A 177,682-nucleotide genomic window follows, 5' to 3' on the forward strand; every position below is an offset into this window, starting at 1 on the left:
GCAGCCTCAGTGCCGCCGCCACGGCGTGCGGCATCTCCTCGACCATGGCCGGCAACCATCTGCGCACCCTGGAAAAACGCCTGGGCATGCAACTGCTCAACCGCACCACCAGGCGCCAGCACCTAACGGCCTTCGGCGAGGACTACTACGGCCGCTGCAAGGAAATCCTCAGGCTGGTGGCCGAAACCGATGCCCAGGCCCAGAGCCTGCAATTGGCACCTGCGGGCAAGTTGCGCATCAGCGCCCCCGTGACCTTCGGCAGCGAAGCGCTGATGCCAATCCTGTCGGATTACCTCGAGCGCTATCCCCAGGTCAGCGTCGATCTGGTCTTGTCCGATCGGGTGGTGGATCTGCTGGAGGAAGGCTTCGAGGCGGCCATCCGCATCGGCGAACTGCCGGATTCGGCCCTGATCGCCAAGCCGCTGGCACCTTATCGGCTGATGATCTGCGCCGCCCCCGCGTACCTGGCGCGCCGGGGTACGCCGGGCAAGCCGGAGGAACTGAGCGAACATGAATGCCTGGCTTTTTCGACCGCCGCGCTGAGCCATTGGCGCCTGAGCGACCAAGACGGCAGCTACCGTGTGCCGGTCGCGGGTCGCCTGCAGGTCAATCAGGGGCAGGCGCTGCGGGTCGCGGCATTAGAGGGCTTGGGCATCGTGCAGCAACCGGCGATTCTGCTGGAGGCCGATGTGCGGGCGGGCCGCCTGGTGCAACTCTTCCCCAGCTATGAGCTCCCCAGCAGGCCGATGAGCGCGGTCTACCTGCCGGACCGCTATCGCTCGCCCAAGCTGCGCAGCTTCGTGGAATTTCTACAGGAACGCTTCGGCTGATTGACGGCTACAAGGCTTGCGAAAGGGCATAAAAAATAGGCCGATGCGAGCGCATCAGCCTGTTTTATAGCCTGCCGTCCATGGCGGCCACCCTACGAGCCGTCGCTACGCGACGTTAAAAACTGCTCCAGGCAGCTTTTAGAACGCGGCGACCTGTCGCGCCTGCAGCTGCGGTGGACGCGCATCTGGCAGTCCGAGGTCGAGGTGCCGCTTATTGCCTGGACCAGTGAGCTGAGTAAATCCGCACCAGCCCGCTAAACAGTGGATGGCGTAGGCCTGCCAGGGCCTGCTCAGTTGCATGGTCTAGGCTTAACCCCAACCACCACTCGTTGGGATTTGAGCATGAATATCCGGCAAAAAATGATCGCCTGCGGTGCCATCAGTGTGTTGGCCGCCGCCCTACTCGGCAGTATCGGTTTCTGGGGGCAAACCCGCCTGGCCAGCGCCCTGAATGAAAACCAGCTGAGTGTCAGCGCCCTGCGCAATCACCTCGAAGGCGACATGATGCACGACGCCTTGCGCGCCGATGTGCTCGCTGCGTTCTATATCGACCCCGCCGACAGCGCTGCCGCCAGCCAGGTGCGCAACGACCTACGCGAGCACAGCGAGTGGTTTACCCGCACCCTCAACGACAACGCCAAGTTGCCCTTGAGCGCCGACATTCGCCAGGCCATCAGCCAGTCGCAGCCGGCGCTGGCCGACTATATACAGCAGGCTGAACGCATCGTCAGCCTGGCCCTCAGTGATCCACAGGCCGCGCGCCAACAAATGCCGGCCTTCGATGCCAGCTTCGGCGAGCTGGAAGAAAAGAACGAAGCGCTCAGCGGCCTGATCGAGCAGCACTCGGCACAAACCCGCAGCGACAGTGAAAGCGCCGTAGAGCAAGCCGCCTGGCTGCTGATTGGCGGAATTATCGTGGTCTGCTGCCTGCTTTGCCTGCTCACCAGCCAACTGATGAAGGCCGTGCTGCGGCCTCTGGAAAAAATCATCGGGGTGGCCCGTGCCATTGCCCAGGGCAACCTGCGCAGCACAATCAATGTCGACAGCAATGACGAAGCCGGCCAGTTGCAACAGGCCCTGGCCGAGATGCAGGGCAACTTGCGCACGATGATCGACAGCATCCGCAGCGAGGGCGAACAATTGCAGCAAACCGCACACAGCCTCAACGGTGCCTCACAGAACATCGTGCGCAGCACCAGTGAAGAATCCGACAGCGCCGCCAGCATGGCGGCGGCCATGGAGCAGATGATCCAGAACATCGACCAGATCGCCGGCCATGCGCGCAATGCCCAGGATATTTCCTCACAGTCGGAACAGCTCGCCAGCAGCGGCGGCCAAGTGATCATGGGCGTGGTCGATGGCATGAGCCGCATCGCCGAAGCGGTCAACGAGTCCTCGGCGACCATCACCGCGCTGGGCCAGTCATCCGAGGAAATCCATTCAATCATTCAAGTGATCAAGAGCATCGCCGAACAGACCAACCTGCTGGCCCTCAACGCCGCCATCGAAGCGGCGCGGGCTGGCGAGGCCGGTCGCGGTTTCGCCGTGGTTGCCGATGAGGTGCGTAACCTGGCGGCGCGTACCGCGCAATCGACCCAGGAAATCACCGGGATGATCGAACGTATCCGCAGCAGCACCGAGCAGGCAGTCAACAGCATGCAGACCGGGGTCACTCGGGTGAACGACGGCGTTGCTCTGGCGCGCCAGGCCGGCGAATCGATCAACGAGATCCGTGGCGGCGCGCACCGTGCAGCCGAGGTGGTGGAAGAGATTTCCCACACCATCACCGAGCAGAGCAAAGCCAGCAGCGAAGTGGCCTTGCGCGTCGAACATATCGCCCAGATGTCGCAACAGAACAGCCGCACCGTGCACGAACTGGCGGATGCCGCGCAGAGCCTGGACCGCGTGGCGCGCAGCATGCAGAGCTCGGTGTTGCAGTTCCAAACCTAGTTACCCCGCGTATAAAAAAGCCCGGCTTAAGCCGGGCTTTTTTATTGCAGTGCGGTTTAACCCTGGCGACTGGCCGCCAGTTTGAGGCGGTAGCAGATCCAGATAAACAGCACCCAGAACGGCATGGCGTACACCGACACCTGGATGCCCGGAATCATCAACATCACGCCGAGGATAAACAGCACGAAGGCCAGGCAGATGTAGTTGCTCAGCGGGAACCAGAACGCCTTGAAGCTCGGTTCCACGCCCTTGCTCTGCATGGCCTTGCGGAACTTGATGTGGGTCAGGCTGATCATCGCCCAGTTGATCACCAGGGATGCCACCACCAGCGACATCAGCAGTTCCAACGCTGATTTCGGCGCCAGGTAGTTAACCAGTACACAGAGCAGGGTCACCGCCGCTGACACCGCAATGGCCAGCACCGGTACACCACGCTTGTTGACCTTCATCAGCGCCTTCGGGGCATCGCCCTGCTCGGCCAGGCCATAGAGCATGCGGCTGTTGCAGTACACACCGCTGTTGTAGACCGACAGCGCAGCAGTCAGCACCACGAAATTGAGGATGTGCGCGGCGGTGTCACTGCCGATCAGCGAAAAAATCTGCACGAACGGACTGCTGCCATAGGCATCGCCACCGGCGGTGAGGCTCGCCACCAGGCTGTCCCAGGGGTACAGCGAGAGCAGCACGGTCAGCGCGCCGATGTAGAAAATCAGGATGCGGTAGACCACCTGATTGATCGCCTTGGGGATCACCGTCTTCGGCTGATCGGCCTCGGCGGCGGTGATACCGACCAGCTCCAGGCCGCCAAAACTGAACATGATGATGGCCATCATCATCACCAGCCCGCTGACGCCATTGGGGAAGAAACCACCATGGCTCCACAGGTTAGTGATGCTCGCCTGCTCACCGCCCGCGCCGCTGACCAGCAGGTACAGGCCGAGCAGGATCATGCCGATGATCGCCACCACCTTGATGATGGCAAACCAGAACTCGGTTTCGCCGAAGGTTTTCACGTTGACCAGATTGATCGCGTTGATCAGCACAAAGAACGCCGCCGCCGTGGCCCAGGTGGGGATATCCGGGTACCAGTACTGCACGTACTTGCCCACCGCTGTCAGTTCGGCCATGCCAACCAACACGTAGAGCACCCAGTAGTTCCAGCCGGAGAGGAAACCCGCGTACGGTCCCCAGTAACTGTGGGCGAAGTGGCTGAAGGAGCCAGCCACCGGCTCCTCGACGATCATCTCGCCGAGCTGGCGCATGATCAGAAAGGCGATAAAGCCGCCAATGGCGTAGCCGAGGATCATCGACGGCCCGGCGCTCTGCAGCACGCCGGCCGAACCGAGAAACAGGCCGGTACCGATCGCGCCACCAAGGGCAATCAACTGGATATGGCGATTCTTCAGGCCGCGCTTGAGCGGGCCGGCATGCAGCTGTTCAGACATCAGCGCACACCTCGAAGCAGGCAGCAGGAAAGACGAATACGTGGCATGCGGTCACCTGTCGGTCAGTTCCGTGACAGGAACGAACCCGCGGGACTTGTGATCCAGCGGAATGGTCGAAGGCTTATTGGCCAGGGCAAGCGTGGATGCGCGCAGGCATCAGGTCACGGAACGCCGGGCAGTATATACAGCCCGGCAATTGCGCGGCCAGCCGGGCGACAGGCGCTCGGGAAGTTGGCCTGCCGGCAACAAAAAGGGCGCACGGCTTTTGCCCGTGCGCCCTTCTCTACTAAGGCTCAACTAGCGCGATTAACGCCCAGCGAGTACCGGCACGACGCGCGGCCTGAGCACTTCACCCAATATCGCCAGCAGGCCGATGGCCCCGGCAATCCAGTACCACTGGCCAATCGGGTCAAACATCAACCAGCCCAGGGCATGCAGGAACACCACCATGATCAGCACCGGGCTGACGTAGCGCACCATAAACAGCCACAGCGCATAGCCCAGCGGCGGCAGGTCCAGCTCATCGCGCATGATCTCGCTGCGCAGGGCGTAACCGGCCAGCAGCACCATAAAGATCCCACCCAACGGCATCATCCAGCGCGAAGTCAGGTAATCCAGCCAGTCGAAGAAGTTCTTGCCCAAAGGCGTCCAGCCGGCCAGCAAGTTGAACGAGAGCATCGCCAGCAGGCTGATCACCAGTAGCAACACGCCAGAGCCCGTGGCGGCCTTGACCCGGCTGACGCCGTGCTTCTCGTTGAGATAGGCGACCAGCGCCTCGATCATCGAAATGGCCGAGGTCAGCGCTGCCACCGAGACCATGGCAAAGAACAGCACGCCAAAGGCGGTGCCAAACGGCATCTGCTGGAAGGCCAGCGGCAGGCTCATAAAGATCAGCCCCGGCCCTGCGCTTGGACTCATGCCGTTGGCGAAGATGATCGGAAAGATCGCCAGCCCTGCCAGCAAAGCCACACAGGTGTCGCAGACCACCACCATAAAGGTGGTCCGGGTGATCGACTGACCATCGGGAATATACGAGCCGTACGTGAGAATCGCGCCGGAGGCCAGGCTCAGGGTGAAGAAGGCATGACCCAGCGCCGCCAGCAGCGCTTCGCCGGTGATCTTCGAGGCATCGAAGGTAAACAGGAAGTCGAACCCAGCCTTGAAGCTGCCACTGGTAAAGGCGTAGCCCACCAGCACCAGCAGCATCACCGCCAGGCCCGGCATCATCCAGCGAAAGGCTTTCTCGACCCCGGCCTGCACGCCCTTGCCGACGATCCACAGGGTCAGCAGCGCCACCAGCACGCTCCAGCCGCCCAGCTGCCAGGGGTTGGCATTATGCGCCTCGAACACTCCGCCGAGTTGCTCGACTGTGGTGGCCGCCAGCGAGCCATCGAGCATCTTCCACGTATAGGCAAAGGCCCACCCGGCCACTACTACGTAGAAACACAGGATCATAAAGCCGGCCAGCATGGCCATGCCGCCGACCGCCTTCCACAGCGGATTGCCGTTATTTTCCTTGACCACCCGACCGATCGCATCGATGGGGCTGCCACGGCCGCGTCGGCCAATGGCGATCTCGGTCATCATCACCGGAATACCGATGGCCAGGATGCAGGCCAGGTACATCAGCACAAACGCACCACCGCCGTATTCGCCGGTGATGTAGGGAAACTTCCAGATATTGCCCAGGCCCACGGCGGAGCCGGTTGCCGCGAGGATAAAGCCCCAGCGCGAGAGCCAGAGGTTCTTGGGTTTTTCACGAGTCATGCGTCACCTGTTTGTTTTTATCTGTGACGAAATAGAACCCGCCGCACTTGTGGCGCGACGGAGTGGCAAGGCTTTTATGGAGCCGGGTTCGCCCAACCCAGGCGGCTTGGCCGGCTGGGATTACTGTGCGTCGGGTTGCACCTCCGGCGCGGCCTGCTTAAAGGCATCCAGAGACTCACAACGCGCCGCCATGGCGAAAATGCGTGGGTACGCATCGAGGTCACAGTTAAAACGGCGCGCATTATACAGTTGCGGAACCAGGCAGGCTTCCAGATATCCAGGGCGCTCGCCAAGCGACAGACGATCATTGAACACCGCCAGCCCCGCCTCGACTGCAGCCAGGCCCTTGTGCAGCCAGTGCTGGTACCAGGCGTCCTTGGCCGCCTCGCCCACCCCCAGCTCGCCGCTCAGGTACTGCAGCACCCGCAGGTTGTTCAGCGGGTGCAGGTCGCAGGCGATATGCAGCGCCAGGGCACGCACCTGGGCGCGTTGCGCGGCATCGCTGGGCAGCAGCGCCGGCACCGGGAAGACCTCATCAAGGTATTCAAGAATCGCCAGCGACTGGGCGATGCGCACCCCACCATTGCCCTTGTCCACCAGCAGCGGCAGCAGCTCCTGCGGATTTAGCGCCTGATACTCGGCCGAGTGCTGCTGACCGCCGTCCTTGACCAGGTGCACTGGCACTTGCTGGTAGGCCAGGCCCTTGAGGTTCAGCGCAATCCGCACCCGGTAGGCCGCGCTGGAGCGCCAGTAACCGTAGAGCGTCAACTCAGTGTTCATAGCGCTCCACCGCCTGGTCGATCGCGCCGAACAGGCTGTGGCCAGCGGCGTCGAACATCTCGATGCGCACGCGGTCACCGAACTTGAGGAACGGGGTTTTCGCCTCGCCACTCTCGATGATTTCCAGCATGCGCTTCTCTGCCAGGCAGCTAGAGCCGGCGCTGCGGTCGTAGTTCGACACGGTGCCGGAACCGATGATGGTGCCGCTGCCCAGCGGGCGGGTCTTGGCGGCGTGGGCGACCAGCGTCGGGAAGTTGAAGGTCATGTCCACGCCAGCATCCGGCTGGCCGAACAGCGCACCATTGATATGCGAGACCAGTGGCCGATGCACCTTGCCATCGCGCCAGGTATCACCCAGCTCATCCGGGGTGATCGCCACGGGCGAGAAGCTAGACGACGGCTTGCTCTGATAGAAGCCAAAGCCCTTGGCCAGCTCACCGGGAATCAGGTTGCGCAGCGACACGTCGTTGACCAGCATCAGCAGCTGGATATGCCCGGCGGCCTCGGCAGCAGTTGCGCCCATCGGCACGTCATCGGTGATCACCGCGATCTCAGCCTCCAGGTCGATACCCCAGGCCTCGTCGGCCATCTGGATCGGGCTGTGCGGCGGAATAAAGCTGTCGGCACCGCCCTGGTACATCAAAGGGTCATGCCAGAAGCTTTCCGGAATCTCGGCACCGCGCGCCTTGCGCACCAGCTCGACATGATTGACGTAGGCGCTGCCATCGGCCCAGTGATAGGCGCGCGGCAACGGGCTGTGGCAGGCGCTCTGCTCGAAGGCGAATGCGCCCTGCTCCAGGCCATCGTTCAAACGCTGGTACACCGCCTCCAGCTTGGGTTTAGTTACCGTCCAGTTATCCAGCGCGGCCTGCAGGGTGACGGCAATTGCCGGGACTTCGGTGGCGCGACTGAGGTCGCGGGACACCACAACGAGAATGCCGTCGCGACCTTGATTCAGTGATGCGAGTTTCATCAGGATTCCTTGCCCGGCGCACGCCAGGAATTCACGTATTCGGGAACATCTACACCGGCAGCGGCTTCGCCGACTTCCAGAGCGCGGCGGGTGTCGATCATCACCGCCACTTCATCGATAAAGGTCGCCGGCGCTTCCTGGCTCTTCTTCAACGCCTTGGGGTGCGGGCCGTGAGGAAAGCCGCACGGATGCAAGGTGACCATGCCCTGCTCGATATTGTCGCGGCTGAAGAAGTTGCCCCGGTGGTAGAACAGCACTTCGTCGTAATCGTCGTTGTTGTGATAGAACGGCACTTTCAGCGCGCCGGGGTCGCTTTCCACCGGACGCGGAGTAAAGGTGCAGATCACAAAACCATTGGCCACGAAGGTGGTGTGCGCCGACGGCGGCAGGTGGTAACGGTGGCTCATCAGCGGGCGGATATCACGCCAGTTGAGGCGCACCACGGTGTTGTCGCCATGCCAGCCGACCACATCCAGCGGGTTGTAGGGGTAGGTCACGGTGCTGATCTGGTTGCGCCGTTTGATGCGGATCTGCCAGGTGTTTTCATCCTGCTGGGCCTTGAAGGCCTCATCGATGCGCGGATGATCGAGCACCGCCGGATCGAAGATCGCCTGCGGGCCAAGCAGGCCCTTGTCCGGCAGCTGATAGGCACCGTCGGTGCTCTCGATCAGCAGCATAAAGGTCGGCTCGCTGGCCTCGATGCGCCAGGCGGTGCCACGCGGGATCAGCAGGTAATCGCCGTCGCGGTAGCTCAGGTGGCCGAAATCGCAGTAGAAGTGCCCTGCTCCCTCATGGATAAACAGCAGGTCATCGCCATCGGCGTTGCGCACCAGATGGCGCATCGCGCCGTGGGTTTTCCACACGCGCAGTTTCACATCGCTGTTATGCAGGGTCAGCGGTGCGGCCAGCGGGCAATCACGCTCGCTGGCGATCTCGTTGAAGTCGAACGCATGGGGGCGCAGCGGCCCTTCCCAGTCGATCCAGCCGGTGGGCGGATGCTTATGGTGCAGGTGCGCGGTGGGGCCGAAGAAGCCCTCGCGACCCATCTCACGCTCGTAGGTGCCTTCGGGAAAGTCGCAGTGCGCCTGGCGCGAACACTCGCCTTCACGCAGGGGAAAACTGATCCAGTTACGGCTCATCGCATCACTCCTCGGAGATTACGCCGCGCTTGATCTGGTCTTCCTCGATGGACTCGAACAGCGCCTTGAAGTTGCCCTCGCCAAAGCCCTGGTTACCCTTGCGCTGGATGATCTCGAAGAAGATCGGGCCAATCACAGTATTGGTGAAAATCTGCAGCAGGATGCCGTCATCACCCGGCGCGCCGTCGATCAGGATGCTCAGATCACGCAGCACAGCGGTCGGCTCGCCATGCCCGGCCACGCGGGTATCGACCTTGTCGTAGTAAGTGCCAGGAGTGACCATAAAATCCACGCCATTGGCGCGCAGCTGGCGCACGGTGGCGTAGATGTCCTCGCTGCTCAGGGCGATATGCTGGATGCCCTCGCCCTGGTACTCACGGATAAATTCCTCGATCTGCGACTTGTCGTCGGCCGACTCGTTGATCGGGATGCGGATCTTGCCGCAGGGCGCGGTCATGGCGCGCGACAGCAGGCCGGTGAGCTTGCCTTCGATGTCGAAGTAGCGAATCTCGCGGAAGTTGGCGATGCGCTCGTAGAAGCCCGACCACACGTCCATCTGCCCGCGTTTGACGTTGTGGGTCAGGTGGTCCAGCTCTTTCAGGCCGACCGAGTTGTCGCTGGCCGTACGGCCCTCGATATATTCGAAGTCGACGTCGTAGATGCTCTTGTCGCCGTAGCGATCTACCAGATACAGCAAGGAGCCGCCGATGCCCTCGACACACGGAATATTCAGCTCGCCGAAGTTGGCGTGACTGCCGACCAGCGTCGCGCCGTGGGCCTCGACATAGGCCGCCGCCTGAGCCGCGTTCTTCACTCGGAAGGCCATGGCGCAGGCGCTCGGGCCGTGCTTCAGGCCGAACTCGCGCACATGCCCGGTTGGGCTGCCGTTAAGCACGAAGTTGATGTCGTTCTGCTGGAACAGCCAGACCTCTTTCGAGCGGTGCTTGGCGGTTTCGGTAAAGCCCATGGCCGTGAACAGCTGGCGCAGTTGCTGGATGCCTTCCGGGGTCGGCGCGGTGTATTCCACGAACTCGAAGCCGTCGGTGCCGATAGGGTTGTGCTGTTCGATTTTGTTCACGGCGTTCATTGCGCCTCCTGGTTGTTGTTCTGATCAGCCGCTGCAAGGGATGCAACGGCGCGGATTGATCTCATAACAACCGAGCGCAGCCCCGCTAACAAGCGGGCTCAGACCGCCTCGGCCCTGGCGTGACCGAGGCATTCGGCAAGTTTTTAATACACCCAGCAAAACAGCGTGTTTGCTGACTGCAAGCACCCGCCATGCGTAACGATAAATTTACAAAGCGGTCGATTTAACTGCCAGGTGCGAGGCTGCAGGGGCTCAGCCCTGATTGAAACCCATAACAAATCGCGGGCATGGCCCGCTCCTACGCTGGTAGGAGCCGGACATGCCCGCGAAGTAACGATGCGGTTAATGCTTTGCTAGTGCTGCAGATGGCCGTAGAGCTTGGCGTAGAGCCCACCTTCGGCAATCAGCTCTTGGTGGCCACCGTCTTCGGCGATGCTGCCGCCGTCGAACACCAACACTCGATCGGCCTGCTTAACCGCACTCAGGCGGTGAGCAATGATCAGCGTGGTGCGGCCATGCAGAAACTGGTTGAGCGCCTGGTGCAAGGCGTATTCGGTAGCGGCGTCCAGGGCCGAAGTGGCTTCATCCAGAATCACCACTTTCGGCTCAGCCAGCACCATACGGGCTATCGCCAGACGCTGACGCTGGCCACCGGAGAGGCGCACGCCGGAGCGGCCGACAATGCTGTCCAGACCTTGTGGCAAACCGCGAATGGTGTCGGCCAATTGAGCAATCTCCAACGCACGCCAGCAGGCGTCATCGCCCCGTTCACGACCCATACACAGGTTGGCGCGCACCGTATCGTTGAACAGCGCCGGATGCTGCAGCACCACCGCTACATGCTCACGCACGCCTTCCAGACCAATCTCTTCCTGGCTGCTGCCGCCAAAACGTATGGTCCCGGCCTGCGGCGTATACAGCCCGAGCAGTAGCTGCACCAGGGTGCTCTTGCCGCCGCCGCTGGCGCCGACGATAGCGACCTTCTCGCCTGGGGCGATGCTCAGGTTGAGCTGGTTAAGCACCGGCTCGTCGTTATAGGCAAAGGTCAAACCACTGACTTCGATACCCACGGTGTCGCGGCCCTTGAACGGATCGACGCGGCCGGGATACTGCGGCTCATCCTTGCGCGCCAGCAGTTCGTTGATCCGCGTTAGCGCGCCACCGGCTGCGTAGAAGGCGTATTGCAGGCTGAGCAGCTGCTCGACCGGGCCGATCATAAACCACAGGTAACTGAACACCGCGAGCATCTGGCCGATCGACAGATCGGAGAACAGCACGGTGAGCATGGCCGCGGCGCGGAACACGTCGATGCCGAACTGGAACAGCAGGCCACTGGCGCGGTTCGAGGCGTCGGTCTTCCACTGCGAGGCCACGGCATAGTCACGCACTTCCTGGGCGCGGCCACCGAGACGACCGAGGAAGAAGCCCTGGCGGTTGCCGGCGCGGATTTCCTGAATCGCGTCAAGGGTTTCGGTCAGCGCCTGGGTAAAGCGCGAGGTGCTGTCATTTTCCAGTTTCTTCAGGTGCTTGACCCGCTTGCCCAGCTGCACCGTGGCGTAGACCACCAACGGGTTGAACAGCAAGATCAACAGCGCCAGCTGCCAGTGCATCCAGATCAGGATCGCCGAGGTACCGGCCAGCGAGAGCATGGCCACCAGAAAACGGCTAAGGGTTTCGCCGACAAACTTGTCCAGGGTGTCCAGGTCGGTGACTAGGTGTGTAGTCACCGTGCCGCCGCCGAGGCTTTCGTATTCGCCCAGGGAAATGCGCTTGAGCCGCTCGATCAGGCGAATGCGAATGCGATAGACGATGTCCTTCGACAAGCGGGCGAACAGCCGCGCCTGCAGCACGTTGAACACCAGCGCGAAGCTGCGCAGCAACAGGGTCAGCACCAGCATCAGGCCGATATAGCCGGCGGCGGTTTGCCATTGCCCAGGCAGGAAGTTGTCCATCACCTTGAGCGCGGCGTCACCGTCATTGAGCAACACTTCGTCGACCAAGAGCGGCAACAGCAAGGGAATCGGCACGCTGCACAGGGTGGCCAACACCGCAATCAGGTTGGCCAGGATCAGGGCTTTCTTGTGGTGCAGGGCCAGCCGGCGGACTTCCGCCCAACTCAGGCGATCAGGCATGCGCCACACGCTCCAGCCAGCGGCTGAGTAGCGGTTGCAGGGCTTCCAGAGGCTGATAGCCATTGGTCAGCAACGCCAGTTGGCCATTGCGCTCGGCCAGCAGGGTGGGGAACCCGGCAATACCCAGATCCTGCGCCCAGCTGAAATCGGCGGCAGTGGCGGCGCGCGAGGCGGCGCTGTCGAAGGCTTCGGCAAACTCGATGCGAGGAATACCGGCGCGCTCGGCCAGGCCCACCAGCACGCTGGCGCGGGTGACGTCGACGCCTTCGGTGTAGAAGGCGCGCTGAATCAGCTGCGCCAGCGGCCAGACGCTCTGCGGGTCGAGGTTGCGCGCCGTGACCAGCGCGCGGCAGGCCGGCTCGGTGTCATAGACCAGGCCCTCGGGCAACCCGGCGTTGAAATTGAACATCTGCCCGGTACTGGCATTTACCGCCTGCCAGTAACCCAGGTAGCGCACCCGGGCGGCGGCATCGATGGCCACGCCATCACGGCGCAAACCACCGAGTACCAGCTGCAAACTGACGCCCGCGGCGGCGGCCTGCTCGGCGAGGGACTCGAGCACCGGGGCAAAGCCCCAACACCATGAACACATCGGGTCCATCACGTACAGCAAGCGTGCTTGCATGCTTAAGCCTCGCGGGATTGACGGGGGTTGTAGCCCAGCGGATGCGGCTGATTGCGCTCCTTGGCCAGTTCGATCTGGCGCTGGCGCTCGCGGGCCCCGGCACGGGTCTTCTCCGGTAGCGAGTCCCAGCAATGCGGGCAGCTGACGCCCGGGGTGTAAAGCTCGGACTGACGGTCTTCCACCGACACCGGCGTACGGCAGGCGTGGCACTGATCGTAGTCGCCCTCAGTCAGGTCATGGCGCACGGTGACGCGGTTATCGAAGACGAAGCAGTCGCCCTGCCATTTGGTCTGTTCCTGCGGCACTTCTTCCAGGTACTTGAGAATGCCGCCCTTGAGGTGGAAGACTTCTTCGAAACCTTCACCGAGCATATAGCTGGAGGCCTTCTCGCAGCGGATGCCGCCAGTGCAGAACATCGCCACTTTCTTATGCTTGGCCGGGTCGAAGTGCGCCTTGATGTAATCGGGGAACTCGCGGAACGACTTGGTTTTAGGGTCTACCGCACCCTCGAAGGTGCCAATCGACACTTCATAGTCATTGCGCGTATCGATCAGCAGCACTTCGGGGTCTGAGATCAGCGCGTTCCAGTCCTTGGGCTCAACGTAGGTACCGACCTTCTGGTTCGGGTCGACACCGGGCACGCCCAAGGTGACGATTTCCTTCTTCAGCTTGACCTTGGTGCGATAGAACGGCTGCTCGTCGCAATAGGACTCTTTGTGGTCGATATCGGCCAGACGCGAGTCCAGGGCAAACCAGGCCAGCAGGCCATCGATAGCGGCGCGCGAGCCGGACACGGTGCCATTGATGCCTTCTTCGGCGAGCAGCAAGGTGCCTTTCACACCGCTATCTAGCATGCATTGCAGCAACGGCTCGCGCAGTGCGTGAAAATCAGGCAGGGAAACGAATTTGTATAGCGCGGCTACAACGACTTTCTCGGTCATGCAGATGTCCTTCAGTAGTCGCCCACGTAAAGGGCGGACTGGGATATAAAAATGGCCAGCTGCCGCTTTAAACGGCTGCGGACCACAAACAAAACCGCCGGCGCTAGGCCGGCGGGGTGTGCAGTTTACTGCCCTTGGGGCAAACCGTGTAGAGGCGAATTGCCTCAGAACCGGCGCAAAGCCGGCTTTAAGCCGGTTCTCAGTGGCCGCCCTTGCAGGTCGGTGAAACCGGAGCCACACCCTGCTGCGCCCACTCATCAGGGGTGTAGGTGTGCAGCGCCAGGGCATGCACCTGGCCCATCAGCTCGCCCAGACTGGCATACACCTTCTGGTGGCGTTTGACCGCATTCAGGCCGGCAAACTGCTCGCTGACGATTACCGCCTTGTAATGGGTTTCCAGGCCACGGCTGTGCATGTGACTTTCATCCAGCAACTCTAGGTGCTGCGCTTGCAGCGGGGCCAAGGCCGCCTGCAACAGATCTATTTTCGGCATTGGCACAATCACTCAGGGCTTTTTCGGGGCCAGTTTGGCCGTCATGTCTGCCAGCAGCTGGTTGACCTTGGGCACGGCAGTTTCCAGCTTGCCTTGGGTCAACTGCGCCGATTGCGCGGTCAGCGTCGGCATCTTTTCCAAGACTTTCTTGCCCAGCGGCGACTCATAGAAGCTGATCAGCGCCTTCATTTCCTGCTCACTGAAGGTACTGGTGTAGAGCTTGACCATATCCGGCTTGAGCTTGTCCCAACCGACTGCCTGCTCAAGCGCGGCATTGGCCTGGGCCTGGTAGGTTTCCAGCACGGCCTTTTCGCTTTGCGGCGCATTGCTCTCGGCAAAGCGCTGAGCAAACATCTGCTGCACCTGGGCATACACCGGCACAGCCAGTTTGTCCGCACGCGCCAACAGCAGGAAGCGCTCGGCATCGGCGGCGTGGCTCTTGGCATCAGCCAGCACCTGAGCACTACCGCACGTCAGTATTAACGCGGCGCATAAGGCAGAGAAACGTGACATGAACTACTCCTGAATGAGGGAAAAGAGCCCAGTTTGACTCCAAGGCACGCATTCTGTGCTCAAGCACTCACCACACTCAAGTGCGTCGCCAGCGAGGTGAGCCTCACACTGCAACTGTGCACTGGCGCACTGCCTGCTTAAAGGCCAAAATGCCAGCACTTGCCGAGTTGACGAATGCCTGTGCATGCTCGCCAACATCAGCCATTTTCTGTTTCAGCGTGCCGCCGCTCACAAGGCGAGGCACCAGCACACACATGGACGTGTTCGATGAACAGCTTCACCCAACCAGAGCCTTTCGCCGCCACTGCGCTGTGCGACAGCCGCGGCCAGCTTAACCCGCAGGCCATTGGCTGGTCGCCGCGGCCTATGGTGGATTGCGCCATCCCCGGACACTTTGGCCGGCGCAAACGCTGGAATCACTGGTGCATTACCACCCCACAGTGGGTGTTATCGCTGACCCAGGCCCACCTCGACTACCTCGGTTATGCCGCCGCCTACTTCCTCGATCTGGAAAGTGGCCAGTCCATCGCCTATAGCCAGCTCCGCCTGTTTGGCATCGGCTGTGACCTGCCGGATCAACCGCAGCAAAGCCACGAATTCAACCACCCACGCCTGCAACTGCGGGTGGCCGAACACACCGGGCGCACCCGCATCAGTGTCAGCGCGCCGGACATTGGCGGCCAACCTCTGCATGTCGCACTGGATATCCAGCGCCCCGCTCACCTCGACTCGGTCAACCTGATCGCACCACTCGGGCAAAGCAGCTTCCACGCCACCAGCAGGCAGCTGGGGCTGCCGTGCAGTGGCAGCGTGCAACTGGGCAAGCAGCACTACAGCTGCGTCAACGGGCAAAGTTTTGCCTCCCTGGATTTTGGCCGCGGCGTCTGGCCGCTCAATAGCCACTGGACCCGCGCAGCCTTTGCTGCACCTGGCGGCATCGCCGGTAACTTTGGTGCCGGCTGGACCGACCACAGCGGCCTGTCGGAAAACACCCTGTGGTTTGGCGGCGAGCTGCAACACCTCGACGCCCCCATCAGCATCAGCCAGACCGCGCATAACCTCCTCGCGCCCTGGCGGCTGAACAGCGCGGACGATGCGGTCAACCTGACCTTTACTCCGCGTCAGCGCCATCAGGCCTACCCCCGACTGGGCCCCTTCTATGCCGATACGCAGCAATGGTTTGGCCATTTCGACGGTGTTCTGCGAGGCCCGGAAGGCGAACGCGTACCGGTCAACAACGCCCTCGGCTGGCTTGGTGAAACCCACGCGCGCTGGTAATTGCCGCGGCGGTTGAACCTCTGCCGTGCGCCGGCGACCTAAGCTGAACGTAACAGCCTGTTATTCGCCACGCGCAACCTGCAGGAGAGCCGTCATGAGTCGCATTGAAACCGACAGCCTGGGTCCGATTGACGTCCCTGAAGACGCTTACTGGGGCGCACAGACCCAACGTTCGCTGATTAACTTCGCGATTGGCCAGGAACGCATGCCATTGGCCGTGGTGCATGCCCTGGCGCTGATCAAGAAGGCCGCCGCGCGGGTCAACCAACGCATCGGCGATCTGCCGGCCGACCTTGCTCGGTTGATTGAGCAAGCCGCCAACGAAGTGCTTGCCGGCCAGCACGACGCGCAGTTTCCCCTGGTGGTCTGGCAGACCGGCAGCGGCACCCAGAGCAACATGAACGTCAACGAGGTGATCGCCGGGCGCGCCAACGAACTGGCCGGTACGGGCCGTGGTGGCAAGAGCCCGGTGCACCCCAACGACCATGTCAATCGTGCGCAAAGCTCCAACGACAGCTTCCCTACGGCCATGCACATCGCCGCCGCGCAAGCGGTGCAACAGCAACTGCTGCCGGCCATTCGCGAACTGCGTGACGGCTTGCAGGAACAGGCCGAGCGCCACTCTCACCTGGTCAAGACCGGGCGCACCCATATGATGGACGCCACCCCGATCACCTTCGGCCAGGAACTGTCGGCCTTCGTCGCCCAGCTGGGCTATGCCAAACGGGCGATTCAACAGGCGCTGCCGGCGGTCTGTGAACTGGCCCAGGGCGGCACGGCGGTGGGCACCGGGCTGAATTCGCCGCAGGGCTTTGCCGAGGCCATGGCCGCCGAGCTGGCCGCTTTGAGCGGCCTGCCGCTGGTCAGCGCGCCGAATAAATTCGCCGCCCTGGCCGGCCATGAACCCCTGGTGCAATTGTCTGGGGCCTTGAAAACCCTGGCCGTGGCCCTTATGAAGATTGCTAACGACCTGCGCCTACTCGGCTCGGGGCCCCGCGCAGGCTTTGCCGAAGTACGCCTGCCGACCAACGAGCCTGGCAGTTCGATCATGCCCGGCAAGGTCAACCCGACTCAATGCGAGGCGCTGTCGATGCTGGCCTGTCAGGTGCTGGGTAACGACACCACCATTGCCTTTGCCGCCAGCCAAGGCCACTTGCAGTTGAACGTGTTCAAGCCGGTGATCATCCATAACCTGCTGCAATCGGTACGATTGCTCGCCGATGGTTGCCACAACTTCCAGCAGCACTGCATCGCCGGCCTGCAACCGGATGCGGCAAAAATGGCCGAACACCTGGAGCGTGGCCTGATGCTGGTCACCGCGCTAAACCCGCATATTGGTTACGACAAGGCGGCGGAAATCGCCAAGAAGGCTTACCAGGATGGCAGCACACTGCGCGAAGCCGCGCTGCAACTGGGCTACCTGAGCAATCAACAATTCGACGCCTGGGTGCGTCCCGAAAGCATGCTGGAGGCAGGTCAACATGAGTGAAGAAGCAAAGAGCGGCGCGACGCCACTGGAAGGTGACGGCAAACGTATTCTGATGATTCTCGGCACGCCGAAAAGCAGCAGCTTCTGCCATGCCCTCGGCGAGGCCTATGCCCAGGGAGCACGCAGCAAGGGCCATGTGGTGCGCCAGCTGAAACTGGGCGAACTGGCCTACGACCCGGTGCTGCGAGACGGTTATGAGCAAAGCCAGACCCTGGAGCCTGACCTGCTCGAAGCGCAGCGGCAGATCCACTGGGCCGAGCATCTGGTATTCGTTTACCCGGTCTGGTGGGGTGGTATCCCCGCCTTGCTCAAAGGCTTCTTCGACCGCACCTTTCTGCCCGGCTTTGCCTTCAAATACCGTAACCGCTCGCAACTGTGGGACAAACTGCTGACCGGCCGCACCGCCGACCTGCTGGTGACCATGGATACACCGGCCTGGTACTTTCGCTGGATCTATGGCGCGCCGGCGCACCGGCAGATGACCCGCACCATTCTCGGTTTCAGCGGCATCAAAACCCGCCGTCTGAGCGAGTTCAGCCCGATACGCCCGTCCACCGAAGAGCAGCGCCAGGGCTGGTTGCGCCGCGCCGAGGCATTGGGCCTAAAGGCCTGAACACCTGCTTCAGAGCACTAGATCAATGCGGCTAAACGCGCCTTACGGGCGCGCCAACCGGCCAGCAGCGAAGGCCCTAATGCCGTCAGGGCCGACCCCAGCACCACCAGCACTGCGCCGCCATAGGCCAACCAGTTGATCTGTTCGGGCTGCACATGCTCCGGCCACCAACTGGCCGCCAGCGCTACCGAGGCGAACGTCACCAATGGCGTAATCGCCAGTGCCGCGCTGACCCGCGAAGCCTCCCAGTGCGCCAGCGCCTCGGCAAATGCGCCATACGCCACCAGAGTATTCAGGCAGCAGGCAAACAGCAGCCAACCTTGCAGCGGGCTCAGCGCCAATGCCTCTAAGGGCTTCACCCAGGGCGTCAGCAACAGTGCGCATGCCAGATAGATCACCATCATCACCTGCAACGAGTTCCACACCGTCAGCAGCTGCTTCTGCGCCAGGCCATAAAACGCCCAGACAAACGCAGCCAGCAGCACTATCAGCACCCCGGTGGTGTAAGTGCTCATGGAGGTCAGCAGCTCATCCAGGCGCTGGTTGAAGAACAGCGCAAAGCCGATCAGCAACACCAGCAGACCCAAGCCCTGGCCCAGACTGAAGCGCTCACGGAAGACAAACAGGCTGCTGATCAGCAATAGAATCGGCGCAACCTGAATCACCAGCTGTGTGGTACCTGGGCTGAGCATATTCAGGCCGACCAAGTACAGCACATAGTTGGCGGTCAATCCGGCTATCGCCAGTAGCAGCAACCACACGCCCTTCTTGCCTAGCGGGCGAAACGCCGGCAAGCGTTTGCTCGCGGCCAGGTAGGCCAGCAAGATCGAACCCGAGACCAGCAAGCGATACCAGGTCACCGTGACCGGGTCCATCACCTGCAACACCTCTTTGAGCTTGATCGGCAGCACGCCCCACAGCACCGCCGTCAGCAGTGCGAGGAACAGGCCATATAACCAGCGCCCGGAAGAAATATGCATATCACCCTCGAAAGCCGCCTGGCACTCATCAGCCAGTGCGGGCAGCAAAAAGCCTCATTCTAGGGCGCAGCCTGCCACCAGCACAGCCACAGTTCGGCGCGGCTATATCGCACGACTGTACTGGCCAATAGCGCATTTCCGTCACCTACTTGACGCCAAAAAATTAAAAATAAGGCCAAAAAGTACCAATTCTCGGCAAAGCCGACCATTTGTCGTTAATTCCCGCACCGCAGAAAACGCCGATTAGACTGACAACAGCAGCTCATTTGCGGGAGGTTTACCTATGTTTGGCCAACGTAATATCGACCACAACCCCGGCACCCATTACCGCAGTGCACGCGTCAGCGCGGTCAACGGGCAGTACTTCTTCTCGACCCGCGAGGGCACGCTGGAAGGCCCCTACTTCAACCGAACGGATGCCGAACGCGAGATCGCCTTCTATATCCGTCGAATGATTCAGGCCAACGACATCATCGAGAGCCGCGCGTTCTAGAACGCAAAACTACAGGCAATAAAAAACCGCGATTGCTCGCGGTTTTTTATTGCCTGCCATTTATGCTGACGCTGATCAGCGCACCGCTTCAAACAGCCCGGTTGCGCCCATGCCGCCGCCCACGCACATGGTAACGATGCCATAGCGCAGCTTGCGGCGCTGCAGTTCACGCACCAGATGACCAACCTGGCGCGAGCCAGTCATACCGAACGGATGGCCGATGGAAATCGAGCCGCCGTTGACGTTGTACTTGGCGTTGTCGATTTCCAAACGATCGCGGACATACAGGCACTGCGAGGCGAACGCCTCGTTGAGTTCCCACAGGTCGATATCAGCAACGCTCAGGCCCTTGGCCTTGAGCAGTTTTGGCACCGAGAACACCGGACCGATGCCCATTTCGTCCGGCTCACAGCCGGCGGCAACAAAACCACGGAAGAACGCCAGCGGCTTGAGGCCCAGCTCGATGGCTTTTTCCAGGCTCATCACCAGGGTCATCGAGGCGCCATCGGACAGCTGCGAAGCGTTGCCCGCAGTGACCGAGCCATCATCGGCAAACACTGGCTTGAGCGCCGCCAGGCTTTCCAGAGTGGTGTCGGCACGGTTGCAGTCGTCATGGGCGACGATGCCGTCGACGATGCTCTTTTCACCGCTGGCCTTGTCTTCGACCTGATACTTGACGTGCATCGGCACGATTTCATCGGCGAACAAGCCTTCGGCCTGAGCCCGTGCAGTACGCTGCTGGCTTTGCAGGGCGTAGGCATCCTGCGCCTCACGGCTGACGTTGTAGCGACGCGCGACGATCTCGGCCGTCTGCCCCATCGGGTAATAGATACCCGGCACATCTTTCTGCAGCAGCGGGTTGAACAGGTTCTGCGTGTTCATGCTCTTCAGGGTCATGGTGATCGACTCGACACCACCGGCGACGATCACATCGCTGCAGCCGGACGCTACCTGGTTGGCGGCAATCGCAATGGCCTGCAGGCCAGAGGAGCAGAAACGGTTGAGGGTCATGCCCGCCACATTGGTGCCCAGGCCTGACAGCACCGCGACGTTGCGACCGATGTTCATGCCCTGCGCGCCTTCGTTGGAGCCGGCCCCGACGATGCAGTCATCCACCAGCGCCGGGTCGATACCGGTACGCGCCAGCAGTGCATTGACGCAATGAGCCGCCATGTCGTCTGGACGGGTCAGATTGAACTTGCCACGGAAGGACTTGGCCAAACCAGTCCGTACGCTGTCAACGATCACCACTTCACGCATGCCGCACCTCATTGCTATTGGGGGGTTGAAGATAGGCTGAGAATAAGGCCGAGCAATCTCTGCCGGCGATGATCATTCATCAGGCGTATGCGGCCACATCCCGCAGTCAATCCTTGGCAAAGGCCGCCGCCAGCGCCCGGTTGATGGTGCGCAGCACCTTGATCCGGGCAAAGCGCTTGTCATTGGCTTCTACCAACGTCCAGGGCGCGATTTCGCTGCTGGTACGGTCGACCATATCGCCCACCGCGTCGCGATACAGCGGCCACTTCTCGCGGTTGCGCCAATCTTCCTCGGTAATCTTGAAGCGCTTGAAGGGGATCTGCTCACGCGCCTTGAAGCGCGCCAGCTGGGTGTCCTGATCGATCGACAACCAGAATTTCACCAGTACTACACCGGCTTCGCAGAGTTGCTCCTCGAAGTCATTGATCTCGCCGTAAGCGCGCAGCCAGTCGCCCGGACTACAAAAGCCCTCGACCCGCTCGACCAGCACCCGGCCGTACCAGGAGCGATCAAACACGGTGAACTTGCCGCGTGGCGGCAGATGTCGCCAGAAACGCCACAGATAAGGCTGCGCACGCTCCTCCTCGGTGGGCGCGGCGACCGGCACGATGCGGTACTGGCGTGGGTCGAGCGCGCCGATCACGCGGCGAATCGCCCCGCCCTTGCCTGCCGCATCATTGCCTTCGAACACTGTCACCAGCGCGTGCTTGCGCATACGTTTGTCGCGCATCAACGCCGACAGCTGCGCCTGCTCAAACGCAAGCTGCTCTTCGTAAGTGTCTTTATCGAGTGCCTGGCTCATGTCCAGGCTGTCGAGCAGGCTGCGGCTATCCAGGCTGGAGGTCAGCGGCGCGGCATGCGGCTGCGCCGCGGGCAGGCTGTTGGCCTTGAGTGCCGCCTGCAGGCCATCGAGCAAAATGCGCCCGACCGTCAGGCTGCGGTAATACTCATCGACGCCTTCCACCACATACCAGGGCGCATAGTCACGGCTGGTGCGGCGCAACACGCGCTCGCCAACCCGCACGAACTTGTCGTAGGTTTTCGATTGCTGCCAGTCCAGCGGGCTGATCCGCCAACTGTGCAGCGGATCGTCCTGCAGCGCCTTGAGACGGGCCTTCATCTGCCGCTTGGACAGATGAAACCAGAACTTGAAGATCAGCGTACCTTCGTCGCAAAGCATGCGTTCCATGCTCAGGGTGCCGTCGATGGACTGATCGAGCACGGCGTTCTTGATCCGCCCGTGCACCCGTGCCTGCAGCATCTGGCTGTACCAGTTGCCGAAGAAGATGCCGATGCGCCCCTTCGGTGGCAGCTGCCGCCAGTAGCGCCAGGCCGGCGGCCGGGCCAGCTCTTCATCGGTCTGCTGATCGAAGGTGCTGACCTGAATCAGCCGCGCATCCATCCACTCGTTGAGCAGCTTGACCGTCTCGCCCTTGCCCGCACCCTCGATGCCGTTGATCAGGATGATCACGGCAAAGCGGCCTTGCTGCTGCAACTCGTACTGCGCCTCCAGCAGGGCTTCACGCAGCGCCGGAGCCTCGGCCTCAAAGGTTTCTTTATCGATGCAGCGGCCGATTTCGGCAGACTCGAACATAGCCAACTCCCTGACAATATCGCATGAGCCTAGCGCGTTAGCCGAGCAGCTGCACCCGGTCAACGCCGGGTAATCAGCCCTTGCTTGGCCACCCGCGTCAGCTCGCGCACAGTCTCGTGCAGGCGTTCGGCGCTAGGGGCCTGGATCACGGCCATGTCGAAGTGATTGCTGGCAAAGCGCGCCAGTGACTCACCGTCATGCACAAAGTTGATCAGGAAGGTACGCGGCCCTGGCCAGCGCTTGGGCCAGCCGTCGAGGTAGCGCAACAGGGTTGGCTGATGGCTGCCGCCGAGGAGGATTTTCGGATTATGCAGAGCCCGCCCGGAGGTGATCGGGGCTAGGCGAATAAGCGGTTGGGGACAATTCATCTGGGTGTCTCCGCCTCATTAATTCCGCTGGGCAGCGGTGAGAGGCGACACCGAACCAGCGCTTTAGCGGTATTTCGAAGCCTCCGTGGAGTACTTCTCAGGGCCTTGTCTCCAAGTAACCCGGCGCCCCGCAAGTAGCTGTTTAAATCGGCGCATGGGTCAGCATCCTAGAGAAGCGCCCGTAAAGCTGTCAAGGCGCGGGCCAGAGCCAGCACACAGCGCCAGCCCAACCACCCTAACCTTTGATTGGCCACGGCCAATCCGAGCCTCTTACCGCGCCACGCAAGGCTCGCATCCACTGCCCTGACACCTGTATTTGAGGCCCGAATCTGCCGCCATCCCGTTTCAGCGCGTAACAGCCTGCGCGACCACGGCCTATCACGATCCGCGGCTGCTAGCGCTGCAGAGCCCGTGGCAGAGCGCTGGCGGCCGGTTAGCGGCGAACTGGCATGTTTTCTGCGATAGCCGCTGGGCTGATGTACACGCCACGGGATGGGCGTTTTGGCTGCACGGATTGCGCTGACTGCCCTGACTAACCCCTAGCGAGAGCACCCATGAACAACAATAAAACTCTGCTCGCCCTTTGCCTGGGAGCCGGTTTACTGGCCTCCGGGCAAACCCACGCCTTCTGGTTCGGCTCATCCGGCTACACCCAAACCAAATACCCGGTGGTGCTGACCCACGGCATGCTCGGTTTCGACAGCATCCTCGGCATCGACTACTGGTACGGCATTCCGGCCGCCCTGCGGCGCGACGGTGCCAGTGTGTACATCACCGAAGTCAGCCAGCTGAACACCTCGGAAGCCCGTGGCGAAGAACTGCTGGCTCAGGTCGAAGAAATTGTCGCGATCAGCGGCAAGCCCAAGGTCAACCTGATCGGCCACAGCCATGGCGGCCCGACCATTCGCTATGTGGCCGCCGTCAGCCCGCAACTGGTGGCCTCGGCAACCAGCGTTGGCGCGCCGCACAAAGGCTCGGCCACAGCCGACTTTATCCGCCAGGTGCCGCCGGGTTCTGCTGGTGAAGTGTTGCTGGCCGGGATCGTCAACGGCCTCGGTTCGCTGATCAACTTCCTCTCCGGCAGTTCCAGCACCTCACCGCAGAACGCCCTCGGCTCGCTGGAGTCACTCAACAGCCAGGGCGCGGCAGTGTTCAACGCCAAGTTCCCGCAAGGCATCCCGACCAGCGCCTGCGGTGAAGGGGCCTACAGCGTCGGCGGCGTGCGCTACTACTCCTGGAGTGGCACCAGCCCGACGACCAATCTGCTCGACCCCAGCGACCTGCTGACCGGCGCGGGGTCGCTGACCTTCAACGAGGCCAACGATGGCCTGGTTGGCAGATGCAGCTCGCACATGGGCAAGGTGATCCGCGACAACTACCGGATGAACCACCTCGACGAGGTCAACCAGGTCTTCGGCCTGACCAGCCTGTTCGAGACCGATCCGGTCACGGTCTACCGTCAGCAGGCCAACCGCCTGAAAAACGACGGCCTGTAATGAAGCGTCCGAAGGCTGCTGCCTGCAGCCTTCGGACACCTGCCTCTGCCCCGCTGGATTGAAGGCTGCCTGTGAAAAAATTCCTGCTGTTCTCACCCTTGCTGTTTGCCGCCTGCCTGGCGCTGATGCTGTACCTGAAACCGCTGGACATCCCCGCCAGCCTGGGCAGCGCGCCGCTCACCACGCCAGCTGAACCTGTACTGGCAGCCACACCCATAACACCGGCCAGCGCCCAGCCTGGCGTACCAACAGCGCTTAAAAACCTGCCAGCATCCTTCGGCGGCACTACGGTTGACGGCGTATTTCGCCTGGATGCGGCCGGCAACCTGATCATCAGTGAAGATATCCGCCGAATTTTCGACTACTTCCTCTCCGCCGTTGGCGAAGAACCGCTGCGCGCCAGTGTCGAACGCCTGCAGGCCTATATCGTCGAGCAACTGCAATCCCCGGCCCGCGAACAGGCGCAGGCGCTGCTGACGCAATACCTCGACTACAAACGCGAGCTGGTCCTGCTTGAGCGCGACCTACCACAGATGGCCGATATAGCTGCACTGCGCCAGCGTGAGGTGGCGGTGCAGGCGCTGCGGGCGCGGATCTTCGATGCACAAACGCACCAGGCCTTCTTCGCCCGCGAAGAGGCCTACAACCAGTTCACCCTGCAGCGCCTGGCGATTCAGCATGACTCCAAACTGGATGCTGCCGGCAAGGCCGCGGCGGTCGACCAATTACGCGACAGCCTGCCCGCCGAGATGCAGGACAGCGTACTGCCACAGCTGCAAACCGAGCTGCGCCAGCAAACTGCGCAACTGCAAGCCGCCGGAGCCAAGCCTGAACAGATTCGCCAACTGCGCCAGCAGCTTGTCGGAGCTGAAGCCACCCAGCGTCTCGAAGCCCTCGACCAACAACGCCAGAGCTGGGGCCAACGGCTTGAACGCTACCGCAATGACAAAGCCGCCATCGAAGGCAATCAAGGCATGAGCGCCAGCGATCAACGCGCCGCCATTGCCCAACTGGCTGCCGACAACTTCGACGAACGTGAACGCCTGCGCCTGGATGCCGCGCTGCAACTGGCACAGAGCAAGCAGCAGCCCTGAAATGCAAAAGGCCCACACGAGGTGGGCCTTTTGTTCTACTGCATGCCTAGCCTTAGCCAGCGATACGCTTATCCAGCGACAGCTTGCCCGCGCCTTCAATCACCACCGCGATACTGATGGCCAGCAGCGCCAAGGCGAACTCGTAGCCGTTGTTGCTCATAAAGAAGCCATTAGCCAAATGCACCGTGGCAATCGCCACCACCATGGTCACCGCCAGCACCGCAGCAGCTGGGCGAGCCAGCAGGCCGATGATCAAGGCAATGCCGCCAAAGAACTCGGCGCTGCCCGCCATCAAGGCCAGCAGATAACCCGGGGCCAGGCCAATGCTTTCCATCCACTGGCCTACGCCTTCCAGGCCGTAACCGCCAAACCAGCCAAACAGCTTCTGCGCGCCGTGGGCGGCAAAGGTGATGCCGGCGATGATGCGCAGCACGGTCAGGCCATAACCAGCTTGGGTAGCAACAACAGATTTGATCAGAGCGTTCATGTGCAGCAGTCCTTGTAGTGGGGAGTTGATGGAGCCCATATTAGATTAACGAACCGATAATAAAAGCCGATAAAGCCGCTATTAAATATCGAATAAATTAATAAATATCAGATTCCAGTGCGCTCGCTATGGCTCCAGCAGATAGCGCTCGCGGTCATAAGCAAGGTAGTACTTATTCACGCTATTCACATAGCTGACCACGCCCATGCCCACCTGCTCCATGGCCACCCGCTCGACCTGAAAGAACCACTGATTGGGGTTCAAACCCCGTCGGCGCGCTTCCGCCCGCAAGCTCTGCACACGCTGCGGGCCCATGTTGTAGCCGGCCAGGATAAACGCCATGCGCTCGCGCTCGTTCAACTGCGGGCTGTTGAAGTAGTTGCGGCGGATCGCGGCCAGGTACTTGGCGCTGGCCTTCACGTTGTTATCCAGCACGCCAATATTGCTCACGCCAACGCTGCGCGCCGCCGCCGGGGTGATCTGCATCAGCCCGGTAGCACCGCCCGCTCCGCGTGCGGCCGGGTTAAGCGTCGATTCCTTGAAGGCCAGCGCCGCCAGCGCCAACCAATCGAAATTCTGCTGGCTGGCATGCCGCTGCAACACGGCACGGACTTTCTCCAGACGCTGACGTTCCGTACGTCCGAGCGGATAGTGCACTTTGTACAACCGCCGGTAGACCCGCTGGAAGGCCGCATCCTGGTCGGCCGGCTCGTGATAGCCCTGGATAAAGCGATCGATGCTCGCTCCCAGCATTGGCGTATCGCGCCGCACGTACCAGCGCATGTCGCCATCACGGGACAAGGCCAGGTGGCGATCCAGGCGCAGTTTGGGCATGACCTTGGCCCAGCGTTCGGCAATCGGCTGCTCGACCGCCGTCACACTGAAGATGCCGGCCTGAACCATTTCCAGCACGTCCTCGACCGCCAGGCTAGGGTCGACCCACTCAACGATGATCGGCGAACGCTTGCTGTCGATCAGCCGCCGATTGATCACTCGCACCGCCTCGCCGGCAACGCTGCCCGCCGGCAACGCCAGGCTGCGGCCGGATAACTGTTCGAGATTCTGGTAATTGCGGTTGCCCTTGCGGGCAACGATGATCAGCGGCACGTCACGGCGAATCGCCGCGCTGGCGCTGAGCTTGCTGCCGCGTGGGGCATTGAGCAGCTCGCCGGGCGCAACCAGGTCGCCCTCGCCGCGCTGCAAGGCGGCCAGCAGTTGATCCTTGGCCCGTGGAATAACTTTCAGTTTGAGGGTGCGGCCATCGCGCGAATTGCGATTGAGGTACTGCTCGAAAGCGCGCAGACGCTGATACTCGACGCCGATGCTCTGCCCCTTGACCTCGCCCGAGCTGTTGCGGCTCTGGTTGACCAGCACGCGCAATTCGCCGCTGCTGCGAATGCTCGCCAGGTCCCGCGCCGCGTTGGGCCGCTCGACCTCCAGCGGGCCAGCCACGCGCGCAGCCGCTGTGCAGGACAGCAGCAACAGGCAGCAGGTGAGCAGCACTCGCAACATCAAGGCTCCAAGACGGGATCGACCGACAGGTCGATGCAGCGGATCATCTGAACGTGCTGCGTGTAGGACAACTGGCCGCTAACGCGGGGCGCGGAGGGTCGCACAGCCCGCCCATGGATGCCAGCCAATTGACCTAGACAACCTCACGAACAGCGCTCAACCAATTGTATTTATTGGCTTTCAGCCAAATAAAAAAGCTCTGCTATGCTGCCCAGTCAATTCAGTAGGTAGCACCATGCAACTCATCGACATCGGCGTCAATCTGACTCACCCAAGCTTTGCCGAACAACGCGAAGCCGTGCTCGCTCGCGCCTATGCCGCAGGCGTGCAACAGCTGCTGCTGACCGGCACCAGCCTGAGCGAAAGCCAGCATGCGCTGGAGCTATGCCGCCAGTTGGATGAGACTGGCAAGCGTTTGTTCAGTACCGCCGGCATTCACCCGCATGATGCCAGCAGCTGGAATAGCGACAGCCACAGCCAGCTCAAAGCCTTGTTGGCCGAGCCCGAGGTACACGCCGTGGGTGAATGCGGGCTTGACTTCAATCGCGACTTTTCGCCGCGCCCGCAGCAGGAGCAGGTGCTGGAAGAGCAACTGGCCCTGGCGGTCGAGCTGCAACTGCCGGTGTTCCTGCATGAGCGTGATGCCGATGAGCGCCTGCTGGCGATTCTGCGGCATTACCGCGACCAACTGCCGGCCGCCGTGGTGCACTGTTTTACCGGGGAAAAACGCGCGCTGTTCAACTACCTCGACCTGGACCTGCACATCGGCATCACCGGCTGGATCTGCGATGAGCGTCGCGGCACTCACCTGCATCCTTTGGTCAAGTCGATCCCCGCCGGTCGTCTGATGTTAGAAAGCGACTCGCCCTTTCTGTTGCCGCGCAGCCTGCGGCCCAAGCCGAAAAGCGGGCGCAACGAGCCGGCTTTTCTGCGTGAAGTGCTGCGTGAAATCGCCGTGCACCGTGGCGAGTCGGAGCAGGCGCTGGCCGATCACAGCAGCGCCTGCGCGCGGGCGTTTTTCCAGCTACCGACGCTCAATCCGGTTGCGCCGCAATGATCACACCGCTGGCGTATTAACCGAAAACCGCAACGGTCTGCCGACTGATTGCCAGCAGCTCACCAGCAGGCGACCACAGTGCAGCTGCAACATGGCCGTAACCATCGCGGGCATGTTCGATCTGTGCGCGATACAGGCACCAGTCCAGGGTGCTCAGTTCGCTCATCGGCTGCACAAACTCGATGGTCCAGGTCAGCGAACTGCCCGGCGCCGGTGCGCTCAGGTGCGGCAATACCGCTGGCGGCCAGGCATCTACCAAAGCCAACAAGTGGGCTTCATTGACTTGCTCGGCCTCACCTTGATCACGCAGGCGCACCCAGCCGCCCATTTCCCGCGAAGGGTTATTGGTAAACGGCATGCCGCCAAACGCCCAGCGCATCGCCAAGAAACGAGTGAACTCCGGGGTGACGTTGGGGATATACGGCAGTTCCTGGCAGTCCTCGACCGCCGTGGCCTGCGGTGCCGGATCGGCGACTACATCAATGCGCGACTCGCGCCCGGCACCGAAGCTGCCCTGCACCAGAGTCACCACCTGGCCATCCTGCACCGCGCGGCCAAGCACCTGGCTGACCGCCTTGCCTTCGCGCAGCACTTCAATTTCAAAACTGACCGGAAGATCCGGCGCTGCCGGGCCGACAAAGGTAATCGCCAGCGAGCGTGGCGGCCGACCGGCAGGCACCTTGGCGCGCATCGCCTCATACACCAGCGCCGCGACCAAACCACCAAAACTGGCGCGGCCTTGCCCCCACCGCGCCGGAATAATTACCGATTGCGGATTGTCACGTACCGCCTGGAGTAATTCTGAAAAACCCATAACCACCTCAAGAGGTAAATATCCGGGGGTGATCTTAGGGCAAAGCCAGGTGACGATGTCAGGGCGTTTCGGCCAATCAAGCCGAACTTATGACGACCTTTCGGCCAAATCACTCCGCAGCAGCGCCTGCAGGGCGTTATCCGCACGCTGCTCGGCCAGCTGCAGCGCCTGCTGCCAGCGCGGCACGCAGGGCTGCAAATCGCCCTGCGTTTCGGCGCATAGCAACCATTGCCAGTGATCGTGCCAAGTACCGAGGGCCGCTTGCGCCTGTTTCAGCGCTGCCTGAGTCGCGGTGCTCAGCCCCGCCAGCTGCGGATAGGCCTCGCCCGCATAACGCAGTCGCTTGACCAGCAGGCGCAGTCGGTGGCGATCGTGCCCCGGGTCGGCCAGGGCCAGCAGCAGCCGCTGGCGATCCTTGCCCAGGCGACGACTGATGCGCTGGCCCAGGCCACGTAACGCTCTGCTGCCTGCCTGTCGCCACAACGACGGCCAGTCATCCAGCGCCACTAACAGCTGCGCCAATTGCGCGCTGGCAAGCAACTCGGCATAGCCTTGCTGCACGAGCGGCTGGCGGACCTGCGCCGCAGCCGCCAAGCCATGCTCACGCAGATGGCCCTGCAACACCTCCAGATCGCGCAGCGGCCCCGTCAGGCGGCCCAACGCAGCAGCCTGTTGCTGCAGGTCACGGCACGCGCTCAGCGACTGCAACGGACGTAGCAGGCTGCGCAACTGACGCAGGGCAATACGCAGGTCATGCAAGGCTTCGTCGTCAGTGGTCGCGAGCAAACGCTCGCGGCAGGCAAATAGCCGAATCTGCACCCGTAACACTTGCGCTAACAGCTGACTCGCCAACGCTTGCATGTTTCTCCTTATGCCCTTCAGTGCACTGGCATCTCGTATAGGCTTATTCGTCCAAGCGCGTCAGCCGCCAGGGCAATGCGCGGCGCAATACGCGCAGGTGCTGACGCAATTGCACAGCGGAAACCGCCTGTCCGGCGTAGCGCTGCGCCTCGAAGGCCGCGGCAAACTCGGCAATTGCCTGAGCTTGTGCAGGCAGCGCCTGGGCGGCTCGCTCGGCATAATCGCGAGGGCCTTCGCCCGGCCTGCGTGGCAAGCCATGCCGAGCCAGCAAATGCTCGAAACGGCGGAACAGGCGCTGCTGTACATCAGGCTGGCGCTGCCAGGGTTTGAACAGCCACAGCGACAGCAAGCCCAGCACCAACCCGCCGCCACCGACCAAGCCGAGCACCAGCGACTGCGCGTCAATGCGCCCCAGCCAGCGCTGCAAGAACTCCAGCTGCTGTGCGCTCTGATAACCCAACACCCAGCGCTGCCAGCCGTAATTGAGGTTGTCCCAGGCCAAGCGAATCTGATTCAGCCAACCCAGGTTGCGGTAGCGCAACGGCGAAAAAGGCGAATCTTCGAGAAAGCTCTGCTCGCCAGCCAGGGCTTCTTCAGGGCCCATTTCGATGCGTTGCGGCGCGACCTGGAAGGTCGGGTCGACACTGACCCAGCCGCGCCCGGCCTGCCAGTACTCGACCCAGGCATGGGCATCGAACTGGCGCACCTGCACATAGTTGCCCGCCGGGTTGAACTCACCGCCCTGGTACCCGGCAACCACCCGCGCCGGGATACCTGCCGCACGCAACACATAGGTCATCGCCCCGGCATAATGGGCACAGAAGCCCTTGCGGGTCTCGAAGAGAAAATCATCGATGCTGTTCTCGCCTACAAGCGGCGGGCGCAGGGTGTAACCGTAAGGCTCGCGGTTGAAATGGCTGAGAAGTGCCTGCACCAGCTGTTCGGGCTGCGGGTACTGCGCCTTGAGCTGCTCAGCCCAGGCGCGGCTGCGCGGCTCGCCTTGCGCCGGCAGTTGCAGGTTGCGGCGCACGCCGCTGTCGCGCAGTTGCGGCTCGCGCAGCGCATCCGGCCAAGAGCTGGCCTGATAGATCAGCGACCGCTCAATCGGCGCGCGCCGTTGCAAGCGGAAATCGCTCATTTGCGCGGTCTGTTCCAGGCTGGTTTCGGCCACATCGAGGGCGAATAGCCAGCGCTGCGAGCTGGGCTGCATCACCACGCTGTAGCTCAGCGCCTCGCCCCGCTTCTGCCACTGCACGGTCGGCACCGCCTGGGCGTAGCTAGATTGCGACCAGCGCCGGCCATCGAACTGATCCAGCGTCAACGCCCGCCAGTACAGCTCGCTGCGTGGCGGCGTAGCACCGTCGAAACTGGCGCGAAAGGCCAGGGCCGCCGAGCGGCTCAACTCGGCGATATCCGCCGGAGCCATGCTGTCGGACAGCCCGGTATTGGCCTTGTTGTTCGGTGTCGGCAACGACCACAGCGGCCCCATCCGTGGGAAGAACACGAACAACAGCAGCATCAACGGCAGCGCCTGCAACAGCAGCCCGCCGGCCAGCCGCGCAGTGGGCCAAGGCTGCGTCGCCAGGCTGCTCTGCTGCAAGCCAATCAGCGCCGCCAGCAAGGCGAGCACTGGCAACAGGCTGTACAGCGCCATCAGCATGCTGTCATCGAATAGGTAGGCGGTAACCACCACAAAGAAGCCGAGGAAGATCAGCACCAGCGCGTCACGCCGGCTGCGCATCTCCAGCAGTTTGAGCAAGAAGGCAGCGATCAGCAGCACCACGCCAGCATCCAGGCCGACCAGGCTGCCACGCGAGAGAAACACCCCCAGGGCGGAGGCCAGCATCAACCCAACCTTGGCCCAGGCATTCGGATAACGCGCGCGCATGCGGAAAATCTGGATACGCCAACCCGCGCAACCCAGCCAGAGCGCGATGATCCACACCGGCAGATGCACCAGATGCGGGATGATCACCAGCACCTGCGCCACCAACAGCCAGGTCAGGCTGATGCGGGGAATCGCCTGCAGCCGGCTCATGACGGTTGACCGTACAAAGCCAGGGCCCGCAGGCAGGCATCGCGATGGATCTCGCCGCTATCCACGCCCAACAGGTTGTCCGGCAGGCTCAAGGCAAACGGCTGCTGGCGCTCGGAGAGCTGCAACACCCAATGACAGAGCAAGGACAGCCGCGCTTCGGTATCGCCCGCCAACGCGGCGAAATCCAGATGCAGGTCGCGGCCACTGATCGACGCGAAGTCCTTGACCAATAAACCCTGACCACGGGAGTAGGCCTTCCAGTGCAGGCGGCGCTTCGAGTCACCCGGCTGGTAGCTTTTCAGCCCCTGATAATCATCCACACCTTGACCATGGGGGCGGCTGCCCTGCTCGTCCGGGTCCTGGTTGACGCCTGCCGAAAGCGGCAGATCGCCGGCCAGCGGGCGTGGGTAGACCAGCACTCGCTGATCCAGATCAACCCAGCTCCAGGCCACCAGGATGCCCAGCGGAAAACGGCTCTCGACGCGCAAGCGCCCCGGCCGCAACCAGCCACGCTGCAGGGCCGGCAGGCTCAGCAGGCTCTCGCTGACGGCTAGCGCCGGTACATCCTGCGTCTGTAATTCGGTCGGCGGCCAGCCCAGGCTAATGGCCTGATAGGGCCGCTCGCTGCTTTCCAGACGCACGCGAAACACCGCCTGTTCGCCCATAAACACCGCCGGCGCGCTGCCGGCCTTGAGAATCAAACCCGCCAGGTTGCGGTAGGTGTGCAGAATGGCCACGACAAATACCGAGGCCAGCAGAAAGGTCAGCGAATAGGCCAGGCTGTTCTGGTAGTTGATCGCCGCCAGCAGCATCAGCAGCAGCGCCAGCATAAAGGCCGCACCAACCCGGCTGGGAATGATAAAGATCCGCCGCTGGTTCAGCCGTACGCTGGCGGCGGCCGGAATGCGCCGGGCCAGCCAGCGGTTCCAGCGCGGCCGAAGGGCAGCGATCAAAGCGCCGGCACCTCACGCAGCAACCACTGCACCAGGCTGCCACCATCATGCCCGGCCGGGTCGGCGCGTTCACGCAAGCGATGGCCGACCACCGACGGCAGCACCGCCTGCACATCCTCGGGAATCACGTAATCGCGCCCCGCCAGGAAGGCCCAGGCCCGCGCCGCCGCCAGCAGCGCCAGGCTGGCGCGGGGCGACAGGCCCCAGGCGAACTGCGGTTGCGTACGGGTGGCATCGACCAGCCGTAGCACGTAGTCGATCAAGGCATCACTGGCGCGCACCTTCGGCACTTCCGCCTGCAGCAGTGCCAGCTCGCTGTGATCCAGCAGCGCCGGCAGGTTCGGCAACAGGGAGCGGCGCGAATCGCCCAGCAGCAAGGCCTTCTCCGCCGCCTTGCCCGGGTAACCCAGCGACAGGCGCATCAGAAAGCGGTCGAGCTGCGATTCCGGCAAGGCGAAGGTACCGCCCTGGCTCACCGGGTTCTGCGTGGCAATCACGAAGAAGGGTTCTGGCAACGGGCGGGTAGCGCCTTCGATGGTCACCTGCCCCTCCTCCATGGCCTCGAGCAGCGCGCTCTGGCTTTTCGGCGTGGCGCGGTTGATCTCATCAGCCAGCACCAGCTCGGCGAAGATCGGCCCAGGGTGGAAGATGAACTGCCCGGTGTCCTTGTCGAACACCGAGGTGCCGAGGATGTCGCCGGGCAGCAGGTCGGAGGTGAACTGGATGCGCTGAAAGCTCAATCCCAGCACCTTGGCCAGGGCGTGGCTGAGGGTGGTTTTGCCCATGCCGGGCAAGTCCTCAATCAACAGGTGACCCTGCGCCAGCAGGCAGGTCAGCGCCAGGCGCACCTGCGGCTCCTTGCCCAAGAGCACCTGATTGACGGTCTGCAGCACAGTTTCCAGTTTGGCGCGCATGAATCATTCCTTTAAGGCTGATTCGCGATGCTACTGCGCCAGCCCGGCACGGCATAGCCACTGGAAACCTTTACTGACGAACTTGTGACACGGATGCCTCATGACTGGATTCGGATCTCGCGAGCTAGAGCGAGACAAGGCAGAAATGGCCGAGGGCGCGGAGTTTACTGGCTGTAAATGAGCAGCCTGAGGTCATTTCTAACGCCGTATCGCCGACGCGCAGCAGATCCGATACCGGTTATCAGGACGGCCGCGTCAGATCAAAGCGCTGACTGGTACGGGTGTAGGCCGTGCCGCCAAGGCGGCCGACCAGGTCGAGCCTGCCGGCATCGATGCGGCCTTGCTCGTTGAGCACCTGCTCATCGATATGCGCGAGCAGCACCTGAGCAAACAGCAGGTGACAGTTGGGCGCAGCCGGCGGATACGGCATGGCCTCGACCAACTTGCACTCGAAGGCCACAGCCGCACCGACCACCCGTGGCGGCTTGACCTGCACCGACGGCAGGCTGGCGATGCCGCAATGCTCAAACTCGCTGATGCCGTAAGGCAGCACCGCGGCGCTGGCATTCATCGCCTCGGCCTGGGCGAAGGACACCAACTGGATCACCAGTTCGCCCGTGGCCTGCACATTGCGCAGGGTGTCCTTGAGGCTGCCATCGGGGCGATGGTTGACGTTGACCATCAGGGTCGGCGGGTCATCGCTGATCACCTGAAAGAAGCTGAACGGTGCCAGGTTACTGACACCCTCCGCCGACAGACTTGAAACCCAGGCAATGGGCCTGGGCGTGACCGTCGAGGCCAGCCAGCGGTAGCGCTCGAGCGGGGTAAGCGCGGTGAAATCCAGCTGCATCAGCGCCCCGCTCGCGATTCGCGGATGTAGAAGCGCGCACGTTCGGACTTGGCGGTGCAACCCTCATAGCCCTCAAACTGCTGCTGGGTCTTCGCTGCGGTGAGCAGCGACACCGCCTTGGAGTAGCTCACGGTCCCGGCAAAGCCTTCGGCCTTGGCCAGGTCCAGTTCACGCCAGGCGGCGTCAAGCTGGTTGGCGCAGCTGTTGCGATACGCCGTTTTGCCGGCGCAACCACTGAGCACCAACAGCAGCATGGGCAACACGATCCACAGTTTCATCAGGTAACTCCCAGAGTAATAAAAATCGGCAACTCGTCTGCTATGACGCGCATGCCCGGTAAAAGTGCCGTGCCTCAAACCTGCCCGCGTTGGCGCAAGAACGCCACCACGGCCGCCTGCTCACCGACAAACTCGATGCGCCCGGCCTTGTTCTCGCGCTGGAACACATACATCGGGTCGTAGTACTCCACCAGCAGCGCCTCGATCCAGCCGCGGTGGGTATCGACCACGCCGTCATTGGCCTGTTCCAGCAGCGCCTGATCCATGATCGCCGCCAAACGCTGAAAACGTTCGCCGCCGAGGCGCTTGAGGATATTTGCCAGGCTCTGCTGCAGGCGTTCGGCAAACACCTTGAAGCCCTCTTCTGGGCCGAGCAAGGCGATAAATTCAGCGCTCAGGTCAATCACGTAGTCCCTGAGGATGCGCTCGACCCGGCTGGCCAGGCTGTCCTCCAGCCACACCAACGGGAAGGCCTGCATGCCCTGGTACAGCTCCAGCGGCAACGAGCACTTGCCGACGATCCGGCCCTCGTCTTCCAGCACGAACTGCTGCTGGCCGGCGGCGCGTTTGCGCAGAATATCGATGGCCAGGGCGTTCTCGAAATCGATCTGCGCCGGCTGAGCAGTGGCGCGCTTGCCGAAGCTGGAACCGCGGTGGTTGGCATGGCCTTCCAGATCCAGGCTATTGCTCAACTGGGCGATCACTTCGGTTTTGCCGGTGCCGGTCATGCCACCGACCAACACGAAATCGCACTGTTCGACGGCCTGCTGGGTGGTTTCCAGCAAGAAGCCGCGCATCGCCTTATAGCCGCCCACGACCTTGGGGTAGTCGATGCCCGCTTCGCTTTTCAGCCATTGCTGGACGATCTGCGAACGCAAGCCGCCGCGAAAGCAATACAGGTAACCCTCGGGATTGGCCTTGGCGAACGCTGCCCAGGCTTCGATGCGCTGAGCCTTGAGCGCACCGCTGACCAGTTGGTGACCCAGTTCGATGGCCGCCTGCTGACCCTGCTGCTTGTAACAGGTGCCGACCTTCTGCCGCTCGCCATCGTCCATCAGCGGCAGATTGACCACCCCGGGAAATGCGCCCTTGCTGAACTCAGCCGGCGCACGGGCATCCATCATCGGCGTGTGCTGGAGAAACAGCTGACGGATATCGCGGATATCCTCACGCATCAGAGCACCTCGACGGCGTAACGCTGTCGCTCCAGCAGTTGGCCAATCGGCTCCAGTTGCAAGCCCAGTTCGGCCGCCACGGCGAGGAACTCCGTCTCGCCTTCGGCGCTCACCGCCACCAGCAAGCCGCCACTGGTTTGCGGGTCACAGAGCAACTGCTGATGCCGCTCACTGAGCGGGGCCAGTTTCTCACCGTAACTGTCGAAGTTGCGCAGCGTACCGCCCGGCACGCAGCCCTGCTCCAGGTAATAGTCGATACCCGGCAGGCGCGGCACCTTGGCGAACTCGATACGCGCGGTCAGGCCACTGCCGTCGGCCATTTCCAGCAGATGGCCGAGCAGGCCGAAGCCGGTCACGTCGGTCATCGCGGTAACCCCGGCCAGCTTGCCGAAGCGGCTGCCCGGTTTGTTCAGGGTGCACATCCAGTCCCGCGCCAGGCCGACATCCTCCGGACGCAGCTTGGATTTCTTCTCGGCGGTAGTGAGGATGCCGATGCCCAGCGGCTTGGTCAGGTACAGCTGGCAACCGGCGCGGGCAGTGTCGTTGCGCTTCATATGGCGCTTTTCCACCAGCCCAGTCACGGCAAGGCCGAAGATCGGTTCCGGCGCGTCAATGGAATGCCCACCGGCCAGGGCAATACCGGCCTCGTCACACACCGCGCGGCCGCCACGAATCACTTCGCGGGCCACTTCAGGCGGCAACAGATTGACCGGCCAGCCGAGAATGGCGATGGCCATCAGCGGGTCGCCGCCCATGGCGTAGATGTCGCTGATCGCATTGGTGGCTGCGATACGGCCGAAATCAAAAGGGTCATCGACAATCGGCATAAAGAAATCGGTGGTCGACACCACCCCACGCTCTTCATCGATGGCATACACCGCCGCATCGTCACGCGAGGTATTGCCCACCCAGAGTTTCGGGTCGAGGTTCTGTGCGCCACTGCCCGCCAGGATCACCTCCAGCACCTTGGGAGAAATCTTGCAGCCACAGCCAGCACCGTGGCTGTACTGGGTCAAACGGATGGGCTCGCTCATTGGATTGCTCGTATCGCCTCGACAGGCGGCGAGTCTAGCAAATCGCGCCTTGGCGGCGCGTGGTACGGCGCGTATGTTCGGACACTAATGTTTGGCGGAGGTTACTGAATGAGCAAGCGCATTGCGCTGGTACTGGGTTCCGGGGGCGCACGCGGTTATGCGCATATCGGCGTGATCGAGGAACTCGAGGCCCGGGGTTACGAGATTGCCTGTATCGCCGGCTGCTCGATGGGCGCGGTGGTCGGCGGCATCTACGCCGCCGGTAAGCTCAACGAGTACCGCGACTGGACCCAGAGCCTGGACTATCTGGACGTGCTGCGCCTGATCGATGTGAGTTTTCGCCTGGGGGCGATTCGCGGCGAAAAAGTGTTCGGCAAGATTCGCGAGATAGTCGGCGAAATCAATATCGAAGAGCTGTCCATCCCCTTTACCGCCGTGGCCACCGACCTCACCAACCAGCAGGAGATCTGGTTCCAGGAAGGCTGCCTGCACCAGGCCATGCGCGCCTCGGCGGCGATTCCCAGCCTGTTTACCCCGGTGGTGCAAGGCAAGCGCATGCTGGTCGACGGCGGCCTGCTCAACCCGTTGCCCATCGTGCCGGTGGTGTCCGCACACTGCGACCTGATCATCGCGGTCAACCTCAACTCGACTAATCAGCAGCACTATGAACTGCCGGTGATCGAACGCGCGCCAGCGCTGAAGGGGCGTTTCGACTTACTGATGAGCTCACTCGGCTCACGCCTGCCCTCGTTCAAGCGCAAACCCGGCGAAGACGACGAACTGCTTCTGCTCGAGGACAACAGCAACCCGCTGCAAGCCGAAGCGATCAACCCCTGGCAACAGAGCCCCCGGGGCAACCTGGACAAACCGGCCGCGCCGAAATCCGCCAGCGGTTCGCGAGTCGCCGACCTCAGCGGCCCGGCCTCACTGCTGGAGCTGATCAACCAGAGCTTCGAGGTGATGCAGACCTCATTGGCGCAGTACAAGATCGCCGGTTATCCGCCGGACATCCTGATCAACGTACCCAAGCGCGTCTGCCGTTTCTTCGAGTTCTACAAGGCACCGGAGCTGATCATGCTCGGCCGGCAGATCGCCAGCGATACCCTAGACAAGTACGAGCGTGGCGACCGCTAGAGCTTTTTACGATCTGCTGCGCGCCGGCCATCCAGCGTTAAAAACAGCCTCGGAATGCTCATTTACAGCCAGTAAACTCCGCTTCCTCGGCGTTTTGACCAGCCGGAGGCTGTTACTAACGTAGCGCCTTGTCTGGCTCTAGCTCGCAAGATCCTAAAAAGCTCTAACCCTTAGGCTGAATCCCGTAGGCGATAACCGACACCTGCCTCGGTGACGATAAAGCGCGGCGCGGTGGGGTCATCGCCGAGTTTCTGCCGCAGATGGCCAACCACCACGCGCAGGTAGTGGCTGTCCTCGACGTGGCTCGGTCCCCAGATGTCCTTGAGCAACTGCTGCTGGGTTACCACCCGGCCGATATGCCGCGCCAGTTGCGCCAACACCGCGTACTCCTTGCGCGTCAGGCTGATTTCGAGGTCATCCAGACTGACCCGCCGGTAGGCGAAATCCACCTGTAGCGGGCCACTGCTGACCGCTGCGCTGGCCTGTTCCGTGCCGCCGGCCAAGCGCAACAGCACGCGCACGCGGGCGAGGAACTCCTGAATGCCAAAAGGCTTGGTCACGTAGTCATTGGCCCCACCGTCCAGCGCCAGGACTTTTTCGCCTTCGCTGGCGCGCACCGAGAGCACCAGCACCGGCACCGGCGACCAGGCGCGCAATTCGCGCAGCACCTGCTGGCCGTCCATGTCCGGCAGGCCGAGGTCGAGCACCACCAGATCCGGCTTGCCCAGTGCCGCCTGGGCCAGGCCCTCGCCGCCATTGGCCCCTTCGAGCACCTTGTAGCCTTGCGCGGCGAGGCTGATACGCAGGAACTTGCGGATCTGCGCCTCATCGTCGATGACCAGAATGGTCGCTTGGTTATGACTCATGCAGGTTCCACTTAAAGGTCTTCTTCCATCAGCGGCTGCGGGTGCAGCGGCAGGTGCAACACCAGGCTCGCACCCTGGCCATCGAGGCCATCACCAACGCTGACGCGGCCACCATGGGCACCCAGCATACCCTGACAGATCGCCAGACCCAGCCCGGTACCCTGCCCGCCCCGATCGCCACGGGCGGCGGTGTAGAACATATCGAAAATCTTGCTGCGCTCGTGCTCGGGAATCCCCGGGCCCTGGTCGCTGACGCTAAAGCGCAGCTCCTGTGCATCGCAGTCTATCGCCACGCGCAAGCGCCCTTGTGCCGGCGAGAAGCGCGCGGCGTTCTCCAATACGTTGACCAGCGCCTGTTCGATCAGCGCGGCATGCACATACAGCAGCGGCAGATCACGCGGCACCACGATCTCGACCTGCAGCGCGGCCAGTACCGGACGCAGACGCTGCACGGAGCTGGCGACGATATCGGCCGGGGCCACCCAGTCGCGCGCCAGCTTCAAGCCGCCATGGCCCAGGCGGGTCATGTCCAGCAGGTTCTGGATGTAGCGGTCGAGGCGCTCGGCCTCGTCGCGGGTGCCTTCGAGCAACTCACGGCGATCGGCCAGGGGGATCTGCTCGCCAAGGGCCAGCAGGCTGTCGATCGAGCCACGCATGGCGGTCAGCGGCGTGCGCAGGTCGTGCGATACCGAGGCCAGCAGCGCACTGCGCAGCTCCTCGGTCTGCCCATGCAGGCGCGCGGCCTCGAGGTCCGCGGCCAGTTGCGCGCGCTCCAGCGCCTGGGCCAAGGGCTGGCCAAGGGCGGTAATCAAGCGGCGCTGCTCAGCCGGCAGTGCGCCGCCGTCCTTGGGGCTGACGCCAAGCAATGCCAACGGGCCTTCCTCGCCCGACAACGGTGACCACCACCAACGACCACCCGGCAAGGTGCCCGTGCCCAGGCCGGCCGGCTGGTCGTGTTGCCAGGACCAATCGGCCGCCGCCCGCTCCTGCTCGGTGAGCAGACGCTGGACGCCGGCCTCGACCTTCCATACGCCATCGCTGCTGCGTGCCAGCAGGCTGATCTCAACCTCATGCCACTGGGCGAACTGCTGAATGGCCGCCGCCAGCACAGCCTGGCGGTCGGTGGCGGCGGTCAGCTTGCGTGACAACTCGAGCAAAGCGGTGGTTTCCGCCTGGGTCTGGCGCAGCGCCTGCAACTGGCGGCGCTGACGGCTGGCCAGGTTGCCAGTCAGCCCGGCCATGACCAGGAAGAACAGCAGGGTCAGCACATCTTCCTGGCGTTCGATGGTCAGGGTGAAGGTCGGCGGGATAAACAAAAAGTTGTAAGCCAGAAATGACAAGCCAGCGCAGGCCAGCGCAGGCCCCAGGCTGCTGCGCACCGCCACCACCAGCACGGCAGTGAGAAAGATCAGCGAGATATTCGGCAATTCGAGGAAGCGCGACAGACCTAGCGCCACGCCACTCGCCACCAGAGTCGCGAGCGCGGCCTGCAGGTAATCCGCCCAGGCCAGCGGTTGCGCACGGCGACGCACGGCCGGGGCCTGATCGGCCTCGGTATCGAGCACACTGATCTCCAGCCCATGGCCCTGCGCCAGCAAACGCTCGGCCAGGCCACGACCGAACCAGCGGCGGCGCAGGCGCTGACGGCTGCGACCAACCAGCAACAGGCTGGCACGCCGCTCGCGGGCGTGTTCGATCAGGGTGCGCGACACCACCTCGCCGCGCAAGCTGACCACCTCGCCGCCGAGGCGTTCGGCCAACTGCTGCGCCGCTTGCAGATTACCCAGGCTCTCTTCGTCACGTTTGCCGCCGGTGTCCACATGCAACACCGACCAGGGCAGATGCCGCCGCTCGGCCACCCGACAGGCATGCCGCACCAGGCGCTCGGCCTGGGCATCACCGTCGATGCCGACCAGCAAACGCCCGCGCACGGTGGGTGCCTGCTGGCCTTGCTGGCGATAGCGCCGATTAAGGTCGGCATCCACCCGCGCGGCGGCGGTCTGCATCGCCAGTTCACGCAACGCGGTGAGGTTGGTCTGGCTGAAGAACGCATCGATAGCCGCACGCGCCTGTTCGGGCACATACACCTTGCCCTCGCGCAGGCGTTCGAGCAGTTCGCGCGGCGGCAGGTCGATCAGCAGGATCTCGTCGGCTTCCTGCAACACCCAGTCCGGCAGGGTTTCGCGCACCTGCACGCCGGTGATATCGCGCACCTGGTCGTTGAGCGCTTCGAGGTGCTGCACATTGACCGTGCTGTAGATGTCGATGCCCGCATCCAGCAGCTCCTGCACATCCTGCCAGCGCTTGCTGTGACGACTGCCGGGGGCGTTGCTGTGGGCCAGCTCATCGACCAACAGCAACTTCGGCGGATTAGCGAGGATGCCGTCGAGGTCCATCTCGTTGAGTGCGACCCCACGGTATTCCAGGCGCTGCTGCGGCTGCTGTGGCAAGCCGGTGAGCATCGCCTCGGTTTCCGCGCGGCCGTGGGTTTCCACCACCCCGACGCGCAGGTCGACGCCCTGGCGCAGTTGCGCCTGCGCCGCCTGCAGCATGGCGTAGGTCTTACCCACGCCCGGTGCCGCCCCGAGGAAGACCTTCAGCCGGCCGCGCCCTTCTCGCGGCATCTCATCAAGCAGGGCATCGGCCCGTACGGCATCACTCATGCAACTTACTCAGCTTTAGCGGGAGGCGAATTGTCGGCCAGCGCCAGGTTCAGCGCCAGTACGTTAACCACAGCAGGTCCAACCAATGGTTTTTCCACATGCTGCTCGACCAGCCGCTCCAGGCTAGCCGGCGCAATGCCGCGGGCAGCGGCAATACGGGCGATCTGGAACTGTGCTGCCGCTGGCGACAGGTGCGGGTCGAGGCCGCTGGCCGAGGTGGTCACCAGCTGCATCGGTACCGCGCCCTGGCCTTCAGCCTGCAAACGCTGGGCATCTGCGGCGATACGCTCGGCCAACGCCGGGTTGCTCGGCGCCAGGTTGCTCGCGCCGCTGGCCACGGTGGCGAAACCGGCGGCCGATGGACGCGACTCAAACCACTCGGCACCGCTAAATGGCTGCGCCAGCAGGCTGCTGCCGCGCACCTCACCCTGGCTGTCACGTACCAGGCTGCCATTGGCCTGCTCGGCGAACGCCAACTGGGCAATCGCGGTAACGCTCAAGGGATAGGCGACGCCGGTCACCAGGGTCATAAAAGCCAACACGCTGATGGCTGGACGAAGTTGTTTAAGCATGATGATTCTCCACTCTTCACTTGTGAGGTGGACAGCACGGGGCCTGTCCACCATTGCGCAATACGGGTCGCTTAAGCCGTTAAACCAGGCCGATCGCCACCAGCAGCGCATCGATCACCTTGATCCCGACAAAGGGCGCAACCAGGCCGCCCAGGCCGTAGATCAGCAGGTTGCGCCGCAGCAGGCTGGCGGCATCGGCGGCCTGCACGCGCACCCCACGCAGGGCCAGGGGGATCAGCGCGACGATGATCAGCGCGTTGAACACGATGGCCGAGAGAATCGCGCTCTGCGGACTGTGCAGCTGCATCAGGTTAAGCGCGCCGAGTTGCGGGTAGATGCCGGCGAACAGCGCCGGGAGGATGGCGAAGTACTTGGCCACATCGTTGGCCACCGAGAAGGTGGTCAGCGCGCCACGGGTCACCAGCAGCTCCTTGCCCACCTGCACCACGTCGAGCAGCTTGGTCGGGTCGCTGTCCAAGTCGACCAGATTCGCGGCCTCGCGGGCGGCCTGGGTGCCGTCGTTCATCGCCAGGCCGACGTCGGCCTGGGCCAGCGCCGGGGCGTCGTTGGCACCGTCGCCGCACATGGCGACCATCTTGCCTTCGGCCTGCTCGGAGCGGATGCGTTGCAGCTTCTTCTCCGGAGTGGCTTCGGCGATCAGGTCATCGACGCCCGCTTCGGCGGCAATCGCGGCGGCAGTCAGCGGATTGTCGCCGGTCACCATCACGGTGCGAATGCCCATGGCGCGCAGCTCGGCGAAACGCTCGCGAATACCCGGCTTGACCACGTCCTTGAGGTGGATGGCACCGAGCAGTTTGCCGTCACCGGCCACCAGCAGCGGGGTGCCGCCGCTCTGGGCGATCTTGTCGACCTCGCGGGCCAGCGCAGCCGGCATCTGTTCGCGGCTCATATTCAGGTAGTTGAGTACCGAATCGACCGCACCCTTGCGGAACACATGGCCATTCCAGTCGGCCCCCGACAGACGCGTTTCGGCGCTGAAGGCAATCGACTTGATCGAACTGTGCTCCGGCTCCTGCATCGGGCTCAAGGCCCGCAGGTACTCGACGATCGACTTGCCTTCGGCAGTGTCGTCGGCCAGCGACGCCAGCAGCGCCGCCTCGCTGAGGTCCTTGCCGGACACGCCTGGGGACTTGATCATCGCGCTGCAACGACGGTTGCCAAAGGTGATGGTGCCGGTCTTGTCCAGCAGCAGCACATGCACGTCCCCCGCCGCTTCCACCGCACGGCCGGACTTGGCGATCACATTCAGGCGCACCAAGCGGTCCATGCCGGCGATGCCGATGGCCGAGAGCAGGCCGCCGATGGTGGTCGGGATCAGCGTCACCAACAGCGCCACCAGGTACACCAGCGGCAGGTCACCGCCGGAGAACCGGGCAAACGGCTGCAGGGTCGCCACCACCAGCAGGAAGATCAGGGTCAGGCCGATCAGCAGGATATCCAGCGCCACTTCGTTGGGCGTTTTCTGCCGTTTGGCACCTTCGACCAGGGCGATCATGCGGTCCAGGGTCGATTCGCCCGGGTTGGCGGTGATCTTCACCAGCAGCCAGTCGGACACCACACGGGTGTTGCCGGTCACGGCCGAACGGTCGCCACCGGACTCACGGATCACCGGCGCGGATTCACCGGTGATCGCCGCCTCGTTGACCGCGGCGATGCCTTCGATCACCTCGCCGTCGCCGGGGATCAGCTCACCGGACTCGACCCGCACGATATCGCCACGACGCAGGCTGCTGGCCGCCACGGTCTCGAACTGCTGGCCCTTCTGCCGGCGGGCGTTAAGCCCCTGACTGCCAGCCTTGAGGCTGTCGGCACGGGCCTTGCCACGACCCTCGGCGAGGGCCTCGGCGAAGTTAGCGAACAGCACGGTGAACCACAACCACAGGGCAATCTGCACGGCCAGGCCGGTAGACACCTGTGGGTTGGGGATAAAGCACAGCACGGTGGTGACCACGGCAGTCAGCTCGACCACCAGCATCACCGGCGAGCGCAGCAACTGACGCGGATCGAGTTTGACGAAAGCCTGACGCAGCGCGGGCTTCCACAACGCGGCGATCGAGGTTTTCGGTTGCTGCTGGGCGCTTTTCAGCACCTGGCTTTTTACTTGAGTCTGGGCATTCATCATGGTTCTCCCTTAGAAGCCCTGGAACATGGTCAGGTGCTCGGCAATCGGGCCCAGGGCCAGTGCCGGCAGGAAGGTCAGGCCACCGACCAGCAGAATGGTCAGGGTCAGCAGGGTGACGAACAACGGGCCATGGGTCGGGAAGCTGTTGCTGCCCACCGGTGCGCGCTTCTTCGCCGCCAGGCTGCCGGCAATCGCCAGGATCGGCAGGATGTAGCCGAAGCGGCCGAGCAACATGGCCAGACCAATCATCAGATTGTGATACGGCGTGTTGGCACCAAAGCCGCCAAAGGCCGAACCGTTGTTGGCAGTGCCTGAGGTGTAGGCATAAAGAATCTGGCTAAAGCCGTGGGCACCTGGGTTGGTGACCGAGGCTGCCGGGCCCGGCAGGCTGGCCGCCAGGGCGCCGAATACCAGCACACCAATCGGCATTACCAATAAGGTGGCCACCAGCAGGCGCACTTCGCGGGCTTCGAGCTTCTTGCCGAGGTATTCCGGGGTGCGGCCGATCATCAGGCCGGCGAGAAATACCGCAATCAACACGAACAGCAGCATGCCGTAGAGGCCAGCACCGACACCGCCGAAAATCACCTCACCGAGCATCATGTTGAACATCGGGATCATCCCGCCCAGCGCACTGAAACTGTCGTGCATGGCGTTGACCGAGCCGTTGGAGGCGGCCGTGGTGGTCACGGCCCACAGCGCCGAGGCCGTGGTGCCGAAGCGGCTTTCCTTGCCTTCCAGCGAGCCGCTCTGCTCGATCGGCAGCGCGGCCAGGGCCGGGTTCGGCTGGTACTCGGCATACAGCGTGCTGCCCAGGCCGACGCTGAACAGAATCAGCATGCAGGCCAGCAGCGCGCGGCTCTGACGCAGGTCCTTGACGTAGTGACCGAAGGTGAACAGCAAGGCCGCCGGAATCAGGATGATCGAGGCCACCTCGAACAGGTTGCTCCAGGCCGTGGGGTTCTCGAACGGGTGCGCCGAGTTGACGCCGAAGAAGCCGCCGCCATTGGTGCCCAGTTGCTTGATCGCAATCTGGCTGGCCGCAGGGCCCAGTGGCACGACCTGATCGGTACCGCCAAGGGTGTGTGCAGTCACGTACTCGAGGAAGGTCTGCGGCACGCCCTGCCAGACCAGGAAAATCGCCAGCAGCAGGCAGAACGGCAGTAGACCGTAGAGCGTGGCACGGGTCAGGTCGACCCAGAAGTTGCCGACGCTGTTGCTCGAACGCCGCGCGATACCGCGGCAGAACACCACCAGTACGGCCAGACCAACCGCCGGGCTGACGAAGTTCTGCACGCCGAGGCCAACCATCTGGCTGAAGTAGCTGAGTGAGGCTTCACCGCTGTAGGCCTGCCAGTTGGTATTGGTGACGAAGCTCACGGCGGTGTTGAACGCCAGGGTCCATTCCAGCCCCGGCAGCTGCTGCGGGTTAAGCGGCAAGCCGCCTTGCAACATCAGAATGGCGAACAGCGTCAGCAGGCTGACCAGGGTGAAGGCCAGCAGCGCCAGGGCGTAGGTTTTCCAATCCTGTTCGGTCTTGCTGTCGACCCCGGAGATCCGGTAGCAGAAACGCTCAACCGGTTGCAGCACAGGGCTTAGCCAGGTTTTCTCGCCTTCCATCACCCGGTACAGGTAACGCCCGACAAAGGGCGCAGGCAGCAGAACCAGGGCGAAGAACGCCAGGATCAAGGTGAAATCGTAACTGTGCATATGCGCTCCTACGCCTGATCAGCGCGCAACAGCGCAACCAGCAAATAAATGAAAAGTCCCAGGCCCAGGCCCAGGGACACCCCGTCGAGAATGCTCATGTGTTTGCTCCTTGTTGCGGTGGCTACCGCTTGGGGCAAATTGTCGGCAACCAGGGCGTAAAGGAACGAGTGCCAGGAGCTGGCCTGCGCATAAAGAATGCGTAAAGAAGCGCTCTAACTCAGCCAGAACAGCGCTAACCAGGGGGACGAGAAGGGATCAGCAGGATTAAGCGGCGGATTAACGGCGCAAACAAAACGGCCAAGTGCCTGCTGTTGCAGATCACTTGGCCGTATCGGTACCGAGGGTGTGCGCTGGGCAGAACGCCCGGCGCGGGTTACTGCACCTGGCTGTCGCCCTCGCCCGCTGCCGGGTCTGTGCTCAGGGCGCTGTCCGTGACGCCACCCAGGCCGCCACCACTGGCCAAGGCCATGGCGAAGAACTGCTCGGGGGTCATCGCCTTGCCGTTGAAGGTCACCAGATCGTCGGCGTAATGCAGGCTGGAGCTGATGTCCTCACCCTGCAGTACCGCCAGTTCACTGGCCACCGCCATACCGCTGGCCATTTCGCCCATCATGGCCGCCTGCTGGGCAATCGCTTCCTTGTCGGTTTCACCGGCAATCGCCGCCTGCACGCCGACCACATCGCCGATCATGGCCTTGGACACCAGCAGTTTGGCATCGAGCTGCGTGATCAGCTGCTTGGCCAGCTGCGGTGCCGGCAGTTCGAAGGACAGAGGTTTGTTCAGGTCCAGCGCCAGGCTGAAGCTGCTTTCGCCATTGGCGGTCTTGAACGAGAGTTTTTCCAGGGCCAGGCCCGGCTTGCCGGCCAACAGTTTTTCTATATCGCTCTTGAACAACGCAGCCTGCTCGTCGGTCAGCTGCGGCATACCGCTTTCACTGTCGACCTTGCCGGCCTGAATAAGGTCGCCGTACAGCTCGATCATCGATTGCAGGGCCACGGCGTCGAGGTTCTTCACGCTCCAGAGCATCTGCGACGAGCCGATATCGTTGCCCTGATAACTAATCATGCCGATGTCGTAGCTGTAACGCGCCGACAGTTGCTGATTGCTTTCGCTGGTTTCATCACGCTGGCTGAAGTCCTTGAGCAGGATCGGCGCGTTCTCGCCGACCTGCAGCTCGATGACCTGCATGCGCACCTCGTTCTGCCCCAGGTAGAAGCCGCTGCTGCCCCTGCGGGTCTGGCTGTCGATGCTGAGGCCCTTGAACTCGAGGTTCATGCGCTCTTCGGTGGCCAGTTGCGAGGTGATCTTGAACCGCTCCATCGCGCCGGTAGCGGCGATTTTCTCGGCATCGGCGCTGCTGTCGAAGTCGACAGTCAGACCGCTGAAGTCGACCGTGGTCTTCTCATCCAGCGCCACGTTCAGCGGCTGCAGGTTGAGGTTGCCACTCACGGAACGGTCATAACCGAGGCTGACCTGGCCATTGACGGGCGCACCACCCTGGCTGCCGGCAAACCATTTTTCCAGCTCGGCGCTGCGCTCCAGCGCATAGTTGCTGGTGGCCATGACTGGCATCAATTTGAGGGCTTTAACCCGCGACAACGGCAACGGCCCGTGCTCGATATGGTCGGTGACGACCCATTCCAGATTGCTCGGCTCAGCACCGTCCAGCGAGCCGCTGAACTTGACGCGGTAACGCGCGTCGCTGCTGAACAAGGCACGCTGCAGCGACAGCAACTCAACCGATACAGTGATGCCCACAGCCGGCAGGGTTTTCGCCATTTCCTCGTTGGCCTGCTTGATCGAGGCATCCAGCACCGCGGGCAGTTGTTGCCCGGTGTACCAGGCTCCGGCAGTGCTCAATGCAGCAATGACGACGATAACGCCGGCAACGCTGCCTGCAATTTTTTTCATAGATAAGTCTCTGCGAGTCCGTTTTTGATGTGGGGTCTTCCCTGCTGGCGCGGCCTACCCCTGCTGGGCAGGTGTGCGCCTGAGGCAGAGCGGCGAGCCTTGGCGACTCACCGCCTGGTTGCGCGAGCCTGAGCCGACGCAACGCGGTGCAAGGCTAACACCCTGCAGGTCAGCGACCAAGGCGTGGCCAGAAGCCGTTGCGCAGAATGCCAACCCGTACAAACAGTGCGAGCTGGCCGCTCAGAACAGGTTATCAGGCCTTCTCGTCGTGCGCCGGGGCGTTCGCTGCGACTTGCCCCGGCGTGCTGCCAACCCAGTCGCCCAGCAGGCTGTAGGCCACCGCCAGCAAGGTCGGGCCGAGGAACAGGCCCATAAAGCCGAACGCCAGGATGCCGCCGAAAACCCCGAGCAGCACCACGATCAGCGGCAGGTTGCCGCCACGGCTGATCAGGTAGGGTTTGAGGATGTTGTCGACGCCGCTGATGATAAACAGCCCCCACACCCCGAGGAAAACCGCCATGCCCACTTCGCCCTGCCAGATCAGCCAGGCCACGGCCGGGCCCCAGATCAGCGGCGGCACCATGATCAGGCTAAAACCGAAGGTCAGCAGCCCCAGGATCAGCGCGCCCGGAACGCCGGCGATGGTGAAGCCGATCCAGGCCAGGATCGCCTGCGCCGCGGCAGTGCCGATCACCCCGTTGACCACCCGCTGCACGGTGCCGGCAATCAGCTCCAGATAATGCCCGGCGCGGTCGCCGATCAGGCGCTCCAGCAGGCTTTCGGCAAACGCCGCCAGACGCGGGCCGTCACGGTAGAAGAAGAACACCAGAATCAGGCTCAGGGCCAACTCCACCATGCCACCGCCGATCTGCGCGCTACGTGCCAGCAGCCAATTGCCGACCTGGCCCAGATACGGCCGCACCGTAGCGAAGAACGCCGCGCCCTGCTGATCGATGGTCTGCCAGAAGCCGACCAGGCGCTCGCCCACCAGCGGTACGCCGGCCAGCCAGGTGGGTGCCGGCGGCAGCCCGTCGACCTGGAAATCCTTGAGCAAGGCGGTGACATCCTTGATGTGATCGGCCAGGTTGAAACCCAGCATCACCAGCGGCACCGCGACCACCACCGTCCAGGTCAGGGTCAACAGCCCTGCCGCCAATGCCTGGCGACCATCGAGCAGGCGCGTCAGCACGCGCATCACCGGCCAACTGGCAAATGACAGCACCGCGGCCCAGAACAGCGCCGACCAGAACGGGGCCAGCACCCACAGGCTCGCGCCCAACAAGCCCAGGAGCAGTATCTGCACCAGCAGGCGATCGTTATTGGCCATTCACACAGCTCCCTGCACCACGAAAAAAGGCTCTGCCGCAACAGGCAGAGCCGAAACAGTTAATACCGCCAAGGTTACCGGCAGCGGCGTCTTAGTGCAGCACGTTGAGTTGCAACCCGCTGACGTTCGCCTCGCCCAGTTCCAGGCGGCTGGCGCGCACCCGTTGCTCGATCAGCGCCTCACGCCAGGCCTCGGCCTGGGCACCGCTAAGGCTGACGCGCAAGGTGCTGTTCAAGTTGAGACTGCGCGCCAGCAACTCCACCCAGGCGGCAGTCGGGGCGCTCTGTTGCGCCAGGCGCAACTCACCGGTGCTTTTCAGCTGGCGCTGCAAGGTGGCCGGAGTGGGTAACACCTCGGCCAGTGGCGCATTGGCGGCCAGCAATTCGGCATGCAGGTACGCGCGTTTGTTGCCACGGGTGATGCTGTAGAGCGCCAGCAGGTTGTTCTGCCGTGGCGCGGCCAGGCGCAGCAGCGCATAGCTTTGCTGTTCATCGGCACCGGACAGGACAGAGTTCTCGAACACCACATTGGCCCACAGGCTGTTCGAGCCGCACTCGCGGCCTTCGCACCAGTAAAGCAACTCGGCGTCCTGCGCCTGCACGGCCTGGCGCGCGGTGGTAAAGACCTCGGCGGCAGAATGGCTGCGCGGCAACTCGTAGGTCAGCGCGGTCAGTTCACCCTGCCCCGGCACCTGGCGCTCGTAACGCAGCTTGCCGCTGATACGCCGAATCGCCCCTTGCGGGTAGATACGCTCCTGCTCGGTAAGCGCCTTGAAGCTGACAATCTGGCTGCCGGCAAACCGCGGCAGCGGTTCAAGGTCACGGCTGCCAGCCACATCGGCCGCCCACAGCGCAGGGCTGACTAACAACAGCGCCAGTGCGCTGCCATAACGTTTAAAGGCGCTCATTTCATCAACATCGACTGGGCGGCCTTGACCACCTTGTCGCCATCTTCCTCACGCCGCGGTACCAGCAAGCCGAGTTGCACCGCCGGGCGCGCAGCGAGCTGCGCCATCCAGCGCTGCAGATGCTCCAGACCATCGACCGAGACACCGGCCCAATCGTGGATGCGCACCCAGGGATACGTGGCGATATCGGCAATGCTGTAGTCATCGGCCAGGTACTGCGACTCGCTCAGGCGCGTGTCGAGCACTTCATAAAGGCGGCGGGTTTCATGCTGGTAACGGTCGATCGGGCCTTGCAGCTTCTCCGGGAAATAGCGGAAGAACACATTGGCCTGACCCTGCATAGGGCCAACGCCGCCCATCTGGAACATCAGCCACTGGATCACCCGCGAGCGGCCTTTGGCGTCGCTGGGCAGCAGCTGACCGGTTTTCTCGGCGAGATAAAGCAGGATCGCGCCGGATTCGAACACGGCGAAATCATCGTTGCCGCGGTCGACAATTGCCGGAATACGGCCATTGGGATTGATCGCGAGGAAGGCTGGGCTTTTCTGTTCCTGCTTGTCGAAGCTCAGGGCCTTTACGCTGTAGGGCAGTTGCAGCTCTTCCAGGGCGATGGACGCTTTATGGCCGTTGGGGGTGGCGGCGGTATACAGGTCGATCATGCAAATCTCCATGGCTATCGACCACACCTTTCCCCAGTTGACTTGGCTAAGTCAAGGCGCGCCCAGGAAAGCTTTGAAACAGTCTGCTACCAGCGCTGCACCGCTGTCGTCATCCAGGTGCAGGTGATGGCCGCCAGGCAGCTGTGCGACCTCGATCGGCAAATCCACCAGCAGTTGCTTGAGGCTCGACTGGGCCAGCAGCATGCCCTGCTGCGCCAGCACCAGTTTGACCGGGCATTGCAGGCTGCGGGCAAACGCCACGGCATGCGCGTGGGTCAGGCGCAGCGGTGACGGCAAGGTCAGGCGGCTGTCGGTGCGCCAGGTATAACCACCGGGCACTGGCATCAGGCCGCGCTGGGCGAGCAATTCGGCGGCCTCGCGGCTGACCGCACCGACGCCGCGCATACGCGCCTCGACCGCGCGATCGAACTCCGCATACACCGGCTTGCTCTTGCCAGCCAGCGCCAGCTGCGCCTTGAGCGCCTCGCCGAGCTTCTGCGGCGCGGTTTCGGCTTCACCGGTGTAAGGAATCAGGCCATCGATCAGCGCTAGGCGCTCGATACGTTCTGGCATGGCCGCTGCCAGCAACACCGAGACAATCGCCCCCATGGAATGCCCAAGCAGGGAAAAACGCTGCCAGCCGAACTGTTCGGCGACCTGCAGCACATCGTGGGCATAGTCCCAGATGGCGTAGCTGCCGCCTGGCGGTCGGTGATCGGAATGGCCGTGACCAGCAAAATCTAGAGCGACGATACGCAGCCCCGGCAGCAAAGGCGCCAGGCGGGCAAAGCTCGCGGCGTTGTCCAGCCAGCCGTGCAGGGCAATCACCGGTACGCCGTCTTCGGGGCCATACAGGTGAGCGGCCAGCTCGATATGCGGCAGGCGCAGGCGCACCTCTTCAAAATTCAGGCTCATGCGCTTTGCTCGCTTGTGGGTTGTCCGGACCAACGCTGGAACAGCTTGCGCAACAAGTCGGCGGTGTCCTGCGGGCGCTCCAGGGGAAACATATGGCCGCCGGGCAGGGTCAGGTATTCGCCTTTCGGCACGCGCCGCACCAGATGGGCGTGATGCGGCATAACCACCCGGCTGTGCCGTCCACGAACCATGGCCAGCGGCACCTTCAGCTGCTGCGGACGGCCCGGGCTGGTGTGCGGCACGCTGCGATAGATGCTGATTTCCGTGGCCGGATCAAAACGCAGGCGCAGGTTGTTACCCGCTGCTTGCAGGCCATGTTGCACATAGGCGTCCAGGCATTCGGGATCGAAGCGGCGGAACAGGCCTTTACCGGCGAAATAGCCGCGCGCCTCGGCCAAGTCGACAAACTCCTCACGCCGGCCTAGGGTGCGCCCGGCTGGGGTGATGCGGTCGATAAAGCCAAAGCGCTTGGCCGCGCGAATCACCATCTTGTCGGCCAGGGTCAGCACCGGCGAATCCAGCATCACCACGCCCAGGTACAGCTCGGGGCGCAGCAAGGCGGCGTGGTAATGCAACACGCCACCGAGCGAGTGACCGACGCCCCAGACCGGTTGCGGACTTTGTTCGAGGTGATGGATCAGCTCATCGACCAGGTTGCTCCAGTTGTCGTTCACCGGAAAGCGCGGGTCATGGCCATGCTGCTCCAGGTGCTGTACCGAGTAGTCAGGTGCCAGCGCGGCAAACAGCTTGCCGTAAGTGGCCGAGGGGAAGCCGTTGGCATGGGCGAAAAACACAGACTGGGTCATGGCGACGGGCTTATCAGGGAAGTTACGGATGATTGTCCGGCAGCACCGGCCATGCGGCAATGACAAAACGGCCAGTGAATGACGTCACTATGGCCAAATCTGATGGGAGGCCCGCCAGCGTTTGCCGGCGGGTGGGCGATCAGCGTAGCGCCGGGCCGTTCTCACCCAACGGCACAATGGCCATGGTCAGCCGGGAAATACAGCTGGCCTTACCATCCTCACCACTCAGACGAATGTCCCAGACGTGAGTGGTACGCCCCAGATGCACCGCGCGCGCGACTGCCGTGACCCGTCCGCTGCGCAGGCCGCGCAGGTGGTTGGCGTTCACTTCCAGACCGACACAGTAGAACTTGCTGCTGTCGATGCACAGGTGGCTGGCGGTCGAGCCCAAGGTTTCCGCCAACACCACCGACGCGCCGCCATGCAGCAGGCCATAGGGCTGATGCGTGCGGGGATCGACCACCATACTGGCGGTCAACGAGTCGTCATCGAACGATTCGAAACGGATATCCAGTAGCTCGCCGATGGTGTTTTTCTGAAATGCATTGAGCTGTTCAATATTCGGGGTTTGCTGCCATAGAGCCATGGTCATTCCTTCGTCAAGGTTCAGCCTGAACCTGGCCGGCAAGCAGTCGCCGGCCCGGCTATCCAGTTACTCGTGCCAAAGCACCGCTTCGCTGCTCGTCGTCCACTCGGCAAAGCGCTCGGCATAGGTACCCTCAACCACCGCGCGCTTGATCTTCAAGGTCGGGGTGAGGAAGCCGTTATCCACCGCCCAGACCTCTTTCACCAGCACCAGGCGTTGCAGACGCTCATGCTTGTCGAGGCGTTGATTGACCTCTTCCAGCAGCTTTTTCAGGCTGTTTTCCAGCTCGCCACGCGCGCCGTTGAGCGCTTCGCTACGGCCCACGTCAGAGAGCACGCAGAGCGCCATCGGCTGCGCCATACCGTCGCCGACCACGCACACCTGCTCGATGCGCGAGTGCTCGCCCAGGTGGTTTTCAATCGGCGCGGGGGCGACGTATTTGCCCTTGCTGGTCTTGAAGATTTCCTTGATCCGCCCGGTCAGGCGCAGGTTGCCCTCGGCATCCTGTTCGCCCTTGTCGCCGGTACGCAGATAGCCATCGCTGGTGATGGTCTCTGCAGTCTTTTCCGGGTCCTTGTAATAGCCCTGCATGGTCGCGCCGCTGCGCACCTGCACCTCGCCGTCCTCGGCAATACGCACGGTAACGCCTGGGCTGTTCTGGCCGATCCAGCCCTGCTTGAACTTGCCCGGCCGGCATACATGCGAGTAACCGCAGTTCTCGGTCATGCCGTACACCTCCAGCACATCCAGGCCCAGGCGTTTGTACCAATTGAGCAGCGCTTCTGGCACCGGCGCGGCGCCGGACAGCGCATAACGCACGGCATCCAGGCCGAGGCCGGCCAGCACCTTCTTGCCGATGATGCGGCCGATAATCGGCAGTTTGAGGAGAAAATCCAGCTTCTCTGCGCGCATCTTGCTGTAGACGCCCATCTGGAACTTGGTCCAGATCCGCGGCACGCCAAACATCACGGTCGGCCGTGCGCGTTTGAGGTCTTCGAGGAAGGTGTCCAGGCTCTCGGCGAAGTACACGGTCTGCCCGGCATAGATCGAGGCCAGCTCGACGAACATGCGCTCGGCGACATGGCACAGCGGCAGGTAGGACAGCACGCGGTCCTGCTCGCCGACACCAAACAGCTCGGTGGCGTGGCTGGCGGCAAAGCCGAAATTGCGGAAGTGATGCATCACCCCTTTCGGCGTACCGGTGGTGCCGGAGGTATAGATGATGGTGGCCAGTTGATCGCCGGCGGTTTTCGGGTTGTCCTGAATCGGCGTGCAGGCCTGCAGGTCATCCCAGGTGAAGCTGAATTCGCCCTGCGGACGCAGTGGCAAGCCGATGGTAGCAATCTCTGGCGGCACCCCGGGCGCCATGGCAGGCCAGTCATCCAGCTTGCCGACAAACACCAGCGCCGCCTCGGAATGGCGCAGCACCTGACCGACCGAATCAGCCGTGAGGTTGGGATAGAGCGGCACCGAGACGTGGCCCGCCATCCATATCGCCAGGTCACTGATGATCCAGTGCGCACAGTTCTTGGAAATGATCGCGACACGACTGCCCTGCGGCAATTCGCGGCTGCGTAGCCAGTTGGCGGCGCGGCGCGCCTGCTCGCCAACATCGGCCCAACTCAGCTGCTGTAACTGGCCGCCTGGCAGCGGCTGAACCATGTAGAGCTTATTTGGGTGCCGAGCCTCGCGCTCATAAAACACCTCAAGCGGCAAACGGATTGCATCAGCCACAGGGCTTCCTCCTTTGTTGTTTTTGTGGAGCCAACCAAGCAATTGCTTGGTTTGACTATTCCACGCACAAAGGCGAGTCGCAAGTAGAGAAATGTTTCGGTGTGTAGTGGCGGTTTAAGCGCGCGTTGGATGCACCAGCGCCAGCAGGTTCATCAAGCCGGCGGCGACCTCTTCGCCCTCCAACTCGGCCAGGCTGGCGGTGTTCATCGGCAACGGCTGCTGCCGATGGCCGTGAATCAGCAAGCCGGCCAATGCCCCGACCAGGGGTTGATGGGTCACCAGCAGCAACTCATCCACCGGGTAACCATCAAGCCGCAGCAGCACCTCGCGCAGCTCGCTGTCAGGCGTCAGCCACGGTACCGTGTGCAGCGGGCCGGTATAACCCAGCTCGTCACGCACCAGCGCGGCGGTCTGCTGAGCCCGCACATAGGGACTGACCAGCATCATGCGCAACGGCCGTCCCTGTAGTTGCACAGCAGCCTGACGCACCTGCTGCTGGCCGTAAGCCGTCAGGCAACGCTCGGCGTCACTGCGCGCATGGGCTTCAGCTTCGCCGTGGCGCAATAACCAGAGTCTCATTGGCCTGAACTCACAACCCGGCTCTTCACAACGTGTTTTTTCACAACTTCGGCTCTTCGTCGCGCACCGGGTGTGCCGCTGGCGGAATCACGTGCGGTGCTTCGCCCTGGGGTGCCAGCGCAGTCGGCCATTCGGCAAATGGCCACGGTTTCTCATCGCTATTAAATGTGCCGAAACGACCAATCTGCGCCAGGTACTGGCACAGGCTATCGCCAAACCCGAGCAGGCCAGCATTCGGCGCGCCGTAGAACAGCCGGTAGCCCAGTTGCACCAGCACCACCACGCCCAGCACTATTTCCGCCAGTTGCCAAACGATGGCGAAGATCACCATCCAGAGGATGCGTAGCAGAATCGATTCACGCTGCAGGTCCTGGTTGTCGTCACTCATGCTCATCTCCTTGCCGGTGCTAGAAAGGTAAAACTCAAAACCCCGTGGTGGGGATAAAGTCGACGTCGGTCTTCGGCTCACCGCGCATCAAGGCGCCGATCACCTGATCCAGCGTACGGCCCTCGAACAGAATGGCATGCAGCCCGGCCACCAGCGGCATATAGACCTGAAGTTCCTCGGCCTTGGACTTCAACACCTTGATAGTGTTCACCCCTTCCGCCACTTCACCCAGTCGTGCGACTGCGTCTTCTAAACTCAAACCCTCGCCGAGAGCAAAGCCGACCTGGTAATTGCGGCTCTTGGCGGATGAACAGGTGACGATCAGGTCGCCGACCCCGGCCAGGCCGAGGAAGGTCATTGGGTTGGCCCCCAGTTTGACCGCAAAACGGGTCATTTCCGCCAGGGCGCGGGTAATCAGCATGCTCTTGGTGTTCTCACCCATGCCCATCGCCGCGGCCATGCCGGCGATAATCGCGTAGACGTTCTTCAACGCGCCGCCCAGTTCGACGCCAAAGCGATCGCCACTGGCATACACGCGGAACGTGCGGCCGTGCAGCGCAGCCTGCACCTGCTGGCAGAGGTCTTCGTCCTCGCTGGCGATCACTGACGCGGTCAGCGCATGCTCGGCCACTTCGCGCGCCAGGTTCGGCCCGGACAACACGCCAATCCGCGCCTGCGGGGCGATGTCTTCGAGAATCTGGCTCATCAGCAGAAAGCTCTGCGCCTCGATGCCCTTGGTGGTGCTCACCAGCAGCTTGCCGCTGAGCAGCTCAGCCACCGGCTGCAAGGCCTGGCGCAGGGCGCTGGAAGGCAATGCCACAAAAATCAGCTGGCAGGTATTCAGGGTCGCTGTCAGGTCGGTTACCGGATCGACCCCGGGATGAATCTTGATGCCCTTCAGATAGCGCGGGTTTTCCCGGGTCAGGCGAATCGCCTCGGCTTGCTGCGGGTCGCGCATCCAGTGCAGAACGCGTTGGCCATTTTCCGCCAGCAAATTGGCAATCGCAGTGCCGAAGCTACCGCCGCCAAGCACAGCGATGGGGTGCTTACTAGTCACGAATTCCGGAACCTTACTAACTGTTTCATGTGATTTATCTTTCATAAATCAATCGTTTACCTAATTTAATTCTTTTCGGGCTTTTACATGCGATAAGGGTGACTGCCAGTCTGCACAATTGCAAATCTAGCGCCCCCTCTATTTTGAGCGCCCGCATAAGTAGAGGTTAGGCCACGATGGCTAGCGTCTGTTTGTGAGGATGTCCGGAGTTGTGCCGTCAAGGATGCTCAAAAGCTTTCATGCGGAGTGCCGAATCAATTTACGTCACGTTTTTTTCTGGTGTGTATCTAGCTCTGCTTGGATCTGTGCGATCAGCGCGCGTGCGTCTAGCGAGGGATCCACTCGAAGGTAGGCGAGGAGAAGGAGTGTCGCAGGATGGAGAGATAAAATGCCCGCAATTTGCTCAACCTTATCTAAGGAGGCCTTCCACTTTCCCCGCTCCAGCGCACTGATGTAGCTCTGGCTAGGACCAAGGCCTTCCTGTGGCAGTCCGCGTGACTGCCTGACGTCTCTCATTACCAATCCAAGTGCCTTGTTCAGTTCCACTTTGTGCTCTCGCAAAGGGAACGATGAAGCCCTCTTAGTGAAAAATCGGCTATGCTATATACAGCTTAAATTGGGAGGGTCAGCGATGTTCACTACCTATCGGCATGCTGAAATCCTGTTTGCGCCTGTATTTGGAGACCACTACCAAATGTGGCAATTCGTCGAGCATAACCAGCATCGCCCTTGGTTTTACGTAACTGTTCGCGAAATGAACGATGGGTTGTCCTGGGACACTATGGTCTTGATTCCAAATGAGGATGCCTTTGAGTCAATTCTGGGGGCGCAGTCTCCAGATAAGCAGGTTGCTTCGGTGGCATTGGTTATTCCGGCGCGGTTAAATGGGTCAGCCTGCTGGAGCATGGAGCGGCTAACAGAACTAGTTAGAATTCACGGCCAAGAAAACCAAGTGCTTGGTTATGAGTTCAAGACAGCCACCGGAAGCGTCTACTTGGAGAGATATAACGCAAGCTCTGCAGTGGAGTCCAAGACTCAAATCTATCTTTCAACGACTGCTGAGATAATCGCTTAAAGCAGATGCAGCACATTTCAGTCCTCTTCGTAAGGCCTGGAAGATTTAACACTAGTTGTTTACGTTGATTCTATACGCATACGCGCAGATAAACGCTTCGCTATATTCTGGAGGTCAACACATGGGAAACATAAGCATTGAGGACGTCAGTGACTTTCTAACACGAGCAGGAGAGCCAATAGAAAGTTCTTGTGATGACGAGGACACTGGAATTGCTCTTGCTCAGGAAATGTGTCAAGGAAAACAATATTGTTCTGTAAGGCAGTGGATTATCGTTGACCTCGATATTTCAGATGATAAGAAAGCGTTGGTTATAGAGCAAGGGTTCCAGCCATTCCTTCTTTATGCCCACATTGTAGTTACTGACAGTGCTCGCAGATTTTCACCAGGCGATTGGGTCAGAAGCACACTCTTGGTCGACCTAAAGAATAATTGTCTATTTGAAACCCAAAATAGCGTTTACATCCTCTTGGGCGGAGGAAGCAGGAAAACAGCAGAACCAGCTGTCGTGACCAGCATATTTTGATGAGCGGCGGAGAGTTGCCTGATGACGATGCCCCACGAGCGTTCGCGTGCAATTGTGCAAACGCAGGAGTTTCTGGAACAGCTTTCACGAGATGCGTCCCAAAGTGAAGATGTTCGGAAATCAGCGATCCACCTTCTCCGGCATTACCCAAGCAAAATTGAGGTGTTGATGCAGGGGCGGATTCAAGAAGGGCTTGCAGCTAAGTATGGGTATCAGCCGTTTCTCTGCTCGAAGCTTGATTGACCCAGTCCATTGAGCTTTTGGTAATGCCCAGTGCGGCCTTTTGCAAGGTAGCCATGGATTAGCGCCAAGCTGCCAGCGGCCAACTCATGCTTCTACAACTGGCGGCGGAAGTTGAGAGTGATGATTTCATCAAGAATGCGCTCACGGTTCAGTCCCGCAGACTGGCGCTAGATGGGGGTCTTATGGAGCGCCTCCGCCATTGCAGCGTAGCTGTAGCAGAACCAGTTCTGCGTCAGATGTCCTGCAGCATCTCCATCAGCGGATAAGACGGACAACCGCCTTGACCCTTTGGGTAATGCGACTAGATCAAGACATTCACACCCGCCCACGGCAATACCCGCTCCGTCTCGATCAGGCACAACTCTTTGCGGGTCTGCTGGCGTACTCGGCGCCGGCGAAGGCCAGCTACTTCATCGAAATATTCGATGAATTGGGGTTATGAAGTTATCCAATCCCAGTGCTTTTTCAGAATTTTCTCAGCTTTTTTTTACACTTTTTTTTTGTAATTTCCCCGCCTAAAACAATGAAAAAGGCATTAACACAAATACCTTAATAACTAAAAATTGTACACTATGAAAACTGGCCTTGAATCAACAAAAAAACAGCATTAGCACCCTGCAAATTCTATTTTTCCTAGTGGAAAATTACACTTTCAAGTGTAAAAAACCACCTTATTAAAAATCAAATGACAAGCTCACACCTATTGACGACCCCCACCTGCGCCTCGTAATAATTTCGCAACCAGAGAGAGCACATGGATCTTTGGCGCTCCACACGACTGTTGCGTATTCAGTCACGACGCAATATTAAGAACAGCGCCCATGGCGTAGCTTAAACTTTAATTTTTAACCAATATTTATAGCTAAAAAGTGCTAGCTGGAGCGCTTTATAGCCGGCTGCTTTCTATTGCAAGCAACTGGCGGTTTATGCGCGAGTACTTAGCAGAAATAAAACTGCTGAGTTCCAGATCATCCTGAGAAAGGAAAGACAGATGATACTTGTATGGGCTACTGAGAACTTGGTGATGTCAGGCCAACCCTATCAGGGGTTCCCAATTCTGCTTTTTGACTCAATGGATAGTTGCGTTCCAGTGAATCAGTTCTTCCGTCACTACCTGCTTCGCGGGGCTATTGGCTCTAAGCAATCCTGGCCTAGCACTGGACGGGCTCTGTACGACTTTCTCAGCTTCATCCAGGCCCATGAGTTGGATTGGCGCGACGTTGACCGTGGCGAAGCCAAGAGCCTTGTGGCGGCTTATCGGGACTACTGCTTGGAGGCGTGCAATCTCTCACCGAACACCACTCATCAGCGTCTGCATTACATCTGCAAGTTCTATGAATTCGCGCTGAAGGAAGGGTGGGTGATGCGCCTGCCATTCACCTATGAAGAACGCACCGTGAGGCGCGAAGCAGGGTTCCTTGTGCATCTCGATGCCAGTGGCGGAAAGGCCATGGCAAAAGATGTGATGCCGCGCAGAGACAAGGCCTTGCCTAAGTTTCTGAGCATTGCAGAGATCAAGGCGCTATTGGCCGCAACGGAGAACCCACATCACCGGATGATGATGCGCCTGGCACTACATACAGGTCTGCGCCGCGAGGAAATAGCTACCTTCCCGCTGGCCTATGTCTTAGACCCGGACAAAGCGGTACGAACCGGGCGTAACCTCAAAATTAGCCTTGATCCGTACGATGGCAGCGGCATGGTGACCAAGGGCAGCAAGCCACGGGATATTCGCGTTAGCCGCCAGTTCATGGCCGAACTCTATCGCTACGTAACGAAGGTGCGTGGAGAGCGGGCCTCGCTGAGTAAGATCCCGCAAAGGGCGCTGTTCCTCAATCAATTTGGGGAAACCTATAGCGCGGACGGCAAGAGCCTCAATCGGATCATCAAAAAGACCGGCAAACGGGCGGGAATCAAGGTCCATATGCACATGCTACGACATACTTATGCTACCCATACCCTAGTCAGTCTTCAGCGTACCCCTGAGAGCGGGTTGAATCCCCTAGTGTTCGTTCAGCGGCAACTCGGCCACAGTTCAATTCAGTCGACCATGGTGTACTTGCATCTCGTCAACGAAATGGCAGACGAAGCGGTGCTGGCCTTTGACGATGAGCTGAACGCACTGGCTGGAACTGCCTAATGGGCACGCGTAAGGAGTTTACCAAGACCGACCTCAGCACCCCGCATGTCGAGCACTGCCATGACGAAGTGGGAAATGTCCTCATCTTGGCCGAGGTCATCCCTCCTAAGAACACCATGGTTAAGTTCGAGCGGAACGCCAGCAGCAGCCGTAGCTTCGACTTTTCCCGCTGGTACGGCACTGGCATCGACGCTATCACTTACGCCTGCCAGCGCCAAATCGAGCGTTTCCTAGACGGTCAGGATGGCGCCGTCTTAAATTCTACAATATCTGCCTACTGTAAGAATGGGCTACGAAATTTCCTAGAGTACTGTGCGTTAAGGGCGATGGCGTTTGACCGTGACTTGGTTCTAGGCGATGTGAGCCGGGATCTAATCGACGGTTTTCTCGGCTATTTAGCCGAGAAGGACTTGGTAACTACAGCTCAGAAGAGCCTGTATACGCATACTAAGTCCGTACTGCTAGCCTTGGGGCGGCGCGGGCTAATCCCCCTCGTCTCCTTCGGAGATAACGCCACCTTCCCGCGCAACCCCTTCCCCAAAAGCAACCACAAGGCCAAGGGCGAAACAGCTTTATCCCAGCGCGAGCGGCAAGCATTCGTGGTGGCGTTGCGGCAGGCAATCAAGCCGATCTGGGCAGACGACACGCCAGTGACCGGCACCCTGCTGAGTTTCGCCCTGTTGGCGGTAGCGCTGCACACCGGACGAAACACCACACCACTGTTAGAGATGACCCGCGACTGCCTGCGCCCACACCCAAAGGACAACACAATGTTCCTGGTTCTTTGGAAGCGGCGCGGCTACAACACCAGCAAGGTGGTTTTGCGGGCCGACTCGGACGCCGAACGCCTTCTGGAGTCCACACCTAGCGTGAGAACTAATGTCGAACGCCTGATACGTCGCATAATAGCCCTGACCGCTCCCCTAGTCGCAGAGGCCCCAGACGACCTTAAGGATCGCACCTGGTTGTATCGCATTCGCAGCAACAAGCATGTCGGGCAAGTCTCGGCGTTGTCCGATAACTATTTAGCTTTTTCGGCAGAACGCCTGGTAGCCGAATATGACCTGACCGACAGTGGCGGAAAACCACTGCGCATCAATGTGTCGCGTCTTCGCAAGACATTCGCCAACCGCATTTTCGATCTGACCAATGGCGATTTGGCGACCACCGCCGCAGCGCTCGGCAATACCCCACAGGTGGCCGATCAAAACTACTTAAAGCCCGATGCGAATACTCGTCGCAATTGGCAGTTCATGGGTGAAGTACTGGTGCAGGAGTTGCTGACTCGGGCCATCGGAGCGACCTACTGGGACACCCCTATGGGCCGCTGCTCCGACCCGGAGAACGGTCAATACGCCCCAAAACGCGAGGGCGCTACTTGCATTAACTTTATGAACTGTCTGCGCTGCACGCACTATGCGGTGACCGCGGAGGATTTGTACAAACTCTATAGCTTCTACTTCCGAGTGCTTACCGAGCGCTCTCGAATGGACAAACGACGCTGGGAAAAGGAGTACGCCCACATTCCCCGTTTGATCGACCAATACATAGTTGCCGAGGGAGTGCGGCGCGGCACCTTCAAGACCGAAGCCGTAGAAGCCGCCCGAGCGCGAGCCCGATCCCAACCACACCCATTCTGGTCGGTTGATCTGATCGAAAGCCTGGAGGTCTTTACATGAGTAAAACCACAACGCACGCGCCGGCCTGGGCTGCCATTTCGTTACAACCAGACAGTGTGCACAGTCTACTCGAGTCCGAACGCGACGCCTTGATCATCAGCGCTATTCAGGTCAGTGGGCAGTGGGTCATTCTCAGCCGATACGGCGATGACATCTGGCAACTCGGCGGCTTCGCCAGCAACGTTCCTGCTGCCAGCAAAAGGCTTGACTTCAGCAGTACACCGCCGACGTTTAGGCCGGTGATAAAGGCAATAATGTACCGCTACCTAAGACGTGGGCGTCGCGGTGGCACGCAGCCTAAAGGTGCCATTCTGAAAAATACATTTTTGAATCTATTACCTTTCCTACGCCACTTAGAGGCGCTAAAGCTCGATCACCTAGGCGCAGTAACACCTATGGTCTGCGCGACCTATGTGACCGTATGCAAGGCGTACCGACAGTCCGGCCCACGCGAGGGAAAGCCCCTCTCTCAACGTGGGTTGCACGTACGCTTCATAGCTGTCGAAGCGCTTCACGATCTAAGTCAGCACACCAACGATCCGATGCCACAGCATCCTTGGCCAGAGACTTCCGCGAAGGCGATGGCGGGACTTACCGGCATAGGAGCCCAGGGCGGCAAAACACTACTGATGCCCGATGAAGTGTTTTGCACACTGTTCGGGCAAGCCTATCAGCAGGTCGAGCGCGCTCAGCAGTTGTTTGATCTACGCGATGCACTGGATACCCTCGAGACGCAGCGTATACGTAAAGGGCAGACTCCCGAGGGTATTGTTTACGCCAAGAACCGTCACTTGGCCATTATGGGTTGGGAGGGAGGACTGAGGGGATTCAACAAGGCGCTAATCGACCTGCGTACAGCCTGCTACATCATCATCGCCAGCACCTCCGGCTGCCGCAACCACGAAGTGGCCAACATAAAATTGGGTGCACATCACCGTACTCAGGACGATGACGGCACCATCTACGACTGGATGCGCGCTGTATCGAGCAAGACCGATGCAGGCCTCCATGACTGGATGATTCCCGAGGCCGCTGTGCACGCCCTGCGCGTGATGGAGATCTGGGCTGCCCCCTATCAGGCGATGATCGCCGACGAGATTATGCAGCGGCGCTTCGACAATCCGTATGACCCGCAGATCGCAGAAATGCAACAGTACCGCCATGCGGTCTTTCTCGGCGTGACTAGGGGAGAGAGCAACAAGGTACACACTCTTTCAAACACTAGTTGGCAACTATGTCTCAAGGAATTCGCCAAGGATTGCGGACTGAACTGGAATCTCACTAGCCACCAATTCCGTCGCAAGTTTGCCAACTACGCCGCTCACAGTCGTTTCGGTGACCTTCGCTATCTCAAGGAGCATTTCGCACACTGGTCCATGGACATGCCCTTGAGCTACGCACTAGACGACAGCTGGGGGCAGCACCTAGACCTTGAGTTGTATTTCGATATTCAAGAGGAGTTGGAAGATATAAAGCTCGGCGTCGTCGAAAACTGGCTGAGTGATAAGCCGCTGGCAGGCGGTTTTGGCCGCGGGATTAAACAGTGGCAACGAGAGCCGCAGAACCTTCTGATATTCAAAAGTCGCGCCTCGATGGTGAAATCTATTTCGGAGAGTACCTCGATTCGCAGCAACGGCCACGCCTGGTGCACAGCGGACAATGACAGCTGTGTCGGTAATACCTTAGAGCGCACACGCTGTGGGAATGGCTGTAGCGATGCCGTAATCGGAAACTCCCACGCGGGCTTCTATAAACGCCTCTACGATGACTTGAAGGGGCTGCTGGGTTGTCTGGATATTGGTGAAGGCGGCCGTCTGCGTGTTGACCGCGACTTGAAGCGCTGCCGTGACGTATTGCTCCAGCTGGGCATCGACCCGGAGAAACTGATCGCATGAGACCCAAGGACAAGACACCCAACTACAAGCCAGCGGAAGACCGCGAGAATGACCTGAAGCTTGCCCTACTGCGCATTCAGAAGGGCCGTACACAAACTGGGGAAACCAAGGTGACTATCGCCGCGGTAGCCCGTGAAGCAGGCGTATCGGCGGCGCTGATACATAACCACTACCCAAATATTGCCGAGACTATTCGCGAGGCTCAGGGCCGATCCAGTCGCGCCATGCGTGATGTGAAGCAGCAGGACTTGATTGCCGAACGTAAGAAGTCCACAACTTACCGTCAAGAGATCAATGAGTTGCGTGCAAAGGTAGCCAACCTCGCGTCCATCAACGAAGTGCTATTGGACAAGAACCGTAAGCTCCAGGCTAAGTCGAACGACCCTAAGGTGATCGATCTGGCTTCAAGAAACCAGCGCGAACAGATCGATATCGCGTAGTGCGCAAATGCAGCCGTCACTCGATTACCTGAAGCGAGCCTCCATGTCTTCTAGGCTCATCAATTTGCTGCCGTCAAGACTGCTCAGGCGCTCTGAGGCCAACATTTCAGTCCGAAGGTCTTCGAGCTCGTCCTGCATGGCTTGAAAGGCTTCAATGCCATCAGCACTGCGGCTGGCTCGTTGTCCTTAAAAACAACCAGGTGAGATTGCTCCCCGCTGGTGACACTCTTTAGATTTGCGCCAAAATTTCTGGCCATCGCCGTGGCAGACACGGCCTGATCAGCTCGTGCTAGGAGTACGGTCATTGAGATCCCTTGCCCCTGGTTACAGGGCGCGATGATTACGGGCATCAACAAAATGCCCGGGACGGCTAGGCTTGGTGACGCTGCGGGTCTTCGGCCAGCCATAGATCTTGTTGCTGAAGCGTCTACCCGTATAAAGTCCGCTTACCTTTTTGGTGATCTCGATGATACCAGCACTCGAAGAAACGCAACGTCGCTCCCACGTGGCCCATGTCCAGGCCACCAACAACCTTGCGGGCGCTCGCATGAGCTCTTACATGTCCTCGAAAATGGCTAAGTATGTGAAGGGCCGCCTTTCCTCGGCTGAACTTGTAGCAGCCGCAAAAGCTCGCTACGGAATCCATGACTGAGTAAGTCAATTCCTTCTACGCCATGACCTTCGCGGCCCTCTCTATGGCCCAGCCTGTCTAATCAATTTGCCAGCCCCCACCTAAACATCTGCTTCTGGCAGCTTGGGCCGGTTTCTGCCTAACGCGACCGGCAGATAACGGCCCAGGCTGTGTTAAAACGTTGGCATCGACCTTGCTGTGATTTGATGGATTCGAAATCAGTGGGGGCGGCCAATGAAGCGCTTTATCCAGGGAGAGCATCGAGGCCAAAGCACGCTGCTTCCCGAGAGCCTGGATGACAACGTGGCGGACAGCTACAACGCCGTGGCCACGCAATACGGCACCGAACACCTGGACTGCACCTTCTGCGCGCGCAAGTTCGTCGACGAGCAGAAGGTGCAGTCCACGGGCAAAGCCGGCCGTGCCGACACAGCGCTGAACCTGATAAACAAGCTCTACGGTATCGTGCGTGACCTAAAATAGGCCAACGACAGCGAACTCCTGGCCGCTCGTCAGCAACGCAGCCAGCTACTGCTCGACCAGTTCAAGGCCTGGCTGGACAAAGCCAGCCCCAAGTGCCGGCCAGATAGCTTTGGGTAAGGCGGTAACTATCTTGCCAGCAACTGGAGCAAGCTGGTGCGCTACGCCGAAGGTGGACATCTGCCGATCGACAACAACGGCGCAGAGAGTGCCATCCGCCCGTGCGTCATCGGCCGCAAAAACTGGGTGTTCAGCGACACACCCAAGGGCACCGCGGCCAGTGCGCTACAACCTGATCGAAACCGCCAAGGCCCACGGCCAGGAGCCTTACACCTGGCTGCGCCAGATCCTCAAGCGCCTGCCAAGTACCAGCAGCGTTGAGGGTTAAGAAGCACTGCTGCTGGGGGACTGCTCGCCAACTTCCGCCCATGCTTTCTGATAATAACCCCCTCCTGGCGGACGGGGCTTATGGAGCGCTTACGCTTCGGCTGGCCAGTCATCGGCATTGTTCTTGTCTCCGTGCACCACCGCGCCTCCTGCCTTGAGCTTGGCTCGCCAAGCATGCAGGGTGGCCTGCGAGATGCCTTCTTGACACGACAACTCGGCCACGGACATGTTTTGTGGCGGCAGTAATTTGCTTAAAAGGGCAGCTTTACGCTCAGGTGAATAGCTCGACATTGCAGCACTACACCGCGGAACCTTCAGTATTAATGCAATGGCCAAAAGCCCTATAATTATCAGGAAGCTTGGTACTCCATAGAACCCATCAATCTGGTAGAACACTCCAGATATAACAGGTGCTATTGAGCTTCCAAGCGTATAAAAAACGGCAATACAGGCAGTAGAACCAATTAATTGACTCCCCTTATATGAGCTCCCAAGCTCAATCATGGCAACAGTAAATATACAACCACCGACGCCTCCAAATATAAAAGAAACCACCCATAACGGCCAGCTTAAACTGGTCGTAAAAAACAAAAGCGAAGATGCGCAGCTAGTTAAGGCAATTGAAACAATAATTACTTTGTGAGCAGAAAACCTATCGGAAAGAAAACCAATTGGAAATTGCAAAGAAAAACTACCCAATCCAATTACCGATATCAGCGCTAATGCTCCAGAGATTGTAAACCCTGCATGCATAGCATAAACAGATACTATAGTAGAAGGACCACTCTCATAGAACCCTCCAATAAAAGCAGCTATCACGAGACCAGGACTTTTAATAATAATATTCCAAGGCCGAACACTAGTCTCTTCGCCACTTTCAGTAACATGAATTTTCTTAATAAAAAGAGAAGCTATAATACTTGCGGAAACGAGACAATATGCTGCGATGTAAGGTCCGTCCTTTAGAGAGTTAAGGGTACTAGCAAGAAAAGGACCAAGCATAAAAGTCAAACCCATAAAGGTTTCATATGCACCAATTACCATACCCTTAGTTTTCTCCGGAGCTAGCTCGGCCACAGCGGCCTCAGAGGAAACCCATCTAACACCACCAGAGACACCAAGTAAGAAAGCTGAAAGCAATAAAACACTATACATACTTGCCGTTGACAACATGTAAAATGAAATCAAGTTAAGTACGGCCGTAAACAGAAAAACGTTCCGCAAACCAAATGCACTAATTAATTTTTCTGTAAATGGAGCCGCTAGAACAGATGCAACCCAGATCATTGAAGCAAAAGCCCCCGACATAATGGCACTAAAGCCTTTGTTAAGCATGATTAAAACTACTAATGGCTCAACAAGATAGAATGCAAGCTGGGTAAGAAATTTTGAAATTCCTATAATATAAATCTGATTATAAACCTTACTGAGTTTCACTAGAGCGCCCTTCAATATATTTAAGCAAAACAACACCCCACGATGTGACTCCAGTCGTGGCAATCAGAGCTGTGTTACCACACTCAAGATGCTGCGCCAAATCTGACAATGAAAAAATTGGATCAGCGCTATATGTATGAGCGTATTTTTCAATTGACGCGGTATAAAGAACGCTAAAATTCGGATTTAGAAAGTCAATAATTTCAGCCACCGTCTCGGCACTGTAGTTATTTGTTACCAAGTAATCAAAGTGCTGCTCACCTAGAAATGTACTAAGTTTTTTATGTGCTGCTATGAAGCGTCTGCTTGCATCAAGAGCATCTGAAGGAAATCCAGAGGCATCTAATAGACGACAGCTTTTATCTGAGTATAAATCCACCCCCATCACTTCGTATGCCGACACTCCAAAATGTGCATTTGAAATTATGCACGCAGCAGAGCCATCGCTTAACAGGACTGAGTTATCATATAAATTTCTTTGCGGGCCAGTTTTGGAGTCAAATTTATCGGCAAATATCAATAATATATTTGAATATTTATCTGATTTAATTAGAGCATCGCAGAGCGAAATAGAATTTGAAAAATTTGAGCACTGTGAAAGTGTTGATAAATGTACGTGAGCATGACCGATACATAACTCTTCGAGCATACGCTCTAAAGAAACTTCAAATTCTTTAAAGTCAACAAACGAACTACTTACTATCACCACGCAGTCAACTAGGCCACTAAAGCATTTCAGTGTCTTAATGGCTGCTGATTTCAGCATTTCAACAAGATCAGTTTTCGAAAGCAATAAATCACTATAGCCTGCAGATAAAAGCGCTTCACGAGAAGACGCTAAATCTGAGGCGTTATAATAATCAACAACTGAGGATTTCTCATCAAAAGAATAGCTCAAAGAATGCATGTAGGTTTTTTTAAACATATATAGCCCCGATATTAATAACCGTAGAAGCAAATGCTTATAAGAACGTCCACCTTAACCAAAAAGCTAACAAATTGAACACAGCTTTTCGCAGAAGCGGAAACTTCAATATCGCTTAGCTTGTCTAAATATTTCGACAACTCACGTCCATGAAGTTTTAAGTGAGCTTCCTTTCTTGTCCATACAAACATTTCATACAGTGCTGCAAGGTCCTTACTTAAATTTGCGTGAATATACTGTTCACGCAAGGAAAAAACGCGATTCATAGCGGAAGTATACAATCCTTCGCCATGTATCATCTCTGCATCTAAACCAATGGGGGAATTCGAAATTGCATAATATATATGACCACCTGCATAGCTAATGCTTATAAATAGATCACATTTTTTGGAAATTAAGATCGGATTACCAATAGGGCCGTAATCGAGCGTGGTATCGCAAATGAATTTTAAATCTGCTTGTTGCTTTAATATATCGAAAATATATGCCGCCAAGCCGCTTGACTTGCTTACTAGTTCGTTAGACCCGGGCGCAATCGCCACTTCTATAATTACGACAGGAGGAAATGAGCGCATATGTGCACAAATAACTCGATAATCCATAAGGCCTGCCTGCTGCCTGCTGCGCGCCTCAGACATTACCTGCCATCACTTCATAAAAGAGGATTAATATATGTTATTGATCAGCGATTAAATCAATTGAATATTCGCTGAGAGCCGCCCATTCATTTCAAACAACCAAGATGATCACCGATAGTTTGGCCATTACGATTACTTAGACCTTTGACATGGTAGAATAAGTTGCCACGACGGCTACCTATCCTAAACACAAATTGATCCCGTACGGCCCGTACGGACAGCATGAACTGTTTTTTTCAGAGTGCAGGATATCGATATTAATATTCACATTGTAATCACCTCCCGGTCAAAAATTGGCGAATAAATATACGCTCCGTTAAATCGTCATAAAAGAGTCAAGCCCAACAGAAAATTCTGAGCTATCCACTACAGATCTAATGGATAGCGCAACGCCCTCCATAAAGCACGCTCTATCCAATGAAATATGGCTTATGGTGAGCTGCTCATGCGGCTCTGAAAATATAATGTCCTGCCTAGCCACAACCCCAAAAAGACGAACAGAATGAATAGGTATATTATTAACTATTGTTGCAGACGAATGACCAAACGCCCCTTCACTTAACAATTTACTTGCACTATGAACAGCAGTGCCTGAGGGAAAATCAATTTTTGATTTATTATGCCATTCAATTATATCAACATTCTTCATGTACTTATTTGCAGCTTCTGAAAGCCGCTGCATTAATACAGCACCAATTGAAAAATTAGGGATGTATGCACCTGATACACCTCTTGCCTTTGCAAGAGCCTTTAAACGTGAAATATCATCATCCCGTAGCCCACTTGAGCCAATTACAGGTCTAGCACCACCGCTCATAATTAACATCGCATTATCAAATGCTACGCTGGCTGTTGTTAGTTCTAAGACAACATCAGGGGTGTGTTCTTGTATTTTTTCAGCTAGATCATCGCTTGACGTGCTTGTGCCACAAACAGTGATATCACTTAACTCACGCAAATACTCTGTCGCCAGCGCACCCATTTTACCTTTATAACCGTTAACTAGTACTTTAATCACAGCCTAACCCTTCAGTGATTTCTTTAATCTGCGAAGCATATTTTGCACCACCATCAGGCAGAATAGAGACAATATTCACACCTTTATAATTTGTTGCAATATGCTGAGCAGCAGTTAAAACACCTCCAGAAGATGGACCTAGAAGTATTCCTTCACGTCTTGCAATATATTTAACCATCTTAAATGCAGAGTCATCTGTAACTTTAATTTGGATATCAATAATATCGCGATTGTAATTTCCTGGAACAAAACTCAAGCCGACACCATTTTGTTTGAATGGCAAAAATTTACCACCAAACACTACAGAACCAACAGGTTCAACAGCTACTACTTTCAATTTTGGGTAAGCCTCCTTTAGCTTGACTGATATCCCACTTACATGGCTTCCTGTGCTAACAGAGCACACAAGGTATTCAATAGAAGACAATCCATAATTACAAATCTCCTCTGCCGTTACAGCATGAATACTTTGCGCAGCTGGGTTGTTGTATTGATCTAAATTAATCGTGTTTGGGTTGCTTTTCACTAGTTCTTGAACAATTTTAATTCTAGCCGCTTGCATACCACCTACAGCTTCGCCCTTTTCTACTATAATAACTTCAGACCCAAATATTGATAAAATATCAATCGTTGCTTTTGGAGTTTTTATGTCGACAACGCAAATGAAATTATATCCGCGCGCGGCACAAAGCATTGCAAGGGCAATCCCTAGGTTTCCAGAGCTCGACTCTACAATTGTCATTCCATATTTTAGCTTACCTGATGACTCGGCAGCATTAATTAGCGACAGGGCGGTTCTATCTTTTAAACTACCACCAGGATTTAAAAACTCAAGCTTTCCAAAAATCGAGCTATCGATCGACAGCGATTTAAATTTAACAATTGGTGTATTTCCAATAAGACTGTCTAGCATCCGATACCCCTAATCCTAAATATACCAATAAATACTTAATAAGCAATTACACTAGCAGCGCATTTCGTCAATGCTTATAGAAGCAAATATTAACGCTATAAGATTTAAGATAATTATCTTACAGGCATTTCATACAGTACATAACTCCCCACTAGAGATTGCCGCAGCAACTATTTCTCCAGTTCGCGCAGCAAAAAATATCCCATTGCTTCCATGACCAGTTACCCATAATAAATTAGAGTATTCACTATCATATTCAATTAGTGGATGGTCTTGGGCTGCGTAGGGTCTTAGCCCTGCAATCATTTTGAAATTAGATGTATTGACTGACGTTAGCCATGGTGCCACCTGCGTGGCTTTGCTTAAGATATAGTTCAGACCAGAAATATTCGTAGCTTCATTAAAATTGTCATCCTCCACTGTAGCTCCAATCATAAATGACTCGCCTCTAGGCACAAACCAAACACCATTTATGTATGTGATTTTTTTGAATGGAGGTGGGACTTTATCAAACAATATAGCTTGGCCTTTTTTAGGATATACATTAATATTTTTGAGACTAGTTGAGTATGCCCCCGCGCAAAATACAACTTTGTCAGCGTAGTAAACATTTCCGCGAGGTGACTTTACACCCGCCAATTCGAATTCATTCTTTTTAATAATTTCAGAAATTGACTCTGACAATACTAGTGTAAAATTTTTACTATTGGACATCTCGTCAACTAATAAATCAATTAGGTCGAGGGGCGAAATTTTTCCTTCACCATTATTTAAATAGCCCCCAACAGAGTGCCCGCTAAAACTAGGCTCAACTTTACAAATATCCGCCTCGGAAATCCAAGAGCAATCATATTTTGCCGAATCAGAGTCATAAAAACTTTTGAAAGTTGTTAATTCTTTATCATTTGTTGCCAAGTGTAATCTGCCACACCAGCTCCAGACTTTATTAATTGAACCATCGAACAATTCTTGTTCCAATCGTTTATTTGCTGAGAATGATTGTTCAGCAAATTCATGCCACAATCCGGAGCGTGGATTCCAGCAGTTATGCATCATTATGCCGCCTGCTGCATAAGTTGACTTTGATCCGAGTGCGCTTTCTTTCTCTATCAATACAACTTCACAACCGCTCCTTAATAAATAATATGCGCATACGACTCCAATAATTCCACCGCCAACAATATTAACTCGCACAATCAGGTTCCATATAATTTAGCTCTAATTCTTTATAATCAGCTGACCGAATCACGTGAGTGGCACACCCGAAAATGACATTGAAAAAATCAACGGCATTAGACTTACATATTTTTCTTGACAATACATAATGTGCGAAGTCGCCCTTTATTAAATCACTACTTCGATATTCACTTGCACTGGAGAAAAATGGAATTCCTAAAGCTTTGCACTCCAGGCCAATATGTAAACTCAAGCGTACGTCGTCAGTCATGCTTATTAGAATCCCGGACTGACTAACCATTATCGCACTCAGCAACTGCGGTAAGCTGTCGCTGTACTCATACTCTTTGGCATTGTTATTCAGTAATGAACTCATTCAGCCACACCTCTACTATCACTTTAAAAATTCAAGAGTGTTTAAATGCACATCTAGATCGCCTATAGTCATCGTATTGAACATGATTTCATATTCGACCTCATTACAAAGCAATGAATTAATTTCATCATATATAGCAACGGACTTTAATGACGATATCCCCATATCGCCTAGGCGGTGATTTATATTTATTTGGGTTATCCTGAATTTTTTTAAAATATCAAGCAGGGCTTTTTTTTCTTGCAGCATAACTTTATTGTGCAAGCCATATAATTGAGCGCCTGCTTTAATTTTTTCTGCGATTTGTTCAATGTTTACCTTTCCAGAGGGTAGCAAAGGAAAATTTGGCAACAGGTATAAATTAAATTTGCTAAATCCAATATCGTCTAGCATTAATGCTTTAATCGAAAGATATTGATCAGAAGAGATCGATACTGCATCAATGACAACATTTAACCCAGAGTTCAGGTCACGTAATTCTTTGACAATCTTAATCAGCGTATTTTGCATTAAACATTCTCCAATCATTCCCTCAATATCGGAGAAACCTAAAAACTTCCCAGCGACCTTAACTGTGTAATCTAACCTTCCTAGTACGCGCAGCTGATTGAAATCATCGATGTATCCATGATCTCCTGTATAGTAAACAACTTCCTCACCACTCATATCAAAAGCTAACTTGTTAAGCGGCAAACTTTTTGGCAGATAACCTAAAGCTGCATGGCGCGTAATTATGCAAATTTCGTTGCTCTTTGCGTATTTAGTTTTATCAGATATGCCAATAACTATGCTGCACTCAGGAATTGGAGTGCCCGCAGGCAAACAACCATCGCCTTCACCTATATAGGATGATCCGTACTCATAATATGTTTTAGCATTAGTGGTTTCGGTAGCGCCATACAGATTTATTACTCGCGCATCGTGTCCAAATACATCTTTCAATCGACTTGCAAGCTCAACGGTTACCGCCTCTCCGCCAAGCAATATAATAGGTGCGCTAAACACGGATAGGCGGGAATCAATTTGGCTTATGCACCTGTTAATGGTTGTGGGCGTTGCATGTATTATGTTTATGTTGCACTTTGCTATTAGAGCAAGATTTTCGCGCGACGTTATCGGTGTTGGTTTTTCTGGGATATGCACGCTCGCCCCAGCAAACAATGTAGATAACAAAGCCCTGTATATACCGTCGAAAGTAATTCCTAGCAGGCAGATTACTTTAGAGTTTGCTGTTAAATATTCATCACGAAGCCACATGCTAAAATGGCAAAGACTTCCTGTTTTCCCTAATATATATTTAGGCTCGCCTGTGCTTCCTGAAGTTTTAATTATATATGCAGGATCATCTCCGCGAATGTCTAGCTTAAACGGTTCGCTGACAGCTTGGTTTACTGCGAACAATTCGTCAGCGTCAACACCATGCCTTTCACCCACATCTACTCGCGCTGAAAAATAAATGTCTAATACTTGGCACTTGATGTTTAATTTAGTTTCAATCATCATCCGGTCTAGCGCATTTTCCTCACCATCAATAATATGCACTATTGCGTTCCTGTAATGGAGCGCTATTAATATCGCTATGAATTTGTAGCTGAGTGGCCCTGATAAATTACATACCGTATTTTCATTTACGTCCAAGCGCTTTAAATTTTCAAGTACAACTCCGACATCGAATCTCAGCGCATCATATGTATATGATATTGCGCCGACCTGTATTGCTGTGTGTTTTTTATTTATACGAAATGACTCTTCGAGAACAGCTTGAAATGGAGTCATATCGTCACGCCTCGATATATTTATTATTCAATGTGTTTTGTGAGGAATCGACAACCAGTTCACCTGAATAAACATAATCCTTTAGATCGTCTGTGTACTTATGCAATGAGCGCTCTGGGGTTGGTGCATATTTTTCATAGCCCAGCAATGTATTAACTATTAATGTTGACACCCAGGATTGAATCCATACGCTATGCTCTTGAATTCCAAACGACTCAAACCCCGCATTCCTAATAAATATTTTATTTTTTTCACCTTGGCTCCACTTGACTGAGTGATCAATGTTGAAGTTATTAGGGTCTAAAATTTCCGGGTATTCATTGCTTATTGTTTTCAGAAGTGATGCATAGTCTCTCTTGTTACCCGTTGCCAGTATTATTTTATCTGCGTGGAATTTATATTCTATTCCAGTAAGCTCGTTTCGAGTGACTATATACTGCTTATTGTTCTCCCTAATTATCTTGATTAATCTTTGATTTGAAATTACTTTCGGATCAAAACTCTTGCTTGTATAGTGGATCTTGTCAAAAATCGACGCACATACCTGCGATAACGTATTTGGATCGATTCCGTCACTAGTTGACAGCAAAGAGTCGGTAAGGTATTTGCGACGACTTGGCGTTAGCGAATGCATCTCCTTGAATAGGTTTGGGGTCCATATATCAAACAAATGGACCGCCGGATCTACTGCCGAAAAATGAGGTCTAGAAGACACCCATACTAAGTCTTTAATGTTTTTACTTGAGACGACATCAAGCACTACTTCGGCACCACTTTGTCCACCACCGATTACCGCCACACTATCGCCGCATTTAATATTGTCATGCTCGCTGTACGATAACGCGTGATAAACGCTTTCACATGTTTCTTTTATAAACCCTGGGATATATGGTTTCGTCCCTACTCCAAGTACTATATTTTTTGCCCTATATTCTAACGAATCACTTTTTATCAGAAATAGTCCATTAATATAATTGATGTCTATTACTTCGGTATCCCAAATTACATTCGATAACTTCTTTGATGCCCATGAAAAATAATCGTCAACCATTACTCTTAGCAACGGATTTATAGCTCTTGAACTATACTGGAATGTTATTTTTTTCTCTTTCAGGTAGTTGCTAAATGTGAAATCATTTTGACAATCTACCATTGAAATCAAATCAGACCAGTGATCGCACTGATAGTTTGAGTTCGAAGTCATTAATCCAGGGTGCCAAGAAAACTCAGACTTCTTATCTAAGAATATCGCACTAATTTCTTTGTTGCTTTCAAGCAATGCAGCCAAGCCCAAGTTAAAAACACCTAAGCCGACACCTATCAAGTCATACGTTTTCAATTTATCATTCCAGAATTTGCCGACTGCAGACATAGCTCGGCATTAATGTTAAAACTCACTACTTCGAGTTGCCGACTCACACAACCATGACCGCTAATTATTAATCATTTAATTCGTAAGTCTTCTATCTAAAACTCAACAAGATTTTATCGTCTAATTATCTGATGCATTGACTTTGCGAGATTATTTAAAATTTAAAACATATTATTCTTGTTGTATATTTGTATTCAGACATTAACGACTGCATTGTTATTTCTTAATGCTACTGATTTAAAGTTAGCAAAAATGACATAGCTTACAATTGCTTTGTTCGCCAGGGTATTTATCAGGTGCCAAAGTGTAAGCGGGCAACTCTTTCCGAATCCGGTATAGAGAGTCTGAACTCGCAAAGAGCTCTCTGACTTTTTGTCAGCCCCTTAATCGTTTGTATATTTCGAATTGCTATAAAAACGATAGTTCAATCGCCTATAAATATATAGCTATCATTTCTTATCAACTGCACCAGTTATGCTTATCTATGCTCGGCAAACGCTCCACAGCCCCCACCTACCCATCGCCCGCTGATCATTGGATGCTGCCTACTACATCCCATAATCAATGGCCGTCTGGTAACTGACATTACCTACATCAGTACTTGGCAGGGCTGGTTGTACTTGGCCTTGGTGGTGGAAAAGGTCGTTGGCTGGTCAATGAAGCCGACGCTGGCCCGAGAACTGGCGCTGGGCGCATTGTTCATGGCTCTTTGGCAGCGTAAGCCCAAAGAGCGAGTGATAGTTCACCCGATCAGGGCAGCCAATACGGCAGTGATGACTGGAAGCGCTTCTGCGCTGCCAACAACCTGGAGCCCAGTATGAGCCGGCGCGGTAACTGCTGGAATAATGCGGTGGCCGAGTCTTTTTTCAGCAGCTTGAAGAAAGAACGCATCCGCAAGCGCATCTACAAAACCCGCGACCTGGCTAGGGCTGATGTGTTCGATTACATCGAAGTGTTTTACAACTGAACCCGCCGCCACAGTTACTTGGGCGGTGTCAGTCCTGAGGCCTTTGAAAATGCCTCGTTATGAGGCTGGGAAATGTCTATCGGAGTGGGGGTAGTCCAGCTTTTGGCTGTTTGCAGCCGGTCGCCGCAGCTCTGGATGCCCGGGCCTGATACCGAGGCTCTCTTGTATCTCAGCGATCCCTCGCATGGGCTAGCGCTGTGTGACACACCCTCACTGCTGACGGCGAGGCAGCCAGAAGAACACTGGAGAGGGAATGCTCCGGAGACGGGGACTACACGTGCCTTTCCGCTGTTCGCTTAGGACATTGGCCAGTTTTGGTGATGGCTTGCCGTCATAGACGGCTTCCGCTTCCGCCGCAGCTCTGGTTCCCACTGGGGATCAAGGAAAACCCTGCTCCAAGCCTTGATGGGGGTTCACGGTAGCCTACTGCCGTCACTGTCCGGGCTCACTCAGCATTCTGGTTATCGCGTCGTGTCAACGCAAACATAAGGTCAGACGAGGACAAAGAGTGCGTATCAGCTGAACCAGCTCGATCACGCTGGCATTTCAATAATCCGCAAAACCATTAGCCATAAGAAACTCGCAAGGCAACCGAGTTACAGTAGCGAAGCAGAGGCCAGACAGGCACGCGCTTCTACCTCCGCAATCACTTGATTCCGACAGCTACAAAACTAGGGGCGATTCAGATCTAGGGTTTGAATCGCCCCTATTGGCCACCACGCACATGGTCAAGCCGTTCAGTCATATCGACTCATACAACCCCGCCGTACTCGATACAGCGCAATAACCGACGCACCTGTGTAGCACCGAGATCGGTGCTACACAAGGAATGAGGAGACTTCCCACCCAGGGCAATATTGGGAGAGGTGAGCCAGGAGATAGCGGCAGCACGGTTCTCGAAAACCTCCACGGCCAGCGCCTCGACCTGAGCGAACCGCTTAACATCCACTGATTCAGGCATCAGCTCTTTTCCCAGTAGTTACCGTTGCTGACCAGGCCAAAATCATCAGCGGAAAATGGCTGATCATCATCAAACATGCCATTGACCATATGTTCCCGACGCAATCCACTCAGCACTCTGAAAAAACAGGGTTCACAGAGATGTACCCGGTAGTGCTCCCCGTCATGCTGTGATCCATATCCCCATTGGGCTTCAAGCTTGCCGTATTGGAGGCCATAGCCGGAAATACTCATTCCAGAGCGGCATACGTCGCAGATCACATTCTCAACGACATCGACCAATGCCTGCGACTTAATCTCCATAAGCACCTCACGAATACGTTCCACGCGGCACCGGCCGGTTATGGATTCATACTCACCGGCATCATTTGATCAGCTTCGACTAGCCGAGCATCAAAAACAAGCCCGTAGCTGCTGCCGATAATGCTGGGAAAAGCTGACCTGTGAATCCAGGGTTTTGTTGGTCACGAAGCGGCACTCTTCACCCATTGCTTCCAGAGCCAGTGCAATTTGATGAGCGAGCAAGAAACTGGAGCGCGAAAATGGATACCAAACTAGTGACGATCGAAGATTGGGACGGCGATGGCGCAACCCGTATTCCTGATGAAGTGCTCCAATAACTAGGTGTCGACATAGGCGACACTCTCTATTTGATCGAAGAGTATGTAGGCACTGCTCGGTGCCTTATCCTCAGTAAGACGCCTCGGGTTCCGGATGGTACGGATGAGCTGGCCGAGCACTGGAATCGGATTGGCGATGACTAATGCCCGGCGCATGGGTGATGTGCAGATAGCTGTGACATAAGACTTAGACGTACCGCCATAAGCGGAAAGAGCACCTTTGACGAATAGCTTTGGCCAAAAGCGACCCTTTGCTGAGATTTAAAGTTTGATGAGACTCAACGCGCTCCAATGCAGACAACAATATTCTCGGCACCGCCCCACGCAAGACCACAGCCTTTTGCATAAGCTCCTCTTTTTGCAGTCCCCCAAGCCTGGCCATCAGATTGCCCCTCAGGCACAACTGAAGACTATGAGGCTCATCGTGGACAATTTCTTGATAGGGCTAGGATCTAACCTTTCCAAGGTTCCAGAACATAACGCATCCGTGGTAAACCATTGAAAGTGGCGAATCGCTCGCATTATACGGCGGCATCACTCAGCAGCCAGCTTTTAGCAGGCCCGCAAGCGCTGGCAAAGCCCAGCGGCTCGGTTAACATGCAGCCTTTCAAACGCAGACAAGGTTGTGGCGTGATCGATAACCACCCAGCCCCGCTTCACTCCTGTGCACGGCCGCGTCAGCCAGCCAATCACACGCCGGTGAAAGCAGCGCCGAGGATCGGCGGAGCACATTTATGAACCTGCCTCGTGGCTGGGACATTCACACCCGCACGCAGCTGATCAGCGTTGGCCCGGCATTGCTGCTGACCCTGCTGCTGACTGGCTTCTTTACCTTCGCCCGCTTGCAGGACCTGCGCCAGGAACTCAATCACAACGGTCAGCTGATCGCCAGCCAATTGGCCCCCGCAAGCGCCTATGGCGTGCTGTCCGGCAACCTCGGCGTGCTCGATGCATTGCTGCAGGCCACCCTGAAGACTCCGCACGTGCGTTTTCTCGAAGTGCGCGACCGTACCGGCAATATCCTCCTGTATGTCGAGCAAGCCCCCGGCAGCGGCCAGGCCAGCAGCCAGGTCGAGATTTTCCAGGCCCCTATTCAGCTGCAAACCGCTGCGCGCAGTGAGCCCGTGCAGCAAACCCTGGCCGGTGATTACCTGGGCTACGTCGTGGTTGGCATGTCCAATGACGCCTTTAATACCCGCCAGCAGGAAATCCTGTTCAAGGCCACCCTGCTCGCCCTGTTCGCCCTGGCGCTGACCTTTATTCTTGCGCGGCGTTTGGCCCGTCATCTGTCGCAGCCGCTTAGCGCCATGAGTGAGGCGGTCAGCGCGATCCAGGCTGGCAATTACCAGACCAGTCTGCCCGAAGTCGGTGACGGTGAGCTGCGTGCGCTGGCCCGGCATATCAACAACCTGGCCAACGGCCTAGCCAGTGCCAGCGCCGAGCAGCAACGGGCGATGGCGCTGCTGGTGCAGGCGCGCGAACAGTCGGAGCTGGCCAACCGCGCCAAATCGGACTTTCTGGCGATGATGAGCCACGAGCTGCGCACCCCGATGAATGGCGTGCTGGGCATGCTGCAGCTGCTGGAAACCACCGAGATGACCCAGGAGCAGGCGGAATACGCGGCACTGGCCACCGAGTCCACCGAACACCTGCTGAAAGTCATCAACGATATTCTCGACTTCTCGCGCATCGAGCGTGGTGCGCTGGAGCTGGAGCGCATCCCGTTCAACCTACTCGACCTGCTGCAAAGCTCGATTCAGGTATTCCAGCACAGCGCCCAGCAGCGCGGCCTGCAATTGCAGCTGGAAACCCAGGGCGGTCTGGAACACCTGCAGGTACAGGGCGACCCGACGCGAATCCGGCAGATTCTGGTCAACTTGATCGGCAACGCGCTGAAGTTCACCGAAACCGGCAGCATCCGCGTGCAGACTCACTGGCAGGCGCTCGACAACCAGGTGCTGTGGTTCAGCTGCGCGGTGCATGACAGCGGCATCGGTATCGCACCCGAGCGCCTGGAGCATATGTTCGACGCGTTCCAGCAAGCCGACACCTCTATTTCAAGACGTTACGGCGGCACCGGGCTGGGCCTGCCGATTGCCCGCACCCTGGCCGAACGCATGGGTGGCACCTTGCGCGCCCATAGCCAGGAAGGCCAGGGCTCGGTGTTTACCCTGGAAGTGCCACTGCCCTTCTCCCAGCAAGCGCCGCCAGCGGCCCTCGATTCGCCCTTGCTGGCCGATCAGGGTCAGGGCCAGCCAGTACTGCTGGTCGAAGACAACCCAGTCAACCAGACCGTGATCGAGGCCATGCTGCGCAGCCTCGGCTATCAGGTCAGCCTGGTCGGCGATGGCGCGCAGGCGGTGCATCAGGTCATGCAGCAGCCTTATGCCGCGATCCTGATGGATTGCCGGCTGCCGATCATGGATGGCTATGAAGCAACCCGGCAGATCCGCCGTCTGCCTGGCTGCGCCGAGCTGCCGATTATCGCCCTGACCGCCAACGCCCTGCAGGGCGACCGCGAAACCTGCTTGCAGGCAGGGATGAACGATTACCTGGCCAAGCCCTTCAAACGTGCTGATTTACACCGAATATTACAGCGCTGGTTGCCCCCACGACCTTTGGCGGGTGGCCAAGATGGCTGATCTGCGGCAGGCTAGCGTCACAGGCGCTATGACAAGCTGTTGGCTGCGGAGTACAACTGTACTCAGGACGCTGTGACTTTCACCACAACGCAACAGTCTATGACTAGGCTGTTGGCAGGCGCACAGACTGCGCCGCCAGCCAGGACGATTCGCCCAGCCTTGGCGCATGGGAAATATTGAGGAGCTCGCATGACCAAACAAAATGCCTTCACCCGGGAAGAACTGCTCGCTTGCGGTCGCGGCGAACTATTCGGCCCAGGTAATGCGCAACTGCCCGCGCCGAACATGCTGATGATCGATCGCATCACCCATATCAGCGACACCGGCGGCAAGTATGGCAAGGGCGAAATAGTCGCCGAGCTCGATATCACCCCGGATCTGTGGTTTTTCGCCTGCCACTTCGAAGGCGACCCAGTGATGCCAGGCTGTCTGGGCCTGGACGCCATGTGGCAGCTGGTGGGTTTCCACCTCGGCTGGCAGGGCAACCCCGGCCGCGGCCGCGCCCTCGGTTCGGGCGAAGTGAAGTTCTTCGGCCAGGTTCTGCCGACCGCCAAGAAAGTCACCTATAACATCCATATCAAACGCACCATCGCCCGCTCCCTGGTCCTGGCGATTGCCGATGGCACCGTCAGCGTCGATGGCCGCGAGATTTACAGCGCCGAAGGCCTGCGGGTTGGCCTGTTCACTTCTACCGACAATTTCTAAAGGACTCTCTGCATGCGTCGCGTCGTGATTACCGGCCTGGGCATCGTTTCCTGCCTGGGCAATGACAAAGCCACCGTCTCTGCCAGCCTGCGTGCAGGCAAGTCAGGCATTCGTTTCAATCCTGCTTATGCCGAAATGGGCCTGCGCAGCCAGGTGTCCGGCTCGGTTGATCTGAATCTGGAAGAGCTGATTGACCGCAAGGTCTATCGCTTTATGGGTGATGCCGCAGCCTTCGCCTACCTGTCTATGCAACAGGCCATCGCTGACGCCGGCCTCAGCGCCGAAGAAATCTCCAACCCACGTGTGGGTCTGATTGCAGGCTCCGGCGGCGCGTCGACCTTCAACCAGATGGAGGCCATGGACATCCTGCGCGAGAAAGGCGTCAAGCGCGTCGGTCCATACCGCGTGCCGCGCACCATGGGCAGCACCGTTTCCGCCTGCCTGGCCACGCCGTTCAAGATCAAGGGCGTCAACTACTCGATCTCCTCGGCCTGCGCCACCAGCGCCCATTGCATCGGCAATGCCATGGAGCAGATCCAGCTGGGTAAACAGGACATCGTGTTTGCCGGCGGCGGTGAAGAAGAACACTGGAGCCAGAGCTTCCTGTTCGACGCCATGGGTGCCCTCTCCACCCAGTACAACGACACCCCGGAAAAAGCCTCGCGTGCCTACGACGCCAAGCGTGACGGTTTCGTCATCGCCGGCGGTGGCGGCATGGTGGTAGTCGAGGAACTGGAGCACGCCCTCAAGCGCGGCGCGACCATCTACGCGGAAATCGTTGGCTACGGCGCAACATCCGACGGCTACGACATGGTCGCCCCGAGCGGTGAAGGCGCGGTGCGCTGCATGCAGCAAGCCCTGGCCACCGTTGATACCCCAATCGATTACCTGAACACCCACGGCACCTCGACGCCGGTTGGCGACGTCGCGGAAAGCCGCGCAGTGCGCGAAGTGTTTGGTGCCAAGGCACCAGCCATCAGCTCGACCAAGAGCCTGTCCGGTCACTCCCTGGGCGCTGCCGGCGTACAGGAAGCGATCTACTGCATGCTGATGATGCAAGGCAACTTCATCGCCGGCTCGGTCAACATTGACGAAGTCGACCCGGAAATCGCCGACCTGCCGATCCAGCGCAGCACCGTCGAGAACGCCAAGCTCGACACCGTGATGAGCAACAGCTTCGGCTTCGGTGGCACCAACGCCACCCTGGTAATGAAGCGTTGGGCCGGCAAATAAGCTAGCCATTCGCTAGAAACAAAAAGGGCACCTTGAGGGTGCCCTTTTTGTTGTCCGCGATTAACCCATGCCCCTACCTCGAACTACCTCGACGCCTTGCGCCGCAAGGCTGCCGGGCTGAAGTTGGCGTCATCCGGTGATGGCTTGCTGAAGTCGGCGGTGCCAGGCTCTTCGTTATCCAGCCACTGCACGCTGTAACGGCGCGCTTGCAGGTCGTGGTAGGTATCGAGAGCGGTCCATACCGTTGGCAACTCGTAGAAGCTTTTCAGGTAGGCCATCGACACCCGCCACAACTCGCCACGGCCATCGTACTGGTCGACCACCGCAGCGCCCCAGCTGTCCTCGTCGAGAAACAAGGTGCGTTTGGAATAGATATGCCGCGCCCCGGCCTTCAGCTTGCCTTCTACCACCCATACCCGATGCAGCTCGTAACGGGTATAGGCCGGGTTGATATGCCCAACCTTGAGCAGATCCTCGTACTTCACCTCCGGGCTGGTGACTGTGTAGTTGTTATAGGGAATGTAGATTTCCTTCTTGCCCACCAGCGTCCAGTCGTAGCGGTCTGGCGCACCGTTGTACATATCGGTGTCATCCGCCGTACGCAGGCCATCCGAGGCCTCGATGGGCGTGTCATAGGCCAAGGTTGGCGCGCGCCGTACACGACGCTGGCCAGGGTTGTAGCCCCAGGCCTGGCGCGGTTCTTTCACCTGATCGAGCATTTCCTGTACCAGTGCGCCGTTGCCTGCCAGGCGCGCCGGAGCGGTGGTAAAGGTCATGTAATAGAACAGGGTGTTATTCAGTTCGCTGTAGTTGCTCTTGGGGTTGTAGAAGCGAAACAGGGCTTCGTCCTGCGAGGTCACCAGCGAGTACTGACCGTTACGCTGCACCCCCGCCTCGGCCGAGCGGCGAACCACGTAAGTGCCGCGGTAGCGCACCACATGGTTCCACACCGCCTCAACGCCACTCTGCGGAATTGGAAATGGAATGCCGCCATAGGCATCAGCAAAGCCGTTGCCGCCGTCCAGCACCTTGGCGCTGGTGGCGTTGATGAAGGTGTTGTCGTACACCCACTGCGGCGCGGAGCCACTGCGGTGGGTGGTGTACACCGGTATCTGGAAACTCTCCGGGTAGGAGTTGAACAGCGCGATCTGCCCCGCCGTGAGGTTGGCCTTGTACTGCTCAAGGTTGGCCTTGGTGATGGTGAACAGCGGTTTCTCGCCGGCAAAGGGATCGATATGGTGCTGGCCCGAACCTTTGTAGCCGGCCGGAGCCTGGGTCATGCCACCGGTCCAGGCGGGGATGGTGCCGGCGGCATTGCCGGCCATTTCCGCGCCCATCGGCGTTAGTGAGGTTTTCAGGGTGGCGGCTTGCTCAGCCGAGACGCCAGCCAGGCTTTCGGTGCTAGCGCAGGCCAGAATAAAGGCGGCCAGCAGCAGGGTGTTGTGCTTCAACATGCAAGGCTTCTCCATGATTCGGTGATGGCCCGTACTTGCGGGCCCCTGGGCTTCAGAACGAGTACTTGGCGCTCAACGAAACGTTGTCGCGGTCGCGCATCGAGTTATTGCGCCCTGCCCCGTAGTACTCGGTGTACTGCAGGCCCACTTCGAAACTGTTCAGGTAGCTGGCATCCATCCCCAGGGTGTAAGCCTGACGCCCTTCGATAAAGTTGCCGGTGCGGTCCGAGTTGCCCTGGAAGTCATCCTGGTACACCACATAAGGCGACAACTTCACCCCGGCATACACATCGTTCCAGCTACCGGAAAGCAGCAAGGTGTAGCCGTAACTGTCGCGGCTGACCTGATCGGAATCGCCATTCTCAGGGCTGACGTAAGCCTTGTCGGTGGTGCTGGCGAACTTGCGGGTGCTGCCATCCCAGGCGGTGTATTGCAGGCTGCTGCCACGGATATGCTGCGAGGCCACTTCCGCCACACCCATCACCGAGTCGAAGCTGACCAGAGGGCCGAAGTTGTAGATGGTCGACAGGGAGATGTTGTACGTCTCGGCACGCTGGTAGTTTTCGAAGATCTGCGAGCGGCACAGGCTTTTTCCGGATACCTGGGCGCAAGCCGCGTCACCTGCGACATTACTGTCCAGCAAAGCGGACCCCATAATGCCCTGCATCAGCAGATCGCCGAGCAAGTCATCGGTAGCAGCGATGCTGATAGGTGCATTGGGACGATAGGCCAGCTCACCGGAGAAGGAAGCGTCGCCCACTGTGGTGTTAAAGCTGAAGCCGTACATGCGGATATCTTCCACATAATCGCGGCGCGCCTCGGCATTGCCGGCCATGTCCAAGGTGGCAAGCGCACCAGCGTCAGGGCCCACAATGCCGCCCAGGGTGGCCATATCGACGCCCTGGTAGTCGCGCAGATCGATGGCAACCTGCGGCTCTTTGGCGTGGTAGTTAACGAAGTAGACCCCGAACTCGGTGGAGTTCAGCGCTTCGGCCACATAGCGGAACGACACACCCAGCTGACCGTTGTCGTCGGCTTCAATGTCTTTGCCGATATTGGCGACCTTGAACACCCCGGTCTCTTGGTTCATATACGAATTAAGACCTTTCGGCCCCATACCCAATATTCCAGGGAACAGGCCGTTTACGAAGTCGTAACCCGCCATCGCCGGGATCAGAGCGGTCTCGGTGGTGTACGCCGTATTGCCACCCTCGGCAAACAAGTCCGTTTCACCAAAATAGGTGCCCACCGGGTCCAGCTGGGTCTCTTTCCATTTCCACTGGTAGAACGCCTCCATGGACAAATTGTCGGTGAGCCCGATGTTGAAGCTGAACGCCTCCATGGGCATCAGCACTTCTTTCAACTCGGAACCCGGCAGGTGGTACTTGGCCGCATCCACCGGGTTAACTGTGTTCACCCCACCGCGATAGAACACCCCCTCGCCCCAACTGATGACCTGGCGGCCCACCTTGGCGGCAACCGGCTGCTCGTAGATGTCCCAGTTGCCATACAGGTAGGCGTCGAGAATCTGCGCCTTACGCCCAGCGTTATGGCGGGTTCCTTCGGTGAACTCATTGTCGTTGGGGAAGTTCTGGCTGGGGCGCTCCACGCCATCGGTAGTCGAGTAGTAGTCGTTGCGCTTGTCCATGATCTGCGTGTCGTAAAACGCGGTGCCACGCACAAACAACCCGTAGTTTTCGTACCTGGCCGAGAGATCTGAGGTGGCTTTGTAGACTTCCGAGACCAGGCCGGTGTCGAAGTTGCGATTACCGTCATCGGCGTTGATATCGCCGATATTGTCCTTGCCGCGGCCTTGCACGCGCCACATCGAGCCATAGGACACGGTGGTATCCAGGGAGCCGGTAACCTGGTTATCAGCAAAGCTGAACTCCACCGCCTGCACTGAATTGGCCACCAACAACGGTAACAACGCCAACGCCGCCCCCGCCTGCCACGGGCGGAATTGCAGCGTGGGAAAACGCACTTTGCTCTTCATCGACAACGCTCCTTCTGGCCAAGATTATTTGGGCGGCGCTGGCGGCCACCCTGTTTTTTATTCGTCTCTCGGCTGCTGCTGGATGGCGCGCATGCGGCCAATCCCAGCAACAGAAACTCCACCGTCCCGTGTAAACCCCCGCAAGTGATGACTGACTCAAACAGCAAGTTGGTACGATAGTGCATGCAAAGTAACAAAGTGTTGCGATACTGCCAACCAGTCAGGGGAAATTAGCTGGCATGGAAAATCACGAGGGGTGAGGCGGGTTTATCAGGGGATTGTCATTGAACCGTGAGCCTGCCGGGTGCGCTGCCTGCACCACGTCACGCGCCGTATTCCCAGGCGCGGCGCAGAGTGCCGCCTGCAAAAGCAAAAAGCCCGAGGCGTATTCAGCGACTCGGGCCTTGGTCACACGGCGATCAATCAGCGCACGGTAAAGCGCTGCTCGACCAGCTTGCGGTCATCCTGGAACACCATAAAGTGCCACTCACCCGGCACCACTTCATGGGCCTCGGTGAACTCGAAAGCCATCACGTCCTGCACTGCGCCGGGGGCCTGTTTCTGCATCACGACAAACTTGTCATGCCGCGTACCGGTCGGGGTCACCACACCGGGAGTGAGGTAGAGCAAGGTCAGCGGCGCATCGGTGGCCACCTTGCCCACCAGGGTGTAGCGCATGCCGAACTTGGTACCGAGCTTGGCGGGAATGATATCGCCCTGCTCGATCTGCTGGGTGCTGCGGGTCAGCACCCGCTCGCCTTCCTGGAAGTCCTGATAGTCGCTGGCGAAGACGCCATATTCGATCGGCCCTTCAACGCGCACTTCGGCCTGGGTCAGGCCACTGATCAGGACAAGTGCAGCCAGGGCACTGAAACGGGTGTATTGCATGTCGCGCTCCTTTTTTAGATGAGCGCGAGCCTATGACACCTGCATGACAGCGCGATGACAGCCTTGCTCACACGCCTGGGCACGCGGCTGAACGACAGACAAAGATGCGAAGCACGCCATTGCAACGCCATGACGTGCTGAAGACGTGCGGGCAATTGACTCACTACACTTGGGTCTAGCTCAGCAACCAGGAATGCCGCAATGGCGCACGCCCCACAACAGCAAAAAAGCGCCTGGCCAGCCAGCCTGCAGCTGCTCCTGATTATCCTGCTGCACAGCCTTATGCCGGTGCAGGCGCTGGAGCGCTTGAACTACCCGTTGCACTCGGATGGCGTCGACCCCGAAGCCTATGCGCGGGCCCTGCTCATTGCGGCGCTGGAGCGCAGCCCGGGACGTTATGAGTTGCAGCCAACCCCCGAGCCCATGGCGCAAAGCCGCGCACTGCTGGCCATCGAGCATGACAGCAAGAGCGTGCAGGTGATGTGGACCATGACCACCCGCGAGCGGGAAGAACGCCTGCTACCGATCCGCATCCCTATCTACCGCGGCCTGATCGGCTGGCGCGTGTTGCTGCAACGCTCGACCGATGCCGAGCAACTGGCCCAGGTGCAGACACTGGCGGAACTCACAGGCTTCAACTTCGGCCAGCGCCACGACTGGCCGGACACCGCGATCCTGCGCGCCAATGGCCTCAAGGTGGTCACCAGCCAGAATTATTCGGGGCTGTTCCAGATGCTTGCCGCCGGGCGCTTCGACCTGTTCCCCCGCGAGGTGGTGGTGGCCTGGCAGGAACAGGCGCATGCCGCTGAGCGTGGTCTCGACCTGAGCGTCGACCCCTACCTGCTGCTGCATTACCCCAGTGCCTTCTATTTCTTCACCTCACGCAAACGCCCGGACCTGGCCGCCGACATCGAGCGCGGCCTTGAAGCGATGATTGCCGATGGCAGCTTCCAGCGTCTGTTCGAGCAGTACCACGGTGAGACTCTGCGCCAGGCCAAACTGCACAGCCGCCGTATCATCGAACTGGAAAACCCCGACTTACCGCCTGCGACACCCTTTAGCCGCAAGGAATTATGGTTTCAGCCCGAGGAGATCAAATGATCAGCATCAGCAATGAGAAAGGCCTGCTGCAGCGCATCAGCATCGGCCCGCACACCCTGCACAGCGATGTTTCCGTGGAACTCGGCGGCGAAGGCTCGGCTCCCGAGCCGCACGACCTGTTCGACGCCGCTTTAGGCGCGTGCAAGGCACTGACCCTGGCGCTCTACGCCAAACAGAAAGGCCTGCCGCTGGACGGCCTCGACGTGCGCCTGAACCGCGACGACAGTCAGGAGCGCCAGGGCATCTATCGCCTCAACGTCGAACTGAGCCTGCACGGCGCGCTGGACGACGCACAGCGCCAGCAACTGCTGCGCATCGCCGACAAATGTCCTGTGCACAAGCTGATGACCAGCAGCGAGGTGCAGATCAGCACGCGGCTGAACGAGGAGCGCTGATGAGCGACTTCCTGCTGATCCAGCCGCGTCAGGAAGACATTTCCGGGCAACCGATCCTGCGCCCCCTGCCCTCGGCCAAATGCCGCAGCGTTGGGCCGTTCGTGTTTTTCGACCATATCCTGGAAAACACCTACCCGACCGGCAGCGGCATGAACATCAACCAGCACCCGCATATCGGCCTGTCCACCCTCACCTACCTGTTCGAGGGCCAGTTGCAGCACAAGGACAGCCTCGGTTCCGATCAGCTGGTAAGCCCCGGTGAAGTCAGCTGGATGACTGCAGGTAAAGCCGTGGCGCACGTCGAACGCACCCCGGCAGCCTTGCAGCGCAGCGGCTCACGCCTGCATGGCCTGCAGGTATGGCTGGCCCTGCCGGCGACGGACGAACAAGGCGAACCCAGTTACAGCCACCACCCGGCCAGCAGCCTGCCGCGCAGCACCAGCATGGGCGTGGAAATCTGCCTGATTGCCGGCACAGGCTTTTGCCTGCAATCGCCGGTTCCGGTGTGTTCGCCAACGGTCTACGCGGAGATCAGGCTAGCGGCCGGGGCCACCCTGCAGATACCAGCCGAGCATGCCGAGCGCGCGCTGTACCTGATCGACGGCGAAGCCCTCGCCGATGAGCAGAGCCTGCCACTGCGCGGCCTGCTGGTGCTGCCTGAAGGTGAGGCATTCACCCTCAGCGCCTGCAGCGAAAGCCATCTGGTGCTGATCGGCGGCGAGCCGATCGGCCCGCGGCGGATCAACTGGAACTTCGTCGCCAGCGACCCGGCCCTGATCGAACAGGCGCGCCAGCGTTGGGCCGCACAGGACTGGCCGCAGGTGCCCGGCGAAACCGCACGAATCGAACTACCGCGCTAAACCCCGCCCGCACCCAGAAAAAAGCCCGCAATCGCGGGCTTTTTTCAGTACGCCAGGTATCAGGCAGAGAGTTCCACCAGCAGCTTGTTCAGACGCTGCACGTAAGCGGCGGGATCTTTCAGGTTGTCGCCTGCGGCCAGAGCCGCCTGGTCGAAGAGGATGTGGCTGAGGTCGGCGAATCGATCTTCATCGGCCTCGGCGTCCAGCTTCTCGATCAGCGGGTGAGCCGGGTTGAATTCGAAGATCGGCTTGGAATCCGGCACCTTCTGCCCACTGGCTTCGAGGATCTGGCGCATCTGCAGGCCCAGATCCTGTTCGCCGATGGCCAGGATCGCTGGCGAATCGGTCAGGCGATGCGATACCCGCACCTCGGCAACCTGCTCACCGAGTGCAGTTTTCAGACGCTCGACCAGGCCTTCTTTAGCCTTGGCGACTTCTTCCTGGGCCTTCTTGTCTTCTTCCGAATCCAGCTTGCCGAGGTCCAGATCGCCACGGGCGACGTCGACCAAGTGCTTGCCGTCGAACTCGGTCAGGTAGCTCATCAGCCACTCATCGATGCGATCGGTGAGCAGCAGCACTTCGATACCTTTCTTGCGGAACACTTCCAGGTGCGGGCTATTCTTCACCTGGGCGTAGGATTCGCCGCTGAGGAAGTAGACCTTGTCCTGACCTTCAGCCATGCGGCCGATGTATTCGCCCAGGCCAACGCTCTGCTCGCCATCTTCAGTGCGGGTGGAGGCGAAACGCAGCAGGCCGGCGATCTTCTCCTTGTTGGCGAAGTCTTCCGCCGGGCCTTCCTTGAGCACCTGACCGAAGTTCTTCCAGAAGCCTTTGTATTGCTCAGGCTCGTTCTTCGCCAGCTTCTCCAGCATGTCCAGCACACGCTTGGTCAGCGCCGACTTCATCGAGTCGATGATCGGGTCTTTCTGCAGGATCTCGCGGGAGACGTTCAGCGACAGGTCGTTGGAGTCGACTACGCCCTTGATAAAACGCAGGTACAGCGGCAGGAACGACTCGGCCTGGTCCATGACGAACACGCGCTGCACATAGAGTTTCAGCCCGCGTGGCGCTTCACGCTGATACAAATCGAACGGTGCGCGGCCTGGTACGTACAACAGCGAGCTGTATTCCAGCTTGCCTTCGACCTTGTTGTGGCTCCAGCTCAGCGGGTTCTCGAAATCGTGACCGATGTGCTTGTAGAACTCCTGATATTCCTCGTCCTTGATCTCGGTACGCGGACGGGTCCACAGGGCGCTGGCGCGGTTGACGGTTTCCCACTCAGGTTCGGCCGGCTTGTCCTTCTCTTCGCCGTGGAACTCCTTCGGCAGCTCGATCGGCAGGGCGATATGGTCGGAGTACTTCTTGATGATATTGCGCAGACGCCAGCCATCGGCGAACTCGTCTTCAGTCGCTTTCAGGTGCAGCACGATGCGGGTACCGCGCTCGGCTTTCTCAACGGTGGCAACTTCAAACTCGCCCTCGCCTTTGCTCGACCAATGCACACCTTCGCTGGCCGGGCTACCGGCACGGCGGCTGAACACTTCAACCTTGTCGGCAACGATAAAGGCCGAGTAGAAGCCCACGCCGAACTGACCGATCAGGTGCGAGTCCTTCTTCTGGTCGCCGGAGAGGTTCTTCATAAAGTCGGCGGTGCCGGACTTGGCGATGGTGCCCAGGTGGGTGATCGCGTCTTCACGGCTCATGCCGATGCCGTTGTCTTCAAGGGTGACGGTCTTGGCGTCTTTGTCGAAGCTGACGCGGATTTTCAGCTCAGCGCCGCCTTCGAGCAGTTCCGGCTTGGCCAGCGCTTCGAAGCGCAGCTTGTCGGTGGCATCCGAAGCGTTGGAAATCAGTTCGCGAAGGAAGATTTCCTTGTTCGAATACAGCGAATGGATCATCAGGTGTAGCAGTTGCTTCACCTCGGTCTGGAAGCCCAGGGTTTCTTTTTGAGTTTCCACACTCATGCTCTCTTACTCCACATGGTTGACTAAGCCGCAGCGCGGCGGATGTCATACAAATGGGGGCATGTGGTGGGATTTCAAGTGCTTGGCTGTCAGGGTTCGAGCAACTCGATGCGCGTCACCTCTTCGGGGCGCAGGGTGTAACTGACTTCGCCCTGCCCGCTCAGGCGCTGGCGCAGGATGATCCGGCCATCCTGGTCGATGCCGTGAAAACGCCCTTCGGCACTATTTCCACGTTCGGTGGTCGCCCGCATGCTGAGGTTCTGGTAGCGACTGGGGTTGCGCAGCAGGCCATCAAGGCTAAACCGCACGCGGCGATCCAGAGGCTTGCTAACCCGCTCCGGCACGACCGCCGCAGTGGCGGCAGGCTTGGCCTGTGCCACGGGTGGAGCCACTGCGCTAGGCAACTGAGGAAAACTATCGGCAGCGACCTGCCAACCACGCTTGTCCTGCTTCTGCAGCAGGATCGGCAGCTGCTGCAGTTCGCCATTGATCCGCGCCTGTACATTCAGATCGATGCTCTGCTGGGGAAAGCTCAGGCTGCCAATGGGCTGCAGCTGTACCTGGCGGGTGGCAAAGCGCCGCTGCAGGTAGTCCTGGATGACATGGCTGAGGGTATCGACCGAATCGAAGCTGCGATCGATAGCACCGTTGCGGTAACGCAGGCCATTGCTGAACAGTTCGAGTTTGCCGCTAAGCGTGGTCTTGAATTGCGGCGGCAGCACCAGGTGAAAGTCACCGACCAGCTTGTTCGGCGCAAGCGGTTGCAGATCCAGGTGCAGGGTGTAGCCACGGCTCAAGCGCCGCGCTTCGGGCAATTCCTGCTCGGGCAGCAACCAACTGATTTCCACCTCGGGCAGCACGCCCTCGTCGGCCGGCAGCACATCGATGCGCACCGGGCCTTTATCCACTTTCGGCAGGCGAATCACCAACTCGCTCTGGGCGAAGAAGTCCTGGCCCTCGCGCAGGCTCAATACGCCATCGAGCAGCTCGGCTTGTTGCGGCGCAAACGGCCGGCCGTTCAATTCGCCGCGCAGGTCGATCGCCAGTTCGGCGGGCGCTTGCTGCTCGGGTTTAAGCCACTTGAGGCTGAGAATGGCCTCCAGGCGTTGCGTATCGTGGCTGGCCAGCAAGGTCAGTCCGACCACCAGCGGAATCACCCCCAGACTCGCCAGGGCCAACGGCGGACGCGCCGAGCGCCAGTGACGCAACACATAGATCAAGGTCAACGGCGGCACAAAACTGGCCCAGCCCCACAGCAGGCTGGTGGCAAAGGCGCGCATTACCAACCAGACCAATCCGGCGAGTATCAGCAGCAAGCCACCCAGAATCAGCAGCGCATCCATTCATTGTTCCTTAACGAGAGTTGAGCCAAGCAGCGATACGGCAGACCTGCACTTAAGGTTCATCGACCTTGAAATGCGCGCGGGCGGTGGCGATTGGCTCGGTCTGATTGGTTTGCCAGGCGGTGATGGCTACGTTGGCGACCCTGCGCCCTTGTCGCCACACCTGGCACTGCACGTAGGTGTCACGATAATGGCCGGCGCGCAGGTAATCTATCGAGAAGTCGATGATTTTCGGCAAATGTGGAATGCCCATAAACATCAGCAGATGGAGCATCGCCGAGTGTTCCATAAAGCCGGCGATTACCCCGCCGTGCAACGCCGGCAAGGTCGGGTTGCCGATATTGTCCTGGCTGGCCGGCAGGCGAAACACCATGTCGTCGCCCAGGCGCAGGCACTCGATACCGAGCAACTTGGCATAGGGAATCAGGCTGATCAGCTTGTCGTAATTGTTCTGCTCGTGGGCTTCGCGCACCAGCTGGTTGAGGTTCAGCGTGTTCATTGGCCACCTGCCTTGCCTGTGCGTTGCAGATCAGCCGGTTTGCCCATGCGCATAAACGCACCGACTACGTGGGCAATCGGCTCGTCGGGGTTGTCCTGGTAGGCATAGCCACGGGTGAAGATGATGTTCTCGGTCACCCGGTAGCACTCGGCGAAACCGAATACATCCTTGTTCGGCTCGGCCGGGCGCATGTAGTCGATGCGCAGGTCCAGGGTCGGGCAGATTTCGAATTCAGGCAGCACGCACACCGTGGAAATCCCGCAGGTGGTGTCCATCAGCGTGGTGATGGCCCCACCGTGGATCACTCCGGTTTCGGGATTGCCGACTATCTGCGGGCTGTATGGTAAACGCAGAATCAGCCCCTGCGGGTCGGCGCTGTGCACGCTCATGCCGAGCACCTGGCAATGGCGCAACACCGTTAGAAAACGCTGCGCCCGCTCAAGAATGGCGGAATCACTCATGGTTTCAACCCCAGGACAACTGTACAAAGGGCGAGCATGATACTCCCTGGCAGAAATCGCGGCACCTCAACGGCCGCTGTTAACGCGAACTGCCAGGCAATTACAGGGAACTTCGCGCCAATGTTGCTGTTTAATGGCTATGCCCGGTAAACCCGGCATCGATGACCACCTACAAGGAGTATTAACCGTGCAAAAGCCATTTACCTACGCCCTGCTGCTCGCCGCCATGCTGGGCCTGGCAGCCTGCGAGAAGACCCCGGAAGACAAGGTAGAGTCGGCCAAGGAATCCGCCGCTGAAGCCATCGAATCCCTGGGTGATGCCGCCGAGAAAAGCGGTGAAGCCATCGAGCAGAAAGCCGATGAAGTGATGGGCACCGCGCCGAGCACTGGCGAGAAGATCGAAGCAGCTGCCGATGACGCCGCCGATGCGATCAAAGATGCCGGCGACGAAGTCAAGGACGCGGTTGAAGGCCAATAAGCCCGCAGCTCCGCCAGCACAAACAAACAGGCCCGCATCATGCGGGCCTGTTTGTTTGTGCCGCTTTTAAAGCGCGGGCGTGAGCATCAGCAGCAGGCTGCATGCCAGCCCGACGATCCAGACCAGGCTACGCTGCCAGTGCAGGTCTGCCCAATAGAGCAGCAGGTACAACACCCGCGCCACCACGAAGGTGATCGCCAGCACATCCACCAGCACGCCGTGGCTATTGGTCACATGGGCCATCAGCACGCCCACGGCAAACAGTGGGAACGCCTCGAAGCTGTTCAGGTGCGCCGCCAGCGCACGCGCACCAAAGCCCGTCAGGCGAGCCTGCTGGGCGCGCGGATGGTGATTGTCGTAATGCCCATCGCCCTCCTTCGCCATGGCCTTGGCCACCGGGGCCTTGGCGATAAAAATCAGTACTGCACTGATAAAGATGCACCAGAACGGGATGCTCATTCGCTTTTCTCCTTGGGCGGATCAAATGCCGGAGTCTGGGTATAAACCATCACCTCCAGCACATCAGAATGAAACTCGCGGCGGTACAACACCAATACCACACCGGCGCTCACCAGCATGAAGAACCAGGGGTTGATAAACCAGGCCAGGGTCGCCATGCCGAAGTAATAAGCGCGCAAGCCCTGGTTGAACTGGTTGGCGGCCATCGAAATCACCCGGGCGGTGCGCTCGGCAAAGGCCTTGCGCTCCTGCTCGGTGACATGCCGCTCGCCAATCATCGGTGCCGAGCCCACCAGTACGGCCGCGAAGTTGTACTGACGCATGCACCAGCTGAAGGTAAAGAAGGCGTAGACGAACACCACCCCCAGGCACAGCAGTTTGACCTCGGACATCTCGCGACTGGCGGCCTGCACAAACGGCAGATCAGCTAGCAGCGATAGCGCACGGTCAGACGAACCAAGCACGGTGAGAATACCGGCGAGGATAATCAGGGTGCTGGAGGCGAAGAAAGAGGCGTTGCGTTCCAGGTTGCCAATCACATTGGCATCGGCGATGCGGTTGTCGCGCAACAGCATGCGGCGCATCCAGTCCTCGCGGTACAGGTGCAACACGCTGGCCAGACAAGGCGTAGTACGGCCCTTGGCCTGGGCATAACGGGTGTAACCGGCCCAGCACAGTACAAACCAGACAACAGCCAGCAGATGCGGCAGGTAGTAATCACTGATCGGCATGCAAACTCCTTGTTAACCCGCAGCGATTATAAACAGGCCTGGCTTTCAGCTGGCCAACAAAAAGGCCGCTGGATTGCAGCGGCCTTTTTAACTTACCCGAGTATCAGACCGCAGCAGCAGTCGGACGGGCAACCAGACGATCGTAAACAATCGCCAGCAGCAAGGTAAGCAGCACCGGGATCAGCCAACCCAGGCTTTGATCGGCCAACGGCAGCGCGGTGAAGAACGTCGGAATCAGCGCCTTGCCACCGGCGGCGGCAATACCATCAACCAAGCCGAACAGCAGAGTCACCGCCAACACTGGGCGGAACACCCGCGCCGACGACCGCCACAGACCATCGAGCAGGCTCAGCGCCACCAGGACGATGGCCAACGGATACAGGCCCACCAGCACCGGAATCGAGAAGCTGATCAACTGGGTCAAGCCCTGGTTGGCCACCAGCAGGCTGAACAGCCCGAACGCGACCACCACGGTGCGATAGGACACCGGCAACAAGCCGCTGAAGAACTCGCCACAGGCGGTCAGCAGGCCCACTGCCGTGGTCAGGCAGGCCAGGGTGATCACCACTGCCAGCAACAGGCTGCCAGCGGTACCGAAGGTGTGCTGCACATAGGCGGTGAGAATCTGCACACCGTTCTGCGCTTCGCCGGCAATGCCCTGGCTGGTCGCGCCGAGGTAGAACAGCGCCAGGTACACCAGCGACAAACCAACGGCGGCGATCAAACCGGCAACCACCGAGTAGCGGGTGATCAGCTTGCCATCCGTCACGCCGTGGTCGCGAATCGCGGTGGCAATCACGATGCCGAATACCAGCGCACCCAGGGTATCCATGGTCAGGTAGCCCTGCAGAAAGCCCTGCACGAACGGCGCGTCCTGATAATCCGCTGTCACCTGGCCGATCTCGCCAGCCGGAGCCAGGAATGCCGCGCCGCCCAGTACCAAGAGTGCCGCCAGCAACACCGGGGTGATGTACTTGCCGATGCGATCAACCAGTTGTCCCGGATTGAGCGACAGGAACAGCACCACGGCGAAGTAGGCCGCGCTGTAAATCATCAAGGCCGTTTCACTGTTACCGGTAAACGGCGCAACGCCCATCTCGAATGACACCACCGCCGTGCGCGGGGTGGCGAACAACGGGCCGATGGCCAGGTACACCGCCACCGCAAACAGCACCCCGGCATATTTGCCCAGCGGCGCGGTCAGCAACGCCATGCCGCCACCGACGCGGGCCAACGCAACAATGGTCAGCAGCGGCAGGCCAACGCCTGTCAGCAGAAAGCCCAGCGCCGCCAGGCCGATGTTCTCGCCCGCCGCCATACCGGCGCTGGGCGGAAAGATGATGTTGCCAGCGCCCAGAAACAGCGCAAAGGTCATAAAGCCGAGGGCCAGGAGATCCGAGCCTTTCAAACGAGTCATAGAAGGGAATACCACAGGCAGAAAGTTATGAGTTCCGAGGGTTTCCCGATGGATCGGGGAAACGTCACCCAGCCGGTTGAGCTGAGCCACTGCTGCGCCGTCTAGCCGCTTGTGGCGGTACAGGCGCTGATAGTTGCAAGCCTAACGAAATTGACGAGCCAGCGGCACTGACGCAGGTCAGGCTGTCGGGCTGGCGCAAAAAGCTGTCGCATCGGCAACATTTACTCGTGCAGCAGGCATAAAAAAGGCCACCCGAAGGTGGCCTTTTTCTTAAGTCAAAAAGCCTTAGGCTTTTTTGGCTTCCCAACCGGTCAGCTCGGCCAGGGCCTTGCCGATGTCAGCCAGGGAACGCACGGTTTTCACACCGGCGTCTTGCAGGGCTGCGAACTTCTCGTCTGCAGTACCCTTGCCGCCGGAGATGATTGCGCCGGCGTGGCCCATACGCTTGCCCGCCGGAGCGGTCACACCCGCGATGTAGGACACCACTGGCTTGGTCACGTTGGCCTTGATGTAGGCAGCGGCTTCTTCTTCAGCCGAACCGCCGATCTCACCGATCATCACGATCGCTTCGGTCTTCGGGTCTTCCTGGAACAGCTTGAGGATGTCGATGAAGTTGGAGCCTGGGATCGGGTCACCGCCGATGCCGACGCAGGTGGACTGACCGAAACCGGCGTCAGTGGTCTGCTTAACAGCTTCGTAAGTCAGGGTGCCGGAACGCGACACGATGCCTACTTTGCCTGGCAGGTGGATGTGGCCCGGCATGATGCCGATCTTGCACTCGCCCGGCGTGATTACGCCTGGGCAGTTAGGGCCGATCAGGACAATGCCCAACTGGTCGCAAATGACCTTGGCATCCAGCATGTCCAGGGTAGGAATGCCTTCAGTGATGCAAACGATCAGCTTGATGCCGCCGAATGCTGCTTCCAGGATGGAGTCCTTGCAGAACGGCGCTGGAACGTAGATCACGCTGGCGGTGGCGCCAGTGGCAGCTACAGCATCTTTCACGGTGTTGAACACTGGCAGGCCCAGGTGCTCGGTACCGCCTTTGCCTGGAGTTACACCACCCACCATCTTGGTGCCGTATTCGATGGCTTGCTGGGTGTGGAAACTACCTTGCGAACCGGTAATACCCTGGCAGATAACTTTGGTGTCTTTATTGATCAGGACGCTCATTACTTGCCCTCCGCAGCTTTGACGACTTGCTGAGCAGCGTCGGTCAGGCTGGTTGCCGCGATGATGTTCAGGCCGCTTTCGGCCAGAACCTTGGCGCCCAGTTCAGCGTTGTTGCCTTCCAGACGAACGACCACTGGAATCTTCACGCCGACTTCTTTCACCGCGCCGATGATGCCTTCGGCAATCATGTCGCAACGAACGATGCCGCCGAAGATGTTGACCAGTACGGCCGCAACATTGCTGTCGGACAGGATGATCTTGAACGCTTCAGTTACGCGTTCTTTGGTTGCGCCGCCACCTACGTCGAGGAAGTTGGCTGGCTTGCCGCCATGCAGGTTGACGATGTCCATGGTACCCATGGCCAGGCCAGCACCGTTGACCATACAGCCGATGTTGCCTTCCAGCGCTACGTAGTTCAGTTCGAACTTGGCAGCGTGCGCTTCGCGCGGATCGTCCTGCGACGGATCGTGGAAAGTCTTCAGCTTAGGCTGACGGTACATGGCGTTGGCGTCGATGTTGATCTTGGCGTCGAGGCAATGCAGATCGCCGTCAGCTTTGATCACCAGCGGGTTCACTTCCAGCAGAGCCAGGTCGTGATCCTTGAACAGCTTGGCCAGGCCAACGAAAATCTTGGCGAACTGAGTAACCTGCTTGCCTTCCAGACCCAGCTGGAATGCCAGCTCACGGCCCTGGAACGGCTGCGCGCCGACCAGCGGGTCGATGGTGGCCTTGAGGATTTTCTCAGGGGTTTCGTGAGCGACTTTCTCGATGTCCACGCCACCTTCGGTGGAAGCCATGAACACGATACGACGGCTGGAACGGTCAACCACCGCGCCCAGGTACAGTTCCTTGGCGATGTCGGTGCAGGACTCAACCAGGATCTTGGTCACTGGCTGACCGTTGGCGTCGGTCTGGTAAGTCACCAGACGCTTGCCCAGCCAGTTGGCGGCGAACGCCTTGGCGTCTTCCTTGTTCTTCACCAGTTTCACGCCGCCCGCTTTACCGCGGCCACCAGCATGGACCTGAGCCTTGACGACCCATTCAGTGCCACCGATTTTTTCGCAGGCTGCTGCGGCTTCTTCCGGGGTGTCTACCGCGAAGCCCTTGGATACGGGCAGGCCGTATTCAGCGAACAGCTGCTTACCCTGATACTCGTGGAGATTCATGCTTGTCTACCGTCTTCGTTTAGGTATTGCGCATACGGTGCTGCACTTATGGTGCCGCACCACCTGTGACTGCTTCTGGAGCAATCCGGCTGATATTCCGCGCAGCAACCTGGGTTGTACGCGGGCCATCTGCCGTGGTTCTTCCTGCTTGAGCCTTGGCCTTGCCGGTACACAACGCCGGCAAGGCCAGGGCTCAAACCAACAACTACTTAACGTTTCTTACGGTTGGCGATGTGGATGGCATGGCCATTCACTGCCAGAGCAGCTTCGTGCAGGGCTTCGGACAGGGTTGGGTGGGAGAACACCATCATCCCCAGATCCTCAGCGCTGGTGCCGAACTCCATACCGATTGCGCCTTGCTGCACCAGTTCGGCAGCGCTTGGGCCAATCACGTGCACACCCAGTACGCGGTCGGTCGCGGCATCCGCAATCACCTTGACGAAGCCGCCGGTATCGTTGGCAGCCATGGCGCGGCCGCTGGCAGCGAACGGGAAGGTACCGACGTTAACGGCAACGCCCTCACCCTTAAGCTGCTGCTCGGTCTTGCCTACCCAAGCGATTTCCGGGTGGGTGTAGATAACTGATGGGATCAGGTCGTAGTTCATCTGGGCTTTGTGGCCGGCGATGCGCTCGGCAACCATGATGCCCTCTTCCGAGGCCTTATGCGCCAGCATGGCACCACGGACCACGTCGCCGATGGCGTAAACGCCTGGGACGCTGGTCTTGCACTGGTCGTCAACGAAGATGAAGCCACGCTCATCCAGGGTCACACCGCTGTCAGCGGCCAGCAGATCGGTGGTCACCGGGCGACGGCCCACAGCCACGATCAGCTTGTCGAAAACGATCTTCTGCTCGCCTTCGGCGTCAGTGAAGTTGACGGTAACTTGCTTCTTCTTCACTTCCGAACCGGTCACGCGAGCGCCCAGACGAATGTTCAGACCTTGCTTGGTCAGGGTCTTCAGCGCTTCTTTGGCAATCTGCTCATCGGCAGCCGGGAGGAACTTGTCCAGGGCTTCCAGCACGGTCACTTCAGCACCCAGACGGGCCCACACCGAACCCAGCTCCAGACCGATTACGCCAGCGCCGATCACGCCGAGCTTCTTCGGTACGCTCTGGAATTCCAGGGCACCGGTGGAATCGACGATCACGTCCTGGTCAACCGGAGCCGGCGGGATGTCGATTGGCTTGGAGCCGGACGCCAGAATCACATTCTCGGCTTCGACGATCTGAACCTTGCCATCGGAACCGGTGACTTCAACCTGCTTGTTCGCCAGCAGCTTGCCGTGACCTTCGAGCAGGGTCACGCCATTCGACTTGAACAGGCCAGCCACGCCGCCAGTGAGGTTCTTCACGATGTTGGCCTTGCGGCCGATCATCGCAGGAACATCCATGGTCACGCCTTTGGCTTCGATACCGTGGATGGCAAAACCATCCTTGGCTTCATGGTATTTCCAGGAGCTGTCGAGCAGTGCCTTGGATGGAATGCAGCCGACGTTCAGGCAAGTACCGCCGAGGGCGATCTTGCCCTCTTTGTCCTGGTACTTCTCGATGCAGGCAGTCTTCAGACCGAGCTGCGCTGCTTTGATGGCCGCAACATAGCCACCAGGGCCGGCACCGATGACTACCACGTCGAATTTCTGGGTCATAACGTATTCCTTCTCGAATAAACCGGACGGCCCTGGTCACAGGGCCGCCGTGGGAGAAACTGGCTTTTAGATATCCAGCAGCAGACGCGCCGGGTCTTCCAGCAAGTTCTTGATGGTCACCAGGAAGGTCACGGCTTCCTTACCATCAATCAGGCGGTGATCGTAAGACAGCGCCAGGTACATCATCGGGCGGATAACCACCTGACCATTTACTGCCATCGGACGCTGGATGATGTTGTGCATACCCAGAATCGCGGCTTGCGGCGGGTTGACGATCGGCGTCGACATCATCGAACCGAAGGTACCACCGTTAGTGATGGTGAAGGTGCCGCCGGTCATTTCTTCGATCGACAGCTTGCCGTCTTTGGCTTTCTTGCCAAAGGTGGCGATGCCGCTCTCGATTTCAGCCAGGCTCATCAGCTCGGCGTTACGCAGCACGGGAACTACCAGGCCACGGTCGCTGGACACGGCAACACCGACGTCGGCGTAGCCGTGGTAAACGATATCGGTACCGTCGATCGAGGCGTTGACTGCCGGGAAGCGCTTCAGCGCTTCGGTAGCAGCCTTGACGAAGAACGACATAAAGCCCAGGCGCACGCCGTTGTGGCTCTTCTCGAACAGGTCTTTGTACTTCGAGCGCAGCGCCATGACTTCGGTCATGTCGACTTCGTTGAAGGTGGTCAGCATGGCCATGGAGGACTGAGCCTCGACAAGACGCTCGGCGATCTTGGCGCGCAGACGGGTCATCGGCACACGCTTCTCGGTGCGATCGCCGGCGGCGAATACCGGTGCGGCAGCAGCCGGTGCAGCAGGTTTGGCGGCAGGTGCAGCCGGGGCGTTCTTCTTGGCGTCGACTGCAGCTACCACGTCTTCTTTAGTGACGCGACCGCCTTTGCCGGTACCCGCGATGCTGTTCGGGTCGATGCCGTTTTCTTCGGCGATCTTGCGCGCAGCAGGCGAGAGGATCTGATCGTCGCCAGCGGCAACGGCCGGCGCAGCAGCTGCCGGTGCGGCGGCCTGAGCGGCAACTGGGGCCGGTGCAACAGCACCACCTTCACCCAGAGTACCCAGCAGTTCGTTGCTGAGCACGGTGTCGCCTTCATTCTTGATGATTTGCGCGAGGACGCCGTCGGCCTCGGCCAGCACTTCGATCACTACTTTGTCGGTTTCGATGTCGACGATCAGTTCGTCGCGCTTGACCGCATCGCCCGGCTTCTTGTGCCAAGTGGCCACGGTGCCATCGGCAACCGATTCCGGGAAAGTAGGGGCTTTGATCTCGATAGCCATTGTCTGTGGTTCCTTAAATTCGGTTTCTTCTAGCAGGCGGCCCTGTTGGCCGCCTGTTGCGCGAAGGCGTTAAACAGTAAAGGCGTCTTGCAGGAGTTTTTCCTGCTGTTCGGCGTGCATCGATGCATAACCACAGGCCGGTGCGGCAGAGCCTTCACGACCGGCGTATTCGAGGAACAGCGCTTTCTTGTGCGCTGTCGCCACGCGACGCATGTGATGCTGACTGCAGTACCAGGCACCCTGGTTCATCGGCTCTTCCTGACACCAGACGATGTGTTTGAGGTTCTTGTACGGGGCCAGGGCCTCGGTCAGATCCTCTTCCGGGAACGGATAAAGCTGCTCGATACGCACGATGGCGATGTCTTCGCGGCCCTCGCTGCGGCGCTTTTCCAGCAGGTCGTAGTAGACCTTGCCGCTGCACAGCACCACACGCTCGACTTTCTTCGGATCGAGCGCATCGGTTTCTGGAATCACGGTCTGGAACGAGCCTTCGGCCAGATCTTCCAGGGTCGAGATGGCCAATTTGTGGCGCAGCAACGACTTCGGAGTCAATACGACCAACGGCTTGCGCAGCGGGCGGATCACCTGGCGACGCAGTAAATGGTAGATCTGCGCCGGGGTGGTCGGTACGGCCACTTGCATGTTGTGCTCGGCGCACAGCTGCAGGTAGCGTTCCAGACGCGCCGAGCTGTGCTCAGGCCCCTGCCCTTCATAGCCGTGCGGCAGCAGCATGGTCAGACCGCACAGACGACCCCACTTGTGCTCGCCACTGGAAATGAACTGGTCGAACACCACCTGGGCACCGTTGGCGAAGTCGCCGAACTGCGCTTCCCAGATCACCAGCGACTGCGGCTGGGTGGTCGCATAGCCATACTCGAAGGCCAGTACGGCTTCTTCCGAAAGGAAAGAGTCATACAGGTCGAAGCGCGGCTGACCCTGGTAGAGGTTCTGCAGCGGCAGATAGGCATCGGCATCCTTCTGGTTGTGCAGCACCGCATGGCGGTGCGAGAAGGTGCCACGACCGATGTCCTGACCGGTCATGCGAATCGGGTGGCCTTCGAACAAGAGGGTGGCGTAGGCCATGGTTTCGGCGTAGCCCCAGTTGATCGGCAGCGCACCGGCGCTCATCTTCTGGCGGTCTTCAAGAATCTTCGCGACCTGGCGCTGCACCACGAAGCCTTCTGGAATTTCCAGCAGCTTGTTCGACAGTTCCTGCAGGGTTTTCAGCTCGAAACTGGTGTCGTGACGCGCGGTCCAGGCGTGGCCCAGGTACGGACGCCAGTCGACGAACAGCTCTTTGTTCGGCTCCTTGACCAGGCTCTTGACCACGTGCTGACCGTTATCCAGAGCGGTACGGTACTCATCGATCTTGGCCTGCACCTCATCCGTCGACTGCCGCGCGGCGGCGGTCAGAACGTCGGCATACAGCTCGCGAGTGGTGCGCTGCTTGGTGATCTGCTGATACATCAGCGGCTGGGTGCCACTCGGCTCGTCGGCCTCATTGTGACCGCGACGGCGGTAGCAAACCAGGTCGATGACCACGTCGCGCTTGTACTGCATGCGGTAGTCGACGGCCAGCTGGGTGACGAACAGCACGGCTTCCGGATCATCGCCATTGACGTGCAGGATCGGCGCTTGAATCATCTTGGCAACGTCGGTGCAGTACTCGGTAGAACGCGAGTCCAGCGGGTTGCTAATGGTGAAGCCAACCTGGTTGTTGATCACGATGTGGATGGTGCCGCCCGTCTTGAAGCCACGGGTCTGCGACATCTGGAAGGTTTCCATGACCACACCCTGACCGGCGAATGCCGCATCACCGTGCAGGGAAACCGGCAGTACTTTCTCGCCAATCGCGTCATTACGACGGTCCTGACGGGCCCGTACGGAGCCTTCGACCACCGGAGAAACGATCTCCAGGTGCGACGGGTTGAACGCCATTGCCAGGTGCACTTCGCCGCCGGCGGTCATCACGTTGGACGAGAAACCCTGGTGATATTTCACGTCACCGGAGGACAGGCCTTCGGTTTTCTTGCCTTCGAACTCGTCGAACAGGTCGCGCGGGTTCTTGCCGAAGGTGTTGACCAGCACGTTGAGGCGGCCACGGTGGGCCATACCGATAACGATTTCCTTGGTACCGTAGGAACCGGAACGCTGGATCACTTCATCGAGCAGCGGAATCAGGCTCTCGCCGCCTTCCAGACCGAAACGCTTGGTGCCCGGGTATTTGGTACCCAGGTATTTTTCCAGACCTTCAGCCGCGGTCAGGCGCTCGAGCAGGTGGCTCTGCACTTCGACGGAGAATTGTGGACGGCTGCGCACGCTTTCCAGACGTTGCTGGAACCAGCTGCGCTGCTCGGAATCGACGATATGGGTGAACTCGGCACCGATGGTGCGGCAATATGTCTGCTGCAACGCATCGCGAATTTCGCGCAGAGTAGCCTCTTCCTTGCCAATGAACAGACCACCGGTACGGAAGGTGGTGTCCAGGTCGGCGTCAGTCAGACCATAGTGGTTGATTGCCAGATCAGCCGGGGCAGGACGTTTCCAGAGACCAAGCGGATCGAGTTGAGCAGCCTGATGGCCACGCATGCGATAAGCCTGAATCAGGCGCAACACTTCAACCTGCTTCTTTTCGTGCTCGCTGCTTACGCTACCGGCGGACACCGGTTGGGCGCGACGCTGGTTTTTAGCAAGCAGGACGAAATGATCGCGAATGGTTGAGTGCGATACGTCTGTAGCGGCGCTGCCGTCAGTCGGCAACTTCTGGAAGTAGGTGCGCCACTCTTCTGGCACAGCGTTGGGATCGTGCAGGTAAAGCTCATAGAGCTCTTCCACATAGGCAGCGTTACCACCGGATAGGTGGGCACTGTCCCACATGCGCTGCATCACGCTTTCTTGCATGCTTGGTCACCCTCGGTAAGGGGACACCACCGGCGTGGAGGCCGTAATTGCGGCTAATAGTCCTGAAGCAGCGACTGGTAAGCCACTACGGGTCCCGCAGATAGTCCGGGCACCAGCCCGGATGCCCCTGCTGGTCGTCATATTTTTCAAATTAAGAACCGCCGCTTTGTGAGCTGCCGTTCTTGCTAAAACTACGGCACTGGGGTTGAGGCCAGCGCCGCAGGTGTTACAGGTCCAACAAAAACGCGAATCAGGTACCGCTTTGCAGAAGCATGTTGCGTACGTGGCCGATTGCCTTGGTCGGGTTAAGACCCTTAGGGCAGACGTTCACGCAGTTCATGATGCCGCGGCAGCGGAACACGCTGAACGGATCGTCCAGCGCGGCCAGACGCTCTTCAGTCTGGGTATCACGGCTGTCAGCCAGGAAGCGGTAGGCCTGCAGCAACGCAGCGGGACCGAGGAACTTGTCTGGGTTCCACCAGAACGACGGGCAGCTGGTGGAGCAGCAAGCACACAGGATGCACTCGTACAGCCCGTCCAGTTTCTCACGCTCTTCCGGGCTCTGCAGACGCTCGATGGCCGGAGCCGGCGTGTTGTTCTGCAAATACGGCTGCACCTTCTCGTACTGCTTGTAGAAGATGCTCATATCGACAACCAGGTCACGAATGACTGGCAGGCCAGGCAGTGGGCGAATCACCAGCTTGCCGCCCTTCAGGCCAGCCGCCGAAATCGGCGTGATGCAGGCCAGGCCATTCTTGCCATTGATGTTCATGCCATCGGAACCGCACACGCCCTCACGGCAGGAGCGACGATAGGAGAAGCCCTCGTCCTGTTCCTTGATCAGTGCCAGCACGTCGAGGACCATGATGTCCTTGCCGCCAGTGTCGACCTGGAAGTCCTGCATAAACGGCGCAGCATCCTGCTCCGGGTTGTAACGATAAACGCTTACTTGCAACAGATTGGCTTGCGACATATCAGGCACCCTTAATAAGTCCGAACCTTAGGCTCAAAGGCGGGAACTGTCTTCGGCGAGAAGTTGACCGAACGTTTGCTGACGCGCTTCTCACCCGGGAAGTACAGGGAGTGGCACAGCCAGTTTTCGTCGTCACGCTCTTCGAAGTCTTCACGAGCGTGAGCACCACGGGATTCTTTACGAACCTCGGCAGCGATCGCGGTGGCTTCCGCCACTTCGAGAAGGTTTTGCAGTTCCAATGCTTCGATACGCGCAGTGTTGAATGCCTGGCTCTTGTCCGCGATTTTGACAGTCGCGATCCGCTCACGCAGGTCGGCCAGCTGGGTAATACCTTTCTGCATGTACTCACCGGTGCGGAACACACCGAAGTAGTTTTGCATGCACTGTTGCAGCTCTTTACGCAGCGGAGCCACATCTTCGCCAGTTTGGCGCTCGTTGACGCCAGCCAGACGGCCCAGCGACTTCTCGATGTCGGTTTCGCTGGCACCACGGACTTCCACGCCTTCTTTCAGCGCTTTTTCCAGGTGAATACCCGCCGCACGACCGAAGACCACCAGGTCGAGCAGCGAGTTGCCGCCCAGACGGTTGGCACCGTGTACAGATACGCAGGCCACTTCACCTACGGCAAACAGCCCGTCGATGATCTTGTCGTTGCCGTTGGCGTCCTGGGTAATGGCCTGACCATGAATGTTGGTCGGCACGCCGCCCATCATGTAATGGCAGGTCGGGATTACCGGAACTGGAGCGACAACTGGGTCGACGTGAGCGAAGGTCTTCGACAGTTCACAGATACCTGGCAGACGGCTGTGCAGCACGTCTTCACCGAGGTGGTCGAGCTTCAGCAGTACGTGATCCTTGTCCGGGCCACAACCGTTGCCGGCGATGACTTCCTTGACCATGGAGCGCGCAACCACGTCGCGGCCGGCCAGGTCTTTGGCGTTCGGAGCATAGCGTTCCATGAAGCGCTCGCCATGAACGTTGATCAGGTAACCACCCTCTCCACGGCAGCCTTCAGTGACCAGCACGCCGGCACCGGCAATACCGGTCGGGTGGAACTGCCACATCTCGATGTCCTGCACCGGCACGCCGGCACGCAGGGCCATGCCCACGCCGTCACCCGTGTTGATCAGGGCGTTGGTGGTGGACGCGTAAATACGACCCGCACCGCCAGTGGCCAGAACCACGGCCTTGGAACGGATGTAAACGGTTTCGCCGGTTTCGATGCAAATAGCGATCACACCGACAATCGCGCCGTCCTGGTTGCTCACCAGGTCAACTGCGTACCACTCGTTGAGGAACGAGGTGCCGGCTTTCAGGTTGGCCTGATACAGGGTGTGCAGCAGCGCGTGACCGGTACGGTCGGCTGCGGCGCAAGTACGGGCAGCCTGGACCGACGGATTATCCGGCCCCTTGGACTGACCACCGAACGGGCGCTGATAGATACGGCCTTGTTCAGTACGGGAGAACGGCAGCCCCATGTGTTCCAGCTCGAACACGGCTTCCGGGCCAACGGAGCACATATATTCGATCGCGTCTTGGTCACCGATATAGTCGGAGCCCTTGACGGTGTCATACATGTGCCAGCGCCAATCATCATTCGGGTCGTTGGACGCGATGGCACAGGTGATGCCGCCCTGGGCGGATACGGTGTGCGAACGGGTCGGAAAGACCTTGGTGACTACAGCGGTCTTGTGACCGCCCTGAGCCAGTTGCAGGGCCGCGCGCATGCCCGCGCCGCCGCCGCCAACGATGATGGCGTCATAAGAAAGAGTGCGAATAGTCATGGATCAGTTACCCCAAAAAATCTGCACGCCCCAGACGAAGAACACGAACATGGCAACGCCACACGTGGCCTGGAACAGAAAACGCACCACAGTCGCCCACTTGCCCAGCGCCATCGGCGTCAGGTAGTCGGTGGAAATTGTCCACATGCCTACCCAGGCGTGAACGCTGAGCGCCACCAGGGTCAACATGCTGAAGATGCGCATCGCATTATTGGAGAACAGTGCCTGCCACTCGGCGTAGCCCATACCTGGGTTACACAGGATAAAACCGAGCAGAAACAGCACATAAGCCGCGAGGACGACAGCAGAGACACGCTGTGCCATCCAGTCATAAAGACCCGAACGCGAGAAGTTCGTGACGTTGGTTACCATATCCACACCCCCAGCAGCACGATCACGATCGTCGATACGACGAGAACGATTTTCGAACCCAGCTTGCCGCCTTCCAGCGTCTCACCGATGCCCATGTCCATGATCAAGTGGCGTACGCCGGCCACCAGGTGGTACAGCAGAGCGGACAACAGACCCCAAATCACAAACTTGGCCAGCGGGCTGGTCAAGCATTCCTGCACCTGGGCGAAGCCCTCTTCGGACGCCAGCGACTTGTCGAGGCCATACAGCAGAATGGCGATACCAACAAAGAGGATGACACCGGAGATACGGTGAAGAATGGACGTGTAAGCAGTGATTGGGAGTTTGATAGTCCTAAGGTCTAGGTTTACAGGTCTTTGGCTATTCACGGCTTTTTTATCACACTGAGAGCCCCTAACTATCAGGGCAAAGTTGTCGGGAGGTGCACTGGTCAGGTACCCATCACCCAAGGAGTGACAACCGCCAAAAGACAGGCTAAAGCCCCTGGCAGCTGGGCGCAGAGTATAGACAGTTAGGTTACTAATGACAACGCAAAGCCCCCTACCTAAAAGCGCATTGCGCGCCTCGAATAAATGGCGTAAAGAGCCACTTTAAAAGCCCAAAAACCACCCGCAAACCCTTCTGCCGCCTGGGTTTTCGCAAATTGACATTCGAATTTATCTCACTATAGTGGTGCGGGCCCTGCGTGGGGGGCAGTCAGATGATTTCAAGCATAACTAGGAGGCCAAACATGGCTGACAAAAAAGCGCAGTTGATCATCGAGGGCGCAGCCCCCGTCGAGCTGCCCATTTTAACCGGCACCGTTGGTCCCGATGTAATTGACGTGCGGGGCTTAACCGCCACGGGCCGTTTCACATTTGATCCTGGCTTCATGTCCACCGCTTCGTGCGAGTCGAAGATCACCTACATCGACGGCGACCAGGGCATCCTGCTGCACCGCGGCTACCCCATTGAACAGCTGGCAGAGAAATCCGACTACCTGGAAACCTGCTACCTGCTGCTCAACGGCGAGCTGCCGACCGCAGAGGAAAAAGCCAAGTTCGTCAGCACCATCAAGAACCACACCATGGTTCACGAACAACTGAAGAGCTTCTTCAACGGCTTCCGCCGTGACGCTCACCCGATGGCCATCATGTGTGGCGTAGTCGGCGCCCTCTCGGCCTTCTACCACGACTCCCTGGACATCAATAACCCGCATCACCGCGAAGTATCGGCCATGCGCCTGGTCGCCAAGATGCCGACCATCGCTGCCATGACCTACAAGTACTCCATGGGTCAACCGATGATGTATCCGCGTAACGACCTGAACTACGCGGAAAACTTCCTGCACATGATGTTCAACACCCCGTGCGAGATCAAACCGATCAGCCCGGTGCTGGCCAAGGCCATGGATAAAATCTTTATCCTGCACGCCGACCATGAGCAGAACGCTTCGACTTCCACCGTACGCCTGGCCGGCTCCTCGGGTGCCAACCCGTTCGCCTGTATCGCTGCCGGTATCGCCGCCCTCTGGGGCCCGGCGCATGGCGGTGCCAACGAAGCCGTACTGAGCATGCTGGATGAGATTGGCGATGTGTCCAACATCGACACGTTCATCGCCAAGGCCAAAGACAAGAACGATCCGTTCAAGTTGATGGGCTTCGGCCATCGCGTTTACAAGAACCGCGATCCGCGTGCCACCGTGATGAAGCAGACCTGCGACGAAGTGCTGAAAGAGCTGGGCATCACCAACGATCCGCAGCTGCAGCTGGCCATGCGCCTGGAAGAGATCGCCCTGACCGATCCGTACTTCAAGGAACGCAACCTGTACCCGAACGTCGACTTCTACTCGGGCATCATCCTCAAGGCGATCGGCATTCCGACCAGCATGTTCACCGTGATCTTCGCCCTGGCGCGGACCGTCGGCTGGATCTCGCACTGGAAAGAAATGCTCTCCAGCCCGTACAAGATTGGCCGTCCGCGCCAGCTGTACACCGGCTACCCGCAGCGCGACCTGAAGAAGTAATTCAGTTCTTGCCGCATAAAAAAGGCTGCCCTCGGGCAGCCTTTTTTGCATCTTGGATTTGGTGCCGGTGTACGACTTCGCGACCTAGCCCCAATCAAGGCGACTGAATGAGCGGCACGCGCCTATCAGAGCGCTGCGGCAGTGCTCTGCTCCAACCAGCCAATCAATTGAATAGCCTCTGCCGCGCTGCTGCCGCAGACATACTCCGCAGCATGGAAGGCCGAGCAGACCGCAGGCCGCTGCGGCTGGCCGAAGATCAAACAGAAGTTGTCGGCATCCAACTGAATGCAGCGCACACCCGCCGGCTTACCGTCGGGCATACCGGGTATCGGCGAACTGATCGAAGGAGCAATGCAGCAGGCACCGCAGCCAGCACGGCAATTCATGACAGGAGAACCTCAAAGACAACGGCACGGTGGCACAGGCCGGCGATTCTACGTCGGCGCATGCGACTTGGCAGCCGGCCAAGTGCAGATTCAGGCGAGCGGTAGGCGCAAACGGAACTGCGTGCCCAGCCCTGGCGTGCTGCACACCTGCAACTCCGCACCCAAAGCATCCACCGCCAGCTAATGCAGGACATGGCTCGAAGGCGCAAAGCAGGCCAGATCAGCGTGCTACTTACGCCCCTGCAGGCGGGCAAACAGGCTGGAGGTGTCCCAACGGCCGCCGCCCATACCCTGCACATCGGCATAGAACTGATCAACCAGCGCCGTCACCGGTAGCTGTGCACCGTTGCTGCGGGCCTCATCGAGCAGGATCGACAGGTCCTTGCGCATCCAGTCCACGGCAAAACCATGCTCGAACTCGCCGGCCAGCATGGTTTTATGGCGATTATCCAACTGCCAGGACTGCGCCGCCCCCTTGCCGATCACCTCCATCGCACCATGCGCGTCGAGGCCGGCGCACTGGGCGAAATGCAACGCCTCGGACAAACCCTGAACCAGCCCGGCGATGCAGATCTGATTGACCATCTTGGTCAGCTGACCACTGCCGGCCTCACCCATCAGCCGAACCATGCGAGCGTAGGCCTGAATCACCGGCTCGGCCTGGGCATAGGTCGCCGCCTCACCGCCGACCATAATGGTCAGCGCGCCATTCTGCGCGCCGGCCTGACCACCAGAGACCGGTGCATCGAGAAAGCCCAGCTGCCGCGTAGCCGCTTCGCCGGCCAGTTCACGGGCGACCTGCGCCGAGGCCGTGGTGTGATCAATCAATACGGCCCCTGTGGCCATCCCGGCGAACGCGCCATCAGCCCCCAGCACCACGCTGCGCAGGTCATTGTCGTTGCCCACGCAGACCATCACGAACTCGGCCCCCGCGGCCGCCTCTCGAGGAGTTGGCGCATGACTGCCGGCATATTCGGCGGCCCACTGCGCAGCCTTGGCGGCGCTGCGGTTGTACACACAAACCTGATGCCCGGCGCGCACCAGATGCCCGGCCATCGGGTAACCCATTACACCCAGCCCGATAAACGCCACCTTTGCCATGCACACCTCTACGTTGGATTACTGTCTTGGCTCACACCAGATGCTAAGGATGCCCGCCACACAGGGCATAGCGCCAGCACAGCGAGCAGGCAAAACTGTATGGATACGCGCTTTACCCAGGCGCGAAAGTCCTTCCATACTCGCTGCACGCTAAGGAGGGCTTATGCAGCATTGGCTGGTAATTGACCTGGAAGCCACCACCGAAGAAGGTGGCTGGCCAGTGACAGAAATGGAAATCATCGAAATCGGGGCCAGTCTGGTCAACGCTGACGGCCATGAGCTCGAACACTTTCAGCGTTTCGTGCGGCCCGTGCGCCGCCCGCACCTGACGCATTTCTGTCGTCAGCTCACCCAAATCAGCCAGACCGAGGTGGATGCCGCCGCACCGCTGGCCACGGTCTGGGCACAATTCGAGCGCTGGCTGCTGGCGCACCAGGCGCAACTGGCGGGCTGGGCCAGCTGGGGCGACTATGACCGCCGCCAACTCGAGCAGGAGTGGCGCGCCCACAGCCTCAGCAGCTACCTGAGCCAGATACCCCATCTCAACCTGAAGAAGCGCTTTGCCGAAGCGCGCCAGCTACCCAGCCCGATCGGCCTGAAGATGGCCATGAACCTCGCCGGATTGCAGTTTCAGGGCCAGCAGCACCGCGCCCTGACCGATGCACGCAATACCGCCCGCCTGTTGCCACTGGTATTGCCCGTGCAAAGCAGATGACGAAGAAAAAACGCTTGGGCATACTGGCGAGCCTTTTTTAACCCCTTCGAGGAACTGCAGATGTTCAAGGTCAATGAATACTTCGACGGCACCGTCAAATCCATCGCCTTCGGCATGGCTGAAGGCCCGGCCACCATTGGCGTGATGGCTGCAGGCGAGTACGAATTCGGCACCGATCAGCTGGAAATCATGCACGTGGTGGCCGGCGCACTGACCGTCAAGCTGCCAGGCAGCGAAAACTGGGAAACCTTCACCAGCGGCAGCAAGTTCACCGTGCCGGCCAACAGCAAGTTCCAGCTCAAGGTGGCGGCCGATACCGCCTACCTGTGCGAATACCGCTAAGAACCTGTTTACGATCTGCTGCGCGTCGGCGATACGGCGTTAGAAATGGCCTCGGAAGCTGCTCATTTACAGCCAGTAAACTCCGCGCCCTCGGCCATTTCTGCCTTGTCTCGCTCTAGCTCGCGAGATCGAAAACAGCTTCTAAGCCATAGAACACCTGAAAGCCGGCCTCTGTGGCCGGCTTTTTTATTAACCAATTAAGCGTCAAGGAACAGCCCATGCCGCGCTCATCGCAATTCTCCCTGGTGATCCTGCCGATAATATTGCTGCTGATCGCCATGACCTCGATCCAGAGCGGTGCGTCCCTGGCCAAGGGGCTGTTTCCGGAAATCGGCGCAACCGGCACCACAGCCCTGCGCCTGAGCCTCGGCGCGCTGATTCTGTGCGTGCTGATGCGCCCCTGGCAGGCCAAGCTGACCCTCAAATCCTGCCGCTCGCTGCTGGCCTACGGACTATCGCTGGGCAGCATGAACCTGCTGTTCTACCTCTCGCTGAAAACCATTCCCTTAGGGATAGCCGTGGCCCTGGAATTCACCGGCCCGCTCGGCCTGGCACTGCTGTCGTCGCGGCGGCTGCTGGATTTCGTCTGGATCGCCCTGGCGGTATTCGGCCTCTGGCTGCTGTTGCCCACAGGCCAGAGTGATGTGCCACTCGACCCCATGGGCATGGCCCTGGCCCTGGCCGCTGGTCTGTGCTGGGCGCTGTATATCGTCTTCGGGCAGAAAGCCGGGGCCGAACACGGCAAGCAGACCGTGGCCCTGGGCACCATAGTCGCGGCCTTGTTGGTGTTCCCGATTGGCCTGTGGCAAGCCGGCAGCAGCATGTTCTCGCTGGATCTGCTGCCCATCGCCCTCGCTGTAGCGGTGCTGTCCTCGGCCCTGCCCTACAGCCTGGAAATGGTCGCCCTGACCCGCCTGCCTGCGCGCACCTTCAGTGTGCTGATGAGCATGGAGCCGGCGATTGCCGCCCTCTCCGGGCTGCTGTTCCTGAGCGAACGCCTGAGCCTGAGCCAATGGCTGGCAATCAGCGCCATCATTCTCGCCTCGGCCGGAGCAGCAGCGACCATCAAACCGAAAAGCAAAACCGCTTAGAGCGCAGGCTCGGTGGTATCGCTATTAAATTGCAGCTCCGCTAAGCGCGCATACAGCGGACTACTGCTGACCAACTCACTGTGCGTGCCGATGGCCACCAGCTTGCCGTGGTCGATCACCGCAATCCGATCAGCACTCTTTACCGTGGCCAGGCGGTGGGCGATCACCAGGGTGGTACGGCCCTGCATCAAGCGCGGCAAGGCTTGCTGAATCAGGTGTTCGCTCTCCGCATCCAGCGCGCTGGTGGCTTCATCGAGCAGCAGAATCGGTGCATCCACCAGCAGCGCACGGGCAATCGCCAAGCGCTGGCGCTGACCACCGGAAAGCCCCAGGCCGGCATCGCCCAGGTGAGTCTGGTAGCCATTGGGCAGCTTCATAATGAATTCGTGGGCATGCGCAGCCTTGGCGGCGGCCTCCACCTCGGCCAGGCTGGCCGTGGTTTTGCCGTAGCGGATATTGTCCTCCACCGAGCCAAAGAACAGCGCCGGGCTCTGCGACACCAAGGCGAAGCTGCGGCGCAGCTCATACGGATCAAGCTGTTGAATCGGCTGACCGTCGATCAAGATGCGCCCCTGTTGCGGGTCGAAAAAGCGCAGCAACAGATCAAACAGCGTGGATTTACCCGCACCGGACGGCCCGACCAGCGCCAGGGTTTCCCCCGCGGCGACCTGCAGATCGATGCCATCCACGGCAAAACTGCCGAGACGCGATGGGTAGGAGAAGCGCAAGCCCTGCAGCTCAATACACCCGGCGACCGGTTGCGGCAATCTCAGGCCATCGGCAACCGGCGCAGTGATTTCATTACGCGCCTGCAACAGCTCGGCGATACGCTCAGCCGCACCGGCGGCGCGTTGCAGCTCACCGATCACCTCGCTAAGCGTGCCGAAGGCCGAGCCCACAATCAGGCTGTAAAACACGAAGGCTGCCAGCTCACCGCCGGAAATCCGCCCGGCGATCACGTCCATGCCGCCGACCCAGAGCATCACCCCAACCGCGCCGAGCACCAGCACGATCACCACGGTAATCAGCCAGGCGCGCTGGGCAATGCGCTGGCGCGCAGTATCGAAGGCGGCCTCGGCGGACAAACCGAAACGGCGCTTGTCTTCGGCCTGGTGGTTGTAGGCCTGCACAGTCTTGATCTGCCCCAGCACCTCGCCAACATAGCTGCCAACATCCGCCACCCGGTCCTGGCTCTGGCGTGACAGCGCGCGCACGCGACGGCCGAAAATCAGGATCGGCGCGACCACCAGCGGCAGCGCCATCAGCACGATGCCGCTGAGCTTGGCGTTGGTCACCACCAGCAGCACACTGCCGCCGACCAGCATGATCAGGTTACGCAGCGCCATCGACAGCGACGAGCCGATCACCGACTGCAGCAGCGTGGTATCGGCAGTCAGACGCGACTGAATCTCCGAGCTGCGGTTGCTCTCATAAAAGCCTGGATGCAGCTCAATCAGGTGGTTAAACACCCGCTTGCGGATATCGGCGACAAAACGCTCACCGATCCACGACACCAGATAAAAGCGGGTAAAAGTGCCAATGGCCAGTGCCAGCACCAGTACGAAAAATAGCCCGATCGACTGCTGCAGCGCCGCCGGCGACTGGGTCGCCAGGCCCTGGTCGACCAACAGCTTGATGCCCTGCCCCATCGACAAAGTGATAGCGGCGGTAAACATCAGCGCCAGCAAGGCCCCGAACACACGACCGCGATACGGCGCAATAAAGCGCCAAGCCATACGCAAGGCATTGCGCTGACGGGAAGACAGGATCGAAAGCATGGAGGCTCGCAGAGGCGCTGACGCCCGTTAATTAGGAGGCGATTGCGGCGTTTCCGCCCGCCAGGCCACCCAACACAGCGCCAAAGCGGCGAGATTGGTGGACAGCGGATTGAACGCCTGCAGCAGTAGATGGGGGCTGAATAGCGCCACATCAAGCAGCAACCCAATCAACAGCACACCCGCCAGCAACAATGGCCAGCGCTGACGCCGCCAAAGCAGCAGAAGACCCAGGATGATTTCCGCCAGACCGGCGATACGTGCCACCCACTCGGGGGCTGGCAGATTGTGGGCCTGGACCATCGCCAGCTCATCCGGGCTTAACCAGAGAATCTTCGGCACCAAGCCGTGCCAGATAAACACCAAACCCAAGCTAATGCGCGCAATCCAGGCTATATGCAGCAGGCGCGGATCAGTCATGCAAAAAGCGCCGGGCATGGTCGGCGTTTGGTATGAGACAACTGTCGTAGCGGCCGAATAACCGGTAGCGATTCAGCGCAATACGGTCATAGCACCAGTCACGTATGGGCCGTGGAATCAGCCGCAGCCAGGCCAGAAAACGCCATGGATTAGGCAGCTGGGCAACGATGCGCAGCACCGCATCCGAGCGCAGCAACATCTGACCATCCTCGATCAACGCCATGCTGTCGAAATGATCGGTCGGCAAACCGCCCCACTCCAATAGCGCCTGGCCCTCGACCGATTGCACCGAGGCCAAACGAAAGCGCTGCTCAACGTCATGACGAATCAGAAACTTCGCCCAGCCGTTGCACAGCTTGCACACCCCATCAAACAGCACCACGCGCTCGCCGGGCTGGATAAGGGGTGGAAGTGTTTGCTCCTGCATAGCCAGCTCCTTCTGTGCGGCCCTTAGAGCCTATTTACGATCTCGCGAGCTAGAGCCAGACAAGGCGCTACGTAGTAACAGCCTCCGGCTGGTCAAAACGCCGAGGAAGCGGAGTTTACTGGCTGTAAATGAGCATTCCGAGGCTGTTTTTAACACAGGATGGCCGACGCGCAGCAGATCGTAAACAGGTTCTTAGGCGGCGGGGATACGGTAATGGCCAGTAATCTTGAAGCGAAAGAGAATGTCCTCTTCCTGGGTGCCGCGGCCGATATTGTGCAGTACCAGGGGTACGCCGCTGCCGGCCTGGCGATCGCTGATAATGCCTATATGGGTCAGGCCGCCACCCAAGTCCCAGGTGACGATATCGCCCGGGCGATAGCGCTCGGCATCCTGGCCAAGCGGCAGCGCCCAGCCCTGGCGTTTGAACCAGGTCATCAAGTTCGGCACGCGGCGATGATCAATATTGCTGTCGGGCAGGCTTAGCCCCCAGTTCTTTGGATACAGGCGAAAGTTCGCGCGCATGTCCTGATGCACCGCCGGCTGCAAGTCGAGCCCCTGCTGGCGTAGCGCGCGGATCACCACATCGGTACACACGCCGGTATTTAGCGGTACATCGCCATTGGGGTAACTCAGGCGGCGATAGGCGGGGTCGTAGCTCAGGGTTACGCCGACCTGCTCGCGGGCGGCCGTGACCAGGGCATCGGCCTGCAGTGCCCAGGCCTGGGCGCTCAGCAGAATACTCAGCGCAAACAGCAGAATTGCCCGCATAAACGCCTCCTTAATAGTTCAGCGGCTACTTGCCTACTGGATAGAGCAGCTCTTCCTTATAACCGGCCCACACGCGCACAACATCGGGAAAGGCATCGTCGAGCGCGACATCACCACTGTCCACCAGCAGCGGCCGGCCTTCCAGCGTGCCGAGCTTGCGCTTGGTGGCGACCACACGCAGGTTTTCCAGGCCGATGGCGCGCAGCACCCGTGGGCTGATCTGCTGATTGCCACGGCCAATGATATGGCCCTGGCCGCCGATGGCGGTGACCAGCAGGCGCGCGGGATGGCCATCAATCAGTTCGAATAGCTGCGCTTCGGTTACATCGCTGGCCAGCAACTGGCCGTTTTCGACCACATCGACGCCGAGCAGCGTGGTCTCCAGCCCAAGATTCTGCGCCAAGCCATGCAGGGTCGAACCGGGGCCGAACACATAGCGCACATCGGTTTCCCAGCTGTCCTGCAGCCAGTCGGCCAGATCGCCCAGCACCAGCTCTTCGGACTCCACGCCACCCTGTTTGACCTGCTGCACATAGCCGCCTTCCTGCGGCACCGTCAGCTCGCCATACCAGCGTGCGGTAACGCGACCCTCGCGCAGGGCACTTTCGTCGATGTCGCGTACCTCGCCACTGCTCAGGCGTACCAGGCCGCCCTCGATCAGCCGCGCGGTCAACTCACCGGCTGCGCGCGGGCTGATGGCATAGACCCCGGACTGGATCTTCACCCCGGCCGGAATACCCAGCACCGGCTGGCCTTCGCGCACGGCGGCGCAAATGTCCCGCGCCGTACCATCGCCGCCGGCGAACAGAATCAGCGCCACGCCGGCATCCTGCAGCCGCTCAACGGCCTCGCGGGTATCGGCGGCGCTGCTGGGGCCCGCGCCTAGCTCACCAACCACACGGTGGGCAAAGCCCATCTGGGCCAGCAAATCGGCACCCATCGCGCCGGAAAAGGTGACGAATTCCAGGCGCTCGCGCAGCGGCAGCAGCACCTCAAGGGCGGTTTGCGTACGCAGCGCCGACTTGGCCTCAACGCCCAAAGCCAAGGCCTGCTCGGCCATGCCGTCACTGCCCTTGAACCCCGCGGGGCCGCCCAGCCCGGCCAAAGGGTTGATGATCAAACCAATATGGAAAAGCCCCATAACACCCTCTGATTCAATACCTGCCTGCTCAATACCTGCCGGCCCTGGCACAGTGCCTGCAAAGGCTGACTGGCCCTGTGCCCTGCGGCGGTTTTCTGCCGTCGCAGTTGTCACAGCGCCTTCATCTAACACTCATAAAATCGCGCTAACCGATGAGGAGACACGCCATGCACAGCCCACAACAGAATTCGCAAAAGACCACGACAATGCCAGTAGGCGGCTTTGTTATCGACGCCCAAGGCCGCGAAATCCCGATCACCGAAGACATGATCCAGCAGGCCTGCAATGCACTGGAAAAAGCCCAGCAGCAAGCCGCCAAACGTAAGTAACCTTTCCCGCCAGGGCAGCATCGCTGCCCTTCGCTACCGCTGATTCAACCTCGCACCCAACGCCTGCACCAAGCTGACCAACACCGGCGCATCGCCCTTTATGCTGACGTCCAACCCGTCGATTTCCCGACGCATTGGGTAGTGTTTACGCAGCCCGTCAAAGGTCGCACGCCGCGTTGTGGCATCGCCCTGCAGGCTCCGGCGAAAGTCCGCATCATCACGACGCGGGTCGTACACCGCGCGGCAGATACTGGCCAAGGCCCAGGCCGGGTCGGCGCTGGCATCAATAGTCAGATCGCTCAGCCAGGCGGCCGGCATCAGTTGCGCCAACTCGACGCTGGGCGCAACACCGAGGTGCTGACACAGCGCCTGATAGATCTGCGCCGTACCGCGCAGCTTGCCGTCCAGGCTGTAACCGGCGATATGCGGCGTGGCGATGCGGCACAAGGCGACCAGCTCGACATCCGCCTGCGGCTCGCCTTCCCAAACATCCAGCACCACCTGCAGATCGCTGCGCTGCGCCAGTAACTGGCGCAAGGCCTGGTTATCCACCACCGCGCCGCGACTGGCGTTGATCAGCCAGCTACCTGGCTTGAGTGCGGCCAGGCGCGCCTGATTGAATAGATGATGAGTTGGATGTTCACCCAGGCGTTCCAGCGGCGCATGCAGGCTGATCACATCGCACTCGGCCAGCACCTGCTGCAGGCTGACAAAATCGCCGCCCTCGGCCGCCTGGCGCGGCGGATCGCAGACCAGCACGCGCCAGCCCAGGCCGCGCAGCACCTTGAGCAGACGACTGCCAACCTGCCCCGCGCCGATCACGCCATAAGTGCGGCTAGCCAGATCGACGCCCTGCTGTTCAGCCAATACCAACAGGCTGCCCAGCACATAGTCCACCACGCCGCGGGCGTTACAGCCCGGCGCGCTGGCCCAGGCGATGCTGGCCTGCTGAAAGTAGTCGAGGTTCAGATGGTCGGTACCGATGGTGCAGGTGCCGACAAACTTCACTGCCGAGCCTTCGAGCAGCGCGCGATCGACTTGAGTCACCGAACGCACCAGCAGCAGGTCGGCATCGGCGACGGCAGCCGCATCGATACCACGGCCGGGCAAGCGGTGAATCTCGCCAAAACCGGCAAAGAACTCATCGAGCAGGGGGATGTTTTCGTCGGCGACTATTCGCATGGGCAGGCTCCACAAGTCAGGCCGGCATTCTAACCCGCCTGGGCGATTTGACCCGCTAGCACCGTGCAAACAAATCGCATCAAGGTTTCCTGACCAAGACGTCAAAGCGTAGACTGCACGGTTTCCCGACACCCTGCCGGATATTTGTCATGCTCGCCGAGTCCCGCCTGCACCGCGTCAGCACTGAGCTTCAGAGCCTGCTGAAGCTGGCCACACCGATCATCATTGCCCAACTGGCGAACACCGCCATGGGCTTTGTCGACACCGTCATGGCCGGGCGCGTCAGCCCGCGCGACCTGGCGGCGGTGGCGCTGGGCAACTCGATCTGGGTACCGGTGTTTCTGCTGATGACCGGCATCCTGCTGGCCACCACACCGAAAGTCGCCCAGCGCTTTGGCGCAGGCGAGCAAGCAAGTATCGGCCCGCTGGTGCGCCAGGCCTTGTGGCTGGCGCTGGCGGTGGGCGGCAGCGCGGCGGCCCTGCTGTGGAATGCCGAAATAATCCTGACCCAGATGAATGTCGACCCCGGCCTGATCGAGCCGGCCATGGGATATCTGCGCGGCGTGGCCTGCGGCTTTCCGGCGGTGGCGCTGTATCACGTGCTGCGTTGTTTCAGTGACGGCCTTGGCCATACCCGGCCAAGCATGATCCTGGGGCTATGCGGCCTGGCCCTGAATATCCCGCTCAACTACATCTTTATCTACGGCAAGCTCGGCGTGCCGGCCATGGGCGGCGTCGGCTGCGGCTGGGCCACGGGACTGGTAATGATCTGCATGTTTCTCGGCATGCTCTGGTGGGTAAAGTGGGCTCCGTTCTACCGGCCCAGCAAGGTATTCAGCCACTTCGAGTGGCCGCAGTGGGCTGTGCTCAAGCGCCTGCTGTCGGTCGGGTTGCCGATTGGTATTGCGGTGTTCGCCGAATCGAGCATCTTTGCCGTGATCGCCCTGCTGATCGGCGGCCTGGGTGCCACCGTGGTGGCGGGCCACCAGATCGCCCTGAACTTCAGCTCGATGGTCTTCATGATTCCCTACTCCCTGGGCATGGCCGCCACTGTGCGCGTCGGCCAGGCGCTGGGGCGTGGCGAACCGCGTGAGGCGCGCTTTGCTGCCGGGGTGAGCATGGCGGCGGCGCTGGGTTACGCCTGCCTGTCGGCCAGCCTGATGCTGCTGCTGCGCGAGCAGATCGCGCAGATCTACACCCCGGACCCGGCGGTGATCCTGGTGGCCACCACCCTGCTGGTCTATTCGGCGCTGTTCCAGTTCTCCGATGCCATTCAGGTCACCGCCGCCGGCGCGCTGCGCGGCTATCAGGACACCCGCGTGACCATGATCCTGACCCTGTTCGCCTACTGGGGCATTGGTCTGCCGGTCGGTTACGCCCTCGGCCTATCCGACTGGTTTGGCCAACCGAGCGGCCCTAGTGGGCTGTGGCAAGGCCTGGTGGTGGGTTTGACCTGCGCCGGCGGCATGCTCGCCGTACGCCTGGCCGGCAGCGCGCGCAAACGCATTCGCATGGCCAAAGCGGCCTAATCAGTCGCAGCCCGCGCCACTCAATCCGGGTGGCAGGGATGCGCCGCCAGCGCTGCCCAGTAGGCCTCGGGCAGCCATTCACGCCCTGCCAGCAGGTGCGCCAGGTAATCGGCACTGGGCAGCAGACCCGCCTGCCGAAACGCTGGATTGGCGATATACACCCAGGCGGCCTGCACGCCAGCAGCCGTGACAATCGGTAGGCACTCGCGACTGTAATAAACCGGTGTACCTTCGAAGTGATCCAGCTTGGCGATTTCGTCAGTGCCCTGCAGGCGGTACAACACGCCCTCCACCACGCCATCGCGCTGATAGCGGATATTGGCGTAGGCGCGCCCCGGCGCACGGTCGGCGGCGCGTTTGTCAAAACACAGGCTGTAACCCGGCAAACGCCCTGGCAGCACTTCGCTCACCCGCAGGCCACGGGCCTGCATGCGCGCCGGGTTCATATTCGAGCCGTAGGCGAAGTACCAATTCATTAGTCGAGCTTCTTGCGAATCAGATAGAGGTAGGTCGCGCCCTCTTCGGCCTGTTCCACCAACTCATGGCCGAGAAACACGCAGAACTTGGGGATGTCGCGACGGGTCGAGGGATCGGTGGCAATCACCTTGAGCAGGCCGCCGGCCGGCAGGTCGCGCACCTTGTTGTGCAGCATCATCACCGGCTCGGGGCAGTTCAGCCCGGTGGCGTCGAGGGTGTCATCGGGAATCGTGGTGGTTTGCAAAGACATCGGCAGGCTCCAGTAGCAGGCCGCTATTCTCGCGCAGAGCTGACCCCAAGGTCATCTAGCAGACGGTTGAAAACCACTGCATCGGGATTCGAGCCGATAACAGGTCAACACAACCTTGGATGGGCAGCCGCAGGCGGCCCGATCAGGCAGGCTGCGCAGCGCCCACTATTCCAATAAGAGCCATCTATGCGCCTTGCCTTGCTACTCGCCGCCCTGCTTATCAGCGGCTGCGCCGCCCGCGATCAACTGCCGGATTTCAGCGCCAGCGCCGGGCAGGACCTACCCGCCAGGTACTTCGATGCAGTGATTTACGGCCGCGACGGCACCCGTCTGTCGGCCACGGTGTTCCAACCGGCGCTCAAGGCTGGCGAACAGGCTCCGGTGATCGTGCATACCCATGGCTGGGGCGGCTGGCGGGTGACTCGCCCAAAGGGCTTCTACGGCACTCAGATGATGTCCGGCCGCGCTGCGGTGAAAGCCTGGCAGGCCGGTTACTGGGTGATCAGCTACGACCAGCGCGGCTGGGGCGGCAGCGAAGGCGATATCGAAATGATGGACCCCGAGTACGAAGTGCAGGATGCCCTGGCGGTGATCGACTGGGCCGCCGCCAACCTGCCACGGCTGAGCATGGACGCCGCGAACGACCCCAAGGTCGGCATGCTCGGCGAAAGCTACGGCGGTGCCGTGCAGCTGCTGGCCTCGGCGACTGATCCGCGTATCGACGCCATTGTGCCCATCGCCACCTGGTATGACCTGAGCGAAGCCCTGGCCCCAGACAGCCATATGAAAGTCGGCTGGACCGGCGTGCTGCTCAGCCTGGGACTGTCCACCGGCTATGACCTCGGCAAGTTCGTTCAGGCACCCTACCTGAAAAGCGCTGACGGCCGTATGCGCGAGCCGGTGCGCGCCGAACTCAAGGCCCACAGCCTGACCAGCTACTGCGCACGCGGCCAGCGCCCGCAGGCCGATGCCTTGCTGATTCAGGGCATGCGCGACACCCTGTTCCCGCTCAACCAGGGCCTGGCGATTCGTGATTGCCTGCAACAGGGCGAGCGTGACGTGCGCCTGCTTGGCATGCAGGGCGGGCATATTCTGCCGCCGCCACTGCAACGTTGGAGCGGCCTGCCGCCGTTCAACAACGAGCCGGTGCTGCATTGCGGTGACCGCGCGATCAACCTCTACCAGAGCATCATCAGCTGGTACGAAGACAAGCTACGCGGCCGCAAGGGCGTGGCCGCGAGCATTCCTGAGCTGTGCCTAAGCCTGGACCTGGATCAGGGCGTGGCCTTGCAGCACCTGCCGGCCAACCAGCGCATCGAGCTGCCCGCCACCGCGATTCGGCCGCTTAGCAGCGGGCTGCTGCAGCCGTCGCGGTTTATCCCGCTGCAACAGGTGCAGGCAAACAGCGCCCTGGTCGGCGTCGCCCGCGTGCATCTGGAAAACGCCGCGCAGTTGCCGACGCTGTTTGCCGCCCTGGTGGTTCGACGTGCGAATGGCAGTAGTGAGGTACTCAGCGAGCAGGTAACCCCACTCAACGGCCAGGCCAGCACCGAACTGGCTGCCGTCAGTGCGCAATTGCAGCCTGGGGATCTGCTGGGCCTGCGCATCAGCGGTTTTAGCGGCCAGTACCTGTTCAACAGTTCCTGGCAACTGGGCAGCAGCACCCTGCAGGGGACCATCGAGTTGCCGCAGCTGCTGCCGTTACAGCCGCAACTGGCCCGGCATTGAGATCACTTGCTTAAGCGGCGCAGGTGGCAGGTCACTTCCTCGCGGTCGTGATAGAGCTGTTTGCAGGCGATCGAGACCTTGATCTTGCGTTCGGCAAAGCCGTCTTCCAGGCGCTGCAACAGGCGGCGCACCTCGGCGTAGCGCTGCTTCATCGGCAACTTGAGGTTGACCACCGCCTCACGACAATGGCCTTCGCCAATCCAGGTTTCCAGCAAGGCGGCGCTGCGGGCGGGCTTTTCGACGATATCGCAGACCATCCAGTCCACCGGCTGCTTGGGCTTCCAGGTAAAACCGTCGACCATCAGGTGCGTCACCAAACCGGTGTCCATCAGGCTTTCCGCCATCGGCCCGTTGTCGATGGCGGTGACCAGCATGCCGCGTTTGACCAGCTGATAGGTCCAGCCGCCCGGCGCGGCACCGAGATCAACCCCAGTCATCTCATCAGACAAACGCTCATCCCACTGCTCGCGGGGGATAAAGGTGTGCCAGGCCTCTTCCAGCTTGAGGGTCGAGCGGCTCGGTGCCTCACGGGGGAATTTCAGGCGGGGAATGCCCATGGGCCAGATCGCCGAATTATTCGCTTCGGCCATGCCAACGAACACTTCGCGGCCGCTCTTGAAGGTCAGCAGCAGACGCGGCTTGTGTGCATCCTCGGCCAGCTTGCCGGCCTTGGTCAGGGCATTGCGCAGCGGCGCCTCAAACTTCTTGCAGAAATTCGACAGCTCCTTGCCATCGTTGGTGTCCAGCACTTCCAGCCACAGGCTGCCGAATACCGGAGAGTCCGCCAGATGGCCAAGCAGAACGCTGATGCGGTCCAGTTCCGGCAGGTTGATAAATACCCCACGCGCCCACTGCCGCGGGAAGATCAGCTGATTGAAGCGCGCCCCGCGCATCAGGCGCTCGGCACCATCGTCTTCAGTGCAGATAAATTCCGCGCAGGCGGTGCTCGGTTTGGCCTTGGCATAACCGGCAACGTCCAGGCGGGCGGCGTGTTCAGCGATTTCCGCACACACCTCATTTTCAAAACCTGGACGGCAGTGCAACAGCAACGTATTCATCAGCGACTCTCCTCAAGGCGCGCATCATAGCCGAGTCGCCCGCCTGTGCTTGCATTGCACCGGCAAAAGCCCAGGCCTTCGCGCTAAACTTCCGCCAACACCGGCCGAAGTACCGGTAACGTTTTAAGGAATAAAGCCTGCCATGCGTAATAACCAGCCTGTCACTCAGCGTGAACGCACGTTCCCAGCCCAACAACGCCTGATCTCCACCACCGACGTTAAAGGCCAGATCACCTACTGCAATGACGCCTTTACCGAGATCAGCGGTTTCAGCCGTGATGAGCTGATTCGTGCGCCGCATAATCTGGTGCGCCACCCGGATGTACCGGCGGCGGTATTCCAGCATATGTGGGACACGCTGAAGAAAGGCCGGCCATGGATGGGCATCGTCAAGAACCGCTGCAAGAGCGGTGACCATTACTGGGTCAATGCCTACGTGACTCCCGTGCTGGAAAACAACCAGGTGGTGGGTTACGAGTCGGTGCGGGTCAAGCCGACTGCTGAGCAGATCCGCCGCGCCGAGGCGCTGTACCAACGCATCAACAGCGGCAAGTCGGCGATCCCCGGCAGTGATCGCTGGCTGCCGGTGCTGCAGGACTGGCTGCCGTTTATCCTGGTCAGCCAGGTGGGCTTCCTGATCGGCATCTGGCTCGACTCCAGCTGGGGCTTCGCCCTGGCCGCCGGCTTGTCGGTGCCGCTCGGCCTGCTCGGCCTGAACTGGCAACAACGCGGCCTCAAGCGCCTGCTGCGCCTGGCCGACCAGACTACCTCCGACCCGCTGATCGCGCAGATGTACACCGACAGCCGCGGTGCTCAGGGCCGCCTGGAAATGTCCATCCTCAGCCAGGAAGCGCGCCTGAAAACCTGCCTGACCCGCCTGCAGGACACCGCCGAACAGCTGACCCAGCAAGCCAAGCAAGCCGACACCCTGGCGCACAACAGCTCCGCCGGGCTTGAGCGCCAGCGCAGCGAAACCGACCAGGTGGCCACCGCGATCAATGAAATGGCCGCCACCACCCTGGAAGTGGCAAGCAACGTCGCGCGCACCGCCATCGCCACTCAGGATGCCAACCGCCTGACCAGCGCCGGCCGTGGCATTGCCGCGGAAACCCGCGCAGCCATTCAGCGCCTGTCGATCTCCGTGGGTGAAACCGGTGAAACCGTGACCCGCCTGGCGCAGGACAGCAATGAAATCGGCGGCGTGGTTGATGTGATCAAAGGCATCGCCGACCAGACCAACCTGCTCGCCCTCAACGCGGCCATCGAGGCTGCCCGCGCCGGTGAAATGGGCCGTGGCTTTGCCGTGGTCGCCGATGAAGTGCGCTCCCTGGCGCAGCGCACCGCCGAATCCACCGGGCAGATTCACCAGCTGATCGCCAAACTGCAGCGCACCGCCGAAGAAGCGGTGCTGACCATGGAAATCGGCCGCAAGCAAGCCGACGAAGGGGTTGAGCGCGTGCAGCAAGCCGATGAGGCACTGGCCGGCATCAGCGACGCGGTAGCCAATATCGCCGATATGGCCAACCAGATCGCCGCTGCGGCCGAGGAGCAAAGCGCCGTGGCCGATGAGGTCAATCGCAGCATCACCACCATCGCCCAGCTGGCCGACAAGACTGCGGGCGAGGCACATGACACCGCTCGCCTTAGCGAAGCCCTGACGGCAACGGCGCAGGGGCAGTACGCGCTGGTAGAACGCTTCAACCGCTAAGAACCTGCCCACAATCTGCTGCGCGTCGGCCCTGCGGCGTTAGAACCAGGCTCGGGTGCGAGCCCAGTCGGAATGCTCATGTACAGCTCGTACACTCGTGTGCGAGCCCAGTCCGCTTCCTCGCCGCTTTGACTAGCCGGAGGCTGTTACTAACGTAGCGCCTTGCAGGACTCTAGCTCGCGAGATCGTTAACAGGTTCTAGGCCGCAAAGGCGCACTGCCCTGCAGTGTGCGGCCCTCCCCGCCGTTACAAATTCTCGTAGCGATTCATATCCAGCACACCGGCTTCGACCGGCTCGCTTTCCTCGATATACACCGACATATCGTGGAAATAACGCCAGAACTCCGGATGGGTGCGACGAATACCCCAGCGCTCGACAACCTTGTCGAACGCAGCGGCATCACGCGCCTGCTCAAGGGCGGCAACAAATTCCGCCACCTGTTCAACCTGCACATTGAAGATAAAGTTCGGGTAGCTGCTAAGCACGCCCGGATACACCGTCAGGGTATCCAGCGTCGGTTGGTAGCGCAGCGCCTCACCGACCATAAAGGCTACGTTGCTGTGCGCACGGTTGCGCAGCAGGCTGTACACCTCGCGCTGGCCGTCGGCCATTTCCACTCGTAACAGAGTCGCCTCCGGCAGCGGTTCGATCACCTTGAGCCCACCAGCAGGCTTGCCCGTCAGGCGACTCAAGGACTGCTCGGCGCGCTGCAACTCGGCATCCACATCTGGACGGTAGCAATGCGCGCCTGTGCAGCGGTTGATCGGATCAGGCCGCGCATTCAGGCTGCCGTAGCGCGCCAGCAGGGTTTCGACAAAGCTGCGTTTGGCGTCTGCTCCGGGTAGCTGCAAGGCCGTCGGGCTCTGCGTGTCGATGTCCTGGTAGGACATCCACATCTTCAGCTTGCCGCTGCTCTGGTACCAATCATCTAGGTAGCCCTGGCGCGACTCGGCCGGCAGCAAGCGGAGGAAGTTGACCTCGGCCCCGTTGCGGATCAAATCGAAATACAGCCGCGTCTGCGCCTGGTGTGAGACGTTGCCGTACACATCGAAATTCACCACCAGCTGGTAATAGGTGCGCTCCAGCAGCGGATAGTCCAGCAACCAAAGGGTCTGCGGAATCTCGCCAATCAGGCCTTTGCGTACCGAAGCGCTGTCGTGCTGGCGGAAAATCGACAGCAAGGCATTGTCGTTCCCGGCCCAGATATGCGCCCAACTTGGCGCGGGCGCGGCGGCGTAGGTGTCCAGACGCAGCACCTCATAAGCGTTGCGCTTATCCCGGTAAGTGCGCCACAAGCCTGGCAGATCGCCAATATCGTCGAGCTGCCCGGGCATCGCCAGCAGCGGCGTGGCCTGCGCACGGTAATCGGCATCGGTGAGATAGAGGTCATGTTCGGGGGCCTGGAACAACGCCCAGAAGTTATCGCGAATAACATCGGTAGCGATCTGCCCACGGCACACCGGCCCCCGGATAAAGGTGCGCACGAAGTACTCGGCGTTATCCAGCATAAATTGATAGCGCGCCTGCGGCGGGATCGCGGCAAAGGTCTCGAACGGATTGGCTCGGCGCTGGATGCCGTAACCCGGTACCGCATCGACCGGCCAATCGGTGGCGAAGAACAGCTCGTTGACCCGCGCCAGCTTCGCCGCACTCAACCCATAAGTGATATGGGTCTTGTGCACGATCACCCCTTTTACCGGGATCAGGCGGTAATAGAACTCGCTGCCCGGATCATCATTCGGCCGGCGCGTGGCGATCAGATCGAGCGGCTGGCCGCTGGGTGTGCGCGAACGCACCAGTTGGAAGAAATGCCCACTCTCGCCCGCGTCGAAATACAGGTGGGCGAGAAACAGATGCTCGTACAGCCAGCGCGCCACCAGGTCCTCACGCGCGCCTGGCGCGTTCAGCAGACGCTCCCAGGTCTCGATCTGCACGGCTTCAGCGGCGCTGGCCGACAGTGGCTGCTGGTCAACCGACGCGCCCTCGGCCAGCCAGCGTTGCAGCAGCTGATAGTCCGGTTCACTCACGCCGGTGACCGCGAACGGCATACCGGCCTGCGGGTTTTTCTTGGCAAATGCGCCGAATTCACCCGGCAGCGGGCACTGGTTAACCCGGGCGATGCCGATATCCAGGTCCGCCGGCAGCTTGGCATTAGCGACAAACGGCTGCTGATGGCCCTGCTCGAGCATGCGCGCCATTAATGCCGCCTGGCTGCCCTGCTGCTCCAGCACCGAGTAGAAGCCCTTACGCCGCCAGGCGGCAGGGTCCTGGGCATCGACAAACAGCCGTGTGGTTTCCTGCGCTTTAGTGCGGGCACCGTTGTACACCGTGGCCTTGTTGGCCCCCCGCTGCACCCCTGCGCCGCTACCCAGGTTGAGCTGGCACGGTGAGTCGTAACAGGCATGGCAGGCCACGCAGTTCTTGGTGAAAATCGGCTGGATATCACGGCTGTAGGAGATCGGCTCGGCCGCCTGCGATGAACCGATGAACAACAGACAAGCGCTAAGCAATAAGCGGCGGCGCATAGATCGTTCCCTGAAATGGCTTGAATGGCGATTCTAGCCGCCGCACGCCGGCAAAGGCCAATCGGCGAACATGAGCACGATTCATGCAAAACGCCAGACCACTGCAAATGCGCGCAGCTTTGCTATCATCGCCGCCTTTGTTTCCGCTCCCCAGGTAGCTCCCATGTCCGATCGCAACGCCCGTCTCCAAGCCCTACAGAAGGCTCTTTCCGAGCGCATCCTGATTCTCGACGGCGGCATGGGCACCATGATCCAGAGCTACAAGCTGGAGGAAGAGGACTACCGCGGCGCGCGTTTCGCCGATTGGCCGCAAGACGTAAAGGGCAACAACGACCTGTTGATCTTGAGCCGCCCGGACGTCATCGGTGCGATCGAGAAGGCCTACCTGGATGCCGGTGCCGACATCCTCGAAACCAACACCTTCAACGCCACCCAGGTATCGCAGGCCGACTACGGCATGGAGAGCCTGGTGTATGAGCTGAACGTCGAAGGCGCACGCCTGGCCCGTAAAGTGGCCGATGCCAAGACCCTGGAAACCCCGGAGCGCCCACGCTTTGTCGCCGGCGTGCTCGGCCCTACCAGCCGCACCTGCTCGATCTCCCCGGATGTGAACAACCCTGGCTACCGCAACGTCACCTTCGACGAGCTGGTGGAAAACTACGTGGAAGCCACCCGCGGCCTGATCGAAGGCGGCGCGGACATGATTCTGATCGAAACCATCTTTGACACCCTCAATGCCAAGGCGGCGATCTTCGCCGTACAGCAGGTGTTCGAGGATGACGGCGTCGAACTGCCGATCATGATCTCCGGCACCATCACTGACGCCTCCGGCCGCACCCTGTCCGGGCAAACCACCGAAGCCTTCTGGAACTCGATCAATCACGCCAAGCCGATTTCCGTGGGTCTGAACTGCGCCCTCGGTGCCAAGGACCTGCGTCCGTACCTGGAAGAACTGTCGGCCAAGGCCGGCACCCATGTGTCGGCCCACCCTAACGCCGGCCTGCCGAATGCCTTCGGTGAATACGACGAAACCCCGGCGGAAATGGCCGCTGTGGTCGAAGAGTTCGCCGCCTCGGGCTTTTTGAACATCGTCGGCGGCTGCTGCGGCACCACGCCTGCGCATATCCAGGCGATTGCCGAAGCGGTGAGCAAATACCCGCCGCGCGCCATTCCGGATATCCCCAAGGCCTGCCGCCTGTCGGGCCTGGAGCCGTTCACCATTGACCGCAACTCGCTGTTTATCAACGTCGGCGAGCGCACCAACATCACCGGATCGGCCAAGTTCGCCCGGCTGATCCGCGAGGACAACTACACAGAAGCCCTGGAAGTCGCCCTGCAGCAGGTGGAAGCCGGCGCGCAGGTGATCGACATCAACATGGACGAGGGCATGCTCGACTCACAGAAGGCCATGGTTACCTTCTTGAATCTGATCGCCGGCGAACCGGACATTTCCCGCGTGCCGATCATGATCGACTCCTCCAAATGGGAAGTGATCGAGGCCGGCCTCAAGTGCATCCAAGGCAAGGGCATCGTCAACTCGATCTCGATGAAGGAAGGCGTCGAGCAGTTCAAGCACCACGCCAAGCTGTGCAAACGCTACGGTGCCGCCGTGGTGGTAATGGCCTTCGACGAAGCCGGCCAGGCCGACACCGCCGCGCGCAAACGCGAAATCTGCCAGCGCAGCTACGACATTCTGGTTAACGAAGTGGGCTTCCCGCCGGAAGACATCATCTTCGACCCGAACATCTTCGCCGTGGCCACCGGCATCGAAGAGCACAACAATTACGCGGTCGACTTTATCGAGGCCTGCGCCTATATCCGTGACCACCTGCCCCACGCCCTGTCGAGCGGCGGTGTGTCGAACGTGTCGTTCTCCTTCCGCGGCAACAACCCGGTGCGCGAAGCCATTCACTCGGTGTTTTTGTACTACGCGATCCAGAATGGCCTGACCATGGGCATCGTCAACGCTGGACAACTGGAAATCTACGACGAGATTCCCAAGGAACTGCGCGACGCGGTGGAAGACGTGGTGCTTAACCGCCACGAAGGTGCCACCGAAGCGCTGCTGGCGATTGCCGACAACTACAAGGGTGATGGCAGCGTCAAGGAAGTCGAGACCGAAGAGTGGCGTACCTGGAGCGTGGTCGACCGCCTCAAGCACGCGCTGGTCAAAGGCATCACCAGCCATATCATCGAAGACACCGAAGAGTGCCGCCAGCAGTGCGCGCGGCCTATCGAAGTCATCGAAGGCCCGCTGATGGCCGGGATGAACGTGGTTGGCGACCTGTTCGGTGCCGGCAAGATGTTCCTGCCCCAGGTGGTGAAATCCGCCCGGGTGATGAAGCAGGCGGTCGGTCACCTGATCCCCTTTATCGAGCTGGAAAAAGGCGACAAGCCGGAAGCCAAGGGCAAGATCCTGATGGCCACGGTCAAAGGCGACGTGCACGACATCGGCAAGAATATCGTCGGCGTGGTGCTCGGCTGTAATGGCTACGACATCGTCGACCTGGGCGTGATGGTGCCGGCAGAGAAGATTCTGCAAACCGCAATTGCCGAGAAATGCGACATCATCGGCCTGTCCGGCCTGATTACCCCGTCGCTCGACGAGATGGTGCATGTCGCCCGCGAAATGCAGCGCCAGGGCTTTAGCCTGCCGCTGATGATCGGTGGCGCGACCACCTCCAAAGCCCACACCGCTGTGAAGATCGAGCCCAAGTACCAGAACGACGCGGTGGTCTACGTCACCGACGCCTCGCGCGCAGTAGGCGTGGCCACTCAGCTGCTGTCCAAGGAACTCAAGGCCGACTTTGTCGAGCGCACCCGCCTCGACTACATCGAAGTACGCGAACGCACCGCCAACCGCAGCGCCCGCACCGAGCGCCTGCCGTACGCCGCCGCCGTGGCGAAAAAGCCGAAGTTTGACTGGAGCATCTATGCGCCGGTCAAACCCACGTTCACCGGCGCCAAGGTGCTGGACAATATCGACCTGAAGGTCCTGGCCGAATACATCGACTGGACGCCGTTCTTTATCTCCTGGGATCTGGCCGGCAAATTCCCGCGCATCCTCACCGATGAAGTGGTTGGCGAAGCGGCCAGCGCGCTGTATGCCGACGCCCAGGAAATGCTGAACAAGCTGATCGACGAGAAGCTAATCAGCGCCCGCGCCGTATTTGGCTTCTGGCCGGCCAACCAGGTGCAGGACGATGACCTGGAAGTCTACGGTGCCGACGGTCAACCGCTGGCCAAGCTGCATCACCTGCGCCAGCAGACCATCAAGCCGGACGGTAAGCCGAACTACTCGCTGGCCGACTTCGTCGCGCCGAAAGACAGCGGCATCACCGATTACGTCGGCGGCTTTATCACCACAGCCGGCATCGGCGCCGAAGAAGTGGCCAAGGCTTACCAGGACGCCGGCGACGACTACAACTCGATCATGGTCAAAGCCCTGGCCGACCGCCTGGCCGAAGCCTGCGCCGAATGGCTGCACCGCGAAGTGCGCACCAATTACTGGGGTTATGACCCAGAAGAAGCACTGAACAACGACGAGCTGATCAAGGAAGCCTACAAAGGCATCCGCCCCGCTCCCGGCTACCCGGCCTGCCCGGACCACACCGAGAAGAAGACCCTGTTCACCTTGCTCGACCCCGCAGCCGAGTTCAACAAGGCCGGTGATAGCGGCGTGTTCCTCACCGAACACTACGCCATGTTCCCCGCCGCCGCCGTCAGCGGCTGGTACTTCGCCCACCCACAGGCGCAGTACTTCGCCGTCGGCAAGATCGACAAGGATCAGGTGGAAAACTATACCGCGCGTAAGAAGCAGGACCTCAACGTCAGCGAGCGCTGGTTGGCACCCAACCTGGGGTATGACAGCTAACTATTAGAAAACGAAATAAATAAAGCCTGCATTAGCAGGCTTTATTATTTAACACCACAGTAAATCACACCTAGCCGAACTATTCTAAGTGCGTCATCTGACCTATAAATTCACCATCTCAGTATCATTTAGTAGACTTTACTATAGAGAATTTGCAAAACCGCAAAAGCTGAGCAATATTCATAATAGCAATCCCAACCCGCAGGATTCTACTTTACCCCCTCAGCCTCGCCATAAACTCAAGGAGGAGCCAAATGAACCTCGTAGAAATACTCAACACGGGAACTGGCGGCCTAGCTTTTCTTATTTTAATGTTAGCTTACAGGTCAGGCAGCAAAGCCAGAGAGGAAATTATTAAAACAGACGCCTCTAAATTCCCTACACTCGAGCATTATCGAGAATGGTCGATAATAATGAAAAGCCTAGCCATAGAGGCGAGAATTTATTTATTTGTATCCCTAGCTTTTTTTGTAGTCAGTGTGACGATATTCATATATCAACACTCAGCAAAAAGCAAGATATACATCTCCGTATCCCCCACTGAAAGCATGGCCGAACCAATAATCTTCCATCAAGGCAGCAAGATAAGCCTAAAGGAAGGCCAAGCATTTATTGAAATATCCAGCGACCACACCCTCGCCATAAACTATGAAAAAATTCAAGAGAAATATATAGAGATGAAAGGTGAGCAAGATAATTTACGCAAAACCAACGCGGCCCTAAATGGAAAACTCGCCGAACTACTGCCAGATGCAGGACTGGATATATGAGGATCAATCATGAGAAGCCTTCTAATAATTTTCCTTATCATTTGTTCATCAGCTAGCGCAGACACTACCGAACTTATAGAAAATGCAAAAAAAGAAATATCCAACACCAAATATCCAGAAGCTATTGAGCTTCTCGAAAAAGCGAGGTCAGAATCTCAATCCGAGCAAGAAAAAGTCAAAATTGACAATGCTATAGGTTGGACTTATTTTTTAATGGGAGACGCAGTTAAATCTGAAAGAATACTACTAGAAGCACATGCAAAAGCAAAAGAACTAGGTGATAATAAAGCCAGTATCATAATAAGCAACAACCTTGGGATAATTTATTACTCAACCGGTCAACTCCAAAAGTCCTCAGAAAACTTTAATCACCCAGAGTCACGCGACAGCGAAACAGCCAATAAATACACCCAACTAATCGACAAGGGAAATCGAGAGGCATTAGCTAACGAGCACATTACCCAAGGAGCATTATATAGAGCAAAAATGGACTTCTCCAGCGCAGTAAACCAATACGAACTTGCACTAACAGAAGACCCATACAACGCCAGAGCCTGGGAGTACAAAGGTTATGCCTTATACAGGCTCGGACAATTCAATGACTCCATTACATCCTCGCAAAAAGCACTAGAAATCGAGTCCAACAATCTGAATTCGATGATCAACATATTCAAAGCTGCCTGCGCCCTAAAAAACGGGAGTGAAATAGAAAAACACTGGATATCACTTAAAGACTCTATGACATCCAATGCAAACATCGTTAAAGCCGACATAGAACTCACGAGAGCGTGCAGCTCATACTCAAATATAATATTTAAAGAGTAACAAACACTGCCCTCACAGCAAAAACACTCATTCCTATTCAACGAAAAATAAAATCATGGGATTTACTTAGCTACTCATTTAGATTGTTATCGAATGCCTCCACGTGCGCCCCTACATACCACTATGCCACCTACCACCTATCTCACCCGCCACCCCTCCGCCGGCCTGCTGTTTGTGCAGTTACTGGGCGTGTTGCTCTATCCCTGGATGGAGGGCACCGCGCTCGGCCGCACGCTGTTTGGGGCTTTCGGTCTGGTGGTGCTAGGTCTGGCGCTGCATGTGGTCAAGCGCAGTCCGATACAGAGCTGGGTCGCGGTGCTACTGGCCCTGCTGGTGCTGACGTTGTCGGCGGTCGATATGCTGCTGCCAAGCCCACGACTGGACTGGCTGATCGCCCTAGTGGAGGCGGCGTTCTACTTCTACGCCGCCGCCAGCCTGATCGCCTATATGACGGCCGACCAGCACGCCACCACCGATGAGCTGTACGCGGTCGGCGCGACTTTCACCCTGCTGGCCTGGGCCTTCGCCTACCTGTTCAGCGTCTGCCAGTTGCTGCTGCCCGGCAGCTTCGTCGCGATGATCGAGCCGCAGGCGATGCGCACCTGGATGGAACTGCTGTTTCTCAGTTTCACCACTCTCTCCGGGGTCGGCCTCGGCGATATCGTGCCGATCACGCCCATGGCCCGTGCGCTGGTGATGATTGAGGAGTTCGCCGGGGTCATGTACCTGGCGCTGGTGGTGTCGCGCTTGATCGCCTTGTCGGTCAACAAACGCTGAGCCACTGACGCGGCAACGCCAGCTCGGCGAAATAACTGCGCCCACACCAATCAGAAATACTGGCCCTGAGCCCAGGGCCAGGGCGGGCGATTACCTTGCGCAGACCGGGGTCTTCAACTAAACCGACAAGGGCGTGTAGAGCCAAAAGAGCGATTGATCGCCGCAGGCTTTGCGCATAAAGCAAAGAACTGACCCCACCTGTCACTGCCCCCGCTCGGCACACCGTGCCAACGCCGGGTAGCCACGTGCGTCCACAGAGTCGGCTAATCGTCAAACTCAGACTATTTGCGAGGCCCATTGCATGGCAAAGAACAAAAAGGATGCGCGCAAGGCAACGCCTGCTGAAACGCCGAAGCTGACAAACAAGGACTATCAGCAAGAGCTGGACCATTTGCACGTCGAACTGGTCAAGCTGCAGGAATGGGTTCAGCACGCGGGTCTCAAGGTCTGCATCGTCTTCGAGGGGCGCGATGGTGCGGGCAAGGGCGGGACGATCAAGGCGCTGACTGACAGGGTGAGCCCGCGGGTGTTTCGGGTGGTGGCGCTGCCTGCGCCGACCGAGCGGGAAAAAAGCCAGATGTACTTGCAACGCTACCTGCCGTATATGCCGGCAGCCGGTGAAGTAGTGATCTTCGACCGCAGTTGGTACAACCGCGCCGGCGTTGAGCGGGTCATGGGGTTCTGCTCCGAGGAACAAGTGGCCGGCTTCCTGAAATCAGTCCCGCAGGTGGAGCACGCGTTCGTCGACTCGGGAATCATCCTGCTCAAGTATTGGCTGGAAGTCAGTCAAGCCGAGCAAACCCGCCGGCTCAAGGCGCGGATCAGCGATGGCCGCAAAATATGGAAACTCTCGCCGATGGATCTCAAATCGTACGGCCGCTGGTATGACTACTCGCGAGCGCGAGATGCGATGTTCGCGGCAACCGACACCGCTCACGCGCCGTGGCTGGTGGCCAATTCGAACGACAAGCGGCGGGTCCGACTCAACATCATCAGCGATGTGCTCAGTCGCATCCCTTACCGCGAGGTGCCCCGCGAGAAGGTGAAATTACCGGCGCGGCAAAAGCCCGGCGACTATCGCGAGCCGGACTACCCATTCAAATTCATTGCCGAGAAATTTTGACGGCTGCGGGAACGCCCGTTATTGCCTACAGACTCCACTGACGCAGAGTAACCGCCGCGGTTACCCGATGTGGTGCGCCCCAATAACAGACTGCACGTAGCGGCCTAAGCCTGGAGTGAGACATGACGCAGCAAGGCCCAGTACCCCGCAAACGACGCACAGGCTTGAGTAAGCACGGAACACCGCGTTATTCGCGCGGCAGCCTGCGCCTACTGGTCCCCGAGTGGCTGCGCGACTATCAACCCAGCTGGTTGCGGCTGGATGTGATTGCCGGCCTGACGGCTGCTGCAGTGGTTCTGCCCAAAGCGCTGGCGTACGCCACCATCGCCGGACTGCCAGTGCAGGTTGGGCTCTACACGGCGTTTATCCCGATGCTGATCTATGCGCTGTTCGGCTCTTCGCGGCCGCTGAGCGTGAGTACCACCACCACTATCGCGATTCTGGCCGGTTCGGCACTTGCCCAGGTGTCGGCCAGCGACCCAGCAGCGCTAATCACGGCATCGGCGACGCTGGCTCTGCTAGTGGGGGGGTTCCTGGTGCTGGCCGGGATTCTGCGCCTGGGATTCGTCGCCAACTTTATCTCCGAACCCGTACTGGTCGGATTCAAGGCCGGCATCGGCATCGTGATTGTTCTGGATCAACTGCCAAAACTGCTGGGCATCCATATCCACAAAGGCTCGTTCACCCACAACCTGCTGGCCACAGTCGAAGGCATCCCACAGGCATCGTTGCCAACCGTCGCCATGGCGCTCTTTATGATTGCGCTGCTGCTGTTGATGAAACGCTTCACCCCACGCGCACCTGCGCCACTTATTGCGGTGGCCGTCGGGATTGGCAGCATGAGCCTGTTCGGGCTGGAACGTTTTGGCGTGGCAACCGTCGGGGTCGTGCCGACCGGGCTGCCGGCCCTGACACTGCCTGACTGGCAACTGCTGGCCCAGCTCTGGCCCGCCGCCGCCGGCATTGCGCTAATGAGCTTCACCGAAACCATCGCGGTAGGCCGGGCCTTCTGCAAAAGTGACGAGCCCACGCCACAACCCAACCGGGAACTGGTCGCGACCGGTTTCGCCAATATCGGCGGGGCCTTGCTGGGCGCCATGCCGTCCGGCGGCGGAACCACACAGACCGCAGTAAACCGACTTGCCGGGGCGCGCTCGCAACTGGCGGGGCTGGTCACCGCCCTGCTGGCGCTCGGCACCCTGCTGCTGTTGGCCCCCTTTATCAGCCTGATGCCAGACGCCACGCTGGCGGCAGTGGTAATCGTCTACTCGGTAGGCCTGGTCGACCCCGTCGAGTTTCGCGAAATACTCAAGGTGCGTCGTACCGAATTTATCTGGGCCATGGTCGCGCTGGCCGGTGTCGTCCTGATCGGCACGTTGCAGGGCATTATCGTGGCGATCATCGTCTCGCTCGCGGCGTTGGCTTATCAGATGTCCGACCCACCGGTTTACGTGCTGAAACGCCGGCCGGACTCCAATGTGTTCCGCCCTCGCGCTGATCAATACCCCGAGGACGAAGACTTCCCCGGCTTACTCTTGCTGCGGCCGGAAGGTCGGATCTTCTTCGCCAATGCCGAACGCATCGGCCAAAAGATTCAGCCGCTGATCGCCGAAGCCCAGCCACGGGTCGTGGTGATTGATCTTGGCGGGGTCTTCGACCTGGAATACACCGCCCTCAAGATGCTCACCGAATCCGAAAAACGACAACGCGAGAAAGGCGTAACGCTGTGGCTGGTAGGCATGAATCCGAGTGTGCTGGCCATGGTCAAGCAGTCACCGCTGGGGCAAGCGCTGGGTTCTGAGCGGATGTTCTTCAATCTTGAGGAGGCCGTGGCGCACTACGAGGCTGCGCCAGAAACGCTATCCAGCGCTGCAAACACCTGACCTCTGTAGCGACGGCGCAGGCATAATGCCAGCAGTCGTCGCGCGCTCAGCGGACTCAAACCACCCTGCGATACCCAAGCGAATGCCCCTGATCATCCTTGCCCTCGCCGCCGCCCTGCTGCTTCTGGCCCTATTGGTCAGACTGATCCGCCGTGAGCGTCAGGCACGACAACGGCTGGAGCTGCACGGCCAGTTGCTCGACAAACTGGCCGATGGCGTACTGCTGATCGACCGCAGCGGGCATATTCGCCAGCACAACCCGGCGGCGGCCCAATTGCTCGGTAAAACCGCCGATGAACTGCTCGGTTCACGCCTGGCGGACTGCCTGCCGCAACTGAGTGAGGATGAGGCGCTGACCACGCCACAACGCCTGCCGATTATCAGCGCTGCGGGCAACCGACTGCTACTCGAGGTCTCGCGCCTGGCCGCCGGCAACGCAGACAGCCTTATCCTGCTGCAGCCGAGCAGCGAGCCTGGACGCTCACTGGAAGATGCCGAACGCTTCAAGCGCAGCCAGTATTTTGCCCGGATCGGCACCTGGGACTGGGATATCGACACCAACCGCCTGTACTGGTCGGAGGCGATCTACGCTATGTTCGGCCACGCGGTGGGCTCGGTAACACCGAGCTACGAGCTGTTCTGCGCCAGCGTGCACCCCGATGACCGCGAACATGTGCGCGCCGGCGAGTTGCGCTGCATCGAAACCGGCGAGAACCACGACGAGGAATACCGCGTGGTTTGGCCCGACGGCAGCGTGCGCTGGCTGCGCGAGACCGGCAATGTGGTAAAGAACCCGCAGGGTGTGGCCGTGAAGTTGATGGGCGTGGTCCGCGATATCACCGAAGAAAAGGCCTGGGCCAGCCAGATGCACCAGCTGGCGCACCATGACGCGCTGACCGGCCTGCCCAACCGCCTGGTGTTCGAGGACCGCCTGGGCAATGCCCTGGAGCGCGGGCGGCGCAATGCCACGCGCGTGGCCTTGGTGTTTATCGACCTCAACGGTTTCAAGGCGATCAATGATGCGCACGGCCATGCGGCCGGTGATCAGGTGCTGATCGCCACGGCGCAACGGCTCAAGGATGCGTTGCGCGAATCCGACAGCGTGGCGCGCATCGGCGGTGATGAGTTCGTGGTGATTATTGAAGGCCTGGCCTTGAATTGCAGTCTGGAGGAAGAAGCCCGGGGCATCGGTGAGAAAATCCTCACGGCGCTAGCGGCCCCACTCAACCTCGCCGACTGCCCGCAGCGCATTGGTGCCAGCCTGGGTATCGCAATGTTCCCGGACCATACGCCGAGCATGGACCGGCTGATTCATATCGCCGACCTGGCGATGTACGAAGCCAAGCGCAGTGGCGAGAATCAGTACCGCCTGGGCCACGACAGCCCACAACGCGCCAGCGCCGAGTAACCGCCGGCGCGCTTAGCTCAGGCGCGAAGTCGACTTGCGGATGATCTTGATCGAATGCTTGAGCGTCGGCTTGCGCGTCACGCTGATGGCCTTGCGACTCACCGTGTCGATGGTGATATTCCAGAAACCACTGCTGGGCACGGTGATTTTCGCCGGAAAGGTGTCGAACGCGCCGCCGTGGTAGGTATGCCGGCCGCCATTCTTGAAACTGCGGAAGTTCGCATCGCTCATCAGGCGGATATTGCAGGTCTGCGAACACTCGATCACAACGATGTCGTCTTCGTTAAGATGCTCGCGCTGGTGTATAAACTTCATGCTGTGTCCCCACACATTTTTCCGGGGCGCGACCATAGCACAGCCTCGCGCCAGCACGCAGATGCATTGCCAGCTAACCTTAGCCGGTCGGCCGCAGCAAAGCCGGAAATATCGTCTTTTAACCAGCTCCCGGACAAGGATGCCCCATGCACAGTCGACTACTGCTGGTATTACCCCTGCTTATCACAGGTTGCAGCACACCTGGCCACTTCGAGGCCGTGCAGCCGTCCAGCTCGCAGAGCGCAGTGCTCTACCTGTACCGCCCGGAAGCCAGCAACCCAGGTCTGATGCAGCCGCTGCGCTACGACTACCCGGAAGTTTTTATCGACGGCCAGAGCGTCGGCACGCTGAAATTCAACAGTTATCGGCATGTCGAGTTGGCCCCGGGCAAACACCACATCCGCATAACCGGCCTAAGCCAGGCCGCCAAGTGGGAACCCCGTGATATCGAGCAATCGCTCAGCCTGAAACCAGCACAAACCGCCTACCTGAAACTGAATGTGCAATATCAGTTGGATGAAATGGTGCTTGGCCAGCCTGGCCCCCGCTATAACATCCGCCTGACCCCGATGCGCAGTGATGACGCCGTCTACGAAATTCGCCACACCAAACCGCAATGACACTAAGGAGAGCCTGCATGCCCACAATCAATAATCTGGGACTTTTAATACTCAGTGCTGCACTGCTCAGTGCCTGCAGCAGTCAGACAAAGGACGAGGCCCTGGCCAGCAACGTCAGCACCAGTCAAGTGATTCAGGAAGGCGTACCGGGTGGAGTGGCCACTCAGGTCGAAGAAATCAACGCCGTAGTCGTCTCCATCAACTACGCCACCAGCAGCGTCACCTTAGAGGATGCGCAGGGCCACCAGCGTAGCTTCACCGCCGGCCCGGAAATGATCAATTTCCCGCAACTGAAAGTCGGCGACAAGGTCAACGCCACCGTGGTTCTGGAGCAGATGGTGTACTTGCGTGAACCGGGCGTACCCAGTGCAGATGGTGGCGCAGGCGTGATCGCCACAGCGCCGGCCGGCACCAAACCCGGGATGCTGGTTGCCGATAGCGTCGAGATCACCGCCGTGGTTAAAGGCATCGACTCCGTCCAACAAACCGCCACCCTTGAGTTCGCCGATGGCACCCGCAAGACGGTAAAGGTACGCCCCGACGTACAACTCAAGACCGAACACCTCAATCGCCAGGTGGTCATTCACCTGAGTTCGGCGCTGGTTATCCGCGCGCAAGCCCAGTAACCCCTAGTGCTCGGCCGGCTCAGCCCCGCCGAGCCGGCCATGCTTCGCCGCCCCGCTGCGCAGTGGTAGCATGCGCGCCCCATGCATATCCAAGATTTCCACCAACGCCTCACCGACCTCGGTGCCAAGCCCATGCACATCGGGCGGATTACCCGTGCCTGGCTGCAGGGCATGCCGCTGGACACCGGCACGCGTAACCAGAAGACCGAGAACTTCCTGCCGCTGGCGGTACGCAATGCCCTGCCGCAGTTGAGCACCGAGCTCGATGGCCTGGCCCGCCTGAGCTCCGAACACCCTGCCGCCGACGGTTCGGCGCGCCTGCTGGTGGAGCTGGCCGACAAGCAGATGGTGGAAAGTGTGCTGCTGCCGCGCGATGGCCTGTGCGTGTCCAGCCAGGTCGGGTGCGCGGTGGGCTGCGTGTTCTGCATGACCGGCAAGAGCGGCCTGCTGCGCCAGCTCAGTACCGCCGAGATCGTCGCCCAGGTGGCGCTCGCGCGGCGCTTTCGAGCGGTGAAGAAAGTGGTATTCATGGGCATGGGCGAGCCGGCGCACAACCTCGACAACGTGCTCGAAGCAATCAACCTGCTCGGCACCGAAGGCGGGATCGGCCAGCGCAACCTGGTGTTCTCCACCGTCGGCGATCCGCGGGTGTTTGAGCGCTTGCCGCAGCAGCAGGTCAAGCCGGCGCTGGCGCTGTCGCTGCATACCACCGATGCCGAGCTGCGCCAGACGCTGCTGCCGCGCGCGCCGCGTATCGACCCCGAAGAGCTGGTCGAGCTGGGCGAAACCTACGCGCGGCAGATCGATTACCCGATCCAGTACCAGTGGACGCTGCTCAAGGGCATCAACGACAGTCAGGAGGAAATGGACGGCATCCTGCGCCTGCTCAAGGGCAAGTACGCGATCATGAACCTGATCCCCTACAACAGCCTGGAAGCTGACGAATTCCAGCGGCCCGATGGCGACCGCATCGTGCAGATCGTGCGCTACCTGCACAGCCGCGGCGTACTGACCAAGGTGCGCAACTCGGCGGGTCAGGATATCGATGGCGGCTGCGGGCAACTGCGCGCACGGGCGACCGAGCTAATCAAGCGGCGAAAACCCCAGGCGCAGACATGAAAATGCCCGCAATGTGCGGGCATTTTTACTGGGCTGACTGCAACTCCGCTACTTAGTAGTAGGCGTTTTCCTTGTTGGTGTGGTCGGTCACATCGCGCACGCCTTTAAGCTCGGGAATACGCTCCAGCAGGGTTTTCTCGATACCTTCCTTGAGCGTCAGGTCGACCTGGCCGCAACCCTGGCAACCGCCGCCGAACTTCAATACGGCAATGCCATCGTCAACCACGTCGATCAGGCTGACTTCGCCGCCATGGCTGGCCAGGCCGGGGTTGATCTCGGTTTGCAGGTAGTAGCTGATGCGCTCGTTGATCGGGCTGTCCTCATTGACCATCGGCACTTTGGCGTTCGGCGCCTTGATAGTCAGCTGACCGCCCATGCGGTCGGTGGCGTAATCGACCACGGCGTCTTCCAGGAAGGGCTCGCTGACGGCATCGATCCAGGCGGTAAAGCTGGCCAGACCGAGCGCAGTGTCCTCACCCTTCTGTTCGCCCGGCTTGCAGTAGGCAATGCAGGTTTCGGCGTACTGGGTGCCCGGCTGGGTAATAAATACGCGAATGCCGATGCCCGGGGTGCTCTGCTTGCTCAGCAGGTCAGCCAGATAATCGTGGGCAGCGTCGGTAATGGTAATGGTGCTCATGGCAACTCCTCGCAAACATGCGCGCAGTGTACGCCACTCGCCCGCGCCGGCAAAGTCCTAGTGTTTTAGTAGGAATAACACCTATTCGCTAAAACCCAGCCGCCGCAGGCCTATACGCAGAGAAACTGCGCAATCGCATCGGCTGCCGCAAGCAGGTGCTGCTGATGAGTGAAGCCTGAGCTTTTCAACGGTTTGAGGTCATGGTCGCCCGCTGCCAGCCAATGCAGCTTGATCGCCTCAGACAACGTGTAACCCGCCACTGCCTGCCGGTCCCCCAACGCATCGCGCTCGCCCTGAACAATCAGGATCCGCGTGCGCAGTTCGGCCAGGTGCGCGACCCGTGGTTTTTCCGGTTTGCCGACGGCGTAGAAGGGATAACCCAGGCACACCAGCGCATCCGCGCCCAACTCATCAGCCAGCAGACTGGCCATGCGCCCGCCCATGGACTTGCCGCCAATCGCCAACGGCCCTGCGACCTGTTGGCGCACCGCCGCATACACCGCCTGCCACTGTTCCAGCAGTTTGGCCTGGGGGTTGGGTGGGCGTTTCTTGCCGTCCAGGCGGCGCGCGGCCATATAGGCGAATTCGAAGCGCAGCACCGCAATCCCGCGCGCGGCCAGCAGTTGCGCCATTTCCTGCATAAATGCGCTGTCCATCGGCGCCCCGGCGCCATGGGCCAGGATCAGGGTGGCGCGCGCCTCGCCAAGCGGGCGATCCCACAGCCAAGCGCCCTCACCCTGCCCCTGCACGTATTGATCCCCGTCAATACCCGCCTCTTGCCCTTTGCCCATGCTTGCCTCGCTTAAAAACCATTTGGACTGCGGCGCTGATAGTACAGGCGCGCAGCCATGGATATTCGATGATCTGCCCATAACCGTGGATGGAAGCCCGCCCAGATGAATACAACCAGGAACACCGCAACCAGTTCCGCCTACAACTACAAGGTGGTTCGCCAATTCGCCATCATGACGGTGGTGTGGGGCATTGTCGGGATGGGGCTCGGCGTATTTATCGCCACGCAACTGGCCTGGCCCGAACTCAATTTCAACCTGCCGTGGACCAGCTTCGGCCGCCTACGCCCCTTGCACACCAACGCGGTGATCTTCGCCTTTGGTGGCTGCGCGCTGTTTGCCACCAGCTATTACGCGGTGCAGCGCACCTCGCACGCCACCCTGTTTGCGCCCAGGCTGGCGGCCTTTACCTTCTGGGGCTGGCAACTGGTGATTGTCCTGGCGGCCATCAGCCTGCCCATGGGCTGGACCAGCTCTAAGGAATACGCCGAGCTGGAATGGCCGATCGACATCCTGATCACCATCGTCTGGGTCAGCTACGCCGTGGTGTTCTTCGGCACGATCATCAAACGTAACGTCAGCCACATCTATGTCGGCAACTGGTTCTTCGGCGGTTTTATCCTCACCGTGGCGCTGCTGCACCTGGTTAACAACCTGGAAGTGCCGGTGACCCTGACCAAGTCCTACTCGGCCTATGCCGGGGCCACCGACGCGATGATCCAGTGGTGGTACGGCCACAACGCAGTGGGCTTTTTCCTCACCGCCGGCTTTCTCGGCATGATGTATTACTTCGTACCCAAGCAAGCCGGGCGGCCGGTGTACTCCTATCGCCTGTCGATCGTGCACTTCTGGGCGCTGATCACCCTGTATATCTGGGCCGGCCCCCATCACTTGCACTACACCGCGCTACCGGATTGGGCGCAGAGCCTGGGCATGGTGATGTCACTGGTACTGCTGGCACCCAGCTGGGGCGGCATGATCAACGGCATGATGACTCTCTCGGGCGCCTGGCATAAGTTGCGCACCGACCCGATCCTGCGCTTTCTGGTGGTGTCCCTGGCGTTCTACGGCATGTCGACCTTTGAAGGGCCGATGATGGCGATCAAGACCGTCAACGCCCTGTCCCATTACACCGACTGGACCATCGGCCACGTGCATGCCGGCGCGCTCGGCTGGGTCGCCATGGTCTCGATCGGCGCGCTCTATCACATGCTGCCCAAGGTCTTCGGTCGCGACGAGATGCACAGCATCGCGCTGATCAACGTGCATTTCTGGCTCGCTACCATCGGCACCGTGCTCTACATCGCCTCGATGTGGGTCAACGGCATCGCCCAGGGCCTGATGTGGCGCGCGGTCAACGAGGACGGCACGCTCACCTACTCCTTCGTCGAAGCGCTGGAAGCCAGCCACCCCGGTTTCGTCGTACGGGTCATCGGCGGCGCGATCTTCTTCACCGGCATGTTGGTGATGGCCTGGAACGTCTGGCAGACCGTGCGTCATACCAAAGCCGCTGAAATGGACGCCGCCGCGCAGTTTTCGCTTGAGGGAGCGCATTGATGAGACACGAACTACTCGAAAAGAACATCGGCCTGATGGCGCTGTTGATGGTGCTGGCCGTGAGTATCGGCGGCCTGACGCAGATCGTGCCGCTGTTCTTCCAGGACGTCACCAATGAACCGGTGGCCGGCCTCAAGCCCTACACCGCACTGCAACTGGAAGGTCGCGATATCTATATCCGCGAGGGCTGCGTCGGCTGCCATTCGCAGATGATCCGCCCGTTCCGCGCCGAGACCGAACGCTACGGCCACTACTCGGTGGCTGGGGAAAGCGTCTACGACCATCCGTTCCTCTGGGGTTCCAAGCGCACCGGCCCGGACCTGGCCCGCGTTGGCGGTCGTTACTCGGATGAATGGCAGCGCGCGCATCTGTACAACCCGCGCAACGTGGTGCCGGAGTCGAAGATGCCGGCCTACCCCTGGCTGGTGGAAAACAGCCTCGACGGCCAGGACACCCCCGCCAAGATGAAAGCCCTGCGCATGCTCGGCGTGCCGTACAGCGACGCAGATATCGCCGGGGCCAGTGCTGCGGTAAAGGGCAAAAGTGAAATGGATGCGCTGGTTGCCTACCTGCAGGTGCTGGGCATTGCCGTGAAGAACAAGAGGTAGGGCCATGACACTTGAACTGATGGATATAGGCACCCTGCGCGGCATCGGCACGGCACTGGTTCTGCTGTCCTTTGTCTGCGTCACCCTGTGGGCTTACAGCGGCAAGCGCCGCACGGCGTTCGACGAGGCCGCCCTTCTGCCCTTTGCCGATGAACCCAAGCTGGCTGCACCAAGGAGCAACACCCCATGAGCACGTTCTGGAGCTGGTACATCACAGTGCTGACCGCCGGCACTCTGCTCGCGCTGTTCTGGCTGATTTTCGCCACCCGCAAAAGCGAAACCCACAAGAGCCCCACCGAGCAGACCATGGGCCATGCCTTTGACGGCATCGAGGAATACGACAACCCACTGCCCAAGTGGTGGTTTATGTTGTTTCTCGGCACCCTGGTCTTCTCTGTCGGCTACCTGCTGCTCTACCCCGGCCTGGGCAACTGGAAAGGCTTGCTGCCGGGCTATGACAACGGCTGGACCCAGGTCAAGCAATGGCAGCGCGAAGTGGAGAAGGCTGACGCGCTGTATGGGCCGATTTTCGCCAAGTATGCCGCCATGCCCGTGGAGGACGTGGCCAAAGACCCGCAGGCGCTGAAAATGGGCGGCCGCCTGTTCGCCACCTATTGCTCGATCTGCCACGGCTCCGACGGCAAAGGCGCGGTGGGTTTTCCCAACCTGACTGACAACCACTGGCGCTGGGGCGGCGAGGCTAACGTGATCAAGGCCAGCATCCTCAATGGCCGCATGGGGGCCATGCCGGCTTGGGCCGCGGTGATTGGCGAGGACGGCGTGCAACAGGTCGCCGCCTATGTGCGCAATGGCCTGGCTGGTCTGCCGCTGCCAGCCGACAAGCGCTTCGATCTGGAACAAGGCGCAGCGATCTTTGCCGCCAACTGCCAGGCCTGCCACGGCGCGCAAGGCACTGGCATGGCCATGCTCGGTGCTCCGGACCTGACCGCGTCGACCGGCTGGATCTACGGCAGCAGCCTGGTGCAATTGCAGCAGACCATTCGCCACGGCCGCAACGGCCAGATGCCGGCGCAAGAGCAGTACCTGGGCAACGACAAGGTCCATCTGCTGGCCGCTTATGTGCTGAGCCTGAGCCAGCCACAACAGCACGCGACCACCCAGTAATCCGTCAACCGCGAAACCCCGCTGGCGGCGCAATGCCGCCAGCCACCCCGAATCGCCCCCAGCCCTGCTGCGACAGCCGCCCAGGCAGTGCGACCCAAGGTCGCACCCTTCCCGACCAAGTGCATGCGCAACTTTTGACTTGAGCTAATCTTGTCGACAGTCGCCACCCGTCATAACTCCAAGGCGATTCCCATCTTTCGCGCGACGCCATTTAAGGCGTTTGATGCTTGTGGCAGTGCCCTGCATAAGCGGCCATGCACCTCTGCCAACAGCTCTGAAAGCCTTATTGTGTCGGCTTGTGTCGTTGCAATGAGTACCTGCTTTCTCCATACTTGCCGCCGATTTTTGCCCCTAAAAAATCCATTAACCGTGGAACCCATAATGAGCACAGCAATCAGCCCGACTGCTTATAACTACAAGGTGATTCGCCAGTTCGCCGTCATGACGGTGATCTGGGGAGTCATTGGCATGTCCTTAGGTGTATTCATCGCCGCACAACTGGTGTGGCCTGAACTCAACCTGGGCATGGAATGGACGAGCTTCGGCCGTCTGCGTCCGCTGCACACCAACGCGGTGATTTTCGCCTTTGGCGGATGCGCGCTGATGGCTACATCTCTTTACGTGGTGCAGCGCACCAGCCAGGTTCGCCTGGTTTCTGACTCCCTGGCGGCTTTTGTCTTCTGGGGTTGGCAGTTGGTGATCGTCGCTGCGGTCATCACCCTGCCTATGGGTTTCACCGGTTCCAAGGAATACGCAGAGCTGGAGTGGCCGATCGATATCCTTCTGGGCATCGTCTGGGTCGCTTACGCCGTGGTGTTCTTCGGCACCATCGTCAAGCGTCAAACCAAGCACATCTATGTCGGCAACTGGTTCTTCGGTGCCTTCATCCTGGTTACCGCGATGCTGCACATCGTCAACAGCGCGGCCGTGCCGGTGAGCCTGTTCAAGTCCTACTCGGCTTACGCCGGTGCGACTGACGCGATGATCCAATGGTGGTACGGCCACAACGCCGTGGGCTTCTTCCTGACCACCGGCTTCCTGGGGATGATGTACTACTTCGTACCCAAGCAGGCCGAGCGTCCGATCTACTCCTATCGCCTGTCCATCGTGCACTTCTGGGCACTGATCACTCTGTACATCTGGGCTGGCCCGCACCACCTGCACTACACCGCACTGCCGGATTGGGCACAGTCCCTCGGCATGGCGATGTCGATCATCCTCCTGGCACCAAGCTGGGGCGGCATGATCAACGGCATGATGAGCCTGTCGGGTGCCTGGCATAAGCTGCGCACCGACCCGATCCTGCGCTTCCTGGTGGTATCGCTGGCGTTCTACGGCATGTCGACCTTCGAAGGCCCGATGATGGCCATCAAGACCGTCAACGCCCTGTCCCACTACACCGACTGGACCATCGGCCACGTACACGCCGGCGCTCTCGGCTGGGTGGCGATGATCTCCATCGGCGCGCTGTATCACCTGCTGCCAAAGGTCTTTGGTCGTCCGCAGATGCACAGCATCGCGCTGATCAACGCCCACTTCTGGCTCGCCACCATCGGCACCGTGCTGTACATCGCCTCGATGTGGGTCAACGGCATCACCCAGGGCCTGATGTGGCGTGCAGTCAACGAAGACGGCACCCTCACCTACTCCTTCGTCGAAGCCCTGGAAGCCAGCCACGGCGGTTACGTGGTGCGCATGATCGGCGGCGCATTCTTCGTCACCGGCATGCTGTTGATGGCTTACAACACCTACCGCACCGTGCGTGCCGCCAAGGCTTCTGAATACGAAGCGGCTGCACAGATTCCTGCCGCCCAACTCACTGCAGGGAGCGCGCACTGATGAAACACGAAATCATCGAGAAGAATATCGGCCTGATGGCGCTGCTGATGGTTCTGGCCGTCAGCATCGGCGGCCTGACTCAAATCGTTCCGCTGTTTTTCCAGGACGTCACCAACCAGCCAGTCGCAGGCCTCAAGCCTTACACCGCGCTGCAACTGGAAGGCCGCGATGTGTACATCGCCAACGGCTGTGTCGGCTGCCACTCGCAGATGATCCGTCCGTTCCGCGCCGAAACCGAACGCTACGGCCACTACTCGGTAGCCGGTGAAAGCGTGTGGGACCACCCGTTCCTGTGGGGTTCCAAGCGTACCGGTCCGGACCTGGCCCGCGTTGGCGGTCGCTACTCGGATGAATGGCAGCGTGCGCACCTGTACAACCCGCGCAACGTGGTACCGGAGTCGAAGATGCCGGCCTACCCCTGGTTGGTTGAGCACAAGCTCGACGGCAAGGACACCGCCAAGAAGATGGAAGTCATGCGCGGCTTTGGCGTTCCCTACACCGATGAAGACATCGCTGGGGCCAAAGACGCGGTGAAAGGCAAGACCGAAATGGACGCGCTGGTCGCGTACCTGCAGGTTCTCGGCACCTCCATCAAGAACAAACGGTAACGCACTGTGGATATCGGGACTATTCGCGGCATAGGCACAGCAGTGGTGTTCATCGCCTTTATTGGCGTGGTGCTCTGGGCCTATAGCAGCAAGCGCAAATCGAGCTTCGACGAGGCCGCCAACCTGCCCTTCGCCGACGATCCCAAACCCAACGAGCGTGACGAGCAATCTTCCAGGAGCAATAACCAATGACCACGTTCTGGAGTTGGTACGTAACCATCCTATCTCTGGGCACCATCTTCGCCCTGACTTGGCTGATCTTCGGCACCCGCAAGGGCCAGCGCGAAGAAACCACCGAGGAAACCGTCGGGCATGAGTTCGACGGCATCGCCGAGTTCGACAACCCGCTGCCCAAGTGGTGGTTCATGCTGTTTGTCGGCACCATCATCTTCGCCCTCGGCTACCTGGTGCTCTACCCGGGCCTGGGTAACTGGAAGGGCCTGCTGCCGGGCTACGACTACCTCGACAGCGATGCCAAGACCCCCTTCGCCACCAGCGTGCAAATCGCCGATGGCGAGCGCAACGCCGGTTGGAACGGCGTGCACCAGTGGGAAAAGGAAATGGCCAAGGCTGAAGGCCAGTACGGCCCGATCTTCGCCAAATATGCGGCCATGCCGATCGAGCAAGTGGCCCAGGACGAGCAAGCGTTGAAAATGGGCGGCCGCCTGTTTGCCTCTAACTGCTCGGTCTGCCACGGCTCCGACGCCAAGGGCGCGTATGGTTTCCCCAACCTGACCGACAACGACTGGCTGTATGGGGGCGAGCCGGAAACCATCAAAACCACCATCATGGGCGGTCGTCAGGCGGCAATGCCAGCCTGGAAGGACAGCATTGGTGAAGACGGTATCCGCAACGTCGCCGGCTATGTGCGCAGCCTGTCCGGGCTGAAAACCCCGGAAGGTATCGAGGTAGACCTTGCCGCAGGTCAAAACATCTTCGCGACCAATTGTTCAGTCTGTCACGGTGCTGACGCCAAGGGCCAACAGGCCATGGGCGCGCCGAACCTGACGGACAAGACCTGGTTGTATGGTTCCAGCTTCGCTCAGGTGCAACAAACTCTGCGCTACGGCCGCAACGGCAAGATGCCTGCTCAGCAAGACTTCCTGGGCAACGATAAAGTGCATCTGCTCGCGGCTTACGTGTACAGCCTGTCGCAAGCAAAAATCGAGAAGTGATTCTCCTGCCGAACAGGCGCGACCGCGAGTCGCACCTGCTCGGCAATTGTCAGGCGTACCATAGCGCAAGAGCCCGTATGACCCCGGCCGGCACGTATCGACCGAGGCAGCCAATCAACCGCCGTGGTACGAACTGATGAGTACACAGATTCCAGTCAAAGACGTCACCCCTGCCCCGGCCAAGGTCGAAGTTGTTGACCTGTACGCCAACCGCGAAAAAATCTATACCCGCGCCTTCACCGGCATCTTCCGCAACCTGCGGATGCTCGGTGGTGCTGCCCTCTTCCTGCTGTACTTCGGCACCGTATGGTTGAACTGGAATGGCCGTCAGGCCGTCTGGTGGGATCTGCCGGAGCGCAAGTTCCATATCTTCGCCGCCAGTTACTGGCCGCAGGACTTCGTCCTGCTCTCAGCCTTGCTGATCATTGCCGCCTTCGGCCTGTTCTTTATCACCGTGTTCGCCGGTCGCGTCTGGTGCGGCTACACCTGCCCGCAAAGCGTGTTCACCTGGGTCTTCATGTGGGCTGAGAAGGTCACCGAGGGTGACCGCAACCAGCGCATGAAGCTCGATAAGGCACCGATGACCGCGCAGAAATTCCTGCGCAAGCTGGCCAAACATGGCATCTGGGTCGGCGTATCGCTGCTCACCGCCATCACCTTCGTCGGCTATTTCACCCCGATTCGCCAGCTGATTCCTGACCTGTTCACCCTCGAGGCCGGCGGCTGGGCGCTGTTCTGGGTCGGTTTCTTCACCCTCGCCACCTACGGCAACGCCGGCTATCTGCGCGAGCAGGTGTGTATCTACATGTGCCCTTACGCGCGCTTCCAGAGTGTGATGTTCGACCAGGACACCCTAATCGTTTCCTACGACCCGCGCCGTGGCGAACACCGCGGCCCGCGCAAGCGTGAGGCCGATTACCAGGCCGAGGGCCTGGGCGACTGCATCGACTGCAAGATGTGCGTACAGGTCTGCCCGACTGGTATCGACATCCGCGACGGCCTGCAAGTTGAGTGCATTGGCTGCGCGGCCTGTATCGATGCCTGCGACAGCATCATGGACAAGATGAACTACCCGAAAGGGCTGATCAGCTACACCACCGAACATAACCTCTCCGGGCAGAAAACCCAGCTGCTGCGGCCACGCCTGATTGGCTACGCCGTCGCCCTGCTGGCGATGTTCTGCGTGTTCGCCTGGGCCATCTCCAGCCGCTCGCTGGTGGAGCTGGATGTGCTCAAGGACCGCGTGCTCTACCGGGAGAACGAAGAAGGCCGGATCGAGAACGTCTACACCCTGAAGATCATGAACAAGGCCCAGCACGAGGTCACTTACCTGATCGAAGCCGACGGCCTCGACGGCCTGGTTTACGAAGGCAAACGCGAAATCACAGCACTGGCCGGCGAAGTGCTGTCGCTGCCTATAGAACTGTCGATCGAGCCGGAAAAACTGCCCTCGAGCGCCAACGAAATCATCTTCCGCCTGCACGCAGTAGATGACCCCAGTATCAAAACCGCCGCTGACAGCCGCTTTATCGGCCCCAGCGTACGCTGATTAGAGATGACTATGACCGAGCCCTTAGCTGAAAAGAACGCCGCCGTTATCAAGCCCTGGTACAAGCAGTTCTGGCCCTGGTTCCTGATCGGCCTGCTGGCTTACTCGGTGGCGCAAGGCCTGGCCCTGCTGACCATCGCCACGCAGAACCCACCGGGGCTGATTTCCGATGACTACTACGACGTCGGCAAAGGCATCAACCAGTCGCTGGAGCGGGAAAACCATGCCGTGCGCCTGAAGCTGCACGCCACCCTCGAACTCAACGAGGAAACCGGCGTGGCCCACCTGCAACTTGAAGGCTATAGCCGCCCGCAACAGCTGCAACTCAACCTGATCTCGCCGACCCAGCCGGAGCGCGACCGCCGAGTGATCCTGCAACCGCAAGCTGACGGCAGCTACAGCGGGCAGATGATCGACGCCGTGCAAGGCCGCCGCTTTATCGAGCTGATCGGCCAGGAAGGCGGCAAAGACTGGCGCCTGTTCGAGGAAGAGAACGTGCAGAACGGCAGCGTCATTCGTCTCGGGGACGCGCAGCAAGCACCCTGATGGCCAGCCCAACGCCCTGCTACCACTGTGGCCTGCCGGTACCTAACGGCAGCCGTTTCCACGCGCACATCCTGGGCGAGCCCCGCGAGATGTGCTGTCCGGGCTGCCAGGCGGTGGCCGAGGCGATAGTCGCCGGTGGCTTGCAGCACTACTACAGCCACCGCAGCGAAACTGCAGCCAACCCGCGCAGCCTGCCGCAAGCCCTGCCCGATGAGCTGGCGCTGTACGACCGCAGCGACGTACAGCAACCCTTTGTCGAACACCAAGGCGAGCTGAGCCAGACCTGCCTGCTGATCGAAGGCATCAGCTGCGCCGCCTGCGGCTGGCTGATCGAGAAACACTTGCGCAGCCTGCCCGGCATCACCGAGGCCACGCTCAACCTGTCCAATCACCGCTTGCAGTTGCGCTGGGCCGACAGCCAGATCCCGCTTAGCGATGTGCTCAAGGCGCTGCGCAAGATTGGTTATGCCGCGCACCCCTGGCAGACCGATGCCGCCGCCGACCAGCTGCAACGCGAGAACCGTCGCGCCATGCGCGAACTGGGCGTGGCCGGCCTGCTGTGGATGCAGGTAATGATGGCGACGATGGCCACCTGGCCGGAATTCAACGTCGACCTGTCGCCCGAGCTGGACAAAATCCTGCGCTGGACCAGCCTGTTTCTCACCACCCCGATTGTCTTCTACTGCTGCGGCCAGTTCTTTCGCGGCGCCTTGCGTGACCTGCGCACCCGCCACCTGACCATGGATGTATCGGTATCCCTGGCCATCGGCGGGGCCTACGTCGCCGGCATCTGGTCAACCATCACCGGCCAGGGCGAGCTGTATTTCGATGCGGTGGGCATGTTCGCCCTGTTCCTGCTCGCTGGGCGCTACCTGGAACGCCGCGCCCGCGAACGCACGGCCGCCGCTACCGCGCAGCTGGTCAAGCTGCTGCCCGCCTCCTGCCTGCGCCTGGATGCCGACGGCCAGAGCCAGCGCATTCTGCTCAGCGAGCTGCAGCTCGGCGATCAGCTGCTGATACCGCCCGGCGCATTGCTGCCGGCAGACGGCTGCATCCTGCAAGGCCAGTCGAGCATCGATGAAGCGCTGCTGACCGGCGAATACCTGCCACAAGCGCGCGGCGTCGGTGATCACGTCACCGCCGGCACGCTCAACGTCGAAGGGCCGCTGACCGTCGAAGTGCAAGCGCTGGGCGATGCCACCCGCCTGTCCGCCATCGTCCGCCTGCTTGAGCGTGCGCAGAGCGACAAACCGCGCCTGGCGGTATTAGCCGACCGAGTTGCGCAGTGGTTCCTGTTGATCGTGCTGCTGGCCGCCGCCGTGGTCGGCCTGATCTGGTGGCAACTCGACCCCTCGCGCGCCTTCTGGATTGTCCTCGCTCTACTGGTCGCCACCTGCCCCTGCGCCCTGGCCCTGGCCACCCCCACTGCGCTGACCGCCGCCACCGGCTCCTTGCACAAACTGGGCATGCTGCTGACTCGCGGCCATGTACTGGAAGGGCTTAACCAGATCGACACACTGATTCTCGACAAGACCGGCACTCTCACCGAAGGCCGCCTGACCTTGAGCGCGATCCACCCACTGCGCGAACTGGACAGCGATGCCTGCCTGGCCCTGGCCGCAGCGCTGGAGAACCGCTCGGAACACCCGATTGCCCGCGCCTTTGGCCAGGCCAGTGAGGCTGCCAGCCAGGTCGACAGTTATCCGGGGCTGGGCTTGCAGGGCCAGGTTGGCAGCCGTTTGCTGCGCATCGGCCAGGCCGATTTCGTCTGCGCACTCAGCGGCCAACCCGCGCCAGCCATTGCCGGCGAACACGGCCAGTGGCTGCTGCTCGGCGACGCCCAGGGCCCACTGGCCTGGTTCGTGTTGACTGACCGCGTGCGCGACGACGCGCCGCAGCTGATCGAGACGGCGCGTGCGCGTAACTGGCAGATCATGCTGCTGTCCGGCGATAGCTCGCCGATGGTTCAGGAAGTGGCGCGTCAACTCGGCATCAACGATGCCCGTGGCGGCCTAACCCCGGACGCCAAGCTCGCCGTGCTGCAGGACTTGCACAACCAGGGCCGGCGGGTGCTGATGCTTGGCGATGGGGTCAACGATGTACCGGTGCTGGCCGGCGCGGATATCAGCGTGGCCATGGGCAGCGCCACCGACCTGGCGAAAACCAGCGCCGATGCGGTGCTGCTGTCCAACCGCCTGAGCAGCCTGGTGCAGGCGCTACATATGGCGCAACGAACTCGGCGCATCATCATCGAGAACCTGAGCTGGGCCAGTCTGTACAATGGCTTGGTGCTGCCCTTCGCCGCCATCGGCTGGATCACCCCGATCTGGGCCGCGCTGGGTATGTCAGTCAGCTCGCTATTGGTCGTACTAAATGCCCTGCGACTGACACGCACCTAGGGTGGATCACGTTTCACCGATCCACCACAGCGCCGCCATGGTGGATGTAAAAAGCGACATCCACCCTACGTCTCGCCCGAATCCGGAGATTCTATGCCCGCGCTCTATATCCTGATCCCGGTCGCCATTGCCCTGGTGGCTTTTGCCATCTGGCTGTTCTTCTGGGCGGTGGACAGCGGCCAGTACGATGACCTCGACGGCCCGGCCCATAGCATCCTATTCGACGACGAAGACCCCAAGCACACCGCGGCCGTAAACCAGGCGCAGCAACAAGACCAACCCAAAGACTCTCAGCAGGACAAGCCCGATGCTTGAGCTGCTGCCGCTGCTGGTTTCGGCGCTGATTCTCGGCTTGCTCGGTGGCGGCCATTGCCTGGGTATGTGCGGCGGGCTGATGGGCGCGCTGACCCTGGCCATTCCAGCCGAGCGACGCGCACAGCGCTTTCAGCTGCTGCTGGCCTATAACCTGGGGCGCATCTGCAGTTACAGCCTGGCCGGTCTGCTGCTGGGTCTGGCGGGCTGGGCGCTGGCCAATAGTCCGCTGGTGATGGGCCTGCGCATTGTCGCGGCGCTGTTACTGATTGCCATGGGCCTGTACCTGGCCGGTTGGTGGAGCGGCCTGACCCGTATCGAGGCGCTAGGCCGTGGCCTATGGCGGCATATCCAGCCGCTGACCCGGCGCTTTATGCCGGTCACCAGCCTGCCGCGCGCGTTGGTACTGGGCAGCCTATGGGGCTGGCTGCCCTGTGGCCTGGTCTACAGCACCCTGTTGTGGGCCGCCAGCCAAGGCAATGCCGTCGACAGCGCCGCGCTGATGTTTGCCTTTGGCCTCGGCACCCTGCCGGTGCTGCTGGCCACCGGCCTGGCCGCCGAACGCCTGACTGCACTGCTGCGCAAACAGGGCGTGCGTATGGCCGGCGGCATTCTGGTAATCCTCTTCGGCCTTTGGACCCTGCCCGGCCCGCACCAGCACTGGCTGATGGGCCACTAAGCGCTAACCAACCGCTTGATACAGGTCAAAACACCCCAGGCGCGCCGCTCTTAGACTTCCCGGCATTGATAGCCAAACCGGGAATACCCGCATGCTCAATGCCATCCAGTGGGACAGCACTCTGATCCGCCGCTACGACCAGGCCGGCCCGCGCTACACCTCCTACCCGACCGCCGTGCAGTTCCATGAGCGCGTCAGCCAGTTCGACCTGCTGCATGCCCTGCGCGACAGCCGCAAAGCCCTGCGGCCACTGTCGCTGTATGTGCACATCCCGTTCTGCGCGCACATTTGTTACTACTGCGCCTGCAACAAGGTGATCACCAAGGATCGCGGCCGCGCCCAGCCCTATCTGGAAAAACTCGAACGCGAAATCGAGATCATCGGCCGTCATCTCGACCCGCAGCAGAAGGTCGAGCAGCTGCACTTTGGCGGTGGCACGCCGACCTTTCTCAGCCACGATGAGCTGCGCCACCTGATGGGCCACCTGCGCCAACACTTCAACCTGCTGGATGACGACAGCGGCGACTACAGCATCGAGATCGACCCGCGCGAAGCCGATTGGTCGACCATGGGCCTGCTCCGCGAGCTGGGTTTCAACCGCGTCAGCCTGGGCGTTCAGGACCTCGACCCGGCCGTGCAACGGGCGGTGAATCGCCTGCAGACCCTGGAAGAAACCCGCGCCATTGTCGAAGCCGCGCGCACCTTGCAGTTCCGTTCGGTGAATATCGACCTGATCTACGGCCTGCCGCTGCAAACTCCGGAGCGCTTCGCCCGCACCGTCGCCGAAGTGATTGCCCTGCAACCGGACCGCCTGTCGCTGTTCAACTACGCCCACCTGCCGGAGCGCTTTATGCCGCAGCGGCGGATCAACACCAGCGACCTGCCTAGCCCAGGCGACAAGCTGGCCATGCTGCAAGCCAGCATCGAGCAACTGAGCGCCGCTGGTTACCGCTATATCGGCATGGACCATTTCGCCCTGCCCGACGACGAGCTGGCCAGCGCCCAGGAGGATGGCAGCCTGCAACGCAACTTTCAGGGCTACACGACCCACGGCCACTGCGACCTGATCGGTCTGGGGGTGTCGTCGATCAGCCAGATCGGTGACCTCTACTGCCAGAACAACAGCGACCTGAGCAAATACCAGGACAGCCTCGACCATAGCGAACTGGCCACCCTGCGCGGCCTGCACTGTGACCCCGACGACCGCTTGCGCCGAGCCGTTATCCAGCAGCTGATCTGCCATTTCCAGCTGCGCTTTGCCGATATCGAACAGGCGTATGCCATCGATTTTCGCAGTTACTTTGCCGATATCTGGCCGCAGCTGCAGCAGATGGCCACTGACGGGCTGATTGAATTGACCGCCCAGGGCATCGAAGTGCGGCCAGCGGGACGACTGCTGGTGCGATCGCTGTGCATGCTGTTTGATCGCTACCTGAATGAGCTGAGCAGGCAGCGTTTTTCCCGAGTGATTTAGTAGGCAGGGGTTATTTTATGATCAGGCTGGCCACTTCCTGCATCTGCTGATCGCTCAGGTTCTGCTCACCCATGGCCTTGAGCAGCGTCGCGTTGGCGCCGCTCAGCGCGCCCTGCAGCGAGGCCAGTTCACCCTGCAACGCTTCGATTTTCATGCGCTTGGTCTCAGGGTCGAGGCTCTGATCCTGCATGACCTCTTCCAGTTCGGCTTTCTTCGCCTCGATCTGCTCTTTCAACTCGCGGATTCGCTTGAGCAGATCCTTGACCACGTCCGGCAGGCTGCTCTCATCAATGTCGCGATTCTTCTGCGCAGCGGCGGAGCGCGCCTGGCCCAGCTCCGACAGGCTCACCCGTAGGCTGTCGCGCAGCGCCTGCTGATCGCCCTCGCTGCTTTCTACAACACCTTCGGCCGCCGCGTTCTTGCGCTCCAGCGCAACGTTCATGCGGGTGCTCAAGTGGGTCGATTCCAGACGCATACGCGTGCTCCTTGCAGATAATTAAATGCCGCCTGCTTTATCGGCCGCACGAGATAAAACCTGAACATTCGATCAGACTTGAGTCTTAGTGGCCCTGCCCTGCGCCCTGCTGTAACCTTACGACTATTGTGTGTTTAGCCAGGATCGCCAGCGATGTCCGAAAGCATCAAGTTGCATGCCCCACACCAAGCCCATTGCAAGGATTGCAGCCTGGCGAGTTTGTGCCTGCCGCTGTCCCTGAACCTGGAAGACATGGACGCGCTCGACGATATCGTCAAACGCGGCCGCCCATTGAAAAAAGGCGAATTCCTGTTTCGCCAGGGCGACACCTTCAACTCGGTCTTCGCCGTACGCTCTGGCGCGCTGAAAACCTTCAGCCTGAGCGATGCCGGCGACGAACAGATCACCGGCTTCCACCTGCCCAGCGAGCTGGTCGGCCTGTCCGGCATGGACAGCGAGAGCTACCCGGTATCGGCCATGGCCTTGGAAACCACCTCGGTGTGCGAGATCCCGTTCGAGCGTCTGGATGAGCTGTCCGTCCAGCTGCCGCAACTGCGTCGCCAGCTGATGCGCGTCATGAGCCGGGAGATTCGCGACGATCAGCAAATGATGCTGCTGCTGTCGAAGAAAACCGCCGATGAACGCATCGCCACCTTCCTGGTCAACCTGTCGGCCCGCTTCCGCGCCCGCGGCTTCTCCGCCAACCAGTTCCGCCTGGCCATGTCGCGCAACGAAATTGGTAACTATTTGGGCCTTGCGGTGGAGACCGTGTCGCGGGTATTTACCCGCTTCCAACAGAACAAGCTGCTCGAAGCCGAAGGCAAGGAAGTGCACATTCTCGACCCGATCGAGCTGTGCGCCCTGGCCGGTGGCAACCTTGAGGGCTGACCGACCCGCTCAGCGCAGGACCTAACCGATGATCTTCGACGAATTCAGCATCAAGACCCTGATCCGCCCGGTGGTGGACTTCCCCAAGCCGGGGGTGATCTTTCGCGATATCACCCCGCTGTTTCAGTCGCCACGTGCCCTACGCATGGTCGCCGACAGTTTTATCCAGCGCTATGTCGAGGCTGACTTCAGCCATATCGGCGCCATGGACGCGCGCGGCTTTCTGATCGGTTCGATCATCGCTTACGAACTGAACAAGCCGCTGATCCTGTTCCGCAAGCAAGGCAAACTGCCCGCCGACGTGCTCAGCGAGAGCTACCAGACCGAGTACGGCGAAGCCAAACTGGAAGTGCACGCCGACAGCCTCTGCGAAGGCGACAAGGTACTGATTTTCGATGACCTGATCGCCACCGGCGGCACCCTGCTGGCCGCCGCGCAACTGGTACGGCGCATGGGCGCGAGCATCATCGAAGCCGCCGCGATCATCGACCTGCCCGAACTGGGCGGCTCGCAGAAGCTGCAAGACAGTGGCATCCCGACCTTCGCCCTGACCACCTTCGCCCTCACCGACCAGTAACCGCGCTGGCTTGGCAAACCGCCCGCGACCTGCGGGCGGTTGCGTTTCTGCCTGGTGCAAACTGTCTGACAACTATCCATAAGTTGGCCCAATTCCGGCCGCCCTGGCCAGGAATGACCTCGCGCCGAAAACGCCCTCGGCTAAAGATAAATCACGGCCCAAGACAGCCCAGCCTGTCGTCCCAAGCCCCATAACAAGAGCGGTCGCGAACGCGATCAATATGCCGAGGAGTCGCCCTTATGACAGCCAAAACCAGTAGCCCAACCGCCAGCTTTCCCGTACGCCGCATGGACTTCAGCTTCACCGAAGGCCAGAAGTTCTGGTTTGCCGGCGACCCCTTTATGAGCCACTTCATGAACAACCTGTCGTCGCTGTTTCCCTATGGCGAAAAGTTCTTCGTCGACAGTGTGCGCGCCGTGCGCGAGCAGGTGACTGAGCCGCAGCTAAAGAAGGACATCAGTGCCTTTATCGGTCAGGAAGCCATGCATTCCAAGGAGCACGCGGCCTATAACGACTACGCCGCCGAGCACGATATCGACCTGGAAATTCTCGAACTGCGGATCAAGGTGCTGCTGGAATGGGTAACCCGGATCACCACCAAGAAGCAGCGTCTGGCCGCCACCTGCGCCCTGGAGCACTTCACCGCGACCATGGCCGAGCAGCTGCTGCAACGCGAAGACCTGACCACCCAGATGAACGACCCCAAGCTTTATCAGCTGTGGATGTGGCACGCGATTGAGGAAAACGAACACAAGGCGGTCTGCTACGACGTGTACCAGCAGGTCTACGGCGGCTACTTCACCCGCGTCGGCATGATGGCGATTTCCACCGTGATCTTCTTCGGCGTGATCGGCTGGTTCCAGCTGCACTTGCTGCGCAAGGACGGCCAACTGTTCAACTGGCGCAGCTGGGGCAAAGGCCTGAAAACCCTGTTCGGTCCACGCAACGGCTTCCTGACCAAACTGATCCTGCCGTACCTGGACTACTACCGCCCCGGCTTCCACCCCTTCGACCACGACAGCAAGGCGCTGGAACAGCGCTGGCGTCAGCGCCTGGGCTTTAACAACTGATTGCAGCCCAGTCATAAAAAACCCGGCCTCGGCCGGGTTTTTTATTGGCGATTTAAGCGCTATGCAACCGGCAACTTGAGCTGCCCCAAGCCCTGCAGCACGCTGGCCCCGGTAAACAGCATAACGATCTGCTCTTCGGCCAGAGCGCAGATTGCCGCTTGCCGCTCGGGTTGGCCGATATAGTCCAGCGACAGCTGGAACAGGTTGCGACTGATCAGGTTGGACACCTGCAGCACCACCGCCGGGTTGACCATCTCCGGCAGCAGTTTGAAGGCAATGATGTCCTCGGCCATGTCTGCGCCGAACTCATCCATCACCTCCTGCAAGGCAGCGCGCAGCACGGCAGATGCGCCATGCAGTTCGCGCACGCCGATGATAAAGGCCTCGGAGTTCTGTGCGACGAAATCGAAGAACAGCTGCACGGTTTCATGGCACACCCGCCGGCTGCGCTGCAGATCGATGCCAAATAGCATCGGAGAGCTTGCCTGAGGCGACTGCACGGCGCGCTCGGCGGCTTCACGGCGCAGGTCGCGCAGCGGTTGGCGCAGCTGGGTGGAGATTTGCCGGATCACCGTCAGGCCCAGGTCATCCACATCCTTGAAGTGCCTATAGAAGGTATTGGGGTTCAGCCCGGCTTCACGCGCCAACTCACGCAGGCCGAGATTGCTCAGGCTGCGGCTGGTTGAGGTGAGACGTAACGCGGCCTCCAGTAACAGGGTCTTGCCGGGGGCCTCGGTGGCTTTTTCTGCGGCTGGCTGCTGCTCGCTGGCGTCTGCCTGCATGACGAACCCTACCTAAAAGTTGGCTTGTGAGAATGGTGCTTGCTGGCGAGTATACACTTGTCTACCTTGGTATACAGCTGTATACGCCAGCAATAAACATAACAGGAGCTTGGCCATGAATGCACCCGTCTCACCCCCTTCTGCCACCCGCCACTGCAAGGTCGCCATTATCGGCACGGGCTTCTCCGGCCTGGGCATGGCCATCCGCCTGAAGCAGGCCGGCGAACATGACTTCCTATTGTTCGAAAAAGAAGCCGGCGTCGGCGGCACTTGGCGGGTCAACAACTACCCGGGCTGCGGCTGTGACGTGCAATCACACCTGTATTCGTTCTCTTTCGAGCAGAACCCCAATTGGACGCGCATGTTCGCCAAGCAGCCGGAAATCCAGGGCTATCTGGAAGGCTGCTGGAGCAAGTACCGCCTGCAGAACCACACCCAACTGAACACCGAAATCACCCGCCTGGCGTGGGACGAGCAAGAAGAGTTCTGGCGCATCAGTGACAGCGCCGGCAACCACTACACCGCGCAATTTGTGGTGTCCGGCATGGGCGCGCTGTCGACGCCGTCAATTCCCGCGCTCAATGGCCTGGAAGACTTCACCGGCAAGATCTTCCACTCGCAGCAGTGGGATCACAGCTATGACCTCACCGGCAAACGCATCGCGGTGATCGGCACCGGCGCGTCTTCGATCCAGTTCGTGCCGCAGATCCAGAAACAGGTCAGCCAACTCGATCTGTACCAGCGCACCGCACCGTGGATCATGCCCAAGCCCGACCGCGCCATCAGCGAGCGCGAGCGCAACCGCTTCAAGCGCTTCCCGCTGCTGCAAAAGCTCTGGCGCGGCACCATCTACGCCCTGCTGGAAAGCCGGGTGATTGGTTTTGCCATGCTGCCCAAAGTGATGACCATCGCCCAGAAAGTCGGCAAGTGGTACATCAACAAGCAGATCAAGGACCCGGTGCTGCGCGCCAAGGTCACCCCGGATTACCTGATGGGCTGCAAGCGCGTGCTGATCTCCAATGACTACTTCCCGGCGCTGACTCAGCCCAACGTCGACCTGATCACCGATGGCATCGCCGAAATCCGCAGCGGCAGCATCCGCACCGTGGACGGCAAAGAGCGTGAGATCGACGCGATCATCTTCGGCACCGGCTTCACCCCAAGCGACCCGCTGCCACGCGGTGTGGTGTTCGGCCGTGGTGGCGTCGACCTGCTCGACACCTGGCCTGAAGGCCCGCAGGCCTACAAAGGCACGCTAACCGCCGGCTTCCCCAACCTGTTTTTCCTGATGGGGCCGAACACCGGTCTGGGCCACAACTCGATGGTTTATATGATCGAGTCGCAGATCCATTACGTGCTGGGCGCGCTCAAACTGGTTGGCGAGCAAGCGCTGCAAAGCCTGGAGGTCAAGCAGGCGGTGCAGGACAAATTCAACGGCAAGTTGCAAGGCAGCCTGGACAACACCGTGTGGAATGCCGGCGGCTGCACCAGCTGGTACCTGCATCCGGTCAGTGGCCGCAACTGCACGGTATGGCCGGGCTTTACCTGGCGCTTCCGCCTGCTGACGCGCAACTTTGACCCAGCGGCCTATCATTTCAGCCGTAAACACGCGGCACACCCGGCGCAGAACAGCGCTATCCAGTTGACTGCCCAGGAGGCCAGCGCATGAAGTCGTTTGAAAACAAGGTAGCCGCCATCACTGGCGCCGGTTCAGGCATTGGCCGCGCCCTGGCTTTCGGCCTGGCTCGTCAGGGTTGCCAGCTGGCGCTCTCCGATGTGAATGCTGAAGGCCTGGCGGAAACCGCTGCCCAGGCGCGCAAGCTTGGGGTCAAGGTCAGTGAAACCCTGGTCAACGTCGCCGACCGTGAAGCCGTGCATGCCTGGGCGGATCAGGTAGTGGCCGAATTCGGCCGGGTCAACGCGATCTTCAACAACGCCGGCGTGGCCCAGGGCGGCACCGTGGAAGGCAACGACTACGCCGACTACGAGTGGATCATGAATATCAACTTCTGGGGCGTGGTCAACGGCACCAAGGCTTTCCTGCCGCATATCAAAGCCTCCGGCAGCGGCCATATCGTCAACGTCTCCAGTGTGTTCGGCCTGTTCGCCCAGCCGGGCATGAGCGCCTACAACGCCAGCAAATTCGCCGTGCGCGGCTTTACCGAATCACTGCGTCAGGAACTGGACATGGCCGATTGCGGCGTGTCGGCCAGCTGCGTGCACCCTGGCGGAATCAGGACCAATATCGCCAAGACCGCGCGGATGAACGCCAGCCTGAGCAGTGTTACCGGCCAGGATGCCGACAAGGCGCGTCAGCAGTTCAACGACCAGTTGCTGCGCACCACACCGGAAAAAGCCGCCCAGGTGATCATCAACGGCACGCTGGCGAACAAGCGACGCATCCTGATCGGCCCGGACGCCTACGCCCTGGATGGCATGCAGCGCCTGCTGCCGGCGTTCTATCAGCGCCTGGTGACTGCATCCATGCGCCTGGCCGCTCGTTTTGCGCCGAAAGGTTCGAGCAAGAAAGCCCAGGCTGCCGTGGAGTAAGCGGCAACCGCTCAAGCCCCAGCGCCGCAAGGTGTCTGGGGCTTTTTTATGCCTGCCATCCCTGGCAGCCACCCTGCGGGCCGTCGCTATGCGACGTTAAAAATGGCTCCCGGCCATTTTTTATGCCTGGCACTTGTCTGCGCGGGATGAATACCGAGTGCATTCAATTGGCATAACAGTAGTTAGCGCGATAAATTGTCGGCAATTGTCCTGGAGCGCTGGAGAACGCCATGAACACGCAAGACCCTTGCGCCGAACTGCTGCTCGATAACCAGCTGTGCTTTGCCCTGTATTCGACTTCGCTGCTGCTGACCAAGGTCTACAAGCCGCTGCTGCAGGAGCTGGGCCTGACCTACCCGCAGTACCTGGCGATGATGGTGCTCTGGGAAGGCGATGGCATCACCGTGGGCGATATCAGCAGTCGCCTGCTGACCGACCCCGGTTCCGTCACCCCACTGCTCAAACGCCTGGAAGCCGAAGGCCTGCTCAAGCGCACCCGCAGCAGTGTCGACGAACGTGTGGTTGAGCTGTTCCTCACCGATAAGGGCCGCAGCCTGTATGAACAGGCCAAATCCATCCCCAGCTGCATTCTCGCAGCCAGCCAGCAATCCACCGCGGAACTCGGCGCCCTGAAAGCTGAGCTGGTCGCCTTGCGCAGCAGCCTGCAACAAGCCGTATAAGCACCTGGGCGACAGACCTGTCGCCCGTCTCGCGCCCTTCCTACTCGTTATTTCACACTTCGCTCAACGATTTCGCCCAGCCGCCGCCCTCGATTACATCGCGCAACAGCCCGCCACTCCTCGCTTATGCCTGAGCACAGCAGCACTTATCGCTAAATGTTCAAAAATATATCTTGCGCACTAAATTAATGAGAACTAGAGTTCTCTCCACGCAACTGATTAGCGCGCAACATTTTAGCGCTAATTAAATCCACTAACCCACTGAACAATCCAGCAACTTGAGGAGAACCGTTATGCAAACCCTGATCACATTCACCATCGCCATTACGCTCTCCGCAGCCGTACTGGCGGACCACAGCCAGAAGCAGCAACAGAACGGCAAGGGCCTGTACCCAGCGTGGCTGATCAACCACGCTGGCTGATCAACCACAGATACCGCAGCACCTGTAACGCGTACCCAACCCAATCAGCTCAGAGGATTCCACCATGTCGATTCAAACCATTGCTTACCGTGCCTACGCAGAAGCCACTGGCGGCCGTGATGGCCGTGCCATCTCCTCCGACGGCGTGCTCGACGTCGCCTTGACCACCCCGAAAGAACTCGGCGGTGCTGGCGGTGCGGGCACCAACCCGGAGCAGCTGTTCGCTGCGGGCTACTCGGCCTGCTTTATCGGTGCGATGAAGTTCGTCGCTGGCCGCGACAAGCTGGCGATGCCAGCAGACGCATCGATTGAAGGTGTAGTGGGTATCGGCGCGATCCCCAACGGTTTCGGCATCGAAGTCGAATTGCGCATCAGCCTGCCGGGTATGGACCGCGAGCAAGCACAGATCCTGATCGACCGCGCGCACATCGTCTGCCCTTACTCCAACGCCACCCGCGGCAATATCGACGTCACCCTGACGCTGGTCGACTAACCCTCAGCTGCCAGCGCCATCTGCAACGCCCCGCCGCTGTCACCAGCGCCGGGGCGTTTTGCCGTTCAAGCAGCCTCGCAGTGCAGGCGGCTAAGCAAACCCTGCTGCAAGGCGTGATCCAGCATCTGTTGCAACAGCGGCGCGGCGAAGAATGCGTGCAACGCCGCTGCCGATTGCCAGCGGCTCTCCAACAACCAGCACGCCGCATCATCTGGCAGTTGCCGCACCTCGACGCCCAGACAACCGGCCATGGCTTGCACGGGCTCGCACAGGTCATCCAGGCACCGCCCCATTTGCTCGGCACGTCCATAGGCGGCGTGCAGCACTGCGGTATGGCTTAGCATCGGCATGCTCTCCAGTGGCACAGACTCAGTAAGGGCTGGCGGTCGGCCGCACGATCAGCTCGCTAACATCGACATCCGCCGGCTGTTCGACGGCATAGGCGATGGCGCGGGCAATCGCATCCGGGGTGATGGCGACCTTGCGAAACGCCTTCATCGCCTCACGGCTCGGCGCATCGGAAATGCTCTCGGCCAACTCCGACTCGACCACTCCCGGCGAGACCAGAGTCACGCGGATGTCGCCACCCACTTCCTGACGCAAGCCTTCGGAGATGGCGCGCACGGCGTACTTGGTCGCGCAATACACCGCACCGGTCGGCACCACGCTGTAAGCCCCGATGGAGGCGATATTGACGAACTGACCGCTGCGCTGAAGCTGCATCGCCGGTAGCGCGGCGGCGATACCGTGCAGAACGCCGCGGATATTCACGTCGATCATGCGGTTCCACTCATCCACTTTCAGTGCATCGAGGCGCGACAGTGGCATGACTCCGGCGTTGTTAATCAGCACATCGACACGGCCGTATTGCGCCAGGGCGGCGTCGACAAACGCCTGGGTATCGGCCTGGCTGGTCACGTCCAGGCGGCGATACTCGGCGTTGCCACCGGCCGCGCGGATCTCACCGACCAGCTGTTCCAGGCGCTCGGTACGCCGCGCGCCGAGCAACAACCGCGCGCCCTTCTCGGCCAGCAAGCGCGCGCAGGCCTCGCCAATACCGCTGCTGGCACCGGTGATCAGAATGACTTTGTCTTGGATATTCAACATGGCCGAATCCTCTGCTGATAAGCGGCAAGGGCTGCCGCGACAGCAACAGATTCCGCCAGATGACAGGTTCTGGGTTAGTCGATTACTGCCGAGTTATTGCCTAAACCTGCAATGCGTAGATTCGGCTTGAATAACTGCGCGCACCCGCCCAGCAACTCACTGACGGCTTTAAAGCCCATAGAACATGGCATCTTGCCTATTGCTGGGGAATTATTGCCTGATCCTGCAACGCCTTATGCTCAGCGCAGACTTGCCTGAAAAACCGGGCTAGTCTGCAAACCAGCCACAGGAGCCCTGCTCATGACATCACCCGCCAGCCCCTCAGCCCTCGACGAAAACCTGGCCCCGCGCCAGGCCGAACTGGCCGCCCTGATCCAGCGCTTGTGCCCGGGCGAAGGCCTGCATGGCACGGCAATCGCCGGTCTCGACCTGGCCTGCGCAACCCAGCCCAGCCTGCCCATGCCGACGCTGTACCGGCCGTGCCTGTGCATCATTGCCCAGGGCCGCAAGGACATTCATCTCGGTGGCGAACAGTACAGCTATGACCCACTGAACTACCTGGTGGCTTCGGTCACCTTGCCCGTTACCGGCCAGGTGATCGACGCCACCCCCGAGCAGCCCTACCTGAGCCTGCGCCTGGACATCGACCCGGCGCAGATCACCAGCCTGATTGCCGACATAGGGCCAATCGGCGTACCCAATCCCGGCCCACGGCGGGCGCTGTACCTGGACCGCCTGGATGCTCAGCTATTGGATGCCGTGCTGCGCCTGCTGCGTTTGCTGGATACGCCGCGCGACATCGGCATGCTTGCGCCGCTGGCCCTGCGCGAAATTTTCTACCGCCTGCTGCATAGCCCGCAGGGCCAGCGCCTGCATGAGATTGCCATCGCCGACAGCCAGGGCCAGCGCATCGCCCGCGCCATCGAATGGCTGAATCAGCACTTCGATCAACCGCTGCGCATCGAGGACCTGGCCCGCGAGGTCAATCTCAGCCCCTCCACCCTGCACCACCGCTTCAAGGCAGTCACCGCGCTCAGCCCGTTGCAGTATCAGAAGCAATTGCGCCTGCAGGAAGCGCGACGCCTGATGCTCTGCGAGGGCCTGGAGGCTGCCTCGGCCAGCTACCGCGTCGGCTACGAAAGTCCGTCGCAGTTCAGCCGTGAATACAGTCGCCTGTTCGGTGCTCCACCCTCGCGCGACCTGGCCCGCCTGCGCAGCTCCGCCTGAAACAGCACGCTCATCTAATACCTGACCACCCTGCAGCCCAGGTAAATAGAGGCCTAGCGTCTGTTTGCACGATAAAAATATGAATAATTAACGTTAATCCCAACACTATCCGTGAAAACGGCCTATTATGGTTGAGCTGACCTGTAGTATCAGCAAAACCGCATAGGTGCTATGAGCACTCTGGCACCGCACTTCGTATCGATTTAAGAGACACACCATGGCAAATCGCGAAACTGGCACCGTCAAATGGTTCAACGATGAGAAAGGCTTCGGCTTCATTACCCCGACTAACGGCGGCGATGACCTCTTCGTTCACTTTAAAGCCATCCAAAGCGACGGTTTCAAAAGCCTGAAAGAAGGCCAGACTGTTACCTACGTGGCCGCTCGCGGTCAGAAAGGTATGCAAGCTGAAGAGGTGCAGGTGGCTTAAGCCCCTGTTCCGCTCCAAAACAAACCCCGCGCTCGCGGGGTTTGTTTTTTCTACTGTTGAATAATTCCTTGCCTATAACCCCATCTGCTTGCTGATGATCTCATTCATGATCTCCCGCGAGCCGCCGCCAATCGACAAAATGCGATTGTCACGGTAAAGGCGCTCGACCAGGCTTTCGCGCATATAGCCCATACCACCCATGATCTGCACGGCGTCATAGGTCAAGCGATCGGCAATATCGGTCGCGAAGTTCTTGGCCATCGAAATCTCCTTGATCACACTCTTGCCCGCAGCCATCTTCGCCGCCTGGCGATAAGTGAAATCGCGCGACACCTCCAGCTGAGTCGCCATCTCCGCCAGACGATGCTTGAGCACCTGGAACTTGCCGATCGGCTTGCCGAATGCCTCGCGCTCTTTGGCCCATTTCATCGACTCTTCAAGCGCCAGTTGCGCCGTCATATTGGCCATGATCGCCAGCGACAGACGCTCGCTCTGGAAATTCGCCATGATGCAGGCAAAGCCCATGTTCTCCGCACCGATCAGGTTACCTACCGGCACCTTGCAGTCGTCGAAGAACAGTTCGGCAGTATCCGATGCCCACCAGCCCATTTTCTTCAGCTTGCGACCCACACTGAAGCCTGGCGTGCCCTTCTCGATCAACAGCAGGCTGACGCCACCGAATCCATCGCCGCCGGTGCGCACGGCCACGGTGTAATAGTCTGCACGCACGCCACTGGTGATAAAGGTCTTGCTGCCTGTTACCCGGTAGTAATCGCCATCACGTACCGCGCGGGTTTTCAGATTAGCCACATCGGAGCCGCCAGACGGCTCGGTCACGGCCAGCGCCATAATCTTCTCGCCCGCCAACACCTGCGGAACGATGCGCTCGCGCAACTCGGGTTTGGCCCATTTCAGCACCGGCGGTAAACCGATATCCAATGAACCCAGCCCCGCGACCAGGCCACCTGAGCCCGAACGCATCAGCTCTTCGCTGGCCGCCACCTTGGCAAAGACGTCGCCCTCATGACTGCCGCCGCACGCCTCCGGATAACCGATACCGAGGATGCCTGCGGCACCGGCCTTGAGATAGAGCTCGCGCGGGAACTCCTCGGCCTCTTCCCAATCGTTGATATTCGGCAGAATTTCGCGCTCGACAAAGCGCCTGACCGAATCACGCACCAGTTGGTGGGAATCATCAAAATATTCTTGGAAAGCTGACATGAGGGATTTCCACTGAGGTTTCAGGGAAATTACCAAGCGCTTGCTTGGTTTACAAGGCGAGGATTACGCCATGTGCAACGCCGATCAGGCCGCGTACGGCTCAATAGGCCTGGTGCGCTATAACTGAATCGGCCGCCGCCCTGCGATTGAATGCGCCAGAGTGCCACCATCGACCAACTCCAGCTCGCCACCCAACGGCATGCCATGGGCGATGCGCGAGGCAATCAGGCCCTTGCCTGCCAGCAATTGAGCGATGTAGTGAGCCGTCGCCTCGCCCTCCACTGTGGGATTAGTGGCGAGAATCACTTCACTGAAATTACCCGCTGCGATTCGTGCCAGCAGCTCGGGAATACCAATGGCTTCCGGCCCCAGGCCATCAAGCGGCGACAGGTGCCCCTTGAGCACAAAGTAGCGCCCACGAAAACCGGTGTGCTCGACTGCATACACATCCATCGGCCCCTCGACCACACAGAGCAGGCTGTCATCACGCCGCGAGTCGAGACACAGCTGACACAGCTCGTCTTCGCTCAGGCTGCGGCACTGCTTGCAGTGGCCAACACCCTCCATCGCCCGTGTCAGCGCTTGAGCCAGACGCAACGCGCCAGAGCGGTCGCGCTCAAGCATCTGCAAGGCCATACGCTGAGCAGTCTTCTGCCCCACGCCCGGCAGGATACGCAGGGAGTCGATCAGATGGCGGATCAACGGGCTGAAGCTCATGGACGGTACTCGGTGATCACTGAATGTTGTGCGTGGATGCAATGTGAGCCGCCGCCTTATCCAGCCTCGACACGATGACGGCTGTATAAGGCGGCACAAGCAACGCTGTGCGCTGTATTAGAAAGGCATCTTGAAGCCTGGCGGCAGTTGCATGCCGGCAGTCATGCCCGACATCTTGTCCTGGCTGTTCTGCTCAACCTTGCGCACCGCATCGTTCACCGCAGCGGCGATCAGGTCTTCAAGGATTTCCTTGTCTTCCTGCATCAGGCTGTCATCCAGGCTGACACGCTTGATGTCGTGGCGACCTGTCATCACCACGCTGACCAGCCCAGCGCCGGATTGACCGGTCACTTCGGCGTTCGCCAGCTCTTCCTGCATCTTCTGCATTTTTTCCTGCATCTGCTGGGCCTGCTTCATCAGGCCGGCCATGCCACCTTTCATCATGGTGCTAGTCCTCGGTAATTAGGGGTTAACTGGGGGTATCTATGGGTTCGATGCTGTCCGCGCGAACAACGGCGGCGAACTGCTGAATCATCTGCTGGATCAATGGATCGTTATGAATAGAGGCCTCAGCGTCACGCTGGCGGCCTGCCCGCTTGCGTGCGGCGGCTTGCGCGGGGGTTTCCTGCTCGGGCTTGACCAACTCGATCTGCAACTTGAGCTCACGCCCATGAAACTGGTTGAGCGCATCATTCACGCGGCGTTGCTGAGTCAGGTTGAACAAGGCCCCATGCGCCGGGTCGAGGTGCAGCAGCCAGTTGTCGCCCTCTACCGCAATCAGGGTGCAGTTGGCTCCGATATTACCGGTCATGCCCGACAACCCCAACTTGGGGAACAGCTCCAACCACTCAGCCGCCAACCCCGTCGCCGGTTGTGCGGCTGGCAGCACCTCAGGCTCAGGCATATCGTCGCGCTCTACGGCATCGAAGTCATAGTCAAACGCGCCGGCGTCCATTTCCACATAATCGTAGTCAGCCAGTGGCGGCTCATCATCCTCAATGTCCGCAGCCGGTGCAGCAGCGACAGTCACCTGCGGCTCAGGCTCGACAGGTGGCTGGGCGATTGCGGTCTCAACCACGGCCGTGGGCTCTGGCGCAGCCACGCTCACAACCTGCTGTTCCCAGGGCAGATCCACAACCTCGACCGCGGCCTGTACAGCAGGCGAGACTTCGAGCGCTACATAAGGCTCAGGCGCGGGAGCAGCTTCGATTGATTCCGGTACCGCAACAGGAACTGGGGCTGCGTTTATGGGAGTCGCTACTGGCCGCTCATCAGGCGCAGCCGTAACCGCGCTCACCACCGCGGGCTCGGCAGCAGGTACAAGCGTTAGCACCGGTGCCGGCTCAGGCACGACACTGGTAATAACCGGCGCAGCCATAGCTGCGCCGGCCACTGGGTTCGGCGCGGGATCAGCAGTGGCCTGACTAATCCCCAGCGGCTTTAGCGTCACCCTGGGCGCAGCGTCGGTATCCGCGGGCCGGAACGCCAGCATACGTAGCAGCACCATCTCGAAGCCGCTGCGCGGGTCAGGTGCAAGCGGCAGATCACGCCGCCCAATCAGCCCCATCTGGTAATAGAACTGTACATCCTCGCCAGGTAGGACCTTGGCCAACTCAAGCACCCGTTCACGGTCGCCCTGACCATTATCAACCGCTTCCGGCAGTGCCTGGGCAATCGCCACGCGGTGCAACACGTTGAGCATTTCAGACAGCACGCCATTCCAGTCCGGACCTTGTTCGGCCAGATGACGAACCGCTTCGATCAAGCCCCGCGCATCGCCCTCAAGCAAGGCATGCAACACGCCATAGACTTGCCCATGATCAAGGGTACCGAGCATGGCGCGCACATCGGCAGCCAAAACCTTGCCTTCGCCGAAAGCAATCGCCTGGTCGGTCAAACTCATGGCATCACGCATCGAACCATCGGCCGCTCGACCAAGCAGCCAGAGCGCGTCATTCTCGAACGGGATATTTTCCGCAGCCAGAACATGAGCAAGGTGATCGACCACCCGCTCCGGCGGCATATTCTTCAGGGAGAACTGCAAGCAGCGCGACAACACGGTGACCGGCAGCTTCTGCGGATCAGTGGTGGCCAGGAGGAATTTGACGTGGGGCGGTGGCTCTTCCAGGGTTTTCAACAACGCGTTGAAAGAGCTGGTGGAGAGCATGTGCACTTCGTCGATCAGGTAGACCTTGAAACGCCCACGGCTCGGCGAGTACTGCACGTTATCCAGCAACTCACGGGTATCTTCAACCTTAGTACGGCTGGCAGCATCGACCTCAATCAAATCGACAAAGCGCCCCTCATCGATCTCTTTACAGATCGAGCACACGCCACAAGGCGTCGAGCTGATTCCGCTTTCGCAATTCAGACACTTGGCGATGATCCGCGCGATGGTGGTCTTGCCCACCCCACGTGTGCCCGTGAACAGATAGGCGTGGTGCAGGCGCTGACTGTCGAGCGCATTGATCAGCGCCTTGAGCACATGAGTCTGGCCAACCATTTCGCTGAACGAGCGCGGACGCCACTTGCGTGCAAGAACCTGATAACTCATCGAAACCCGTCACGAGAGGAAAGCAAAAGTGGGCTAATCCTAACGGAGCATGGGGTAAATTGCATCCGATGCTAGGCCCAGCCATCAATAACTGAGGGCTGGCACGAAGATAGCGCTGGCTAAAGTTTGATCAAACCGCTATCATCCGCCACGTTCGTACCACGCTGTAAGTCAATTAGGCCTTTTGGCCACCTCGATGGTTTCCAACTAAAGAGCGCATTCACCTCACCGGTAATGCCGCACAGCTCTCTAGCCCGACCCAACCTGCTGACTGATCTGGCCGTCCCGCGCAAGCGCTGACTCAGCCCGCCTCCGAAGTACCGACCCGCATACGACGCCCTTCATAGGGAACTTATGCGCGCAGTCCTGCTCCGATCTGAAACATGCAATCGACAATCATGTCGACAGCCTGGAGCCTTATTTAGCGCAATGACGCGCCTTGTAGTTTTTAGGAAACACCCAAAAAAATGAATACTCAACATCAAATTCAGGATGCCATTCGCACCCTTTCCAGTGCATTTGCACCCTTTGACTGCCGAATTCTGGCCGCCCGCAAAGGCAGCTTCAGCTTCACCATCGTTAACGATGCCGGCATCGCCCAACACAGCCAGCGTCTCTACCCTGGCCAGTACAGCGGCGCACACCTGCAGCAAGTGATTGATCGCGCGCGTCAATCATTGGCCGCCTGACCGCCAAGCTGGTGAACTATCCTGCCATCCTGAGGTCAGAAGCTATCACCCTCAGGATGGAACACCGTTATGGATAGCATCAATCACCAACTCGTAGAACAGCTGTTTGCCCCATTGCGCGCCACCTTTAGCGCCCCACGCCCTGATGGCGGCGTCATCCTCTCGCTGCTCGACGCGTCTGACGCCACAGCCTACAGTCGCGTCCTGAGTAAAGCCCAACGCACCGACGCCCAGGCCTTTGCGCAAAGCCTCGAAGACATCCGCCTGGAACTCGCCATGCGCTCCGGCAACATCCCAGCGGATATGCGCAAAGCGCTAAAGGAACAGGACAGCGTACTCAGCTACAACGGCAACTGACGCACCCTGAGAATAAAAAGCCCCGCACATTGGCGGGGCTTTTTATTGAGCGATTGGTGAGCACGCCCGAGACCAGAATCGAATACAGACTAGGCGTTCAACCGAAGGCTTGATGCCCTGGAATGCCTCGGTGAATAGCCGCTGAACTTGCAGCAAAAGCTCGCGCCCACGAATCAACGCTTCGCGCCTACAACGGGCCTGGAGAGAGCGCCGGATTTCCCTTTGAGGGAACAACGGGCGAATGACGTCAGGCACCACGATTCGGAAGTAATAGACCGAGTGGCGAGACAGCAGAAGGTAGGAAGGAGCGCTGGACATCGGTTGTATCACTCCTTGTACCACCGCGCGGCTTGGAGTGAAAAAACCTTTATAAATCAACCAGCTAGAGCACTGGAGGCAACCCTGCCAGCCACACCCCGGCACACAATGTCACCGCTGCGGCTGCTCCCTTCCAGGCCTGACCGGGTTCACGGCTGATCGTTGCGGGGGGACCGGCAGGGCCACCATAACGCAGCTCGCCAGAAGCGAGCCGCGTCATTGTACCGGCTTACCCCGAACTTACAACCGTTTCAAACACTTAGCGCGTAGATCACAAGCAACAGATAGAAACCGCTCATACACCTAGACACGGAACCGGCCAACCAACGTAGTCAGACCGTGCGACAACTCAGATAAACGCTGGCTGGCCTGCGCACTTTGCTCGGAGGTTTGCGCCGCTTCATTAGATATGTCTCGAATATCACTGATATTGCGAGCTATTTCCTCAGTCACACTGCTTTGCTGCTCACACGCTGTGGCGATTTGCGCAGTCATATCATTGATTCGCTGCACCGAATCGCTGGTATCGGTAAGCGCCTGATCGACCCCGGCGGCCTGCTCGACACTTTGTCGCGCCTTACTGCTACCCGAGTGAGTTGCCTTGACCGCATTCTGCACTCCCACCTGCAAACGCTCGATCATCACCTGGATATCCTTGGTTGACTCCTGAGTTCGCGCCGCCAACGCCCGAACTTCATCCGCCACCACCGCAAAACCACGCCCCTGTTCACCGGCCCTGGCCGCCTCGATGGCTGCGTTCAGCGCCAACAAGTTGGTTTGTTCAGCAATCCCTCGGATCACAGCCAGCACCGCACCGATATTGGCCGCCTCCTGCTCGAGGGTTTGAATGGTTGCAGACGCGCTTTCCACCTCTTGCGCCAACTGGCGAATCGAGTTGATGGTCGCCCCCACCACCTGTGCACCCTCGCGTGATTGAGCTTCAGCGCTGCGAGCAGCATCTGCAGCGTTTTGCGCATTGCGTGCGACCTCGTGCACAGCCGAACTCATCTCTGTCGCCGCCGTGCTGACCTGATCTACCGCCGCGTGCTCACTGCTGATCAAGCGGTCATTAGCCGCCGCCATGCCTGCCAAACTCTGCGCCGAGCTTTCAACCTCGCCAGTAACACGCCCGACCTCTTTGATCAGCGGCTGCAGCTTATCGAGAAAGCGATTGAAGGCATGGCTGAGCTTGCCCAGTTCATCATTGGAAAGCACATCCAACCGCACCCGCAAATCACCATCACCGTCGGCAATTTGCTCAATACGGTTGAGCAGGCTGTGCAGCGGCCTTGTAACCAGGATTGGAAAACCCACAACCAGAACAATGCAGACCAATAAACCAATGGCGATAATCAGCCCTTGCTGCCAACTCAATGTTTCACCCAGCGCGATAGCCGCCTGCCCTTCATCATTGGCGGCCTGATCATCCATTTCACCCAGCTTGTCGATGGCTGTGCGCATCACATCGAACTGCTCTTCGCTTGCACCAAAGCTCAGCGCACTGGCCGCCTGAGGATCGCTGGCAGCCAGCTGCAGGACCTGCTGCGAAGTCGCCTTCCAGCGTTCGAATCCGCTATCAAACTGGGCAACCAATTGCATGGCCTCCGCACCAGGTTGCATATCTGCAAACTTGTGCACCCGGTCATAGGCCTGCTGCAGGTTTTCTGCGTGCCCACTGCTCAGGGCGCTGGCATGCTCAGCAACCCCTTCATCGAGCAGGCTACGCTCGGCAACAAAGGCTTGATAAAGATCGCGATCCGCATTCAAGAGCAGGCTGATACCAGGCAGGAAACGATTCGTCAGCCTGGTGCTCGAATCAGCGACTTGAGTGATTCCACGCATACCCAAGAAGCCCATAGACACTAGAAGCACCGCCAACAACAGAATCGGCAGGGCTATTTTCCAGCGGAATCCTAAATCAGCAAAGATGCGAAGCATGCGGGCTCTCCCAGGCAATGGCCAAGTAGCATCAGCTTAGACCACGCCAGGCAAAGCCTTATGAAAGGTGCCAAGACACGCGCCACAGACATCTGCGCAAGAGCCAGATTGCAGGCTAACTGGACCACACACTGTGAATCACAGAGCAAATCACAGTAACCTGCGCAAGACTTTCGAAAGCCCCACTCTCCGCTCAGAGGAATAACACCATGGCCATGACCAAAGACCAATTGATCAGTGATATCGCAGAAGCCATCGACACCCCGAAAAGCACTGTGCGTGCAGCACTCGAGCAGCTCAGTGAAATTGTCAGCGATGCATTAGAGAACGGTGACGAAATTACTCTGCCCGGTATAGGAAAGCTCAAAATCAGTGAGCGCCCCGCACGCACAGGCCGTAACCCACAAACGGGGAAACCCATCGAAATTGCCGCAAAGAAAGTTGTCAAATACGTGCCAGCCAAAGCCCTGAGCGACGCCATCAACTAGGATCCGTAGCGCGCTCACGCAAGAACGCGCTTTTTAGTCATAGGCTGGTATCAAAAACCCTGATCAAAGGCTCATCTGTGCGGGGTTTGTTTTCACGGCACAAAGTAAAACCCCCGACCAGTTTCCTGATCGGGGGTTTTGGTATAGGTGCTTGACGATGACCTACTCTCACATGGGGAAACCCCACACTACCATCGGCGATGCATCGTTTCACTACTGAGTTCGGGAT

At 59.6% G+C, this 177,682-nt stretch carries 168 protein-coding genes, 1 rRNA gene, 1 other RNA gene and 8 pseudogenes (1 of these 178 running past the window's edge); 75 read left to right on the forward strand and 103 right to left on the reverse strand.

Annotation, left to right across the window (positions count from 1 at the left end):
- The 3 genes and pseudogenes from WBK23_RS13125 to WBK23_RS13135 all read left to right on the forward strand — a co-directional run.
- Positions 1-830, forward strand: the 3' portion of a protein-coding gene (locus WBK23_RS13125; protein WP_424484383.1) for a LysR substrate-binding domain-containing protein. Its footprint begins 49 nt before the window's first position; only the last 830 of its 879 coding nucleotides appear in the window; its start codon lies beyond the left edge, outside the window; it ends in the stop codon at positions 828-830.
- A gap of 342 nt (positions 831-1,172) precedes the next feature.
- Positions 1,173-1,922: pseudogene (locus WBK23_RS13130) on the forward strand (HAMP domain-containing protein); the annotation flags it as partial.
- A 144-nt stretch (positions 1,923-2,066) separates the two neighbouring features.
- Positions 2,067-2,780: a methyl-accepting chemotaxis protein gene (locus tag WBK23_RS13135; protein WP_424484546.1), complete on the forward strand. Its 714-nt coding sequence runs from the start codon at positions 2,067-2,069 to the stop codon at positions 2,778-2,780.
- A gap of 56 nt (positions 2,781-2,836) precedes the next feature.
- On the opposite strand, the gene WBK23_RS13140 is transcribed toward WBK23_RS13135, so the two are convergent.
- The 11 genes from WBK23_RS13140 to WBK23_RS13190 form a co-directional block, all read right to left on the reverse strand.
- Positions 2,837-4,225 carry an amino acid permease gene (locus WBK23_RS13140; RefSeq protein ID WP_424484384.1) on the reverse strand — a complete coding sequence of 463 codons (1,389 nt, stop codon included), beginning with the start codon at positions 4,223-4,225 and terminating at the stop codon, positions 2,837-2,839.
- A gap of 306 nt (positions 4,226-4,531) precedes the next feature.
- Complete coding sequence (locus WBK23_RS13145) at positions 4,532-5,992, reverse strand: sodium-dependent transporter (protein WP_424484385.1); 1,461 nt, start codon at positions 5,990-5,992, stop codon at positions 4,532-4,534.
- A 120-nt stretch (positions 5,993-6,112) separates the two neighbouring features.
- The gene (maiA, locus tag WBK23_RS13150) at positions 6,113-6,772 is read right to left on the reverse strand and encodes a maleylacetoacetate isomerase (protein ID WP_424484386.1); all 660 of its coding nucleotides are present in this window, start codon (positions 6,770-6,772) and stop codon (positions 6,113-6,115) included.
- A complete protein-coding gene (locus WBK23_RS13155) occupies positions 6,762-7,745 on the reverse strand; it encodes a fumarylacetoacetate hydrolase family protein (protein ID WP_424484387.1) in 984 nt (327 codons plus the stop codon). The genes maiA and WBK23_RS13155 overlap by 11 nt, the downstream gene beginning before the upstream one ends.
- Positions 7,745-8,884, reverse strand: a complete 1,140-nt coding sequence (locus WBK23_RS13160) for a homogentisate 1,2-dioxygenase (RefSeq protein ID WP_424484388.1) — start codon at positions 8,882-8,884, stop codon at positions 7,745-7,747. The genes WBK23_RS13155 and WBK23_RS13160 overlap by 1 nt, the downstream gene beginning before the upstream one ends.
- Before the next feature lie 4 nt (positions 8,885-8,888).
- Positions 8,889-9,971: a 4-hydroxyphenylpyruvate dioxygenase gene (gene hppD, locus WBK23_RS13165; RefSeq protein WP_424484389.1), complete on the reverse strand. Its 1,083-nt coding sequence runs from the start codon at positions 9,969-9,971 to the stop codon at positions 8,889-8,891.
- Between the two features lie 353 nt (positions 9,972-10,324).
- Positions 10,325-12,103 (reverse strand): ABC transporter ATP-binding protein, encoded by a 1,779-nt coding sequence (locus WBK23_RS13170; RefSeq protein WP_424484390.1) that lies wholly within the window; start codon positions 12,101-12,103, stop codon positions 10,325-10,327.
- Positions 12,096-12,728, reverse strand: coding sequence for a DsbA family protein (locus tag WBK23_RS13175; RefSeq protein WP_424484391.1), 633 nt, complete (start codon positions 12,726-12,728; stop codon positions 12,096-12,098). The genes WBK23_RS13170 and WBK23_RS13175 overlap by 8 nt, the downstream gene beginning before the upstream one ends.
- A gap of 2 nt (positions 12,729-12,730) precedes the next feature.
- Entirely contained in the window at positions 12,731-13,669 is a 939-nt protein-coding gene (locus tag WBK23_RS13180) for a rhodanese-related sulfurtransferase (RefSeq protein WP_424484392.1), read from the reverse strand.
- Positions 13,670-13,868: 199 nt separating this feature from the next.
- A complete protein-coding gene (locus WBK23_RS13185; RefSeq protein WP_424484393.1) occupies positions 13,869-14,162 on the reverse strand; it encodes a BolA family protein in 294 nt (97 codons plus the stop codon).
- A 12-nt stretch (positions 14,163-14,174) separates the two neighbouring features.
- Positions 14,175-14,675 carry a DUF2059 domain-containing protein gene (locus tag WBK23_RS13190; protein ID WP_424484394.1) on the reverse strand — a complete coding sequence of 167 codons (501 nt, stop codon included), beginning with the start codon at positions 14,673-14,675 and terminating at the stop codon, positions 14,175-14,177.
- Positions 14,676-14,942: 267 nt separating this feature from the next.
- Here WBK23_RS13190 and WBK23_RS13195 point away from each other — a divergent pair, with 267 nt between their 5' ends.
- The 3 genes from WBK23_RS13195 to WBK23_RS13205 all read left to right on the forward strand — a co-directional run bounded on the left by WBK23_RS13195 (position 14,943) and on the right by WBK23_RS13205 (position 18,055).
- Positions 14,943-15,953, forward strand: a complete 1,011-nt coding sequence (locus tag WBK23_RS13195; RefSeq protein ID WP_424484395.1) for a DUF2804 domain-containing protein — start codon at positions 14,943-14,945, stop codon at positions 15,951-15,953.
- Positions 15,954-16,047: 94 nt separating this feature from the next.
- Entirely contained in the window at positions 16,048-17,442 is a 1,395-nt protein-coding gene (locus tag WBK23_RS13200; RefSeq protein WP_424484396.1) for a class II fumarate hydratase, read from the forward strand.
- Entirely contained in the window at positions 17,435-18,055 is a 621-nt protein-coding gene (locus tag WBK23_RS13205) for an NAD(P)H-dependent oxidoreductase (RefSeq protein WP_424484397.1), read from the forward strand. The genes WBK23_RS13200 and WBK23_RS13205 overlap by 8 nt, the downstream gene beginning before the upstream one ends.
- 17 nt (positions 18,056-18,072) lie before the next feature.
- Here the strand turns inward: WBK23_RS13205 and WBK23_RS13210 are convergent, their stop codons facing one another.
- The gene (locus WBK23_RS13210; RefSeq protein WP_424484398.1) at positions 18,073-19,035 is read right to left on the reverse strand and encodes a DMT family transporter; all 963 of its coding nucleotides are present in this window, start codon (positions 19,033-19,035) and stop codon (positions 18,073-18,075) included.
- A gap of 283 nt (positions 19,036-19,318) precedes the next feature.
- Between WBK23_RS13210 and WBK23_RS13215 the strand changes: the two genes are divergently transcribed.
- Positions 19,319-19,528: a DUF6316 family protein gene (locus tag WBK23_RS13215; RefSeq protein WP_424484399.1), complete on the forward strand. Its 210-nt coding sequence runs from the start codon at positions 19,319-19,321 to the stop codon at positions 19,526-19,528.
- Positions 19,529-19,603: 75 nt separating this feature from the next.
- On the opposite strand, the gene WBK23_RS13220 is transcribed toward WBK23_RS13215, so the two are convergent.
- The 3 genes from WBK23_RS13220 to WBK23_RS13230 all read right to left on the reverse strand — a co-directional run bounded on the left by WBK23_RS13220 (position 19,604) and on the right by WBK23_RS13230 (position 22,750).
- On the reverse strand, positions 19,604-20,788 hold the full coding sequence (locus WBK23_RS13220; RefSeq protein ID WP_424484400.1) for a thiolase family protein: 1,185 nt from the start codon (positions 20,786-20,788) through the stop codon (positions 19,604-19,606).
- Positions 20,789-20,894: 106 nt separating this feature from the next.
- Positions 20,895-22,382, reverse strand: coding sequence for a polyphosphate:AMP phosphotransferase (pap, locus tag WBK23_RS13225; RefSeq protein WP_424484401.1), 1,488 nt, complete (start codon positions 22,380-22,382; stop codon positions 20,895-20,897).
- 59 nt (positions 22,383-22,441) lie between these two features.
- On the reverse strand, positions 22,442-22,750 hold the full coding sequence (locus tag WBK23_RS13230) for a class I SAM-dependent methyltransferase (RefSeq protein WP_424484402.1): 309 nt from the start codon (positions 22,748-22,750) through the stop codon (positions 22,442-22,444).
- Between the two features lie 554 nt (positions 22,751-23,304).
- On the opposite strand from WBK23_RS13230, the gene WBK23_RS13235 reads away from it, so the two are divergent.
- Together WBK23_RS13235 and WBK23_RS13240 are read left to right on the forward strand one after the other, a co-directional pair.
- Complete coding sequence (locus tag WBK23_RS13235) at positions 23,305-24,246, forward strand: triacylglycerol lipase (RefSeq protein WP_424484403.1); 942 nt, start codon at positions 23,305-23,307, stop codon at positions 24,244-24,246.
- Positions 24,247-24,317: 71 nt separating this feature from the next.
- Complete coding sequence (locus WBK23_RS13240) at positions 24,318-25,340, forward strand: lipase secretion chaperone (protein WP_424484404.1); 1,023 nt, start codon at positions 24,318-24,320, stop codon at positions 25,338-25,340.
- Between the two features lie 52 nt (positions 25,341-25,392).
- Here WBK23_RS13240 and WBK23_RS13245 read toward each other — a convergent pair whose 3' ends face one another.
- Together WBK23_RS13245 and WBK23_RS13250 are read right to left on the reverse strand one after the other, a co-directional pair.
- The gene (locus WBK23_RS13245; protein WP_424484405.1) at positions 25,393-25,827 is read right to left on the reverse strand and encodes a DoxX family protein; all 435 of its coding nucleotides are present in this window, start codon (positions 25,825-25,827) and stop codon (positions 25,393-25,395) included.
- Positions 25,828-25,953: 126 nt separating this feature from the next.
- Positions 25,954-27,339, reverse strand: a complete 1,386-nt coding sequence (locus tag WBK23_RS13250) for a transglycosylase SLT domain-containing protein (RefSeq protein ID WP_424484406.1) — start codon at positions 27,337-27,339, stop codon at positions 25,954-25,956.
- Positions 27,340-27,574: 235 nt separating this feature from the next.
- Between WBK23_RS13250 and WBK23_RS13255 the strand changes: the two genes are divergently transcribed.
- The gene (locus tag WBK23_RS13255; RefSeq protein WP_424484407.1) at positions 27,575-28,396 is read left to right on the forward strand and encodes a TatD family hydrolase; all 822 of its coding nucleotides are present in this window, start codon (positions 27,575-27,577) and stop codon (positions 28,394-28,396) included.
- Between the two features lie 16 nt (positions 28,397-28,412).
- Here the strand turns inward: WBK23_RS13255 and WBK23_RS13260 are convergent, their stop codons facing one another.
- The 9 genes from WBK23_RS13260 to selD form a co-directional block, all read right to left on the reverse strand.
- A complete protein-coding gene (locus WBK23_RS13260) occupies positions 28,413-29,210 on the reverse strand; it encodes an acyl-CoA thioesterase (RefSeq protein WP_424484408.1) in 798 nt (265 codons plus the stop codon).
- 87 nt (positions 29,211-29,297) lie between these two features.
- Positions 29,298-30,071, reverse strand: coding sequence for a CHAD domain-containing protein (locus WBK23_RS13265; RefSeq protein ID WP_424484409.1), 774 nt, complete (start codon positions 30,069-30,071; stop codon positions 29,298-29,300).
- 43 nt (positions 30,072-30,114) lie between these two features.
- On the reverse strand, positions 30,115-32,109 hold the full coding sequence (locus tag WBK23_RS13270) for a transglutaminase TgpA family protein (RefSeq protein WP_424484410.1): 1,995 nt from the start codon (positions 32,107-32,109) through the stop codon (positions 30,115-30,117).
- Positions 32,106-33,062 (reverse strand): DUF58 domain-containing protein, encoded by a 957-nt coding sequence (locus WBK23_RS13275; RefSeq protein WP_424484411.1) that lies wholly within the window; start codon positions 33,060-33,062, stop codon positions 32,106-32,108. Before WBK23_RS13275 ends, WBK23_RS13270 begins: the two co-directional genes overlap by 4 nt.
- Entirely contained in the window at positions 33,059-33,976 is a 918-nt protein-coding gene (locus tag WBK23_RS13280; protein WP_424484412.1) for an AAA family ATPase, read from the reverse strand. Before WBK23_RS13280 ends, WBK23_RS13275 begins: the two co-directional genes overlap by 4 nt.
- Before the next feature lie 241 nt (positions 33,977-34,217).
- Positions 34,218-34,826: a flavin reductase family protein gene (locus tag WBK23_RS13285; RefSeq protein WP_424484413.1), complete on the reverse strand. Its 609-nt coding sequence runs from the start codon at positions 34,824-34,826 to the stop codon at positions 34,218-34,220.
- The gene (locus tag WBK23_RS13290) at positions 34,826-35,104 is read right to left on the reverse strand and encodes a hypothetical protein (protein ID WP_424484414.1); all 279 of its coding nucleotides are present in this window, start codon (positions 35,102-35,104) and stop codon (positions 34,826-34,828) included. The genes WBK23_RS13285 and WBK23_RS13290 overlap by 1 nt, the downstream gene beginning before the upstream one ends.
- Before the next feature lie 74 nt (positions 35,105-35,178).
- The gene (gene mnmH / locus WBK23_RS13295; RefSeq protein WP_424484415.1) at positions 35,179-36,279 is read right to left on the reverse strand and encodes a tRNA 2-selenouridine(34) synthase MnmH; all 1,101 of its coding nucleotides are present in this window, start codon (positions 36,277-36,279) and stop codon (positions 35,179-35,181) included.
- Entirely contained in the window at positions 36,279-37,313 is a 1,035-nt protein-coding gene (gene selD / locus WBK23_RS13300; RefSeq protein WP_424484416.1) for a selenide, water dikinase SelD, read from the reverse strand. The genes mnmH and selD overlap by 1 nt, the downstream gene beginning before the upstream one ends.
- A 108-nt stretch (positions 37,314-37,421) precedes the next feature.
- Between selD and WBK23_RS13305 the strand changes: the two genes are divergently transcribed.
- On the forward strand, positions 37,422-38,447 hold the full coding sequence (locus tag WBK23_RS13305) for a patatin-like phospholipase family protein (RefSeq protein ID WP_424484417.1): 1,026 nt from the start codon (positions 37,422-37,424) through the stop codon (positions 38,445-38,447).
- A 170-nt stretch (positions 38,448-38,617) separates the two neighbouring features.
- Here WBK23_RS13305 and WBK23_RS13310 read toward each other — a convergent pair whose 3' ends face one another.
- The 18 genes from WBK23_RS13310 to WBK23_RS13395 all read right to left on the reverse strand — a co-directional run bounded on the left by WBK23_RS13310 (position 38,618) and on the right by WBK23_RS13395 (position 57,787).
- Complete coding sequence (locus WBK23_RS13310; RefSeq protein WP_424484418.1) at positions 38,618-39,313, reverse strand: response regulator; 696 nt, start codon at positions 39,311-39,313, stop codon at positions 38,618-38,620.
- A gap of 11 nt (positions 39,314-39,324) precedes the next feature.
- Positions 39,325-41,976, reverse strand: coding sequence for a DUF4118 domain-containing protein (locus WBK23_RS13315; RefSeq protein WP_424484419.1), 2,652 nt, complete (start codon positions 41,974-41,976; stop codon positions 39,325-39,327).
- Positions 41,977-41,981: 5 nt separating this feature from the next.
- Entirely contained in the window at positions 41,982-42,548 is a 567-nt protein-coding gene (kdpC, locus tag WBK23_RS13320) for a potassium-transporting ATPase subunit KdpC (RefSeq protein WP_424484420.1), read from the reverse strand.
- Between the two features lie 79 nt (positions 42,549-42,627).
- Positions 42,628-44,688, reverse strand: a complete 2,061-nt coding sequence (gene kdpB / locus WBK23_RS13325; RefSeq protein ID WP_424484421.1) for a potassium-transporting ATPase subunit KdpB — start codon at positions 44,686-44,688, stop codon at positions 42,628-42,630.
- Positions 44,689-44,700: 12 nt separating this feature from the next.
- Positions 44,701-46,401 (reverse strand): potassium-transporting ATPase subunit KdpA, encoded by a 1,701-nt coding sequence (gene kdpA / locus WBK23_RS13330; protein WP_424484422.1) that lies wholly within the window; start codon positions 46,399-46,401, stop codon positions 44,701-44,703.
- 8 nt (positions 46,402-46,409) lie between these two features.
- On the reverse strand, positions 46,410-46,499 hold the full coding sequence (gene kdpF, locus WBK23_RS13335) for a K(+)-transporting ATPase subunit F (RefSeq protein WP_424484423.1): 90 nt from the start codon (positions 46,497-46,499) through the stop codon (positions 46,410-46,412).
- A gap of 275 nt (positions 46,500-46,774) precedes the next feature.
- Positions 46,775-48,313 carry a YdgA family protein gene (locus WBK23_RS13340; RefSeq protein WP_424484424.1) on the reverse strand — a complete coding sequence of 513 codons (1,539 nt, stop codon included), beginning with the start codon at positions 48,311-48,313 and terminating at the stop codon, positions 46,775-46,777.
- A gap of 253 nt (positions 48,314-48,566) precedes the next feature.
- A complete protein-coding gene (locus WBK23_RS13345) occupies positions 48,567-49,640 on the reverse strand; it encodes an AI-2E family transporter (RefSeq protein WP_424484425.1) in 1,074 nt (357 codons plus the stop codon).
- A gap of 91 nt (positions 49,641-49,731) precedes the next feature.
- Complete coding sequence (locus tag WBK23_RS13350; protein ID WP_424484426.1) at positions 49,732-50,547, reverse strand: DUF4892 domain-containing protein; 816 nt, start codon at positions 50,545-50,547, stop codon at positions 49,732-49,734.
- Positions 50,544-51,206, reverse strand: coding sequence for a glutathione S-transferase family protein (locus WBK23_RS13355; RefSeq protein ID WP_424484427.1), 663 nt, complete (start codon positions 51,204-51,206; stop codon positions 50,544-50,546). The genes WBK23_RS13350 and WBK23_RS13355 overlap by 4 nt, the downstream gene beginning before the upstream one ends.
- Before the next feature lie 51 nt (positions 51,207-51,257).
- Entirely contained in the window at positions 51,258-52,121 is an 864-nt protein-coding gene (locus tag WBK23_RS13360; RefSeq protein ID WP_424484428.1) for an alpha/beta fold hydrolase, read from the reverse strand.
- Entirely contained in the window at positions 52,118-52,927 is an 810-nt protein-coding gene (locus WBK23_RS13365; protein WP_424484429.1) for an alpha/beta fold hydrolase, read from the reverse strand. Before WBK23_RS13365 ends, WBK23_RS13360 begins: the two co-directional genes overlap by 4 nt.
- A 139-nt stretch (positions 52,928-53,066) precedes the next feature.
- Positions 53,067-53,513: a hotdog fold thioesterase gene (locus WBK23_RS13370; RefSeq protein ID WP_424484430.1), complete on the reverse strand. Its 447-nt coding sequence runs from the start codon at positions 53,511-53,513 to the stop codon at positions 53,067-53,069.
- A gap of 66 nt (positions 53,514-53,579) precedes the next feature.
- Complete coding sequence (locus WBK23_RS13375) at positions 53,580-55,247, reverse strand: AMP-binding protein (protein WP_424484431.1); 1,668 nt, start codon at positions 55,245-55,247, stop codon at positions 53,580-53,582.
- Between the two features lie 114 nt (positions 55,248-55,361).
- Positions 55,362-55,826 (reverse strand): phosphohistidine phosphatase SixA, encoded by a 465-nt coding sequence (gene sixA / locus WBK23_RS13380; RefSeq protein ID WP_424484432.1) that lies wholly within the window; start codon positions 55,824-55,826, stop codon positions 55,362-55,364.
- Between the two features lie 40 nt (positions 55,827-55,866).
- Positions 55,867-56,214: a DUF4389 domain-containing protein gene (locus WBK23_RS13385; RefSeq protein ID WP_424484433.1), complete on the reverse strand. Its 348-nt coding sequence runs from the start codon at positions 56,212-56,214 to the stop codon at positions 55,867-55,869.
- A 34-nt stretch (positions 56,215-56,248) separates the two neighbouring features.
- Positions 56,249-57,271 carry an NAD(P)H-dependent glycerol-3-phosphate dehydrogenase gene (locus tag WBK23_RS13390; protein WP_424484434.1) on the reverse strand — a complete coding sequence of 341 codons (1,023 nt, stop codon included), beginning with the start codon at positions 57,269-57,271 and terminating at the stop codon, positions 56,249-56,251.
- Between the two features lie 264 nt (positions 57,272-57,535).
- Complete coding sequence (locus tag WBK23_RS13395) at positions 57,536-57,787, reverse strand: helix-turn-helix domain-containing protein (protein ID WP_424484547.1); 252 nt, start codon at positions 57,785-57,787, stop codon at positions 57,536-57,538.
- A 115-nt stretch (positions 57,788-57,902) separates the two neighbouring features.
- Here WBK23_RS13395 and WBK23_RS13400 point away from each other — a divergent pair, with 115 nt between their 5' ends.
- From WBK23_RS13400 to WBK23_RS13445, 10 genes and pseudogenes are all read left to right on the forward strand, one after another.
- On the forward strand, positions 57,903-58,346 hold the full coding sequence (locus tag WBK23_RS13400) for a hypothetical protein (RefSeq protein WP_424484435.1): 444 nt from the start codon (positions 57,903-57,905) through the stop codon (positions 58,344-58,346).
- Positions 58,347-58,467: 121 nt separating this feature from the next.
- Entirely contained in the window at positions 58,468-58,872 is a 405-nt protein-coding gene (locus WBK23_RS13405) for a DUF6957 family protein (RefSeq protein ID WP_424484436.1), read from the forward strand.
- 21 nt (positions 58,873-58,893) lie between these two features.
- Positions 58,894-59,115, forward strand: a complete 222-nt coding sequence (locus tag WBK23_RS13410) for a BPSL0761 family protein (RefSeq protein WP_424484437.1) — start codon at positions 58,894-58,896, stop codon at positions 59,113-59,115.
- Between the two features lie 991 nt (positions 59,116-60,106).
- Positions 60,107-61,255, forward strand: coding sequence for a tyrosine-type recombinase/integrase (locus WBK23_RS13415; protein ID WP_424484438.1), 1,149 nt, complete (start codon positions 60,107-60,109; stop codon positions 61,253-61,255).
- Positions 61,255-62,934, forward strand: a complete 1,680-nt coding sequence (locus WBK23_RS13420; protein ID WP_424484439.1) for a hypothetical protein — start codon at positions 61,255-61,257, stop codon at positions 62,932-62,934. The genes WBK23_RS13415 and WBK23_RS13420 overlap by 1 nt, the downstream gene beginning before the upstream one ends.
- Positions 62,931-64,829 carry an integrase gene (locus tag WBK23_RS13425; protein ID WP_424484440.1) on the forward strand — a complete coding sequence of 633 codons (1,899 nt, stop codon included), beginning with the start codon at positions 62,931-62,933 and terminating at the stop codon, positions 64,827-64,829. The genes WBK23_RS13420 and WBK23_RS13425 overlap by 4 nt, the downstream gene beginning before the upstream one ends.
- The gene (locus WBK23_RS13430) at positions 64,826-65,269 is read left to right on the forward strand and encodes a TetR family transcriptional regulator (protein ID WP_424484441.1); all 444 of its coding nucleotides are present in this window, start codon (positions 64,826-64,828) and stop codon (positions 65,267-65,269) included. The genes WBK23_RS13425 and WBK23_RS13430 overlap by 4 nt, the downstream gene beginning before the upstream one ends.
- 466 nt (positions 65,270-65,735) lie before the next feature.
- On the forward strand, positions 65,736-65,921 hold the full coding sequence (locus WBK23_RS13435; RefSeq protein ID WP_424484442.1) for an antitoxin VbhA family protein: 186 nt from the start codon (positions 65,736-65,738) through the stop codon (positions 65,919-65,921).
- A gap of 213 nt (positions 65,922-66,134) precedes the next feature.
- Positions 66,135-66,216: pseudogene (locus tag WBK23_RS13440) on the forward strand (hypothetical protein); the annotation flags it as partial.
- Positions 66,216-66,768, forward strand: a pseudogene (locus WBK23_RS13445) (IS66 family transposase); the annotation flags it as partial. The pseudogenes WBK23_RS13440 and WBK23_RS13445, both read left to right, overlap by 1 nt.
- Before the next feature lie 92 nt (positions 66,769-66,860).
- Here the strand turns inward: WBK23_RS13445 and WBK23_RS13450 are convergent.
- From WBK23_RS13450 to WBK23_RS13495, 10 genes and pseudogenes are all read right to left on the reverse strand, one after another.
- Positions 66,861-67,058, reverse strand: a pseudogene (locus WBK23_RS13450) (transposase); the annotation flags it as partial.
- Between the two features lie 30 nt (positions 67,059-67,088).
- Positions 67,089-68,240: pseudogene (locus WBK23_RS13455) on the reverse strand (MFS transporter); the annotation flags it as partial.
- The gene (locus tag WBK23_RS13460; RefSeq protein ID WP_424484443.1) at positions 68,191-69,129 is read right to left on the reverse strand and encodes a hypothetical protein; all 939 of its coding nucleotides are present in this window, start codon (positions 69,127-69,129) and stop codon (positions 68,191-68,193) included. The gene WBK23_RS13460 and the pseudogene WBK23_RS13455, both read right to left, overlap by 50 nt.
- A gap of 14 nt (positions 69,130-69,143) precedes the next feature.
- Complete coding sequence (locus WBK23_RS13465) at positions 69,144-69,767, reverse strand: 4'-phosphopantetheinyl transferase family protein (RefSeq protein ID WP_424484444.1); 624 nt, start codon at positions 69,765-69,767, stop codon at positions 69,144-69,146.
- Between the two features lie 316 nt (positions 69,768-70,083).
- On the reverse strand, positions 70,084-70,785 hold the full coding sequence (gene dapB, locus WBK23_RS13470; protein WP_424484445.1) for a 4-hydroxy-tetrahydrodipicolinate reductase: 702 nt from the start codon (positions 70,783-70,785) through the stop codon (positions 70,084-70,086).
- On the reverse strand, positions 70,778-71,698 hold the full coding sequence (locus WBK23_RS13475; protein WP_424484446.1) for a cysteine synthase family protein: 921 nt from the start codon (positions 71,696-71,698) through the stop codon (positions 70,778-70,780). The genes dapB and WBK23_RS13475 overlap by 8 nt, the downstream gene beginning before the upstream one ends.
- A gap of 129 nt (positions 71,699-71,827) precedes the next feature.
- Positions 71,828-72,892 (reverse strand): NAD(P)/FAD-dependent oxidoreductase, encoded by a 1,065-nt coding sequence (locus WBK23_RS13480; protein ID WP_424484447.1) that lies wholly within the window; start codon positions 72,890-72,892, stop codon positions 71,828-71,830.
- A complete protein-coding gene (locus WBK23_RS13485; protein WP_424484448.1) occupies positions 72,882-73,250 on the reverse strand; it encodes a hypothetical protein in 369 nt (122 codons plus the stop codon). Before WBK23_RS13485 ends, WBK23_RS13480 begins: the two co-directional genes overlap by 11 nt.
- An 18-nt stretch (positions 73,251-73,268) precedes the next feature.
- Positions 73,269-75,026 (reverse strand): AMP-binding protein, encoded by a 1,758-nt coding sequence (locus WBK23_RS13490; protein WP_424484449.1) that lies wholly within the window; start codon positions 75,024-75,026, stop codon positions 73,269-73,271.
- Between the two features lie 4 nt (positions 75,027-75,030).
- On the reverse strand, positions 75,031-76,365 hold the full coding sequence (locus tag WBK23_RS13495) for a SidA/IucD/PvdA family monooxygenase (protein WP_424484450.1): 1,335 nt from the start codon (positions 76,363-76,365) through the stop codon (positions 75,031-75,033).
- 608 nt (positions 76,366-76,973) lie between these two features.
- Between WBK23_RS13495 and WBK23_RS13500 the strand changes: the two are divergent.
- Positions 76,974-77,428: pseudogene (locus WBK23_RS13500) on the forward strand (IS3 family transposase); the annotation flags it as partial.
- Positions 77,429-78,116: 688 nt separating this feature from the next.
- Here the strand turns inward: WBK23_RS13500 and WBK23_RS13505 are convergent.
- Entirely contained in the window at positions 78,117-78,326 is a 210-nt protein-coding gene (locus tag WBK23_RS13505) for an antitoxin Xre/MbcA/ParS toxin-binding domain-containing protein (protein ID WP_424484451.1), read from the reverse strand.
- Entirely contained in the window at positions 78,326-78,628 is a 303-nt protein-coding gene (locus WBK23_RS13510) for a hypothetical protein (RefSeq protein WP_424484548.1), read from the reverse strand. The genes WBK23_RS13505 and WBK23_RS13510 overlap by 1 nt, the downstream gene beginning before the upstream one ends.
- Before the next feature lie 239 nt (positions 78,629-78,867).
- Here WBK23_RS13510 and WBK23_RS13515 point away from each other — a divergent pair.
- From WBK23_RS13515 to fabB, 4 genes and pseudogenes are all read left to right on the forward strand, one after another.
- Positions 78,868-79,089, forward strand: a pseudogene (locus tag WBK23_RS13515) (AbrB/MazE/SpoVT family DNA-binding domain-containing protein).
- A 590-nt stretch (positions 79,090-79,679) separates the two neighbouring features.
- Positions 79,680-81,587, forward strand: a complete 1,908-nt coding sequence (locus WBK23_RS13520; protein ID WP_424484452.1) for an ATP-binding protein — start codon at positions 79,680-79,682, stop codon at positions 81,585-81,587.
- A gap of 189 nt (positions 81,588-81,776) precedes the next feature.
- Positions 81,777-82,292 carry a 3-hydroxyacyl-[acyl-carrier-protein] dehydratase FabA gene (gene fabA, locus WBK23_RS13525; RefSeq protein ID WP_304867185.1) on the forward strand — a complete coding sequence of 172 codons (516 nt, stop codon included), beginning with the start codon at positions 81,777-81,779 and terminating at the stop codon, positions 82,290-82,292.
- A gap of 12 nt (positions 82,293-82,304) precedes the next feature.
- Complete coding sequence (fabB, locus tag WBK23_RS13530) at positions 82,305-83,525, forward strand: beta-ketoacyl-ACP synthase I (protein WP_424484453.1); 1,221 nt, start codon at positions 82,305-82,307, stop codon at positions 83,523-83,525.
- Between the two features lie 83 nt (positions 83,526-83,608).
- On the opposite strand, the gene WBK23_RS13535 is transcribed toward fabB, so the two are convergent.
- From WBK23_RS13535 to WBK23_RS13545, 3 genes are all read right to left on the reverse strand, one after another.
- Positions 83,609-84,979, reverse strand: coding sequence for a DUF1329 domain-containing protein (locus WBK23_RS13535; protein WP_424484454.1), 1,371 nt, complete (start codon positions 84,977-84,979; stop codon positions 83,609-83,611).
- 52 nt (positions 84,980-85,031) lie between these two features.
- Positions 85,032-86,975 carry a DUF1302 domain-containing protein gene (locus WBK23_RS13540; RefSeq protein ID WP_424484455.1) on the reverse strand — a complete coding sequence of 648 codons (1,944 nt, stop codon included), beginning with the start codon at positions 86,973-86,975 and terminating at the stop codon, positions 85,032-85,034.
- Between the two features lie 423 nt (positions 86,976-87,398).
- Positions 87,399-87,863, reverse strand: coding sequence for a DUF3859 domain-containing protein (locus WBK23_RS13545; protein WP_424484456.1), 465 nt, complete (start codon positions 87,861-87,863; stop codon positions 87,399-87,401).
- A 201-nt stretch (positions 87,864-88,064) separates the two neighbouring features.
- On the opposite strand from WBK23_RS13545, the gene WBK23_RS13550 reads away from it, so the two are divergent.
- Genes WBK23_RS13550 through WBK23_RS13560 form a run of 3 tightly spaced genes read left to right on the forward strand, consistent with a single transcriptional unit; the run spans position 88,065 to position 90,219 of the window.
- Positions 88,065-88,964, forward strand: a complete 900-nt coding sequence (locus WBK23_RS13550) for a substrate-binding periplasmic protein (RefSeq protein WP_424484457.1) — start codon at positions 88,065-88,067, stop codon at positions 88,962-88,964.
- Complete coding sequence (locus tag WBK23_RS13555) at positions 88,961-89,359, forward strand: OsmC family protein (RefSeq protein ID WP_424484458.1); 399 nt, start codon at positions 88,961-88,963, stop codon at positions 89,357-89,359. The genes WBK23_RS13550 and WBK23_RS13555 overlap by 4 nt, the downstream gene beginning before the upstream one ends.
- Positions 89,359-90,219, forward strand: coding sequence for a pirin family protein (locus WBK23_RS13560; protein WP_424484459.1), 861 nt, complete (start codon positions 89,359-89,361; stop codon positions 90,217-90,219). Before WBK23_RS13555 ends, WBK23_RS13560 begins: the two co-directional genes overlap by 1 nt.
- Before the next feature lie 59 nt (positions 90,220-90,278).
- On the opposite strand, the gene htpG is transcribed toward WBK23_RS13560, so the two are convergent.
- From htpG to WBK23_RS13580, 4 genes are all read right to left on the reverse strand, one after another.
- Positions 90,279-92,183 (reverse strand): molecular chaperone HtpG, encoded by a 1,905-nt coding sequence (gene htpG, locus WBK23_RS13565; RefSeq protein ID WP_424484460.1) that lies wholly within the window; start codon positions 92,181-92,183, stop codon positions 90,279-90,281.
- Positions 92,184-92,272: 89 nt separating this feature from the next.
- Positions 92,273-93,526 carry an MFS transporter gene (locus WBK23_RS13570; protein ID WP_424484461.1) on the reverse strand — a complete coding sequence of 418 codons (1,254 nt, stop codon included), beginning with the start codon at positions 93,524-93,526 and terminating at the stop codon, positions 92,273-92,275.
- A 52-nt stretch (positions 93,527-93,578) separates the two neighbouring features.
- Positions 93,579-94,025, reverse strand: a complete 447-nt coding sequence (locus tag WBK23_RS13575; protein WP_424484462.1) for a PaaI family thioesterase — start codon at positions 94,023-94,025, stop codon at positions 93,579-93,581.
- On the reverse strand, positions 94,022-94,486 hold the full coding sequence (locus WBK23_RS13580; protein WP_424484463.1) for a PaaI family thioesterase: 465 nt from the start codon (positions 94,484-94,486) through the stop codon (positions 94,022-94,024). Before WBK23_RS13580 ends, WBK23_RS13575 begins: the two co-directional genes overlap by 4 nt.
- A 187-nt stretch (positions 94,487-94,673) precedes the next feature.
- On the opposite strand from WBK23_RS13580, the gene WBK23_RS13585 reads away from it, so the two are divergent.
- Complete coding sequence (locus WBK23_RS13585) at positions 94,674-94,964, forward strand: hypothetical protein (protein WP_424484464.1); 291 nt, start codon at positions 94,674-94,676, stop codon at positions 94,962-94,964.
- Positions 94,965-95,030: 66 nt separating this feature from the next.
- Here the strand turns inward: WBK23_RS13585 and WBK23_RS13590 are convergent, their stop codons facing one another.
- The 12 genes from WBK23_RS13590 to sdhC form a co-directional block, all read right to left on the reverse strand.
- Positions 95,031-95,423, reverse strand: coding sequence for an MAPEG family protein (locus WBK23_RS13590; protein WP_424484465.1), 393 nt, complete (start codon positions 95,421-95,423; stop codon positions 95,031-95,033).
- Positions 95,420-96,154 (reverse strand): DUF599 domain-containing protein, encoded by a 735-nt coding sequence (locus WBK23_RS13595; RefSeq protein WP_424484466.1) that lies wholly within the window; start codon positions 96,152-96,154, stop codon positions 95,420-95,422. Before WBK23_RS13595 ends, WBK23_RS13590 begins: the two co-directional genes overlap by 4 nt.
- Positions 96,155-96,257: 103 nt before the next feature.
- Entirely contained in the window at positions 96,258-97,571 is a 1,314-nt protein-coding gene (gene brnQ, locus WBK23_RS13600; RefSeq protein ID WP_424484467.1) for a branched-chain amino acid transport system II carrier protein, read from the reverse strand.
- A gap of 285 nt (positions 97,572-97,856) precedes the next feature.
- Positions 97,857-98,744: a succinate--CoA ligase subunit alpha gene (gene sucD, locus WBK23_RS13605; RefSeq protein WP_424484468.1), complete on the reverse strand. Its 888-nt coding sequence runs from the start codon at positions 98,742-98,744 to the stop codon at positions 97,857-97,859.
- Entirely contained in the window at positions 98,744-99,910 is a 1,167-nt protein-coding gene (sucC, locus tag WBK23_RS13610; protein ID WP_424484469.1) for an ADP-forming succinate--CoA ligase subunit beta, read from the reverse strand. Before sucC ends, sucD begins: the two co-directional genes overlap by 1 nt.
- Positions 99,911-100,119: 209 nt before the next feature.
- Positions 100,120-101,556, reverse strand: a complete 1,437-nt coding sequence (gene lpdA / locus WBK23_RS13615) for a dihydrolipoyl dehydrogenase (protein ID WP_424484470.1) — start codon at positions 101,554-101,556, stop codon at positions 100,120-100,122.
- Positions 101,557-101,622: 66 nt separating this feature from the next.
- Positions 101,623-102,843 (reverse strand): 2-oxoglutarate dehydrogenase complex dihydrolipoyllysine-residue succinyltransferase, encoded by a 1,221-nt coding sequence (gene odhB / locus WBK23_RS13620; protein WP_424484471.1) that lies wholly within the window; start codon positions 102,841-102,843, stop codon positions 101,623-101,625.
- A 69-nt stretch (positions 102,844-102,912) separates the two neighbouring features.
- Positions 102,913-105,744 carry a 2-oxoglutarate dehydrogenase E1 component gene (locus WBK23_RS13625; RefSeq protein WP_424484472.1) on the reverse strand — a complete coding sequence of 944 codons (2,832 nt, stop codon included), beginning with the start codon at positions 105,742-105,744 and terminating at the stop codon, positions 102,913-102,915.
- A gap of 250 nt (positions 105,745-105,994) precedes the next feature.
- Positions 105,995-106,702, reverse strand: coding sequence for a succinate dehydrogenase iron-sulfur subunit (locus tag WBK23_RS13630; protein ID WP_424484549.1), 708 nt, complete (start codon positions 106,700-106,702; stop codon positions 105,995-105,997).
- Between the two features lie 26 nt (positions 106,703-106,728).
- Positions 106,729-108,501, reverse strand: a complete 1,773-nt coding sequence (gene sdhA, locus WBK23_RS13635) for a succinate dehydrogenase flavoprotein subunit (RefSeq protein WP_424484473.1) — start codon at positions 108,499-108,501, stop codon at positions 106,729-106,731.
- A gap of 3 nt (positions 108,502-108,504) precedes the next feature.
- Positions 108,505-108,873, reverse strand: a complete 369-nt coding sequence (gene sdhD, locus WBK23_RS13640) for a succinate dehydrogenase, hydrophobic membrane anchor protein (RefSeq protein WP_424484474.1) — start codon at positions 108,871-108,873, stop codon at positions 108,505-108,507.
- On the reverse strand, positions 108,867-109,241 hold the full coding sequence (sdhC, locus tag WBK23_RS13645) for a succinate dehydrogenase, cytochrome b556 subunit (RefSeq protein WP_090253269.1): 375 nt from the start codon (positions 109,239-109,241) through the stop codon (positions 108,867-108,869). Before sdhC ends, sdhD begins: the two co-directional genes overlap by 7 nt.
- Positions 109,242-109,603: 362 nt before the next feature.
- On the opposite strand from sdhC, the gene gltA reads away from it, so the two are divergent.
- Positions 109,604-110,878, forward strand: a complete 1,275-nt coding sequence (gene gltA / locus WBK23_RS13650) for a citrate synthase (RefSeq protein WP_424484475.1) — start codon at positions 109,604-109,606, stop codon at positions 110,876-110,878.
- Between the two features lie 125 nt (positions 110,879-111,003).
- Here the strand turns inward: gltA and WBK23_RS13655 are convergent, their stop codons facing one another.
- A complete protein-coding gene (locus tag WBK23_RS13655) occupies positions 111,004-111,264 on the reverse strand; it encodes a YkgJ family cysteine cluster protein (protein ID WP_424484476.1) in 261 nt (86 codons plus the stop codon).
- Positions 111,265-111,492: 228 nt separating this feature from the next.
- Positions 111,493-112,365, reverse strand: coding sequence for an NAD(P)-dependent oxidoreductase (locus WBK23_RS13660; protein ID WP_424484477.1), 873 nt, complete (start codon positions 112,363-112,365; stop codon positions 111,493-111,495).
- A gap of 163 nt (positions 112,366-112,528) precedes the next feature.
- On the opposite strand from WBK23_RS13660, the gene WBK23_RS13665 reads away from it, so the two are divergent.
- The 3 genes from WBK23_RS13665 to rhtA all read left to right on the forward strand — a co-directional run bounded on the left by WBK23_RS13665 (position 112,529) and on the right by rhtA (position 114,513).
- Positions 112,529-113,080 (forward strand): exonuclease domain-containing protein, encoded by a 552-nt coding sequence (locus WBK23_RS13665; protein WP_424484478.1) that lies wholly within the window; start codon positions 112,529-112,531, stop codon positions 113,078-113,080.
- Between the two features lie 60 nt (positions 113,081-113,140).
- Positions 113,141-113,422, forward strand: coding sequence for a pyrimidine/purine nucleoside phosphorylase (locus WBK23_RS13670; protein WP_424484479.1), 282 nt, complete (start codon positions 113,141-113,143; stop codon positions 113,420-113,422).
- A gap of 218 nt (positions 113,423-113,640) precedes the next feature.
- The gene (gene rhtA / locus WBK23_RS13675) at positions 113,641-114,513 is read left to right on the forward strand and encodes a threonine/homoserine exporter RhtA (protein ID WP_424484480.1); all 873 of its coding nucleotides are present in this window, start codon (positions 113,641-113,643) and stop codon (positions 114,511-114,513) included.
- Here rhtA and WBK23_RS13680 read toward each other — a convergent pair.
- The 5 genes from WBK23_RS13680 to WBK23_RS13700 all read right to left on the reverse strand — a co-directional run bounded on the left by WBK23_RS13680 (position 114,510) and on the right by WBK23_RS13700 (position 119,044).
- A complete protein-coding gene (locus tag WBK23_RS13680; protein ID WP_424484481.1) occupies positions 114,510-116,291 on the reverse strand; it encodes an ABC transporter transmembrane domain-containing protein in 1,782 nt (593 codons plus the stop codon). The genes rhtA and WBK23_RS13680 overlap by 4 nt on opposite strands.
- 27 nt (positions 116,292-116,318) lie before the next feature.
- On the reverse strand, positions 116,319-116,708 hold the full coding sequence (locus tag WBK23_RS13685; RefSeq protein ID WP_424484482.1) for a DoxX-like family protein: 390 nt from the start codon (positions 116,706-116,708) through the stop codon (positions 116,319-116,321).
- Positions 116,701-117,135: a thiol-disulfide oxidoreductase DCC family protein gene (locus WBK23_RS13690; protein WP_424484483.1), complete on the reverse strand. Its 435-nt coding sequence runs from the start codon at positions 117,133-117,135 to the stop codon at positions 116,701-116,703. Before WBK23_RS13690 ends, WBK23_RS13685 begins: the two co-directional genes overlap by 8 nt.
- A 192-nt stretch (positions 117,136-117,327) precedes the next feature.
- Positions 117,328-117,903, reverse strand: a complete 576-nt coding sequence (locus WBK23_RS13695) for a DUF1287 domain-containing protein (RefSeq protein WP_424484484.1) — start codon at positions 117,901-117,903, stop codon at positions 117,328-117,330.
- Between the two features lie 25 nt (positions 117,904-117,928).
- Positions 117,929-119,044, reverse strand: coding sequence for an ATP-NAD kinase family protein (locus tag WBK23_RS13700; RefSeq protein ID WP_424484485.1), 1,116 nt, complete (start codon positions 119,042-119,044; stop codon positions 117,929-117,931).
- 152 nt (positions 119,045-119,196) lie between these two features.
- Between WBK23_RS13700 and WBK23_RS13705 the strand changes: the two genes are divergently transcribed.
- A complete protein-coding gene (locus WBK23_RS13705) occupies positions 119,197-119,373 on the forward strand; it encodes a PA1571 family protein (protein WP_424484486.1) in 177 nt (58 codons plus the stop codon).
- Between the two features lie 33 nt (positions 119,374-119,406).
- On the opposite strand, the gene pdxB is transcribed toward WBK23_RS13705, so the two are convergent.
- Positions 119,407-120,555, reverse strand: coding sequence for a 4-phosphoerythronate dehydrogenase PdxB (pdxB, locus tag WBK23_RS13710; protein ID WP_424484487.1), 1,149 nt, complete (start codon positions 120,553-120,555; stop codon positions 119,407-119,409).
- 149 nt (positions 120,556-120,704) lie between these two features.
- On the opposite strand from pdxB, the gene WBK23_RS13715 reads away from it, so the two are divergent.
- Positions 120,705-122,084 carry an MATE family efflux transporter gene (locus tag WBK23_RS13715; RefSeq protein ID WP_424484488.1) on the forward strand — a complete coding sequence of 460 codons (1,380 nt, stop codon included), beginning with the start codon at positions 120,705-120,707 and terminating at the stop codon, positions 122,082-122,084.
- A gap of 20 nt (positions 122,085-122,104) precedes the next feature.
- On the opposite strand, the gene WBK23_RS13720 is transcribed toward WBK23_RS13715, so the two are convergent.
- Entirely contained in the window at positions 122,105-122,560 is a 456-nt protein-coding gene (locus tag WBK23_RS13720) for a gamma-glutamylcyclotransferase family protein (protein WP_424484489.1), read from the reverse strand.
- Positions 122,560-122,811, reverse strand: a complete 252-nt coding sequence (gene tusA / locus WBK23_RS13725) for a sulfurtransferase TusA (protein WP_424484490.1) — start codon at positions 122,809-122,811, stop codon at positions 122,560-122,562. Before tusA ends, WBK23_RS13720 begins: the two co-directional genes overlap by 1 nt.
- A 186-nt stretch (positions 122,812-122,997) precedes the next feature.
- On the opposite strand from tusA, the gene WBK23_RS13730 reads away from it, so the two are divergent.
- Entirely contained in the window at positions 122,998-124,539 is a 1,542-nt protein-coding gene (locus WBK23_RS13730) for an alpha/beta hydrolase family protein (RefSeq protein ID WP_424484491.1), read from the forward strand.
- Between the two features lie 2 nt (positions 124,540-124,541).
- On the opposite strand, the gene rlmM is transcribed toward WBK23_RS13730, so the two are convergent.
- Positions 124,542-125,597, reverse strand: coding sequence for a 23S rRNA (cytidine(2498)-2'-O)-methyltransferase RlmM (gene rlmM / locus WBK23_RS13735; protein WP_424484492.1), 1,056 nt, complete (start codon positions 125,595-125,597; stop codon positions 124,542-124,544).
- Between the two features lie 142 nt (positions 125,598-125,739).
- On the opposite strand from rlmM, the gene WBK23_RS13740 reads away from it, so the two are divergent.
- A complete protein-coding gene (locus tag WBK23_RS13740) occupies positions 125,740-127,305 on the forward strand; it encodes a methyl-accepting chemotaxis protein (RefSeq protein WP_424484493.1) in 1,566 nt (521 codons plus the stop codon).
- Positions 127,306-127,551: 246 nt separating this feature from the next.
- Here WBK23_RS13740 and WBK23_RS13745 read toward each other — a convergent pair whose 3' ends face one another.
- Positions 127,552-129,831, reverse strand: a complete 2,280-nt coding sequence (locus tag WBK23_RS13745; protein ID WP_424484494.1) for a fatty acid cis/trans isomerase — start codon at positions 129,829-129,831, stop codon at positions 127,552-127,554.
- Positions 129,832-129,994: 163 nt separating this feature from the next.
- Here WBK23_RS13745 and metH point away from each other — a divergent pair, with 163 nt between their 5' ends.
- The 7 genes from metH (at position 129,995) to WBK23_RS13780 (ending at position 140,491) form a co-directional block, all read left to right on the forward strand.
- Positions 129,995-133,705 carry a methionine synthase gene (gene metH / locus WBK23_RS13750; RefSeq protein ID WP_424484495.1) on the forward strand — a complete coding sequence of 1,237 codons (3,711 nt, stop codon included), beginning with the start codon at positions 129,995-129,997 and terminating at the stop codon, positions 133,703-133,705.
- A 254-nt stretch (positions 133,706-133,959) separates the two neighbouring features.
- Positions 133,960-134,475 (forward strand): hypothetical protein, encoded by a 516-nt coding sequence (locus WBK23_RS13755; protein ID WP_424484496.1) that lies wholly within the window; start codon positions 133,960-133,962, stop codon positions 134,473-134,475.
- A 9-nt stretch (positions 134,476-134,484) separates the two neighbouring features.
- Positions 134,485-135,300 (forward strand): tetratricopeptide repeat protein, encoded by an 816-nt coding sequence (locus WBK23_RS13760; RefSeq protein WP_424484497.1) that lies wholly within the window; start codon positions 134,485-134,487, stop codon positions 135,298-135,300.
- Between the two features lie 123 nt (positions 135,301-135,423).
- A complete protein-coding gene (locus WBK23_RS13765; RefSeq protein WP_424484498.1) occupies positions 135,424-136,077 on the forward strand; it encodes a potassium channel family protein in 654 nt (217 codons plus the stop codon).
- A gap of 301 nt (positions 136,078-136,378) precedes the next feature.
- Positions 136,379-137,200 carry a polyphosphate kinase 2 gene (gene ppk2 / locus WBK23_RS13770; protein ID WP_424484499.1) on the forward strand — a complete coding sequence of 274 codons (822 nt, stop codon included), beginning with the start codon at positions 136,379-136,381 and terminating at the stop codon, positions 137,198-137,200.
- Positions 137,201-137,322: 122 nt separating this feature from the next.
- On the forward strand, positions 137,323-139,083 hold the full coding sequence (locus tag WBK23_RS13775) for a SulP family inorganic anion transporter (RefSeq protein ID WP_424484500.1): 1,761 nt from the start codon (positions 137,323-137,325) through the stop codon (positions 139,081-139,083).
- A gap of 82 nt (positions 139,084-139,165) precedes the next feature.
- Entirely contained in the window at positions 139,166-140,491 is a 1,326-nt protein-coding gene (locus WBK23_RS13780) for a diguanylate cyclase domain-containing protein (RefSeq protein WP_424484501.1), read from the forward strand.
- 12 nt (positions 140,492-140,503) lie between these two features.
- Here WBK23_RS13780 and WBK23_RS13785 read toward each other — a convergent pair whose 3' ends face one another.
- On the reverse strand, positions 140,504-140,806 hold the full coding sequence (locus WBK23_RS13785; protein ID WP_424484502.1) for a DUF1883 domain-containing protein: 303 nt from the start codon (positions 140,804-140,806) through the stop codon (positions 140,504-140,506).
- A gap of 146 nt (positions 140,807-140,952) precedes the next feature.
- Here WBK23_RS13785 and WBK23_RS13790 point away from each other — a divergent pair, with 146 nt between their 5' ends.
- From WBK23_RS13790 to WBK23_RS13800, 3 genes are all read left to right on the forward strand, one after another.
- The gene (locus tag WBK23_RS13790) at positions 140,953-141,426 is read left to right on the forward strand and encodes a DUF2846 domain-containing protein (RefSeq protein WP_424484503.1); all 474 of its coding nucleotides are present in this window, start codon (positions 140,953-140,955) and stop codon (positions 141,424-141,426) included.
- A gap of 17 nt (positions 141,427-141,443) precedes the next feature.
- Positions 141,444-142,052, forward strand: coding sequence for a hypothetical protein (locus WBK23_RS13795; RefSeq protein WP_424484504.1), 609 nt, complete (start codon positions 141,444-141,446; stop codon positions 142,050-142,052).
- 81 nt (positions 142,053-142,133) lie between these two features.
- On the forward strand, positions 142,134-143,171 hold the full coding sequence (locus WBK23_RS13800) for an RNA methyltransferase (protein ID WP_424484505.1): 1,038 nt from the start codon (positions 142,134-142,136) through the stop codon (positions 143,169-143,171).
- Between the two features lie 52 nt (positions 143,172-143,223).
- On the opposite strand, the gene nfuA is transcribed toward WBK23_RS13800, so the two are convergent.
- Together nfuA and WBK23_RS13810 are read right to left on the reverse strand one after the other, a co-directional pair.
- Positions 143,224-143,808: a Fe-S biogenesis protein NfuA gene (gene nfuA / locus WBK23_RS13805; protein ID WP_424484506.1), complete on the reverse strand. Its 585-nt coding sequence runs from the start codon at positions 143,806-143,808 to the stop codon at positions 143,224-143,226.
- A gap of 110 nt (positions 143,809-143,918) precedes the next feature.
- Positions 143,919-144,599, reverse strand: a complete 681-nt coding sequence (locus WBK23_RS13810; protein ID WP_424484507.1) for an alpha/beta family hydrolase — start codon at positions 144,597-144,599, stop codon at positions 143,919-143,921.
- A gap of 105 nt (positions 144,600-144,704) precedes the next feature.
- Here WBK23_RS13810 and ccoN (WBK23_RS13815) point away from each other — a divergent pair, with 105 nt between their 5' ends.
- The 14 genes from ccoN (WBK23_RS13815) (at position 144,705) to hemN (ending at position 158,470) form a co-directional block, all read left to right on the forward strand.
- Entirely contained in the window at positions 144,705-146,156 is a 1,452-nt protein-coding gene (ccoN, locus tag WBK23_RS13815; protein ID WP_424484508.1) for a cytochrome-c oxidase, cbb3-type subunit I, read from the forward strand.
- Complete coding sequence (gene ccoO, locus WBK23_RS13820) at positions 146,156-146,764, forward strand: cytochrome-c oxidase, cbb3-type subunit II (RefSeq protein ID WP_424484509.1); 609 nt, start codon at positions 146,156-146,158, stop codon at positions 146,762-146,764. Before ccoN (WBK23_RS13815) ends, ccoO (WBK23_RS13820) begins: the two co-directional genes overlap by 1 nt.
- 19 nt (positions 146,765-146,783) lie before the next feature.
- Positions 146,784-146,954: a cbb3-type cytochrome oxidase subunit 3 gene (locus WBK23_RS13825; protein ID WP_424484550.1), complete on the forward strand. Its 171-nt coding sequence runs from the start codon at positions 146,784-146,786 to the stop codon at positions 146,952-146,954.
- Positions 146,951-147,889 carry a cytochrome-c oxidase, cbb3-type subunit III gene (gene ccoP / locus WBK23_RS13830; protein ID WP_424484510.1) on the forward strand — a complete coding sequence of 313 codons (939 nt, stop codon included), beginning with the start codon at positions 146,951-146,953 and terminating at the stop codon, positions 147,887-147,889. The genes WBK23_RS13825 and ccoP (WBK23_RS13830) overlap by 4 nt, the downstream gene beginning before the upstream one ends.
- A gap of 381 nt (positions 147,890-148,270) precedes the next feature.
- The gene (gene ccoN, locus WBK23_RS13835; RefSeq protein WP_424484511.1) at positions 148,271-149,728 is read left to right on the forward strand and encodes a cytochrome-c oxidase, cbb3-type subunit I; all 1,458 of its coding nucleotides are present in this window, start codon (positions 148,271-148,273) and stop codon (positions 149,726-149,728) included.
- Entirely contained in the window at positions 149,728-150,336 is a 609-nt protein-coding gene (gene ccoO, locus WBK23_RS13840) for a cytochrome-c oxidase, cbb3-type subunit II (RefSeq protein ID WP_424484512.1), read from the forward strand. Before ccoN (WBK23_RS13835) ends, ccoO (WBK23_RS13840) begins: the two co-directional genes overlap by 1 nt.
- A 6-nt stretch (positions 150,337-150,342) precedes the next feature.
- Entirely contained in the window at positions 150,343-150,528 is a 186-nt protein-coding gene (locus WBK23_RS13845) for a cbb3-type cytochrome oxidase subunit 3 (RefSeq protein WP_090256143.1), read from the forward strand.
- Positions 150,525-151,511 (forward strand): cytochrome-c oxidase, cbb3-type subunit III, encoded by a 987-nt coding sequence (ccoP, locus tag WBK23_RS13850; RefSeq protein WP_424484513.1) that lies wholly within the window; start codon positions 150,525-150,527, stop codon positions 151,509-151,511. The genes WBK23_RS13845 and ccoP (WBK23_RS13850) overlap by 4 nt, the downstream gene beginning before the upstream one ends.
- 136 nt (positions 151,512-151,647) lie before the next feature.
- Positions 151,648-153,060 carry a cytochrome c oxidase accessory protein CcoG gene (gene ccoG, locus WBK23_RS13855; RefSeq protein WP_424484514.1) on the forward strand — a complete coding sequence of 471 codons (1,413 nt, stop codon included), beginning with the start codon at positions 151,648-151,650 and terminating at the stop codon, positions 153,058-153,060.
- 12 nt (positions 153,061-153,072) lie between these two features.
- Positions 153,073-153,606, forward strand: coding sequence for a FixH family protein (locus WBK23_RS13860; RefSeq protein WP_424484515.1), 534 nt, complete (start codon positions 153,073-153,075; stop codon positions 153,604-153,606).
- Complete coding sequence (locus WBK23_RS13865) at positions 153,606-156,005, forward strand: heavy metal translocating P-type ATPase (RefSeq protein WP_424484516.1); 2,400 nt, start codon at positions 153,606-153,608, stop codon at positions 156,003-156,005. Before WBK23_RS13860 ends, WBK23_RS13865 begins: the two co-directional genes overlap by 1 nt.
- A 93-nt stretch (positions 156,006-156,098) precedes the next feature.
- Positions 156,099-156,320: a cbb3-type cytochrome oxidase assembly protein CcoS gene (gene ccoS, locus WBK23_RS13870; protein WP_424484517.1), complete on the forward strand. Its 222-nt coding sequence runs from the start codon at positions 156,099-156,101 to the stop codon at positions 156,318-156,320.
- Positions 156,313-156,996, forward strand: coding sequence for a sulfite exporter TauE/SafE family protein (locus tag WBK23_RS13875; protein ID WP_424484518.1), 684 nt, complete (start codon positions 156,313-156,315; stop codon positions 156,994-156,996). Before ccoS ends, WBK23_RS13875 begins: the two co-directional genes overlap by 8 nt.
- Positions 156,997-157,087: 91 nt before the next feature.
- The gene (gene hemN, locus WBK23_RS13880; protein ID WP_424484519.1) at positions 157,088-158,470 is read left to right on the forward strand and encodes an oxygen-independent coproporphyrinogen III oxidase; all 1,383 of its coding nucleotides are present in this window, start codon (positions 157,088-157,090) and stop codon (positions 158,468-158,470) included.
- Between the two features lie 10 nt (positions 158,471-158,480).
- On the opposite strand, the gene WBK23_RS13885 is transcribed toward hemN, so the two are convergent.
- Complete coding sequence (locus tag WBK23_RS13885) at positions 158,481-158,945, reverse strand: DUF1931 family protein (protein WP_424484520.1); 465 nt, start codon at positions 158,943-158,945, stop codon at positions 158,481-158,483.
- Positions 158,946-159,098: 153 nt separating this feature from the next.
- Between WBK23_RS13885 and fnr the strand changes: the two genes are divergently transcribed.
- The 3 genes from fnr (at position 159,099) to WBK23_RS13900 (ending at position 161,480) form a co-directional block, all read left to right on the forward strand.
- A complete protein-coding gene (gene fnr, locus WBK23_RS13890) occupies positions 159,099-159,833 on the forward strand; it encodes a fumarate/nitrate reduction transcriptional regulator Fnr (RefSeq protein WP_424484521.1) in 735 nt (244 codons plus the stop codon).
- A gap of 28 nt (positions 159,834-159,861) precedes the next feature.
- Entirely contained in the window at positions 159,862-160,410 is a 549-nt protein-coding gene (locus WBK23_RS13895) for an adenine phosphoribosyltransferase (protein ID WP_424484522.1), read from the forward strand.
- Positions 160,411-160,649: 239 nt separating this feature from the next.
- Entirely contained in the window at positions 160,650-161,480 is an 831-nt protein-coding gene (locus tag WBK23_RS13900; RefSeq protein WP_424484523.1) for a metal-dependent hydrolase, read from the forward strand.
- A 59-nt stretch (positions 161,481-161,539) separates the two neighbouring features.
- Here the strand turns inward: WBK23_RS13900 and WBK23_RS13905 are convergent, their stop codons facing one another.
- A complete protein-coding gene (locus WBK23_RS13905; protein ID WP_424484524.1) occupies positions 161,540-162,262 on the reverse strand; it encodes a TetR family transcriptional regulator in 723 nt (240 codons plus the stop codon).
- 115 nt (positions 162,263-162,377) lie between these two features.
- Between WBK23_RS13905 and WBK23_RS13910 the strand changes: the two genes are divergently transcribed.
- From WBK23_RS13910 to WBK23_RS13930, 5 genes are all read left to right on the forward strand, one after another.
- Positions 162,378-163,931 (forward strand): flavin-containing monooxygenase, encoded by a 1,554-nt coding sequence (locus WBK23_RS13910; protein WP_424484525.1) that lies wholly within the window; start codon positions 162,378-162,380, stop codon positions 163,929-163,931.
- On the forward strand, positions 163,928-164,812 hold the full coding sequence (locus WBK23_RS13915) for an SDR family NAD(P)-dependent oxidoreductase (protein ID WP_424484526.1): 885 nt from the start codon (positions 163,928-163,930) through the stop codon (positions 164,810-164,812). The genes WBK23_RS13910 and WBK23_RS13915 overlap by 4 nt, the downstream gene beginning before the upstream one ends.
- 230 nt (positions 164,813-165,042) lie before the next feature.
- A complete protein-coding gene (locus WBK23_RS13920) occupies positions 165,043-165,492 on the forward strand; it encodes a MarR family winged helix-turn-helix transcriptional regulator (RefSeq protein ID WP_424484527.1) in 450 nt (149 codons plus the stop codon).
- Between the two features lie 293 nt (positions 165,493-165,785).
- Complete coding sequence (locus WBK23_RS13925; RefSeq protein ID WP_424484528.1) at positions 165,786-165,914, forward strand: hypothetical protein; 129 nt, start codon at positions 165,786-165,788, stop codon at positions 165,912-165,914.
- Between the two features lie 64 nt (positions 165,915-165,978).
- Positions 165,979-166,407: an organic hydroperoxide resistance protein gene (locus tag WBK23_RS13930; protein WP_424484529.1), complete on the forward strand. Its 429-nt coding sequence runs from the start codon at positions 165,979-165,981 to the stop codon at positions 166,405-166,407.
- 65 nt (positions 166,408-166,472) lie between these two features.
- On the opposite strand, the gene WBK23_RS13935 is transcribed toward WBK23_RS13930, so the two are convergent.
- Both WBK23_RS13935 and WBK23_RS13940 read right to left on the reverse strand, forming a co-directional pair.
- The gene (locus WBK23_RS13935; protein WP_424484530.1) at positions 166,473-166,751 is read right to left on the reverse strand and encodes an antibiotic biosynthesis monooxygenase; all 279 of its coding nucleotides are present in this window, start codon (positions 166,749-166,751) and stop codon (positions 166,473-166,475) included.
- 25 nt (positions 166,752-166,776) lie between these two features.
- Positions 166,777-167,514, reverse strand: a complete 738-nt coding sequence (locus WBK23_RS13940; RefSeq protein WP_424484531.1) for an SDR family oxidoreductase — start codon at positions 167,512-167,514, stop codon at positions 166,777-166,779.
- 300 nt (positions 167,515-167,814) lie between these two features.
- Between WBK23_RS13940 and WBK23_RS13945 the strand changes: the two genes are divergently transcribed.
- Together WBK23_RS13945 and WBK23_RS13950 are read left to right on the forward strand one after the other, a co-directional pair.
- A complete protein-coding gene (locus tag WBK23_RS13945) occupies positions 167,815-168,741 on the forward strand; it encodes an AraC family transcriptional regulator N-terminal domain-containing protein (RefSeq protein WP_424484532.1) in 927 nt (308 codons plus the stop codon).
- A 217-nt stretch (positions 168,742-168,958) separates the two neighbouring features.
- Positions 168,959-169,171, forward strand: coding sequence for a cold-shock protein (locus WBK23_RS13950; RefSeq protein WP_069516724.1), 213 nt, complete (start codon positions 168,959-168,961; stop codon positions 169,169-169,171).
- A 72-nt stretch (positions 169,172-169,243) separates the two neighbouring features.
- On the opposite strand, the gene WBK23_RS13955 is transcribed toward WBK23_RS13950, so the two are convergent.
- From WBK23_RS13955 to dnaX, 4 genes are all read right to left on the reverse strand, one after another.
- Positions 169,244-170,392, reverse strand: a complete 1,149-nt coding sequence (locus WBK23_RS13955) for an acyl-CoA dehydrogenase family protein (RefSeq protein WP_424484533.1) — start codon at positions 170,390-170,392, stop codon at positions 169,244-169,246.
- Between the two features lie 117 nt (positions 170,393-170,509).
- A complete protein-coding gene (gene recR / locus WBK23_RS13960; RefSeq protein ID WP_424484534.1) occupies positions 170,510-171,109 on the reverse strand; it encodes a recombination mediator RecR in 600 nt (199 codons plus the stop codon).
- Positions 171,110-171,226: 117 nt separating this feature from the next.
- Positions 171,227-171,553, reverse strand: a complete 327-nt coding sequence (locus WBK23_RS13965; protein WP_424484535.1) for a YbaB/EbfC family nucleoid-associated protein — start codon at positions 171,551-171,553, stop codon at positions 171,227-171,229.
- Between the two features lie 25 nt (positions 171,554-171,578).
- Positions 171,579-173,663, reverse strand: coding sequence for a DNA polymerase III subunit gamma/tau (gene dnaX / locus WBK23_RS13970; protein WP_424484536.1), 2,085 nt, complete (start codon positions 173,661-173,663; stop codon positions 171,579-171,581).
- Between the two features lie 467 nt (positions 173,664-174,130).
- On the opposite strand from dnaX, the gene WBK23_RS13975 reads away from it, so the two are divergent.
- Together WBK23_RS13975 and WBK23_RS13980 are read left to right on the forward strand one after the other, a co-directional pair.
- Positions 174,131-174,352, forward strand: a complete 222-nt coding sequence (locus tag WBK23_RS13975; protein WP_424484537.1) for a hypothetical protein — start codon at positions 174,131-174,133, stop codon at positions 174,350-174,352.
- A 69-nt stretch (positions 174,353-174,421) separates the two neighbouring features.
- The gene (locus tag WBK23_RS13980; protein WP_424484538.1) at positions 174,422-174,709 is read left to right on the forward strand and encodes a DUF3509 domain-containing protein; all 288 of its coding nucleotides are present in this window, start codon (positions 174,422-174,424) and stop codon (positions 174,707-174,709) included.
- 42 nt (positions 174,710-174,751) lie between these two features.
- On the opposite strand, the gene WBK23_RS13985 is transcribed toward WBK23_RS13980, so the two are convergent.
- From WBK23_RS13985 to WBK23_RS14000, 4 genes and pseudogenes are all read right to left on the reverse strand, one after another.
- Entirely contained in the window at positions 174,752-175,027 is a 276-nt protein-coding gene (locus WBK23_RS13985) for a DUF6538 domain-containing protein (RefSeq protein ID WP_424484539.1), read from the reverse strand.
- Between the two features lie 82 nt (positions 175,028-175,109).
- An RNA gene (gene ffs, locus WBK23_RS13990) (signal recognition particle sRNA small type) lies at positions 175,110-175,206 on the reverse strand.
- A gap of 124 nt (positions 175,207-175,330) precedes the next feature.
- Positions 175,331-176,110: a methyl-accepting chemotaxis protein gene (locus WBK23_RS13995; RefSeq protein ID WP_424484551.1), complete on the reverse strand. Its 780-nt coding sequence runs from the start codon at positions 176,108-176,110 to the stop codon at positions 175,331-175,333.
- A 78-nt stretch (positions 176,111-176,188) separates the two neighbouring features.
- Positions 176,189-176,965 (reverse strand): annotated as a pseudogene (locus WBK23_RS14000) (MCP four helix bundle domain-containing protein); the annotation flags it as partial.
- A 149-nt stretch (positions 176,966-177,114) separates the two neighbouring features.
- On the opposite strand from WBK23_RS14000, the gene WBK23_RS14005 reads away from it, so the two are divergent.
- Complete coding sequence (locus WBK23_RS14005) at positions 177,115-177,453, forward strand: HU family DNA-binding protein (RefSeq protein WP_424484552.1); 339 nt, start codon at positions 177,115-177,117, stop codon at positions 177,451-177,453.
- Between the two features lie 149 nt (positions 177,454-177,602).
- Here the strand turns inward: WBK23_RS14005 and rrf are convergent.
- Positions 177,603-177,682, reverse strand: a 5S ribosomal RNA gene (gene rrf, locus WBK23_RS14010); the annotation flags it as partial.

The sequence above is a fragment of the Pseudomonas sp. genome, from assembly GCF_049653025.1.
Lineage (GTDB): Bacteria > Pseudomonadota > Gammaproteobacteria > Pseudomonadales > Pseudomonadaceae > Aquipseudomonas.

What these genes read in the sequence shown, in the direction of transcription:
- odhB (WP_424484471.1), bottom strand. Translation starts at nt 102,843, where the DNA reads ATGGCTATCGAGATCAAAGCCCCTACTTTCCCGGAATCGGTTGCCGAT.
- rhtA (WP_424484480.1), top strand. Translation starts at nt 113,641, where the DNA reads ATGCCGCGCTCATCGCAATTCTCCCTGGTGATCCTGCCGATAATATTG.
- WBK23_RS13185 (WP_424484393.1), bottom strand. Translation starts at nt 14,162, where the DNA reads ATGCCGAAAATAGATCTGTTGCAGGCGGCCTTGGCCCCGCTGCAAGCG.
- WBK23_RS13540 (WP_424484455.1), bottom strand. Translation starts at nt 86,975, where the DNA reads ATGAAGAGCAAAGTGCGTTTTCCCACGCTGCAATTCCGCCCGTGGCAG.
- ccoO (WP_424484509.1), top strand. Translation starts at nt 146,156, where the DNA reads ATGAGACACGAACTACTCGAAAAGAACATCGGCCTGATGGCGCTGTTG.
- WBK23_RS13200 (WP_424484396.1), top strand. Translation starts at nt 16,048, where the DNA reads ATGAGTCGCATTGAAACCGACAGCCTGGGTCCGATTGACGTCCCTGAA.
- WBK23_RS13365 (WP_424484429.1), bottom strand. Translation starts at nt 52,927, where the DNA reads ATGACCCAGTCTGTGTTTTTCGCCCATGCCAACGGCTTCCCCTCGGCC.
- ccoO (WP_424484512.1), top strand. Translation starts at nt 149,728, where the DNA reads ATGAAACACGAAATCATCGAGAAGAATATCGGCCTGATGGCGCTGCTG.
- WBK23_RS13160 (WP_424484388.1), bottom strand. Translation starts at nt 8,884, where the DNA reads ATGAGCCGTAACTGGATCAGTTTTCCCCTGCGTGAAGGCGAGTGTTCG.
- maiA (WP_424484386.1), bottom strand. Translation starts at nt 6,772, where the DNA reads ATGAACACTGAGTTGACGCTCTACGGTTACTGGCGCTCCAGCGCGGCC.
- sdhA (WP_424484473.1), bottom strand. Translation starts at nt 108,501, where the DNA reads ATGACTATTCGCACTCTTTCTTATGACGCCATCATCGTTGGCGGCGGC.
- WBK23_RS13790 (WP_424484503.1), top strand. Translation starts at nt 140,953, where the DNA reads ATGCACAGTCGACTACTGCTGGTATTACCCCTGCTTATCACAGGTTGC.
- WBK23_RS13580 (WP_424484463.1), bottom strand. Translation starts at nt 94,486, where the DNA reads ATGAGTGATTCCGCCATTCTTGAGCGGGCGCAGCGTTTTCTAACGGTG.
- WBK23_RS13145 (WP_424484385.1), bottom strand. Translation starts at nt 5,992, where the DNA reads ATGACTCGTGAAAAACCCAAGAACCTCTGGCTCTCGCGCTGGGGCTTT.
- WBK23_RS13285 (WP_424484413.1), bottom strand. Translation starts at nt 34,826, where the DNA reads ATGCAGCTGGATTTCACCGCGCTTACCCCGCTCGAGCGCTACCGCTGG.
- WBK23_RS13895 (WP_424484522.1), top strand. Translation starts at nt 159,862, where the DNA reads ATGATCTTCGACGAATTCAGCATCAAGACCCTGATCCGCCCGGTGGTG.
- WBK23_RS13350 (WP_424484426.1), bottom strand. Translation starts at nt 50,547, where the DNA reads ATGAGCGCCTTTAAACGTTATGGCAGCGCACTGGCGCTGTTGTTAGTC.
- WBK23_RS13780 (WP_424484501.1), top strand. Translation starts at nt 139,166, where the DNA reads ATGCCCCTGATCATCCTTGCCCTCGCCGCCGCCCTGCTGCTTCTGGCC.
- sixA (WP_424484432.1), bottom strand. Translation starts at nt 55,826, where the DNA reads ATGAGACTCTGGTTATTGCGCCACGGCGAAGCTGAAGCCCATGCGCGC.
- WBK23_RS13590 (WP_424484465.1), bottom strand. Translation starts at nt 95,423, where the DNA reads ATGAGCATCCCGTTCTGGTGCATCTTTATCAGTGCAGTACTGATTTTT.
- nfuA (WP_424484506.1), bottom strand. Translation starts at nt 143,808, where the DNA reads ATGAGCACCATTACCATTACCGACGCTGCCCACGATTATCTGGCTGAC.
- WBK23_RS13705 (WP_424484486.1), top strand. Translation starts at nt 119,197, where the DNA reads ATGAGGAGACACGCCATGCACAGCCCACAACAGAATTCGCAAAAGACC.
- WBK23_RS13230 (WP_424484402.1), bottom strand. Translation starts at nt 22,750, where the DNA reads ATGAATTGTCCCCAACCGCTTATTCGCCTAGCCCCGATCACCTCCGGG.
- ccoG (WP_424484514.1), top strand. Translation starts at nt 151,648, where the DNA reads ATGAGTACACAGATTCCAGTCAAAGACGTCACCCCTGCCCCGGCCAAG.
- WBK23_RS13360 (WP_424484428.1), bottom strand. Translation starts at nt 52,121, where the DNA reads ATGAGCCTGAATTTTGAAGAGGTGCGCCTGCGCCTGCCGCATATCGAG.
- WBK23_RS13825 (WP_424484550.1), top strand. Translation starts at nt 146,784, where the DNA reads ATGGATATAGGCACCCTGCGCGGCATCGGCACGGCACTGGTTCTGCTG.
- WBK23_RS13575 (WP_424484462.1), bottom strand. Translation starts at nt 94,025, where the DNA reads ATGAACACGCTGAACCTCAACCAGCTGGTGCGCGAAGCCCACGAGCAG.
- WBK23_RS13680 (WP_424484481.1), bottom strand. Translation starts at nt 116,291, where the DNA reads ATGCTTTCGATCCTGTCTTCCCGTCAGCGCAATGCCTTGCGTATGGCT.
- WBK23_RS13985 (WP_424484539.1), bottom strand. Translation starts at nt 175,027, where the DNA reads ATGTCCAGCGCTCCTTCCTACCTTCTGCTGTCTCGCCACTCGGTCTAT.
- WBK23_RS13920 (WP_424484527.1), top strand. Translation starts at nt 165,043, where the DNA reads ATGAACACGCAAGACCCTTGCGCCGAACTGCTGCTCGATAACCAGCTG.
- kdpB (WP_424484421.1), bottom strand. Translation starts at nt 44,688, where the DNA reads ATGAATGCCCAGACTCAAGTAAAAAGCCAGGTGCTGAAAAGCGCCCAG.
- ccoP (WP_424484513.1), top strand. Translation starts at nt 150,525, where the DNA reads ATGACCACGTTCTGGAGTTGGTACGTAACCATCCTATCTCTGGGCACC.
- kdpA (WP_424484422.1), bottom strand. Translation starts at nt 46,401, where the DNA reads ATGCACAGTTACGATTTCACCTTGATCCTGGCGTTCTTCGCCCTGGTT.
- WBK23_RS13135 (WP_424484546.1), top strand. Translation starts at nt 2,067, where the DNA reads ATGGAGCAGATGATCCAGAACATCGACCAGATCGCCGGCCATGCGCGC.
- WBK23_RS13660 (WP_424484477.1), bottom strand. Translation starts at nt 112,365, where the DNA reads ATGGCAAAGGTGGCGTTTATCGGGCTGGGTGTAATGGGTTACCCGATG.
- WBK23_RS13215 (WP_424484399.1), top strand. Translation starts at nt 19,319, where the DNA reads ATGTTTGGCCAACGTAATATCGACCACAACCCCGGCACCCATTACCGC.
- WBK23_RS13180 (WP_424484392.1), bottom strand. Translation starts at nt 13,669, where the DNA reads ATGACCGAGAAAGTCGTTGTAGCCGCGCTATACAAATTCGTTTCCCTG.
- hemN (WP_424484519.1), top strand. Translation starts at nt 157,088, where the DNA reads ATGCTCAATGCCATCCAGTGGGACAGCACTCTGATCCGCCGCTACGAC.
- gltA (WP_424484475.1), top strand. Translation starts at nt 109,604, where the DNA reads ATGGCTGACAAAAAAGCGCAGTTGATCATCGAGGGCGCAGCCCCCGTC.
- sucD (WP_424484468.1), bottom strand. Translation starts at nt 98,744, where the DNA reads ATGAGCGTCCTGATCAATAAAGACACCAAAGTTATCTGCCAGGGTATT.
- ccoS (WP_424484517.1), top strand. Translation starts at nt 156,099, where the DNA reads ATGCCCGCGCTCTATATCCTGATCCCGGTCGCCATTGCCCTGGTGGCT.
- WBK23_RS13775 (WP_424484500.1), top strand. Translation starts at nt 137,323, where the DNA reads ATGACGCAGCAAGGCCCAGTACCCCGCAAACGACGCACAGGCTTGAGT.
- WBK23_RS13915 (WP_424484526.1), top strand. Translation starts at nt 163,928, where the DNA reads ATGAAGTCGTTTGAAAACAAGGTAGCCGCCATCACTGGCGCCGGTTCA.
- WBK23_RS13430 (WP_424484441.1), top strand. Translation starts at nt 64,826, where the DNA reads ATGAGACCCAAGGACAAGACACCCAACTACAAGCCAGCGGAAGACCGC.
- WBK23_RS13535 (WP_424484454.1), bottom strand. Translation starts at nt 84,979, where the DNA reads ATGTTGAAGCACAACACCCTGCTGCTGGCCGCCTTTATTCTGGCCTGC.
- WBK23_RS13340 (WP_424484424.1), bottom strand. Translation starts at nt 48,313, where the DNA reads ATGAAAAAAATTGCAGGCAGCGTTGCCGGCGTTATCGTCGTCATTGCT.
- sdhD (WP_424484474.1), bottom strand. Translation starts at nt 108,873, where the DNA reads ATGGTAACCAACGTCACGAACTTCTCGCGTTCGGGTCTTTATGACTGG.
- WBK23_RS13210 (WP_424484398.1), bottom strand. Translation starts at nt 19,035, where the DNA reads ATGCATATTTCTTCCGGGCGCTGGTTATATGGCCTGTTCCTCGCACTG.
- WBK23_RS13765 (WP_424484498.1), top strand. Translation starts at nt 135,424, where the DNA reads ATGCCACCTACCACCTATCTCACCCGCCACCCCTCCGCCGGCCTGCTG.
- WBK23_RS13270 (WP_424484410.1), bottom strand. Translation starts at nt 32,109, where the DNA reads ATGAGCCGGCTGCAGGCGATTCCCCGCATCAGCCTGACCTGGCTGTTG.
- WBK23_RS13460 (WP_424484443.1), bottom strand. Translation starts at nt 69,129, where the DNA reads ATGTTTAAAAAAACCTACATGCATTCTTTGAGCTATTCTTTTGATGAG.
- fabB (WP_424484453.1), top strand. Translation starts at nt 82,305, where the DNA reads ATGCGTCGCGTCGTGATTACCGGCCTGGGCATCGTTTCCTGCCTGGGC.
- WBK23_RS13355 (WP_424484427.1), bottom strand. Translation starts at nt 51,206, where the DNA reads ATGATCGACCTGTATACCGCCGCCACCCCCAACGGCCATAAAGCGTCC.
- WBK23_RS13925 (WP_424484528.1), top strand. Translation starts at nt 165,786, where the DNA reads ATGCAAACCCTGATCACATTCACCATCGCCATTACGCTCTCCGCAGCC.
- WBK23_RS13520 (WP_424484452.1), top strand. Translation starts at nt 79,680, where the DNA reads ATGAACCTGCCTCGTGGCTGGGACATTCACACCCGCACGCAGCTGATC.
- hppD (WP_424484389.1), bottom strand. Translation starts at nt 9,971, where the DNA reads ATGAACGCCGTGAACAAAATCGAACAGCACAACCCTATCGGCACCGAC.
- WBK23_RS13315 (WP_424484419.1), bottom strand. Translation starts at nt 41,976, where the DNA reads ATGAGTGATGCCGTACGGGCCGATGCCCTGCTTGATGAGATGCCGCGA.
- tusA (WP_424484490.1), bottom strand. Translation starts at nt 122,811, where the DNA reads ATGTCTTTGCAAACCACCACGATTCCCGATGACACCCTCGACGCCACC.
- pdxB (WP_424484487.1), bottom strand. Translation starts at nt 120,555, where the DNA reads ATGCGAATAGTCGCCGACGAAAACATCCCCCTGCTCGATGAGTTCTTT.
- dnaX (WP_424484536.1), bottom strand. Translation starts at nt 173,663, where the DNA reads ATGAGTTATCAGGTTCTTGCACGCAAGTGGCGTCCGCGCTCGTTCAGC.
- pap (WP_424484401.1), bottom strand. Translation starts at nt 22,382, where the DNA reads ATGTTCGAGTCTGCCGAAATCGGCCGCTGCATCGATAAAGAAACCTTT.
- WBK23_RS13795 (WP_424484504.1), top strand. Translation starts at nt 141,444, where the DNA reads ATGCCCACAATCAATAATCTGGGACTTTTAATACTCAGTGCTGCACTG.
- WBK23_RS13560 (WP_424484459.1), top strand. Translation starts at nt 89,359, where the DNA reads ATGAGCGACTTCCTGCTGATCCAGCCGCGTCAGGAAGACATTTCCGGG.
- WBK23_RS13940 (WP_424484531.1), bottom strand. Translation starts at nt 167,514, where the DNA reads ATGTTGAATATCCAAGACAAAGTCATTCTGATCACCGGTGCCAGCAGC.
- WBK23_RS13760 (WP_424484497.1), top strand. Translation starts at nt 134,485, where the DNA reads ATGAGAAGCCTTCTAATAATTTTCCTTATCATTTGTTCATCAGCTAGC.
- selD (WP_424484416.1), bottom strand. Translation starts at nt 37,313, where the DNA reads ATGAGCGAGCCCATCCGTTTGACCCAGTACAGCCACGGTGCTGGCTGT.
- WBK23_RS13595 (WP_424484466.1), bottom strand. Translation starts at nt 96,154, where the DNA reads ATGCCGATCAGTGATTACTACCTGCCGCATCTGCTGGCTGTTGTCTGG.
- WBK23_RS13255 (WP_424484407.1), top strand. Translation starts at nt 27,575, where the DNA reads ATGCAACTCATCGACATCGGCGTCAATCTGACTCACCCAAGCTTTGCC.
- recR (WP_424484534.1), bottom strand. Translation starts at nt 171,109, where the DNA reads ATGAGCTTCAGCCCGTTGATCCGCCATCTGATCGACTCCCTGCGTATC.
- WBK23_RS13690 (WP_424484483.1), bottom strand. Translation starts at nt 117,135, where the DNA reads ATGCAGGAGCAAACACTTCCACCCCTTATCCAGCCCGGCGAGCGCGTG.
- WBK23_RS13665 (WP_424484478.1), top strand. Translation starts at nt 112,529, where the DNA reads ATGCAGCATTGGCTGGTAATTGACCTGGAAGCCACCACCGAAGAAGGT.
- fabA (WP_304867185.1), top strand. Translation starts at nt 81,777, where the DNA reads ATGACCAAACAAAATGCCTTCACCCGGGAAGAACTGCTCGCTTGCGGT.
- WBK23_RS13550 (WP_424484457.1), top strand. Translation starts at nt 88,065, where the DNA reads ATGGCGCACGCCCCACAACAGCAAAAAAGCGCCTGGCCAGCCAGCCTG.
- WBK23_RS13625 (WP_424484472.1), bottom strand. Translation starts at nt 105,744, where the DNA reads ATGCAAGAAAGCGTGATGCAGCGCATGTGGGACAGTGCCCACCTATCC.
- WBK23_RS13155 (WP_424484387.1), bottom strand. Translation starts at nt 7,745, where the DNA reads ATGAAACTCGCATCACTGAATCAAGGTCGCGACGGCATTCTCGTTGTG.
- WBK23_RS13810 (WP_424484507.1), bottom strand. Translation starts at nt 144,599, where the DNA reads ATGGGCAAAGGGCAAGAGGCGGGTATTGACGGGGATCAATACGTGCAG.
- WBK23_RS13900 (WP_424484523.1), top strand. Translation starts at nt 160,650, where the DNA reads ATGACAGCCAAAACCAGTAGCCCAACCGCCAGCTTTCCCGTACGCCGC.
- WBK23_RS13260 (WP_424484408.1), bottom strand. Translation starts at nt 29,210, where the DNA reads ATGGGTTTTTCAGAATTACTCCAGGCGGTACGTGACAATCCGCAATCG.
- WBK23_RS13175 (WP_424484391.1), bottom strand. Translation starts at nt 12,728, where the DNA reads ATGCAAGCACGCTTGCTGTACGTGATGGACCCGATGTGTTCATGGTGT.
- WBK23_RS13410 (WP_424484437.1), top strand. Translation starts at nt 58,894, where the DNA reads ATGACGATGCCCCACGAGCGTTCGCGTGCAATTGTGCAAACGCAGGAG.
- WBK23_RS13720 (WP_424484489.1), bottom strand. Translation starts at nt 122,560, where the DNA reads ATGAATTGGTACTTCGCCTACGGCTCGAATATGAACCCGGCGCGCATG.
- WBK23_RS13245 (WP_424484405.1), bottom strand. Translation starts at nt 25,827, where the DNA reads ATGAACGCTCTGATCAAATCTGTTGTTGCTACCCAAGCTGGTTATGGC.
- WBK23_RS13220 (WP_424484400.1), bottom strand. Translation starts at nt 20,788, where the DNA reads ATGCGTGAAGTGGTGATCGTTGACAGCGTACGGACTGGTTTGGCCAAG.
- WBK23_RS13345 (WP_424484425.1), bottom strand. Translation starts at nt 49,640, where the DNA reads ATGGCCAATAACGATCGCCTGCTGGTGCAGATACTGCTCCTGGGCTTG.
- WBK23_RS13875 (WP_424484518.1), top strand. Translation starts at nt 156,313, where the DNA reads ATGCTTGAGCTGCTGCCGCTGCTGGTTTCGGCGCTGATTCTCGGCTTG.
- WBK23_RS13800 (WP_424484505.1), top strand. Translation starts at nt 142,134, where the DNA reads ATGCATATCCAAGATTTCCACCAACGCCTCACCGACCTCGGTGCCAAG.
- WBK23_RS13785 (WP_424484502.1), bottom strand. Translation starts at nt 140,806, where the DNA reads ATGAAGTTTATACACCAGCGCGAGCATCTTAACGAAGACGACATCGTT.
- WBK23_RS13670 (WP_424484479.1), top strand. Translation starts at nt 113,141, where the DNA reads ATGTTCAAGGTCAATGAATACTTCGACGGCACCGTCAAATCCATCGCC.
- WBK23_RS13190 (WP_424484394.1), bottom strand. Translation starts at nt 14,675, where the DNA reads ATGTCACGTTTCTCTGCCTTATGCGCCGCGTTAATACTGACGTGCGGT.
- WBK23_RS13905 (WP_424484524.1), bottom strand. Translation starts at nt 162,262, where the DNA reads ATGCAGGCAGACGCCAGCGAGCAGCAGCCAGCCGCAGAAAAAGCCACC.
- WBK23_RS13740 (WP_424484493.1), top strand. Translation starts at nt 125,740, where the DNA reads ATGCGTAATAACCAGCCTGTCACTCAGCGTGAACGCACGTTCCCAGCC.
- ccoN (WP_424484508.1), top strand. Translation starts at nt 144,705, where the DNA reads ATGAATACAACCAGGAACACCGCAACCAGTTCCGCCTACAACTACAAG.
- WBK23_RS13400 (WP_424484435.1), top strand. Translation starts at nt 57,903, where the DNA reads ATGTTCACTACCTATCGGCATGCTGAAATCCTGTTTGCGCCTGTATTT.
- WBK23_RS13510 (WP_424484548.1), bottom strand. Translation starts at nt 78,628, where the DNA reads ATGGAGATTAAGTCGCAGGCATTGGTCGATGTCGTTGAGAATGTGATC.
- WBK23_RS13435 (WP_424484442.1), top strand. Translation starts at nt 65,736, where the DNA reads ATGATACCAGCACTCGAAGAAACGCAACGTCGCTCCCACGTGGCCCAT.
- WBK23_RS13305 (WP_424484417.1), top strand. Translation starts at nt 37,422, where the DNA reads ATGAGCAAGCGCATTGCGCTGGTACTGGGTTCCGGGGGCGCACGCGGT.
- WBK23_RS13505 (WP_424484451.1), bottom strand. Translation starts at nt 78,326, where the DNA reads ATGCCTGAATCAGTGGATGTTAAGCGGTTCGCTCAGGTCGAGGCGCTG.
- WBK23_RS13860 (WP_424484515.1), top strand. Translation starts at nt 153,073, where the DNA reads ATGACCGAGCCCTTAGCTGAAAAGAACGCCGCCGTTATCAAGCCCTGG.
- WBK23_RS13490 (WP_424484449.1), bottom strand. Translation starts at nt 75,026, where the DNA reads ATGACTCCATTTCAAGCTGTTCTCGAAGAGTCATTTCGTATAAATAAA.
- WBK23_RS13170 (WP_424484390.1), bottom strand. Translation starts at nt 12,103, where the DNA reads ATGCCTGATCGCCTGAGTTGGGCGGAAGTCCGCCGGCTGGCCCTGCAC.
- WBK23_RS13475 (WP_424484446.1), bottom strand. Translation starts at nt 71,698, where the DNA reads ATGCTAGACAGTCTTATTGGAAATACACCAATTGTTAAATTTAAATCG.
- WBK23_RS13465 (WP_424484444.1), bottom strand. Translation starts at nt 69,767, where the DNA reads ATGTCTGAGGCGCGCAGCAGGCAGCAGGCAGGCCTTATGGATTATCGA.
- WBK23_RS13655 (WP_424484476.1), bottom strand. Translation starts at nt 111,264, where the DNA reads ATGAATTGCCGTGCTGGCTGCGGTGCCTGCTGCATTGCTCCTTCGATC.
- WBK23_RS13885 (WP_424484520.1), bottom strand. Translation starts at nt 158,945, where the DNA reads ATGCGTCTGGAATCGACCCACTTGAGCACCCGCATGAACGTTGCGCTG.
- WBK23_RS13310 (WP_424484418.1), bottom strand. Translation starts at nt 39,313, where the DNA reads ATGAGTCATAACCAAGCGACCATTCTGGTCATCGACGATGAGGCGCAG.
- WBK23_RS13700 (WP_424484485.1), bottom strand. Translation starts at nt 119,044, where the DNA reads ATGGGGCTTTTCCATATTGGTTTGATCATCAACCCTTTGGCCGGGCTG.
- lpdA (WP_424484470.1), bottom strand. Translation starts at nt 101,556, where the DNA reads ATGACCCAGAAATTCGACGTGGTAGTCATCGGTGCCGGCCCTGGTGGC.
- WBK23_RS13280 (WP_424484412.1), bottom strand. Translation starts at nt 33,976, where the DNA reads ATGCGCGCCAAACTGGAAACTGTGCTGCAGACCGTCAATCAGGTGCTC.
- WBK23_RS13555 (WP_424484458.1), top strand. Translation starts at nt 88,961, where the DNA reads ATGATCAGCATCAGCAATGAGAAAGGCCTGCTGCAGCGCATCAGCATC.
- fnr (WP_424484521.1), top strand. Translation starts at nt 159,099, where the DNA reads ATGTCCGAAAGCATCAAGTTGCATGCCCCACACCAAGCCCATTGCAAG.
- WBK23_RS13140 (WP_424484384.1), bottom strand. Translation starts at nt 4,225, where the DNA reads ATGTCTGAACAGCTGCATGCCGGCCCGCTCAAGCGCGGCCTGAAGAAT.
- WBK23_RS13205 (WP_424484397.1), top strand. Translation starts at nt 17,435, where the DNA reads ATGAGTGAAGAAGCAAAGAGCGGCGCGACGCCACTGGAAGGTGACGGC.
- WBK23_RS13250 (WP_424484406.1), bottom strand. Translation starts at nt 27,339, where the DNA reads ATGTTGCGAGTGCTGCTCACCTGCTGCCTGTTGCTGCTGTCCTGCACA.
- WBK23_RS13420 (WP_424484439.1), top strand. Translation starts at nt 61,255, where the DNA reads ATGGGCACGCGTAAGGAGTTTACCAAGACCGACCTCAGCACCCCGCAT.
- WBK23_RS13425 (WP_424484440.1), top strand. Translation starts at nt 62,931, where the DNA reads ATGAGTAAAACCACAACGCACGCGCCGGCCTGGGCTGCCATTTCGTTA.
- WBK23_RS13395 (WP_424484547.1), bottom strand. Translation starts at nt 57,787, where the DNA reads ATGAGAGACGTCAGGCAGTCACGCGGACTGCCACAGGAAGGCCTTGGT.
- WBK23_RS13370 (WP_424484430.1), bottom strand. Translation starts at nt 53,513, where the DNA reads ATGGCTCTATGGCAGCAAACCCCGAATATTGAACAGCTCAATGCATTT.
- metH (WP_424484495.1), top strand. Translation starts at nt 129,995, where the DNA reads ATGTCCGATCGCAACGCCCGTCTCCAAGCCCTACAGAAGGCTCTTTCC.
- brnQ (WP_424484467.1), bottom strand. Translation starts at nt 97,571, where the DNA reads ATGACTCGTTTGAAAGGCTCGGATCTCCTGGCCCTCGGCTTTATGACC.
- kdpF (WP_424484423.1), bottom strand. Translation starts at nt 46,499, where the DNA reads ATGAGCATTCTCGACGGGGTGTCCCTGGGCCTGGGCCTGGGACTTTTC.
- WBK23_RS13930 (WP_424484529.1), top strand. Translation starts at nt 165,979, where the DNA reads ATGTCGATTCAAACCATTGCTTACCGTGCCTACGCAGAAGCCACTGGC.
- ccoP (WP_424484510.1), top strand. Translation starts at nt 146,951, where the DNA reads ATGAGCACGTTCTGGAGCTGGTACATCACAGTGCTGACCGCCGGCACT.
- WBK23_RS13935 (WP_424484530.1), bottom strand. Translation starts at nt 166,751, where the DNA reads ATGCTAAGCCATACCGCAGTGCTGCACGCCGCCTATGGACGTGCCGAG.
- WBK23_RS13290 (WP_424484414.1), bottom strand. Translation starts at nt 35,104, where the DNA reads ATGAAACTGTGGATCGTGTTGCCCATGCTGCTGTTGGTGCTCAGTGGT.
- WBK23_RS13195 (WP_424484395.1), top strand. Translation starts at nt 14,943, where the DNA reads ATGAACAGCTTCACCCAACCAGAGCCTTTCGCCGCCACTGCGCTGTGC.
- WBK23_RS13975 (WP_424484537.1), top strand. Translation starts at nt 174,131, where the DNA reads ATGAATACTCAACATCAAATTCAGGATGCCATTCGCACCCTTTCCAGT.
- WBK23_RS13685 (WP_424484482.1), bottom strand. Translation starts at nt 116,708, where the DNA reads ATGACTGATCCGCGCCTGCTGCATATAGCCTGGATTGCGCGCATTAGC.
- mnmH (WP_424484415.1), bottom strand. Translation starts at nt 36,279, where the DNA reads ATGCGTGAGGATATCCGCGATATCCGTCAGCTGTTTCTCCAGCACACG.
- WBK23_RS13385 (WP_424484433.1), bottom strand. Translation starts at nt 56,214, where the DNA reads ATGAGTGACGACAACCAGGACCTGCAGCGTGAATCGATTCTGCTACGC.
- WBK23_RS13545 (WP_424484456.1), bottom strand. Translation starts at nt 87,863, where the DNA reads ATGCAATACACCCGTTTCAGTGCCCTGGCTGCACTTGTCCTGATCAGT.
- WBK23_RS13965 (WP_424484535.1), bottom strand. Translation starts at nt 171,553, where the DNA reads ATGATGAAAGGTGGCATGGCCGGCCTGATGAAGCAGGCCCAGCAGATG.
- WBK23_RS13730 (WP_424484491.1), top strand. Translation starts at nt 122,998, where the DNA reads ATGCGCCTTGCCTTGCTACTCGCCGCCCTGCTTATCAGCGGCTGCGCC.
- WBK23_RS13235 (WP_424484403.1), top strand. Translation starts at nt 23,305, where the DNA reads ATGAACAACAATAAAACTCTGCTCGCCCTTTGCCTGGGAGCCGGTTTA.
- WBK23_RS13865 (WP_424484516.1), top strand. Translation starts at nt 153,606, where the DNA reads ATGGCCAGCCCAACGCCCTGCTACCACTGTGGCCTGCCGGTACCTAAC.
- rlmM (WP_424484492.1), bottom strand. Translation starts at nt 125,597, where the DNA reads ATGAATACGTTGCTGTTGCACTGCCGTCCAGGTTTTGAAAATGAGGTG.
- ccoN (WP_424484511.1), top strand. Translation starts at nt 148,271, where the DNA reads ATGAGCACAGCAATCAGCCCGACTGCTTATAACTACAAGGTGATTCGC.
- WBK23_RS13715 (WP_424484488.1), top strand. Translation starts at nt 120,705, where the DNA reads ATGCTCGCCGAGTCCCGCCTGCACCGCGTCAGCACTGAGCTTCAGAGC.
- WBK23_RS13945 (WP_424484532.1), top strand. Translation starts at nt 167,815, where the DNA reads ATGACATCACCCGCCAGCCCCTCAGCCCTCGACGAAAACCTGGCCCCG.
- WBK23_RS13570 (WP_424484461.1), bottom strand. Translation starts at nt 93,526, where the DNA reads ATGGATGCGCTGCTGATTCTGGGTGGCTTGCTGCTGATACTCGCCGGA.
- htpG (WP_424484460.1), bottom strand. Translation starts at nt 92,183, where the DNA reads ATGAGTGTGGAAACTCAAAAAGAAACCCTGGGCTTCCAGACCGAGGTG.
- WBK23_RS13415 (WP_424484438.1), top strand. Translation starts at nt 60,107, where the DNA reads ATGATACTTGTATGGGCTACTGAGAACTTGGTGATGTCAGGCCAACCC.
- WBK23_RS13910 (WP_424484525.1), top strand. Translation starts at nt 162,378, where the DNA reads ATGAATGCACCCGTCTCACCCCCTTCTGCCACCCGCCACTGCAAGGTC.
- sucC (WP_424484469.1), bottom strand. Translation starts at nt 99,910, where the DNA reads ATGAATCTCCACGAGTATCAGGGTAAGCAGCTGTTCGCTGAATACGGC.
- WBK23_RS13955 (WP_424484533.1), bottom strand. Translation starts at nt 170,392, where the DNA reads ATGTCAGCTTTCCAAGAATATTTTGATGATTCCCACCAACTGGTGCGT.
- WBK23_RS13745 (WP_424484494.1), bottom strand. Translation starts at nt 129,831, where the DNA reads ATGCGCCGCCGCTTATTGCTTAGCGCTTGTCTGTTGTTCATCGGTTCA.
- WBK23_RS13980 (WP_424484538.1), top strand. Translation starts at nt 174,422, where the DNA reads ATGGATAGCATCAATCACCAACTCGTAGAACAGCTGTTTGCCCCATTG.
- WBK23_RS13695 (WP_424484484.1), bottom strand. Translation starts at nt 117,903, where the DNA reads ATGCGGGCAATTCTGCTGTTTGCGCTGAGTATTCTGCTGAGCGCCCAG.
- WBK23_RS13995 (WP_424484551.1), bottom strand. Translation starts at nt 176,110, where the DNA reads ATGGCGGCGGCTAATGACCGCTTGATCAGCAGTGAGCACGCGGCGGTA.
- WBK23_RS13485 (WP_424484448.1), bottom strand. Translation starts at nt 73,250, where the DNA reads ATGAGTTCATTACTGAATAACAATGCCAAAGAGTATGAGTACAGCGAC.
- WBK23_RS13950 (WP_069516724.1), top strand. Translation starts at nt 168,959, where the DNA reads ATGGCAAATCGCGAAACTGGCACCGTCAAATGGTTCAACGATGAGAAA.
- kdpC (WP_424484420.1), bottom strand. Translation starts at nt 42,548, where the DNA reads ATGCTTAAACAACTTCGTCCAGCCATCAGCGTGTTGGCTTTTATGACC.
- WBK23_RS13755 (WP_424484496.1), top strand. Translation starts at nt 133,960, where the DNA reads ATGAACCTCGTAGAAATACTCAACACGGGAACTGGCGGCCTAGCTTTT.
- ppk2 (WP_424484499.1), top strand. Translation starts at nt 136,379, where the DNA reads ATGGCAAAGAACAAAAAGGATGCGCGCAAGGCAACGCCTGCTGAAACG.
- WBK23_RS13265 (WP_424484409.1), bottom strand. Translation starts at nt 30,071, where the DNA reads ATGCAAGCGTTGGCGAGTCAGCTGTTAGCGCAAGTGTTACGGGTGCAG.
- WBK23_RS13405 (WP_424484436.1), top strand. Translation starts at nt 58,468, where the DNA reads ATGGGAAACATAAGCATTGAGGACGTCAGTGACTTTCTAACACGAGCA.